Annotated in this window: 155 protein-coding genes, 1 tRNA gene, 5 pseudogenes and 1 riboswitch (1 of these 162 running past the window's edge); of the genes and pseudogenes, 81 read left to right on the top strand and 80 right to left on the bottom strand. The window is 65.0% G+C overall.

The features are described 5' to 3' along the window. The first annotated feature begins 233 nt into the window (after nt 1-233). From ACP7DD_RS07190 to ACP7DD_RS07180, 3 genes are all read left to right on the top strand, one after another. Nucleotides 234-644 (top strand): hypothetical protein, encoded by a 411-nt coding sequence (locus ACP7DD_RS07190; protein WP_426174027.1) that lies wholly within the window; start codon nt 234-236, stop codon nt 642-644. A gap of 177 nt (nt 645-821) precedes the next feature. Continuing rightward, a complete protein-coding gene (locus tag ACP7DD_RS07185) occupies nt 822-1,097 on the top strand; it encodes a toxin-antitoxin system TumE family protein (RefSeq protein ID WP_426174026.1) in 276 nt (91 codons plus the stop codon). 1 nt (nt 1,098) lies between these two features. Further along, nucleotides 1,099-1,476: a hypothetical protein gene (locus ACP7DD_RS07180; RefSeq protein ID WP_426174024.1), complete on the top strand. Its 378-nt coding sequence runs from the start codon at nt 1,099-1,101 to the stop codon at nt 1,474-1,476. Nucleotides 1,477-1,561: 85 nt separating this feature from the next. On the opposite strand, the gene ACP7DD_RS07175 is transcribed toward ACP7DD_RS07180, so the two are convergent. The 3 genes from ACP7DD_RS07175 to ACP7DD_RS07165 all read right to left on the bottom strand — a co-directional run bounded on the left by ACP7DD_RS07175 (nt 1,562) and on the right by ACP7DD_RS07165 (nt 3,297). Beyond that, entirely contained in the window at nt 1,562-2,461 is a 900-nt protein-coding gene (locus tag ACP7DD_RS07175; RefSeq protein WP_426174023.1) for a sulfurtransferase, read from the bottom strand. A 201-nt stretch (nt 2,462-2,662) separates the two neighbouring features. After that, complete coding sequence (locus ACP7DD_RS07170) at nt 2,663-2,908, bottom strand: PIN domain-containing protein (protein ID WP_426174022.1); 246 nt, start codon at nt 2,906-2,908, stop codon at nt 2,663-2,665. Nucleotides 2,909-3,054: 146 nt separating this feature from the next. Beyond that, a complete protein-coding gene (locus ACP7DD_RS07165) occupies nt 3,055-3,297 on the bottom strand; it encodes an AbrB/MazE/SpoVT family DNA-binding domain-containing protein (protein WP_426174021.1) in 243 nt (80 codons plus the stop codon). Between the two features lie 241 nt (nt 3,298-3,538). On the opposite strand from ACP7DD_RS07165, the pseudogene ACP7DD_RS07160 reads away from it, so the two are divergent. Together ACP7DD_RS07160 and ACP7DD_RS07155 are read left to right on the top strand one after the other, a co-directional pair. Next, a pseudogene (locus ACP7DD_RS07160) lies at nt 3,539-3,784 on the top strand (PHP domain-containing protein); the annotation flags it as partial. Nucleotides 3,785-4,079: 295 nt separating this feature from the next. Further along, nucleotides 4,080-4,556: a hypothetical protein gene (locus ACP7DD_RS07155; RefSeq protein WP_426174020.1), complete on the top strand. Its 477-nt coding sequence runs from the start codon at nt 4,080-4,082 to the stop codon at nt 4,554-4,556. A gap of 45 nt (nt 4,557-4,601) precedes the next feature. On the opposite strand, the gene ACP7DD_RS07150 is transcribed toward ACP7DD_RS07155, so the two are convergent. After that, nucleotides 4,602-4,937: a hypothetical protein gene (locus tag ACP7DD_RS07150; RefSeq protein WP_426174019.1), complete on the bottom strand. Its 336-nt coding sequence runs from the start codon at nt 4,935-4,937 to the stop codon at nt 4,602-4,604. A 209-nt stretch (nt 4,938-5,146) separates the two neighbouring features. Here ACP7DD_RS07150 and dnaE point away from each other — a divergent pair, with 209 nt between their 5' ends. Next, nucleotides 5,147-8,683 (top strand): DNA polymerase III subunit alpha, encoded by a 3,537-nt coding sequence (gene dnaE / locus ACP7DD_RS07145; RefSeq protein WP_426174018.1) that lies wholly within the window; start codon nt 5,147-5,149, stop codon nt 8,681-8,683. A 79-nt stretch (nt 8,684-8,762) separates the two neighbouring features. On the opposite strand, the gene ACP7DD_RS07140 is transcribed toward dnaE, so the two are convergent. Beyond that, entirely contained in the window at nt 8,763-10,808 is a 2,046-nt protein-coding gene (locus tag ACP7DD_RS07140) for a glycosyltransferase (RefSeq protein ID WP_426174017.1), read from the bottom strand. A 168-nt stretch (nt 10,809-10,976) separates the two neighbouring features. Here ACP7DD_RS07140 and msbA point away from each other — a divergent pair, with 168 nt between their 5' ends. Next, nucleotides 10,977-12,704 carry a lipid A export permease/ATP-binding protein MsbA gene (gene msbA / locus ACP7DD_RS07135; RefSeq protein ID WP_426174016.1) on the top strand — a complete coding sequence of 576 codons (1,728 nt, stop codon included), beginning with the start codon at nt 10,977-10,979 and terminating at the stop codon, nt 12,702-12,704. After that, nucleotides 12,701-13,717, top strand: coding sequence for a lipopolysaccharide heptosyltransferase II (waaF, locus tag ACP7DD_RS07130; protein WP_426174015.1), 1,017 nt, complete (start codon nt 12,701-12,703; stop codon nt 13,715-13,717). Before msbA ends, waaF begins: the two co-directional genes overlap by 4 nt. 33 nt (nt 13,718-13,750) lie before the next feature. Here the strand turns inward: waaF and ACP7DD_RS07125 are convergent, their stop codons facing one another. The 9 genes from ACP7DD_RS07125 to ACP7DD_RS07085 form a co-directional block, all read right to left on the bottom strand. After that, nucleotides 13,751-14,452 carry an ABC transporter ATP-binding protein gene (locus ACP7DD_RS07125; RefSeq protein WP_426174014.1) on the bottom strand — a complete coding sequence of 234 codons (702 nt, stop codon included), beginning with the start codon at nt 14,450-14,452 and terminating at the stop codon, nt 13,751-13,753. A gap of 1 nt (nt 14,453) precedes the next feature. Then, on the bottom strand, nt 14,454-15,158 hold the full coding sequence (locus ACP7DD_RS07120) for an ABC transporter ATP-binding protein (RefSeq protein WP_426174013.1): 705 nt from the start codon (nt 15,156-15,158) through the stop codon (nt 14,454-14,456). Further along, nucleotides 15,151-16,104, bottom strand: a complete 954-nt coding sequence (locus tag ACP7DD_RS07115) for a branched-chain amino acid ABC transporter permease (RefSeq protein WP_426174012.1) — start codon at nt 16,102-16,104, stop codon at nt 15,151-15,153. Before ACP7DD_RS07115 ends, ACP7DD_RS07120 begins: the two co-directional genes overlap by 8 nt. Then, the gene (locus tag ACP7DD_RS07110) at nt 16,101-16,973 is read right to left on the bottom strand and encodes a branched-chain amino acid ABC transporter permease (RefSeq protein WP_426174010.1); all 873 of its coding nucleotides are present in this window, start codon (nt 16,971-16,973) and stop codon (nt 16,101-16,103) included. The genes ACP7DD_RS07115 and ACP7DD_RS07110 overlap by 4 nt, the downstream gene beginning before the upstream one ends. A gap of 6 nt (nt 16,974-16,979) precedes the next feature. Further along, the gene (locus ACP7DD_RS07105; protein WP_426174009.1) at nt 16,980-18,146 is read right to left on the bottom strand and encodes an ABC transporter substrate-binding protein; all 1,167 of its coding nucleotides are present in this window, start codon (nt 18,144-18,146) and stop codon (nt 16,980-16,982) included. Between the two features lie 62 nt (nt 18,147-18,208). Then, the gene (locus tag ACP7DD_RS07100; RefSeq protein ID WP_426174008.1) at nt 18,209-19,735 is read right to left on the bottom strand and encodes a class I adenylate-forming enzyme family protein; all 1,527 of its coding nucleotides are present in this window, start codon (nt 19,733-19,735) and stop codon (nt 18,209-18,211) included. After that, on the bottom strand, nt 19,736-20,890 hold the full coding sequence (locus ACP7DD_RS07095; RefSeq protein WP_426174031.1) for an acyl-CoA dehydrogenase family protein: 1,155 nt from the start codon (nt 20,888-20,890) through the stop codon (nt 19,736-19,738). Nucleotides 20,891-20,903: 13 nt separating this feature from the next. Next, the gene (locus ACP7DD_RS07090; RefSeq protein ID WP_426174007.1) at nt 20,904-21,704 is read right to left on the bottom strand and encodes an IclR family transcriptional regulator; all 801 of its coding nucleotides are present in this window, start codon (nt 21,702-21,704) and stop codon (nt 20,904-20,906) included. 98 nt (nt 21,705-21,802) lie between these two features. After that, nucleotides 21,803-22,693 (bottom strand): transposase, encoded by an 891-nt coding sequence (locus tag ACP7DD_RS07085; RefSeq protein WP_426174006.1) that lies wholly within the window; start codon nt 22,691-22,693, stop codon nt 21,803-21,805. Between the two features lie 317 nt (nt 22,694-23,010). Between ACP7DD_RS07085 and ACP7DD_RS07080 the strand changes: the two genes are divergently transcribed. After that, nucleotides 23,011-23,859 carry a formate dehydrogenase accessory sulfurtransferase FdhD gene (locus tag ACP7DD_RS07080; protein WP_426174005.1) on the top strand — a complete coding sequence of 283 codons (849 nt, stop codon included), beginning with the start codon at nt 23,011-23,013 and terminating at the stop codon, nt 23,857-23,859. A 57-nt stretch (nt 23,860-23,916) separates the two neighbouring features. Next, the gene (locus tag ACP7DD_RS07075) at nt 23,917-24,591 is read left to right on the top strand and encodes an epimerase (RefSeq protein ID WP_426174004.1); all 675 of its coding nucleotides are present in this window, start codon (nt 23,917-23,919) and stop codon (nt 24,589-24,591) included. Between the two features lie 12 nt (nt 24,592-24,603). On the opposite strand, the gene ACP7DD_RS07070 is transcribed toward ACP7DD_RS07075, so the two are convergent. The 10 genes from ACP7DD_RS07070 to ACP7DD_RS07025 form a co-directional block, all read right to left on the bottom strand. Further along, the gene (locus ACP7DD_RS07070; RefSeq protein ID WP_426174003.1) at nt 24,604-25,290 is read right to left on the bottom strand and encodes a type 1 glutamine amidotransferase domain-containing protein; all 687 of its coding nucleotides are present in this window, start codon (nt 25,288-25,290) and stop codon (nt 24,604-24,606) included. Nucleotides 25,291-25,407: 117 nt separating this feature from the next. Then, on the bottom strand, nt 25,408-26,733 hold the full coding sequence (locus ACP7DD_RS07065) for an amidohydrolase (RefSeq protein ID WP_426174001.1): 1,326 nt from the start codon (nt 26,731-26,733) through the stop codon (nt 25,408-25,410). Between the two features lie 123 nt (nt 26,734-26,856). Next, nucleotides 26,857-28,320: a ribonuclease G gene (gene rng / locus ACP7DD_RS07060; protein WP_426174000.1), complete on the bottom strand. Its 1,464-nt coding sequence runs from the start codon at nt 28,318-28,320 to the stop codon at nt 26,857-26,859. Between the two features lie 82 nt (nt 28,321-28,402). Then, entirely contained in the window at nt 28,403-29,023 is a 621-nt protein-coding gene (locus ACP7DD_RS07055) for a Maf family protein (RefSeq protein WP_426173999.1), read from the bottom strand. Between the two features lie 20 nt (nt 29,024-29,043). Then, a complete protein-coding gene (rlmH, locus tag ACP7DD_RS07050) occupies nt 29,044-29,514 on the bottom strand; it encodes a 23S rRNA (pseudouridine(1915)-N(3))-methyltransferase RlmH (RefSeq protein ID WP_426173998.1) in 471 nt (156 codons plus the stop codon). 12 nt (nt 29,515-29,526) lie between these two features. Further along, nucleotides 29,527-30,237 (bottom strand): ribosome silencing factor, encoded by a 711-nt coding sequence (gene rsfS, locus ACP7DD_RS07045; RefSeq protein ID WP_099788949.1) that lies wholly within the window; start codon nt 30,235-30,237, stop codon nt 29,527-29,529. Continuing rightward, nucleotides 30,237-30,887 carry a nicotinate-nucleotide adenylyltransferase gene (locus ACP7DD_RS07040; RefSeq protein ID WP_426173997.1) on the bottom strand — a complete coding sequence of 217 codons (651 nt, stop codon included), beginning with the start codon at nt 30,885-30,887 and terminating at the stop codon, nt 30,237-30,239. Before ACP7DD_RS07040 ends, rsfS begins: the two co-directional genes overlap by 1 nt. Further along, nucleotides 30,884-31,795 (bottom strand): oxygen-dependent coproporphyrinogen oxidase, encoded by a 912-nt coding sequence (gene hemF, locus ACP7DD_RS07035; RefSeq protein WP_426173995.1) that lies wholly within the window; start codon nt 31,793-31,795, stop codon nt 30,884-30,886. The genes ACP7DD_RS07040 and hemF overlap by 4 nt, the downstream gene beginning before the upstream one ends. Before the next feature lie 197 nt (nt 31,796-31,992). Beyond that, nucleotides 31,993-33,261 carry a phosphoribosylamine--glycine ligase gene (gene purD / locus ACP7DD_RS07030; RefSeq protein ID WP_426173994.1) on the bottom strand — a complete coding sequence of 423 codons (1,269 nt, stop codon included), beginning with the start codon at nt 33,259-33,261 and terminating at the stop codon, nt 31,993-31,995. Then, on the bottom strand, nt 33,258-33,989 hold the full coding sequence (locus ACP7DD_RS07025) for a YebC/PmpR family DNA-binding transcriptional regulator (RefSeq protein WP_426173993.1): 732 nt from the start codon (nt 33,987-33,989) through the stop codon (nt 33,258-33,260). Before ACP7DD_RS07025 ends, purD begins: the two co-directional genes overlap by 4 nt. Nucleotides 33,990-34,144: 155 nt before the next feature. Between ACP7DD_RS07025 and ACP7DD_RS07020 the strand changes: the two genes are divergently transcribed. From ACP7DD_RS07020 to ACP7DD_RS07010, 3 genes are read left to right on the top strand one after another with little or no spacing between them, the layout of a single operon-like run. Next, nucleotides 34,145-35,065 (top strand): DMT family transporter, encoded by a 921-nt coding sequence (locus tag ACP7DD_RS07020; RefSeq protein WP_426173992.1) that lies wholly within the window; start codon nt 34,145-34,147, stop codon nt 35,063-35,065. An 8-nt stretch (nt 35,066-35,073) separates the two neighbouring features. After that, a complete protein-coding gene (locus ACP7DD_RS07015) occupies nt 35,074-35,457 on the top strand; it encodes a methylglyoxal synthase (protein WP_426173991.1) in 384 nt (127 codons plus the stop codon). Nucleotides 35,458-35,473: 16 nt separating this feature from the next. Further along, nucleotides 35,474-36,448 (top strand): quinone oxidoreductase family protein, encoded by a 975-nt coding sequence (locus ACP7DD_RS07010; RefSeq protein ID WP_426173990.1) that lies wholly within the window; start codon nt 35,474-35,476, stop codon nt 36,446-36,448. A gap of 70 nt (nt 36,449-36,518) precedes the next feature. Here ACP7DD_RS07010 and ACP7DD_RS07005 read toward each other — a convergent pair whose 3' ends face one another. Then, nucleotides 36,519-37,148: a DUF4136 domain-containing protein gene (locus ACP7DD_RS07005; RefSeq protein WP_426173989.1), complete on the bottom strand. Its 630-nt coding sequence runs from the start codon at nt 37,146-37,148 to the stop codon at nt 36,519-36,521. A 275-nt stretch (nt 37,149-37,423) separates the two neighbouring features. Here ACP7DD_RS07005 and pepN point away from each other — a divergent pair, with 275 nt between their 5' ends. From pepN to ACP7DD_RS06990, 3 genes are all read left to right on the top strand, one after another. After that, nucleotides 37,424-40,066, top strand: a complete 2,643-nt coding sequence (pepN, locus tag ACP7DD_RS07000; protein ID WP_426173988.1) for an aminopeptidase N — start codon at nt 37,424-37,426, stop codon at nt 40,064-40,066. A 35-nt stretch (nt 40,067-40,101) separates the two neighbouring features. After that, nucleotides 40,102-41,103 carry a class 1 fructose-bisphosphatase gene (locus tag ACP7DD_RS06995; protein WP_426173987.1) on the top strand — a complete coding sequence of 334 codons (1,002 nt, stop codon included), beginning with the start codon at nt 40,102-40,104 and terminating at the stop codon, nt 41,101-41,103. 83 nt (nt 41,104-41,186) lie between these two features. Continuing rightward, nucleotides 41,187-41,262 (top strand) — tRNA-Thr (locus ACP7DD_RS06990). A gap of 232 nt (nt 41,263-41,494) precedes the next feature. On the opposite strand, the gene ACP7DD_RS06985 is transcribed toward ACP7DD_RS06990, so the two are convergent. Next, nucleotides 41,495-41,875: a type II toxin-antitoxin system VapC family toxin gene (locus ACP7DD_RS06985; RefSeq protein ID WP_426174030.1), complete on the bottom strand. Its 381-nt coding sequence runs from the start codon at nt 41,873-41,875 to the stop codon at nt 41,495-41,497. 2 nt (nt 41,876-41,877) lie between these two features. Next, nucleotides 41,878-42,078: a type II toxin-antitoxin system VapB family antitoxin gene (locus ACP7DD_RS06980; RefSeq protein ID WP_426173986.1), complete on the bottom strand. Its 201-nt coding sequence runs from the start codon at nt 42,076-42,078 to the stop codon at nt 41,878-41,880. Nucleotides 42,079-42,670: 592 nt separating this feature from the next. Here ACP7DD_RS06980 and ACP7DD_RS06975 point away from each other — a divergent pair. Both ACP7DD_RS06975 and ACP7DD_RS06970 read left to right on the top strand, forming a co-directional pair. Beyond that, complete coding sequence (locus tag ACP7DD_RS06975; protein ID WP_426173985.1) at nt 42,671-43,012, top strand: hypothetical protein; 342 nt, start codon at nt 42,671-42,673, stop codon at nt 43,010-43,012. A 224-nt stretch (nt 43,013-43,236) separates the two neighbouring features. After that, nucleotides 43,237-43,392, top strand: coding sequence for a hypothetical protein (locus ACP7DD_RS06970; protein WP_426173984.1), 156 nt, complete (start codon nt 43,237-43,239; stop codon nt 43,390-43,392). A gap of 13 nt (nt 43,393-43,405) precedes the next feature. On the opposite strand, the gene ACP7DD_RS06965 is transcribed toward ACP7DD_RS06970, so the two are convergent. Then, nucleotides 43,406-45,679, bottom strand: coding sequence for a TonB-dependent receptor domain-containing protein (locus tag ACP7DD_RS06965; protein WP_426173983.1), 2,274 nt, complete (start codon nt 45,677-45,679; stop codon nt 43,406-43,408). Nucleotides 45,680-46,135: 456 nt separating this feature from the next. Here ACP7DD_RS06965 and ACP7DD_RS06960 point away from each other — a divergent pair, with 456 nt between their 5' ends. Continuing rightward, entirely contained in the window at nt 46,136-47,191 is a 1,056-nt protein-coding gene (locus ACP7DD_RS06960) for a UDP-glucose--hexose-1-phosphate uridylyltransferase (RefSeq protein WP_426173982.1), read from the top strand. A 217-nt stretch (nt 47,192-47,408) separates the two neighbouring features. On the opposite strand, the gene ACP7DD_RS06955 is transcribed toward ACP7DD_RS06960, so the two are convergent. Then, nucleotides 47,409-48,581: a glycerophosphodiester phosphodiesterase gene (locus ACP7DD_RS06955; protein ID WP_426173981.1), complete on the bottom strand. Its 1,173-nt coding sequence runs from the start codon at nt 48,579-48,581 to the stop codon at nt 47,409-47,411. 433 nt (nt 48,582-49,014) lie between these two features. Here ACP7DD_RS06955 and ACP7DD_RS06950 point away from each other — a divergent pair, with 433 nt between their 5' ends. Both ACP7DD_RS06950 and ACP7DD_RS06945 read left to right on the top strand, forming a co-directional pair. After that, complete coding sequence (locus tag ACP7DD_RS06950) at nt 49,015-49,401, top strand: hypothetical protein (protein WP_426173980.1); 387 nt, start codon at nt 49,015-49,017, stop codon at nt 49,399-49,401. A gap of 2 nt (nt 49,402-49,403) precedes the next feature. Then, nucleotides 49,404-50,237, top strand: coding sequence for a response regulator (locus ACP7DD_RS06945; RefSeq protein WP_426173979.1), 834 nt, complete (start codon nt 49,404-49,406; stop codon nt 50,235-50,237). Between the two features lie 194 nt (nt 50,238-50,431). Here ACP7DD_RS06945 and ampC read toward each other — a convergent pair. Then, a pseudogene (gene ampC / locus ACP7DD_RS06940) lies at nt 50,432-51,484 on the bottom strand (class C beta-lactamase); the annotation flags it as partial. Between the two features lie 18 nt (nt 51,485-51,502). After that, a pseudogene (locus tag ACP7DD_RS06935) lies at nt 51,503-52,249 on the bottom strand (penicillin-binding transpeptidase domain-containing protein); the annotation flags it as partial. Between the two features lie 159 nt (nt 52,250-52,408). Between ACP7DD_RS06935 and ACP7DD_RS06930 the strand changes: the two are divergent. Beyond that, entirely contained in the window at nt 52,409-52,789 is a 381-nt protein-coding gene (locus ACP7DD_RS06930) for a BlaI/MecI/CopY family transcriptional regulator (protein ID WP_426173978.1), read from the top strand. Continuing rightward, a complete protein-coding gene (blaOXA, locus tag ACP7DD_RS06925; RefSeq protein WP_426173977.1) occupies nt 52,786-54,567 on the top strand; it encodes a class D beta-lactamase in 1,782 nt (593 codons plus the stop codon). Before ACP7DD_RS06930 ends, blaOXA begins: the two co-directional genes overlap by 4 nt. A 626-nt stretch (nt 54,568-55,193) precedes the next feature. On the opposite strand, the pseudogene ACP7DD_RS06920 reads toward blaOXA, so the two are convergent. From ACP7DD_RS06920 to ACP7DD_RS06895, 6 genes and pseudogenes are all read right to left on the bottom strand, one after another. Further along, a pseudogene (locus tag ACP7DD_RS06920) lies at nt 55,194-55,514 on the bottom strand (dihydrodipicolinate synthase family protein); the annotation flags it as partial. Nucleotides 55,515-55,591: 77 nt separating this feature from the next. Further along, nucleotides 55,592-55,729 carry a hypothetical protein gene (locus ACP7DD_RS06915; RefSeq protein ID WP_426173976.1) on the bottom strand — a complete coding sequence of 46 codons (138 nt, stop codon included), beginning with the start codon at nt 55,727-55,729 and terminating at the stop codon, nt 55,592-55,594. A 45-nt stretch (nt 55,730-55,774) separates the two neighbouring features. After that, nucleotides 55,775-56,941 (bottom strand): ABC transporter substrate-binding protein, encoded by a 1,167-nt coding sequence (locus ACP7DD_RS06910; RefSeq protein ID WP_426173975.1) that lies wholly within the window; start codon nt 56,939-56,941, stop codon nt 55,775-55,777. A 26-nt stretch (nt 56,942-56,967) separates the two neighbouring features. Continuing rightward, nucleotides 56,968-58,815 carry a feruloyl-CoA synthase gene (locus ACP7DD_RS06905; RefSeq protein ID WP_426173974.1) on the bottom strand — a complete coding sequence of 616 codons (1,848 nt, stop codon included), beginning with the start codon at nt 58,813-58,815 and terminating at the stop codon, nt 56,968-56,970. An 11-nt stretch (nt 58,816-58,826) separates the two neighbouring features. Continuing rightward, nucleotides 58,827-60,272 carry an aldehyde dehydrogenase gene (locus ACP7DD_RS06900; protein ID WP_426173973.1) on the bottom strand — a complete coding sequence of 482 codons (1,446 nt, stop codon included), beginning with the start codon at nt 60,270-60,272 and terminating at the stop codon, nt 58,827-58,829. A 76-nt stretch (nt 60,273-60,348) separates the two neighbouring features. After that, entirely contained in the window at nt 60,349-61,182 is an 834-nt protein-coding gene (locus ACP7DD_RS06895) for a p-hydroxycinnamoyl CoA hydratase/lyase (protein WP_426173972.1), read from the bottom strand. 91 nt (nt 61,183-61,273) lie between these two features. Between ACP7DD_RS06895 and ACP7DD_RS06890 the strand changes: the two genes are divergently transcribed. Then, nucleotides 61,274-61,741 carry a MarR family winged helix-turn-helix transcriptional regulator gene (locus ACP7DD_RS06890; RefSeq protein WP_426173971.1) on the top strand — a complete coding sequence of 156 codons (468 nt, stop codon included), beginning with the start codon at nt 61,274-61,276 and terminating at the stop codon, nt 61,739-61,741. Nucleotides 61,742-61,842: 101 nt separating this feature from the next. Next, nucleotides 61,843-63,306 carry a catalase gene (locus ACP7DD_RS06885; protein ID WP_426173970.1) on the top strand — a complete coding sequence of 488 codons (1,464 nt, stop codon included), beginning with the start codon at nt 61,843-61,845 and terminating at the stop codon, nt 63,304-63,306. A gap of 70 nt (nt 63,307-63,376) precedes the next feature. Here the strand turns inward: ACP7DD_RS06885 and ACP7DD_RS06880 are convergent, their stop codons facing one another. Continuing rightward, nucleotides 63,377-64,552 carry an ABC transporter substrate-binding protein gene (locus tag ACP7DD_RS06880; protein ID WP_426173969.1) on the bottom strand — a complete coding sequence of 392 codons (1,176 nt, stop codon included), beginning with the start codon at nt 64,550-64,552 and terminating at the stop codon, nt 63,377-63,379. A 248-nt stretch (nt 64,553-64,800) separates the two neighbouring features. On the opposite strand from ACP7DD_RS06880, the gene ACP7DD_RS06875 reads away from it, so the two are divergent. Together ACP7DD_RS06875 and ACP7DD_RS06870 are read left to right on the top strand one after the other, a co-directional pair. Beyond that, nucleotides 64,801-65,892, top strand: coding sequence for a porin (locus tag ACP7DD_RS06875; protein ID WP_426173968.1), 1,092 nt, complete (start codon nt 64,801-64,803; stop codon nt 65,890-65,892). A 146-nt stretch (nt 65,893-66,038) separates the two neighbouring features. Next, nucleotides 66,039-66,491: a GNAT family N-acetyltransferase gene (locus ACP7DD_RS06870; RefSeq protein WP_426173967.1), complete on the top strand. Its 453-nt coding sequence runs from the start codon at nt 66,039-66,041 to the stop codon at nt 66,489-66,491. 28 nt (nt 66,492-66,519) lie between these two features. On the opposite strand, the gene ACP7DD_RS06865 is transcribed toward ACP7DD_RS06870, so the two are convergent. From ACP7DD_RS06865 to ACP7DD_RS06855, 3 genes are all read right to left on the bottom strand, one after another. Beyond that, entirely contained in the window at nt 66,520-67,215 is a 696-nt protein-coding gene (locus ACP7DD_RS06865; RefSeq protein ID WP_426173966.1) for a hypothetical protein, read from the bottom strand. Beyond that, the gene (locus ACP7DD_RS06860) at nt 67,212-67,640 is read right to left on the bottom strand and encodes a RusA family crossover junction endodeoxyribonuclease (RefSeq protein WP_426173965.1); all 429 of its coding nucleotides are present in this window, start codon (nt 67,638-67,640) and stop codon (nt 67,212-67,214) included. Before ACP7DD_RS06860 ends, ACP7DD_RS06865 begins: the two co-directional genes overlap by 4 nt. Nucleotides 67,641-67,783: 143 nt before the next feature. Beyond that, on the bottom strand, nt 67,784-68,629 hold the full coding sequence (locus tag ACP7DD_RS06855; RefSeq protein ID WP_426173964.1) for an IclR family transcriptional regulator domain-containing protein: 846 nt from the start codon (nt 68,627-68,629) through the stop codon (nt 67,784-67,786). Nucleotides 68,630-68,839: 210 nt separating this feature from the next. Here ACP7DD_RS06855 and ACP7DD_RS06850 point away from each other — a divergent pair, with 210 nt between their 5' ends. The 7 genes from ACP7DD_RS06850 (at nt 68,840) to ACP7DD_RS06820 (ending at nt 74,792) form a co-directional block, all read left to right on the top strand. Further along, a complete protein-coding gene (locus ACP7DD_RS06850; RefSeq protein WP_426173963.1) occupies nt 68,840-69,505 on the top strand; it encodes a 3-oxoacid CoA-transferase subunit A in 666 nt (221 codons plus the stop codon). Then, nucleotides 69,502-70,161, top strand: coding sequence for a CoA transferase subunit B (locus ACP7DD_RS06845; protein ID WP_426173962.1), 660 nt, complete (start codon nt 69,502-69,504; stop codon nt 70,159-70,161). Before ACP7DD_RS06850 ends, ACP7DD_RS06845 begins: the two co-directional genes overlap by 4 nt. Continuing rightward, entirely contained in the window at nt 70,158-71,360 is a 1,203-nt protein-coding gene (gene pcaF / locus ACP7DD_RS06840) for a 3-oxoadipyl-CoA thiolase (RefSeq protein ID WP_426173961.1), read from the top strand. The genes ACP7DD_RS06845 and pcaF overlap by 4 nt, the downstream gene beginning before the upstream one ends. Before the next feature lie 94 nt (nt 71,361-71,454). Then, nucleotides 71,455-72,321, top strand: coding sequence for a branched-chain amino acid ABC transporter permease (locus ACP7DD_RS06835; protein WP_426173960.1), 867 nt, complete (start codon nt 71,455-71,457; stop codon nt 72,319-72,321). Continuing rightward, nucleotides 72,318-73,328 (top strand): branched-chain amino acid ABC transporter permease, encoded by a 1,011-nt coding sequence (locus tag ACP7DD_RS06830; RefSeq protein ID WP_426173959.1) that lies wholly within the window; start codon nt 72,318-72,320, stop codon nt 73,326-73,328. The genes ACP7DD_RS06835 and ACP7DD_RS06830 overlap by 4 nt, the downstream gene beginning before the upstream one ends. Next, nucleotides 73,325-74,098 carry an ABC transporter ATP-binding protein gene (locus ACP7DD_RS06825; RefSeq protein ID WP_426173958.1) on the top strand — a complete coding sequence of 258 codons (774 nt, stop codon included), beginning with the start codon at nt 73,325-73,327 and terminating at the stop codon, nt 74,096-74,098. Before ACP7DD_RS06830 ends, ACP7DD_RS06825 begins: the two co-directional genes overlap by 4 nt. Further along, nucleotides 74,091-74,792: an ABC transporter ATP-binding protein gene (locus tag ACP7DD_RS06820; protein ID WP_426173957.1), complete on the top strand. Its 702-nt coding sequence runs from the start codon at nt 74,091-74,093 to the stop codon at nt 74,790-74,792. The genes ACP7DD_RS06825 and ACP7DD_RS06820 overlap by 8 nt, the downstream gene beginning before the upstream one ends. A gap of 134 nt (nt 74,793-74,926) precedes the next feature. On the opposite strand, the gene ACP7DD_RS06815 is transcribed toward ACP7DD_RS06820, so the two are convergent. Beyond that, entirely contained in the window at nt 74,927-75,415 is a 489-nt protein-coding gene (locus ACP7DD_RS06815) for a MarR family winged helix-turn-helix transcriptional regulator (RefSeq protein WP_426173956.1), read from the bottom strand. 124 nt (nt 75,416-75,539) lie between these two features. On the opposite strand from ACP7DD_RS06815, the gene ACP7DD_RS06810 reads away from it, so the two are divergent. From ACP7DD_RS06810 to ACP7DD_RS06800, 3 genes are read left to right on the top strand one after another with little or no spacing between them, the layout of a single operon-like run. Then, on the top strand, nt 75,540-76,571 hold the full coding sequence (locus ACP7DD_RS06810) for a Rieske 2Fe-2S domain-containing protein (RefSeq protein ID WP_426173955.1): 1,032 nt from the start codon (nt 75,540-75,542) through the stop codon (nt 76,569-76,571). After that, nucleotides 76,568-77,524 carry a PDR/VanB family oxidoreductase gene (locus ACP7DD_RS06805; RefSeq protein WP_426173954.1) on the top strand — a complete coding sequence of 319 codons (957 nt, stop codon included), beginning with the start codon at nt 76,568-76,570 and terminating at the stop codon, nt 77,522-77,524. Before ACP7DD_RS06810 ends, ACP7DD_RS06805 begins: the two co-directional genes overlap by 4 nt. 37 nt (nt 77,525-77,561) lie before the next feature. Further along, on the top strand, nt 77,562-78,758 hold the full coding sequence (locus ACP7DD_RS06800) for an ABC transporter substrate-binding protein (RefSeq protein ID WP_426173953.1): 1,197 nt from the start codon (nt 77,562-77,564) through the stop codon (nt 78,756-78,758). A 192-nt stretch (nt 78,759-78,950) separates the two neighbouring features. Here the strand turns inward: ACP7DD_RS06800 and ACP7DD_RS06795 are convergent, their stop codons facing one another. The 4 genes from ACP7DD_RS06795 to pcaH are packed head-to-tail and all read right to left on the bottom strand — an operon-like array spanning nt 78,951 to nt 82,846. Further along, nucleotides 78,951-80,213 carry an alpha/beta fold hydrolase gene (locus tag ACP7DD_RS06795; RefSeq protein WP_426173952.1) on the bottom strand — a complete coding sequence of 421 codons (1,263 nt, stop codon included), beginning with the start codon at nt 80,211-80,213 and terminating at the stop codon, nt 78,951-78,953. A 7-nt stretch (nt 80,214-80,220) separates the two neighbouring features. After that, entirely contained in the window at nt 80,221-81,615 is a 1,395-nt protein-coding gene (gene pcaB, locus ACP7DD_RS06790; RefSeq protein WP_426173951.1) for a 3-carboxy-cis,cis-muconate cycloisomerase, read from the bottom strand. Nucleotides 81,616-81,630: 15 nt separating this feature from the next. Beyond that, a complete protein-coding gene (locus ACP7DD_RS06785; protein ID WP_426173950.1) occupies nt 81,631-82,143 on the bottom strand; it encodes a protocatechuate 3,4-dioxygenase in 513 nt (170 codons plus the stop codon). A gap of 10 nt (nt 82,144-82,153) precedes the next feature. Then, a complete protein-coding gene (pcaH, locus tag ACP7DD_RS06780) occupies nt 82,154-82,846 on the bottom strand; it encodes a protocatechuate 3,4-dioxygenase subunit beta (RefSeq protein WP_099789027.1) in 693 nt (230 codons plus the stop codon). Nucleotides 82,847-82,998: 152 nt separating this feature from the next. On the opposite strand from pcaH, the gene ACP7DD_RS06775 reads away from it, so the two are divergent. Next, complete coding sequence (locus ACP7DD_RS06775; RefSeq protein ID WP_426173949.1) at nt 82,999-83,784, top strand: IclR family transcriptional regulator domain-containing protein; 786 nt, start codon at nt 82,999-83,001, stop codon at nt 83,782-83,784. Here the strand turns inward: ACP7DD_RS06775 and ACP7DD_RS06770 are convergent. Further along, a complete protein-coding gene (locus tag ACP7DD_RS06770) occupies nt 83,781-84,677 on the bottom strand; it encodes a helix-turn-helix domain-containing protein (RefSeq protein ID WP_426173948.1) in 897 nt (298 codons plus the stop codon). The genes ACP7DD_RS06775 and ACP7DD_RS06770 overlap by 4 nt on opposite strands. Before the next feature lie 124 nt (nt 84,678-84,801). Here ACP7DD_RS06770 and ACP7DD_RS06765 point away from each other — a divergent pair, with 124 nt between their 5' ends. Then, nucleotides 84,802-85,968, top strand: a complete 1,167-nt coding sequence (locus tag ACP7DD_RS06765) for a 4-hydroxybenzoate 3-monooxygenase (RefSeq protein WP_426173947.1) — start codon at nt 84,802-84,804, stop codon at nt 85,966-85,968. Here the strand turns inward: ACP7DD_RS06765 and aroD are convergent. Together aroD and ACP7DD_RS06755 are read right to left on the bottom strand one after the other, a co-directional pair. Next, nucleotides 85,913-86,776 (bottom strand): type I 3-dehydroquinate dehydratase, encoded by an 864-nt coding sequence (gene aroD, locus ACP7DD_RS06760; protein ID WP_426173946.1) that lies wholly within the window; start codon nt 86,774-86,776, stop codon nt 85,913-85,915. The two genes, ACP7DD_RS06765 and aroD, sit on opposite strands and share 56 nt — an antisense overlap. Nucleotide 86,777: 1 nt before the next feature. Continuing rightward, entirely contained in the window at nt 86,778-88,364 is a 1,587-nt protein-coding gene (locus tag ACP7DD_RS06755) for a carboxylesterase/lipase family protein (RefSeq protein ID WP_426173945.1), read from the bottom strand. A 351-nt stretch (nt 88,365-88,715) separates the two neighbouring features. Between ACP7DD_RS06755 and ACP7DD_RS06750 the strand changes: the two genes are divergently transcribed. The 7 genes from ACP7DD_RS06750 to ACP7DD_RS06720 all read left to right on the top strand — a co-directional run bounded on the left by ACP7DD_RS06750 (nt 88,716) and on the right by ACP7DD_RS06720 (nt 97,616). Then, nucleotides 88,716-91,655: a TonB-dependent receptor domain-containing protein gene (locus tag ACP7DD_RS06750; RefSeq protein ID WP_426173944.1), complete on the top strand. Its 2,940-nt coding sequence runs from the start codon at nt 88,716-88,718 to the stop codon at nt 91,653-91,655. Between the two features lie 2 nt (nt 91,656-91,657). Then, the gene (locus tag ACP7DD_RS06745; protein ID WP_426173942.1) at nt 91,658-92,722 is read left to right on the top strand and encodes an alpha/beta hydrolase; all 1,065 of its coding nucleotides are present in this window, start codon (nt 91,658-91,660) and stop codon (nt 92,720-92,722) included. Nucleotides 92,723-92,830: 108 nt separating this feature from the next. Next, nucleotides 92,831-93,475, top strand: a complete 645-nt coding sequence (locus tag ACP7DD_RS06740) for a TetR family transcriptional regulator (protein WP_426173941.1) — start codon at nt 92,831-92,833, stop codon at nt 93,473-93,475. A 125-nt stretch (nt 93,476-93,600) separates the two neighbouring features. Further along, entirely contained in the window at nt 93,601-94,482 is an 882-nt protein-coding gene (locus ACP7DD_RS06735; RefSeq protein ID WP_426173940.1) for a shikimate dehydrogenase, read from the top strand. After that, complete coding sequence (locus ACP7DD_RS06730) at nt 94,479-95,354, top strand: 4-hydroxyphenylpyruvate dioxygenase (protein ID WP_426173939.1); 876 nt, start codon at nt 94,479-94,481, stop codon at nt 95,352-95,354. Before ACP7DD_RS06735 ends, ACP7DD_RS06730 begins: the two co-directional genes overlap by 4 nt. A gap of 13 nt (nt 95,355-95,367) precedes the next feature. Then, complete coding sequence (locus ACP7DD_RS06725) at nt 95,368-96,255, top strand: sugar phosphate isomerase/epimerase family protein (protein ID WP_426173938.1); 888 nt, start codon at nt 95,368-95,370, stop codon at nt 96,253-96,255. Between the two features lie 56 nt (nt 96,256-96,311). Next, complete coding sequence (locus tag ACP7DD_RS06720) at nt 96,312-97,616, top strand: MFS transporter (protein ID WP_426173937.1); 1,305 nt, start codon at nt 96,312-96,314, stop codon at nt 97,614-97,616. Between the two features lie 273 nt (nt 97,617-97,889). On the opposite strand, the gene ACP7DD_RS06715 is transcribed toward ACP7DD_RS06720, so the two are convergent. Next, nucleotides 97,890-98,564, bottom strand: a complete 675-nt coding sequence (locus ACP7DD_RS06715) for a PEP-CTERM sorting domain-containing protein (RefSeq protein WP_426173936.1) — start codon at nt 98,562-98,564, stop codon at nt 97,890-97,892. Nucleotides 98,565-99,062: 498 nt separating this feature from the next. Further along, a riboswitch (cyclic di-GMP riboswitch) is annotated at nt 99,063-99,149 on the top strand. Nucleotides 99,150-99,271: 122 nt separating this feature from the next. On the opposite strand from ACP7DD_RS06715, the gene ACP7DD_RS06710 reads away from it, so the two are divergent. After that, entirely contained in the window at nt 99,272-101,065 is a 1,794-nt protein-coding gene (locus ACP7DD_RS06710) for a S8 family serine peptidase (RefSeq protein WP_426173935.1), read from the top strand. Here ACP7DD_RS06710 and ACP7DD_RS06705 read toward each other — a convergent pair. Further along, nucleotides 101,046-101,579 (bottom strand): hypothetical protein, encoded by a 534-nt coding sequence (locus ACP7DD_RS06705; RefSeq protein ID WP_426173934.1) that lies wholly within the window; start codon nt 101,577-101,579, stop codon nt 101,046-101,048. The two genes, ACP7DD_RS06710 and ACP7DD_RS06705, sit on opposite strands and share 20 nt — an antisense overlap. A gap of 129 nt (nt 101,580-101,708) precedes the next feature. On the opposite strand from ACP7DD_RS06705, the gene ACP7DD_RS06700 reads away from it, so the two are divergent. The 4 genes and pseudogenes from ACP7DD_RS06700 to ACP7DD_RS06685 all read left to right on the top strand — a co-directional run bounded on the left by ACP7DD_RS06700 (nt 101,709) and on the right by ACP7DD_RS06685 (nt 106,312). Beyond that, nucleotides 101,709-102,125: a YsnF/AvaK domain-containing protein gene (locus ACP7DD_RS06700; protein ID WP_426173933.1), complete on the top strand. Its 417-nt coding sequence runs from the start codon at nt 101,709-101,711 to the stop codon at nt 102,123-102,125. 30 nt (nt 102,126-102,155) lie between these two features. Further along, on the top strand, nt 102,156-103,268 hold the full coding sequence (locus tag ACP7DD_RS06695) for a DUF2382 domain-containing protein (protein ID WP_426173932.1): 1,113 nt from the start codon (nt 102,156-102,158) through the stop codon (nt 103,266-103,268). A gap of 94 nt (nt 103,269-103,362) precedes the next feature. Next, nucleotides 103,363-104,253, top strand: coding sequence for an alpha/beta fold hydrolase (locus ACP7DD_RS06690; protein WP_426173931.1), 891 nt, complete (start codon nt 103,363-103,365; stop codon nt 104,251-104,253). 152 nt (nt 104,254-104,405) lie between these two features. Then, nucleotides 104,406-106,312, top strand: a pseudogene (locus tag ACP7DD_RS06685) (PAS domain S-box protein). Nucleotides 106,313-106,340: 28 nt separating this feature from the next. Here ACP7DD_RS06685 and ACP7DD_RS06680 read toward each other — a convergent pair. Further along, the gene (locus ACP7DD_RS06680) at nt 106,341-107,717 is read right to left on the bottom strand and encodes an ATP-binding protein (protein WP_426173930.1); all 1,377 of its coding nucleotides are present in this window, start codon (nt 107,715-107,717) and stop codon (nt 106,341-106,343) included. Nucleotides 107,718-107,727: 10 nt separating this feature from the next. Between ACP7DD_RS06680 and ACP7DD_RS06675 the strand changes: the two genes are divergently transcribed. Next, nucleotides 107,728-107,865, top strand: coding sequence for a hypothetical protein (locus ACP7DD_RS06675; RefSeq protein ID WP_426173929.1), 138 nt, complete (start codon nt 107,728-107,730; stop codon nt 107,863-107,865). Here ACP7DD_RS06675 and ACP7DD_RS06670 read toward each other — a convergent pair. Both ACP7DD_RS06670 and ACP7DD_RS06665 read right to left on the bottom strand, forming a co-directional pair. Then, nucleotides 107,858-108,247 (bottom strand): hypothetical protein, encoded by a 390-nt coding sequence (locus ACP7DD_RS06670; protein ID WP_426173928.1) that lies wholly within the window; start codon nt 108,245-108,247, stop codon nt 107,858-107,860. The two genes, ACP7DD_RS06675 and ACP7DD_RS06670, sit on opposite strands and share 8 nt — an antisense overlap. 97 nt (nt 108,248-108,344) lie before the next feature. Continuing rightward, nucleotides 108,345-108,923 (bottom strand): GNAT family N-acetyltransferase, encoded by a 579-nt coding sequence (locus tag ACP7DD_RS06665; protein ID WP_426173927.1) that lies wholly within the window; start codon nt 108,921-108,923, stop codon nt 108,345-108,347. Nucleotides 108,924-109,263: 340 nt separating this feature from the next. Between ACP7DD_RS06665 and ACP7DD_RS06660 the strand changes: the two genes are divergently transcribed. The 4 genes from ACP7DD_RS06660 (at nt 109,264) to ACP7DD_RS06645 (ending at nt 115,400) form a co-directional block, all read left to right on the top strand. After that, entirely contained in the window at nt 109,264-109,749 is a 486-nt protein-coding gene (locus ACP7DD_RS06660) for a DUF883 family protein (protein ID WP_426173926.1), read from the top strand. Between the two features lie 101 nt (nt 109,750-109,850). After that, nucleotides 109,851-110,771, top strand: coding sequence for a hypothetical protein (locus ACP7DD_RS06655; protein WP_426173925.1), 921 nt, complete (start codon nt 109,851-109,853; stop codon nt 110,769-110,771). A 136-nt stretch (nt 110,772-110,907) separates the two neighbouring features. Beyond that, entirely contained in the window at nt 110,908-113,322 is a 2,415-nt protein-coding gene (locus ACP7DD_RS06650; RefSeq protein WP_426173924.1) for a catalase, read from the top strand. 380 nt (nt 113,323-113,702) lie between these two features. Beyond that, nucleotides 113,703-115,400, top strand: a complete 1,698-nt coding sequence (locus ACP7DD_RS06645) for a methyl-accepting chemotaxis protein (protein ID WP_426173923.1) — start codon at nt 113,703-113,705, stop codon at nt 115,398-115,400. 475 nt (nt 115,401-115,875) lie between these two features. On the opposite strand, the gene ACP7DD_RS06640 is transcribed toward ACP7DD_RS06645, so the two are convergent. Further along, entirely contained in the window at nt 115,876-116,544 is a 669-nt protein-coding gene (locus ACP7DD_RS06640; protein WP_426173922.1) for a ribonuclease T2 family protein, read from the bottom strand. A gap of 199 nt (nt 116,545-116,743) precedes the next feature. Here ACP7DD_RS06640 and ACP7DD_RS06635 point away from each other — a divergent pair, with 199 nt between their 5' ends. Next, nucleotides 116,744-119,140, top strand: coding sequence for a DUF6600 domain-containing protein (locus ACP7DD_RS06635; protein WP_426173921.1), 2,397 nt, complete (start codon nt 116,744-116,746; stop codon nt 119,138-119,140). A 60-nt stretch (nt 119,141-119,200) separates the two neighbouring features. On the opposite strand, the gene ACP7DD_RS06630 is transcribed toward ACP7DD_RS06635, so the two are convergent. From ACP7DD_RS06630 to ACP7DD_RS06620, 3 genes are read right to left on the bottom strand one after another with little or no spacing between them, the layout of a single operon-like run. Continuing rightward, complete coding sequence (locus ACP7DD_RS06630) at nt 119,201-122,323, bottom strand: efflux RND transporter permease subunit (protein WP_426173920.1); 3,123 nt, start codon at nt 122,321-122,323, stop codon at nt 119,201-119,203. A 9-nt stretch (nt 122,324-122,332) separates the two neighbouring features. After that, nucleotides 122,333-123,487, bottom strand: a complete 1,155-nt coding sequence (locus tag ACP7DD_RS06625) for an efflux RND transporter periplasmic adaptor subunit (protein ID WP_426173919.1) — start codon at nt 123,485-123,487, stop codon at nt 122,333-122,335. 45 nt (nt 123,488-123,532) lie between these two features. Beyond that, nucleotides 123,533-124,921, bottom strand: coding sequence for an efflux transporter outer membrane subunit (locus tag ACP7DD_RS06620; RefSeq protein ID WP_426173918.1), 1,389 nt, complete (start codon nt 124,919-124,921; stop codon nt 123,533-123,535). A 348-nt stretch (nt 124,922-125,269) separates the two neighbouring features. Between ACP7DD_RS06620 and ACP7DD_RS06615 the strand changes: the two genes are divergently transcribed. From ACP7DD_RS06615 to ACP7DD_RS06600, 4 genes are all read left to right on the top strand, one after another. Continuing rightward, nucleotides 125,270-126,874, top strand: a complete 1,605-nt coding sequence (locus tag ACP7DD_RS06615) for a DUF1800 domain-containing protein (protein ID WP_426173917.1) — start codon at nt 125,270-125,272, stop codon at nt 126,872-126,874. Between the two features lie 16 nt (nt 126,875-126,890). Beyond that, a complete protein-coding gene (locus ACP7DD_RS06610; RefSeq protein WP_426173916.1) occupies nt 126,891-128,123 on the top strand; it encodes a DUF1501 domain-containing protein in 1,233 nt (410 codons plus the stop codon). A 350-nt stretch (nt 128,124-128,473) separates the two neighbouring features. Next, on the top strand, nt 128,474-129,232 hold the full coding sequence (locus tag ACP7DD_RS06605; protein ID WP_426173915.1) for a hypothetical protein: 759 nt from the start codon (nt 128,474-128,476) through the stop codon (nt 129,230-129,232). A 1-nt stretch (nt 129,233) separates the two neighbouring features. Continuing rightward, complete coding sequence (locus ACP7DD_RS06600; RefSeq protein ID WP_426173914.1) at nt 129,234-129,545, top strand: hypothetical protein; 312 nt, start codon at nt 129,234-129,236, stop codon at nt 129,543-129,545. A gap of 240 nt (nt 129,546-129,785) precedes the next feature. Here the strand turns inward: ACP7DD_RS06600 and ACP7DD_RS06595 are convergent, their stop codons facing one another. The 6 genes from ACP7DD_RS06595 to ACP7DD_RS06570 form a co-directional block, all read right to left on the bottom strand. Beyond that, nucleotides 129,786-131,141 carry a hybrid sensor histidine kinase/response regulator gene (locus tag ACP7DD_RS06595; RefSeq protein ID WP_426173913.1) on the bottom strand — a complete coding sequence of 452 codons (1,356 nt, stop codon included), beginning with the start codon at nt 131,139-131,141 and terminating at the stop codon, nt 129,786-129,788. 42 nt (nt 131,142-131,183) lie between these two features. Beyond that, nucleotides 131,184-131,927 (bottom strand): 2OG-Fe dioxygenase family protein, encoded by a 744-nt coding sequence (locus tag ACP7DD_RS06590; protein WP_426173912.1) that lies wholly within the window; start codon nt 131,925-131,927, stop codon nt 131,184-131,186. 50 nt (nt 131,928-131,977) lie between these two features. Continuing rightward, nucleotides 131,978-134,020 (bottom strand): TonB-dependent receptor, encoded by a 2,043-nt coding sequence (locus ACP7DD_RS06585; protein WP_426173911.1) that lies wholly within the window; start codon nt 134,018-134,020, stop codon nt 131,978-131,980. A gap of 26 nt (nt 134,021-134,046) precedes the next feature. After that, nucleotides 134,047-134,538, bottom strand: coding sequence for a DUF6702 family protein (locus ACP7DD_RS06580; RefSeq protein ID WP_426173910.1), 492 nt, complete (start codon nt 134,536-134,538; stop codon nt 134,047-134,049). Further along, on the bottom strand, nt 134,538-136,928 hold the full coding sequence (locus ACP7DD_RS06575; RefSeq protein WP_426173909.1) for a M1 family metallopeptidase: 2,391 nt from the start codon (nt 136,926-136,928) through the stop codon (nt 134,538-134,540). Before ACP7DD_RS06575 ends, ACP7DD_RS06580 begins: the two co-directional genes overlap by 1 nt. 80 nt (nt 136,929-137,008) lie before the next feature. Further along, nucleotides 137,009-139,393 (bottom strand): M1 family metallopeptidase, encoded by a 2,385-nt coding sequence (locus ACP7DD_RS06570; protein ID WP_426173908.1) that lies wholly within the window; start codon nt 139,391-139,393, stop codon nt 137,009-137,011. Nucleotides 139,394-139,563: 170 nt separating this feature from the next. On the opposite strand from ACP7DD_RS06570, the gene ACP7DD_RS06565 reads away from it, so the two are divergent. The 3 genes from ACP7DD_RS06565 (at nt 139,564) to ACP7DD_RS06555 (ending at nt 143,631) form a co-directional block, all read left to right on the top strand. Beyond that, the gene (locus ACP7DD_RS06565; RefSeq protein WP_426173907.1) at nt 139,564-140,658 is read left to right on the top strand and encodes an HD-GYP domain-containing protein; all 1,095 of its coding nucleotides are present in this window, start codon (nt 139,564-139,566) and stop codon (nt 140,656-140,658) included. 16 nt (nt 140,659-140,674) lie between these two features. Then, the gene (locus ACP7DD_RS06560) at nt 140,675-142,618 is read left to right on the top strand and encodes a CHASE domain-containing sensor histidine kinase (protein WP_426173906.1); all 1,944 of its coding nucleotides are present in this window, start codon (nt 140,675-140,677) and stop codon (nt 142,616-142,618) included. A 101-nt stretch (nt 142,619-142,719) separates the two neighbouring features. Then, nucleotides 142,720-143,631, top strand: a complete 912-nt coding sequence (locus ACP7DD_RS06555) for an alpha/beta fold hydrolase (protein WP_426173905.1) — start codon at nt 142,720-142,722, stop codon at nt 143,629-143,631. Nucleotides 143,632-143,917: 286 nt separating this feature from the next. On the opposite strand, the gene ACP7DD_RS06550 is transcribed toward ACP7DD_RS06555, so the two are convergent. The 3 genes from ACP7DD_RS06550 to ACP7DD_RS06540 form a co-directional block, all read right to left on the bottom strand. Then, nucleotides 143,918-144,112 carry a phytanoyl-CoA dioxygenase family protein gene (locus tag ACP7DD_RS06550; RefSeq protein WP_426173904.1) on the bottom strand — a complete coding sequence of 65 codons (195 nt, stop codon included), beginning with the start codon at nt 144,110-144,112 and terminating at the stop codon, nt 143,918-143,920. Between the two features lie 154 nt (nt 144,113-144,266). After that, nucleotides 144,267-145,106, bottom strand: coding sequence for a phytanoyl-CoA dioxygenase family protein (locus ACP7DD_RS06545; RefSeq protein ID WP_426173903.1), 840 nt, complete (start codon nt 145,104-145,106; stop codon nt 144,267-144,269). A 14-nt stretch (nt 145,107-145,120) separates the two neighbouring features. Beyond that, complete coding sequence (locus ACP7DD_RS06540) at nt 145,121-146,176, bottom strand: hypothetical protein (RefSeq protein WP_426173902.1); 1,056 nt, start codon at nt 146,174-146,176, stop codon at nt 145,121-145,123. Between the two features lie 128 nt (nt 146,177-146,304). On the opposite strand from ACP7DD_RS06540, the gene ACP7DD_RS06535 reads away from it, so the two are divergent. The 6 genes from ACP7DD_RS06535 (at nt 146,305) to ACP7DD_RS06510 (ending at nt 154,982) form a co-directional block, all read left to right on the top strand. Beyond that, entirely contained in the window at nt 146,305-146,784 is a 480-nt protein-coding gene (locus ACP7DD_RS06535; RefSeq protein ID WP_426173901.1) for a DUF3828 domain-containing protein, read from the top strand. A 308-nt stretch (nt 146,785-147,092) separates the two neighbouring features. Next, a complete protein-coding gene (locus tag ACP7DD_RS06530) occupies nt 147,093-148,574 on the top strand; it encodes a hypothetical protein (protein ID WP_426173900.1) in 1,482 nt (493 codons plus the stop codon). Continuing rightward, a complete protein-coding gene (locus tag ACP7DD_RS06525) occupies nt 148,571-150,061 on the top strand; it encodes a hypothetical protein (protein ID WP_426173899.1) in 1,491 nt (496 codons plus the stop codon). Before ACP7DD_RS06530 ends, ACP7DD_RS06525 begins: the two co-directional genes overlap by 4 nt. Before the next feature lie 41 nt (nt 150,062-150,102). Further along, nucleotides 150,103-150,540, top strand: a complete 438-nt coding sequence (locus ACP7DD_RS06520; RefSeq protein WP_426173898.1) for a hypothetical protein — start codon at nt 150,103-150,105, stop codon at nt 150,538-150,540. A 24-nt stretch (nt 150,541-150,564) separates the two neighbouring features. Then, nucleotides 150,565-154,179 (top strand): tubulin-like doman-containing protein, encoded by a 3,615-nt coding sequence (locus tag ACP7DD_RS06515; protein ID WP_426173897.1) that lies wholly within the window; start codon nt 150,565-150,567, stop codon nt 154,177-154,179. Between the two features lie 62 nt (nt 154,180-154,241). Continuing rightward, on the top strand, nt 154,242-154,982 hold the full coding sequence (locus ACP7DD_RS06510; protein WP_426173896.1) for a hypothetical protein: 741 nt from the start codon (nt 154,242-154,244) through the stop codon (nt 154,980-154,982). 8 nt (nt 154,983-154,990) lie between these two features. Here the strand turns inward: ACP7DD_RS06510 and ACP7DD_RS06505 are convergent, their stop codons facing one another. From ACP7DD_RS06505 to ACP7DD_RS06490, 4 genes are all read right to left on the bottom strand, one after another. Beyond that, entirely contained in the window at nt 154,991-155,119 is a 129-nt protein-coding gene (locus tag ACP7DD_RS06505) for a hypothetical protein (RefSeq protein WP_426173895.1), read from the bottom strand. A 232-nt stretch (nt 155,120-155,351) separates the two neighbouring features. Continuing rightward, nucleotides 155,352-156,197: an ATP-binding cassette domain-containing protein gene (locus tag ACP7DD_RS06500; protein WP_426173894.1), complete on the bottom strand. Its 846-nt coding sequence runs from the start codon at nt 156,195-156,197 to the stop codon at nt 155,352-155,354. Beyond that, nucleotides 156,184-156,582: a GntR family transcriptional regulator gene (locus tag ACP7DD_RS06495; RefSeq protein WP_426173893.1), complete on the bottom strand. Its 399-nt coding sequence runs from the start codon at nt 156,580-156,582 to the stop codon at nt 156,184-156,186. The genes ACP7DD_RS06500 and ACP7DD_RS06495 overlap by 14 nt, the downstream gene beginning before the upstream one ends. Nucleotides 156,583-156,663: 81 nt before the next feature. Then, complete coding sequence (locus ACP7DD_RS06490; RefSeq protein WP_426173892.1) at nt 156,664-158,880, bottom strand: molybdopterin-dependent oxidoreductase; 2,217 nt, start codon at nt 158,878-158,880, stop codon at nt 156,664-156,666. A gap of 120 nt (nt 158,881-159,000) precedes the next feature. Between ACP7DD_RS06490 and ACP7DD_RS06485 the strand changes: the two genes are divergently transcribed. Then, nucleotides 159,001-159,345, top strand: a complete 345-nt coding sequence (locus ACP7DD_RS06485; protein WP_426173891.1) for a hypothetical protein — start codon at nt 159,001-159,003, stop codon at nt 159,343-159,345. A gap of 78 nt (nt 159,346-159,423) precedes the next feature. Here ACP7DD_RS06485 and ACP7DD_RS06480 read toward each other — a convergent pair whose 3' ends face one another. Beyond that, on the bottom strand, nt 159,424-161,508 hold the full coding sequence (locus ACP7DD_RS06480; RefSeq protein WP_426173890.1) for a tetratricopeptide repeat-containing diguanylate cyclase: 2,085 nt from the start codon (nt 161,506-161,508) through the stop codon (nt 159,424-159,426). 257 nt (nt 161,509-161,765) lie between these two features. Between ACP7DD_RS06480 and ACP7DD_RS06475 the strand changes: the two genes are divergently transcribed. Beyond that, nucleotides 161,766-162,632, top strand: coding sequence for an ABC transporter ATP-binding protein (locus ACP7DD_RS06475; protein WP_426173889.1), 867 nt, complete (start codon nt 161,766-161,768; stop codon nt 162,630-162,632). Further along, a complete protein-coding gene (locus tag ACP7DD_RS06470) occupies nt 162,629-164,191 on the top strand; it encodes a hypothetical protein (protein ID WP_426173888.1) in 1,563 nt (520 codons plus the stop codon). Before ACP7DD_RS06475 ends, ACP7DD_RS06470 begins: the two co-directional genes overlap by 4 nt. Before the next feature lie 37 nt (nt 164,192-164,228). Here ACP7DD_RS06470 and ACP7DD_RS06465 read toward each other — a convergent pair whose 3' ends face one another. The 3 genes from ACP7DD_RS06465 to ACP7DD_RS06455 form a co-directional block, all read right to left on the bottom strand. Beyond that, nucleotides 164,229-166,016, bottom strand: coding sequence for an ABC transporter ATP-binding protein (locus tag ACP7DD_RS06465; protein WP_426173887.1), 1,788 nt, complete (start codon nt 166,014-166,016; stop codon nt 164,229-164,231). Continuing rightward, nucleotides 166,006-167,757 carry an ABC transporter ATP-binding protein gene (locus ACP7DD_RS06460; RefSeq protein WP_426173885.1) on the bottom strand — a complete coding sequence of 584 codons (1,752 nt, stop codon included), beginning with the start codon at nt 167,755-167,757 and terminating at the stop codon, nt 166,006-166,008. Before ACP7DD_RS06460 ends, ACP7DD_RS06465 begins: the two co-directional genes overlap by 11 nt. Nucleotides 167,758-167,870: 113 nt before the next feature. Continuing rightward, nucleotides 167,871-168,497: a phasin family protein gene (locus ACP7DD_RS06455; protein WP_426173884.1), complete on the bottom strand. Its 627-nt coding sequence runs from the start codon at nt 168,495-168,497 to the stop codon at nt 167,871-167,873. A gap of 204 nt (nt 168,498-168,701) precedes the next feature. On the opposite strand from ACP7DD_RS06455, the gene ACP7DD_RS06450 reads away from it, so the two are divergent. The 3 genes from ACP7DD_RS06450 to ACP7DD_RS06440 are packed head-to-tail and all read left to right on the top strand — an operon-like array spanning nt 168,702 to nt 171,062. Continuing rightward, nucleotides 168,702-169,976 carry an amidohydrolase family protein gene (locus ACP7DD_RS06450; RefSeq protein WP_426173883.1) on the top strand — a complete coding sequence of 425 codons (1,275 nt, stop codon included), beginning with the start codon at nt 168,702-168,704 and terminating at the stop codon, nt 169,974-169,976. A 46-nt stretch (nt 169,977-170,022) separates the two neighbouring features. Continuing rightward, nucleotides 170,023-170,550 carry a GNAT family N-acetyltransferase gene (locus ACP7DD_RS06445; RefSeq protein WP_426173882.1) on the top strand — a complete coding sequence of 176 codons (528 nt, stop codon included), beginning with the start codon at nt 170,023-170,025 and terminating at the stop codon, nt 170,548-170,550. Next, entirely contained in the window at nt 170,547-171,062 is a 516-nt protein-coding gene (locus ACP7DD_RS06440; protein WP_426173881.1) for a GNAT family N-acetyltransferase, read from the top strand. Before ACP7DD_RS06445 ends, ACP7DD_RS06440 begins: the two co-directional genes overlap by 4 nt. 186 nt (nt 171,063-171,248) lie before the next feature. On the opposite strand, the gene ACP7DD_RS06435 is transcribed toward ACP7DD_RS06440, so the two are convergent. The 4 genes from ACP7DD_RS06435 to ACP7DD_RS06420 are packed head-to-tail and all read right to left on the bottom strand — an operon-like array spanning nt 171,249 to nt 178,981. After that, nucleotides 171,249-172,316 carry an alpha/beta hydrolase gene (locus ACP7DD_RS06435; protein WP_426173880.1) on the bottom strand — a complete coding sequence of 356 codons (1,068 nt, stop codon included), beginning with the start codon at nt 172,314-172,316 and terminating at the stop codon, nt 171,249-171,251. Next, nucleotides 172,313-175,117 carry an esterase gene (locus ACP7DD_RS06430; protein ID WP_426173879.1) on the bottom strand — a complete coding sequence of 935 codons (2,805 nt, stop codon included), beginning with the start codon at nt 175,115-175,117 and terminating at the stop codon, nt 172,313-172,315. The genes ACP7DD_RS06435 and ACP7DD_RS06430 overlap by 4 nt, the downstream gene beginning before the upstream one ends. Beyond that, entirely contained in the window at nt 175,114-177,399 is a 2,286-nt protein-coding gene (locus ACP7DD_RS06425) for an amylo-alpha-1,6-glucosidase (RefSeq protein WP_426173878.1), read from the bottom strand. Before ACP7DD_RS06425 ends, ACP7DD_RS06430 begins: the two co-directional genes overlap by 4 nt. Nucleotide 177,400: 1 nt before the next feature. Beyond that, the gene (locus ACP7DD_RS06420) at nt 177,401-178,981 is read right to left on the bottom strand and encodes an alpha-amylase family glycosyl hydrolase (protein ID WP_426173877.1); all 1,581 of its coding nucleotides are present in this window, start codon (nt 178,979-178,981) and stop codon (nt 177,401-177,403) included. A gap of 736 nt (nt 178,982-179,717) precedes the next feature. On the opposite strand from ACP7DD_RS06420, the gene ACP7DD_RS06415 reads away from it, so the two are divergent. The 4 genes from ACP7DD_RS06415 to ACP7DD_RS06400 all read left to right on the top strand — a co-directional run bounded on the left by ACP7DD_RS06415 (nt 179,718) and on the right by ACP7DD_RS06400 (nt 186,105). Continuing rightward, complete coding sequence (locus ACP7DD_RS06415; protein WP_426173876.1) at nt 179,718-182,447, top strand: TonB-dependent receptor; 2,730 nt, start codon at nt 179,718-179,720, stop codon at nt 182,445-182,447. A 780-nt stretch (nt 182,448-183,227) separates the two neighbouring features. Beyond that, entirely contained in the window at nt 183,228-183,470 is a 243-nt protein-coding gene (locus tag ACP7DD_RS06410) for a hypothetical protein (protein WP_426173875.1), read from the top strand. A gap of 349 nt (nt 183,471-183,819) precedes the next feature. Beyond that, nucleotides 183,820-185,652 (top strand): DEAD/DEAH box helicase, encoded by a 1,833-nt coding sequence (locus tag ACP7DD_RS06405; RefSeq protein WP_426173874.1) that lies wholly within the window; start codon nt 183,820-183,822, stop codon nt 185,650-185,652. Between the two features lie 57 nt (nt 185,653-185,709). Continuing rightward, nucleotides 185,710-186,105, top strand: coding sequence for a glutaredoxin domain-containing protein (locus ACP7DD_RS06400; RefSeq protein ID WP_426173872.1), 396 nt, complete (start codon nt 185,710-185,712; stop codon nt 186,103-186,105). A gap of 51 nt (nt 186,106-186,156) precedes the next feature. Here the strand turns inward: ACP7DD_RS06400 and ACP7DD_RS06395 are convergent, their stop codons facing one another. Beyond that, nucleotides 186,157-187,431 (bottom strand): MFS transporter, encoded by a 1,275-nt coding sequence (locus ACP7DD_RS06395; protein ID WP_426173871.1) that lies wholly within the window; start codon nt 187,429-187,431, stop codon nt 186,157-186,159. A gap of 201 nt (nt 187,432-187,632) precedes the next feature. Here ACP7DD_RS06395 and ACP7DD_RS06390 point away from each other — a divergent pair, with 201 nt between their 5' ends. Beyond that, on the top strand, nt 187,633-187,889 hold the 5' end (the start) of the coding sequence (locus tag ACP7DD_RS06390; protein WP_426173870.1) for an MFS transporter. It continues 1,075 nt past the right edge of the window; 257 of the gene's 1,332 nt are visible here — the first part of the coding sequence; its start codon is at nt 187,633-187,635; the stop codon falls past the right edge of the window.

The following is a 187,889-nucleotide window of genomic DNA, read 5'->3' as shown; positions in this document are numbered from 1 at the left end:
GATCTCCGGACGGACGTATCGCCATAGGGAAAATGTATCCAAACCGCGCAAACAAGGCCGAAAACCGCATAAATCTATTACCCAGAAAAATTGTTGAACGCCTTAAGTTGGGTGGATTGGATCGCACCCGCGTGTACGTGGACGCCAAACATAGGCTCGAGTAGACACAGGTACTGCGGGCGCATCTCCTCGGTGTCGTCGAAGGTGACGAACTTGTAGGCGGCGATGTTGACGTGCGCGGCGGCGGCGGCGATGGCCTGCGCATCCGCGTCGACGGCATCGCCCGCTACCGCCAGAGGATCGCCCAGAGCAAACCGAGCGCGGAGCAGTTCGAAGCCAATACCGGCGAGGTCGCGCTGCGCGTGGTCGGCGCCGACGCCCTGCCGGCCGAAGACCACCTGGCGTTGGCTCAGGTGCAGCGCAACCTGTACCTCGAGCAGCAGATGGTCAACAAGCGGCTGTTCGAAAACGGCGAGGGCACCAAGACCGACATGCTGGAAACCGAGGCGCGGCTGGACCTGGCCGAGGCCCAGCTGTTCGAGGCGCGCGAGAACGTCACCAGCCAGCGCGCCGTAATCGAAGGCGTGGCCGGCATGGAAGTGACCTCGCTCGACAAGCTCGAAGTCAAAACCAACAAGGTGTGATCGAACTGCGCAAGTCGCACTGCCTGGTCGAGAGGAGCGTCGCGCGCATCAAATAATAGCCGTAACACGAAACGATCCCCACTTAGTCCTTGGCGCGGGTGTAGGGGTTTCGACCCTCCGGAATCATTCTGATAATGGTGCTTGACACCATAGGGTGGTTATGGTGCCATGGACCCCATGAAGGCCAAAGAACTATTCCGAGTCAAGCAGTCGCATGGTGCCGAATTTGTCGAAATTGTGATCTGGCAAGTCCCAGAACCCGTTCATCCTTCCGAGCATCCTTTCAAGTATCGACTGGTTTATGTGGTCGATGGGAGACGTATGGTCGGTTATGACAATGAACGCGGGAAGGGCGACCACAAGCACTTGGGCGACCGTGAAGAGACCTACCGTTTCGTCAATCCACAGCAATTGATGGCTGACTTTATGGCTGATGTGAAAGGAGTTAAATAAGATGAGTGAGCGTATTCTCAATGTAACGGTGGGAGGGGCGCTCGATTCGACCTTGGAACTGGCTGCCCATACAATGGCGGCGCTGGAGCGAGGTGAAGCGCCGGTACCGTATTTTGGCGTGGGGTTTTCCGATGTTGGCCAGCTTTTCGCTGTTTTTACGCCGCGACGCTGGGATTTGCTTGCCGCCCTGCGGGACGGTGGACCAATGACAATAGCCGAGCTGGCACGACGCGTCAGACGCGATTACAAGAATGTGCATGGTGACGTTGAGAAACTGGCTGAATGGCAGGCCGTGGAGAAGGACGATAAAGGTTTAGTCGTTGCACCTTATTCAAAAATCGTCGTGGATATTCGATTGCCGCGCGGCCGCGCCGCGTGAGCCGGCTTCAGGGTGGCGACAAGCTCAGCCCGCTACGGCTACGAGTTGAATCTTGAAATGGCTGTCTGCGAATTTGTAGAACGATCTATGAGGCGTCCGTCCCCGGTGCGCAGTGCGGGCACGACACCTCGTACACATAGCGTGGGTCGAGCTGCTGGCGCGGCGTGACCACCGCGCGGCAGGCGAAGCACTGTACCGTCACGGTTGGCTCAAGCTGTGGGTTCAGCGCGGTGCGGTAATCAAACACGAAGCAGTCGCCGGTGTAGTGCTCGCCGCCGACGTCCTCGAAATACTTCAGGATCCCGCCTTCCAACTGGTATACGCTGTCGTAGCCGATGTTCTGCATGTGGATCGCCGCTTTTTCGCAGCGAATGCCGCCGGTGCAGAAGGTCACCACGGTCTTGTCGGCCAGCGCGTCCTTGTTGGCCGCGATCACTTCGGGGAACTCGGTGAACTTGGCGATGCGGTAGTCGATCGTGTTGTTGAACGTCCCCACGTCCACTTCGAACGCATTGCGCGTATCGACCATCACCACCGGCTTGCCGTTGTCGTCGTGGCCCTGATCGAGCCAGCGCTTTAGCGTGGTCGGCGCTACCGCCGGCGCGCGCCCCAGCTCCGGCTTAATCAGCGGCATGCGCATCGTGATGATCTCTTTCTTGATCTTCACCAGCATGCGCTTGTGCGACTGCTCTTCCGAATAACTCTCCTTGACCTCGATATCGGCAAAGCGCGCGTCGCTGCGCAGCCACGCCAGGAAGCGGTCGATCTGCGAGCGCGGGCCCGACAGGAACAGGTTGATGCCTTCCGGCGTCAGCAGGATGGTGCCTTTCAGGCCGAGCTCCTTGCAAATCTCCTGGTACTGCGGGCGCATCTCCTCGGTATTGTCGAAGGTGACGAACTTGTAGGCGGCGATGTTGACGTGCGCAGCGGCGGCGGCGATGGCTTGCGCGTTCGCGGCGGCGGCGTGGTCGATGGTGACGTGCATGGTGGCTAACTGAAGGATTCGGGACAGCCGCTATTATAAGCTGCCGGGAATTATACTGGCACCGCGCCGGGCGGCTAATTGCTGGAAGCCGCGCGCAGGTCTGACATCGGCGTCAGCAGACACGGGGTTGACGGCGTTCAGGAGACCGAAACGTGATCGACTTCAGAGCGGTGCATGCACTGCTTGGATAACAATTACAGATCAGGCCAACAGCTGCATGCCGCCAAACTTCGCTGCGGCCTTATCGAAAGTCACCGTAGATTGACAGCCAGCCTTGTGCCCGGCCCGCTCGAGCATGCAGTCGGCGAAGTCGGCCTTCGATGCTTCGAAAATGGTGATTGCTGCAATTGCCGTGTCGGCATTCTCGATTTTCAGTTCGCGCGTTCTAGACAGCATTTTGAGAATAGTAACAACCTCGGTCTTGCTGGCTTGGTAACAACTCTGCATTACCCAAACAAATTCAACCAGCGCAATGGTCGTGACGAATCCCGGGTTTTCAACGGAAAACTAGTCGAAGATTTTGCTCGCTTTTGGTGACTGAAGGGCGTCATCCTGAGCAATATACCGAACCAATACGTTCGTATCGAGGCCGATCATGTTGGATTGGCTGCTTGCGCGGCGATTGCCTCGTTCATCGCCTCTATCGAGACTGGTCTCGGCGGTTTGCGGAGCATGCCTTTCAACGCTTGGACGGGGCTGTTTGCTGCCACAATGGCATATTGGCCTATGTCCGTTTCGACGAATTCAATTCGGCTGCCTGTGTCCAAACCAAGTGCGGCGCGAACGGAAGCCGGAATTGTAACCCGTCCCTTCGATGTAACTGTCGCGGTTGCCATGCTGATCCTTTCTTGGTTCACTCCTTACATTAAGGTAAGGGCGAAGGACTGTCAAACCCGAAAATCAAGCGAGTGCTTTCGCGGAAATCACATGCTTGCCGTCGTGCACACACCTGCGCCCGAGCGACTGCGCGGCGTGTTTCCGCTGCTGTACGCGGTCGATGGCACCGACATGCGCAATCTTCACATGCACCACCGCTTCTTCGCACAGCTGGGCAATTGCAAAATGAGTATGGATGTCATGGATCTTGGGTCCGAAGCGGTGGCCGCACCGGCAAAGCGGGCGGCGCCGGCGTTTGTCCACCTTCGCGTGCACTCCGAATACTCGATCGTCGATGGCCTGGTGCGGATCGACGATATCGTCGGCGCTGCCGCCAAAGACAAGCAGCCGGCGCTGGCCATCACCGACCTGGACAACCTTTTTGGCATGGTCAAGTTCTACAAGGCCGCGCGCGGCACGGGCATCAAGCCGGTGATCGGCGTCGACGCCTGAAGGGAAGCTGGTGTCAGGTCTGACATTCGGACATTCATGAAGCAAATGTCCGAATGTCAGCGCAATAATCGGCGGCGGGCGCCGAAGATCGCCCCGAAGCAAACACCTTTATTACTGCTGGTTCTAGGAAGCTCCACTCTTATGGTGTTTGCTTAAGAGACCTGACACCAGCTTCTTCCAAACTCGCCTCCCGGTTTTCGCAACTGACTTCGCGCAATCTGCAGATGTTGCAAACATGATAAATTTGGCTGGATTGCCCTCTTTAGGGCTGCAATCCGGAATGGGGATCATGCGTTTATCTCGAATCGGGGAATTAGCGCGCCAGCCGGACAGCGCCGCCGACCAGCTGTTCGCCGCGCTGCTGCGCGATGGCGATCAGTTTCTCGATGTGGGCGCCGACAGCACCATTTCGGCGCGCTTCACCCAGCACATCGCCTGCGACGTTATCCGCATCGAGGTTGAAAATTCCGCCCTCGACGGCGTCGACTGCCTGCGCGCGATCGCGCGCTGCAAGCCGGTGCTGCTGCTGGAAGTGAACCACTGGCGCCTCGACGACTGCCAGCGCACGACGCTGCCCGATTTCCTCGCCGCGCTGCGCACCATGTTCCCGCTGCTGTTCGCCGTCGACGGCGCCCGCTTTCACGACCTGCACGATGCCGACGGCGCCTGCCTGGCGATGTACGGCCACATCGCCGCCACCTTGCGCTATCCGCTGCTGGTGGGCGCGTTCGAGCACACGCGCCTGGCGCAACCGCCGCGGACATAAAAAAAGACAGGGCGAACCCTGTCTTTTTATTCCAGTGACGCCGAATTACTTGGCGACCGGGGTAGCAGCTGCAGCTTCGGCCTTGGCCACTTCGGTTTTAGCCGCGTGCTTGGCTTTTGCCTTGGCTTTCGTGGCCTTGTGCTTGGCGTGTGCCTTGGCTACCTTGGCGTCGGTCTTGGCTTCCGCGACATCCGCTTTCGCTTCTGCGTTTGCGACTTTGGCATCGGCCTTGACGACAGTCTTGGTCTGCTCGGCATCGGCCTTGACGACGGCGGCGGTGTGCTTGGCGTCAGCCTTGACCATCGCGGTAGCGGCAGGGGTCTGGGCGAAAGCGGCGGTAGCGAAAACGGTAGCGATGAGTGCGGCGATGAGGTTTTTCATGGTGGTCCTTTAGTGGTTGAACAGTGGTACAACTGAGCCTATAACGCCACCCGGGAATTTCCGGTTGACACATGTTACATGTACTTACACCTGCCCCGCGGCACAACCGTTTCCCGTTTGGGGCACGAGGTTTTCACGGCGGCCACGCGCCGGCGCGGTAAAATAGCCCTCCTTTGCAAAGCCGGTGAAACACAATGAGTATGGATGTCATGGATCTGGGTACTGAAGCGGTGGCCGCACCGGCGAAGCCGGCGGCGCCGGCGTTTGTCCACCTTCGCGTGCACTCCGAATACTCGATCGTCGACGGCCTGGTGCGCATCGACGACATCGTTGGCGCCGCCGCCAAGGACAAGCAGCCGGCGCTGGCGATTACCGACCTGGCCAACCTGTTCGGCATGGTCAAGTTCTACAAGGCCGCGCGCGGCAAGGGCATCAAGCCGGTGATCGGCGTCGACGCCTGGATCACCAACGACGACAACCGCGACCGCCCATCGCGCCTGCTGCTGCTGGCGAAGAACCACACCGGCTACCTGCAGCTGTGCGAGCTGCTCTCGCGCGCCTGGCTCACCAACCAGCACAAGGGCCGCGCCGAAATTCGCACCGACTGGCTCGAGGCGCTCGCCACCAGCGCGTCGACGCTGCATCCCGACCAGACGCAGGCCAATGGCCTGATCGTGCTGTCGGGCGCCCATTTCGGCGACGTCGGCCAGGCCATCGAAAACGGCGACCTGGCGCTGGCCGAACGCCGCGCCCAGCGCTGGGCCGCGGTCTTCCCCGGCCACTTCTATATGGAAGTGCAGCGCTCCGGCCAGCCGAACCAGGAGCCGCAGCTGCGCCACACGGTCGCCTTGGCGGCCAAGCTTGGCGTGCCGGTCGTGGCCACCCATCCGGTGCAGTTCCTGTCGCCCGACGAATTCATCGCCCACGAAGCGCGCACCTGCATCGCCGAAGGCGAGATGCTGGCCAACGCCAAGCGCGTCAAGCGCTTCAACGAAGAGATGCGCTTCAAGACCCAGGCCGAGATGGCCGAGCTGTTCGCCGACATGCCGGCGGCGCTGGCCAACTCGGTCGAAATCGCCAAGCGCTGCAACGTCGTGCTCACCCTCGGCAAACCGCAGCTGCCGGACTTCCCGACGCCGCCCGGCATGACGATCGACCAGTTCCTGGTGTCCGAATCGATGGCCGGACTCGAACAGCGCCTGCTGCAGCTGTACCCCGACCCCGTCAAGCGCGAGGCAGAGCGCGCGCGCTACGAGGCGCGCCTGAAGTTCGAGACCGACACCATCTGCAACATGAAATTTCCCGGCTACTTCCTCATCGTGGCCGAGTTCATCAAGTGGGCCAAGGAAAACGGCGTGCCGGTCGGACCGGGCCGCGGATCGGGAGCCGGCTCGCTGGTGGCGTACTCGCTGCTGATCACCGACCTCGATCCCTTGCAGTACAACCTGCTGTTCGAGCGCTTCCTCAATCCTGAACGCGTCTCGATGCCCGACTTCGACATCGACTTCTGCCAGGAAGGGCGCGACCGCGTCATCCAGCACGTCAAGGATTTGTACGGCAAGGAGGCAGTCTCGCAGATCGCCACCTTCGGTACCATGGCCGCCAAGGGCGCGATCCGCGACGTCGGCCGCGTGCTCGATTTCGGCTACAACTTCTGCGACGGTATCTCCAAGCTGATCCCGTTCAAGCCGGGCAAGCCGGTGACCATCGCCGACGCCATCGCCGAGGAACCGCAACTGGCCGAGCGCCTGGAAAACGAGGACGAGGTCAGGCAGCTGCTCGACCTGGCGCAGCAGGTCGAAGGGATCGCCCGCAACATCGGCATGCACGCCGGCGGTGTGCTCATCGCGCCAGGCAAGCTGACCGACTTCTGCCCGCTGTACACGCAGGGCGGTGACTCCGGCGTCGTGTCGCAATACGACAAGGACGACGTCGAAGCGGTCGGTCTGGTCAAGTTCGACTTTCTGGGCCTGACCACGCTGACCATTCTCGATCGCGCGGTACGCTACATCAAGCAGCTCGATCCGGCCAATGCCGACTTCGACCTGGCCAGGCTGCCGCTCAACGACCGGCCATCCTACGAGCTGCTGACCAAGGCGAAGACGGTCGCCATCTTCCAGCTCGAGTCGCGCGGCATGCAGGGCATGCTGAAAGACGCGCGGCCCGACCGCTTCGAGGACATCATCGCGCTCGTCGCGCTGTACCGTCCGGGCCCGATGGACCTGATCCCCGATTTCTGCAAGCGCAAGCACGGCGAAAAGTTCGACTATCCCGATCCGCGCACCGAGGCGATCCTGTCCGAGACCTACGGCATCATGGTCTACCAGGAGCAGGTCATGCAGATGGCGCAGATCGTCGGCGGCTATTCGCTCGGCGGCGCCGACATGCTGCGCCGCGCGATGGGTAAAAAGAAGGCCGAAGAGATGGCCGAGCACCGCGAGATCTTCCGCGCCGGTGCCGCCAAGGATGGCTTGAGCGCGCAGAAGGCCGACGAAATCTTCGACCTGATGGAAAAATTCGCCGGCTACGGCTTCAACAAGTCGCACGCCGCCGCCTACGCGCTGCTGTCGTACCACACCGCCTACCTGAAGGCGCACCACACGGCCGCGTTCATGGCGGCCAACCTGTCGCTGGCGATGGACGACACCGACAAGATCAAGATCCTGGTCGAAGACGCGATCGACGTCTGCCACCTGACCTTGCTGCCGCCCGATATCAACCATTCCGACTACCGCTTCACGCCGGAAGGCGCGGCGCCGTCCATCACCGGCAAGCGCGTCACCAACATCCGCTATGGCCTGGGCGCAGTCAAGGGTTCGGGCCAGTCGGCGATCGAGGCGATCATCGCCGCGCGCACCAGCGGCGGCGCCTTCACCGACCTGTTCGACTTCTGCAAGCGCGTCGACCGCAAGCAGATCAACCGCCGCACCATCGAGTCGCTGATCCGCGCCGGCGCCATGGACTGCTTCGGCGTCGACCGCGCCATCCTGCTCGCGTCGGTGGCGTTTGCCGTCGAATGCGCCGACCAGGAGCAAAAGGCGGCCAACCAGGTCAGCCTGTTCGGCGGCGACGACAGCGACCTGGTGGCGCCGCCGGAGTACGTCAAGACGGCGCCGTGGAGCGAGAAGCAGAAGCTGTCCGAGGAAAAAATCGCGCTTGGCTTCTACCTGTCGGGCCACATGTTCGACACGTATTCGGACGAGGTGCGCCGCTTTGCCCGCACCAAGCTGAAAGACCTCGACCCGTCGCGCGAACCGCGCATGCTGTGCGGCGTCATCACCGGCGTGCGCAGCCAGATGACGCAGCGCGGGCGCATCCTGATCGTCTCGCTCGACGACAAGACCGCGGTGGTCGAAGTGACCGTCTACAGCGAAGTATTCGACGCCAACAAGAACATCTTCAAGGAAGACGAATTCCTGCTGGTGGTGGGCAAGGTGTCGGAAGACCGCTTCAACGGCGGCCTGCGCATCACGGCCGAGAAGGTGTACGACATCGCGCTGTCGCGCATCCAGTACGGCCACCGGCTGGCGATGACGATGGCCTGCAACGTCAATCCGGCCAAGGTGGCCGAGGTGCTGCAGCCGTACCGCAACGCCGATGGCCTGCCGGTGGCGCTGCGCATCAAGCCGCAGGGCGTCGAATGCACGCTGCAGCTGGGCGACGAGTGGCGCGTGGCGCCGTCCGACGCGCTGCAGCTGGCCTTGGAGCAGGTACTCGGCGCCATAGAAGTCGCCGTCGAATACTAGCGCGGTCGCGTCCGGGGTCTGACCCCGTCGGGTCAGACCCCGGTGTTGTGTTTGCGGAGCTGTAGCCGCGGACCTCGCATCACCCGGCGTCGCGCAACCCACTGGCCGCCTGCGTCGTCCCGTCGGCCTCGCGCCGCTGCACCGTCATCCGGTTGCTCGACGCCTGGGCGCGCTGCGCTTCCTTGTGCCACAAGTGGAACACCTCGGTGGCGAACGCGCCGTCCTTGCGCATCACGCCGGCATTGAACAGCCGCAGCACCATATCCGAATCTTCGTATCCCCAGCCGCTGAAGCTGGCGTCGAAACCATTGACCTTCTCCACGTCCGCGCGCCACATCGCCATGTTGCAGCCCTTGATGCGCCGGTAGCTGAAGCGCTTCTTGGCGCGGCCGATGTCGGGCAGGGAGAACAGCAGCTGCATCACCTTGTTGATATGCCCGGCCGCGCGCAGGCGCAACTTCTCGCCAAGCTGCAGCCCGTACAGCGCGATTTTCCCCGCCAGCGCCTTCTGCGTGAATTCAGGCCCCACCAGGATCCGGCTGCCCGTCACCATGAACCCGCGCTGCGCCAGCTTGCGGTGCTGCGCTATAAAGTCGCGCTGCGGCACGCAATCGCCGTCGATGACGACGATGTACTGGCCGCGCGCCGCCGCGATGCCGCCGTTGCGCGACATCGTCAGCCTGAAGCCGACGTCCGGCTGCCACACATGCTGCAGCGGCACCGGCGAACGCGCCGCCAGCTGCGCCACGGTCTCGCGCGTCGCTTCGCCCGAGCCATCGTCGGCGATGATGATCTCGAAATTGCGGTCGGTCTGCGCGAAGCAGCCTTCGACCACCGCCTCCAGCGCGTCCGGCCGGTTGTAGGTGGTGACGATCAGCGAGATGGTGTCATTCTCGCCCAGGCCCTCGGCCATCCGGCGCCGCCGCGCGCCGACATACAGGCAGCCGCCAAGCAGCAGGAACCAGTGCGCCTCGGTGGTATCCCACAGCAGGCTGTTGAACGACGAGGCGACGAAGTAGATTACCCACAGCAGCGCCAGGCTGTCGGTCTCGAAGCTTCTCGGCCCGAGCGCCGCGCTGCCCAGCGTGAAGAGCATCGCAAAATACAGCGCCAGGCCGGCCAGGCCCAGTTGCACCGCCACCAGCAGAAATTCGCTGTGCGGCTGGTTGCGCACCAGCGCCTCCGCCGATCCGGCCGGCCAGACGGCGCGCGCAGTCGGCGCGTACGCCTCGGCGAACGATCCGGTGCCCACGCCCAGCAGCGGGTTGGCGGCCACTACCTCCATCCCGACCCGCATGAAGCTCATGCGCAAGCCGTTGGGAGTGCGCAGGGCGCCGGTCGCCACTTCGTTGATCAACGCATCGGTGCGCAGCTTGACGTTGGGCGAGGCCAGGTAGGCGGCGAAGAACACCAGCGCGATCGCGCCGATGCCCGCTACCTTCAGCAGCGGCGTCGCGCGCCGGTGCAGCAGCAGCACCGTGACCAGGCCAATGAACAGCGTCACATAGCCGGTCCGGCCCTGCCCGAGGATCATGATCGGCACGGCGAAAAACACGGCGGCGCCGATCGCCGCCAGGCGCGCGCGCGGCGTCGCCGCATAGCTGGCGACCAGCAGGCTGGCGCTGGTGGCAAAGCCGAGCAGGATGCCGATCGTGATGTGGTTGCGGAACACGTAGGCATCGTTGGCGTCCTGGCTGACGCGCCACCAGCCCAGGCTCGACGTCGGCATCATGCCGAAACGGGTCAGGTAGCACGCCGCCGCCAGCACGGCGGCGCCGGCCAGGAACCAGCGCAGCGCGCGCGACGACAGCGCCGGGTCGCGCCAGCTGAGGGCAATGCCGATCGGCAGGATCAGCAGCCGCGAGTATTTTTTCAGCGCCATCAGAATTTCTTCGCCCGGCGCGATCGACCAGCTGGCGCCGACGATGAAAAGGGCCAGCAGCGCCAGCGCCAGCAGGCCTGGCGGGGAGCGCAGCACGCGCCGCAGCGGCGCGCTGCTAAACAACGCAAACACGAAGCCGATATACGCCAGGCCGACGAACAGGTTGGTCAGGGCAGTCGAAAACGACACCGAAAACAGCGCCAGCAAGAACAGGTTGCGCACCGTCGCTTCGGTCCGCGTCAAGGCGGGTTGTGTGGCGTTTTTCATCGTTTTGTGGCGCTCGTCCCTGTGCATATGGTGCGGTATTCTACCGCAGCGCTGCCGGGGCTACGGCGGCGCTGCCCGCTACTGCCCGGTTTGAGGTAAAGTCCGGGGAACCGCATCTGATGGCCGAACTCGAAAGACCGAACAATGAAAAATAGTAGCAGCATCGCCCGGCGCCTGTTTGCGCTGGTCCGCCCCTATCGCGCGCGCGCGATGCTGGCGCTGGTGGCCATGGCCGGCACCGCGGCGACCCAGCCGCTGCTGGGCAAGGCGCTCGAACTGCTGCTCGACAAAGGCTTCGCCAACAAGGTCGATTTCAACCTGTGGCTGGTGCCGGCGGTGCTCGTTTCGCTGTTCGTCATGCGCGGCGTGTTCACCTTTTCCACCGCCTACCTGAACAACTGGGTCATGAGCCGCGTCCTCAACGACTTGCGCGGCATGGTGTTCGAGCGCCTGCTGCGCCTGCCGGTGGCGCGCTTTCACGAAGAGTCGACCGGCAAGATCATCAACACCGTCATCGGCGACGTACGCCAGGTCGTCGACATGATCAACTCGGTCTTCCTCGCCTTTGTGCGCGATTCGCTGGTCGTCATCGGCCTGCTGATCGGGCTGATGATGCTGAACTGGAAGCTGACCATCATCGCGCTGGTGGTGGTGCCGCTGACGGCCGTCATCGTGCGCACCACCACCGGCCGGCTGCGCCGCCTTAACCGCGACAACCAGCGCGTCACCGGCGAGATGACCCAGGTGGTCGAAGAGGCGGCGCGCGGCCACCAGGTGATCCGCGTGTTCGCCGGCGAACGCTACGAGCGGCGCCGCTTCGAGATGCGCAGCGAGGCGCTGCGCGGCTTCTCGCAGCGCATGACGGTGGCCGCCGCCGCCACCGTGCCGATCACCCAGATCGCCACCGCGATGGCGGTGTCGGTGGTGATCATGATCGCCATCCGCTCCGGCATGAGCGTCGGCGAATTCACCAACTTCATCACCCTGATGCTGATGCTGCTGCAGCCGCTCAAGGCGCTGGTCGAAGTCAACGGCCCGATGCAGCGCGGCATGGCCGCCGCCGAAACCGTGTTCGAGATGATCGACGCGCCGGTCGAACACGACACCGGCGCCACCGTGCTGGGCAAGGCGCGCGGCCACCTGCAACTCGAGCGCGTCTCGTTCCGCTATGCCGACAACAACCCCAACGCGCTGACCGACGTCTCGCTCGACATCCAGCCCGGCCAGACGGTGGCGCTGGTGGGCGTCTCCGGCGGCGGCAAGTCCACATTTGTGAACCTCGTCACACGCTTCTACACGCCGCAATCGGGCCGCCTGCTGCTCGACGGCGTGCCGTACGACGACATCGCCCTGACCAGCCTGCGCGCCCAGCTGGCGATGGTCAGCCAGAACGTCGTGCTGTTCGACGACACCCTGGGCGCCAACATCGCCTACGGCGCCGAGCAGGTCGACAGCGCGCGCCTTTCCGCCGCCATCAAGGCGGCGCACCTGGCCGACGTCGTCGCCGCGCTGCCTGACGGCGTCGATACCATGATCGGCGAAAACGGCATGCGCTTGTCGGGCGGCCAGCGCCAGCGCGTCGCCATTGCCCGCGCCATCTACAAGGACGCGCCGATCCTGATCCTCGACGAGGCGACGTCGGCCCTCGACAACGAATCGGAACGCGCGGTGCAGGGCGCGCTCGACGCGCTGATGGCCGGCCGCACCACGCTGGTCATCGCACACCGCCTGTCGACCGTCGAGCGGGCCGACCGCATCGTCGTCATGGACGCCGGCAGGGTGATCGAATCGGGCCGCCACGACGAGTTACTGGCCAAGGGCGGCGTGTACGCCAACCTGTACCGCCTGCAGTTCTCGACGGAGGCGGCGTGACGCGCACGCTTGTCATTTCGCCCAACTGGATCGGCGACGCGGTGATGGCGCAGCCGCTGCTGCAGCTGCTCAAGCAGCAGCACCCCGATCGCCCGATCGACGTGCTGGCGCCGCCGTCGGTGGCGCCGGTGTGGCGCGCGATGAAGGAGGTCGACAGCGTGCTCGAAACGCCGTTTCGCCACCGCGCGCTGCAGCTCAAGGAACGCTGGGCCTACGCGCGCGTGCTGCGCCAGCGCGGCTACGCCGCCGCGTATGTACTTCCCAACACGCTCAAGTACGCGCTGATACCCTGGCTGGCCGGCATTGCCACGCGGGTCGGCTACAAGGGCGAAACGCGCTACGGCCTGCTCAACGTGATGCACCACGACGACAAGCCGGCGCGCCCGATGGTGGCATTTTATGCGGCGCTGGCGCAGGATCCGGCGCTGGCGCTGGCAAAAGTGCCGCGCCCGCGCATGCAGGTCGGCGCCGGACAGATCGCCGCGGCGTGCGCAAAAACCGGCGTCGCGCTGGATCGCCCGCTGGTGGTGTTTGCGCCCGGCGCCGAGTTTGGCGCCGCCAAGCGCTGGCCGGCGGCCCATTTCGCGCAGCTGGCGCAGGCGATCTTCGCCGCCAATCCGCTCGCCCAGGTCGCGTTGCTCGGTTCCCCGAAGGACCGCGAAGCGTGCGATGAAGTCGTCGCCGGCAGCGGCGGCGCCGGCATGTTCAACCTGGCCGGCGCGACAAAGCTGGACGAAGCAATCGCGCTGATCGCGCGCGCCGCCGCGATAGTGGCGAACGATTCGGGCCTGCTGCACATCGCATCGGCCCTCAACCGCCCTGTCGTCGCCTTGTACGGACCGACCGATCCCGATCACGCGCCACCGTTTTCCGACATGGCGAAGTCGATTTCATTACGCCTGGAATGCTCGCCGTGCAAGCAGCGCGAGTGCCCGCTCGGCCATCACAACTGCATGAACCAGATGACGTCCGAACTCGTATGGAGTGAACTTCGGCCGATTCTTGGGGTCTGACCATAGGTCAGACCCGTTCACGTGAGGTCCGCATCAGCGGGCAAAGTACAACTCCTCCAGGTTTGCCAGGTCCACTTCCGCCGCAGCCTGCGACAGCACCACCTTCCCGCTTTGCATCAGGTACACATGGTCGGCCACGCCGACCGCGCGCTTGGTATTCTGCTCGACCAGGATGATCGTGCGCTTGCCGTCCTTCAGCCGCGCGAGGATCTCGAACAGCTCGTTGACGACCAGGGGCGCCAGGCCCAGCGACGGCTCGTCGACGATCAGCAGCTTCGGGTCCGACATCAGGCCGCGCCCCATCGCCAGCATCTGCGCCTCGCCGCCCGACAGTGACCCGGCCATCTGGCGGCGCCGCTCGCGCAAGCGCGGGAACATCGTGTACGCCTCATCGAGCCGGATGTTTACCTGCGCGCGGTGCGCCTTCGGAAAGCCGCCCATGATCAGGTTCTCTTCCACGCTCATGTCGCGAAACACCATGCGCCCCTCGGGGATCATCGCCACGCCGAGGTCTGCCATGCCCCAGGTCGGGACGCCCTTGAGCGGCGCGCCGTTCAGCGTCAGCTGGCCCTGCGTCACCGGCAGCAGTCCCATGATGGCGCGCAGCAGGGTCGTCTTGCCGGCGCCGTTCGGGCCGATGATGGTGGTCAGCTTGCCGGCCGCCGCGGCGATCGACACGTCCCACAGCACGTTGATGGCGCCATAGCCGGCGCGCACCTGCGTAAGTTCTAGCATGCTAGGCTCCCGTATAGCTTTTGATGACGGCCGGATCGCGGAACACCGCTTCGGGTGTGCCGTCGGCGATCAGCTGGCCGAAATTGAGCACCGCCACGCGCGGGCACAGCGACGTGATGGTCTCGATATCGTGTTCGATCATGACGATGCCGACGCCGAACCTGGTGTGCAGGTCGCGCAGCATGCCCATGAAGCGCCGCTTGCCGGTCGTCTCCAGCCCGGCCAGCACCTCGTCGAGCAGCAGCAGCTGCGGATCGGTCGCCAGCGCCTTTGCCACTTCCAGCGCCTTCAGTTCCGTCAGCGCCAATTCGGTCGCGGCGTGCCGTTCGGCCTTGGCCGACAGGCTGGTAAAGTCGAGGATCTCGTCGATCCTCGCGTGGTCGACGCGGCCGGTGCCGAAGCGCTGCGCCACCAGCAGGTTTTCGCGCACCGTCAGTTCGTGCATCGGTTGGGGCACCTGGAAGGTGCGGCCGATGCCGAGCCGCGCGCGGCGGTACATCGGCGCCGCGAGCACGTCCTGGCCGTCGAAGCGGATGCGGCCCGCGGTCGGGCGCACCAGGCCCGAGATGGCGTTGAACAGCGTGGTCTTGCCGGCGCCGTTCGAGCCCACCAGGCCGATGACGTCATGGCTGCCGATCTTCAGGGTGACGTCGTTGACGGCGGTCAGGCCGCCGAAGCGCACCGATACGTTTTCAAGTTCAAGCATGGGCCACCTTCTTTTTCAGCAGCGGCATCAGGCCGGAGGGACTGAACACGATCATCGCCACCAACAGCACGCCAAGCACCAGCTGGTGCCCGGTCGGCATGATCGACTTGAAGATCAGCTGGTCGGCCAGGTAGACCACCAGGGCGCCGATGACCGGCCCGGAGATGGTGCGGTAACCGCCGAAAATCGCCGCCACGATCGGCACGGTCACCCACAGCGCGCTGAAGGCGTAGTCCGGCTCAAGAAAGTTGATGTAGTGCGCGTTGACTGCGCCGAACACGCCGGCCATGAATGCCGACACCATCAGCATCGCGCCCTTGAGCAGTGTGCTGTTGACGCCGACGACGCGGGTGGCGTCTTCGCTGTCGTGCATGGCGCGCAGCGCGATGCCGTAGTAGCTGGCGCGGATCCGGTGATAGGCAAAGGCGAACAGCAGCACCAGCGTGAGGGCGATCAGGTAGGCGCCCATCTTGGTGCCGAAGTCGAAGCCGAACACGGTCGGAAAGCTCGGGATGCCCGATACGCCGCCCGAGCCGCCGGTGACGGACGACCATTCGGTGGCGAGAATCTTGAAGATGTGCGCGTAGGCCAGGATCGCCAGCGCGAAGTAGGGCCCGCGCAGGCGCAGCACCGGCATCATGACGATCGAGGCCAGCACCGCGCCGATGCCGCCCAGCGGCACCGCCAGCGCCACCGGCAGGCCGAGCTTGACGGTGGTGATCGCCGAGACGTACGCGCCGACGCCGAAAAACGCCGAATGGCCGAAGCTGACCATGCCGCCGAGGTTGCCCAGGAGGGCCCACGACAGCGCGACGCCGCCGATGACCAGCGCGGCGACGATCATGCTCATCACGTAGGCGTTGCCGCCGAGCGCGAACGGCACCACGGCGTAGCCGGTCACCAGCGCCGCCACCAGCAGCTTGTTGATCTTGATTGCGCCTTTCATCCTCTTCTCCCCGCCGCGCCAAACAGGCCATTCGGCATGACGAACAACACCAGCAAAAACAGCGTCATGCCGGCCAGTTCCTGCAGCGCGGAGCTGGCCAGGGTGACGGTCAGCGCCTCGGCCACGCCGAGCAACACGGCGCCGAGCAGCACGCCGGGTATCGAGCCGATCCCGGCGAGCACGGTGATGATGAAAGCCTTGACGGTGAGGGCGCCGCCGTAGGCCGGCTGGATCACGCCGTAGCTGAACAGCGCGACGCCGGCGAACGAGGCCAGGATGCCGGCAACGATGAACGACACCAGTTCGGTGCGGCCCGGATCGATGCCCATCAGTTTGGCGGCGTCGCGGTTGGAGGACACGGCGCGCACGGCGCGGCCGTACCAGCTGCGCGCCAGCCACCACCACAGGGCGCCCATCAGCACGATGGCCACGCCGAAGAACAGCAATTCGCTGCGCATGCTGTACAGCGGGCCGACGACGAATGCTTCCTGCAGCCAGGTCGAGCTGGTGGAGCGCACGTCGGCGCTCCAGACCAGCAGGATGGCGTTGGTGAGGATGACGCCGATGCCGTACGTGAGGATCAGCGAATTGATTTCGCGGTCTTTCCTGATGCGGCTGACGATGAGGTAGACCGATACCGCGGCGATGCACACGACCACCAGGGCAATCGGAATCGCCAGCATCGGCCCGAAGCCGAGCTTCGATTCGACCGTGTAGGCGACGTACGCGGCGAGCAGCACCAGCTCGCCGTGGGCCAGGTTAATTACCTTCATGGTGCCGAACACCAGTGCCAGGCCGAGCGCGATGAGGGCGTACGAGCCGCCCTGCAACAGGCCCGAGTACAGCGCCTGCAGTATCAGATCTGTCATGGCGTGTTACCAGGGCGTGGCAGGGTAGGCCAGCTTGCCGGTGACGTTTTCCTTCGGCCAGACGATGACGATCTTCTTGTCCTGGTGCTGTCCCATGCGGTGCACGAAGTTCGTGTTGTCGCCGTTGGCGCCGAACTGCACGCGGCCGATCAGCGTCTCGCGGTCGGTCTTGCGCATCTCGTCGGCGATGCCGCCTTTCTGTACCGTGCCCTTGTCGGCGGCGCGCGCGATCGCTTCGAACAGCAGCATCGACTGCACGTAGCCAAACTGGCCGAGGTAGTCCGGCTCCTTCTTGTAGATCGCCTTGTAGGTGTCGGCAAAGTTCTTGCCGTCGGCGGTCTTGAATTCGGCCGGGAACGGCAGCAGCGCGGTGCCGAACACGTTCGGCATCAGGTCGGGGAAGTCGGCGGCCATCTTCGGCGTTGCGAGCGACCACACGCCGACCATCGCCTTGACGGTTGGCTTGAGCACGCGCGCGGCGCGCAGAATGCCGACGTAGTCGTTCTCGTAGCCGACCATCGCGATCACTTCCGACTTGTCCTGCAGCTTGACCTTGTTGATGATGGGCTTGAAGTCGGTGATCGCCGGATCGAACGAGTGCATCGTCACGGCGACGCCCTTGGCCTTGAGCGAGGTTTCGACATCCTTGGCCAGGCCCGACGTGGCGTCCTTGGTCGAGTAGACGATGGAGACCGATTTGGCGCCGACGTCATGCAGCAGGCCGATCATGGCCTTCTCGTAGCCGGCCGAGTTATTGATGCGGAAAAAATTCTTGCGCCCGGCGTTGACCAGGCTGTCGTCGACGCCGCCCGAAGTGATGTAGACGAGCCCGAGCTTGTTGGCCGCGTCGGAGGCCGGCGAGATGTTGTTGCTGCCGTAGCCGCCGGTGATGGCGACGACGCCTTCGCTGGCAAGCTTTTCGACGGCGGCGATGGCCTTGGCCGGCGCGGACTCGTCGTCGATGGTGATGATCTTGATCTTGTGCTTGCCGTTGGTCTTGTTGAACACTTCGGCAGCGACCATGATCCCTTCCTGCATGCCGGCGCCAACGCGCGCCAGGCTGCCGGTGAGCGGCAGTTCCGCCCCCACCTTGAACTCTTCGGCGCTGGCCGCGCCCATGAATGCAGCCGAAACCATGGCTGCCAGCCCGATACGTTTAAAAGTCGTCTTCATCTACTTGTCTCCTCCGGTAATAAATCCCCGGGCCGCGGTGACGGCGCCGGCGCTTTGTCCGCTTATGCTTTTGTTGCGGACATGTCCTGTGCCAGTGCTTTCAACTGGCCTTTCAAAATTTTTCCGGTCGCCGCGGCCGGCAGCGCCGCCATGATGACGATCTGGCTGGGGCACTTGTAGGGCGAGAGATGCTGCGCAAGATAGTCGCGCAGTTCCTGTTCGCCTGGTCGCTGCTGCGGGTTCGCCTCGACGAATGCCACCACCTCCTCGTTGCCGGCGGCGACGGTGCGCCCGACAACCGCCGACTGTACGACGCCGGGATGGGCATTGAGCACGGTCTCCACCTCGAGAGGGTAGACGTTAAAGCCCGAGCGGATGATCAGCTCCTTGGTGCGCCCGACGATGAAGAGCGCGCCGTCGGGGTCCTGGCGCGCCATGTCGCCGGTATTGAGCCAGCCGCCGGCGCGCATGGCGGCCGCGGTCAGTTCCGGTTCGCGGTAGTAGCCGCGCATGACGTTCGGTCCGCGCACCCACAGTTCGCCCGCGGCGCCTGGCGCGACATCGGCGCCGGCTTCGTCGACGATGCGCACCTCCACGCCGGGAATGGCGCTGCCGACCGAGGTGTCGGCGCGCGGCGCGTCAAGGCGCGTCTGGCTGATGGTCGGCGAACTTTCGGTCATGCCATAGCCGTTATGCAGCGGCAGGGCGAACACCTGCTCGACCTGGCGCTTGAGGCTCGGATCAAGCGGCGAGCCGCCGGCGTAGATGAAGCGCAGGTTCGACGCCAGCGGCGCGGCGGCCAGCTCCAGCAGGCGCGCGTACATGGCCGGCACGCCCTGCAGGATGGTGAGGCGGTCCCCGGTAATCGCGCGCAGCATGGCGGCCGCCGAGAAACGCGGCGCCAGGTACAGGCAGGCGCCGGCGTACAGGGTGCCCAGCATCACCGACGCCAGGCCGTACACGTGCGAGATCGGCAGCACGCCGTAGGCGCGGTCTTGCGGCGTCAGGCCGCGCAGCGTGCTCGAAACCGCGGCGATGAACAGCAGGTTGCGGTGCGTGAGCATCACGCCTTTTGGATGGCCGGTGGTGCCGGTGGTGTAGATCAGCGCGGCGACCTGCTCGTTGCCGGCGTCGACCGGCTCCGGCGTGCACGCTTCGTTGAGCGGGCCGGCCATCAGCGCACCGTGGTTCTGGGCGTCGTCGCCAGCGGCATGCTGGCGCGCTTCGGCCGATGCGGCCACCGTGTACAGCACGCGGCGCGCGCCGCTGTGCGCGCGGATGGTGGCAATTTCGGCGGCGGACAGGCGCGCGTTGACGTTGACGATCCAGGCATCGAGTTCGGCGGCGGCGAAAATGAGCGCCACCTGCGCCATGCAGTTTTCACCGACCACGATCACGCGGTCGCCGGCGCGCACGCCGAGCTGGCGCAGCAGGGCGGCGTGCGCATCGACCTCCAGGGCCAGCTGCGCGCAGGTCCACAAGCGGCCTTCCTCGTGCAGCGCCGGCGCATCGGGTGAGGTTGCCGCGCGCTGGCGCGCAATCGCGCTGATGCGCGACGGCAGGGCGGCGAGCAGCGCGGTGGTATCCATTTATTTCTGCGCCGCCTTGATCATGTTGCGGGCGATGACGATCTGCTGGATCTGCGAGGTGCCCTCGTAGATGCGGAACAGGCGCACGTCGCGGTAGAAGCGTTCGGCCGCGTATTCGGAAATGTAGCCGGCGCCGCCGTGGATCTGCACCGATCGGTCGGCCACGCGGCCGCACATCTCGGAGGCGAACAGCTTGCAGCACGACGCTTCGGTCGAGACGTCGTCGCCGTTGTCGCGCTTGCGGGCGGCGTCGAGCACCATGCTGCGCGCGGCGTAGATCTCGGCCTTGCTGTCGGCCAGCATCGCCTGGATCAGCTGGAATTCGGCGATCGGCTGGCCGAACTGCTGGCGCTCCATCGCGTAGCGCAGCGCGTCGTCCAGCATGCGCTCGGCCGCGCCGACGCACACCGCGGCGATGTGCAGGCGGCCCTTGTCGAGCACTTTCATGGCCGTCTTGAAGCCGACGCCTTCCTTGCCGCCGATGACGTTTGCCGCCGGCACGCGGCAGTTTTCGAACACCACGTCGCAGGTGTGGGCGCCGCGCTGGCCCATCTTCTTGTCGGTCTTGCCAAGCGAGAGGCCGGGCGTATTCTTCTCGACGATGAAGGCGGAGATGGCGCCGGCGTCGCGCTTTTGCGGATCGGTGCGCGCCATCACGGTGAAGATGCTGGCCTCGGGCGCATTCGTGATGTAGCGCTTGCTGCCGTTAAGGATATAGAAGTCGCCGTCGCGCACGGCGCTGGTGCGCAGCGATGCCGCGTCCGAGCCCGAACCAGGTTCGGTCAGCGCGAAGGCGCCGATGATGTCGCCGGCGGCCAGCTTCGGCAGGTAGTACTCTTTTTGTTCCGCGGTGCCGTCGATGACGATGCCTTGCGAGCCGATGCCGTTGTTGGTGCCGATCAGCGAGCGAAAGGCCGGCGACGTGTGGGCGATTTCGAAAGCGACCCGCACTTCCTCTTCCATCGTCAGCTGCAGGCCGCCGTACTGCTCCGGGATCGACAGGCCGAACAGGCCAAGCTCGCGCATCTGCGCGACGATGGCGGGCGGGATCTCGTCGGTCTCGGCGACGATCTGCTCGTTCGGCACCAGCACTTCGCGCACGAAGCGGGCGATGCTGTCGAGGAGGATGTTGAGGGTTTCTTCGTCACGGATCATGTCGTCGTTCGCGCTAGTCGCGTCCAAGGTTGGTTTCAATGTTTTTGACCAGCTGCACCAGGCGGGGACCGAGATCGCTGACCAGTTTTTCGCGCGACAGCAGGTAGGCCGGGCCGCCGCAGTTAAACGACATGACCTGCTCGCCGTCGGCGCCGAAGGTCGGTACGCCGACCGCGTGCACGTCGTTCTGCCATTCGCCGGCGGCGATGCAAAAGCCCAGGTCCTGGAAATCCTTGAAGCCCTGCTCGATGCCGGCCTTGATCGCCGGCCAGCGCTCGCCTTCGTGCTGGCGCACGTGGTCGAGCAGGTAGTCGCGCTCGGCCTGCGGCAGTACGCACAGCAGCGCCTTGCCCATCGCGGTGGTGGCGATCGGGATGCGCGAGCCGACGTCGAGCCGCAAGGTGACGTTGGCGCTGCTGCGGCACGTTTCGATGTAGACCATGCTGAGGCGGTCGCGCGTGCCGAGCGACACCGACGCCTGCGCGTATTCGGCCAGCTCCTGCATCGGCGCGCGCGCCATCTTGCGCACGTCGTAGTTCGACAGCATGCGGTAGCCGAGCGCCAGGACGCCCGCGCCGAGCTGGTATTTGCCCTGCTGCTCGGAGTAGGCCAGGTAGCCCAGTTTGGTCAAGGTGTAGGTCAGGCGCGAAATGGTCGGCTTCGGGATGGCGGTGCGGCGCGCCAGTTCGGCGTTGGCCAGGAACTGCTCGCCGGGGCGAAAGCAGCGCAGCACTTCGAGGCCGCGGGCGAGCGCGTTGACGAACTGCCGGTCCTTGCTGTCGTCATCGCCAAACACTTCGATTTCCGCGTCCATCGTCTGCCCAAACTCCTTTGATTGGTTCAGTTTGCCCCCGAGTGGCGCGCATGTCAAATGTTTTTCGGAACGGCAGTTTGCACAGCGAAACACTGGTGTCAGGTCTGACAATCGTACATTTTCGTCTCTGAAGGCCGGAGAATGGTGCTTTGCGCAGCCTCGTAGCTCCGTACAGCGCGACTGACTGTCTTGTAATGCACCGAAAAATGCGCAGCAATCTCTGCCATTGTGTAGCTGCCGTCAATATACGCGCGCGCCATCGCCGCCTGCCGGGTGGCCTTGCGGACATCATATTCGTGAAGTTCGGGTGCAGCCAACATTTTTTGAGTACGCGAAATTTCTGAACTCGTCGGTCGTTTTTCTACAGCGCTGATCTGTTTCAAAAAGTTGTCGTCACCCACGAACAGCTGGTTGCGAAGGTTGGTCATTGGACTCTTGAGACCGCGGCCGGCCGCGACGAACGCGCGATAGGACTGGACTGCATCTTGGCGCTCGACCCCGAATTGGCTCAGAAGCGAGTCGGTTTCCAGCCATTCGGGTGGCGGCACATCGCTGCACGTCATGCCGAAGCTGCTCCAGGCCCACGCCTCTGGCCCGCTTACCATTCCTGCGCGAACGGGGTTGAGCACGACATAGCGGCTCAGTTCCAGCAGATAGCTTTGTCGCTGCACCAGAATTGCGTGATAGCGTCCCTGAAACAAGTGCCCGACTGTCGCGTTCCGGAAGTTGAATCGTCTTGTATATTCACCGTTCAGCTGCCGCATCCCGCGCGTCAGCGTCGCGGCGAGGGTCTCGGCGATCATATGGTAGTGATTGCCCATCTGGCAGAACGCGTGGATCCTCCAATGAAATCGGGCGCATACGGAAGCGAGGATTTGCTGCCATGCGTAGCGATCGCCATCATTCAAATAGATCGGCTCCCGGCGGTTGCCTCGTGACGTAATGTGGTAGATGGCACCGGCAAATTCAATACGAAGTGGTCTGCCCATAGTCGATACGCCGTTAGATGTGGCACCGTTCGACCGCAAGGCTGCCGATCAGTTCAAGATTCGTTCATGCGATCAGGCCGGGGTTATGTCCGAATGTCAGACCTGACACCGGTTTCAGCCGGGCGCATCCGAGGTGGCCGACCTGCCACCTCCGGATGTGCTTACGGCAAACGCTGGTGTCAGGTCTGACATTCGGACATTTCTACGGAAAATGCCCGAATGTCAGACCTGACACCAGAACTTGATTTGAGGTAATAAGCGAAATGGGCGAAGTTGCGGACCCGTACGCACGGGAAGTGTATGGCACAATATCGCGCATGATGCCCATTTCCTTACTTCGCCCGCAGCTGTCCGAGGCGAGCGCCCCCCTGACGCACGACGTCGAAGTCATCGACGAGCGCGGACGCCGCTCCGTCATCGCCATCCCGGCCGAGCGGCCACTGACGGTGTACGTCGACAAGCGCGAACTGGTGACCCTGATGACGCTCGGCGGCGCGCCCGAGGCCTTGATCCTCGGCTACCTGCGCAACCAGCGGCTGGTCAAATCGATCGCCGAGATCGAATCGGTGCAGGTCGACTGGTCGGTCGATTCGGTGGCGGTGGTGACCCGCAACGGCATCGCCGATGTCGAGGAGCGCACGTCGAAAAAAGTCGTCACCACCGGCTGCGGCCAAGGCTCGGTGTTCGGCGGGCTGATGGACGAGATCGACCAGATCGCGCTGCCGCCCGATGCGCGCCTGCGCCAGTCGGTGGTCTACAAGATCGTCGACATCATCCGCACGCAGCATTCGATCTACAAGCAGGCCGGCTCGGTGCACGGCTGCGCGCTGTTTACCAACCAGGGCGAGCTGCTGCACTTTTTCGAGGACGTCGGCCGCCACAACGCGGTCGATGCGATCGCCGGGCGCATGTGGCTCGACGATATCGACGGCGGCGACAAGGTGTTCTATACCACCGGGCGCCTGACGTCGGAGATGGTGATGAAGGGCGCGCAGATGGGCATCCCGTTCCTGCTGTCGCGCTCGGGCACCACGCAGATGGGGCACATGGTGGCCGAGCGGGTCGGCATGGCGCTGCTGGCGCGCTGCTCGGGCAAGCACTTCCTGCTGCTGACGGGCCAGGAACGGCTCGAGTTCGAGCCGCAGCTGCTGGCCGCCGCCGGCTAGCGTCGGCGCGGCCTGCGCGGTAAGATGGCGATTCTGGACACCACCGCAAGGACACTCGTGAACGTACTAATTTTTGGCGCCACCGGCATGGTGGGGCAGGGCGCGCTGCGCGAATGCCTGGCTGCCTCCGATGTGGAAAAGGTGCTGACGGTCGGGCGCACGCCGACCGGCCTGCAGCACCCGAAGCTGCAGGAACTGGTGCACGCCGAGATGTGGGACTACAGCGGCGTCGAGCTTGAGCTGACCGGCTACGACGCCTGCTTCTTCTGCATCGGCGTCACCTCGTCGGGCGTGGCCGAGCAGGCCTACACGCACGTCACGTACGACATGACGCTGGCGGTGGCCGGCACGCTGGCGCGGCTCAATCCGCAGATGGTGTTCGTATATGTGTCGGGCGTCGGCGCCGACAGCAGCGAGACGAGCCGCGTGATGTGGCAACGGGTGCGCGGCAAGACCGAGAACGCGCTACTGAAGCTGCCCTTTCGCGGCATGTACATCTTCCGGCCCGGGATGATCGAACCGGTCGGCGTGAAGTCGAAAACGACGGCGTACCGCTGGTTCTACAACCTGGCCAGGCCCGTCATGCCCCTGCTGCGCAAAATGCTGCCCGAGCAGATCCTCAGCACGCCGCAGGTCGGACAGGCGATGCTGGCGGCGGTGCGCAACGGCGCGCAGAAGCGGGTGCTCGAGAGCCCCGACATCAACGCGCTGAGCCGCCGCGCGGCGAAGTAGGCCCGCGCAGGCTTAGCGCTTCGCCTTCAGGTACTGCAGCGCCGCTTCGGCCGCCGGCGCCGACGATGCCGGGTTTTGCCCGGTGATCAGGTTGCCGTCGGTGACGACGTACGGCGCCCAGTCGTCGCCCTTGCTGTAGGCGCCGCCGTTCGCCTTGAGCATGTCCTCGACCAGGAAGGGGACGACCTTCGTCAGGTGTACCGCCTCTTCCTCGGTATTGGTGAAGCCGGTGACCTGCTTGCCTTTGACCAGCGGTGAACCGTCGGCAGCGCGGGCATCCTTGAAAATACCCGGCGCATGGCAGACAGCCGTGACGAGTTTCCCTGCCGCGTTCATCGCCTCGATCAGCTGGATCGAATGCCTGTCCTTAGCCAGGTCCCACAGCGGTCCATGCCCGCCCGGATAGAACACCGTGTCGAAATCGTCGGCCGACACGGTGCTGAGCGCCACCGTATTGGCCAGCGCCTGTTGCGCTGCCGGGTCGTTCTTGAAGCGGCGCGTGGCGTCGGTCTGCGAGTCGGGTTCGTCGCTTTTCGGATCGAGTGGCGGCTGGCCGCCCTTGGGTGAAGCCAGCGTGATGGCCGCGCCCGCATCCTTGAAAATGTAATAGGGCGCGGCGAATTCTTCCAGCCAGAAGCCGGTCTTTTTGCCAGTATCGCCGAGGCGATCGTGCGAAGTCAGTACCATCAAGATGTTCATTGTCGCTCCAGTCAATGTTATGCAAGGAGGAGCATACTACGACCGCGAGGTGGACGGCGCCGCGCTGCATCTGCCGATGACGACAAACCAGACGCGGCGCGGGCGGCGGCGCTGCGTTTACGCCGGCTTCTTCATCAGGGCGAGCATCGCGGTGACAGTCGCTTCGACGCCGGTACGGATCGCAGGCTCGGGCTCGACCTTGAAGATCGCGCTGTGGTGGCTCGGCACCGGGGCGCCTCCTGCCGCGGCTGCGTCCAGCACCGCCTTGCTGGTGCCGCCAACGGTAAAGTAGACGCTCGGGATATATGGCTTGGTGGTGAAGAACGGGAAATCCTCGGCGCCCATGCCGGCACGGGCGTAGTTGGCGTCAAAGATACCTGCGCCAAGCTTGTCGCTCCACGCCTGTTTCATGCGCCGGGTGAGCGCCGGATCGTTCAGCGTCGGCGGCGTTTCCTCATCGAGTACCTTCACCTCAGGCAGCCGGTCCTCGGCGACGCCATTCGCGCGTGCGGTATTGATCGCCACCCGCTTGATGGCATCGAGCAGCATCGTGCGCGTCTTCGCGCTCTCGTTGCGCACGGTCAGTTGCAGCTTGGCCGTGTCGGCAATGATGTTGGCCTTGCTGCCCGCGTGGAAGGAGCCGACGGTGATCACGGCCGCCTCGTGCGGCTCGCGTTCGCGGCTGATGATGGTCTGCAGGGCGACGACGATCTGCGCGCCGAGCATCACGGGATCCTTGCCGCGGTGCGGGCTGGCGCCGTGCGCGCCGACGCCATGGATCAGGATTTCGACGGTGTCGGCGCCGGAGTAGGGCGAGCCCTCGGTGACAAAGATCTTGCCCGCTTCGACGTCGGACGACACGTGGAAGGCCAAGGCATAGTCGGGCCGGCCGAAGCGCTCCCAGACGCGGTCTTTCATCATCGCGCTGGCGCCGCCGACGCGTTCTTCGGCCGGCTGGCCGATCAGCATCAGGGTGCCGGACCACTGGCTGCGGCGCGCCGCCATCTGCTGTGCGGTACCGGCAAGGCTGGTGATGTGGACGTCGTGGCCGCAAGCGTGGGTGACGGGCGAGAGATTGCCTTCGCGGTCCTTGCCCATCGCCGTCGAGGCGTTCTTCAGCCCGGATTTTTCCAGCACAGGCAGCCCGTCCATGTCGGCACGCATCATCACCAGCGGCCCTGGACCGTTCTTCATGATCGCCACGACGCCGGTGCCGCCGACGCCTTCGGTCACTTCAAAGCCGCTTGCGCGCAGCTCCGCGGCCAGACGCGCCGCCGTCCTGGTCTCCATGAACGACAGCTCCGGGTTGCGATGGAAATGGTCGAACAGGGCACCGAGGCGGCCGTTGTAATCCTTGGCGACCGCATTCGCCAGTTCGGTATCGGCCGCATGGACGAGGGTTAATGGCAAGACGGCGACGGCGACGGCGATCAAGTGTTTCATCAATTTTCCTTTGAGGGTAGAGCGGTGGACGCACAGTGGGCGACGCTGGCGCAGCTGACTGCTCCAGTTGCCAAATTGTAATCTACCCGTAAGCCGCCGGGAAAAGTGCGAAATCGGATGTGCCTACATCAAAATGACGTCGTACTGCTCCTGGTGGTAGGCGTTCTCCACCTGCAGCGAAATACGCTTGCCGATGAAGTCGCCCAGCATGGCCAGGTGCTGCGACTCTTCTTCGAGGAACAGGTCGACCACTTCCTGCGACGCCAGGATGCGGAACTCGCGCGGATTGAACTGCTTCGCCTCGCGCAGCAACTCGCGCAGGATTTCGTAGCAGATGGTGCGGCTGGTCTTGACCTGGCCCTTGCCGGCGCAAGCGGGACACGGCTCGCACAGGATGTGCGCCAGCGATTCGCGCGTGCGCTTCCTCGTCATCTCCACCAGCCCGAGCGCGGAGAAGCTGCTGACCGACACCTTGGTGCGGTCGCGCGACAAGGTTTTTTTGAGCTCCTGCAGCACCGCATTGCGATGCTCGGCGTTGTCCATGTCGATGAAGTCGAGGATGATGATGCCGCCCAGGTTGCGCAGCCTTAGCTGGCGCGCGATCGCATGCGCCGCTTCCAGGTTGGTCTTGAAGATGGTGTCGGCAAAGTTGCGCCCGCCGACGAAGCCGCCGGTGTTGACGTCGATAGTCGTCATCGCCTCGGTCTGGTCGACGATCAGGTAGCCGCCGGACTTGAGATCGACGCGCCGGCCGAGCGCGCGCAGGATCTCTTCTTCGACGCCGTACAGGTCGAACAGCGGGCGCTCGCCGGTGTAGTGCTGCAGCCGCGGCAGCTCGGTCGGCGTGTAGGCCTGGGCGAATTCGACCAGCTTGACGTAGTTCTCGCGCGAGTCGACCTGGATGCTGGCCGTCTCGTCGTGCACGAAGTCGCGCAGCACGCGCTGCGCCAGGTTCAGGTCCTGGTACAGCAGGCTGGTGGCGGGGCGGGTGCGGGCGCCGTGGACGATCGCCGCCCACGTCTTGCGCAGGTAGTCGACGTCGGCCGCCAGGTCGGTGTCGGACGCTTCCTCGGCCATCGTGCGCACGATGTAGCCGCCTTTTTCTTCGGCCGGCAGCAGGCTTTGCAAACGGCTGCGCAGCAGGTCGCGGTCCGATTCCTTTTCGATTTTCTGCGAGATGCCGATATGGCTGTCCTGCGGCAGGTACACCAGCATGCGCCCGGCAATCGAGATCTGCGTCGACAGGCGCGCGCCCTTGGTGCCGATCGGATCCTTGATGACCTGCACCGTCAGCACCTGGCCGTCGAACAGGATTTTTTCGATCGCGGTCGGCGCCACCGCCGGGCCGTCATGCGTGCGCGCTTCCCAGATGTCGGCCACGTGCAGGAAGGCGGCGCGCTCGAGGCCAATGTCGATGAAGGCGGACTGCATCCCCGGCAGCACGCGCACCACTTTGCCGAGGTAGACGTTGCCGGCCAGGCCGCGCGTGAGCGTGCGTTCGATGTGCAGTTCCTGCACGGCGCCTTGCAGGATCAGCGCGACCCGCGTCTCCTGCGGTGTGATGTTGATGAGGATGTCTTCGTTCATAGCTGCGATCATACACGCGCGGGCCCGCGGCGTGGGGCTGAACAGGACAGCACGCGGACTATGCGGCCCGCATGAAGCCGCACTATGCCAGCGGCACGCCGGCCTGGCGCAGCAGGCGCGCCGTTTCGTACAGCGGCAGCCCCATGATGCCGGAGTGGCTGCCTTCGATATGCTCGATGAACAGCGCGGCGATGCCCTGGATGCCGTAGCCGCCGGCCTTGTCGTACGGTTCGGCGCTGGTGCAGTAGGCCTTGATGGTGGCCGCGCTGAGCGTGGCGAAGCGCACGTCGGACACCTGCGTGATCTGCTCGGCCATGTTGGTGTGGTGGACCGCGACCGACGTCAGGACCTGGTGGGTGCGGCCGGACAGGCGCTCGAGCATGCGCGCCGCCTCGTCCGGATTGGCCGGCTTGCCGAGGATCTCGCCGTCGATGGTGACGGTGGTGTCGGCCGCCAGCACCGGGCGCGCCGGCATGCGGCGCCACAGCACGATGTTCCACGCAAAGGCGGCTTTTTCGTTGGCGACGCGGGCGACATAGTCGGCCGGCGACTCGCCCGGATTGACCGATTCGGAAACGTCCGGGCCGCGCGCGGTCTCGTTGCGAAGCATGAGGAGTTCGAATTCGACGCCGATCTGGCGCAACAATTCACGACGGCGGGGGCTCTTGGAGGCCAGATAGATTTTTCTGTCGATCGGTTTCATCAGCGGCATTATCGGATTGGTCAGACGCGGTGATAGGGGTGGTTTTGCGTAATCGACCACGCCCTATACAACTGCTCCGCCAGCATAACACGCACAATGCCGTGCGGGAGCGTCATGCTGGAGATCCGGATGAGGCCTTCGGCCTTCGCTTTCAGTTCAGGATCGAGGCCGTCGGCGCCGCCGATGAGGAATGCGGTGTCGCGGCCGTCCTGCTGCCACTGCATCAGCTGCTGCGACAGGCCGACGCTGGTGAGGTCCTTGCCGCGTTCATCGAGGGCGATGATGCGCACGTTTTTCGGCAGGACCGCTTCGATGCGGTCGCGTTCGAGCGCCATCGCGGTGGCGGCGGTCTTGCTGCCGGAGCGCTCGACCGGCTTGACTTCCTTGAGCACGATGCGCAGCTCGGGCGGCATGCGCTTCGCGTATTCGGTGAAGCCGGTCTCGATCCAGGCCGGCATCTTGTGGCCGACCGCAGCGATGATGAGCTGCATGCGAAGCTGGCCTTACTCTGCTGCGGCTTTTTTTGCGACGCGCTTGATGACCTTCTTTTCCGGCACCGCATCGGCTGCGGGCTTGGCCACCTTGACGGCGGCAACGCGCTTGGCTGGCTGCGCCTTGAGCGCCTTGACGGCTGCCACTTCGGTCTTCGTTGGCGCGATCTTGACGACTTTGCCCACTGCCTTGGTGGCTTTTTTCGCCGCCGGCTTCTTGGCCGCGGTGGTGGCCGTTTTGGCGGCCGCTTTCTTGGCCGCGGGCTTGCGCTCGTTGACCGGCTTGACTTCCGGCGCTGCCTGGGTCGACGCCAGGTGCTTCGAGCGTGGCTTGGCGGCGGCTTCCTTGACGTCGGCCGCTTCCGTGGTGCCCTTGCGCTTGGCCGCGCCGAGCTTGACCGGCTTGTCGCCCCAGATTTCTTCGAGGCGGTAGTACTGGCGAATCGCCGGCTGCATGATGTGGACGATCATGTCGCCGAGGTCGACCAGCACCCATTCGCCGGTGTCTTCGCCTTCGATGCCGATGACGTCGCCGCCGGCGTCCTTGACCTTGTCGCGCACCGAGGCGGCGAGCGCCTTGGTCTGGCGGTTCGAGGTGCCCGAGACGACCGCGATACGGTCGAACAGGCTGGTGAGGTGTACCGTGTCGAACACGGTGATGTCCTGGCCCTTGACGTCCTCGAGTGCGTCAATGACGAGGGTTTGCAATTTTTTGATATCCATTAGATTTTGTATAGATTATGTTGTTGAATGTAGTCTAGCACTACCTCGGGGATAAGCGAGTCTGCCTTTCCCCCCCGTTGTAATGCAGCACGAATCTGGGTGGCTGAGATGTCCACGGCCAGCGCCTCGGCCAGGAACATCCTGCCGGACGGTGTAGTACGAAGCTGTTCCAGGCTCCCCTGGCGTGTTTTAATTTCCTGTGCCACGGCGCTCGGCAAAGCCGCCGCGTCGAGCGCATATCCGGGCCTGGCGGCCACGCCGATGTGGGCGTAGTCGAACAGCGATTTCCAGTCGCGCCAGCTGTCCAACTGCTGCAGCTGGTCGGCGCCGATCAGGAACACGATCGATGCATCGGGCCCGAGTTCGGCGCGCACCTCGCGCAGCGTGTCGACGGTGTAGGTCGGCGCGGCGCGCGCGATTTCGCGGCGGTCGACGGTGATTGGCAGCGCCGCTGCGCGAAACGCCAGTTCGATCATCGTCACGCGCTCGTCGGCGCTCGCGTTCAGCGCGTTCTTCTGCCAGGGGTTACCGGCGGGGACGATGCGCAGCTGGTCGGGCCGGAGCAATTGTGCGAACAGTGCGGCCAACGCCACATGACCATGATGGACCGGGTCGAAACTGCCTCCCAGCAGTGCGACGCATATCGTCACGTCTGGAGCCAGTCTTTATGGACCAGGAAGTCGGTGGCCAGCGCCGCTTCCGGCGTGCCCGGTTCCGGATGCCAGTCGTAGCGCCATTTGACGATCGGCGGCATCGACATCAGGATCGCCTCGGTGCGCCCGCCCGACTGCAGGCCGAACAGCGTGCCGCGGTCCCACACCAGGTTGAACTCGACGTAGCGACCGCGCCGGTACGCCTGGAAGTCGCGTTCGCGCTCGCCGTACGGCATGCTGGAGCGCCGTTCCAGGATCGGCAGGTAGGCGGCCAGGAAGCTGTCGCCGACGCTTTGCGTCATCGCGAAGGCGTCGTCGAACGGCACGTCGTTGAAGTCGTCGAAGAAGATGCCGCCGACGCCGCGCGGCTCCTGGCGGTGCTTCAGGTAGAAGTACTTGTCGCACCAGGCCTTGAACAGCGGGTGCAGCGTGTCGCCGTAAGGGGCGAGCGCGTCGTGGCAAGACTGGTGGAAGTGGCGCGCGTCGTCGGCGAAGCCGTAGTAGGGCGTCAGGTCCATGCCGCCGCCGAACCACCAGACCGGGTCCTGGCCAACGGCGGTCGCTTCGAAAAAGCGCACGTTCATGTGGACTGTGGGCGCATACGGATTACGCGGATGGAGCACCAGCGAGACGCCCATCGCTTCCCACGCGCGGCCGGCCAGTTCGGGGCGCGCGGCCGCGGCCGACGGCGGCAGGCTGGCGCCGGTGACGTGCGAAAAATTGACGCCGCCGCGTTCGAACACGTTGCCTTCCTCGACCAGGCGCGAGATGCCGCCGCCGCCTTCGGGCCGCTGCCACGCGTCGCGTGCGAACGGCTTGCCGTCGACCGCTTCGAGCGCGGTGACGATTCGTTCTTGCAGGTCGAGCAGCCAGGCCTTGACGGCGTGAGGGGAGGGCGATGACATCAGGAGAGGTTCGGGGAATAAAAAAGTGAGGACGAATTGTACACTGGGCGCGGCTTTTATGATATGGGACCGGTGTCAGGTCTGACATTCGGACATTTGGTTCTTCAAATGTCCGAATGTCAGACCTGACACCAGCGTTGATGCCGTTTGGTTCTTCAAATGTCCGAATGTCAGACCTGACACCGGCGTTGATGCCGTTAGTGCTTCAGGCCGCGCCAGCCGATGTCGCGCCGGAACTGGGCGCCGGCGAAGCGGATCCGGTCGACCGTTTCATAGGCCTGCTTCTGCGCCATCTTGACGCTGTCGCCCAGGCCGACCACGCACAGCACGCGCCCGCCGTTGGTGCGCAAGGCGCCGTCAACGATCGTGGTGCCGGCATGGAAAGTGACGCATTCGGCCGTCTCGGCCGGGATGCCTTCGATGACGTCGCCCTTGCGCGGATCGTCCGGGTAGCCGGCCGCCGCCATCACCACGCCAACCGCGGTGCGGCGGTCCCACTCCAGCTCCACCGTGTCGAGCGTGCCGTTGACGGCGTGCTCCATCACGCCAACCAGGTCGCTCTTGAGGCGCGCCATGATCGGCTGCGTTTCAGGGTCGCCCATGCGGCAGTTGAATTCAAGCGTCTTCGGATTTCCCTGGGCGTCGATCATCAGGCCGGCGTACAGGAAGCCAGTGAAGGTGATGCCGTCTTTGGCCATGCCTGTGATGGTCGGGTTGATCACCTCGCGCATGACGCGCGCGTGCATCGCCGGCGTGACGATCGGCGCCGGCGAATAGGCGCCCATGCCGCCCGTGTTCGGGCCTTCGTCCTGGTCCTTCAGGCGCTTGTGATCCTGGCTGGTGGCCAGCGGCAGCACGTTCTTGCCGTCGCACATGATGATGAAGCTCGCTTCTTCGCCAGCCAAAAACTCTTCGACGACGACGCGCGCGCCGGCGTCGCCGAAGCGGTTATCGAGCAGCATCAGGTCGACGGCGTCGTGCGCTTCGGCCAGCGTCATCGCCACCACCACGCCTTTGCCGGCAGCCAGGCCATCGGCCTTGATGACGATCGGCGCGCCTTGCTCGTCGATGTAGGCGTGCGCGTCGCGCGCTTGCGAGAAGGTGCGGTAGGCCGCCGTCGGGATGCCGTGGCGCTGCATGAACGACTTGGCGAAATCCTTCGAGCTTTCCAGCTGCGCCGCTTCCTTCGTCGGGCCGAAGATCTTCAGGCCGCGCGCGCGGAACAGGTTGACGATGCCGGCCGCCAGCGGCGTCTCGGGACCGACCACCGTCAGCGCGATGTTCTCGATCTGGGCGAAGTCGGCCAGCTTGGCCGGATCGCTGATGTCGACGTTGACGAGCCGGCCGTCGCGCGCGGTGCCGCCATTGCCAGGGGCGACGTACACCACTTGAATGCGCTCGGATTGGGCGAGTTTCCAGGCCAGTGCGTGTTCGCGGCCACCAGAGCCGACTACCAGGATTTTCATGCTTGTTCTTCGATCAGGGCGTTGGTATAGACTTCCTGGACGTCGTCGAGGTTTTCGAGCGCGTCGAGGATCTTCTGCATCTTGATGGCGTCTTCGCCCGTCATGACGGTTTCGGCGTCCGGCTTCATGATGATCTCGGCCACTTCGGCCTTGAAGCCGGCCTTTTCCAGCGCCTCCTTGACGGCCGGGAAGGCGAACGGATCGCACAGCACTTCAAAGCCGCCTTCGTCATCTTGCACGACGTCGTCGGCGCCGGCTTCGAGCGCCGCTTCCATCAGCTTGTCCTCGTCGACGCCGGGCGCGAACAGCAGCTGGCCCAGATGCTTGAACATGAACGCGACCGAGCCTTCGTTGCCCATGTTGCCGCCGTGCTTGTTAAAGGCGTGGCGTACTTCGGCCACGGTACGCACACGGTTGTCGGTCATGCAGTCGACGATGATGGCGGCGCCGCCGATGCCGTAGCCTTCGTAGCGCACTTCTTCATAGTTGACGCCTTCGAGGCCGCCGGAGCCGCGCTGGATCGCACGCGTCACGTTTTCCTTCGGCATGTTGGCGTCGGCCGCCTTGTCGACCGCCAGGCGCAGGCGCGGGTTGGTCGCGATGTCGGGGCCGCCCATGCGGGCGCCGACGGTGATTTCCTTGATCAGGCGCGTCCAGACTTTGCCGCGCTTGGCATCGGTAGCGGCCTTTTTATGCTTGATGTTGGCCCATTTGCTGTGTCCAGCCATGTCGAATGTTCCTTAGACGGTGTGCGAGTTTGGCCAACATTTTAACATAGGGGCATGCAGGCAACCTGCGCAAACCGGGGTCTGACCGTCGGGGTCAGACCCCAAACCCGGAGGCTGCGCCAGCCGAGAATTGCGAATCGTTCTACACTTGTTGGATGCGCAAAATCTCAGCGGCACAGCCGCACCACGCCGTCGCCAGGCCGGCCTTGATCGCCGGGCTGTCGATCGCCATCGCCGGCGCGGTGCTGTTTTCCACCAAGGCGATCGTCGCCAAGCTGCTGTACCGCTATCAGCTCGACGCGGTCACCGTGATCGCCTTTCGCATGCTGTTTTCGCTGCCCGTGTTCGCCGCCGTCGCCGTCTGGCAGATGCGCACCGGGGCGCCGCTGTCGGCGGCCGACCGCTGGCGCCTGGTCGGCCTGGGCCTGATCGGCTATTACGTGTCGAGCTTCCTCGATTTTCTCGGGCTGCAGTACATCACCGTCGGCCTCGAGCGCCTGATCCTGTTCCTGACGCCCACGTTGGTGCTGCTCATTACCGCGCTGTTGCTCAAGCGCCACATCGGCCGCTGGGAGTCGATGGCGCTGGCGCTGTCCTACTGCGGCATCGTGCTGGTGTTCGTGCACGACCTCGGCGAAGGCAAGGGCGACACTGCCACCGGCTCGCTGCTGGTGCTAGGCTCGGCCGTCTGTTACGCGATCTACCTGCTCGGCTCGGGCGAACTGGTGCGGCGGATCGGATCGCTGCGGCTGGTGTCGTACGCGATGTGCGTCTCCAGCGTGGCCTGCATCGCCCAGTTCTTCGTGCTGCGCCCGGCCGCGCTGCTGATCCAGCCGGCCGAGGTGTATGGCCTGTCGCTGGTGAACGGAGTATTCTGTACGATCTTGCCAGTGTTCATGACGATGGCGGCGGTGCAGCGCATCGGCGCCGCCACGGCGTCGCAAGCGGGCATGGTCGGCCCGGTGTCGACGCTGTTTCTCGGCGCCTGGATCCTGGGCGAACCGATCACCGCGGTGCAGCTATGCGGCACCGGCCTTGTGTTTGCAGGCATTTACCTGCTGTCGAAGAAGAAATAGACATCCCGATGAAACCAAGAATCGCCCTGATCGCGCATGACAAGAAGAAAGACGAGATGGTCATGCTGGCCGCCGAGTATCTCGATTTCCTGCGCGGCTGCACGCTGGTAGCGACCGGCACCACCGGCGCGCGCCTGGCCAACGAACTGGGCCTGACGGTCGAGCGCAAGCATTCCGGCCCGTTCGGCGGCGACCTGCAGATCGGTGCCGCGCTGGTCGAGGGCCAGATCGACGCCGTCATCTTCCTGCGCGACCCGATGACGCCGCAGCCGCACGAGCCCGACATCAACGCGCTGGTGCGCGCCTGCGACGTCCACAACGTGGCGTGCGCCACCAACATCTCGACTGCGCAGCTGGTGCTGACGCAACTGCAGCTCATGTCACTCAAATAACAAACGGAGAAAAAAAATGGTCAAAGCAATTCGCATGAACCGCACCGGCGGCCCCGAGGTGCTGGAATACGTCGACGTCGAACTCGGCGCGCCGGGTCCGGGCGAAGCGCGGGTGCGGCACGAGGCGATCGGCGTCAATTTCATCGACGTGTATTTTCGTACAGGGCTGTATCCGCAGCCGTTGCCAGGCGGACTGGGCAAGGAAGCGGCCGGCGTGGTCGAGGCGGTCGGCGAGGGCGTGACCGATGTGAAAGTGGGCGACCGCGTCGCGTATGCCGGCGGCGCCCTGGGCGCATATTCGGAAGCGCGCAATATCGACGCGTCGGTGCTGCTGCGTTTGCCGGACGACATCGGCCTCGACACCGCCGCGGCGATGATGCTGCAGGGCCTGACGGTGCAATACCTGTTCAACCGCACGCACAAGCTGAAGGCGGGCGACACGATCCTGTTCCATGCCGCTGCCGGCGGGGTCGGCTTGATTGCCTGCCAGTGGGCCAAGGCGATCGGCGTGAACCTGATCGGCACGGTCGGCTCGGAAGAAAAGGCGGCGCTGGCGAAGGCGGCCGGCGCGGCGCATGTAATCAACTACAACACCGAAAACTTCAGCGAGCGCGTGCTGGAAATTACCGGCGGCAAAAAGGTGGGGGTGGTCTACGATTCGATCGGCAAGGACACGTTTATCGGTTCGCTCGACTGCCTTCAGCCGCTGGGGCTGATGGTCAGTTTCGGCAGCGCGTCGGGGCCGGTGCCGCCGTTTTCGCTCAATGAGCTGGCGTCGCGCGGCTCGCTGTTCGTCACGCGGCCATCGCTGTTTGCGTACGCGGCCAAGCGCGAGGACCTGGAGGCGATGGCCGCCGACCTGTTCCAGATGGTATCGAGCGGCAAGGTCAAGATCGACATCAACCAGCGCTACAAGCTGGCCGACGCGGCGCAGGCGGCAATCGACCTGGAAGCGCGCAAGACGACGGGTTCGTCGATTCTGCTGCCGTAAGACAAGCGCCGCCAAAGCGGTCTGACGGGGCGCCGGGTCCCGTTTCTTCTTCCAGGGTCAGACCCCGGTGTCAGCCGTTCTGCTTGAGCTCGATGCGGCGGGCAGCGCCGTTTGGCCCAGGGAAACCTTCGAACGCGCTCTGCACCAGCGCCGGCATCAACGCCGGTGTCGACGCCTCGCTACTCTGGTTGCGCACCGTAACGTCGAACAGCCGGCGGCCGTCGCTGGCCGACTTGATCGCCACCTGCACTTCGCGCTGATACACGTGCCGCTCGACCACTTCATACTGCTGAAAGCCGGCGAACGGATCATAGAACGGGCTGTAGAAGCTGCTGCCCCAGCCGCGCCGGTAGTAGCGGCTTGCCAGGCCGAAGCGGGGACCCGGGTAGAAGAACGGGTCGACTGCCTGCACTACGCGCACCGGCACATCGGTCGTCATGAACCGCATCGACACCTTCAACGCCGGCGCGCCGTTCGCCTCGCGGAAACCAAGCTGGCCCAGCTGCGCGCGCACCAGGTTCTGGTAGCTGCGCAATTCGAGCGTGTCGTCCTGCGGCGCCGGCGCCTCGAACGCGTAGCTCTTGTCGTTTAGCTGCTGCGGCCACTGATGGAACGTGGTGACGTTGCTGCGGATGGTGGTGGCACAGCCGCCGAGCAGCAGCGTGAGCGCGGCCATGACTGTCATTGCGATGCGTTTCATTGCTTTCTCCAACAATTCGTGTTTACCCACTTTTAGTGTATGACTCACACTGCAATATAGCAAAAGATTTACAAAATGTTACCGCACAAGACACATTGATGCATGGAATCGAACGGTGGGAAGATCCGGTGTCAGGTCTGGCATTCGGACATTCGGGACGAAATGTCCGAATGTCAGACCTGACACCGGCTTTGTGGTGCGTGCGAAAACGGCGGTGTGATCGGGCGGCGGTGTTGGTAAAATAGACCTTCGTTCAATTGTTCCATACCGATCCCATGCGCTCAGACACCTCCCAGACGATTTATCGGAACGATTACACGCCGCCGGCCTACCTGGTCGATACTGTCGAGCTAGGCTTCGATCTCGATCCGGCCCGCACCATCGTCGCCAGCCGGCTGACCATGCGGCGCAATCCCGACAGCGACCGCGCCGAGATCGAGCTGTACGGCGAAAACCTCGAACTGGTCGCGCTGCGCATGAACGGCAAGCTGCTCGGCAAGCGCGACTACCGCATCGACGGCAACCTGCTGCGCATCGCCAATCCGCCGCGCGACGTCACGCTGGAAATCGAGACGATCACGGCGCCGGAGAAAAACACCACGCTGAACGGCTTGTACGTGTCGAACGGCAGTTTCTTCACGCAATGCGAAGCGGAGGGCTTTCGCAACATCACCTACTTCCCCGACCGTCCCGACGTGATGGCAAAGTTCACCGTGATGCTGCGCGCCGACAAGCAGAAGTATCCGGTGCTGCTGTCGAACGGCAACCTGATCGAAGAAGGCGAGCTCGACGACGGTCGCCATTTCGCCAAATGGGAAGACCCATTCAAGAAGCCGTCCTATCTGTTCGCGCTGGTGGCGGCGCAGCTGGTCTGCCAGGAAGAAACGTTCCGCCTGAAGGATGGCCGCGACGCGCTGCTGCAGGTGTGGGTCGAGGAGGGCAACCTCGACAAGACCGACTACGCGATGCAGTCGCTCAAGAACAGCATCCGCTGGGACGAGGAGCGCTTCGGCCTCGAGCTCGACCTGGACCGCTTCATGATCGTCGCCGTCGGCGACTTCAACATGGGCGCGATGGAGAACAAGGGCCTGAACATTTTCAACACCAAGTTCGTGCTGGCCAATCCGCGCGTCGCCACCGACGTCGACTACGCCGGCATCGAGGCGGTGGTCGGCCACGAATACTTCCACAACTGGACCGGCAACCGCGTGACCTGCCGCGACTGGTTCCAGCTGTCGCTGAAGGAAGGCCTGACCGTGTTCCGCGACCAGGAATTTTCGGCCGACATGATCGGCACCGACAGCGGGCGCGCCGTCACCCGCATCGAGCAGGTGCGCACCTTGCGCCAGGCGCAGTTCCCGGAAGACGCGGGGCCGATGGCGCATCCGGTGCGTCCGGACTCCTTTGTCGAGATCAACAATTTCTACACCGTCACCGTGTACGAAAAAGGCGCCGAAGTCGTGCGCATGCTGCAGACGCTGGTCGGCCGCGACGGTTTCCGCAAGGGCATGGACCTGTATTTCGAGCGCCACGACGGCCAGGCCGTCACCTGCGACGATTTCCGCAATGCCATGGCCGACGCCAACCAGCGCGACCTGACCTTGTTCGAGCGCTGGTACAGCCAGGCCGGCACGCCGATCGTCAAGGCGAGCACGCAGTACGACGCCGAAGCGAAGACGTATTCGATTAGCTTCACACAAAGTTGCCCGGCAACACCCGGCCAGCCGAAGAAGCTGCCGTTCCATATTCCGATCGCGGTAGGCCTGTTGGGCGCCGATGGGCGCGACATGCCGCTCGGCCAGGATGGCGCCAACGGCAGCACCGCCGTGCTGGAGTTGACCGAACAGACGCAGACCTTCAACTTTACCGGCGTCGGCGAGCAGCCGACGCCATCGATCCTGCGCGACTTCTCGGCGCCGGTGGTGCTCGAGTACGACTACACCGACGAGGAACTGCTGCACCTGTTCAGCCATGACAGCGACCCGGTCAACCGCTGGGAAGCGGGCCAGCGCCTGGCGATGGCGCGGCTGTTGAAGCTGACATCGGCGGTGGCCAGCGGCGGCAAGCTCGAGCTCGACGCCACGTTCATCGATGCGATGCGCAAGATCCTTACCGATGACGGGCTCGACCCGTCGTTCCGCGAGCAGGCCTTGCTGCTGCCATCGGAGACGATGATGGCCGAGCAGATGAGCGTGGTCAATCCGCAGGCGATCAACGCCGCGCGGCAATTCGTGCGCGCCACCATCGGCACCAAGCTGCGCACCGAGCTGATGCAGCAATACCTGGCCAACATGACGCCCGGCGAGTACAGCCCCGACGCGCTGTCGGCCGGCCGCCGCGGCCTGAAGAACCTGGCGCTGTCGTACCTGGCAGCCGCGCCCGACGCCGACGCCATCGAGCTGGCGCAGGCGCAGTTCGACAACGCCGGCAACATGACCGACCGGGTCGCCGCGCTGATCGGGCTGATCCACGCCGGCGCCGACAGCGCGGCGCCGGCATTGCAGGCGTTCTATACCGATTTCGAAAAAGAGGCGCTGGTCATCGACAAGTGGTTCGCGATGCAGGCCGCCGCGCCCGCCACGAACGTGAAGGCGGTGCGCGAGCTGATGAAGCACCGCGCCTTCAGCTTGAAAAATCCCAACCGCGCGCGCAGCCTGATCTTCAGCTTCTGCGGCGCCAACCCGGCGCAGTTCCATGCGCCCGACGGCAGCGGCTACGCGTTCTGGGCCGAGCAGGTGATCGCGCTCGACGCGCTCAATCCGCAAGTGGCGAGCCGGCTGGCGCGCTCGCTGGACCGCTGGCGCCGTTACGCGGCGGCGCTGCAGGCTCAGATGAAGAAGGCGCTGCAAAAAGTAGCTGGCGGCAAAAAGCTGTCGAACGACGTGCGCGAAGTGGTCTGCAAGGCGCTCGCCAATTAAATTGGATCAATTCAAATCTTTTTATAAGGAAGTTCATGAAACGCGTCAGTCTCACGCAACACCTGGTTGAAGAACAACGGCTTCACAATTCCATTCCCGCCGAACTGCGGCTGCTGATCGAAGTAGTGGCGCGCGCCTGCAAGACGATCAGCCACTCGGTCGGCAAGGGCGCGCTCGGCGACATCCTCGGCAGCGCCGACACCGAGAACATCCAGGGCGAAGTGCAAAAGAAGCTGGACGTGATTTCGAACGAAATCCTGCTGGAAGCGAACGAGTGGGGCGGCCACCTGGCGGCGATGGCGTCGGAAGAGATGGAATCGATCCACCCGATTCCGAACCGCTACCCGATGGGCGAATACATGCTGCTGTTCGACCCGCTCGACGGCTCGTCGAACATCGACGTCAACGTGTCGATCGGCACCATCTTTTCGGTGCTGAAGGCGCCGGACGGCATGGGCGCGCCGACCGAGGCCGACTTCATGCAGGCAGGCAGCATGCAAGTCGCCGCCGGCTACGCGGTGTACGGACCGCAGACTATGTTAGTGCTCACTACGGGCAACGGGGTGAACTGCTTTACGCTGGACCGCGAGATGGGATCGTGGGTGCTGACTCAGCGCCACATGATGATTCCCGAGGCGACCAGGGAGTTCGCCATCAACATGTCGAACCAGCGGCACTGGCATGCGCCGGTGCAGCGTTACGTCAATGAGCTGCTGGCCGGTTCGACTGGCCCGCGCGAAAAAGACTTCAACATGCGCTGGATTGCCTCGATGGTGGCCGACGTGCATCGCATCCTGAACCGCGGCGGCATCTTCATGTATCCGGCCGACACGCGCGACACCTCGATGCCGGGCAAGCTGCGGCTGATGTACGAAGCCAATCCGATGGCGATGATCGTCGAGCAAGCCGGCGGCGCCGCCACCGATGGGCGCACCCGCATCCTCGACATCGCGCCGCACAAGCTGCATCAGCGCGTGCCGGTGTTCCTCGGATCGAAGGCGGAGGTGGCCCTGGTGACGAGCTACCACGACGCATAATGCTGATTATTCGACAATAATTCGCAGGATTCGAAATTCGCACTAGCAAGTTAGGGGCAATCCTTGCTAGAATACGCGTCGTCGCCGATGTAGCTCAGTTGGTAGAGCAGCACATTCGTAATGTGAAGGTCCCCAGTTCGATTCCGGGCATCGGCACCAAAATTTGTAGCAAGCAACTCCAGAAACCCGCACTCCTTCCAAGGTGATGCGGGATTTTTGTTTTTGGCGTGCGGACCGCTGCCCGGGACCATTTCATCCCCGAGTGTCGGCGCTGCCCCCCAGTCTGACCCCAGCCTCACAGGCGCTTGGCGCCATCGTCCAATCATACAATATGCTGCTCATGAGTCCGTCGGAAGCTCTGAGGCGCGATTAGTCCCGAAGTACTCCGCTTTCAGTGCGCAGCTACGCGATGCGCCACCCCGAAACGCGCCGCTAGTGCGGCGAGGCGTTTGTCCAGCGTCCATAACGTCGCACCTGGCGAAATCAACACTGAGGCCAACAAGACCATGTCAACAAGTCCACATCCCATACCGTAAATGGATTCACGTTCAATGAAATCCATAGTCTCGCGCAAGCTCGCAGGCTGAATCATTCGGAGCAGGCTCAAATCACCCAGCGTTTGTGACCTCGGCGCAGGAGGCGTGCCGCAGGCGATCTCGCCCACAACCATAAGATGCGCGAGTGCCATGTCCTGGCTGAGCAGGACCATGAGCGCCTCGTTGCGGTGTCGAAAGTGGTCAATCCACACGGAAGTATCGACGAGCACGCCAATCATCAGGCCGGCTCCGGCCGACGCCGAGGTACTTCAGGCATATCAGGCGCCGCGGCGCCCAAAGCTGCCAACCGTTGGGCGGCTCGCACGCGCACGAAGGTTTTAATGGCTTCGCGAAAGAGGTCGGCCTTATCCATGGAAGGATCGGCGACCTCTAGTGCTCTGTTGTACAGATCGTCGTCGATGGTCACGGTAGTTCTCATGCATGCTCCTCGAATCGATTGTGATGTAAGTTTGCATCAAATTGAGCATCATTGCAATGATGGGAGTATCGGTTGGCCATCTGTGATCGATTCATTCTGCCTGCTGTCGAGCTGCCGCCGGCGCGCCGGAGAAATTTGCCAGGCAGGACAGCCAGGTCAGGCAGGAGAGGCAGGACATGCAAGACAGGCAGAGCCGGGCCGGGCCGCCCGTGTACAAGCAGCGGCGACGGGTGTTGCGGGATTTTTGTTTTCAGGCTCCAACTGATTGACGGATCGGGCCGTGGACAAATCTCGGCACTGCCCGACTTCAGGGAGCTAGCTCAGCGGCCAGAACCAAACTTCCCTATCGCTGAAATAGCAACCGCGTGCACACTCGGAGAAACCGCTCGGTCCAATCTGCACCACGTCAATGTGACCGCCATCTGTTGGCCCACCGCCATGGATGAGGGGCGAAGCGCGGTCGGTCACCGCGTTCGCAAGCACTGAAACGGCTCTCAGCGATGCTTAAGTATGTTGAGGTACATTGTAGGAAGGTTCCACTCCAGCCCCCACTTAGACTGGACTATATGTAAGCATGAAGGAAATTTTCCGAATGAAGAACTACGTAAAAATTGTTGCCGAGGTAAAAGATTTTTTCGGTGTTATTAGCCGTCGGAATCGCATCAAAAAACTTCCATCCCAATACAATCCAAATAAATTGTTCAACACTCTTATCAAGCATCTCGCCTTAAGAAATGATGTCGCGCTCGCTAAGAAGCTTGGCATTTCCTCTCTCGTAATTAGTAATGTACGACAATTCACCCAACCGGTGAGTGGGACCTTACTTATTCTTATTCACGAAAAGACTGGATTCAGCTTTTCAGAATTACGAGGATTTATGGGCGACAGGCGCCAAAAACTTCGCATCCAGGGCGCCCAAATTTCATCCCAATAATGACTTGTGAATTGGCAGCACCGGCACTGCGGCGGCGATCGCAAAAGCGCTCTCTGCCGAGGTAGCGAATAACTCGCATGATATGGCGTCACAGGCGCTTTGTGCCGTAGGCGAAGTGCGGCGGTAGGAGCCCTGCGGGTAGGCCCCGGGCCTTGCCAAGTCGATGCACGTTTGGCGTTGGAATGGTCGCCGTCCGGCTTGGGGACCGCTCCCCTGATCCGGTTTTGCTTCGCGGCGTACTGCCGCTGCTGCTCATCGGCGTAATCCTGGCGGGCGGGTATTGCTGCTACGCCGAGACGGCGCGCACATCGCCGCGCGGCATGGTCGGGCGCGGCATCGAAGGCGCCGTCGATGCCGTGCTGAAGGTGTTCGGCATCTGACAGGCGCTGTGCATCAGGCGCCGTCGGGCCCCGCGCCGCCCGGCCCCATGCCGCGACCGATGCCCGGCCCGCGGCCCGGCCCACGCTGGCGCGTGCTCTCGTCCGGCGCTCTTGCGGCCGGTCCGCCGAAGCGGTACGACAAGCCGACATACAGCAGGCGGCCGTCGAAGCGACGCGTGCTGATCTCGCGCAGCGTGGCGCTGTCGACCACGGTTTCCATCTTGTTGGTGTTGAATACGTCGGTGACGTTCGCCACCAGCGTCAGCTGCGGTGTCAGCACGTGGCGCACCGACAGGTTCATGGTCGAGCTGGGCGAGCGGTAGCCCTGGCCCGACAGCGTCTTGCCCTGCATTTGCAGCGCCAGCTGGAGCTGGGTGGCGGCGTCGTACTGGTAGTTCAGGCGCGCGCGCGCGCTCAGCGAATTGGCCGTGCGGGTGCGCAGGACGCCCAGGCTGTCCTGCGACGTCAGCTCGTTGCGCGCCAGGTTGCCGTTGGCGTTGATGGTCAGCGTCGGCGTCAGCTTGCCGCTGACGGTAAATTCGAGCCCGCCGGCGCGGCTGCCGGCGCCGTTGGCGCGCGTCGTCAACAGCACGTTATCGTCGAGGAAGTAGCGGTAGTCGACGATGGCATCGGTATCGCGTCGAACGTACCCGCGCAGATTGGTCTCCAGGCCAGCCATGCGCGTCTCGTAGCCAAGCTCGAACGAATCGGTCTGGGTCGGCTTCAGGTTCGGATTGCCTGAAAAGACGTTCAAATCGTCGCGGTAGATCACCGCCGGATTCAAGTCCGTCGCGCTGGGCCGGCGCAGGCGGTGCGCGTAGCTGAAGCGCAGGTTGCTGTCGTCGCTGACCTTGTAGGTGGCGAAAAAGCTCGGCATCAAATTGATGTAGCTGTTCTTCGCCGCGGCGCTGCCCAGGCGCTGGTGGATATCGAGATCGGTATACTCGGCGCGCAGCCCGGCCTGGGCGCCCCAGCGCTCGTTGATGCGCGTCTGCCAGGAGCCAAACAGCGCCGCGGTGTCTTCCTCCAGCTCGTACTCGCTGCTGCGCCGCGGGTTGTCGATGGCGGCGCCGCCGATGATGTCGGTGTAGACGGTCTGGCTGCTGCTGCGGTTGCGCGCCAGCTTGTAGCCGAACTTGGCCGCGCCGCCGGCCAGCGGCCGATCGTAGTCGCCGGTGAAATCGACGATGCGGTTGCCTATGTCGTTGTGCTGGCGCGCCTGGCTGTTGACCATGCCGGGACCGAAGATGGCATAGGTGTTGGCGTACTCGCTGTCGCCGACGTTGTTCGAGGACGACACGCGCACGTCGAACTTGAGCGTCTCGCCAGGCAAGGATCCCTTGTGGTCGTAACGCGCGCCCCAGCTGGCGTTGCGGCTGTCGCCTTCGCGCGCGGTGACGCGCTCGTAGTCCGACAGCAGCACGCCGCCGAGGCCGTCGAAGATATAGCGGTCGCGCCCTTGCTGGTCGTTGCTGCGGCCGTTGAACGAGGCGGTGGTGCTGACGCTGTCGTTGGCGCCGATGTTGTAGCTGACGGTGCCGTTGACGCCGACGGCGTCGTTCAAGCCGGCGCTGGCCGATTGCTGGGTGCTGTGCACCATGGCGCCGCTGACGCGGTCGAGGCGATCGCGGCTCGCCGTGCCGGTGGAATTGCGGCCGTCGTGGCGCACGTTGATGCCGCCCTGGTAGCCCCACGCGCCTTCGTTGTAGGTGCCGGAGACGGCGCTGTTGTAGCGGCCCGCGGAACCGAGGTTGGCGTTGGCCACGCCGGCGCCGCCCGGCTTGCGGTTGCGGCGCATGACCAGGTTGAGGATCGGCCCACCGCCGCCTTCGTTACCGAATTGCGCGCCCGGATTGTTGATCACCTCGACCGACTCGATGTCGTCGGCCGCCATCGCCTGCAGGCCGGCGCCGCGGTTGTCCCCTTGCAGCATGGCCGATGGCTTGCCGTCGACGAGGATCTGCACATTGCTGCTGCCGCGCAGCGTGACGCTGCCGTCCGGGTCGACCGCCACCGACGGCACGTTGTTCAGCGCGTCGGCGGCGGTGCCGTTGCTGCTCGAGACGTCCGCGCGCACGTCGTAGACCTGGCGGTCGATGCGGTTGGTGGGACGCTCGCCGGCGACCGTGACCGATGGCAGCACCTGGGCCGGCATCGCCGCTGGCGCCCTCGCGGGCGCGATGGCGGTTGCTGGCGCCGGCGGCGCGCCGGCGGCGTCCTGCGCGAAGGCGTCGGCGTGAAGGAGAGCGGCGCCGCTGAGGCAGATGGTCAAGAACGAATTGGGCATGGATCGAGTGGTCAAGTAAGGTGCGCTGGTTGGCAAAACAGGATGTCAGGCGCGAAGCCTAGCGCAGTCCGGCCGCATGCAAGGCGCGGCCTTACCAAACCTTACACGAACGTACATGTTTTGCCACAGTCGATACATTACGAAACATAGCCGCCGACCCGACGTCAGTGTGCCGAGCGCGATACCGAGCAGGGCGCCCGGAATCATGATCTTGAGGTTTTCCTTGTCCCCCTTGCAGAGCGGCGGGAATCGCTGCTGCGTAAAGCAGCGGATCGACAATCATGCATGGCCTTCGACGGCCGGTCGCGCCGCCACGCTTGCAGTCACACTGCGCCTGCCATTGTAATGTTCAGTCCTACGGAACGGCCGGCTCAGCGTTGATCGGCGTGTTGCTCGCCGCCATTTACGCACCTTGGTGGTAGCATTTACCGGATCGCGAAACCGGAGACCACTGCCATGTTCAATCCTTCAGATCATCCCCACCGCCGCCGCAATCCGCTCACCGGCGACTGGGTGCTCGTGTCGCCGCACCGCGCCAAGCGTCCCTGGCAGGGTCAGCAGGAAGCGGTCGACCACGCGCTCAGGCCGGCGCACGATCCCGCTTGCTATCTGTGCGCCGGCAACACGCGCGTCAACGGCGAACGCAACCCGCTGTACGACGGCACGTTTGTGTTCACGAACGATTTCGCTGCGCTGTTGCCCGACACCCCCGAGGCGGCGCCACAGAACGATCCGCTGTTCCAGAACATGAGCGCGCGCGGCGTCAGCCGCGTTATCTGTTTCTCGCCGGACCACAGCAAGTCGCTGCCGCAGCTCGCACTGCCGGCCATCAGGCAGTTGATCGAAACCTGGTGCGAACAATTGGCCGAACTGGGCGCGACCTATCGCTGGGTCCAGGTGTTCGAGAACAAGGGCGCCGTGATGGGATGTTCGAACCCCCATCCGCACGGGCAGATCTGGGCGTCGAGCTTCGTGCCCGACCTGCCTGCCACCGAAGACGTGCAACAGCGCGCCTATTTTGCCGAGCATCGGCGGGCTATGCTGCTCGACGTCGTCGAGCGCGAGGCGGCGGCGCAGGAACGCGTCGTCGTCGATACCGAATACTGGCTCGCCGTGGTGCCGTACTGGGCCAGCTGGCCATTCGAGACATTGCTGCTGCCCAAATTCCCGGTGCAGCGCCTCGAAGACCTGGACGATGCACAACGCGTCGATCTGGCGCTCGCGCTCAAGCGCCTCACCACGCGTTACGACAACCTGTTCCAGACCTCGTTCCCGTATTCGATGGGTTGGCACGGCGCCCCTTATTTGTCCGCCGGCGCCGACGCCGTCCCGTGGCAGCTGCATGCGCATTTTTACCCTCCGCTGCTGCGCTCAGCCTCGGTGCGCAAATTCATGGTCGGGTTCGAGATGCTCGCCGAAAGCCAGCGCGACCTGACGCCGGAACAGGCAGCGGCCCAACTGCGTGCGGTCTCCACCGAGCTGCTTTACCTCGATGCCGACCATCGTCAGTGAGATCTTCGATGAACAGATCCGTGGCGGCCCGCGCCGCTGCCGCACTGGGGGCTTGACGTTGTGCTGAACCGGCGCGATTCGGCCCCGGCCTGCCGGCGAGCCGCCTGGCTGCCGCAGTCGGGCTTGAGCATGACCAGGCCGACGCTGGAGGTGGCCATGATCGCGCCGTTGTTCGCGATCGCCAACCCCAAGCCGCCTGTGGAGAGCCGCGCTGCCGCTACTTGTAGGCCGCCACAGCGGCGCGGCCCACCGCCGGATCGTCAGTGAAAAAGCCATCGATGCCGGCCTTCAGGTAAGCGTTGATCTCGGCCACCGCATCGCCGCGCTGCGACAGCGACGCAACGTCAGGTCGGCGCATGCTCACCGGCAGGAACGGATTTTCCGGCCGCAATGTCCAGGTGTGCACTTTCAAGCCAGCCGCACGGGCATCGGCGACGAAGCTGGTCGCCGCGCCCAGTTCATTGGTGGCGGTGCGCGCAATGATCACTTCCTTGTACGGCGACACCACGTCGGCATACCCGGCGATTTCCCGCAAGCCGGCCGGGGTCACCAGGTCGGCATACGTGCGCGTGCTGCCCGACGCCACAAAGTCGTAGGGCGCATTGCGCGGCGCGCCGTTTGGTGCCGGCGGGTTCTTCGGATTGTCGATCAGCTGCACGATGCGCATGTCCGTCAGGCTGCGCAGCTCCTTCAGGTTGGCCACTTCAAACGACTGGACGAAAACCGCAGCCGCCTTGCCGCGGTAGCCGCTCGCGACCAGTTGGTCGACCAGGCGCTTTTCCAGCGGCAGGCCGATCGACTTGAAATAGGTGGGATGCTTCGTCTCCGGATATATCCCGATGACCTTGCCGCGCGCAACGCTTTCCTTCTTCACCAGGTCAATCACTTCCTGCAGGGTCGGCACGTCGAACTGGCCGTCGTAGGCGGCGTTCGCGGGCCGGTTGGCGGGGATGCGTTCCTTTGCCCTCAGCGTCTTGAGTTCGGCCAGTGTGAAGTCTTCGGTAAACCAGCCGGTTACAGGGATGCCGTCGATGTTCTTGGTCGTCCTGCGCCCGGCGAACTGGCTGGCGGTGGACACGTTGGTGGTGCCGGAAATATCATTCTCGTGGCGCGCGACCAGCACGCCGTCCCTGGTCGCAACCAGATCGGGCTCGATGATATCGGCGCCGTCGTCGATGGCCTTGAGATAAGCGGCCAGGGTGTGCTCCGGACGCAGCGCGGACGCACCGCGGTGCGCTGTGACGGTCTGCGACGGCGGCCACGCCGCGCCTGGGTTTTGCAAGTCGACCGGCTCGCCGCCGCAGCCGCTCAGGAGCACGGTGGCGAGGACGGCCGCGAAGCTGGTGAGCGTGGGATGGAATGAAGTTTGGGCGAGTAGGGCGTCATTCATGGTGGCTCCGTTTAGCGATTAGAAAGTGTGCATACGCTGAAGAGCCTAACAAGCCCGCGTTACCGTAGCGTGACCAGCGCGAGGGTTTGCGCGCCGCTCTTGAATACACCTGCCATGAGCAAGCTACAACATCGATGCCGCCGGCAACGTCGTGCAAAGTGACCTGGTCGGAGGTCGCCGGCGGCCTGGACGTACGCTACCAGTCCGATGTACTGTCCGAGAACAACTACTATCTGTTCACCAATCTGAAGCCGGCAGCTGTGGGCGGCAAGCTGTCCGATGGCAAGGATGCGATTAGCTACCGGGCCTCTGAGGCATTGATCGGTACAATGTCGTATTCGCGCCCGAGACATTTACCGCAACGCTCCCATCCTTTCCAACACCAGAGCCGCCGTCGGAGGTTAATGACGCTACTGCTTGTGATGATAGCGGCTTGAACATGCGCGAGTTGATTAGCCGTCATGACTGGGGGACCAAGATCGGTCCGCTTGCGGCGTGGCCTGCCAGGCTGCGCGTGATCGTTGACCTGATGTTAGATTCCGTCGAGCCAATGGTCATATGGTGGGGACGGGACCGAATTCAAATTTACAATGATGCGTACGCCTCTCGGGTCGATGGGAGAGGGGGCAGTCTCGCCCTTGGTCTGCCTGCTGCAGAGACCTGGAAGCAGGGATGGGCGACGATCGAGCCGCTTGCCGACCGCGTTTTTATTACCGGTATATCCGAGAGCTACAATGATTTTGCCTTCAATATCGAACGCAACGGCAGGTTTGAGGAAGCTTACTGGACCTACTCCTTGACGCCTATTCGCATCAGTTGACAGTGGCCGCAGAGCGCGCGCCAGCGTTCAATCCGACGGATTTGCATAGCGTGAAGCTTCATGCGCCTGCCGTATCGGCTGTCATGACATTCCATGTGCGCGTCAACGCGCGTGAGGTCGGGATCGATATCGATCTTGCCGTCGACTTCCTGCCCAGTACCCACGTCGCGCTGGATGACGACTACCGTGTTTTCCGTGAACAGTTCAGCCTGCTGGTCGCCACTGCCCAACAGCGCATCGAGAACCAAGCACGTCGTCGCATGGTGGAAGCGGAACGCGACAGGCTGCTCGATGCGCCGGTAGGTGCAGCTGTCATGCTGGGACAAAACCTCGATTGCCATTTGGTCAATTCCGTGTACGCGGCGGTAAGTGGACGGCCGGCCGAGCAGATGGTGAACAAGCCTTTTGTCGAGGTGTACCCGGAACTGCTGAGTTCACCCGTGCACGAGAAGTTCAAAGAGGTGTATCGAAGCGGCGACGCCCGATCGATCGTCAGGTGGACTGGGCCTGGGCCTGGCCCTCGTCAAGAGCGTGACCGAATTACACGGTGGCCGGGGGTAGACGACAACCACGATGCAGCGTCGATGCTCGCCATGCTGCTTGAAGCATCAGGCCATCACGTGATGGTTGAGAATTCGTCTCGCAAAGCACTGGAACGAGCCAAGCAAGGCGCTCCACAAGTTTGCATACTCGATATCGGTTTGCCGGAGATGGATGGCATCGAGCTGGCCAAGAGGCTACGTGCGCTGCCGGAAACAGCCAGCGCTTTGCTTGTTGCAGTCACTGGCTACGGTCAAGAGCAGGATCGCGAGCAAACCAAAGCCGCGGGATTTTGATCATCACCTTGTCAAGCCAGCCGATCTCAAGCAGCTTGCAGCCATCATCGCGGAAGTAAGGAGGGCCTAAAGCCAGGGCCGCTTCGGGTCGACTCGGCCGCCAGGGCGCCGCAAGTCACCTGTACGGAACCGACGAGCCCACCGTTCCCGTGCGCGTCGGCCCGCTCTAGCTATTCGCTTGAATTGTCGGCAGGTCAGGGCGCGGCAGGCGCCAGCTGGTTGAGCAGTCGCCATGCGGTGCTGATGCGCTCATCCGATGGCACGACGCGATTGGACAGCATCACGATGGCGATTCCGCGCGCCGGGTTGAACAGCGCATAGGAACTGAAGCCGCCGGTAGCTCCGGTCTTGTGCAGCCACACGTCCGCTTGCGCTGGCGCGGATGGGTCGACGATGCTGGCCGGCTGGGATTCCCAAGACATTTTGCGGTCCGTGCCGGCCAGCAGCTGCTCCAGCCCCGCCTGGCCGGGGTACTGCTCCCACACGAGCGCCTGCGTCAGCGCGCCGGCCTTGAAGTAGGCCGTATGCGTGTGCGCGACGGCGCGCGCCAGTGTGGCATCGAGCTGCACCAGGCCCATGTTGGCGTCCAGAAAATGGATCATGTCGCGCGTGGTGCTCTTCACGCCATAAGCCTCATCGGCCAGCACGTTTTGATTCATGCGCACGGGCGCGCCCTTGTCATCGTAGCCTTGCGCGTATTGCGCCACCTGCCCGGCCGGCACCCGGATGAAACTGTGTGCCAGGCCCAGCGCGGGAAACAGCGTTTTCTCCACAGCGTCCACGTAGGGCACGCCGAGGCTGCCGGCTGTGGCGAGCGACAGCAGGCCTATGCCGGGATTGGAATACGTGCGGTGGGTGCCCGCCGCATGGCTGCTCTTCCAGTGCTTGTAGTACGCCGTCAGTTGATCGTAGCTCTTGATTTCCTTCGGCACCTGCATTGGAAAATCGCCGGCGGTGTTGGTGCCCAGGTGCATCAGGCTGATCTTGTCGAAGCTGCTGCCGCGCAGCGCCGGTACATGGCGGCTGACCGGGTCCGTCAAGGCAAGTTTGCCTTGCGCTTGCGCATAGGTCGCCAAGGTTGCCGTAAACGTCTTGCTGAGCGAACCTAGCTCGAACAGGGTGTCGCTGCCGACAGCTTGCCCGGTCTCCTTCGACGCCACGCCGGCATCGTAGAAATAATGCTTGCCGTTCAGGCTCAGCGCCACCGCCATGCCGGGAATCGCGTTCTTCTGCATCAGGGGGACAATCGCCCGTTCCAACTCGATGGCGTTGACCAGGGCGGGAAATTCGCCGATCAGGCCATCGCGCGCGAGCACGGCGGTCGAACCACCCGGCGCCTGGGTTTTTTCTTTTTCGATCAGGCGCGCAAATACATAGGTGCGCGCGGCGCTGCCCACACCCCTGGACGCCCAGCCTACATACCAGCCGTAGCCCGAGCCCATGCCGGTCTTGCCGTTGATGCGCCAGCCTTCCGGCGACTGACCGGACTGCGTCAGCTGCGCCGTCATGGTGTAGGCGTGCTCGCTGACGCCCAACTGGCGATTGACCAGCTTGCCGAGGAAACTTAGCTGCCCCAGCGGCGAAATGCGCAGCGACGATTCGAGCCAGGACGCGGTCAAGCCGTCATGCCCGGCGTCACCGGCCAAGTCACCGTTCCCGTACTGAAAGCGCGCGGTGTAGGCGGCAAAGCGCGCCTTGCCCAGCGATAGCGTGAGTTGCTGGGAATACCACACCACCGACTCGCTCATCCACTTGGCCGGTGCGGTCGCGCTGCGCCAGCTGGGGCGCCAATCGACATCACCGGCGCGAAACGGCAGCTCGGGCGCTTGCGCGTCCTTCAGGAAGCCGGCGTCGTAACCCATCAGGCTGAGGGGGATCTTGAAGGTGGACGCTGGCGTCACCTGCCGCTGGCAGTCGCCGCGCGCAAACAGGACTTTGCCGGTGGCCGCATCGGCAATCGCCGTGCAGATTTCGGCGGCGTGGACAGTGGGAGTAACTGCCAGCGCTGCCATGCCGGCCAGTACCGCGATGGCGATAGAACGCAAAGTCATAGGTTTCCTTTTTAGTGCCGCGGAGTGCGACAACGCTGTCGATTGTGCGACATGTGTCGCATTAATGTCAATTGTTTTATTCTTGGTGACATAGGTCGCAAAAGCCTGCACAATCTGTGCATGGCTATCCCCTCCATTTCCGAACTCTCCATCCTTAAGGCGCTGTGGAAACAGTGTCCCTTGAGCGCGCGCGAAATCCACGACCAGGTCGAACCCGAACTCGGCTGGTCGTATTCGTCCACCCGCAAGACGCTCGAACGCATGCTCGACAAAGGCTCTGTCAACCAGCAGACGCGACACGGCGTGCAGGTGTACGAGGCCGCGCTGGAAAAGGTTGGCACCCTGGCCGCGTTCGCACACGACTTCGGCAAGCGCGTGATGGAAATCGACACGCCGCTGCCGGTCATTATGTTCACCGGCAGCAAGCTCATTGACGATGCCGAACTGGCGCAGCTGGAACAGCTGCTTCACGACTGGCCGGTCGACAACGACGCGGCATGAACGAGTTTGCCCAGTTGCTGGACCAACTTCCCCTGCGTTTTTTGCTGGCCAGCGGGGGATGCCTGGCCGTCGGCCTGGGCGTATGGGGGGTGACGGCGCTGCTGCGCCGCTTGCCGGGGGTTGCACTGCAGCGCTCCACCTGGCTGCTCGGCCAGGCCACCGTGGTAGCCGCTTTCCTGGTGATTTTGCTGCCGCACAGCGAGCGCCTGCGCCTGGTGCCGCCCATCGAGCTGCCCGACATGGCGCAGACCGGTCCCGCCGCGCCGCCAGGCCCTGTCGCGCTCGCGATACGCGCCGTTGCAGCCGGCGCCACGCCCGGCGCTTATTCCGGCTCATGGGTGACGTTCGCCGCGCGCGCCTGGCTGCTGGCTTACCTGCTAGGGCTCGGCTACGCCGTGTTCCGGCTGCTGCAAGCGCGCCGCATGCTGAACGGCCTGGCAGCGGCTGGCCACCGCCTGCCGTCGCCGGCGCATCCGGCGCGTTCGCCCATCGTCGTCGAAGTGGACGCGCCGATTTCGCCCATGCTGTTCGGCGTTCTCGCACCGCGCCTGCTGCTGCCGCGGCACCTGCGCAGCTTCGATCCCACGCAGCGGCAGCTGATCGTCGAGCACGAGCTGACGCATTGGCGCCGGCGCGACTTGCAATGGATGAGTCTGGCCGTCGTGCTGCAAACGCTGCTCTGGTTCAACCCTTTCATGCGACTGCTGCGCAGCAGCCTGTCGTGGACCCAGGAACTTGGCTGCGATCGCGACGTGTTGCGCGGCCGTCCGCCGGCGCAGCGCAAAGCGTACGCGGCGGCGCTGGTGGCGCAACTACGCCTGCAGCACGCCACGCCGAATACGGCGCTAGCCTTCGGCGGGGCCTTCCCCGGCACCCTGGCCGCGCGCATCACGCTGATGCGCGAGCCGTCGCCGGCGCGCGGCCACCGCGCGAGCGTGGCCCGCGTCGCCGCCATCGGCGCCCTGGCGTGCGTGTTTGCGGCCAGCCTCGTCTTCCAGCCCGCGCTGGCATGGCGCATCGCCCCGGCCGCCTCGCAGGCGCCGTTCAGCTGCACCATTCTGCTCGACGCGGCCAGCGGCGCGCTATTGTCCCGCGAAGGCCACTGCGATGAGCGTGTCACCCCCGCTTCCACTTTCAATATTCCAGTCGCCTTGATGGGCTTCGACAGCGGCATCCTGCAAGGCGAGCACGCGCCTGTGCTGCCGTTCAAGGCCGGCTACCCCGGCTATGTTGCATCGTGGCGCGCCGATACCGATCCCAGCAGCTGGCTGCAAAACTCGGTCGTCTGGTACGCACAGCAAGTGACGGCCGGACTGGGCGCTGCGCGCTTCCAGCAGTATGTACAACGTTTCGGCTACGGCAACCTGGACCTGCGCGGTGATCCCGGCGAGGATAACGGCCTGGCGCAATCCTGGATCAGCTCGAGCCTGCGCATCTCACCGATCGAGCAAGTGAGCTTCCTGCGCAAGGTGGCAAACCGCGACCTGCCGCTGTCGGCCAAGGCGTATGCCATGACTGAGCGCATCATGCCGAGGCAAGCACTGGTCAATGGCTGGGAACTGCTCGGCAAGACCGGCACCGCGCCGGCGCTGCTGCCCGACGGTAGCGATGACGCAACCCGCCAGTACGGTTGGTATGTGGGTTGGGTCAAGAAAGGCGGCCGCACGGTGGTATTTGCACGCCTGGTGCTCGATGCAAAACAGGAGTCGGCCATGGGTGGCCCGCGCGCCCGCGACGCCATGCTGCGCGAACTGCCGGCCCGGCTGAACCGGCTCTGAAACAGGCTTGCCACAGGGGCGCGCGATCATGCAAATTACGTTGATGCGTCACGGTAAACCTCATCTGCCAAAAGACGGATGGGTTACTCCACATGGCATGAAACAATGGATTGAACATTACGATAATTCTGACGTCGAAACTGACTCGATACCACATGAATGCTTTACCGTTGCGGCATCGGAAAAACTCATCGCTACGAGTACACTAAAACGCGCGGAATCATCTGCCTAGGCGCTTGGCCACCCGGTCTTGATGAACGATGCGGTCTTCTCGGAAGCGCAACTTCCTCATGCACTTTGGCCAGCGCCATACTTGCCACCCAAAGCATGGGCAGTTTTTTTTCGATTGTTATGGCTTTGCGGTTACTCGCGCAATGCCGCGTCTCATAAAATTACTCGAATCCGGGCCAAAGCGGCCGCTCAGAAGCTTATCGTGGCAGCTAACGACGGCCCAGTTCTGCTGGTCGGGCATGGCGTCATGAATCGATATATCGGGAAAGAACTGCTGGCATCAGGTTGGACTGCAAGGTCCCTGGTCCCCTGCAATGAAAGAGCTCAGAAGGCCGGCGCCGAACAAGGCGCCGGCCATCTGCAACGTCACCCTTGCGACAGTTCGCCGTCGCGCACGCGCCACAGGTCGAGCGGACATGCTCGACCAGGCCGTCCTGGCTCGCTTCGGTCAGGTAGTGCGGCATCAGCAGGATGCCGTGGGCGCCGAGGCGCTCGGCTTCCTGCGCGTACTTGATGGCGGTGCGGGTCGGCCCGCCGGCGCCGGCCAGGATAGGCACCTTGCCGCGACACGTTTCCACGGCGACCTTGACGACCTGGGTGTAATCGTCCGGCGTGAGCGAAAAGAATTCGCCCGTGTCCCCGGCGACGAACAGCGCGGTGGCGCCGTACGGGGCGAGCCACTCGAGGCGGTCGGCGTAGGTGCTGGCAACGAAGTCAAGAGCGAGTCGGGTGGCAACGGCACCTTCTCGTACGCCTATAACCTTGGGCCCGATAGCGGCCGCTGCACGCTCACTTACGACATGCGCGACATTCCCGATGCGATCACCGTGATAAACGGCGGCGGGGTGTTGTTCAGCACCGGCGGCCTGATCTCCGGCTCACGCACCCTGACCGTGCCGTACAGCGGCGATTCGAACGTTGCCGCCAACATGAGCGCGCCTGCGCTGGAGCTGGCGGCAACAGACCTGCACCAGGATCAGTTCGGCATGACGTCCTTGAGGACGCCGACCGGCTGGTTAATCAGCTTGCCGTTGACCTTCTTGACTTCGCGGATGTACATGTTCTGCACGATGTCGCGGCTGGCCGGGTCGATGCTGATCGGGCCGCGCGGGCTCTCCCACTTCATGTTCGACAGCACCTGCATCGCCGCGTCGCCTGTGACGTTGCCATTGAGCTTGCGGATCGTTTCGTAGATCATTCCCATCGTGTCGTACGCGGCGACGGTGACGAAGGTCGCCGGCGGACGGTTCGGATTGGCGGCGGCGTAGGCCTTCAGGAAGGTCTTGTTCGCTTCGTTGTCGAGCGCGGTCGAGTAGTTCAGCACCGTGATGGCGCCAAGCGCCCGCTCGCCCAGCGACTCGAGGGTAGGGGAGTCGCTTGTCATGTCGCCGACGCCGAGGAACTTGACGCCCGTCTTGTCGAGCCCCTTGTCGCTGAACGCCTTAAGGACGCCGATGCCGTCTTCGGCGCCGGGGGCGAAGAAGAACAGCGCGTCCGGCTTTTCATCCTTGACGCGCTGGATGAATGGCGAGTAGTCGGGATTTGCCAGCGGCACGCGCGACGAGCCGACGATCTTTCCTCCGCCGGCGGTAAAGCCCTTGGTAAAGCGCGCCTCGGCGTCGATGCCGGTGCTGTAGTCGCTGACCAGCGTGTAGACCTTGCCGACCTTGTTTTTTGCGGTCCAGGTGCCGAACGGCTCGGTCATCTGCTGCATCGTCATCCCGGTGCGCAGCATGTACGGCGACTTCGACGTAATGCCGGTGGTGACCGCGTTCATGACGATCATCGGCATCTTGGCCTGGGTAGCGATCGGCGCCACCGCCAGCGCGCTCGGCGTCAGCGAAAAGCCGACCAGGAAGCTGACCTTGTCGCGTGAGATCAGCTCCTGCGCGGCGCGCTTCGACAGTTCGGCGTTGGTGCCGCCGTCGTCGCGGTAGATGATCTCGATCTTCTTGCCGGCCACCTTGTCGCCGTTTTGCTGCAGGAAGGTCTTGATGCCGTCTTCGAACGGCTTGCCGGTATTGGCAAAGGGACCGGTCAACGCGGCGATGACGCCGATCCTGATCGTGTCCTGGGCGAGCGCCAGGTTGCTGGCAAACGGCAGGGCAGCCAGCACGACGCAGGCTAGGGTCTTCATTTTCATATCGTCTCCTTTTATAGTTATGCTGGTCATGCCAGCTTTGCTGCAAATATCGTCTGCGCTTCGGGTGCTTCGTACATCGATTCGACCACCGCAGCACGCCGTGTCAGCACGGCCGCCTGGTTGACCGAGCCCTTGTCGGTCAGCTCGCGCTGGTCGATCGACGGTGGCTCCGCCAGCAGCAACAGGCGGTCGATGCGGGTAGCCGATCCGCTGGCGTCGGCATTGAGGCCGTCGACCAGCTGCTGGAAAAACGTGCGCACCGGCGCGCTTGCCAGCACGTCGGAAGCGCTTGCGCCGATCGGCAGGCCTGACAACGCGTGGCAGTTTTCCGGCCGCAGAAAAATCAGCAGGCCGATGGCGTCGCGGTTGATGCCGGTGACCACCGCCTCCATCACGTACGGCGCCCCCTGGCTGATGACGCGCGCGCGCAGCGGCCCGACGCTGACGAACGTTCCGGTGCTGAGCTTGAAGTCTTCGGCGATGCGGCCGTCGAACATGAAGCCGAGCTCCGGATGCTGGTCGTCGGCGAAGCGCAGCGCGTCGCCGGTGCAGTAGAAGCCGTCGGCGTCGAACGCTTCCGCGGTCAGGCCCGGCGCGCGCCAGTAGCCGGGCGTCACATGCGGGCCGTGAAAGCGCGCTTCCATCTTGGCGCCGACCGGCACCAGCTTGACCTTGCAGCCAGGCGCCGGCACGCCGACGTAGCCTGCCTTGACGATGGCGCCGGTGCCGAAGGTGCAGGACGGCGACGTCTCGGTCATGCCAAGCCCGGTCATGATGCGGATCGATTCGCCGCAATGGGCCACGGCGATGGCGTCGAGCCGGTCCCACGCCGCCTGCGAAAGGCCGGCGCCGGCGCAGAAGAACAGCTTCACGCGCGAGAAGAACGTCTCGCGCAGCGCCGCATCGCGTTCCAGCGCTTCGGTCAGCATCTCCCAGCCTTTCGGGATATTGAAGTAGATGGTCGGCGCGATCTCGGTCAGGTTGCGCAGCGTGACGGGGAAGTCGCGCGGCATCGGCTTGCCGTCGTCGAGGTACAGCGTGCCGCCGTTATAGAGCACGATGCCGACATTGTGGCTGCCGCCGAAAGTGTGGTTCCATGGCAGCCAGTCGAGCAGCACCGGCGCTTCGTCGGCCATGAACGGGAACGTCTGCAGCAGCATCTGCTGGTTACTGCACAACATGCCGTGCGTTGTAATCACGGTCTTCGGCTTTTTGGTCGAGCCGGAAGTGAACAGGAACTTGGCGATGGTGTCGGACTTGATGTCGGCATTGGCCTGGTCGACGCTGCCCGCGCTGGCGCCGAGCAGGCTGGCAAAGCGCGTGGCCTGGCGGCCTTCAAAGTCGCCGTCGTCGAGAATGAGTTCGGCATCAGGCGGCAGTACGGCCGCCAGTGCGCGCCCAAAGGCGGCGCCATCGGTGGCGTACACCGCGCCCGGCGTGAGCTGGGCGATCAGTTCTGTCAGCTTGCCGTAGTCGGTCGCCACCAGCGAATAGGCCGGCGACAGCGGCGCGTACGGCACCCCGGCGTACATCGCGCCGAGCGCCAGCTGGAAGTGCTGCAGGTCGTTGCCAGACAAGATCACCAGCGGCCGCTCGGCCGACAGGCCGCGATCGAGCAGCGCCTGGCCTATGCGGCGCGCGCGCGACAGCACGTCGGCATACGACAGGCGTATCCATTCGCCGTCGGCGCCGCGACGTGCCACCAGCGTGCGCTCCGGATGCGCCGAGGCGCGCTGCACCAGGCGGTCGGTGAAGCGCGCCGGAAAGTCGCCCAGCGGCGTGACGGCATCGACATGCCAGACGCCGTCGGCCCGCCAGGCGGCGATCTCCGGCTCGCCGAGCCTGACGGGCCGGCGCTTGACGGGTTGGTTCATCGTACGCTCCGTCAGATCGGGTAGTGGCGCGGCGTGGTCTGGATCGTGATCCAGCGCAGGTCGGTGAATTCGGCGATCGCCGCCTTGCCGCCGAAGCGGCCGTAGCCACTGCCTTTTACACCGCCAAACGGCATCTGCGCTTCATCGTGCACGGTCGGGCCGTTGATGTGGCAGATGCCCGACTCGATGCGCTGCGCCACCGCCATCGCGCGGCCGATGTCGCGGCTGAACACCGCCGACGACAGGCCGTATTCGCTGTCGTTGGCCAGGCGGATCGCTTCCTCGTCGGTGTCGAAGCGCAAGATCGACACGATCGGCCCGAACGACTCCTGCTGGTAGATCGCCATGTCGGGCGTGACGCCGTCGACGATCGCCGGCTGCATGATGTTGCCGACCACGCCGGCGCCGGACTGCATCACCGTGGCGCCGCGCTCGCTCGCATCGTTGACCAGCGCGGCGACGCGATTTGCCGCCGCCGGGTCGACCATGCCGGCCAGCGGCGCATCGGCCGCGGCGGCGCGCAAGGTGGCGGTCTTGGCGGCGAATTTTTCGAGGAAGGCCGGCGCGATCTTGCGGTCGACCAGGATGCGGTCGGCCGACATGCAGATCTGGCCCTGGTTGAAAAACGCGCTGAAGGCGGCCGCTTCGACGGCGGCGTCGAGGTCGGCGTCGTCGAGCACCACGACAGGGTTCTTGCCGCCCAATTCGAGCAGCACGGGTTTCAGGTGCAGCGCGCATTGCTGGGCGATGATGCGGCCGACCTGGGTCGAGCCGGTGAAGTTCACGCGGCGCACGGCCGGATGCGCGATCAGGCGCTCGACGACGGCGGCCGCGTCCTGCGGCGCGTTGGTGATGACGTTGACCACGCCCGGCGGGAAACCGGCTTCGTCGAACACGGCGCCGATCAGGCGGTGCAGCGCCGGGCAGATTTCCGACGCTTTCAGGATGACGGTATTGCCGCAGGCGAGCGGCATGGCCAGCGCGCGCGTGCCGAGGATGACCGGCGCATTCCACGGCGCGATGCCGACCACCACGCCGCATGGCTGGCGCACGCCCATCGCCAGCGATCCTGGCAGATCGGAGGGAATGACTTCGCCGCTGATCTGGGTCGTCATCGATGCCGCTTCGCGCAGCATGTTGGCCGCCAGCGTCACGTTGAACTGATACCAGACCGGCGCGCCGCCGGCTTCGGCGACGCCGCGCGCGACGAAGTCAGCGCGGTGGCTCTCCATTACGTCGGCCGCTTTTTGCAGCAGCGCGCGGCGCGCGCCAGGCAGCATCGCCGCCCACGCCGGAAACGCCCGCTGGGCGGCATCGATGGCGCGGTCGACGTCGGCCAGCTGCGCGGCGGCCGCGCGCGTGGCGACGTCGCCGGTGGCGGGATTGCGCCGCTCGAACACGGCTTCGTTGGTGGCGGCATGCGACTCGCCGCCGGTCAGTAGATCGGTATTGAACATCAGAGGTCTCCTCTGTTAATTGGATGATTGGCATGCCGCCGGGGCGGCTGCCGCCTCTATCGTTGGATTGCGTGCTTCAGCTGCGCTTGTACGTTTGCAGGCCCGGCTTGATCGTCTTGTCGTCGAGGAACTGCTTGAGGCCTTCCTCGCGACCCTTTTCCGGGTCGCGATAATTCGACTGGTCGGTCTTGGCGTACAGGTAGTCCTCGCCCTGTTCCCACGTCAGTTCGCGCGCGCGCTTGAAGCCCTGCTTAGCATAGCGCAACACGACCGGGTTCTTTGCCAGCAGCTTTTCGGCCAGCGCGATGACGGTCTCGCGCAGCTGGTCTTTCGGCACGCTCTTGTTGATCAGGCCCATTTGCGCCGCCTGCACGCCGGTGAAGGTCTCGCCCGTCATGATGTAATACAGCGCTTCGCGGTGGCCCATGGTGTCGGCGACCGCCTTGCTGACCAGGTTGCCCGGCGGGATGCCCCAGTTGATTTCGGACAGGCCGAACACGGCGTCGTCGGCGCCAATGGCCAGGTCGCAGGCGACCAGCGGCGAGAAGGCGCCCCCGAAGCACCAGCCGTTGACCATCGCGATGGTAGCCTTGCTGTACATGCGCAGCAGCTTCCACTGCCACTGCGAGCAGTCGCGGCGCATGCGTTCCTGCATGATTTCCGGCTTGCCGTCGGTCTCGCGGAAGTATTCCTTCAGGTCCATGCCGGCGGTCCAGGCATCGCCGGCGCCGGTCAGCACGATGACCTGCGCCTCGTCGTCGAGTTCCAGCGTTTCGAGCACGTCGATCATTTCGCGGTTGAGCGTAGGACTCATCGCGTTGCGTTTTTCGGGCCGGTTCAGGGTGATCCAGCCGATGCCGTTCTCGACATCGACCTTCACGGTTTGCCAGCGCGCGGCATATTTGGACATACAATGTCTCCTCTTGAGTAAGTTTGTTATCAGGCTACCTGATATGTAACTTATACTATACACACCTGTCCCGCTGTACAAGTTGAATTTTATGGTCCCCGCAAACTTATCCCCATCGCATGACGACGGCGTCAAGCCGCTCGGCCTAGCTTACCTGGTAGGCCGGCTCGACCATGTGCTCAACAAGCGCCTGCGCGATTGCCTGGCGCCGTTCGGCCTGTCGGTGTCGCAGTACACGGCGCTGTCGGTGTTTCGAGCCCAGGGTGCGCTGTCGAATGCGCAGCTGGCGGTACGCACGATGATTTCGCCGCAGTCGGCCAACGAGATGGTCAAGACGATGGAAGTGCAGGGCTGGATCGAACGCAATCCGGATCCGACGCACGGCCGCATCATCCAGATCAGCCTGACCGAACGGGGCCAGGCGATCCTGCGCGAGTGCGACGCCAAAGTGAGGGCGGTGGAGATGGTCATGTTTCCCGACATGAAGGACGAGGAGCGCGCGCGCCTGCACGCGCAGTTGCGCGCGGCGGTGCGCGCGATGAGTCTGGAAGGCATTTAGCGCACTTAGCCTTTGGCTATTGAGACAATAAAAATTATTGCCTGCGACTATTGCTTGCGTACGTTACTATTGCTTAACTGAAACGCACCTAAGGAAACATCGTGAACGAGCCTATCCTCACCACCGCCTCCGGCATCCCGGTCGACGACAACCAGAATTCGCTCAGCGCCGGCCCGCGCGGCCCGCTGCTGTTACAGGACTTTCACCTGATCGAGAAACTGCAGCGCTTTAACCGCGAGCGCATTCCCGAGCGCGTCGTGCACGCAAAAGGATCCGGCGCGTTTGGCACGTTCACGGTCACCGAGGACATCACCGCGCTGACCAAAGCGAAGCTGTTTTCCGAAATCGGCAAGAAAACCGAAACGTTCCTGCGTTTCTCCACCGTGGGCGGCGAGCGCGGCAGCGCCGACACCGAGCGCGATCCACGCGGCTTCGCGATGCGCTTTTATACGGAAGAAGGCAACTGGGACCTGGTCGGCAACAACACCCCTGTGTTCTTCATCAAGGACGCCATCAAGTTCCCCGACTTCATCCACACCCAGAAGCGCGATCCGAAATCGAACCTGAAGTCGCCGAACATGATGTTCGATTTCTGGAGCAAGGCGCCGGAGAGCCTGCACCAGGTGACGATCCTGTTTTCCGAGCGCGGCACGCCGGACGGCTACCGTCACATGCACGGCTTCGGCAGCCACACCTACAGCATGATCAACGCTGCCGGCGAGCGCGTGTACGTGAAGTGGCACATCAAGACGCGCCAGGGCGTCAAGAACCTCAGTGCGGACGAGGCCGGCCGACTGGCGGGCAGCGATCCGGACTACGCGCAGCGCGACCTGTTCAATGCGATCGCCGCCGGCGACTTCCCGCAGTGGGACGTCAAGCTGCAGGTGGCGACCGAGCAGCAACTGGTCGCATGGGAAGCGCGCAACGGCTGGAACCCGTTTGACGTCACCAAGGTCTGGCCGCACGGCGACTTCCCGTTGCGTCTGGTCGGCGTGTTCGAGCTGAACCGCAATCCCGACAATTACCACGCCGACGTCGAGCAGGTGGCTTTCTCGCCGGCCAACGCGGTGCCGGGCCTGGGCTACTCGCCCGACAAGATGCTGCAGGGTCGCCTGTTCGGCTATCACGATGCGGCGCTGTACCGGGTTGGCACCAATCACCAGCATCTGCCGGTCAACGCGGCGCGCTGCCCGGTCTACAACCAGCAGCGTGATGGCGAGATGGTGGCGCAAAACGGCGGCGCATCGCGCAACTACGCCACCGTCGAGGCGGCCGGCTTGCCTGACAGCGGCATGGGCAACGGCGAACCGCCGCTGGCATTGAGCGGCGCGGCCGGACGTTACGATGGACGCGGCAAGGAAGACGACTTCACCCAGGCCGGCAACTTGTTCCGCCTGATGACGGCGCAGGAAAAGCTGAGCTTGTGCAGCAACCTGGCCGGTCCGCTGAGCCAGGTCGATGCCGACATCCTGCAGCGCCAGCTGGGCCACTTCGACAAGGCCGACCCGGCTTACGGCGCCGGCGTGCGCGCGGCGTTGGCGGCGCGTGGCGCCAACGTCGGTTGATGTAACGGCGGCAGCACGGGGTCAGACCGGCAGCACGGGGTCAGACCTAGGTCTGACCCCGGTTGTGCGATTACTTGCCTGGATCTTTGACGTCGGTAAACTTGTCGAACTCGACGTTGTAGAGTTCGCCGCCGACCTGCTCGACCTTGCGCACATACACCGTCTGCACGACGTCGCGGGTGGCCGGATCGATCATGATCGGGCCTCGCGGGCTGTTCAGCTTCATCCCCTTCAGCACTGCCATCGCCTTGTCGCCGTCGATATTGCCGTTCAGCTTGCGCGCTACTTCGTAGATCGCCGCCATGCCGTCGTACGCGCCGACGGCCATGAAGTTCGGCCGGCCGCCGCTTGGGTTGGCGCTGGCGAAGCTCTTCAGGAATGCCGCATTCTCAGGCGACTTGTGCGCCGCCGAATAGTGGAACGTCGTGATCACGCCCAAGGTTGCCGGGCCCATCGCCGGCAACACGTGGTCGTCCGTCAGGTCGCCGGTGCCGATGACCTTGATGCCGGCTTCGGCCAGGCCGCGCTCGCGGTAGCCCTTCATGAACGCAATGCTCTGCTCGCCGGCCGGCACGAACACGAACACCGCATCCGGCTTGGCATCCTTGATGCGCTGGATGAACGGCGAGAAATCGGGATTTTTCAGCGGTACGCGGATCGCCTCGGTCACCGTGCCGCCGCCTTTTACCAAGGTCTCCTTGAACGCGGTTTCGGCATCGATGCCGGGACCGTAGTCGGCCACCAGCGTGACCACTTTGCGGATGTTGTTCTTGCTCGCCCAGGTGCCCATCGGCGCCGAAATCTGCGGCAGCGTCATCGAGAAGCGCGCGATGTAGTTCGACTTGGTGGTGATGACCGACGTCGCCGCGTTCATGATGATCATCGGCGTCTTCGATTGCTCGGCAATCGGCGCGACCGCCATCGCTTCCGGCGTCAGGCCGAAGCCGGCCAGGAAATCGACCTTGTCGCGCACCACCAGTTCCTGCGCCAGGCGCTTGGCCACTTCCGGCGCCGGGCCGGTGGTGTCCTTCATGATGATCTGAATCTTCTTGCCGGCGACGGTGTCGCCATGCAGCGCCATGTACGCCTTGATGCCGCCTTCCATCTGCTTGCCGTAGTCGGCGAACGGGCCGGAGAACGGCGCGATCAAGCCGACCTTGATGGTGTCCTGCGCCTGCGCCAGCGGCGCGCCGAGCATCGTCGCTGCGGCCAGCGCCGCCAGCGCGGCGGTGTTTTTGATTGTCATTTCAGTCTCCGGTGCGTTTGATTTGGGGCGCACGGCGCCTGCCAATTCGAGCCGGCAAGCGGTGTCGCGCGCGGACGACACTGTCTCATGAACTAACGGAACTGTGTTCTTGACAATGCGTCGCGGTAACAATAGTATCCAATCAGCGTTCGATAAACAACCTATTGTTCGATTACCGCACAAATAATTTGGTCACTAATATCCTGCTTCAGCAGGGCCCAGTTCTACAACCCATAGGAGACAACACAATGAATAACACGATTCGCAGCGCTTGCGCCTTGCTTTGCGGCCTGTGCGCAAGCGCGGCCATGGCCCAGAGTTCGGTGACCGTATACGGCATCGTCGACAGCGGCCTGGTCTACACCACCAACATCAACGCGGCGGGCGACAATATCCTCAAGATGCCTTCGCTGACCAGCTCGTTCCCGTCGCGCATCGGCTTTCGCGGCACCGAAGACCTGGGCAACGGTCTGCAGGCGTTCTTCGTGCTGGAAAACGGCTTCGGCCTCGACAGCGGCACCATCGGCCAGGGCAACCGCTTGTTCGGCCGCCAGGCCAACGTCGGCCTGAAAGGCGCCTTCGGCACCTTCACGCTGGGCCGCCAGAACAACATGACCTACCTGGCGCCGCAGAAGGCCGACGTGCTCGGACCGAACCTGTTCGCCATCGGCAGCATCGACGGCTACCTGCCGAACGCGCGCAGCGATAACGCCATCGGCTACCTCGGCGTGTTTTCGGGCGTGACCGTGGGCGCCACCTACAGCACCGGCCGCGATACGTCCGCCGCCGGCGGCCCTGCCGCGACCAATTGCGCCGGCGAAGTAGCCGGCAATTCGAAAGCCTGCCGTCAGGTCACCGGCATGCTCGCCTACGACACCAAGGCATTCGGCGTCAGCGCCTCGTACGACGTTTTGTACGGCAACACCGGCGCCGCCGGCGGGCTCGCCAGCAGCGCCAACACCGACAAGCGCACCACGCTGAACGGCTACGCGATGCTGGGCGCGACCAAGATCGGCGCCGGCATCATCGCGCGCAAGCTGCGCGCCGTCACCGGTCCGTCCGATTTGGACCTGTACTACCTCGGCGTGAGCCACCCGCTGACGCCGGCAGTGGTGATCGACGCCCAGGTCGCAAAGCGCGACACCAAGGACAGCCCGAACGACGTCACCTTCATGGCCGCGCGCGCGACCTACAACTTCTCCCGTCGCACCGCGGTCTACGCAGCGATTGGCCAGATGAAGAACAAGGGTACGTCGGCAGTGGCGCTGGATGCCGGCGGCACGGTTGGTGCGGGCAAGACGCAGAATGGTTTGATGGGCGGCTTGCGCCACATGTTCTAAGCGTTGATGCAAAAAAAGGCGGCTTCGGCCGCCTTTTTTTCGTTTTGCATCGTCAGGTATCGAGCGGCCGCCCCGCCGGTTGCCGGTGCCTGGGCAAGGCAGTGATAAACTGGTTCAATCCCCCACAACGATAGCGGAAGCGGCTCATGCAGATTGCATTCGAAACCCCAGATCAACCTGATGTACACGAATTGATCGGTGAACTGGATGCATACTTGTATTCGCTTTATCCGCCCGAAAACGTCTACGCGCTGGACATGGCATCGCTGTTCGATCCTAGTGTCCTGTTTGCCGTAGTTCGGACTGCCGATGGCGCACCGATAGGCTGCGGCGCCATCGTCATCAAGCCGGAGTATGGCGAAATCAAACGGATGTATGTGCGCCCGACGGCACGCGGCAACGGAGTCGCCCGCAGGCTGATCGAAAGCCTGGAAGCGAAAGCAGAGCAGCAGGGATGCCGCACCTTCATGCTGGAGACGGGCCCGACGATGCGTGAAGCGCTTATTTTGTATGAACGCCTGGGTTACCAGTGCCGGGGGCCGTTTGGAGATTATCCGGAGGATCCGCTTTCGGTGTTCATGCAAAAGCACGCGAGCTAGTGATCGCAGATGCGCTACCTGCTAGTTTTCATTTGCTCGTTTCTTCAGTCACTTGCGCCGATGCGAGCGAAGCAGGCAGTCGATCCAGGAGTTTGTCGGCCATTTGCCGCAGAAGCTTGCAATCAGCAGGAGTCGCCGTCGGTTTTAGACTGTGCACAGCTTGGTTGCGAAGCGTCATTAGACGTCGGGCTGTCTCGTATTCCTCAATAGAGATGATCCCTTCAGAATACGCTCGATTTATCAAACTGAGGTCAGTGTAGCCGTCCGTCTCGACATGTTCTTCCAACACCAGCATGCGCAGGGCGAAAACGTATGCCATCCAAAGACCAGGTAAAACTAATCCTGACATCCTCGCATCGTCGACCAATGCATCCATGTTGCGTAGGATTTCGCGGATTGATTCGACGCTGAGGTCGCTGGTAAGGCTCGACGCACTTTGTTGAAGTTCATCGTCGCTCACGGTTACAAGCATGAACTGCCAGCCTGGGTGCTGTTGTGCCTGCTGGTCCAAACGAAAATAAGAATTGGAATCTGTTCTCGCACCCGGGGCTTTTACTTCGATGAGAATATTCTCGGAACCCTTCGTCGCCAGTATGTCGGGTATGTGATCGCCCAGCGGGAACGGTATCCTCGATGGCGGCGGCCCGAGAGTCACAACATAGCCGCGCTCTTCATACCGTTTTGCGATCAACCGCTCGGCTTGCAAGCTCTTCATCATATTCATTTCAGTTCCTCGGCGAGCGCGGACGAGTCCGATATCGCAACGTAGACGCATGCTTGCCCGTCGATGACGGCCTGAGCCAGTTTTCGCGGCAGCCCGCGAATAGCGGTTGGCTCGCTCAAATAGCGCATGTGGGCAGAAACGTCCAGAATCATGGAGTCATCGGCGTAAACCAACGTACACAATGCATCTTGTATGGGCTTGACGAAATTATTGATGTCACCAGGCCTCGGGTCCTCAGACAGGTACACCATGGTGAATTTTAGCCGATAGTCGTGCAGTGGTCTCGCGGGCCAAGCCTGGAATGCTCTGCCGAAAACATAGTCGCGCCATGCGTTCCTTGTGGCAGCATCCTTCGCCTGATGCGAAACAGGGCGGCGGGGCAACAGAAAGTCGACGATCAAGGGCACGGTTGCACCAGTCAGCATGGGTACCGCAAGGTACGTCACGTTGACTCGACGGCAGTCGACCCGATAGCATATGTTTTGTAGCAGGCTAACTGCTTTGACCGGAAGCTGGCGGAAGTTGCCCACAGCACGAACTGCAAACGCCTGCCGACCTTATGTCCAGATCACGGCAGCAGTATCGACAGCTCCTGCGCCCCACGCTGCAGCACCGGCAGGAACTCCGTCTCCATCTGCGTCGTGCTCACGCGCGCCGCCTGCGCGCCGACGTTCAGCGCCGCCAGCACCTTGCCCGACGCGCCGCGCACCGGCACCGCGATCGAACGCAGGCCCAGCTCCAGCTCCTCGTCGTTGATCGCGTAACCCTGCTGGCGCACGCCGGCGAGGATTTCGCGCAGGCGCTTTTGCGACACCACCGTGCGCTCGGTCATCGGCCGCAGCTTGGTGCGGGCGAAGTAGGCATCCAGTTCATCCGGCTCGAGATGGGCCAGCATCACGCGACCGAGCGACGTGCAGTACGCGGGAAGCCGGCTGCCGGCGTTGAGCGCCACCGACATCACGCGCGACGTCGCCGAGCGGGCGATGTACAGCACCTCGCTGTCGTCGAGCACTGCCAGCGAACACGATTCGTTGAGCGCGCGGCTGACGTTATTCAGGTACGGCTGCGACGACACCGCCAGCGGCGTCGACGACAAATACGAGTAGCCGAGCGTGAGTACTTTCGGGCGCAGCGAAAAATTGTTCATCTCCGCTTCGGCGTACCCGAGCTGCTTGAGCGTGTGCAGGCAGCGCCGCACGGCCGCACGCGGAATCCCGGTTTTCTGGCTGATCTGCGCGATCGTCAGCGCGCGCCGCGAATCGCTGAACGCGCGCAGTACCGCCAGCCCGCGCGCCAGCGACGTCATGAAGCTCGGATCGGTCAGCGCATCGATCTCTTCGGCGATGCTGCGCTCGGGCGCGTCGGCCACCGTCGCCGGTGCGGCCGCTGCTGGTTTGGAGGTTGTCTTGGCCATGTGCTTGTCAGAGTCCTTGCGGGCGCCGCCTTGCCGCGCCAGTGGGCGTGATTCTAGTCGAGTGGCCGCCGTTTGTGTTCACCGCATGTTTCGCTTGACCGCGGCGGGGGCGGTTCGCTACACTTCATTTGTGCGGTAGTAAAACATTAGTTCGATTATCGAACACATTTCGACGATTTACAAGCGAACACTTAATAGAAGAGACAACTCGTGATCGACAAAACCTTTGAATCCCTGGAGCGCGCCGTGGCCGACGTGCACGACGGCGCCACCGTCATGATCGGCGGCTTCGGCAACGCCGGCATGCCGTCCGCGCTGATCGACGCGCTCATCGCGCAGGGCGCACGCGACCTCACCATCGTCAACAACAACGCCGGCAACGGCGAAACCGGGTTGGCCGCGCTGCTCAAGGCAGGGCGCGTGCGCAAGATCATCTGCTCGTTCCCGCGCCAGGCCGATTCGCAGGTGTTCGATGCGCTGTACCGCGCCGGCGAGATCGAACTCGAACTGACCCCGCAGGGCAACCTGGCCGAACGCATTCGCGCCGCCGGCGCCGGCATCGGCGGCTTCTTCACGCCGACCGGCTACGGCACCCTGCTCGCCGTTGGCAAGGAGACGCGCCTCATCGACGGCCGCCACTACGTGCTCGAGTCGCCCATCCACGCCGACTTCGCGCTGATCAAGGCGCACCGCGGCGACCGCTGGGGCAACCTCGTGTACCGCAAGACGGCGCGCAATTTCGGCCCCATCATGGCGGCCGCCGCAAAAATCACCGTCGCGCAGGTGCGCGAAGTGGTGGCGCTGGGCGAACTCGATCCGGAAGCGATCGTCACGCCCGGTATTTTCGTTCAACGTGTCGTCCGGGAGGCTGTGTGATCGTTCCTTTTACGCGTGACCAGATCGCCGCCCGCGTGGCGCAAGATATCCCTGAAGGCGCCTACGTCAACCTCGGCATCGGGCTGCCGACCAAGGTCGCCAACTACCTGCCGGCCGACCGCGAGATCTTCCTGCACAGCGAAAATGGCCTGCTCGGCATGGGCCCGGCGCCGGCGCCCGGCGAAGAGGACGAAGACCTGATCAACGCCGGCAAGCAGCCGGTCACCTTGCTCACCGGCGGCGCCTACTTCCACCACGCCGATGCGTTCGCGATGATGCGCGGCGGGCACCTCGACATCTGCGTGCTCGGCGCCTTCCAGGTCTCCGGCGGCGGCGACCTGGCCAACTGGCATACCGGCGCGCCGGACGCCATTCCCGCCGTCGGCGGCGCGATGGACCTGGCCCTCGGCGCACGCCAGGTGTTCGTCATGATGGACCACCAGACCAAAACGGGCGAAAGCAAGATCGTCGACCAGTGCAGCTATCCGCTGACGGCGGTTGCCTGCGTCAGCCGAATCTACACCGACCTGGCCGTGCTCGACATCACGCCGGCCGGCCTGGCAGTGCGCGAGATGGCGCCCGGCCTCGATTTCGCCGAACTGCAGGCGCGCACCGGCGCCACACTAATCAAACAAGCACCTGGAGCACAGCCATGAACGACGCCTTTATCTGCGACGCCATCCGCACCCCGATCGGCCGCTACGGCGGCGCGCTGAAAGACATCCGCGCCGACGACCTGGGCGCGCTGCCGCTGCGCGAACTGATGCGCCGCAATCCGGGCGTCGACTGGAGCGCGATCGATGACATCATCTACGGTTGCGCCAACCAGGCCGGCGAAGACAACCGCAACGTCGCGCGCATGTCGGCGCTGCTGGCCGGCCTGCCGCAAGACGTGCCCGGGTCCACCGTCAACCGCCTGTGCGGATCGGGCATGGACGCCGTCGGTTCGGCCGCGCGCGCAATCCGCGCCGGCGACTGCGACCTGATGATCGCCGGCGGCGTCGAGTCGATGACGCGCGCGCCTTTCGTCATGGGCAAGGCCGACACGGCATTTTCGCGCCAGGCGGCCATCTACGACACCACCATCGGCTGGCGCTTCGTCAACCCGCTGATGAAGAAGATGTACGGCACCGACGCGATGCCGGAGACGGCCGAAAACGTCGCCGAGGAGTTTTCCATCAGCCGCGCCAACCAGGACCTGTTCGCGTTCAACAGCCAGGCCAAGGCCGCGCGCGCGCAGAAGGATGGCATCCTGGCGCAGGAAATCGTCGCGGTGCAGCTGGCCCAGAAGAAGGGCGAGCCGATCATTTTCGAACACGACGAGCATCCGCGCTTGTCCTCCATGGAAGCGCTGGCCAAGCTGAAAGGCGTGGTGCGCCCTGACGGCAGCGTCACCGCGGCGAATGCGTCGGGCGTCAACGATGGCGCCTGCGCCTTGCTGCTGGCCAGCGCCGCAGCGGCCGACCGTCATGGCCTGACGCCAAAGGCGCGCATCGTCGGCATGGCCACCACCGGCGTGGCGCCGCGCGTGATGGGCATCGGCCCGGCGCCGGCCACGCAAAAGCTGCTGGCGCGCCTCGGCATGACGCTCGACCAGATGGACGTGATCGAACTGAACGAAGCGTTTGCCTCGCAGGGCCTGGCGGTGATGCGCATGCTCGGCCTGCGCGACGACGACGAGCGCGTCAATCCGAACGGCGGCGCGATCGCCCTCGGCCACCCGCTCGGCATGAGCGGCGCGCGGCTGGTCACCACGGCGATGTACCAGCTGCATCGCAGCGGTGGCCGCTACGCCCTGTGTACCATGTGCATCGGCGTGGGGCAGGGCATCGCCATCGTGATCGAACGCGTTTGATCCGCCGCTGGCGGAAAAAATAGACATACAAAAGAAGAGAAGGAGACAGCAATGACAATCACACTCGCGTCCCGCGCAAGGGGAGGGCCCGGCCATGCTAGGTAACTTCCTCGGCGTCCTGTTCGACGGCATCGCTTACGGCAGCCTGCTGTTCCTCATCAGCGTCGGCCTGTCGGTCACGATGGGCATGATGAACTTCATCAACCTGGCGCACGGCGCCTTTGCCATGCTGGGCGGCTACGTCAGCGTCATGCTGCTGTCGCGCCTCGGCGTGCCGTTCATCGCCACGCTGCCGCTGGCATTCATCGCGGCGGCACTGGTCGGCTTCGTGCTCGAACGCCTGCTGTACCGGCGCCTCTACAAGGCCAGCCACCTCGACCAGGTGCTGTTCTCGATCGGCCTGACCTTCATGGCGGTGGCCGGCGCCACCTTCTTCTTTGGCCCCACCCAGCAACCGGTGGTGCTGCCCGACTGGCTGCGCGGCCAGGTTCCGCTGCTCGGCATGGACGTCGGCGCCTACCGCCTGTTCCTGATCGCCGTCGTCGTTCTGGTCACCATCGCCCTCGGCCTGCTGATCGAGCGCACCCGCTTCGGCGCGCAGATCCGCGCCTCGGTCGACAACCAGACCGCCGCCGCCGGCCTTGGCATCAACGTCAGCCGCGTGTTCAGCCTGACGTTCGCGCTCGGCTCCGGCCTCGCCGGCCTTGGCGGCGGCCTTGGCATCGACGTGCTGGGGCTCGACCCGACCTTCCCGGTCAAGTACATGGTGTACTTCCTGCTGGTGGTGGCCGTCGGCGGCGCCGGTACCATCAAGGGCCCGCTGCTCGCCGCGATCATCCTTGGCGTGTTCGACGTGGCCGGCAAATACTACGTGCCGCAGGTTGGCGCCTTCGTCATCTACGGCCTGATGGTCGTGCTGCTGATCGCCTTCCCCGCTGGCCTGATCCGGAGGAAAGCATGAGCATCATGAATGAAGCACCGGTGACGGCGAAGTTGGCCGCGCCTGTACCCCGGCTGGCCAACGGCCGCTGGTCGGCACTCGAAATCGCCTTCTGGCTGCTGCCGGTCGCCGCCTATTTCGCCTTTACCGGCTACCTGGTCCTGATCAGCCAGATCATGATCGTCGCGCTGTTCGCGCTGTCGCTCGACCTGATTCTCGGCTACGCCGGCATCGTCTCGCTCGGCCACGCCGCCTTCTTCGGCCTCGGCGCCTACACCGCCGGCCTGCTGGCGGTGCACGGCTGGGGCGAGCCGATCAGCGGCCTGTTGGCGGCTGCGGCGGTGGCCGCGCTGTTCGGCTACATCACCGGCTTCCTGGTGGTGCGGGGCCAGGACCTGACGCGCCTGATGGTCACGCTCGGCATCGGCCTGATGCTGTTTGAAGCTGCCAACAAGGCCGCCTTCATCACCGGCGGCGTCGACGGCCTGTCCGGCATGATGGTCGGTAAGCTGTTCGGCGTGTTCGAGTTCGACCTGGAAGGCAAGACGGCGTACGTGTACAGCTTCGTCGTCCTGTTCCTGCTGTTCGTCGTCATCCGGCGCCTGGTGCAGTCGCCGTTTGGCCTGAGCCTGGTCGGCATCCGTGAAGGTGGACGGCGCATGCCGGCCATCGGCGTCGACGTCAACCGCCGGCTGCGCGCGGTGTTTACCGTCAGCGCCGCGGTCGCCGGCGTGGCCGGCGCATTGCTGGCGCAGACCACCCAGTTCGTCGGTCTCGATGTGCTGAGTTTTCCCCGTTCGGCCGAACTGCTGATCATCCTGGTCCTGGGCGGCACCGGCCGCCTGTACGGCGCGCTGATCGGCGCCATCGTGTTCATGGTGGCGCAGGACTACATCGCCGGCCTCAATCCCGCCTATTGGCAGTTCTACATCGGCCTGCTGCTGGTGCTGATCGTGCTGTTCGCGCGCGGCGGCGTCCTTGGCGGCCTCGATCGCCTCAAGCAGTTGTTCGTCAAGGAGAAAGCATGAATCCCGTCTCCAATCCGGGCGCGCAGACGCTGCGCACCGAGGCGCTGTCGAAGAGCTTCGGCAGCTTCGCCGCCAACAGCGACGTCAGCCTGACGTTCCAGCCGGGCGCGCGCCACGCGCTGATCGGCCCGAACGGCGCCGGCAAGACCACCTTCATCAACCTGCTGACGGGCGGCCTGGCGCCGACCGCCGGCAAGGTCTGGATGGGCGACACCGACATCACCCACCTGGCGCAGCACCAGCGCGTCAAGCTGGGCATGACGCGCACCTTCCAGATCAACACCCTGTTCGCCGGCATGACGGTGCTCGAGTCGGTGGTGCTGGCGGTGAGCGAGCGGCGCGCCCTGCAGGGCGTCTGGTACAAGACCGTGGCCAGCCACCAGGACGTGGTCGACGAGGCGATGGCGCTGCTGGCGACGCTGAAGCTGACGGCCGAGGCCAACACCGTCACGCGCAGCATGGCGTACGGTAAGCAGCGACTGGTGGAAATTGCGCTGGCGCTGGCGACCAAGCCGTCGATCCTGCTGCTCGACGAGCCGGCCGCCGGCATCCCGTCGGCCGAAAGCCGCGAGTTGTTCGAGGTGATCGCCCAGCTGCCGCGCGACGTCACGGTGGTGTTCATCGAACACGACATGGGACTGGTGTTCCGATTCGCCGACCGCATCACGGTCATGGTGGGCGGTAAAGTGCTGACCGAGGGGACGCCTGCTGAAATCTCGGCCGATCCGCGCGTCAAGGAAGTCTATCTGGGGGAGGCCGAACATGCGTGAGTTGCTGGCAGTGGAGAGGGTCAGCGCCGGCTATGGCGAATCGATCGTGCTCGAAGACGTGTCGTTCGCGATGAACGAGGGCGACAGCCTGGCGCTGCTGGGCCGCAACGGCGTCGGCAAAACCAGCCTGCTGGTGACGCTGATGGGCATTACGCGCCTGCACCGCGGCGCGATCCGCTGGGACGGCGGCGACCTGGCCAAGGTGCCGACCTGGAAGCGCTCGCGCGCGGGCCTGGGCTGGGTGCCGCAGGAGCGCCACATGTTCCCGACCTTGACGGTGGAAGAGCACCTGACGGTGGTGGCGCGTCCTGGTCCGTGGACGCTGCAAAAGGTCTACGAAGTGTTCCCGCGCCTGCTGGAGCGGCGCCACAACATGGGCAACGAGCTCTCCGGTGGCGAGCAGCAGATGCTGGCGATCGCGCGCGCGTTGATGACGAATCCGCGCATCCTGCTGCTCGACGAGCCGATGGAAGGCCTGGCGCCGATCATCGTGCAGGAGCTGGTGCGCGTGGTGCGGCGCCTGGTGAAGGACGAAGGCATGTCCGTCATCGTGGTGGAGCAGCACGCGCGCCTGGCGCTGTCGCTGACCGAGCGCGCCATTGTGCTCGACCGCGGCCGCATCGTGCACGACTCCGACAGCGCCAGTCTGCTGGCCGACGGCGACAAACTCGACCGCCTGGTGTCGGTGGCATGACAGCAGTAACAGCAGGGGGCTGACCCGATTTTGCGCTTAGGGTCAGACGCCGGATTTGCCGGCGCCAACGACACCGGGGTCAGACCCCAAAAGAAGAATCGGGTCTGACCCCTCGATCGGGTCTGACCCCTCGATCAGCTTCCGCGCTTCGCCAACGGCGCGCGGCTTTGCTCGTTGTTGGCGCGTACCAGCCGGTCGAGCAGCGCCATGAATTGCTGTTGCTCGCTTGCCGTCAGCGGCGCCAGCAGGCGCTCGCGCAGGCGCCGCGTGGCCGGCACCAGGCTGGCCAGCAGCCGCTCGCCGTCGGCCGTGATGGTCAGGGCGCGCTGGCGCCGGTTGTGCGGTATCACCTTGCGCTCGAGCAGGCCCTTTTCCTCGAGCCGGGCGCACACGGTCGCGCCGGTCGAGGTATCGATGGCGGCAATGCCGGCCAGCGACACCTGGTCGATGCCGGGATGGTCGGCCAGGCAGCGCAGCATGGCGAACTGCACCGGCGTGAGCTCGCCGCCGACTTCGTCGTGGAACATGGAGACGGAGATCTGCTGGGCGCGGCGCAGCAGGTGACCCGGGTGTTCATCGAGCCGGGTCAGGTCGGTGTCGGCGGTAGGGAGCTTGCTGATCATGGTCTTGTGCGTCGCAGCATGGAAAGTTCGAATCGGGCGTTTACTTCGCCGGTCAACGCAGTATACTTGGCTTCACATTCAGTGTACTGAATATTTGAATAAAGTATGAAGGAGGAAGACCAGCATGTTCCCAAAAAACGCATGGTACGTGGCCTGCACGCCGGACGAAATCGCCGACAAGCCGCTCGGGCGCCAGGTCTGCGGCGAGAAGATCGTGTTCTACCGCGGCGCCGAAGGCAAGGTCGCCGCAGTCGAGGACTTCTGCCCGCACCGTGGCGCGCCGCTGTCGCTCGGCTTTGTCCGCGACGGCAACCTGGTATGCGGTTATCACGGCCTCGAAATGGGCTGCGACGGCAAGACCGTCAGCATGCCGGGCCAGCGCGTGCGCGGCTTCCCGTGCATCCGCAGCTACGCCGTCGAAGAGCGCTATGGCTTCATCTGGGTCTGGCCGGGCGAAAAGGAGCTGGCCGACCCGGCGCAGATCCATCACCTCGAGTGGGCCGACAATCCCGAGTGGGCCTACGGCGGCGGGCTGTTTCACATCAACTGCGACTACCGCCTGATGATCGACAACCTGATGGACCTGACGCACGAAACGTACGTGCATGCGTCCTCCATCGGCCAGAAGGAAATCGACGAGTCGCCGGTGGCCACCCGCGTCGAAGGCGAGCAGGTGGTCACCAGCCGCTACATGGAAAACATCAGCGCGCCGCCGTTCTGGCGCGCCGCCCTGCGCGGCAACGGCCTGGCCGACGACGTGCCGGTCGACCGCTGGCAGGTGTGCCGTTTTTCGCCGCCGTCGCACGTGATGATCGAAGTCGGCGTGGCCCACGCCGGCAACGGCGGCTACGATGCGCCGGCCGCGGTCAAGGCGTCGTCCATCGTGGTCGACTTCATCACGCCCGAGACCGAAACGTCGCACTGGTACTTCTGGGGCATGGCGCGCAACTTCAAGGCCGATGACGCCGCGCTGACGGCCACCATCCGCGACGGCCAGCACCAGATCTTCAGCGAAGACCGCCAGATGCTCGAACTGCAGCAGGCCAATCACCTCAAGTACCCGGAGCGCAAACTGCTGGCGCTTAATATCGACGCTGGCGGCGTGCAGTCGCGCAAGGTGCTCGACAAGTGGCTCGCCAGGGAGCTGCCGTCGTGAGCACGCTGCAAGTGCGCGTTGCGCGCAAGGTCAGCGAGGCGGACGGCATCAGCAGCTTCGAGCTGGTCGCTGCCGACGGCGCGCCGCTGCCGGCGTTCGAGGCCGGCGCGCACATCGACGTGCATTTGCGCGACGGCCTGCTGCGCCAGTACTCGCTGTGCAATCCGCCGCAGGAGCGGCATCGCTACCTGATCGCGGTGCTGCGCGATCCCGCATCGCGTGGCGGCTCGACCGCGATGCACGACGAGATCGAAGCCGGCCACCTGATCACGATCAGCGCGCCGAAAAACCATTTCCCGCTGGAGCCGGCTGCGCGCAGCGTGCTGTTCGCCGGCGGCATCGGCGTCACGTCAATCCTTGCGATGGCCGAGGCCTTGGCCGGCGCCGGCGCCGACTTCGAGATGCACTACAGCGCGCGTACGCCGGAACGCGCCGCATTCCTGCAGCGCATCGCCGCGGCGCCATACGCCGCGCGCGTGCACCTGCACTACGACAGCGGCGACGCCGCCCAAAGGCTCGATTGCGCCGCTGAGCTCGGCGCGCCGCGCGCCGACACGCACATCTACGTGTGCGGACCGGGCGGCTACATCGACCATGTGCTGGGCGCGGCCAATGCCCTCGGCTGGCCGGCCGCGCAGGTGCACCGCGAGTACTTTAGCGCAGCACCGGTGGACGACGCCGGCGACACCGCATTCGACGTCAAGCGCGTCTCCAGCGGCCAGGTGTTCACCATTCCACCCGGCCGCACTGTGGTCGAGGTACTCGCCGAACACGGCATCGACATTCCGGTGTCGTGCGAGCAGGGCGTCTGCGGCACCTGCCTGACGCGCGTGACGGGCGGCGTGCCGGACCACCGCGACGTCTACCTGACGGACGAGGAACGCGCTGCCAACGACCAGTTTACCCCTTGCTGTTCGCGCTCGAAAAGCGCAGTGCTGTCGCTTGACCTATAACCCCCCCCGCCATCCAAAAAACGATAATGGAGACAACATGACCGAACCAATCAACAAACAACGCCGCCACCTGATGCTCGGCACGGCGACCGCCGCGCTGTCGGCCGGGCTGCTGCCGTCGCTCGCGTTCGGCGCCACTGCCGGACCACTGAAGGTCGGCCTGATCGTGCCGATGTCCGGCCCGTTCGCCTCCACCGGCCGCCAGATCGAAGCTGCCGTCAAGCTGTACATCCAGAAGCACGGCTCCACCGTTGCCGGCCGCCAGATCGAGATCCTGCTGAAGGATGACGGCGGCGTCGCGCCCGACACCACCAAGCGCCTGGCGCAGGAACTGGTTTCGCGCGACAAGGTCGAAGTGCTGGCCGGCTTCGGCCTGACCCCGCTGGCGTTCGCCGCGGCGCCGGTCGCCACGCAGGCGAAGGTGCCGATGATCGTGATGGCCGCCGCGACGTCGGTGATTCCTCAGCGTTCGCCGTTCATCGTGCGCACCGGCTTCACCTTGGCCCAGGTCACCGCGCCAATGGCGGAGTGGGCGGCGAAGAACAAGATCAAGACGGTCGCGACCTTCGTCAGCGACTACGGTCCCGGCATCGACGCCGAAAAAGTGTTCATCAGCCGCTTCTCCGAAGGCGGCGGCAAGGTGGTCGAATCGCTGCGCGCGCCGCTGCGCAACCCTGACTACGCGCCGTTCCTGGCACGCGTCAAGGACGCCAAGCCCGATGCGCTGTTCGTGTTCGTGCCGTCCGGCGAAGGCGCCGCGGTGCTCAAGCAGTTCACCGACCGTGGCCTGGCCGCTGCCGGCATCCGCCTGATCTGCACCGGCGACGTGCTCGACGACGACCTGTTGACCACCATCGGCAGCGCCGCCAACGGCGTCGTCAGCAGCCACCACTATTCGGCCGCGCATCCGTCGCCGGAGAACAAGGCCTACGTCGACGCGTTCATGAAAGCGAACAAGGGCATGCGGCCGAACTTCCACTCGGTCGGCGCGTACGACGGCATGCACCTGCTGTACCAGGCGCTGACCAAGACCGGCGGCGACAGCGACGGCGAAAAGCTGATCGCGGCGATGAAAGGCATGGCGTGGACCAGCGTGCGCGGCCCGGTGTCGATCGACGCCAACACGCGCGACATCATCCAGAACGTCTATATCCGCCGCGGCGAGATGGTTGGCGGCGCGATGTTCAACGTCGAATTCGACAAGGTCGAGAAGGTGCGTGATCCGGGCGTGTAATCACTGCGTTGACCCATAAACCGTCGTGGGGGGCGCACAGGGGGGCCCGCGGGGGGTTGGTTTTATTAGATATATAAAGCATGTGGTTTGTAGGGGGAGCGGGGGGTCTCCCCATCCCTCTGCCCCCCCCCCCCCGGCCCCCCCCCCCCCCCCCCCCCCACGACGGTTTTTACGTTAACGATATCTATCGCGCTAGATGTTAGCGAGGAAACGGACGATGGCTGCGGCAAATCCCTGCGGCTGCTCGATCGCGCTCAGGTGCGACGCGCCGGCCAGCACCTGCAGCCGCGCGCCGGGGATGCCGTCGGCCAGCTGCTGCGCCATCGCCACCGGCGTGCCCTGGTCGAGCTCACCGACGATGACCAGCGTCGGCGCCGCGATGGCGCCAAGCCGCGCGATGGTGTCGACGTTGCCAACCGCGTTGCAGCAGGCGATGTAGCCTGGCGCGTCGGTCGTCACCAGGCGCCGGCGAAAACGCGCGACGATCGGTGCGTGCTCGGCGCGGAACGCGTCATGGAAATAGCGTCCCATCACGGCGTCGCCAATCACGTCCATCCCTTGTTCGCGCACTGTCGCAATGCGCTGCTCCCATACCGCGCGCACCGCTTCCGGATAGCCCGAGGTGGTATCGGCCAGCACCAGTGCGCGCACCAGGGACGGATGGCGCAGCGCCAGTTCCTGGCCGGCCATGCCGCCCATCGACAGGCCGATCCACACTACCGGACCGGAATCGAGTTCGCGCAGCAGGCGCGCGGCGTCGTCCGCCAGATCGGCCATTGTCGCCATGCCGGGCAGGGTGTCGGAACTGCCGTGGCCGCGATGGTCGTAGGCGATGACGCGGCAATCGGCCGCCAGTTCGTTGGCCAGCTGATCCCACATGGTCAGGTCGCAGCCGAGTGCGTGGCTCAGCACCACGGTGTGGCGCGGCGCCTTGCCGCTGCGCGGCGCGCGCACGCTGTAGTGCAGCGCCGGCAGGCTGGTGGTGCGGCCTTCGTGGCCGATGCCGGGATGGCAGACTGACGCGGGCGACACCGGCTCGAGTGCGTAGCCGATCTGCGGCGCCAGCTCGCGCAGGATTTTCTGCGCATGGCTGAAGGCGGTGTTGGCGGCGGGGACGCCGGCGTAGATGGCCGACTGCATCAGCACTTCCTTGATGTCGTCGGGCGCCAGCCGGCTGTCGTCGGGCGCCAGCAGCGCCGCCCGCACGTGCAGCTCGAACTCTTCCCAGCAGCCCAGCGCCGTGGTGATCGCCAGGACGATGGTGCGGCGCGTCTTGTGGTCGAGTCCCGGGCGGCCCCAGATGTCGTTCCACGCATTGCGAGTGATCATGTCCTGGAATTCGGCGGTGAAGCTGTTGGCGTTGGCGATCGACTTGTCGACCCAGGCGTCGCCCAGCACGGTGCGGCGGTTGTGCATGCCGCGCGCGAATTGATGGTCGAAAGGGTCGTAGCTCATGCTGGCATCACTTTGTAAAAGGGTGGACGGAATCAAGGTCGGCGCTGCTGGTGCGCAGCGCCTGCAACTGGCGTTCTGCCAGGCGGCGTGCGGGCGTAGTGGCGGCGACCGGGTCGAACAGCGCATCGAGCTGGGAGAGGTCGATGTGGGCGCGCAAGGCGGCATCGGCCTGCACGGCGTCGCGCAGCACTTCGGCCAGCGGCCGGCCGCTGGCCAGCGCTTGCTGCGTCAGCTGCTCGAGCAGTGCGTGCGCCTGCGGCCGGCCGATCGCGCCGGCCAGGTAGATCGACGCCGCTTCGGCGAACACCAGGCCTTGCAGCGCATCGATATTACGCAGCATGCGGGCCGAGTCGACGGCGAGCGCCGCGAAGGCATCGTTCAGCGCATTCAAGGCGCCGTGCGCGCTGAGGAAAAGCGCCGGCCACTCGGCCAATTCGGCCTGCCAGTTGCCCAGGCCTCGCTCGTGCTGCTGGCCCATGCTCGCCAGCAGCGCCGCCGCGTGCTGCGGCGTGCGGGTGGCGGCGGCCAGCGCAATCATGGCCGACACCGGATTGCGCTTGTGCGGCATGGCGGACGATCCGCCGCGGCCATTGCCGGACGGTTCGGCCAGTTCGGCGATTTCGCCTTGCGCCATCAGACTGAGATCGGTCGCCACCTTGCCCAGGCTGCCGGTGAGGACGGCCACTTCGAGGCCGAGGCGGACCCACTCGTCGCGCTGCGTGTGCCAGGCGGCGTCGGCAAGCCTGAGTTTCAGGTCGGCCGCCATGCGCGCCGCCACCGCGGGGCCGCGCTCGCCCATGACGGCGAGCGTGCCGACCGCGCCGCCGAGCTGCAGCTGCAAGGCCCGTTCGGCGCATTCGCGCAAGCGGGCGCGCGCGCGCGCCAGCGGCGCCAGCCAGCCGACCAGTTTGAAGCCGAAGCTCGTTACCTGGGCGGGCTGCATCAGCGTGCGCGCCAGTACCGGCGTGGAAAGGTGGCGTTCGGCCAGCGCGAGCAGGTGGCCGCACAAATCATGCAGGCCGTCGTCGAGCAGTTGCAGCGCCTCGCGCGTGGCCAGCACCATGGCGGTGTCGATCACGTCCTGGCTGGTGCTGCCCCAGTGGACGTGAGTGGCCGCTTCAGCGTCGTACAGCGCGACAGTGCGAGTCAGTTCCTTCACCAGCGGGATTGCCAGGCTGCCGGCGCGGCGGCCGGCACTGACGATGGCGCCGATGTCGTACAGCTGCGCCTTGCAGACGGCGCCGATGGCGCGCGCGGCGCTGGCCGGCAGCAGTCCTTCATCGGCCTGCGCCTTTGACAGCGCCTGCTCGAACTGGAACATTGCCTGCACGATGGCGGCATCGTCGAACACCGCGATCATGTCGGACGTGGTGAGAAAACTGTCGAAAATCGAAACGCTCAATGCCGCTCCCGTTGTTTATACGTAGTCGAAAAAGACCGTCTCTTTGTCGCCCTGCATCCAGATATCCCACTGGTATTCGCGCTCGCCCACTTTGCGCGCCACCAGCGTGGCGCGGCGCGTGGCCGGCACCTGGCCAAGGATAGCCGATTTGGCCAGGGCGCTGTCGTCTTCCAGGAAGAGGGCGGTGAACTGGTGTTTGACCAGGCCACGCGCGAACACGGTGACGTACATCAGCGGCTCGCCGATGGAAGCCGCCGGCAGTGGCGCATGAAAGGTGAAGCTGCCGTCGGCGCCACTTGGCACGCGGCGAAATCCAGGCATCGGCTGCTGCGCTTCGGCGGCAGCGGCGTCGGGCAGCCATGCCTCGAGCTGGGCGTCGTCGATGGGAACGCCGGCGCCGTCGTAGATTGTGCCGCGGATGAGGACAGCGGGCGCGCCGGCGTCAGTCGCGGCGGTCATGTCGGCCGCCCACTGGAAGGCTTCGTGCGAGAACGGCCCGATGGTTTGCGAAGTCGTGATGGTGCTCATGTCATTCTCCTTAGATGCCCATCGGCGTGGCGTCGCGGCCGCGCAGCACGATGTCGAATTCGTAGCCGAGCATTTCGCTGCCGACCGTCTGTTCCATGCTGAAGCGCGAGATCAGGCGCTGGCGCGCGGCCAGGTCCGGGATGCTCTGGAAGATCGGGTCGTAGTCGAACAGCGGGTCGCTCGGAAAATACATCTGCGTGACCAGGCGCTGCGCGTAGACGTTGCCGAACATGGAGAAGTGGATGTGCGCCGGGCGCCATGCCTTTTCGTGGTTGCCCCACGGGTAAGGACCGGGCTTGATGGTGACGAAGCGATAGCGGCCGTCTTCGTCGGTCAGCATTTTTCCCCAGCCATTGAAGTTTGGATCGAGCGGCGCGTTGTGCTGGTCGCGCTTGTGGCGGTAGCGGCCCGCCGCGTTGCACTGCCAGACTTCGAGCAGCGAATCGCGCACCGGCTTGCCGTCTTCATCGAGCACGCGGCCGGTGACGACGATTTTTTCGCCGAGCGGCTCGCTGTCGCCTTGCGCCGTCAGGTCCATATCGTGCGGCAGCAGGATGCGCGGCGCCGGCCGGACATTGTCGCTGACCGGGCGCGGAGCTTCGATGCGCAGCAGCGGCTGGGCAGGCCCGCGCTTCATGGTCGACTTGTAAGGCGGGTAGATCAGTTCGGGATAGACGCCCGGTTCGATAGCATCGAATTTCAAAGCAGGTCTCCTGGCAGGTGACGTTGGACTGAGGGGTGAGCCAGGTCATGGTAGGCAAATCGGCTGCCCTCAACAAGATGGTAGCGATGCGCGGCATTCGCAGATCGCACAAATTGTGCGACAATCGCCCAAACCATCGAATGATTGGGACTATGCCTGCCTCTATCGACAGTACAGCCGACGCGCCTGCCAAGCGCGACCTCATCGCCGGCCTTGAGAAAGGGCTGCAGGTAATCGAGGCGTTCGACCAGGAACGCGCGCGCTTGACGATTGCCGAGGTGGCGCAGCGCGCCGGCCTGACGCGCGCGGCGGCGCGGCGCTACCTGATCACGCTGGCGCACCTGGGCTACATGCGGCACGAGAACAAGCTGTTCTCGCTGACGCCGATGGTGCTGCGCCTTGGCCAGTCGTACCTGCATTCGGCGCGCCTGCCGCGCATCGTGCAGCCGCTGCTGTACCGGCTGGCGTACTCGCTGGAAGAGGCGGCGTCGGCCGGCGTGCTCGATCACGACGACCTGGTGTGCGTGGCGGCCGTCAGCGCCGGGCGCCTGGTGTCGGCCACGCTGCAGCCGGGCACGCGGGTGCCGGCCTACTGCACGGCGAACGGCCGCGTGCTGCTGGCCAGCCTGCCGCAGGACGAAGTCGACCGCTTCCTCGAACGCGCGCGTCCCGAGCAGATGACCGGGCACACGATCGTCGACAAGGAAAGGCTGGCGCTGGAGATCGGGCGCGCCCGCGCGCAGGGCTACGCGCTGGTGGACCAGGAACTTGAACTGGGTCTGCGCACCATCGCCGTCCCGCTGCGTAATTTTCGCGGCGAGACGGTCGCCGCGATCAACGTCAGCGTGCACGCGGCGCGCATCGCCGCCGACAGCATGGTCGAACGCTGCCTGCCGGCGCTGCTCAAGATCCAGGTCGAGATGAGTGCCTTGCTCTAGGATGCCTGGCCGCGGAACTGCTTTGGCGTGACGCCGACACGCTTCTTGAACAGGCGGCTGAAATACGCCGGATCCTGGAACCCCAGCTGATAGGCGACGCTGGCGATCGGCGACGGCGCGTACGTGAGCTTGCGGCACGCTTCCAGCATCAGGCGGTCCTGGCCGATGTCGAATGCCGATTTGCCGGCCAGTTTGAGGCACAGGCGGTTCAGGCGCGTCGGCGTCACCCCCAGCGCGTCGGCATACTGGCCGACCTGCCACTGCTGCCTGAAGTTGCGCTCCACTTCTGCGCGAAAGCGCGTGAACAGTTCGAACTCGCCATGCCCCGACTGGCCGGCAAAACGGTGCTCCGCGTGCGCCCGCAACAGCAGCAGCAAGGCGCTGCGCGCCAGCCATTCGAGCATTAGCGTGTGACCGTAGTGCGGCCATGAGGCCTCGGCGATCAGGTTCTTGAGCAGCCCCTCGATGCGTTCGCGCGCTTGCGGCGCCGGCGCCAGGTCGATCGCCAGCGGCTGCACGAACAGCGCCGAAAAGATGTCGCCTTCGCTGCCGCCGGCGGCAAACACCACCTGCTCGTCGAGCGTCAGCACGTAGCCTTGCGCCTCCTGCGAAAACGCGAAACCGTGAACCACCGACGGATGGATCGTGATCGCGGTGGGGCCGTCGCGCTCCCACAGCGCGCCGTCGACGCTGGCGCGCACATGGCCGGCGTACAGAAAAAGTACCTGAAACAGGCCGCGGTGGGTGTGGTTGGAAATGTGCCAGTCGTGCAGCCGGCTGCGCGTCTCAATCAGTTCGATATGGACGAACTCGGCGTTTTCCGCTCTGGCGGCTTCACCGTAGAGCGCAAACTGGGGGACTTCCGGCGGCGGGGCTGATGCGGTGGTGGGCATGGAAAGGGGTGGGCAGAAAAGTGTGCGCGTGTATAAATAGTACAAGTTATTTGCGGTTTTCTCCATTTTATTCGGGGCCTGGCGGCGCTAGCATGGCGGCATACGAATAACATCAGGAGACACCATGCGCACCCAGATCGCCATCATCGGCGCCGGCCCGGCCGGCCTGCTGCTATCTCACTTGCTGCACCTGCAGGGTATCGAATCGATCGTGCTCGAGTCGCGCAGCCGGCCGGAGATCGAGGCGACCATCCGCGCCGGCGTGCTCGAGCAAGGCACCATGGACTTGCTGACCGAAGCGGGCGTGGGCGAGCGCATGCGCTCGGAAGGCGCGCTCCATCACGGCATCGAACTGGCGTTCGGCGGCCGCCGCCACCGCATCGACCTGATCGAATTGACCGGAAAGGCGATCACCGTCTACCCGCAGCACGAGGTGATAAAGGACCTGGTGGCCGCGCGCATCGACGCCGGCGGCGCCTTGCTGTTCGAGGTCAGCGACGTGGAGCTGCATGGCGTCGACACCGACAAGCCGTCGGTGCGGTTCTCGCACGCCGGCACGCAGCAGATCATCGACGCCGACTTCGTCATCGGATGCGACGGCTTTCACGGCGTATCGCGCGCTGCGATCCCGGCAAGCGTGCGCCAGGACTATCAGCGCACGTACCCGTTCGGCTGGTTCGGCATCCTGGTCGAATCGGCGCCGTCGTCGGAGGAGCTGATCTACGCGCACCACGAGCGCGGCTTCGCGCTGGTCAGCACCCGTTCGCCGACGGTGCAGCGGCTGTATCTTCAGTGCGACCCGAGCGACCATGTCGACAACTGGTCGGATGATCGCATCTGGCACGAGTTGCACAGCCGGTTGGAAAACAACGACGGCTGGCGCCTGAACGAAGGGAAGATCTTCCAGAAAAATATCATCGGCATGCGCAGTTTCGTCTCGGCGCCGATGCAGTCGGGCCGCCTGATGCTCGCCGGCGACGCCGCCCATATCGTGCCGCCGACCGGCGCCAAGGGGATGAACCTGGCGATTGGCGATGTCAAGTTGCTGGCGCGGGCGTTCGAACAGTTTTACCGCGAGGGCGGCGAAGAACGGCTGAACAGCTATTCGGCCGATGCGCTCAAGCGCGTGTGGCGGGCCGAGTATTTTTCGTGGTGGATGACGAGCCTGTTGCATACGTTTGCCGACGCCACGCCGTTTCAGCGCGAGATCCAGCGCGCGGAGCTGGAGAACGTCGTCAGCTCGCGCGCGATGGCCACCGCGCTGGCGGAGAATTACGTCGGCGCTTTCTAAGTTGGCCATGCAGCAGGGGTCTGACCCGGTTTGCCTGCTGCTCGCCCAGCGCCGCCATCGCGCGGCGCAGTTCCTTGGTTGGGATCTGCCCCGGCGCCGATACGCGCTGGCCGACCGCGAAGGTGACGCTCGATCCGTACTGCCAGCCGCAGATCCGGGTCATCGCACCCAGCGCGCCCATCGCGATCGCGATCAACGGGATGCGCAGCGCGGCGCCAGCTTGCAAGGTGGCGTCGAGCAGGCGCAGCACGTCGCCAGGCGCGCACGGCATCACCGCCAGCTTGGCGATGTCGGCGCCTTCGCGTTCCGCGCGCAGCAATGTTGCGACCATCTCGGCGCTGCCAGGCGTGGCGTGGAAGTCATGGCACGACACGATCAGCGCCACGCCATGCGCCTGCGACACCGCGCGCACCGTGCGGCGGTGGTGTTCTGGCTGGCTCAACTCATAGTCGACGACGTCGATGTCGCCGCTGGCGCACAGCGCTCCGTACAGCGCCACAACGGCGTCTTCGTCGATGGCGATCGGCTCGCCCCCTTCATGCGCGGCGCGCCGTGTAAATATGATCGGCACGCCGCCGGCCAGCGCGCGCAGTTCCGCCGCGGCGGAGAGCACCTCGCGCCGGTTGGCGATGGCATCGAAAAAGTCGACGCGCCACTCGACCAGGTCGGGCCCCTGCGGCACGATTGCCGTCAGTTCTGCCTTCAGCGCGGCAGTGGTGCGACCGACCAGCGGCGTGCAAATTAGCGCGCGGCCATGGCCGCCGAGGAGGCGGCCGCCAATGTCGAGCGGTTTCGGGTGCGTCGGCATGTCAGTCCCGGGTCAGGCGAGGAAGCGCGGCGCCGGCCGGCACGAACTGCGCCGGCACGTCGTGGAAGTCCAGCTGGGCGGCGTTCTGGCGCGCGACGTCGACCTTGTCGCCAAAGTCGATCATTTGTTCATCGCCCGGGCGCCAGGCCGGCCACGGCGTCGCCGGCGTGGCCGGATTGCCGCTGCGGGCGAACGCCAGCATGCTGTCCATCATGCGCGCCGACAGGGCGCGGTCCTGCTGGCCCCACAGGCGCGTCGGCTTGAACATGTTAAGCGCGTCCTGGGTCTGGAACCAGTAGGGCACATCGGAGGTGTGATACGCGCCCTGCGGCGCATCGAACAGCGGCGCGGCCGGATTGAACGGGTGCACGCGCGAGAACATGTAGACATAGATGGGCGCCTTGCCGCTCGCCGTTTGCGCCTGCGCCAGCTTGCGCGTGCCTTTTTCCATCATCGCATGGCGCGCCGCCAGCTTGCCCATCGCCGGCGCGTCGGCGTCGGCCGTCACCGGGTACAGCGCCAGGAAGCGGTCGGCGTTGGCGCCGTAGACCTGGCGCGCCTTGTCGCGGTAGCCGGCGGCCGTCGTCGCCAGCGGCAGGGGACTTGGGCTGATATCGTCGCCGGTGAAGCCGGCGAGGGTGGGCACGTCGTTCTGGCGGCCGGCGGCGAAGATATTGGCGATCGAGTCGGGCAGGAAGTAGCCGTCGATGTTGGGACGCACGTTGACCGAGCCCGAGTCGCCGAACTGGAAATCGCGCTGCACCACGAACACGCGGTCCGCCGGCAACTGGCGCATCGCCGCGAGCGACGTGGCGCCGACCGCTTTCTGTACATCGAGCCCGGTCTGCTCCGACTCGGCCAGGGTAGCAGAGGCGCCGCCGATGGCAGGGCCGCTTTGCACGAAGGCGCGCTGGAACAGGCCGCGCGCCAGCGGGCTCGCTACCAGCGACACGACCGACGCGGCGCCGGCGGACTGGCCGGCGATGGTGACGTTGGCCGGATCGCCGCCGAAGCGGGCGATATTGCGCTGGACCCAGCGCAGCGCCTGCACCTGGTCGAGGAAACCGTAGTTGCCCGACGCGCCCTGCGGCGATTCGGCCGTCAGCTCCGGATGGGCCATGAAGCCGAGGATGCCGAGCCGGTAATTGAAGTTGACGAACACGGCGCCGCGCGCTGCCACGTTCGGCCCGCCGTACAGCGCCATGCCGCTCGAGCCGACCGTGAAGCCGCCGCCGTGGATGAAGACGATCACCGGCAGCTTGGCGCGCGATGCCGAGCCGGCGGGCGCCCAGACGTTCATGAACAGGCAGTCTTCGCTGGTCGCTTCCTCGCCGAAGTAGTGGTTGATGTCCTTGCGGCGCAGCAGCTGGATGCATTCCGGGCCCTTGCGGTCGGCGTGCAGCACGCCGTTCCATGGCGTGGCCGGCTGCGGCTCGCGCCAGCGCAGTTCGCGCACCGGCGCGGCCGCGTACGGGATGCCGTACCACGCGTTGACGCCGTTGGCGAGCGGGACGCCTTCGAGCCTGCCGCTGCCGACGCTGACCTTTTGCGCCGCCGCTGCGCCGGCGCCAACCAGCGCCGCCAGCACCAGAACGTGTCTGAATAACCGGGTCAGACCCGGTTTTTGTTCGGCACAAGGGGATGGCGGCCGATTAAAAAACGGGTCTGGTCCCGTTGTTTGAATGGCGGGACGGCGTCTCGTTGGCATCGTCTTGTCCTGTCGGATGTGGGGTCGGTGCAGAATACATTAACTATTTAGTTAAGGTCAACCGGAGGCGGGCGAACGGGGCTTCATATTGCGCCGCAGTGAATGAAACAGTGCGCCATCACCGTTTGATTAAAACAACAAATATGCCGATTTAATTATTGTTGTTAACTATCTGGTTAGTGTATATTTACCCAAAATAACAAGCGAAGTACCCCTTCCTCAGGAGACAAAATGAAGCGCAAGCCCCGTAGCAACGTATGGATCAATCTGTCGAAACCGCTCGCTTACGGCAGCGCCGTCGGCTTCTCCACCATCCTCAGCGCCCACGCGCAGACCGCGGCTGATCCGGCGCCGGCTGACGTCGAGGCGAAAGTGGCCACCGTCGTCGTCACCGGCTCGAAGATCGCCCGGCGCGACTATGCGTCGCCAAGCCCGATCGTCACCACCGCCAAGGAAGTGCTGCAGGAAAGCGGCAACATCACGCTCGAGGCGACGCTGAACCAGATGCCGCAGTTCACCCCATCTGGCACCGCCTCGACCGGCGGCCAGGGCGTCGGCGCGCGCGCCACGCTCGACCTGCGCGGCCTGGGCGACAACCGCAACCTGATCCTGCTCGACGGCCGGCGCCTGCCGCTGTCGTCGGCCTTCGGCCAGGTCGACATCAATACCGTGCCGCAGGCGATCGTCGACGGCATCGAAACGATCAGCGGCGGCGCCTCCGCCGTGTACGGCTCGGACGCGATGTCGGGCGTGGTCAACTTCAAGAGCCTGCGCAAGCTGAAGGGCGTGGTGCTCGACGTCCAGTACGGCAACTCGCAAAAGAACGATGCGCGCCGCCTGAGCCCGTCGATCACGGCCGGCACCGAATTTGCCGAAGGCAAGGGCTACGCGCTGTTTTCGGTCAGCTACGACGAGCGCGAGCGCCTGACCGGCGCCCAGCGGCCGTTCTTCAACCTTGGCGTGCCGTCCGGCTTCATCGGCACCAGCACCTATTTGCCGAACGCGTCGAACCTGCCGACGCAGGCGGCCCTGAACAGCGTGTTCTCACGCTACGGCGTGACCGCAACGGTGCCGCGCACCAACAACCTCGGCTTCAACGACAACGGCACCTTGTTCAGCCAGACGGGCGCGCTCAATTACCTTGGCCCGGTCAACCAGTCGTACGCGATCGTCGGCGGCAACGTGCGCATGCCGGTCAGCGTCCAGAGCGACCTGATCAACGGCATGCGCCGCGAGAATTTTTTCAACAAGGTCGAATACCGCTTCACGCCCGACCTGACCGGCTACGCCCAAGTGCTGCACACCCATTCGGTGACCAAGACCAACACCGGCGCGACCCTGACCCAGTTCGGCCTGGGCGGCAACACGACGATCCCCTTAAGCAATCCCTTCATCCCGGCCGACCTGCGCACGATCCTCGCGTCGCGCCCGGATGCCGGCGCGCCATTCCTGTGGAACACCCGCTTTGTCGGCATCCCGAACCGCGTGTTCAACGAAGGCTACAACACCGACCAGCTGCTGGTGGGCCTGCGCGGCAACATCCCGTACAAGGACTGGACCTGGGATGCGTACGTGTCGGCCGACCGCTCGGTGCACGATCAGATCCTGCACAACGCGATCCTCAGTTCGCGCGTCCAGGAGCTGCTCAATGCGCCTGGCGGCGGCACCGGCCTGTGCGCGGGCGGTTACAATCCTTTCGGCATTGGCAACAACACGCGCATTTCGGAAGCGTGCCGAAATTTCATGACCACCACCGCGGCCAGCACGGAAAACCTGACCCAGCGCGTGGCCGAAGCGAGCGTGCAGGGCGCGCTGTTCGATCTGCCCGCCGGCGAGCTGCAGTTCTCGGCGTCGGTCAATTACCGCAAGAATACGTATTCCTACCTGCCCGATTCGCAACTGGCGGCGCAGAACATCGAGGCCGTGATCGCCTCGCAACGCTCGTCCGGCGCCACCTCGGTCAAGGAAGCCGCGCTCGAGCTGCGCATCCCGCTGCTGCGCGACGCGCCGTTTGCAAAGACGCTGGCCGTCTCGCCAGGTGCGCGCATTTCCGACTATGACATCTCCGGCATCGCCAAGACCTGGAAGGTCGACGCCGAATGGTCGCCGATCCACAGCGTGATGGTGCGCGGCGGTGTGCAGCATTCGATCCGCGCGCCGAACATCGGCGAGCTGTTCAGCGCGGCGAACGGCAACCAGGTCCAGTTCGGCAGCCCGCCGAATGGCGGCGAGCCATGCGATTCGCGCACCGCGGCGCGGCTCGGCGGCGGCGGCGCCCAGCTGCGCGCGCTGTGCATCGCCACCGGCGTGCCCGCTTCGGTGGTCGATGCGTACACCTTCCCGACGGTGGCCACTTCGACCCTGAGCAGCGGCAATCCGAACCTGACGCCGGAATCGGCCGACACGCAGACGCTGGGCGTGGTGTGGACGCCGCAGTTCGCCTCGCCGCTGTTCTCGCAGGTGTTCGCCTCGGTCGACTTCTACAAGATCAAGATCGAAGACACGATCTCGGCGGTGCCGGCCGCATCGGCACTGAACAAGTGCTACAACCTCGACGGCAGCAACCCGACCTATTCGGCCACCAATCCGTTCTGCCTGCTGGTCTCGCGCGACAGCAACGGCCTGCTGACGCAAGTGGCGGCGCCGTACCTGAACCTGGGCCAGCTGAAGACCTCCGGCGTCGACGTGCAGGTCGACTGGCGCTTCAAGCTCGGCGCCATCGGCCTGTCCGATGCGTGGGGCACGTTCGGCGTCAATAGCGCCGTCAGTGTCGTCAATTCCTACCAGTCGCAGGCGCTGCCTGGCGACGCCATCCAGGAATTCAAGGGAACCGTCGGCACGGTGATCCGGCCGACCTGGCAGTCGACGACGACGTTCCGCCATGAAGTCGGCGCCGCGTCGGTAAGCCTGCGCTGGCGCCATATTCCGGCGATGAAGGACATCACCGCGGTGACGCGTCCGGCCAGCCCGGCCGCCGGTGTCGAGAAGTACGACATTTTCGATCTCGGCGTGCGCTACGCGCTGAACAAGAACATCGACCTGCGCGCCGGCATCACCAACCTCTTCAACCGCGATCCTGCTGTGGTGCCGGGCAACCAGAACCTGACGATTGCATCGACGTACGACATCGTCGGCCGTTCGTACTACGTTGGCGTGCGCACCAAGTTCTGATGATGCTCAGCGCTGATCAACGCGTCCTTGCGGCGGTGCTGGCACTGGCCGCCGCGGGGGCAGTCGCGCAGACCCCGGTCACCGTCGACGCCGACGGCACCGCCCGCATCCAGTGCGGCGTCATCGCCTTGTCGGCCATCCTGAGCGAGGAGTCGAAGGCGATCGTGCGGCGCGCGCGCCCGACCGAAGGGCCGGGCGCGGCGCCGCAGCCGAAGCTGGAAGACATGGCCGAGTTGCGCCGCCGCATGAACGAGACGCTGCAGCCGAACGTCGCGCACATGCGCGAGCTGTTCCCGGTCGACGTCGAGGAAACCACCATCGACGGCATCTCGGTGGCGATCGTCACGCCGAAGGGCGGGGTGCCGGCGCGCAACCAGAACCGGCTGATGCTCAATGCGCCCGGCGGCGGCTTTCGCACCGGCATCCGCGCCAACGGGCTGTTGATCAGCATTCCGGTGGCCGCGGTCGGCCAGTACAGGGTCGTCAGCCTGCTGTACCGCCAGGGTCCGGAACACCGGTTTCCGGCGGCGACCGAGGACTTCACCACCGTCTACAAGGCGATGCTCAAGCGCTACAAGGCGCCCAACATCGGCCTGGTCGGCTGTTCGGCGGGCGGCTCGCTGGTGGCGCAAAGCGTGGCGCACTTCCAGCAGGCCGGCCTGCCGCGCCCGGGCGTGCTCGGCATCTACTGCGCCGGCGCCGACGCCAGGTTCATGGCCGGCGACTCGGCCGCCTTTGCCGCGCTGGCAACCGGCGTGGCCGTTGCCATGCCGCCGGGGCCGGCTTACCTCGACAACGTCAATGGCGACGACCTGGCGGTAAATCCGTCGGTCGACCTGAAGGTGATGGCGCAGTTTCCGCCGACCTTGTTCGCCTCGGGCACGCGCGACTTCGCCATGAGCGCCGCTGCCTACGGCCACCGCCGCTTGCTGCGCTCGGGCGTGGCGTCGGACCTGCTGATCTTCGATGGCCTCGGCCACGGCTTCATGACCAATCCGGATTATCCGGAGTCGCGCGAGTTGTACGAGATTGCCGCGAAGTTCTACGACAAGCCCCTGGGACATTAAGGTGACGATGCTGTTTTTACCCGCCGCCGGCAGTGCCGCGCGGCACACTTGTCGAGTAAAATCCTGTGTATGAATGCTAAGACCACGACCGCTGCAAAGAAAACACCGGTGAAAAAAGCCAAGGCGCCGCGCGCCGAGGCCGCCGAGGAAGACGGCACCCGCGCCACCATCCTCAACGTCGCCATCCAGGAGTTTTCGCGCCATGGCCTGTCGGGGGCGCGCATCGACACGATCGCCGCCGAAACGGGCGCCAACAAGGGCATGATCTATTACTACTTCGGCGGCAAGGAAGGCCTGTACGTGGCCGCGCTCGAGGAGAGCTACCGGCGCTTTCGCCGCGTCGAGAGCGAGTTCCACCTCGACCAGCTGGCGCCGGTGCCGGCGCTGCGCACCATCGTCGCCTCGACCTTCGATTATCACGCCCAGCATCCCGAGTTCATCCGCATGGTGATGACCGAGAACATCAACAACGGCGAGTACGTGCGCAAGATCGCCGAGCTGCAGCAGATCAACCGGCCGGCCATCGCGCTGCTGGACCGGCTGTGCAAGCGCGGCATTGCCGAAGGGGTGTTTCGCAGCGACCTCGACCCGGTCGACCTGCACATGTCGATCAGCGCGCTGTCGTTCTACAACGTGTCGAACCAGCATACCTTCAGCTTCATCTTCGGCCGCGACCTGACGGCGCCGGCAGTGCATTCGGCGCGCCGCGATTCGGTCGTCGACATGATCCTGCGCTACGTGCGCGCACCCTGATGCCGGCAGCGGCGCAGCGGCGCCGGCGCCAGCGATTTGGCTTGCCTTTAACTAAATAGTTAGTCTAGAATGATCCGCAAGCGCTGGTTCTTTCGCTGTACCTTCTACGACCTGATCGGTTCACCATGACGACACCTCGACAACGCATCCTGCTGGGCCTGATCGGCGCCGGCATCGGTCGTTCCCTCACACCGGCGATGCACGAGCAGGAGGGCGACACCAGCGGCCTGCGCTGCCTGTACCAGATCATCGACCTCGACGTGCTCGGCAAGACGGCCGACGATGTGCCGGCGCTGCTCGACGCCGCCGAAGCGATGGGCTTTGCGGGGCTGAACATCACCTACCCGGCCAAGCAAAAAATCATTCCCTTGCTCGACGACGTCAGCGACGAAGCGCGCGCCATCGACGCCGTCAACACCGTCGTGTTCAGGGACGGCAAGCGGATCGGCCACAACACCGACTGGTCCGGCTTTGCCGAGGCGTTCCGGCGCAGCCTTCCCGGCGTGGCGCTGGGCCGGGTGGTGCAGCTCGGCGCCGGCGGCGCTGGCGCGGCCACCGCGCACGCGGCGCTCGAGATGGGGGTTGAAGAGTTAAGCGTGTTCGACGTCGACCCAGCCAGAGCCGCCGACCTGGCCGCCGCCCTGTGCGCGCGCTTCGGTTCCGGCCGCGCCAGCGCCGGCGCCGACCTGGCCGCGGCGATGGCGCACGCCGATGGCCTGGTCCACGCCACGCCGACCGGCATGGCCAAGCATCCCGGCCTGCCGCTGCCGGCCGAACTGCTGCGCCCTGCGATGTGGGTGTCCGAGATCGTCTACTTCCCGCTGCAGACTGCGCTGCTGCAGGCGGCCGACGCGATCGGCTGCCGCACGATGAATGGCGGCGGCATGGCCGTGTTCCAGGCGGTCCACGCCTTCGAACTGTTTACCGGCGTGGCGCCCGACAGCGCGCGCATGCTGGCCCATTTCGCCGCGCTGCAAGCGGCCCGCATTGAGGAGGAGAAGCGATGAAAACCCAGGAAAACCATGCCGAGCCGAGCAACCCGCTGGGCATTGACGGCGTCGAGTTCATCGAGTACGCGACGGCCGAGCCGCTGGCGCTGGGCGCGGTGCTCGAGACGATGGGCTTCGTCCAGGTCGGGCGCCACCGCTCGCGCGAGGTGGTGCTGTATCGCCAGGGCGACATGAACGTGGTGGTCAATGCCGACGCCGATTCGTGGTCGAGCGCGGACGCCGAACATGGCGCCACCTCGCTGACGGCGATCGCGCTGCGGGTGCGCAATGCCGGCGAAGCTTACCAGCATGCGCTCGACCGCGGCGCCTGGGCGATTCCGACCCGCGCCGGCGCCATGGAGCTCAACATCCCAGGCGTGCACGGCGCCGGCGACTCGGTGATCTACTTCGTCGAACGCTATCCGGACTTCTCGATCTACGACGTCGACTTCAAGCTGGCCGACGCGGCGCGCGCGCATCCGCCGGCGTTAGCCGGCCTGCATTTTTTCGGCGTGGTGCAGGCGATCCGGCGCGACCGCAGCGCCGAGTGGATCGACTTCTATCAGCAGCTGATGAATTTTCAGCCGCTGCCAAGCGGGACCGGCTTCGGCATCCTGCCGCGCGGGACCATGCTGGCCAGCCCGTGCGGCAAATTCTGCCTTCAGCTGGTCGAGCCGCCGGCAGGCACCGACGACGTCCACTGGGACGAGGAACTGATCCGGGTCGGCTTCGGCACGCCGGACGTGGCGTCGGCGATGGCGCTGCTGGCGCAGCGCGGCGTGACGTTCGTCGACCGCGCGCCGGTGCAGCCGAGCGAGAAGGGCGCGCTGACCCAGATGTTCCGCGGCAGCGTGAACTTCGAGCTGGTGGCCAGTCCGGCCTTGAACTGACAGGAAGGGCGCCATGAACCTGTCAAACTTCGGGATGGACACCATCACCCTCGCCGGCACGCTGGAAGCGAAGCTCGATGCCTCGCGCGTGGCCGGCTTTTCGCAGCTGATGTTGTGGGCCAAGGACCTGGTCAACTATCCGGGCGGCCTCGATGCGGCGGTGCAGCTGCTGCGGTGCAGCGGCGTGCGCGTGACCGGCATCCAGGTGATGCGCGACTATGAAGGCCTGTCCGGCACCCTGCACGACTACAAGGTCGATGTCGCCAAGAGCATGATGGAGATCTGCCGCGCGGTCGGCTCGCCCTTGCTGATGGTGTGTTCGTCCACGTCCAAGCACGCCAGCGGCGAGCCGGCTAAGATCGCGCGCGACCTGGCCAAGCTGGCCACCTTGGGCGTGCCGCTGAACGTCAAGGTCGGCTTCGAGGCGCTGTCGTGGGGGCGTAACATCAGCGAATACCAGCAGGCGTGGGAAGTGGTCGAGATGGCCGACCATTCCAACCTGGGCATCGTGATCGATTCGTTCCACATGCTGGCCAACAGCGCCGAACTCGATAGCCTCGGCCAGATCCCCGGCAGTAAAATCGCCATGGTGCAGCTGTCGGACTTCATGTGGCGCGAGATCCGCTCGTCGGAGGAGCGCATCGAGACGGCGCGCCACCTGCGCGTATTTCCCGGCGAAGGCGAACATTCGGCCGAGCTGTCCGCGCTGGTGCGCTCGATCGACCGCGCCGGCTACCGCGGCGACTACAGCTTCGAGGTGTTCAACGACGACTTCCTGCAAATGGCGCCGGAACTGGTGGCGCTGCGTGCGCGCCGCTCGGCCAAGTGGGTGACCGACCAGGTGCTGCGGCGCAGCCAGCAGATCCGCCAGCCGGCGCGCGCGGTGCAGATGGCGTCATAGCCGCAAATTTGCCGGCACCGGGAAACCCGGGCGGGCGCCATAATAATGGAGACAAGATGAAGCAGTTAACCAGTAATCCGGCCAGCGCGCTGCTCGGCGCGGACACCGGCAGGGGCAGAGTGCGATGGGGCATGCTGGCGCTGGTGTTCTTTGCCACCACCCTCAACTATATCGACCGCGCCGCCCTCGGCATCTTGCAGCCGGTGCTGGCCAAGACGATGCAGTGGAGCGCGCAGGACTACGCCAACATCAATTTCTGGTTCCAGGTCGGCTACGCGATCGGCTACGTTGCGCAGGGCCGCTTGATGGACGCCGTCGGCGTCAAGCGCGGCTTCGCGCTGGCGGTGCTGGTGTGGAGCATCGCCGCCGCGGCGCACGGCTTTGCCTCGAGCGTGTTCGGCTTCATGATCTGCCGCTTCATGCTCGGGCTGGCCGAGGCCGGCAACTACCCGGCCTGCATCAAGACCACGCGCCTGTGGTTCCCGGTCGGCGAGCGCGGCGTCGCGGTCGGCATTTTCAACGCCGGCACCAACGTCGGCGCCATGGTCACGCCGATGCTGGTGCCGTTCGTGCTGGCGGTGTGGGGCTGGCAGCAGGTGTTCTGGGTGATCGGCGCCGCCGGCGTGGTGTGGCTGTTTTTCTGGTGGCGCAACTACCACGATCCGGACCAGCATCCGACCGTCAGCAAGGCAGAACTGGCGCACATCCAGGGCGCGGCCGAACCGGCGGCGGCGAAGGTCGCGTTTCGCGACGTGATCCGCATGCGCGCCACCTGGACGTTCGCGATCGGCCACATGCTGACGGCGCCGGTGTTCTGGTTCTACCTGTACTGGCTGCCGCCTTACCTGAACCAGCAGTACCAGCTCGGCATCAGCATCACCCAGCTTGGCGCGCCGCTGATCGTCATTTACCTGATGGCCGACATCGGCAGCATCGCCGGCGGCGGCTTGTCTTCCTGGCTGATCGTGCGCGGCATGCGCGCCATCCCGGCGCGGCTGGTGACGATGCTGCTGTGCGGCCTGTGCATCGCGCCGATCATGTTCGTGTCGTCGGCCAAGGGGCTGTGGATGGCGGTGGCTTACATCTCGGTGGCGATTGCCGCGCACCAGGCGTGGACCGCCAACATCTGGAGCCTGGCGATGGATATGGCGCCAAAGAACGCGGTGGCGTCGATGTTCGGCATCGGCGGCACCTGTTCGGCCATCGGCGGCATGTTCATGACGCAGATCGTCGGCTTCGTGCTGACCCGCAGCGACAACAACTACACGCTGTTGTTTACGATGATCCCGGCCACCTACTTCATCGCGCTGGTCTGGATCTGGCTGATGCACCCGCGGGCGGCAAAGCCGGCCAGCGCGTGAACGATCGTAGCGATCATGAGACCGTCTTCACTGCTGCGCATCGAGCGGCTCGATGCGCTGATCGCCGAGCTGTCGGTACGCGGCCTGCGCGCGCGGCGGACGGTGCGCCACGGCCATGCGCGATCCGCTGGTGGCCGCCCTGTTCGGCGGGGCGCGGCAGTAGTGAAACCGGCGCGAGGGCAGCGTGCTATCCGCGGCCTGGCAAGATGAGGCAAAAAAAAACCTGGCTGAACGTGATAGCGTCCAGCCAGGGTCGCGGAGAGCGTAGCGTGGTTAGGTACGGCGGCGACGCGTCAGCGCAGCGCCCAGCAGGCCGAGGCCGAGCAAGGCGAGGGTGCCTGGCTCAGGCACGTCGCCCTGGGGATTGATGACGCCATTGTCCAGAATGCCGCGAACGTCGTAGCTGATGCCGTCACCCTGAACTTTTACCGCCGACAGGAAGCCACCACGGCCACCGTTTTCGAGCGGGGTCAGCTGGTTGAACGATGCGGCGGACAAGCCAGCGCCGGTGATCCGGTAGATTGAATTCGCGCCCTGCGCGAGATTGCCCGGATTGTTAGTATTGAACGAGAAATTCAGGTCGAAATTCCCGCTAGGGCCGTTCACCTGGCAACAGTTACTGCCGTAGGCGATACTGTTCGCAGCCGGCGCGTCGATGTTCAGGAACGTCAGAGTTGGCGTGTTCAGGACGTTGAAATACCACTGGCTCACGTACGATGAGGTCCCTGCCAGCGCGGCACTGACGGTCATGGTCAGCTTGACCATTCCAACTCCGTCATCTTCAAACAGCGCGGTTGCCCACACGGTTGAAGCTGGCGTGGTCGGCGTCAGCGTGCCGTTGAAAAAACCGGCGTCCGAATAGTTAATCTTGACTTGACCTGCCATGGCGCTCGAGTGTGCGAAGGCGGCACCGATAATCATGGCAAGAAGGCTCTGTTTCAGTTTCATTATAGTTCCCCGTTTTTAGTTTGGTGACAATCAGTAAGCATTTTTCGTGCCAAAAAAAAATAGACCGATAAATCAGGCACTTGCTTTTGCTCGATAAACATGTCCGGCAGTTACTGTAAATATTATCGACACCGATAGGAAATGTAATGTTTCATTGATAACAATTCAGGCAAGAATTTGGTTTGTTAATTCGGTGCGGTAGAAACGCGGAAATTAGTAACAATTTGTAAGTCGATTCTGTAACGGCTATCAAAAAGACGTCGACCCATCCGTGTAATCGTAGCCAATTATTAATTTTCTTTACTGAGCAGAAGCGGTAGATAGCTTTAAGCGGAGCGGTTCCACAGATAACATTCTTGCTATACACGTTTGTAGAATGACAAAAGATGATGACGCGAACGTAATATTAATCTTTATCAAGAGAAGCTATTAAATGTGCGCGGAAACAAATATTTTTATTGCCGTACGGAATTTGTTCAATTATGATTTAGCTTGAAATCTGAAACAGGGCATACCACGCGAAAGCGTGGGACGCAAAGTCAACGGTCTAAAGGGCATACGCCCCATGACGGCAGGACTGCCAGACAAGAAGGTGGGCTGAGAGGCTCACCGGGCGTTACTTTCGAGCGTCGGATAATGTCCCGACGGCGGATGCTCGCCGGTCGTCGCAGTCTTGTTTTAGAAACTTTTAAAACAGGACACCTCATATGCAACTCATCTATCCGCAACAGAAGCTGATCGTTTCGCTGGTCGCCGCCACCCTCGCCACCCTCGCTTTTCCTGCTTTCGCCGCGCCGCCGTCCGCCGCTGGTCAGTCTGAATATGCCCGCGGCCGCATCCTGGTCGAAGCCCGCCCGGGCCTGTCCAACGATGACCTCGACACGATCCTGAAAGTCCACGGCGGCAAGCGCCGCAAGCTCGGCCAGAGCAATGTCCACATCGTCGACCTGCCGGGCAATGCGTCGGAGACGGCCGTCATCGAGCGCCTGCGCCACAATCCGCACCTGAAATTTGCCGAGCTCGACAAGCGAGTGGCAGTCACGATGAGCACGAACGACCCGTACGCCGGCAGCGCATGGCATCTGAGCAAAATCGGTGCGGACACCGCCTGGGATGTGTCCCAAGGCGCCGGCGTGACGGTGGCGATCCTCGACTCGGGCGTCGACACGACCCACCCGGACCTGGCGCCGAACCTGGTGGCCGGCTTCAATGTCTACGATAACAATACCGATGTCGCCGACGTCTGCGGCCACGGCACGGCAGTAGCCGGCACCGCCGCTGCCGCCACCAACAACGGCGTCGGCGTCGCCGGCATGGCCGGCAGCGCAAAGATCATGCCGATCCGCATTGCCTTCTTCGATGCGTCCGTCGGCAAGTGCTACGCCTATTACAGTACCGCCGCCAGCGGCCTGACCTACGCCGCCGACCACGGCGCCCGGGTGGCCAACATCTCCTACGGCAGCCTGACCGAAAGCGCCGCCGTGGCCAGCGCCGCCGACTACCTGAAATCGAAGGGCGGCCTGGTGTTCGTTTCGGCCGGTAACACCGGCACCGATCAAGCCGCCTCCGTGACGAACTCGATGATCGTAGTCTCGGCCACCGATGGGTCCGATGCCAAGGCCGGCTTCTCCAGCTTCGGCGCCTTTGTCCACTTGTCGGCGCCGGGCACCGGCATCTGGACCACCTCGCGCGGCGGTGCCTACCAGGCCTGGAGCGGCACCTCGTTTTCGAGCCCGCTCGCTGCCGGCGTTGCCGCCGTCATGATGGCCGCCAATCCGTCGCTCGACGGCGCCAAGATCGAGCAACTACTGTACTCGACGTCGGTCGACCTCGGCGCAGCCGGCCGTGATCCCTTGTTCGGTTTCGGCCGCGTCGATGCCGGCGCCGCCGTGCGCGCCGCCGCCGCCATGGTGGTGGTGGCCGATACTCAGGCGCCATCGGTAGCGATCAACGCACCGCTTGGCAGCAGCTCGGTGTCCGGCCTGGTCGCCGTCCAGGCCAACGCGCTCGACAATGTCGGCGTGGCGCGGGTCGACCTGACGGTCAACGGCACCACGGTCGCCAGCAACGCCAGCGCGCCTTACGACTTCAGCTGGAATTCGGCCGGCGTGGCAAACGGCATGGCCAACCTGGTGGCAGTGGCGTATGACGCCGCCGGCAACAAGGGCCAGTCGGCCACGGTCGCCGTCAACGTCGCCAACGCCGTCGCGCCGGTAGTGGCCGATACGGTCGCGCCGGCGGTAACGATCAACAATCCGGTCGGCGGCGCTGTCTCCGGCACCGTGTCGATCAATGTGAGCGCTTCGGACAACAGCGGCGCGGCCGGCATCACCCAGACCTTGTATATCGATGGCAAGCAAGTGGCCAAAGGTAGCGGCGGCGCGATGTCGTACAACTGGAACTCGCGCAAGGTTAACGCCGGAACGCACTCGATTTACACTGTTGCGACCGATCGCGCCGGCAATTCCCGCACCGCCAGCGTCAGCGTGACAACGCGGTAACGTCGGTTTCGCTCACCTGAGCGACGCAGCAACGTAGCGAAGCTGCACAACGCGAAGCCGCCTCCAGGGCGGCTTCGCCATTTCCGGCACAGGCGCCGTGCGGCAGCCCCAGGTTGCGGTTGGCCGGCACGGCAATGTCGATCGGCTTCGGCTTCGGCAGCTTCAGCGCGGCCATCAGCGTGGCGAAATCTTCCATGCTGCGGCCGTGACCGGCCCACGCGCGGGTGGCCCCCGGCAGCGCGAACAGCTCGTCGACGACGCTGTCGTAGAGCGCGTAGCAGACGCCGCCGGCCGGGTGGCCTGGCGTGTGCAGCACGCCCATGCGTTCGCCGGCGCCAAAGCAGATGACGTCCCCAGCGTTGAGCTGCACCTCCGCCGGCGTGATGCCGCAGCCGGACGGCACCGCGGTGCCGATGCCGAAGGCAAGGCCGCTCAGCAACAGCCGGCGGTCGAGCGATGGCCTCTCGCCAGCGCGGCCGGTCGGTTCAGCAAGCGCTTGATTTCCTGTTTTCAATGTGGCGCGGAAACCGAAGATTTTCTCTTCCGTTCACATCAATTGAATGGATTCAACAGTGTGGGGTCGGCCTACATTTTGGGCTACGCTTGCGTGTCGATTTATCAGTTTTTCCCGAGGATCAATTGAATGACTAGTAACGCAAAGCAGCCCGCGGTTGAAGGCGACCTGACAATTCCAGTGCACCAGGAACAAGTCGACGTTTCCATTCGTACCGTCGATACCGGCCGTGGTGTGCGCGTCACGACATCGGTGACCGAACACCCGTTCGAGGTCGGTGAAACCTTGCATCGCGACGACGTCGGGATCAGCCGTGTCGCGGTCGGCCAGTTCGTCACCGGCACCGACGTGCCGGCGCCGCGCTACGAGGGCGACACGTACATCATCCCGATCATCGAAGAGGTGCTGGTGGTGGAACGGCGCTTGCGCATCAAGGAAGAAGTTCACATTACCAAGGTCAAGCGCGAAGATCGGCATACCGAAACCGTGTTTTTGAAAGCGGAAGAAGTGCGCGTCGAGCGGTTCGACGACGCATCTGACACCTGATCACTTTTAATGAACCATTGGAGGCTTACCATGCAACACACTCTCGTAGCCGTTTTTGATAACCGTACCGATGCCCAGTCTGCGATGGATGAGTTGCTGGCATCTGGCTTTTCTCGCCAGGAAGTGCGCCTGAGCGAAGGCACCACCGGTACCACCGCCACATTGGGCACCACCGGCACGACCACCGGCAGCACGGCGTCGAGCGACGACAGTTCGTTTACCGGCAGCATCAAGCATTTTTTCAGCGACCTGTTCGGTTCCGACGACGATACGCCGGTGAACAAGTACTCCGAAGCGGTGACCCGCGGCAGCCATGTGCTTACCGTAGTCACCGCCAGCGAGCCGGAAGTCGAGCGCGCGGCCGACCTGATCGAGCGTTTCGGCCCGGTCGACATCGACGAGAAAGCCTCGCAGTGGAGCGGCGCGACGTCCACCGGCCAACCGCAGTACTCCGGCGCGGGCGCCCAGCAGTCGGCGCTGTTATCGGCGCAAAATGCGCAAGGCACGCAGCACGGTTCGCAGCAGCGGGCCACCGGCGAAAGCGCCGCGATCCCGATCATCCAGGAGGAGCTGCAGGTCGGCAAGCGCGAAGTGCAGCGCGGCGGCGTGCGCGTGTTCCAGCGCATGGTCGAAACGCCGGTCAGCGACACGGTCAGCTTGCGCGAAGAGCATGTCCACGTCGAGCGCCGTCCGCTAGACCAGCCGGCCAGCAGCGCCGACCTGGCCGCGTTCCAGGAAAAGTCGATCGAGCTGCGCGAGACGGCCGAGGAAGCGGTCGTGCAGAAGTCCCCCCGCGTCGTCGATGAAGTGGTGATCGGCAAGGAAGTGACCAGCCGCGAGGAACAGATCTCCGACACGGTGCGCCACACCGAAGTCGACGTCCAGCAGCTCGGCGGGCAGGAGAACGACGCCGACTACCGCAACCACTTCAACAGCAATTACGCCACCGCGGGCGGGCGCTACGAGGATTATGCGCCGGCGTATGGCTACGGCTCGACGATGGCCAGCAGCCAGTACCGTGGCCGCTCGTGGGACGAGGTCGAGCCGAACCTGCGCAGCGACTGGGAAACCCGCAACCCCGGCTCGACCTGGGAAAAAATGAAGTCCGCAGTGCGTCACGGCTGGGAGCGCGTAACGTCCTGATGCGCTGCCGCTGCCTTGACTGCCGCGGTATGATGTCGACACCCGCACGCCTTTTCGGTCGCTGCGGTTGTTCGCGTTGACGATAGGGGGATACATGTTCGATGGTTTTGACAATGGCACGGCAGTCGTCGATGGCGTCAAGATCCGGTATGCCAAGGGCGGCTCCGGCCCGCCACTGCTGCTGCTGCACGGGCATCCGCAAACCCATGTCATCTGGCACAAGGTCAGCGCGCAGCTGGCGCGCCACTTCACCGTGGTGGCCGCCGACCTGCGCGGCTACGGCGACAGCGACAAGCCGGCCGGACTGGACGACCACAGCAACTACGCGAAACGCGTGATGGCGAACGACCAGGTCGGCCTGATGGCCCAGCTCGGCTTCGAGCGGTTTGCCGTGATGGGGCACGACCGCGGCGCACGGGTGGCGTACCGGATGGCGCTCGACCATCCGCAGCGCGTGACCAGGCTAGTCACGCTCGACATCGCCCCCACACTGGCGATGTACGAGAACACCACGCGCGAATTCGCGACCGCGTATTACCATTGGTTCTTCCTGATCCGTCCGGCGCCGTTCCCGGAAACGTTGATCAACGCCAGCCCGGACGCTTACCTGAAGTACCACATGGGTTCGCGCGACGCCGGCCTGGCGCCGTTCACCGAAGCTGCGCTGGCCGAATACCTGCGCTGCATCCGCGATCCGGCCACCGTGCATGGCATCTGCGAAGACTACCGCGCCAGCGCCGGCATCGACCTGGCGCACGAGCGCGACGATATTGCCGTTGGCCGCAAGATCGAGTGCGAGCTGCTGGCCTTGTGGGGCGCCGACGGCACCATCGCCAAATGCTTCGATCCGCTGAAGGAGTTTGGCAAGATCGCGCGCGAGGTCAGCGGCAAGGCGCTGCCGTGCGGCCACTATATTCCGGAGGAGGCGCCCCAGCAGCTGCTCGACGAAGCGCTGCCGTTCCTGTTGGGCGCGCGCAAAATGTAAATTCACGTCGCAGGCTGCTTGGGCAAAAAAGACAGAACTTAAACTCCCGGCAATTCGATTGATGACTTTCTGACATGCCGTTTTGTCAATATAGGTAGTTGCTGAGTCCTTCCGATGCCAGCGGTGCGTCCCAGAACCTGATGGCTACCAACATGCCAAGCACTTCTGCCACTCCGTTCCACGTCGCCACCGACCGGTTCCGCCTGTTTGTCGATGGCGTCACCGATTACGCCATCGACATGCTCTCGCCGGAAGGCATCGTCAGCAGCTGGAATGCCGGCGCCCAGCGCTTCAAGGGCTATGCGCCGGACGAAATCATCGGCCAGCATTTTTCCAGGTTCTACACCGAACAAGACCTGGCCACCGGCCTGCCGGCAAGAGCGCTGGCGACCGCCTGTTCGGAGGGCAAGTTCGAAGATGAGGGATGGCGCGTGCGCAAGGACGGCACGTCGTTCTGGGCCAGCGTGGTGATCGATCCGATCTACAACTCCGGCGGCATGCTGCTCGGTTTTGCCAAGATCACCCGCGATATCACTGCCCGCAAGCGCGCCGCCGAAGCGCTGCACGCCAGCGAGGAGCGCTTCCGCCTGCTGGTGCAGGGCGTCACCGACTACGCCATCTACATGCTCTCGCCCGAAGGCCTGGTTACCAACTGGAACGCCGGCGCCAGGCGCATCAAGGCGACGACGAAGCGGACGTGCTCGGCACCCATTTCTCGCGCTTCTATGTCGACGAGGATGCGGCCGCCGGCATGCCGATGACGGCGCTCAGGCGCGCGGTGGCGGCAGGGCGCTGCGAAAGCGAGGGGATGCGCGTGCGCAAGGATGGCTCGCGCTTCTGGACCCACGTCGTCATCGACCCCATCTACGACGAGCTCGGCACGCTGCTCGGCTTTGCCAAGGTGACGCGCGACATCACCGAGCGGCGCCAGGCGGCACAGGAACTGGAGCGGGCGAATGCGGCGCTGTTCCAGTCGCAAAAGCTCGAAGCGATCGGCCAGCTGACCGGCGGCGTGGCGCATGACTTCAACAATTTGCTCAGCGTGGTCGTCAACGGCCTCGGCATCCTGCAGCGCCGCCTGGTCGAGCCGGAAGACGTGCGCATCCTCGATGCGATGACGCGCGCGGCCGCGCGCGGCGCCACTTTGACGCAGCAGTTGCTGGCGTTCGCTCGGCGCCAGCCACTCAAGCAGGAGAACCTGGACCTGAACCAGGTGATCGGCTCGTTCGAGGAGGTGCTGCGGCGCGCCAGCAAGGGCTCGGTGGAGTTCAAGCTGGACCTGGCGCGCCAGTTGCCGGCGGTCAGGATCGACGCCGCCCAGCTCGAAGCGTCGCTGCTGAACCTGGTCGTCAACGCGCGCGACGCCACCCCCGAGGGCGGCGCCATCTGCTTGCGCACCGCGGTGGCCGACCTGGCCGCCGGCGAAGTGAACACCCTGCCGGCCGGGCGCTACGTGGTCGTCGAAGTGGCCGACAGCGGCGAAGGGATGAGCAGCGAGACGCTGGCAAGGGCAGTCGAGCCATTCTTCACCACCAAGCCGGTCGGCAAGGGAACCGGCCTTGGCCTGAGCCAGGCGTATGGCCTGGCCCAGCAATCGAAGGGCGACCTGGTGCTGCGCTCGGTCCTCGGCGAGGGCACCCAGGTCGCGTTCTACCTGCCGGCGCTGGGCGACGGCCAGCCGGCCGCCTCGGTGCCGGTGACGGCCGAAAAGGCGCTGGTGGTCGACGACCAGGACGACGTGCGCGAGATGGCGGTGGTATTGTTCGGCACCCTCGGCTACCAGGTGATCTCGGCCAGGAACGGCATCGAAGCGCTCGAGGCGCTGAAGAAGGACAGGCAGATCGACGTGCTGTTTTCCGACGTCGTAATGCCGGGAATGAGCGGCATCAGCCTGGCCCGCCAGGCGCGCCTGCTGGCGCCGTCGCTGAAGATCATCCTGGCGTCCGGCTATGCGTCGGACGCCGGCGGCGAAGAGACGTCGGCCGTCGATGAGTTCCCGCTGGTTGCCAAGCCATACACGCTGGCGCAGATCCTGAAAGAACTGCGGGCGGCGCCATGATGCCGTTCCGCTGCGGCGCCGTCGCCGCTTAGCTGGGCACAGAGCAGGCCGGTTCGGTCACCGGCATGCGCACGGTGAAGGTGCTGCCGCGGTTCTTGCCTTCGCTCTCGGCGGTGACGGTGCCGTCATGCGCTTCGACCAGGTTTTTCACCAGCGCCAGTCCGAGCCCGAGGCCGCCGCCCTGGCGGTCGGACGTGCGCTCGGCCTGCACGTACAGGTCGAACAGGTTCGGCATCAGGTCGGCGTGCAGGCCGATGCCGTTGTCGACGATCCTGATCGCCACGGCGCCGCCGTTTGCTTCCAGTGATACGTGGATGCGGCCGCCGTCCGGCGTGTAGCGGATCGCGTTGGTCAACAGGTTGCTGATCACCTGCAGCATGCGCGTGCGGTCGCCCTGGACGATGACCGGTTCGGGCGGCAGCGACACGTCGAGGGCGTGCCCCTTGCCGGCGGCGGCGGTGGCGACCTGCTCGACCGCGCCGTTGATCACTTCGGCGATGTCGAGCGGCGCCTTGTCGATGGTCACCAGGCCGCGGCTGACGCGCGAGACGTCCAGCAAGTCTTCCACCAGCCGGCTCATGTGGCCCACCTGGCGGCTGATCACCTGGCTCATCTTGGCCGTCTTGTCCGGCGCGTCCGGACCGGCCTGCAGCAGTTGCGCGGCCATGCTGGCGGCCGACAGCGGGCCGCGCAGTTCGTGGCTGAGGATGGCCAGAAATTCGTCCTTGCTGCGGTCGGCACGCAACAGCGCGTCGGCCTTCTCGTCGAGCTGCACGTTGAGCGCCTCGATGCGGCGGTTGGTTTCTTCCAGCCGCGTGGTGACGATCAGCAATTCGTCCTGCCTGGCCTGCAAGGAATTGAGGGCGTCGGTCAGCTCGCGGTTCTGCTGGTTCGCTTCCGACAGTGCAACGTTACTCGGCAGTACGTCGAGCTGGGACAGCAGCTTGTCGATCGCCGTTGCCGTCATCTGCGCCGCGCCAACCGGCATCGTCTTGCACATGAAAATGGCCGTGCCGATGTCCTTGCCGGTGCGGACGTCGAAACGGTCCATCAGGCGCCGCGCCGCCAGGATGCCCAGTCCCATGCCGGTCGTCGACCGGTAGTGCCCGCCGAGGATATCGTCGATGTTGCCGATGCCGGGACCGCGGTCTTCCACCGCCATCACGAGCTGCTGGCGGCCATTGTCCTGCGCCACCGAAAACGTCACCGTGCCGGTCACCGCGTAGTTGAAGATATTGCGCGCCAGTTCGGAGACGACGGTCGCGATGCGTGCCTGGTCGAGCGCGGTAAAGCCGGACAACGCGGCGATCTGGCGCGCGCGCTGGCGACTGGCGATGACGTCGAATTCGCTCTCGACGGCAAGCGTCAACAGCGCCTGGGTCGCGGCGAAAGAAAACGGGGGCACGGCACTTTGCATGGTTCAGTTCGTAACGAACGACGAGGACAATGCCGAACGGCCCGGCCTGGCGGACATCGCGTTCAGCGGCGGTAAAAGTTTGCTGCTGGAATTATATCCGAGCCGCGGCGCCCGTTTCGGTTGGGCGCTCAGCTGATTTCGATGATGAAGTAGGTGTCGGCGTGTTCGCTCGCCGTTTTCCACGGTGCGTCGCTGTTTACCGCCGGCGTGGAAAACGGCCGCACATTGCCGGCCGAATTGCTTTTCCACTGATCGAGGAACCAGCTGCCGTCCGGATCCTTTTGCAGGATGTACGAGTCTTGCGGCTTGTTCGAGGCGTCCAGGCCGTTCGGTTCGATCGGCGTGACGCGCGCGATGTTGGCCCAGAAGATACGGTCGCGGTTGGCGTCGTCGCTTTTAATCCAGCGGCCGGTATGCGGCATGCCTGGCGACAGGAATCGTCCCAGTGAACCGAACTGGCGTGAGCCGCCCTTGCCCTGATCGGTTGGCGTGGCGACTCTGGAATAGTGAAACTTCATGGTGCTTTCCTCTTTGCTGCAACAGTATGGCGATTATTCCACTCGGTTTCCAGTGGAAATTGCGAACCATCAGATCGATTGGTCATCGTAGCCACACTCAAGCGTGCAAGTCGAGCCGCAAACTCATGGTGGTAGAAGAAAAAGAGTTGCCATCTATTCTATACATGTCGGTGATCTCGCCGGCCGTGATGAAGCCGGCACGCCGGTACAGCGCCAGCGCCGCCTGGTTCTGGCTGATTACTTGCAGGTCGATCCACTCCAGCCGCGCCACCTCGGCCGCCCAATGGCGCGCATGGGCGATCAGCGCGGCGCCCAGTCCAGCGCGGCGGCTGCCGCGGTCGACGCCCATTCCCAGCAGGCAGCGGTGACCGGTGAAGCCGTCTGCGTGCGAACGCAAATCGATGTGTCCGACGATGCGGCCCTCGGGCGAACGCGCCACCCAGGCGCGGCGCCAGCGGCAGCTGCCGACCTCGACATCGAGCCCATCGCGAAACGCGCGCACCCGTTCTGGCGGCATGGACGATGCGCGCCGCGGCAGTGGCTGAAAATAGCCGGCGTCGCCGCCGTTGTCGGCCAGGTGGTCATTCAGGTACGTGACGAACTGGCCGAAGTCGTCTGCGCCGAGTGCTTCGATGGCGGCGCCGCCGTGGATGGCGGCGTGCGGTTCTGTTTTCACGTTCCCCCCGGACGATGGCATGGTGCTTGCAGTTTATGCAATTCGCGAACTCATGTCTACATGGCAATAGGAATTTAATTTGGAAAATAATCTGCCCCGTGCTTAGAGGAATTGGTGCTTTCCTGTTAGAAAGCCGAAGTTAAGCCACTTTTCGGCTCTGTTAGCTACCGCACAGTGACAACATTGCAAATCCGTTATTTTTTAGTTTCGATGCAGGGAAACTGGGTTGAGTGACTTTGGCGCTCGCGGGCAAGCGTGAGCATTCAGGAAAGAAGGAAGTAGTGAGGGGTCAGTTTTCGCTCCACGCCGTGCAGGTTAATTTTATAAAAGGAAATACATCATGGATAACCAAAAAATGAACGACGGTAGCTCGCGCGACACCGGCCGCGAAGGCGCAGGCAGCAGCATGGGCAAGGATTCGGGCCTGCCAAGCAACACCGGCAGCAGCGGCGGCGGCACGGGCAGCACCGCCGGTGCGACCAGCGGCGCCAGTGTCATCGACAAGGCCAAGGACATGGCGCGCGACGCCACCAAGGACATGCCAACCAGCGCCGACATGCACAAGTCGATCGACAAAGCGGCCGATGCTGCCCAGCCAGTGGTCGACCGCCTCGCCAGTTCCGCCCACGCGGGCGTCGACAAGCTCACCGGCGCGCTGTCCGGCGCCGGCGCCACCATGGACGAGAAATCGCGCCAGCTGACCGAGGCCGCTCAACGCATGACCGACTCCGGCCGCGAATACGTGCGCACCAGCCCGATGACGTCGCTGGCCGTGGCTGCCGGCGTTGGTTTCCTGCTGTCGAAAATCTTCGGTGGGCGCCGCTAAATAGCCCCGCTTTAGGCAGCACCGCTCCCGGTCGGACAGACCGGCCGGGCGCGTTGTTGTGTCCAAATCGCATTACCGGATAAATTTGAAGGAGACAGAGAATGCAAGCTCAATCTGCCAATTCCTACAACTATCCGCGCATCGCCAATGACGCGCACGAGTCGCGCTCAGGTGTGTCGTGGGGTGCGGTGTTCGCCGGCGCCGCCGCGGCTGCCGCTTTGTCGTTAGTGCTGTTCATCCTGGGAACCGGCCTCGGCCTGGCGTCGATCTCGCCGTGGTCGTATAACAGCGCGGCCGCCATCGGCATCTCGACCATCTTGTATATATCGTTTACCCAGCTGGCGGCGTCCGCCGTCGGCGGCTACATGGCCGGACGGCTGCGCACCAAGTGGGCCAGCATCCATTCCGATGAAGTCTATTTCCGCGACACCGCCCACGGCCTGCTGGCCTGGGCAGTGGCCACGTTGCTGACCGCCATGCTCGTCGGCGGCGCCGTGCGCGCCGCCATGAGCGGCGCCATCGATGCCGGCGCCGGCGTGGCCAGGGCCACCGCGGCGGCAGGGGCCGGCGTTGCCGCCGGCGCCGCGAACGAAGCGTTCGACAGCCTGAACCCGACCGACTATTTCTCCGACATGCTGCTGCGCTCCGACAAGGCGCCGGTCGATGCGGCCGCTGGCCGTTCGGAAGTGGTGCGCATTTTCGCCACCGCGTTGCAAGCCGGCAGCCTGCCCGCCGATGACCGCGCCTGCTTGGCACGGGTCGTCGCCGCACGCACCGGCCTGCCGCAGGCGGACGCCGACAAACGCGTCGACGACGTATACGCCAAGGTCAGCACCACTGCGGCCAACGCCAAGACAAAGGCGAAGGAAGCGGCCGACACCGCGCGCAAGGCTAGTGCCGGCGCCGCGCTGTGGATGACCGTGGCCATGCTGCTGGGCGCATTCGTCGCCGCCATGGCGGCCACCTTCGGCGGCAAGATGCGCGGCGACGGCGCCGCGCCGGCGGCCATGCGCCGCCGCTAACTGATTACGACAAGCAGAAATTCATGCGCTCAATCCTCTTGTGGATGGTGGGAATTCCGATCCCGATCATCATCCTGATCGCCCTGTTCACCTGATCGCAGGTGTCAATTTTGAAATCAATATCTGAGGTGTTTTAATGGCTACACGTAAGAAAAACGGCACGTCGGTAGACGGCGCTGGATCGATTCTGAGCACGGTGTCCGGTCCGTCGACCGCGCAGCCGCCGACGAGCATGGGTTCGAAGAACCCGGTGGCCGAGCAGTTGCTGGTCAAGACCATCGCCGGCCAGCAGCTGTCGGCCGCAATGCCGTTCAATCCGACCAAGCCGGGCGAATATGGCGAGGCGTCGCGTAACCCGCAAGCGGGTGACACGCACGCGCCGTCGACGCCGGCTGCCACCGGCAGCACCAATACCGAAATGATTTCGTCGGCCAAGGTTGGCAACGGCGTGCCGCCGGCCGGCACCAACCCGACCAACCAACCGCTCGACCGCGTACGCGTCGACGGCGCCGGCCAGGGCCTGACCACCAACCAGGGCGTGCCGGTTGCCGACAACCAGCATTCGCTGAAGATCGGCCTGCGCGGCCCGACCGCGCTGGAAGACTTCATCCTGCGCGAAAAAATTACCCACTTCGACCACGAGCGCATTCCCGAGCGCGTGGTGCATGCGCGCGGTTCGGCCGCGCACGGCTACTTCGAGGCCTACAAGGACATGAGCGAGCTGACGCGCGCTTCGCTGTTTAGCGAGGCGGGCAAACGCACGCCGGTGTTTACCCGTTTTTCCACCGTCGCCGGCGAGCGCGGCTCGGCCGACACCGTCCGCGACGTGCGCGGCTTTGCCGTCAAGTTCTATACCGACGAAGGCAACTGGGACCTGGTCGGCAACAACATGCCGGTGTTCTTCATCCAGGACGCGATGAAGTTCCCCGACCTGGTGCACTCGGTCAAGCCTGAGCCGCATCACCAGATGCCGCAGGCGTCCAGCGCGCACGACACGTTCTGGGATTTCGTCTCGCTGATGCCGGAATCGACCCACATGCTGATGTGGGTGATGTCCGACCGCGCCATTCCGCGCAGCTACCGCACGATGCAAGGTTTCGGCGTCCACACCTTCCGCATGCTCAACGCTGCGGGCGAATCGCGCTTCGTCAAGTTCCACTGGAATCCGTTGCAGGGTACGCACTCGCTGGTGTGGGACGAGGCCGCCAAGATCACTGGCGCCGATCCCGACTTCCATCGCCGCGACCTGTGGGAAGCGATCGAGGCGGGCGCGTTTCCTGAGTGGGAACTGCAGCTGCAAGTGTTCACCGAAGAGCAGGCCGCCGCATTCGAATTCGACGTGCTCGACCCGACCAAGATCATCCCGGAGGAAATGGTGCCGCTGGTCGCCGTCGGCAAGATGGTGCTGAACCGCAATCCGGACAATTTCTTCGCCGAGACCGAGCAGGTCGCCTTCTGCACCGCGCACATCGTGCCGGGACTCGACTTCTCGAACGATCCGTTGCTGCAGGGGCGCATCCACTCGTACGTGGACACGCAGATCAGCCGCCTTGGCGGGCCGAATTTCCATGAAATCCCGATCAATGCACCGGTTGTCCAGGTGCAGAACAACCAGCGCGACGGCATGCACCGCCAGGCGATCAACCGCGGCCGCGTCAACTACGAGCCGAACTCGCTCGGCGGCGGCTATCCGGCCCAGGTCGGTTCGCGCGGCTTCACCAGTTTCCGTGAACCGGTGGCCGAAGACAAGGTGCGCGGCAAGCCGGAACTGTTCGCCGATCACTATTCGCAGGCGCGCCTGTTTTACAACAGCCAGTCGCCGGTCGAGCAGTCGCACATTGCCGCCGCTTACCGCTTCGAGCTGACCCGCGTGCAGACGCCGGCGGTGCGCGAACGCGTGCTGGCGAACCTGGTCAATGTCGACCCGGTGCTGGCCGCGGCGGTCGCGCACGGGCTGGGGATGGAAGTGCCGCCGGCATTGCCGATGGCAACCGACCTGCCGCTGCCGGAGTACGATCCGTCGCCGGCGCTGTCGCTGCTGAGCCGTCCGGGCCAGACCGGCATCAAGACGCGCAAGGTGGCCATCCTGGTCGCCGCCGGCGTCGACGGCGCCAGCGTGCGCACGATTTACGCGTCGTTGCTGGCCGACGGTGCGGTGCCACGCGTGGTCAGCAGCCAGCTCGGCAAGGTGAAGACGCTAGACAACGGCGCCCTCGACATCGAGATCACGCTCGAAGCCGGCCCGGCGGTGCTGTACGACGCGGTGGTGGTGCCTGACGGCGAGGATAGCGTCAACGCATTGAGCCGCGACGCCAACGCGCTCGACTTCGTGCGCCAGCAGCATCGCCACTGCAAGCCGATCATGGTGGTGGGCGCCGGCGCCGGCCTGTTGCAGGCAGCCGGCGTGCCGGCCACCTTGCCGGACGGATCGGAAGATCCGGCGCTGATCGGCACCCACAGCGAGACACTGCCAAACGCGCTGGCCGCGTTCAAGGAAGCGCTCGCAGGGCACCGTTCATTCGGCCGCGAGACCGATCCGCCGATGGTGTAAGCCGGTCGTCGTGCCACACAAATACGCCAGCGCCATGCTGGCGTTTTTTTGCCTTCACGTTATGTGGCATTCCGAAAAAAACCACACTTTTGCGTGTTTCAGGACGATTTATGTGACTGTTGCCAACAGGATATTTTGTTTCCATACATAAATGGGTATCCTGATTTTCAGGCAGCATCGAAGGCCTACCCGCCCGCGATGACGTGTCATCCCTGTTCCGCAGCCTAAAAACCGCTGTCGCCGAACATTGCCCTCGAAGCGGACTATTCGTTCGCCCAGTCTTCCCCCATTCTCCGCCGTATCGTCCGCCGTGCCTGGCCGGCGTCAGCATTTTTTGCCCCCTCATTCGCGGCACAGCGTTATTTATTGAGAATTCCACCATGTTCAAGAACCTCACCATCAAAATCCGGCTTACGTTCGTCATCGGCCTGTTATGCCTCATTTCGCTATCGATCGGCCTGCTTGGCCTGCGCGGGCTGGCGCAAACCAACGATGCGCTCGAAACGGTGTACTCCGATCGCCTGGTAGCGGTCGGCCAGCTCGGCGAGACGCTCACACTGGTTCAGCAGAACCAGACCGTGCTGGCGCGCACCGTCAGTGGCGACCCGGAGAAGTTCGCCGCGGCGATCGACGATGTCGAACAGCGTTCGAAGGCCGTCGCCGCTGTCTGGGACCAGTACATGGCAACATTCCAGACGCCCGAGGAGAAGGTGCTGGCATCGGCATTCGCCGAAACGCGCAAGAAAAACCTGGAAGAGGGTGTCAAGCCGACCATCGCGGCGCTGCGTGCCAAAGACGTGCCCGCCGCGGTAGCACTGATCCATGGCGCCATGCTGACCACGTTTCCGCCGGTGCGGACGAGCATGCAGGCGCTGATCAAGTTGCAGCTCGATGTCGGCAAGAGCGAGTACGTCGCCGCGGTTGCGCGTTACGAGACGGCCAAGATCGTCTCGATCGGCCTGATCGCCGTCAGCCTGCTGGCCGGCCTGTCGATTGGTTATTTCCTCATCAGCGGCATTACCCGCTCGCTGGGCGAAGCACTGCGGGTGGCCAATAGCGTTGCCGCCGGCAATCTGACCGAAGAGATCCGCATCGACTCGAACGACGAAATCGGCCAGTTGCTCGCCGCGCTGCGCAAGATGAACGAAGGCCTGGTCTCCATCGTGTCCGAAGTGCGCAGCGGCACCGACATGATCGCCACCGCGTCAGGCCAGATCGCCGCTGGCAACCAGGACCTGTCGAGCCGTACCGAGGAGCAGGCCAGTTCGCTTGAAGAGACCGCCTCGTCGATGGAAGAACTGACCTCTACCGTCAAGCAAAATGCCGACAACGCGCGCCAGGCCAACGTGCTGGCCGAATCGGCATCGGCAGTGGCGTCGAAGGGCGGCCAGGTGATCGGCCAGGTGGTGTCGACGATGGACGAGATCAACGATTCGGCGCGCAAGATCGTCGACATCATCTCGGTGATCGACGGCATCGCGTTCCAGACCAACATCCTGGCGCTGAATGCGGCGGTCGAAGCGGCCCGCGCCGGCGAACAGGGCCGCGGTTTCGCCGTGGTCGCCACCGAAGTGCGCAGCCTGGCCCAGCGCTCGGCGGCCGCCGCCAAGGAAATCAAGACGCTGATCGGCAACTCGGTAGAGCGCGTCGATGCCGGCAGCAAGCTCGTCAACGAAGCCGGCACCACCATGACCGACATCGTCGACAGCGTGCGCCGCGTGACCGACATCATGGGCGAGATCACCTCGGCCAGCCAGGAGCAGACGTCCGGCATCGACCAGATCAACATGGCCATTGCCCAGATGGACCAGGTCACCCAGCAGAATGCAGCGCTGGTGGAAGAGGCGTCGGCGGCATCGGAAGCGATGCAGGAGCAGGCGACCAAGCTGGCGCTGGTCGTCAGCGTGTTCCAGCTCGACAATGCGAAGATGACCGCCGCGCGCATCGCGCCGCCGCCGGCCAGCCGCGCCGTCAGCACGCCGCCGCGTCCGGCCAAGGCTGCCGCGCCGGCGCGCATCGCCCCGGCGAAAGCGAGCGTGGCCGCCACCGTCAAGGCCGACGAGTGGGAAGAGTTCTAAGGGCTTGGCCGTCCAGCGCCCGCAGCAGGACCGCTTTCTGTTCCTGCCCGGGCCATCCGGATTGGCACGACAACGCCGGCATCGCGCAGCTCGCGCAGGTAATTTCGCGCCGACGACGCCGAACAGTCGAGAAAGGCGGCGACCGTGAAGTTACCCAGGCCGCGTACCGACAGCTCGGCGATCAGCGCATCGCGCCGTTCGATGCGCAGCAGTGAAGACGGTCTGATGATCGCTCCGATCGTTCAGCAGGGGTCTGACCCAACAGGTAAACCGGGTCAGAGCCCTGCTGCTTGGACAGGTCGGCCGTACCGAGCGGCGTGCCGGCGTTGATGCTGACCTGGCGTGTCGAGCGCAGTCGGACCTGACGCCATCAGCGCAGTCAGTTCAGCGCGAATGCACGGTGAACTGACTGCGCGCCATGCCGGCCATGCACAGGGCGGCGACCACGGCGCAGGCGACTGACCGGGCGATTACCTCAGCGCACGCTTTGCATGACGAACGTCGGCTTGCGGCAGGTGTTCATCGAGCGGCGGATTTCGCCGTCGCTGCAGCTGGCCGAGGCGCCGCGCTTGTCGTAGCAGACGTGGATCTCACGCAGGAACCTGCCGCCGTCGGCGCAGAAGGGCAGCACGGCGTTGTCTGCCAGGCGCGGATTGGCGGCGCGAAACGCCTGCACGAACTCGCCGTAGCTGGCGCGCACCGGCAGCGCCGGACGCTGGTAGGGCGCCGGAATCGCCAGCTGCTTTTGCAGCTTTTCCGACAGCTCGAAGTAAGCGGCCGGATTCAGGCCGGAACAGGTGCCGTGCTTGCTCCACTGGTGCCCGATCATTTTCGGCGACGGATATAGAGGTGCATATTTCTGCTTGTCGCGCTCCGGCAGCCGCTCCGTCGAGCATTGCTGCGGATACCCTTTTTCGTATTGCGGCCACAGGCCGTGCAGCACGAAACCCAGTTGCCGCCCGGTCGAGCACTGGTTGGCATCGTCGTGCGTGGCGCAGTACGACGGCGACCAGCTCAGCGCCACCGCGTAATGGTCGAAGCGCCCCGGTTCACCGGCGTCGCGTCCGTTTCGAAACTGCTGGGCGCTGGCGCCAAGCGCCACGCACAGCAAGGCGCTTGTCAGCAGTGTTCGCGAAAGCGGCATGGATGGCTCCTGAAGGTAAGCTTAGTTGACTGAAAGAATAATTTTTCGAGTTACATTTTATAACGAGATGCAGTACGCGCCTGGCCGTTTTAAACGTTAAATGGAAGACATGGCAGCGTTCGCTGTCGAACCGAAAATTTCCGAAGCTAGCCGCACCATGACGTTGCGTTCCTGCCGACCAACTTTCACGCGAGGCAATATGAAAAATATTCCGACCTTCAAGCGCATCGCCTTTGCCGGCATCGGCGCCGTCCTGCTCGCTGCCGGTGTTCCGGCGCTGGCCGATCCGCCTGGCCGTATCGCTCGCCTGGCGTACATCAGCGGACCGGTCAGCTTTGCGCCGGCCGGCGAAGACGACTGGGAAAACGCTGCCCTGAACACGACCTTGATCCCGGGCGACCGCCTGTGGGTGGAAAACGGTGCGCGCGACGAGGTGCAGATCGGCGGCGCCGCGCTGCGCATGGGCGGCGGCACGCTGGTGACGCTGGCGCAACTGGACGACCGGATGACACGCCTGCAGATGGCGCAGGGCCGCATCAACGTGCGGGTCCGCTCGCTGCGCGCCAACGAAGTCGTCGAGATCGATACGCCACACCTGGCGCTGGCCATCCGGCAGCCGGGCGAGTACCGCATCGAAGTAGACCCGGCCGGTAACGCCACCATGGTGGCGGTGCGGCGCGGCCAGGCCGACGTCTTCGGCGACGGCAATGCACACCGCCTCGCCGGCGGCCAGGCCTACCGCTTCGACGGCTCCGACCTGCGCGGCGCGCAGTACGCGCGCGCCGACGTCGACGAATTCGACCGCTGGGCGACCTCGCGCGATCGCCGCCTCGAGCAGTCGCGCGCGGCGCGCTACGTCTCGCCGAACCTGGTCGGCTACGAAGACCTCGACGAGCAGGGCACCTGGCGCAGCGTGCCCACTTACGGCAACGTGTGGATGCCGTCGAACGTCGGCCGCGACTGGGCGCCGTACCGCGACGGCCACTGGTCTTACGTGCAGCCCTGGGGCTGGACCTGGGTCGATAGAGCGCCGTGGGGCTTCGCGGTGTCGCACTACGGGCGCTGGGCGCGCTTTCCGCAAGGGTGGGGCTGGGTGCCCGGCCCGCGCGCGGCAACGCCGGTGTACGCGCCGGCGCTGGTCGCCTTCATCAGCATTGGTGGCGCATATTCGCAGCGCGAGCGCCCGGTCGCCTGGTTCCCACTGGCGCCGCGCGAAGCATACCGGCCGTCGTATCGCGCAAGCCCACGCTATGTCACCAACATCAACATCACCAACACCACATTCGCGCGCAACCAGGTGCCGCGCGACGGCCAGCGCGTCGACTACGCCAACCGCCGCGTCGGCGGCGCAGTGACGGCCGTGCCGCAGACCGCATTCCTGCGCGAGCAGCCGGTATCGCGTGCGGCCATCGCGCTGCCTGCAGCGGCGCTGGCCGGCGCGGCGATCGCCAATATGGGGCCGGCAGCGCCGGAACGAGGAGCGCGCGGCCGCGGCGAAGCTGGTCGCCCGCCGCCGCAAACGCTGATCGCACGGCAGGCGCAGGCCAGCGCGGCGCCGCCACCGCCTGCGTTGCGGCGTGCGCCGACTCCGGTGCCGCCGCCGCTCGCCACGGCCCCGGACGCGCCTAGCGACCGTGCCGCGCGGCGCGAGGACAGGCGCGAGGCCCGCGATGACCGCACTGGTCGCGATGGCCGCGACGGCCGCGACGGCCGCGATGACCGCACTGGCCGCGACGGCCGCGACGGCCCGGATGGTCGCATTGGCCGCGATGATCGCGTCGACCGCAACGGCCGCGATGCGCGTCCGCCTTCGCCGCCGCCGCTGGCGCGCGCGCCTCAGGTCTCGCCCGCGGTCCCTGCCGCCGCGGTAACGCCGCCGGCTCGGCCTGATGAACGCGGTGGCCGTCGCGAGGAAAGGCGCGAGACACGCCAGGAACGCGATGCACGCGATGCGCGTCCGCCTTCGCCGCCGCCGCTGGCGCGCGCGCCGACGCCGGTAACGCCTGCAATGCCGGCCACGCCTGCCGTTCCGGCTGAAGCGGCAACGCCGCCGGCCCAGCCAAACGAGCGTGACGGCCGGCGCGAGGACCGTCGCGAGGCACGCGAAGCACGCGATGCGCGCCCACCTTCGCCGCCAACGCCAGCGCCACCACTGGCGCGTGCCCCTACGCCGGCTACGCCCGCTGTCGCTGCTGCACCGGCAATCGCGCCGGCTCCGGCAAACGATCGCGGCAACCGCCGTGAAGAGCGGCGCGACGCGCGTCCGCCTGCGCCGCCGCCGCTGGCGAACGCACCGACTCCGGCGCCACCGGCGCCGCCGCCCGCCGCAGCACCGGTTGCGCCGAACGACAGGGCCACACGGCGCGATGAAATCCGGCAGGCGCGCGAACAGCAGCGCCAGGAGCGGCAGGCGCCAGCCGCGGCTGCGCCTCCGCCCGCACCGCCCGTTGCGGCGCCGGCCGCCCCGCGTCCGCCGGAGCCGCCAAAGCAGGAACAGCCGCGTGCCGAACCGGCTCAGCAGCAGGCCGGCCAGAATGGCCGCGGCAATGAGAAGAGGGGAGAAAAGCGCGACAGGGATCGTCCAGAAAAGGACTGATGCCGGCGCTGGAACGCGCGGCGCCGGTCATGCTGGCGCCGCGCTGTATTGAAGGACTGCTTATTTCCTCAGGTCCGGCACCGGTTCCGGCTTGGTGACCACCGGCGGATTGCCGCGCATGCGGCGCACCGTGCGGCCGAGGAAATGTTCGAAGTCGTCGACGACGGTGAACACGGCCGGCACCACCAGGAGGCTCAGCAAGGTCGACGTGATCAGCCCGCCGATGACCGCAATCGCCATCGGCGAGCGGAAACTCGGGTCGGCGCCCCAGCCCAGCGCCAGCGGCATCATGCCGGCGCCCATCGCGATGGTGGTCATGATGATCGGCCGGCTGCGCTTGTGGCAGGCGTCTACCAGCGCGTCGAACCGGTTCATGCCCTCCTGGCGCGCCAGGATCGCGTAGTCGACCAGCAGGATCGAGTTCTTCGTCACGATCCCCATCAGCATGATCAGGCCGATCATCGACGGCATCGACAGCGCCTGCCCGGTGATCAACAGCGCCACGAAGGCGCCGCCGATCGACAGCGGCAGCGCGGCCAGGATCGTAATCGGCTGCATGAAGTCCTTGAACAGCAGCACCAGCACGCCGTAGATGCACAGCACGCCGATCAGCATCGCGATGCCGAAGCTGGCAAACAGCGCCGCCATCTCCTGGGCGTCGCCCAGTTCGGCGATCTTCACCGACGCCGGCAGGTTGGCCATCGCCGGCAGCGCGCGCGCCTCGGCGTTGACTTCGCCCAGCGAGCGCCCCGACAGTTCCACCTCGAGCGTGACGTTGCGGCTGCGATTGAGCCGGTCGATCTGCGCCGGCCCGCTTTCCATCGTGATATTGGCGACGTTGGCCAGCATGACCGGGCCGTTTTTGCCGGGCACCGTCAGGCGGCCGATGGCGGCCAGGTCGGCGCGCACCGCGTCGGGCAGCTTGACGCGGATCGGCACCTGGCGCTCCGACAGATTGAGCTTGGTCAGCGCGGTGTCGTAGTCGCCGGCGGTTGCCACGCGCACCGTCTCGCCGATCGCCGACGCCGTCACGCCCAGGTCCGCGGCCCTGGCGAAATTTGGCCGCACGATGATTTCGGGACGCACCAGCGAAGCGCTCGAGCTGACGTTGCCGACGCCCTTCAGCGTGCGCAGCTCGCGCTCGACCTGCTGGGCCGATGCGGTCAGCGCGACCGGGTCTTCGCTGCGCAGCACCAGCTGCATCTTCACGCCGGTGTCGGGCGGACCGACGTTAAAGCGCGCGCCCGGGATCTGGTCGAGCCTGGCGCGGATCTGGCGCTCCAGTGCGTCCATCGATTCCTTGCGGTCGGTGCGGTGCAGGGTGGTCAAAGTCAGCACCGCGCGCCGCGCCTCGGCCGCCGCGCCCGGGGCGAACGCATCGCCGCTGGAGCCGCCGCCGATCGAGCTGAAGACGCCGGTGATTCCCTTGACCTGCATCGCCGCCAGGCGCGCCTGCTCGGCCACCACCCGCGTTTCGGCCAGCGTGGAGCCGGGCGGAAGTTCGAGGTTGATCTGGGTCTGGCCGCGGTCGGCCGGCGGCACGAAGCCGGTCGGCAGCAGCGGCACCAGCGCAATCGAGCCGATGAAGAACAGGCCGGAAGCAATCGCCGTGATGACGCGGTGGTTCAGGCACCACTTCATGGCGCGCATGTAGCGCTGCATGATCCAGCCGTCCTGTTGCTCGCGGTGCGCGGTCGGCTTCATGATGTAGGCCGCCATCATTGGCGTGAGCAATCGCGCCACCACCAGCGAGGCGAGGATCGCCAGCACCGCGGTCCAGCCGAACTGCTTGAAGAACAGGCCCGGGATGCCGCCCATGAACGCCGTCGGCAAAAACACCGCCACCAGCGCGAACGTCGTGGCGATCACCGCCATGCCGATTTCGTCGGCCGCTTCCAGCGCCGCCTGCATCGGCGTCTTGCCCATCCGCAGGTGGCGCGAGATGTTCTCGATCTCGACGATCGCATCGTCCACCAGCACCCCGACCACCAGCGCCAGCGACAGCAAGGTGACGGTATTGAGCGTGTAGCCGAACAGGTACTGGCCGAGGAAGGCCGGGATCACCGACAGCGGCAGCGCGGCCGCCGCCACCAGCGTGGCGCGCCAGTCGCGCAGGAACCACCACACCACCAGGATGGCCAGCAGCGCTCCTTCATACAGCAGCTCCATCGAGCCGACGAAATTCTCTTCGACCGGCTTGGCGTTGTCGATCACCTCCTTGAGCACGACGTTGGCATGCTCGGCCTGCAGCAGCGCCACCGCTTCGCGCGCGCCGGCCGCCACTTCGACTTCGCTGGCGCCCTTGGTGCGGAACACTTCAAAGCCGACCACCCGCTTGCCATTGTGTTCGGCGAACGAGCGCGGCTCGGACACCGTATCGGTGACCTTGGCGACCTGGTCGAGGCGCACGCGGCGCCCGTCGGCCAGCGGAATGTCGAGCGCGGCCAGTTCGGCCGCGCTCTTGACGGTGGCGATCGTGCGCACCGACTGCTCGGCGCCGCTGACGTCGCCGCGCCCGCCGGGCGCTTCGCGCTGGACATTGCGCAGCTGGCGCGAGACGTCGACCGCGGCCACCTGCAGGGCTGCCATGCGCGCGTCGTCGAGTTCGACCCGCACCTCGCGCGTCACGCCGCCGACCCGCTTGAGCGCGCCCACGCCCGGAACGCTGAGCAGCCGCTTGGCCACCGTATTGTCGACGAACCAGCTCACCTCCTGGTCGTCCAGCCCGGCGTCGCCGCGCCCGGCGGCCGCCTGCGCGACGAACGTCATCACCACGCGGCCGGCGGTGGACGCCTTGGTGACGGTCGGGTCGCGCATCTCGGCCGGCAAGTCAGCCTTGACGCGCGCCACCGCGTCGCGCACGTCGTTGACGCCTTCGGCGATGTTCTTCTCAAGGATGAATTCGACGGTGACCGTGGCCACGCCGTCGAGCACTTTCGAGTAGATGTTTTTGACGCCTTGCAAAGTGGCGACCGAATCCTCGATCTTGCGCGCCACCTCGGTTTCCAGCTGCGCCGGCGCGGCGCCGTCGAGCACCGCGGTGACGGTGACGATCGGCAGCTCGATGTCGGGGAAGTCCTGCACCTTGTTGGCCTTGTAGGCGAGCAGTCCTGCCAGCGACAGCAGAATGAACAGCATGATCGCCGGTACCGGGTTCTTGATCGATAGTGCGGAAAAATTCATGGCCAGTCCTTATTTCGCGGCGACGGCGGGGACCGGAGCCGTTGCTGCTGCCGGCACGTTGCGTACCAGGTCGCCGTCGTTGAGGAAGCCGGCGCCGCCGACCACCACCAGCGTCTCCGGCGTCAGGCCGCTGACCACTTCGATGCGGTCGGCCAGGCGGCGCCCGGTCTGCACCTTGAGCTGGCTGACGCGCTGGTCGGCATTGAGGCGGAACACGTAGCTGAAGCCGTCGCGCACCACCACCGACTGCTGCGGCACCGTCATCGCTTCCGACGTGCCCAGTTCGAACTGGCCGCTGGCGAACATGCCGGCCTTGAACGGCGCGCTCGCGCCCGGCATCGGCGGCAGGTCGACATACACCAGTGCGGAACGGGTCTGCGGATCGATGGTCGGCGCGATCATGCGCACGCGCCCGGTCAGCTCCGAGCCGTTGGCCGCCTTCACCAGCGCGCTGGTGCCTGGCTTGACGCGCGACAGTTCCGACGCCGTCACTTCGGCGCGCCACTCGAGCCGGCCCTGGCGGATCATGCGGAACAATTCGGTGCCGACGCCCACCACCGAGCCGACGGTGGCGGTGCGCGCCGAAATGACGCCGCTGTCGGGCGCCACCACCTGCGTGTACTTCAGGCGCAGCTGCTGCGACGACAGCGTCGCCTGCGAGGCGGCGATGCGGGCGTTGGCGGTTTGCTCGGCTGTCATGTACTGGCTGATCTGCTGGGCGCTGAGCGCGCCCGACGACTGCAGCGTGCGCGCGCGCGCCGCGTTGGCCGCCGCTTCGGCCGCATTCGCGCGTGTCTCCTGCAGCGCAGCGCGCGCCTGCGCCACATCGGCGTTGACGCTGTCGGCGGAGAACACGGCCAGCACCTGGCCCTTCTTGACGACGTCGCCGACGTTGACGCGCACTTCGGTCAGGCGAAAGCCCCCGGTTTCGCTGCCGATGATCGCTTCCTGCCAGGCCACCACGTTGCCGTTGGCGGCAAGCTTGATCGGCAGACGCGCCGGCGACGCGCGCACGGTGGTCACGGTCAGCGCCGGCTTGGCCGCGCCGGGCTTCTTGTCGTCGGCCGCGATCGAGCTTGTCGACACCAGCAGCGTGGCGGCGGCGCAGGCGGCAACCACGCCAAGGATGAGGGCCGATGCAGGGTTGAGTAACAGGTTTTTCATGGCATTGTTTCCGGGTTCGAGGCGCATCATGTTGGTATCGGGTTCCTAGTTTGCAGCGGCGGCGTTCCAGCCGCCGCCGGCGGCGCGGTACAGCGCGATCCAGGCAGCGTTGCGTTCGCGCTGCAGGTTCACCAGCGCGATTTCGGCTGCCAGGTAGGTGCGGCGCGCGTCTTCGAGCTGCAGCAGGCTGGCCAGGCCGTTCTTGTACAGGTCTTCGGTCGCGCGGAACGAATAGCGGTAGCCTTCCAGCGCTACCTGGGCGTCGCCGCTGCGGCGTTCGGTGCTGTGCAGGTTGACCAGCGCATCCTCCACCTCGCGCACGGCCTGGCGCGCCACGGCGCGATAGGTGACGACGGCATTGTCGTAGCGCGCACTGGCCGCGTCGACGTTGGCGGCGCGCGCGCCGGCGTCGAACACCGGTACCGTCAGCGCCAGCGGGCCGATGCTCCAGGTGTCGATCGTCGTGTTCACGCCGCCGCTGCGCAGGTTGCCGGCGCCGACCGATCCTTGCAAGGTCAGGCGCGGATAGCGCTGCGACTGGGCGCTGCCGACGTCAAAGCTGGCCGCGGCCACTTCGCGTTCGGCGTTGAACACGTCGGGACGCTGCGCCAGCGTGTCGGCCGGCAGCGCGCTGATCTCGATCGGCGCCGCCGGCGTTGGCACCACTTTCGCCAGTTGCTGGCGCAGTTCCGGTTCCGGCAGCGCCGTCAGCGCCACCAGCGCCTTGACGTCGAGGTCGCACAGCGCGCGCTGCAAGGTGGCGCGGGCCTTGCCTTCGGCCGCGCTGGCGCGCGCCAGCGCGGCGTTGGCCGGCGACTGGAAGCCGGCGTCGGTGGTCAGCTGGGTCAGACGCGCGGTATCGGCGCGCGAGACGGCGTCCTGGTCGGCCACCGCCAGCAGCATGCTGCAGGCGCGCAGCGCGTAGTACTGGTTGGCCACCTCGGCGGCTACCGAAACGCGCGCCTCGTGCCAGCCGGCCTGCGCGCCGGCGAGTCGCTCGTCGGCGGCGCGCCGCTCGGCGCGGCGGCCGCCGAACAGGTCGATTTCCCACGCCGCCTGGAACGCGGCCTGGCTGGTGGTACCCATCGGCAGGGCGCTCTGCTGGTTGCTGCGGATGATGCTGGCACCGGCGTCCACCGACGGCAGCAGGGCCGCGCCGGCCGCCACGCGCTCGGCGCGCGACTGCGCAATGCGCGCGCGCGCCGTCGACACGGTCGGGCTGGCGCCCTGCGCCGCATCGATCAGCTGCACCAGCAGCGGATCGCCCTGGCGCTGCCACCAGCTGGCCAGGTCGGTCAGGCTGCCGTTGTGCGCGGGCGAGGCGAACCATTGCGGCGGCACCGGCGCGGCGACCTTTTGCGGCGGTGGCGACAGCGCGCAGGCGCACAGCGCAAGCGGCGCGGCAGCCGCGATCAGGGTCTGGACTATCTTCATGCGTTCTTCTTTCGTGGCAGTGATGTTTTGAGTCGTCGCTGTGGCGGTCAGGCGCGCCGTCCCGCGGCGGCGCTGGGCGCCAGCCGGAACGGGGTAATCGGTGATTCACGTCGGGCGTGGGATATTTGCCATGCAATTCAGACGGCCACCGCACATGATGCAGCTCGAATATTCCTTGGGCGAATTACACCATATTTTTATGACCTGCCTGTTCAAATCGCAGGGTTTCGGTAAATAAGGTTACATTTACTTACAGTTGAAACATGGCAAGCTTTGACTTGGGTGTCAATTGGGATATAAATAACAAACGCCGGGATTGCCGGCCAGGCCCGTTCGAAAAGGCAGACTATGAAAAAACAACAACTATCGATCGTCCTTGTCGGTGCAATGCTGTTTGCCGTCCTGCCGGCACGCGCCGCGCCCGCGGCAACCGAGCAGCAGGCGGTGCACGTGCTGAACCGCCTCGCCTTCGGACCGAAGCCCGGTGACATCGACCGCGTCACGCAAATGGGCGTGCAGCGCTACATCGACAGCCAGCTCGAGCCGGCCGCGCTGCCGTATCCGGCCGCGCTCAACGAGCGTCTGGCCTCGCTCGACAGCATCAACCGCAGTGCCGGCGAAGTCGTCGCCGAGCTTACCGAACTTCGCAAGGAAGTGCGCGACGAGGAGGAGGGCGCCAAGCAGCGCCGCCGCGCCGGCCTGGGCGCAATAGCGCTGCAAACTGCGCAGGCGCGTGTGCTGCGCGCCGTCGACAGCCCGCGCCAGCTCGAGGAAGTGATGGTCGACTTCTGGTACAACCACTTCAATGTCTTTGAAGGCAAGGGCGTCGACCGCGCGCTGGTGGCCAGCTACGAACGCGACGCCATTCGGCCGCACGTGATGGGCTCCTTCCGCGCGATGCTGGGCGCCACGGCGAAGCATCCGGCGATGCTGTACTACCTCGACAACTACCTTTCCACCGCGGCCGGCTACACGCCCGGCCCGCGGCGCGGCCCCGCCGCCAAGGCGCGCGGCCTGAACGAAAACTATGCGCGCGAGCTGATGGAACTGCACACGCTCGGTGTCGACGGCGGCTACACCCAGAAGGACGTCACCGAGCTGGCGCGCATGCTGACCGGCTGGACCTACGATCAGCGCGCGCTGATGCGCGACAACCAGACCTTCCGCTTCGACGACAAGCGCCACGACCAGGGCGTCAAGCTGTGGCTCGGCCGCGAAGTGGCGCAGCAGGGCCAGCTCGAAGGCGAGATGGCGCTCGACGTGCTGGCGGCGCACCCGGCGACCGCGCGCAACGTCAGCTTCAAGCTGGCGCAGTACTTCGTGCAGGATAACCCGCCGCCGGTGCTGGTCGAGCGCATGGCGAAGACCTTCCTCGATTCGAAGGGCGACATCCGCTCGGTGCTGCGCACGCTGTTCGCCAGCGCCGAATTCATGGCGCCGGCGGCGCAAGGCGCCAAGTTCAAGACGCCTTACCAGTTCGTGATATCGGCGGCGCGCGCCAGCGCCGCGCCGGTGGTCAACATCGCCCCGCTGGTGGCGACGATGGGCCAGCTCGGCATGCCGCTGTACGGCTGCCAGACCCCGGACGGCTACAAGAACACCCAGGACGCCTGGCTCAATCCGGATGCGCTGTCGCGCCGCATCACGTTCGCCACCGCGCTGGCCGGCGGCCGCCTGCCGCTGGCCAGCCGGCCGAAGACGCCGGTCCCGCTGCGCCAGATGAACGGCTCGAAGGACAGTGCGATGAGCGGCGCAATGGATGGCGCCATCATGGCGGCGTCGCCGGCGCCCGTCGTCGCGCAGTTTGCAGCCGCGCCGGCGCTCGACCCGCTGCAGCTGCAGGCGACGCTTGGCGGCGCCATTTCCAGCCGCACGCTGGCGACGGTTGCCTCCAGCGCCGCGCCGCTGCGCGCGGCCATGCTGCTCGGCAGTCCGGACTTCATGCAACGCTAACACGCGGAGAACAACAATGAAACGCAGAGACTTCCTCAATTCGATGGCGCTCGGCGCCAGCATGGTGGTGCCGGTCGGCCAAAGTGCGTGGGCTGCAACCAGCGCCAACCCGACCAAGCAAAAGCTGGTGGTGGTGATGCTGCGCGGCGCGGTCGATGGCCTCAACGTGGTCGCGCCGGTCGGCGACGAAAATTACCTGCGCCTGCGCCCGACGATCGGCTTGTCGGCGCCCGGTGTGGAAGGTGGCGCGCTGGACCTGGACGGCTACTTCGGCCTGCATCCAGCGCTGGCCATGCTGCAGCCTCTGTGGCAGCAGAAGAAGCTCGCCTTCGTCCACGCCAGCGGCTCGCCCGACAGCACCCGCTCGCACTTCGATGCGCAGGACTACATGGAGTCGGCCACGCCGGGCAGGAAGAACACGCCGGACGGCTGGATGAACCGGCTGGTGGCAACGCTGCCGGGCGTGTCGACGCCGAGCCGCGCACTGTCGATCGGTCCGGTGATGCCGCGCATCCTGTCGGGCCCCTCGGCAGCGATCAACCTGCCCAACGGCGCCGCCGCGACGCGTGCCACTATCCTCGACCGGCCGGCAATCGGCGCCGCGTTCGACCAGCTGTACGCCGGCCATGAGCGCTTCGGCCGCGCCTACAAGGACGGCAAGGACGCGCACAAGGAAGTGATGGATGCGTCGATGAACGGCGAAATGAACATGGCCGATGGCGGCGCGCCGCTGCCGAACGGCTTTCCGGACGACGCCGCACGCCTGGCCACGCTGATGCGCAACAACCCCAAGCTGCAGCTGGCGTTCGTCGCGCTGGGCGGCTGGGACACCCACGCCAACCAGGGCGCCGGCCGCGGCCAGCTGGCCAACCGTCTCGCGCCGCTGGGACAGGGCCTGGCAGTGCTGGCCGAGCGCCTCGGCCCGATGTTCGAGGACACCACCGTGATCGTCATGTCCGAATTCGGCCGCACCGCGCGCGAAAACGGCAACGGCGGCACCGACCACGGCCACGGCAACGTGATGTGGGTGATGGGCGGCGCGGTGGCAGGCGGCAAGGTGTACGGCGACTGGCAAGGCGTGGCCGACAGCGCGCTCAACGAGGGGCGCGACCTGCCGGTGACGACCGACTTCCGCTCGGTCCTGGCGCAGGTGGCCGAGCGCCATTTGCGCCTGTCCGACCGCCAGCTGGCGCAAATCTTCCCGGCCATGCCGCAGCGCAGCGCGGGTTTCCAGATTGTAAGGAGCTAGCCTAGTAGTTTTACGGTATTGCACCGCACCATAAAACGGACTATATTGAAGCTGTCTCCTCCAATTTTCCAGCAAAATTGGATTGCCGCCCGCCACCGCAAGGTCGCGGGCTTTTTTTTGCTGCCGGCGCGCTTGGCATTGGCGCTATTGCCGGAAGTTGACAGGAGTGCTAAAGGCGGCGTCTGTCGAGTTCAAGGACATACAGCAGTGTTCAAAACGCTGAGAGCATACCGTTGCGTCGCCGGCTTCATACGCGAGCATGACCCTCGAAAAACCATGTTTTTTTGCATAGATGTCGACCTCAGGTATGTCGGCGCGTGCAAAAAAACCATGGTCTTCAGGTCGTAAGCATGACTCGCTTCAAACCAAAGACATCATTTCCAGCTTTAATGGAAGCCGGCCTCTACGGGCCGCCTTCAACGCAGCTTGACGACGGCAATGGTTTCACCGTCAGAACGTTCAAACTAAACGCGGAAACTGCGATGTACACTCCAGAAGATTGTTTACTCCCGTCTAAAACTCGCGACGCACTAGCGGACCCAAGCGGTCGGCAATGGGTTAAACGGTCTCCGACAAGCGTGGACACAGGGGATTTGTCTATGCCGTTCAGAGCTGGCGTCGAGGCGTTCATTTCCGCGCTCCGAGCGGCGGGCGCCACTGTAACGATTGCGGCGACTCTGCGCGATCCTAAGAGGGCCTATCTAATGCACTGGGCGTGGCGCATCGTTAGACAGAACGCGGACCCATTGACGGTACCGCCTATGAACGGTGTGAACATCGTTTGGACGCATGAAGGTCCCGATGGAAAATACTCGAGGCACAAATCGATCGAGGCGGCCAGAGACATGGTCTGCGGATTCGATATGCTGAAACTAGGTGCTGCACCGGCGTTGAACTCACGACACACGAAGGGCTGCGCAATCGATATGGCCATCCTTTGGGACCAGACCCTTTCAATTCAAAATTCATATGGCGTGACCGTAGAAGTTTCGACAACGCCACGTACAGGCGTAAATCCACAGTTGGCGCGGGTCGGTGAAAGTTACGGTGTCATCAAATTTAATCGCTCCGGCCGCGACGATCCTCACTGGTCTGATAACGGAGCCTAATATGATAGGAAAAATGGCGCTCAGTCTCTGCTTCATGTGCCTCGTGGAGCCAGTTGTTGCAAGAACGGAATTGCCGAATGACGTCGCGAGGTTCATCGCCAAGCGAGAGAGTTGTGATCATTTTCGCGGAGAGATCCCATCGCCGGGCGACAAGATAAAGATGAAGGAGCTCAACCGGATGATACAGAAGTGGTGCAGCGGAACCGACAGGACCCTCGCGCAGCTTAAGCGCAAGTACGCTGAGGATGAGGCAGTCTTGAATCAGCTAGGTGAATTTGAGCCGAATATCGAAGTTGCAAGGAAGCTTCGCTGAAACACTCTCCGCGTCGCAAAACCATATTTTTGCACCCCTTCCATCCCACAATGCACCCATGGTCGATTCCGTTGAGCTTAACGCATGTGGATTCCGGCGATCAGTACTGCGTCGCACTCTGCAGTTGCAGAAGGTAAAGTACTTGACGTCGTCCTCGCGCACGCGGGGACCCCATTTCTGGGAGCAGTACGAGACGCAACACCAAGTCGGGTTTCACTGACGTGGCAGCAGTGCCCGCTGCTATCTGGACGCCGCGGGCAGCCTCAGCGTGAACGTGCTGCCGGCGCCGTATTCGCTCGAAAACACCAGGCTGCCGCCCATCAGGCCTGCCAGGTTGCGGCACAGGTAGAGCCCCAGTCCGGCGCCCTCGGCGTTGCGGGTCGATGTCGAGTCGAGCTGCGAAAACGCCTCGAACAACTTCGACTGGTCCTCCGCTCGGATGCCGGCGCCGCTGTCGGCCACGCTAAATTCCGTCACCGTCGCGCCGTCGATCACGCGCTGGCCCAGCGTCACCCGCACCGCTCCCTGATCGGTAAATTTAATGGCGTTGTTGACCAGGTTGATGACGATCTGCGTCAGCGCGCGGCGGTCCGAGTTGATGACGACCGGCTCGGCCGCCATCTCCATCGTCAGCGCCAGCCCCTTTTGCGCCGCCAGCGGCCGCAGCGACTCGAGCGTTTCTGCCAGCAGCGACTGGCACTGCACGGGCGCGAGCGACAGCGTGACTTTGCCCGCCTCGATCTTGGCCATGTCGAGCAGGTCGTTGATCAGCGACAGCAGGTGGCGCGCGCTGGTGCGGATCGTCGTCAGCTGCTGGTCCTGGTCCACCGTCAGCGGCCCGGGAAGCTTCATCAGCAGCGTGCCGGTAAAGCCGATGATCGCGTTGAGCGGCGTGCGCAGCTCGTGCGACATGTTGGCGATGAACGCCGACTTCATGCGGCTCGCCTCGGCCAGCTCCAGGTTCTTCTTGGCGATCTCGCGGTTCTGCTCTTCCAGTTCGGCCGCATGATGCGACAGCCGGATATTCAGTTCGACCACCTGGCGTTCGCGCGCCTGCAGCTCGGCGTTGACCTGCACCGCCTGCTCGTAGGTGGAGATCAGCAGGTCGAGCATCTGCTGGCGGCTGGCGGTGATGAAGTGCTTCTGCTCGCCGAGGTAGACGCCGATGCCGGCCTCGGGTCCCGCGTCCTGGCGCAGGCGCTGGTTCTGCAGCACCTGGCCGATGCGGTTCAGCAGGTAGTCTTCCGAGTAGGGCTTGCGGATGAAGTTGTCGGCGCCGCTTTCGATGCCGCGGATGATGTCCTGGGCGTCGTTGAGCGCCGTCACCAGGATGACGGGAATGGCCGCCAGCGACGGTTCGGCCTTCAGCGCGCGGCACAGGTCGTAGCCGTTCATTTCCGGCATGACGATGTCCGACACGATCAGCTGCGGGAGCCGCTCGCGGATCAGGTTCAGCGCGCGCTGTCCGTTGGAGGCCACGCGCACCCGGTAGCCGGCCGACTGGATCAGGCGGCGCAGCCGTTCGGCCTGGGTCGGGCTGTCCTCGACGATCAGGATTTCATACTCTTCCGCTTGTACTTCGTGTGCTTGTTCCACGTTGTGCCTTCAGAGGTGACTGGTTTGAATTGGCGCCAGGCGCTAGCTGTCCTCGCCCTGGAAAGCGCCGGCGCGCCAGGTCAGCACCAGCGTGTCGCGGTAGCCGTTTTCGCCGGTCGGCTGGATCGGCGTCGATTCGTGAATCACGGTCGCATCGTCGAGCAGCAGCAGCGTCCACGGCTCTTCCATCGTGAAGCGCTTGCCGCCGCTGCCGGCCGCCTCGAAGATGCGCGTCTCGCCGCCCTTGATGTGATGGCGCCCCGCCAGCAGCACGGCGACGAAGTCGACGCCGTCGCGGTGCGCGCCTTCCGGCGTCGGCCTGCCGATGCCCTCCAGCGTATCGATGCGAAACTGGTGCGCTTCGACGTGCCACTCCTGCACGGCTCTCACCTGCGAGCAGGCCTTGCCGAGCGCGTGCAGCAGCGCCGTCCACGCCGGCTGCGCGATCGTGGCCGGCTCGATCGGCTCGAACAGCCGGTGCATGCCGCCGTGCAGCGCGTTGTATTCGACCGGCTGCCAGTGCGCGCGGTGCGCCGTCTGCGCCAGCGTGGCGCCGTCGTCTATGAAGCAGGAGTGGCGGCGGCGCCGGTAGTTGCCGCCGTCCTTCAGGTAGTTGTCGAGCGCCAGATGATCCCAGCTCGGCGCCAGCGCGCCCAAGTCGTCGAGGCTGCAGCCGGCCAGCGCGGCCACGTCAGCGGGACGCAGCAGCGCGTAGCCGGCCGTGCGCAGGTCGTCGGCCAGTTGGGCCGGGTCGGTAAAGGGGGGCAAAGGGTGCGCAGTGTTCATCGCGCTAGCGTAGCATTTTTGCCCGGCCCGCGTAAGGCCGGGTCGCGGCCCTAAAAGTTCTTCACCAGCGTAAGGCGCGCCGAACGCGATTCGATCGGATGGAAGTGGATGTCGTCGCGGGCCGCCGCTTCGCCTTGCAGGCGCGAGGCGTACAGGTATTCGATCGCCGGATCGCGCCGGTTGGCCAGATTGAATCCTTCCAGCTCGACCTTCATGGTCTTGTTGATGCGGTAGGCGACACGCCCGTTGATCGTCGTGCTCGGCGAGGAGCGCACGCTGTTGTCTTCGATCAGCGGACGCGGGCCGAAGTAGCGCAGGCGCAGCGCGCCCGACCAGGGCCCCAGCTGGTCGACCGTGAGCGCGAGCTGGCCTACGCCTTCCACCGCGCCCGGGATGCGGCTGCCTTCTGGCGAGAAGTCGCGCGAACGGGCACGCGCGAAGGCCAGGTCGAAGTCGACCGACAGCCACTTGAGCGGCTTGTAGTAGTTTGAAAACTCGATGCCGTGGCGCCGGCTCGGGCGCCCAGCTTCGGTGGTGCCGGCGTCGCCGACAAAAGTGAGCTCGGACTCGAAGTCGAGCCGGTACAGCGACAGCGACGTTTGCAGCAGCGGGATGATTTCGCTGCGCACGCCCAGTTCCATCCCGCGCGAACGCACCAGCCCCGGCACTTTCTCGGCCGCTTCACCCGTGCGCGGATCGATCGTCGTCAGCGTGCCGCGCGCGTCGTTGCTGTGAAAGCCGCTGCCCAGGTTGACGTAAAACTCGGTCTGGCGCCACGGGCCGAACGCCGCACCCAGCGAGGGGCTCAGCTGATGATCGCGCGAGCTGCCGGAGTTGGCCGCAAGGTCGCTGCGCACCTTGAATCGATAGCTGTCGCTGCGCAGTCCCGCCACGGTGCGAAACGTCTCGCTCCAGCGCGCGTGGTGTTCGACATACAGGCCGGCGCTGGTTTCGACGACGTGGTCCTCGCGCGTGGTCGCCAGGCGCCGGCGCGCCCGGGTGTTATACAAGCCGTTGAACGCGTTATCGTTTTGCAGCTGAACGCCAACCGTCAGGTCCGAACTGACGCCGCCCGCATGCGCATGCCACGTGTGGCCGGCGTTGATGCCGCTGGTCACGCGCCGGTCCGGCTGGCTGAACTGGTCGCCGTTGACCGGATCGTCGAGGAAGTAGGTGAAGTTCGAATACAGGTCCAGCTGGTTGCGGATCACATATGCGCTCACTTTCGACGAGGCGTCGGTGCCGCTCTTGCGCCACACGCCCGACAGGCTGAAGCGACGGGCGTTGCCGCCGTCGGTCGGATCGATCGTGTCGAAGCGGCCGAGCGAGCCGTTGGCAACCGCGCGCAGCGGGATCTGGTCGGTCGAGTTCCACTTGCCGCGGTAGGCCATCGCGGTGACAGAAAAGCCGTTGTTGTCGTAGCCTTCGCTGTAGCGCAGCACGCCGTTGAGCTTCTGGTAGTCCTCGGGGTGGACGAACGGGCCGTCGCTGTGCAGCGCTTCGAGCGCATACAGCAGGTGGCCCTTGCCCAACTCCGGCGACGCCGCCATCATCGTGCGCCCGTAGCCGTGGCTGCCGATGGTGGCGGTGGCCACGCCCAGCGGCAGCCGGCTCGAATAGGTCATGGCGGCGCTGCCGGCGGAGGCGAAGTCGCCGTCCAGCGCGGAGTAGGGCCCCTTCTTGTAGTCGAGGCGCGCGGCCAGTTCGGGAATCAGGAAATTGAGGTCGGTCCAGCCCTGGCCGTGCGCGTGGCTGCGCTGGTTGACCGGCATGTCGTCGACCGTGCTGCGCAGGTCGGTGCCGTGATCGAGGTTGAAGCCGCGCAGGTAGAACTGGTTGGCCTTGCCTTCGCCGCTATGCTGGCTGACGATCAGGCCGGGCGTCGCTTCGAGCAGCTCACCGGGCCGGTACACGGTGCGCATCTCGAGCTGCTTCTGGCTGACGGTGCCGGCGTTGGCCGAATCGGCAACGCCAAGCTGGCTGGCGCGCGAGCCGGTGACGAGCACGCGCTGCAGCACTTCGTCGTCCGCGTAGGAGGGGCCATGGAGCAGCAGCGCGGCCAGCGCGCACGGGATAGGTCGGAGTCGCAGCATGGTGGGCAAGCAGGATGTCCGCGTGCTTAGCGCACGGCCTGGTCGATCGTCCTTCGGTCGAATATCAGTGATCGAATCATACCGTTGTCCTGGACGTTTAGTGTGTTCGATTGCTCTGCGATGAAGTCGATCAGCACTTCGTCGTGGATCAACGCAGCCTTCGACAGCGGCGTGTTTTCGATCTCCTGGTAGATCACGACCTTTTGCGCGTCGACCGCTATCCCGACCCAGCGCAGCGGCAGGCGCGTCTTGTCGGCCGCCTCCACCCAGAACTTCTTCTCGACGTACTTGCGCAGGATCGCCTCGTCTTCCGGCTGCGACAGGTCGAACTGGCGCTGATACAGGCTAGCCAGCAGGGCAAGGGCGTCGTGCGTCATGTACGTATGGACGAACTCCGTGCTGCCGGTCTTCTGATTGAAGGAGGCGTCGGTGATCCCGACATGGAACAGGTGTGCCTGCGCCGCCATGCAGCAGCAGGCCAGCGCCGTGGCCAGCAGGGCGCGGACACGGCGCGCCATCACGGCGCCGCCTCGGGCGCCGGCGTCGCGTCCTTCTTCTCGTTCTTGCCCTTCAGCGGCGTCCTGAAGTCCTTCATCAGGTCGTTGGTGCCGCGTTCGGTCTTGAACAGCTCCACGCGCGACGGCGTGATCTTGCGCGGCCAGGCGTTGTTGCTGATGTCGGTGTCGGCCGTTTCCCAGTACGGGTCCTGCACCAGGCCGACCATCGGCTCGTCGGTGACGATCAGCTTGGTGATCTTCTTCGACGAGTAGCGCCACACTTCGGCCGGGATGCGCTCGATGGTCTTCTTGCCGCTCTTGAGTTCGATCTCCAGCACCAGCGGCGTCACCAGCCCGCCGATGTTCGAGAAGTCGACCAGGTACAGGTGCTTGCCCTGCGCGAGCAGCGCCTTTTCCCACGGCTCGAGCGTTTCGATCGTCTCGTTGTACTTGTTGCGGTCCTTGTTGGTGACGGTGAAGTCGCCGTTCTCGTTGTAGAAGTCCTTCAGTTCAGGATGCGCCTCGACGCGGCGCGCCATGCCCTTGTTGCGCTGGTCGGTCAGCGATACCGGTTCAAGGTCCTTCTGCGCCTTGCGCCATGCCTTCTCGATGTCCGGGTTCTTGCTGCTGACGCCATACTCGGTGATGCCGTCGACGCTGACGTCGACCGCGTCGGTGGTGTAGAACCAGCCGCGCCAGAACCAGTCAAGGTCGGTGCCCGAAGCGTCTTCCATGGTGCGGAAGAAGTCCGACGGCGTCGGGCGCTTGAACTTCCAGCGCTGCGCGTATTCTCGGAAAGCGAAGTCGAACAGCTCACGACCGAGCACGGTCTCGCGCAGGATGTTGAGGGCGGTGGCCGGCTTGGCGTAGGCGTTGTTGCCGCGCTGGAGCACCGATTCCGAGTTCGTCATGATCGGCACCTGGTTCTTGCTGCGCATGTAGTCGACAATGGCGCGCGGCTCGCTGCGCGAGCGTGGATACGCTTCTTCCCACGCCTGCTCGGCCAGGTACTGCACGAAGCTGTTGATGCCTTCATCCATCCAGGTCCACTGGCGCTCGTCGGAATTGACGATCATCGGGAAGTAGTTGTGGCCCACCTCGTGGATGATCACGCTGATCAGCCCATACTTGGTCTGCTTAGAGTAGGTGATTTCGCCGGTCTTCTTGTCCTTGGTAGGACGTGGGCCGTTAAACGAGATCATCGGGTATTCCATGCCGCCGACCGGGCCATTGACCGAGATGGCCGTCGGGTAGGGATAGTCGAACGAGTACTTGTTGTACTGGTCGATGGTGTGAATGACCGCCTGGGTGGAATACTTTTCCCACAGCGGATTGCCTTCCTTCGGGTAGTACGACATCGCCATCACGTCGGTGGTGCCGTTCTTGTAGCCCTGCGCATCCCAGATGAACTTGCGGCTCGACGCCCATGCGAAGTCGCGCACGTTCTTCGCCTTGAAGTGCCATGTTTTGGTGGCGGTGCTGCGCGATTTTTCGGCCAGTTCGGCTTCCGCCTGGGTGACGATGATGACCGGCTTGCTGGCGCTGCGCGCCTGGCGCAGGCGGTCGCGCTGGGCGGCGGTCAGTACCGAGCCCGGGTTTTGCAGTTCGCCGGTGCTGGCGACGATGTGATCGGCCGGCACCGTCAGTTCGATGTCGTAGTCGCCGAATTCGAGCGTGAACTCGCCGTCGCCGAGATACTGCTTGTTCTGCCAGCCGGCGGCGTCGTAGTAGGCGGCCATGCGCGGATACCACTGGGCGATTTCGAACAGGTCGTTCTTGTCCTGCTCGTCGAAGCGCTCGAAGCCGCTGCGCCGTCCCAGCACGTTCAGTTCGGGTACCTTGAAGCTCCACTCCATGCTGAACGAAAAGCGCGCGCCCGGCTTCATCGGCTGCGGCAGGTCGATCCGCATCATCGTCTTGTTGATCACGTGACGCAGCGGCTGGCCATCCGCGCCCTTGACCGACATGATGTTGAAGCCGCCGTCGAAGCTGCGGCTTTCGAGATTGAAGCGCATCGCCTCGAACTTCACGCCGTCCGCTTCGCGCGTGCTCGCCCATGCTTCGCGTGTAGGCACGGTGGCAATTTTGCGGTTGTCCGAATCGGCGCGGAACATGTTCTGGTCCAGCTGCACCCACAGGTAGGACAGCGTATCGGGCGAATTGTTGTGGTACGTGATGGTGCCGGCGCCGCTGATCGAACGGCCCGCTTCATCCAGCGTGGCGCGCAGCTTGTAGTCGGCGCGCTGCTGCCAGTAGGCGTGCCCTGGCGCGCCGGACGCGCTGCGGATCGCGCCCGGCGTCGGCAGCAGCTCGTCGAGCTGGCGGAACTTGTCGTCGAACGGATCGGCCGCGAGCGCGGAGCACGACAGGAGCAGGGTGGCGATGGCGGCGTGGAGGTGTATGAGGGTCATGGCGAATATACCGGTCTGGAACGAGAACCGGCAGCGGCGCTCATTGCGCGACTGCCGGCATGCTGGCGATGCGGTCGGGCTTACTCCGCTTTCGGCTCTTGCTTGGCTTCGTTGTCTTTCGGGTCCTTCGACTTGAGCGGGGTCCTGAAATCCTTCATCAGGTCATTGGTGCCGCGTTCGGTCTTGAACAGCTCCACGCGCGACGGCGTGATCTTGCGCGGCCAGGCGTTGTTACTGACGTCGGTGTCGGCCGTTTCCCAGTACGGGTCCTGCACCAGGCCGACCATCGGCTCGTCGGTGACGATCAGCTTGGTGATCTTCTTCGACGAGTAGCGCCACACTTCGGCCGGGATGCGCTCGATGGTCTTCTTGCCGCTCTTGAGTTCGATCTCCAGCACCAGCGGCGTCACCAGCCCGCCGATGTTCGAGAAGTCGACCAGGTACAGGTGCTTGCCCTGGGCGAGCAGCGCCTTTTCCCACGGCTCGAGCGTTTCGATCGTCTCGTTGTACTTGTTGCGATCCTTGTTGGTGACGGTGAAGTCGCCGTTCTCGTTGTAGAAGTCCTTCAGTTCAGGATGCGCCTCGACGCGGCGCGCCATGCCCTTGTTGCGCTGGTCGGTCAGCGATACCGGTTCAAGGTCCTTCTGCGCCTTGCGCCATGCCTTCTCGATGTCCGGGTTCTTGCTGCTGACGCCATACTCGGTGATGCCGTCGACGCTGACGTCGACCGCGTCGGTGGTATAGAACCAGCCGCGCCAGAACCAGTCAAGGTCGGTGCCCGAAGCGTCTTCCATGGTGCGGAAGAAGTCCGACGGCGTCGGGCGCTTGAACTTCCAGCGCTGCGCGTATTCTCGGAAAGCGAAGTCGAACAGATCGCGACCGAGTACGGTCTCGCGCAGCACGATCAAGGCGGTGGTCGGCTTGGCGTACGCGTTGGCGCCGAACTGCAGCAGCGACTCCGAGTTCGTCATGATCGGCACCTGGTTCTTGCTGCGCATGTAGTCGACAATCGCGCGCGGCTCGCCGCGCGACTGCGGATAATTCTCTTCCCACGCCTGCTCGGCGAGGTACTGCACGAAGCTGTTGAGGCCCTCGTCCATCCAGGTCCACTGGCGCTCGTCCGAATTGACGATCATCGGGAAGTAGTTGTGGCCCACTTCGTGGATGATGACGCCGATCAGGCCATACTTCGACTGCTTCGAATACGTGATCTCGCCGGTCTTCTTGTCCTTGATCGGACGCGGGCCGTTAAACGAGATCATCGGGTATTCCATGCCGCCGACCGGACCGTTGACTGAAATGGCGGTCGGATACGGGTAGTCCAGCGAGTACTTGTTGTACTGTTCGATGGTGTGGACGATCGCCTGGGTCGAATACTTCTCCCACAGCGGATTGCCTTCCTTCGGGTAGTACGACATCGCCATCGTATTGGTGCCGTCCTTCTTGTAGCCTTGCGCGTCCCAGATGAACTTGCGGCTCGACGCCCATGCGAAGTCGCGCACGTTCTTCGCCTTGAAGTGCCACGTCTTGGTGGCGGTGCTGCGCGATTTTTCGGCCAGCTCGGCTTCCGCCTGGGTGACGATGATCACCGGCTTCGATGCGGTGCGCGCCTGGCGCAGGCGGTCGCGCTGGGTGGCGGTCAGCACCGAGTCAGGATTTTGCAGTTCGCCGGTACTGGCGATGATGTGGTCCGACGGCACCGTCAGCGAGATGTCGTAGTCGCCGAATTCGAGCGTGAATTCGCCGTTGCCGAGGAACTGCTTGTGCTGCCAGCCGTAGACGTCGTAGTAGGCGGCCATGCGCGGGAACCACTGGGCGATCTCGAACAGGTCGTTCTTGTCGGCGTCGTCGAAGCGCTCGTAGCCGGCCCGCCCGCCGAGTACCTTGGCGTCGTTGATCTTGTAGTTCCAGTCGATGCTGAAGACGTACCTGGTGCCTGGCTTCAGGCCGCGCGGCAGGTCGATCCTCATCATCGTCTTGTTGATGACGAACTTGAGCGGCTGGCCGTCGGCCTTGATCGAGGCGATCTTGAAGCCGCCGTCGAAGGTGCGGCTCTCGATGATCGAGCGCATGGCGTCGAAGCGCATGCCTTCCTCGGCGCTGCGGCCCTTTGCCCACGCCTCGCGCGACGGCACGGTGGCGCTGGTGCGGTTGTCCGAACCTGGGGTAAACAGGTTCTGGTCCAGCTGCAGCCACAGGTAGTTCAGGGTGTCGGGAGAGTTGTTGTGATACGTGATGGTGCCGCTGGCGCTGATCGCGCGGTTCGCTTCGTCGAGCGTGGCGCGGATCGTGTAGTCGGCGCGCTGCTGCCAGTAAGCGTGACCTGGCGCGCCTGATGCTGTGCGGATCGTGCTCGGCGTCGGTAACAATTCGTCGAGCTGGCGGAACTTGTCGTCGAACGGTTCAGCCGCGAATGCGGACACGGTGAGGCACAAGGCTGCCAGGCTGAGCGGCAAACGGATCATTTTTACCCTGACTTTTTGATTGGATTTGGGATAAGTATTCTAATACTAGCCTCGTGGCAATTGTTAGCGCGAATTGTAAAAAAGCTGAAACAATCCGACGATCGGCAACGTAAATATATTGGCCGATGCGGTATCATGGATGAGGCCGTTATTACAGGAGTCCCGCGCGGATGGAAATCAAGTTCAAGGCAACCGTTCTGATTGTCGACGCTTCGCCCGACCATTTGGTGCTGATGAAAGAGCAATTGCAGGGGCGCTATGACGCCAAGCTTGCCCGCACCGGCGCCGAGGCGCTGCGCCTGGCCAGGCTGGCGCCGCGGCCGGACCTGATCCTGATCGACGCCGACCTGCCCGACATGGATGCGCGCGACGTATTGCGCGAGCTGCGCGGCGAATTTCTCAACGAATGCACCGCGCTGGTGTTTCTCACCGCCGAGGGCGACCGCGACGCCGAGCTGCGCGCATTTCGCGGCGGCGCCAGCGACGTCATCGCGCGGCCGGTCAGCGCCGAAGCATTCAACGCGCGCGTCGCGCTGCACCTCGAACTGATGGCGCTGCGCGGGGCGCACCAGGACCGCGACAGCCAGCTCGAATTCCAGGTCGCCGAACGCGTACGCGAGACGGTGTCGATGCAGGACGCGACCATCATGGCGATGGCCACGCTGGCCGAATCGCGCGACGCCAATGCCGCCACCCACCTGCGCCGCACCCAGCTGTTTTTCACCGTGCTGGCGCGCGAGCTGCGCTTCCACGTCCGCTTCAGCACTGAACTGTCCGACGCCAGCATCGCGCTGATGGCAAAGGCGGCGCCGCTGCACGATATCGGCAAGGTCGCCGTACCGGACGCGATCCTGATGAAGCCGGGCCGCCTGACGCCGGACGAATTCAACCTGATGAAGCAGCACACCGTGCATGGCCGCGATGCCATCGCCGGCGTCGAGAAAACGCTCGGCGGCACCAATCCTTTCCTGCGCTACGCGCGCGAAATCACCTACTCGCACCAGGAGAAGTGGGACGGCTCGGGCTACCCGCAGGGCCTCGAAGGCGAGGGCATCCCGCTGTCGGCGCGCCTGATGGCGGTGGCCGACGTCTACGACGCGCTGATCTCGAAGCGCGTCTACCGCCCGGCGTTCACCCACGAGACCGCGGTCGAGCTGATTCGCCAGAGCAGCGGCGAGCACTTCGACCCCGACATCGTCGACGCGATGCTGGTCGTCGAAGAGCAGTTCCGCGCGATCGCCGCCGAGTTCCCCGACGCCGCCTAGGCGTAGCGCCGCCGCCATGTTCAAGGACCAGATCCGCACCCACGGCTTGCTGGCATTCGCTGTCGGCGTGTGCATCACGGTGTGGACGTGCTTCATCGTGGTCGAGGCGCAGGACGCCCAGATCCGCGGCAACTTCACGCGCGATACCGAAAAGGTGGCGACCGACACCAGCGCGCGCCTGCGCACCTACTTCGACATGCTGCTCAGCCTCAAAGGCATGTTCGCCGTCACCGGCGAGGTCGACCGCCAGCAGTTCGAGCGCTTCGTGCAGCAGCTGCGGCTGGCCGAGCGCTATCCGGGCTTTCGCGCCATCCAGTTCGTGCGCGCGGTGCCAGGCGCCGACTTCGAGGCGTTCAGCGCCGACTTACGAAGCGAGGCCGGCGCCTTCGTCGTCCACCCGCAGCTGCAACGCGACGAACATTTCATCATTGAATTCAATGAGCCAATGAAGGGCAATGAGAATGCCTTCGGCCTTGACTTGGCCAGCATCCCGGCGCATTTGCAATCGATCCTGTCGGCGCGCGACAGCGGCATGATCGTCGCCACTGGCCGCACGATGCTGGTGCAGGACGCGACTCGCAATCCCGGCTTCGTCGCCCGCGCGCCGATCTACCGCCAGAACATGCCGATCGATACGCTCGAGCAGCGCCGCGCCGCCTTTATCGGCGTGGTGGCGATCGTATTTCGGGTCGACGACCTGATGCGCGAAGTAATCGAGCCGTCGCTGCTCGAACACATCGCGGTGCGAATCGTAGACACCGGCGACAGCGCCACAGCGCTGCCGGCGACCCCCGATAACACCCTGTTCGACAGCGGCGCGCCGGGCGTCCTGACCTTGACGAAGCGCGTCGCGCAGGGGTATATCGGCGTCGCGCAGCGCCACTGGCTGGTGCAATACAGCGCGCTGGCCGGCAGCCGTTACAGCCGCCACCTCACGCCGCCGCTGCTGGTCGGCGCGGCCGGCATCTGGATCAGCGCCCTGATCGCCGCCTTGCTGGTGGCATCGCGCCGCAGCCGCACCCTGGCCGGCCGGCTGCGCGCCACCCTGGTCGAGCAGCGCGCCAGCCTGGCCGAACTGGAACAGCAGAAGGCGCATGTCGAACTGGCGCACGGTGACCTGTCGTCGGTACTCGAGACGCTAAAACAGGCGCAGGCGAGCCTGATCACGTCGGAGAAGCTCGCCTCGCTCGGCGCACTGGTCGCCGGCATCGCGCACGAACTCAATACCCCGATCGGCAACAGCCTGCTGACCGCCACCGCGCTGTCGGACATGGTTAACGAGTTCGAGAAAAAATATGCCGATGGCGGCATCAAGCGCTCGGCGCTGGAAGCGCACATGGCCGACACCCGGCTCGCGTGCGGCATCATGGCCAGTTCGCTCAGCCGCGCGGCCGACCTGATCACGTCCTTCAAGCAGGTATCGGTCGACCAGACCAGCGACAAGCGGCGCCCGTTCGAGCTTGGCGAAGTGGTGCGCGACACGCTGGCCACCTTCGCCGCGCAGCTGAGGCGCGCCAACTGCCGCATCGAGGTCGACGTGGCGCCCAAGCTGGTGCTCGACTCCTACCCGGGCGGCATCGGCCAGGTGCTGTCGAACCTGATCAACAACGCGCTGCTGCATGCATTCCAGGGCGAGGCGTCGCCGAAGATCGTGATCAGCGCGCGCGAGATCGAGCAGGGCCAGGTGATGCTCAATTTTAGCGACGATGGCGTCGGCATGACGCAGAAAACGCTGCACCAGGTGTTCGATCCCTTCTTCACCACCAAGATGGGGCAGGGCGGCTCCGGCCTGGGCATGAACATCGTCTATAACGTCGTCACCGGCATGCTGGGCGGGAGCATCGGCATCGCGTCGACGCCGGGCAACGGCACCAGCGTGACGATCATGATGCCCAAGCATGCGCCGGACCAGCCGTTGGCCGACGTGGCGGGGCGCCTGGGCAGGCCCGAACTGGTCTGACATGCATGCACTGCCTGTGCGCGCTGCGTGTTGACGATATCGGCTTGACAATGTACGGCATCTTGATCGAGTATCTCCCTATCGAAAAAAAGGGAGTCCTCATGTCGCCGTCCACGCTGTTTGCCCTAAGCCGCCGCACCTTGCTGACATCCCTGGTGGCCGTGGCGCTCGGCGCCCTGGCGCCGGCCTTCGCCGCCGAATTCAGTTCCGACCGCATCAGCGTGACGGCCGAAGGCGCCGGCAGCGACGTGCTGCTCATTCACGGCCTGGCGTCGTCGCCGCGCGTGTGGCGCGAGATGGTCGCGGCGGTGCCGGGCTACCGTTATCACATGGTGCAGATTTCCGGCTTCGCCGGGAACGCCCGCGGCGGCAATACGGATGGCGCGGTCGCCGCACCGGTGGCCGAGGAAATCGCCCGCTATATTGCGGCGCGCGGCCTGGTCAAGCCGGCCGTCATCGGCCACTCGATGGGCGGCACTATCGGCATGATGCTGGCGGGGCGCCATCCCGATTCGCTGTCGCGGTTAATGGTGGTGGACATGGTTCCCTTCCTCGGCGCGCTGTTCGCGCCGCCGGGCGCCAGCGCGACCAGCGTCAAGCCGATGGCCGACGCGATGCTCACCCAGATGCGCGCGTCCGATCCGGCCGCGCGCAGCATGCGCAACACCGCCACGATCAATTCGATGGTCGACAACGTCGCCATGCGTCCGGGCGCGCTGGACGATTCGGTCAAGAGCGACCCGGACGTAACGGCGCGCGCGTATCACGAGTTGATCGTCACCGACCTGGCGCCGGAACTGGGCAGGATCACCGTGCCGACAACGGTGCTGTACGTGGTGCCGAAAGTGCCCGGCATGACGGACGAAAAAATCGGCGACGCGTACAAGGCATCGTTTGCGCCGCTGAAAAACGTGACGCTCAAGCGCATTCCGTCCAGCGCCCACTTCATCATGTGGGACCAGCCGCAGCAGTTTCAGGCGGAAGTGAAGGCCTTCCTCGGCCAGGCGAAGTAAGCAAAGCCAGCAAATAAGCTGATTTACAGCGTCATGGCGGGGTCAGTGCCGACATTCGGACACAGGCTCTACAGTCATGGCGGGGTCAGTGCCGACATTCGGACACAGGCTCTACAGTTGTGTGCGAGCGTCATGGCGGAGTCAGTGTCGACATTCGGACACAGGCTCTACAGTTGTGTGCGCGCGATAGTCGAGGTCGTGTCCGAATGTCGGCACTGACCCCGCTGGGATAGGCCGAGGTCGTGTCCGAATGTCGGCACTGACCCCGCTGGGATAGGCCTTCAGCTCAGTCGAACCCGCGCGCCAGCAAGGCTGCATCGCACTGAATCCAGTTTTGCGCCGAATATTCCGCGCGGCCGTCGGTTGCATGCAGCGTGTACGCGTGGCGCGATACCGCCGACCGGTTCGGCGCGCTGTAGTGCGGCAGCACACTGTGGAAGCACACCAGGCTGCCGGCCGCAGCTTCCAGCTGCACGGCCACGCTGTCGTCCGGCCACGGCGGAATCGAAACGGGGTCAGTGCCGACATTCGGACACAGGCTCTGCAGTTGTGTGTGCGCGATAGTCGAGGCCGTGTCCGAATGTCGGCACTGACCCCGCTGGGATATGCCGACCCCGCTGGGATATGCCGTCAGCTCAGTCGAATCCGCGCGCCGGGAAGGCTGCGTCACGCTGAATCCAGTTTTGCGGCGAGTACGCGGTGCGGCCATCGGTCGCATGCAGCGTGTACGCATGGCGCGACACTGCCGACCGGTTCGGCGCGCTGTAGTGCGGCAGCAGGCCATTGAAGCACACAAGACTGCCGGCCGCAGCTTCCAGCGGCACCGCCACACTGTCGTCGGGCCACGGCGTGGCATCGAGCTTCTGCATGTTGATGGCGTCGCCACTGCGTACGAAGCGTTCGCGCAGCGGGCCGCGATGCCCGCCCGGCTGCACCCACAGGCAGCCGTTGTCGACGGTGGCGTCTTCCAGCGCGAACCAGAAGGTCGTCACACTGATTGGTGTCGTCTCGAAAAACGTCGCGTCCTGGTGCCAGCGCACTTCGCCGCCGATGCCGGGCTGCTTGAAGATGTACATCGACTGCCACACCAGCGCCTCGGCCAGGCCAAGGTCGCGCGCCACCTGGGCCAGTTTCGGGTCGCGCGAAAAGCGCTCGAACACCGGATCGAGGTCGTGCAGCGCGTGGCCGATCTTGTTGATCGATAGCGATTTGTCCTGGCGCAGCCGGCCTTCGGCGTCGAATGCCTCCTCCTCGAAAAAGCAGCGCACCGTGTTGTCGGAGCGGAGGAAGTAGTCGTCGGTGGCGGTGGCCTGGTTCTGGGTGGTGAAGATGCCGCTGCCCTGGCCGGGATCGAAGGCGTCGACGATCTGCGCGGCGCGCTCGCGCAGCGCCGCTATCTCCTGCGCGCTCTTGAAGCCGGGGAGGACTATGTAGCCGTCGCGCTCGTAGTGCGCGCGTTGTTCTTCATTGAGCATTTCAAGTTCCCTGATCACACCTGCCAAGCTCCATCAATGTACACCAGGTCGTCATCGAGATAAACGGCCTCGGTGACGGCGAAGATGTCGACGTGGTAGCGGGCGTCCTTGCGCTTGAAGCCGGGCTTCGGATAGACGCCGTGCTTGGCGCCGAGCGAAAGGTGGATGCCGCACATGCGTTCATACGTGCCGATGTCGTTGACGCGGCGCTCGCGCGTGAATGCGCGGTTCATGCCGAAACCGAGTTCGCGCACCCATACTTCGCCCTCGTCGGCGCGGATGACCTCGAGCAGGCGCTCGAATTCCGGCGTCGCGTTTTCAAAGCCGACCACGCGGCCGCGTTCGATCACCAGCGTGATCGGCGTGGCCGGGCGGTTGACCAGGTAGGACGTGTCGCCAAATACGTGCACCCGCACGCGCCCGTTGACCGCTTCGAGGTCCTGCGCTTCGGTGAACACTTCGCCGATCGGGAACTGGCCGCCGACGTTGTTCATGCCGCTGTAGTCGCCGATATTGAGCTTGGCCGGCTCCAGCTTCGACGCGAACACCAGCGTTTCGCCGCCGCTGTCGACGGTGGCCATTGATGCGCCGTCGATGCGTGCCTTCAGCGCCTGGCCGACGCCGCGGTAGTAGGCGGGATCGTAGGCGAGCGACTCGATATAATGCGCTCCCTGCGCGCCCGGCATGCGCGACAGGTGCACGTGCTCGACGACCTTCAGGCCAAGCTTGAACAGCTCGACGCGGATGCGAAATGCCTCGAGCCGGAAGCTTGTCGACTGCACCAGCACCACCAGGTCGGAACTGGCCATGCGGCGAAACTGCGCCAGCACGTCGCCCGGCGCGACGGTGTCGAAGTCGATGAAGGTGGCGCCGGGCAGGTTGCGGCGATAGCCTTCGGCCAGCGCGCGCGCCAGGTCGCTGCGGGTGTCGTAGACCACCAGCGCGGCATGCGCCGGGCCGTGTTCGACTACCAGCGCGAGCACGTCGCGCAGGTGCGCCGCGGCGGCGTCGACCTCGTGGGCGGGTATCTCGCCCCAGGGGGAATCGGCAGTGTCGGCGGTGGAGGTCATGGTGAGTGCAAGCGGTGGAGTAGAGCCCGCAATTATACGTAGATGGCAGAGCGCTTGCGCTGCGTCAAGGCGATGCGCCCATGTTGCTGCAAAGTTGTTTGTCGGAAATCACACCTTGCGGAGGAATCATGAGGAATTGCCGTTGGCCATTTTCGGCCAAAGCGTTGCGTGCGGCCGTCGTGACGGTGCTGGCCGTGTTGGTCGTCGCGGCGCAGTTTGCGCTGGCGGCGCCGGCGATGGCCGCGTCGCAGCTGCCGGAGCAGGCAGCGCTCCAGTTCTATCGCTGGTACATGCAGTCGCTGGCCATCAACCAGGATCCGCTGAAGCAGTCGCCGGTGCAGATGTCGGCGTATGTCGAGAAGGGGCTGATGAAGGAGCTGACGCGCCGCATGAGCCGCAAGGGCCTGCACGCCGACTACTTCATCCAGGCCCAGGAGTTCATGGACGACTGGCCGACCCACATCAAGGCGGTGCGGCCGACGGTGCAGGGCAGCGTCGCCAGCGTCGTCGTGCTGCTGGGCGCCACGCCCGACACGCGCCGCATCCTTGCGCTGACGATGTTTCGCGAACAGGGCGACTGGAAGATCAGCATGGTGCGGCTGGTGTAGCACTGCTGCCGAGGCGGCCCGGGACGCCGTAGCCGGGGTCTGACCCGATCTGTGGGTCAGACCCGGTCAGACCCCGGATTTCAGAGCGCGTCCAAAAATACCTGCTCCTCGTGACTGCCCCTGACGCCGCGCAACACGGGGCGCTTTCTTTCATGCATAGGCTACCAGCCGCTCCCCCCGAGCGCGTCTTGCGATACCGGCCAATCAAACTTCCTTTGCCACCCAGTTGCGCTATGATTTGAATCGCAATAGCGGGCCCCGCAGTAGCAACCACGGGCCGCGTTCAACATGCATACAACGGCGAGCAAATGGCATATCGATGGGAAACGCCAGCAAGTGTCTGGCTGGAAGACGAGAACAGCGGCCAGTTCGAACTGGCGGCAAGCGAAGGTTTGTCGCGCATCGACTCGCGGGGGCCGGCGCGCGCCCGCCTGCCTGACGTCGCCCACCTGCTCGGCGCCTCGCTGCCGGCCGCCTGCGCTTGCGCGCCGATCTATCCGGAAGGCTTCGCTTTCTGCCCCACCTGCGGCCGTGCGCTGGTCAAACTGGCCGGCCAGGTCAAGTCGCGGCCCGACTGGTGGGGCCCGTGGTCCGATCAGTTCGTGCCGCGCCACGTGCCGCATGGCCTGCCGGTGACGTCGCTGGCGCTGGGCGACGCGCTCGAAGAGCGGCCCGCCGCTCCCTTCGTAGGCCGCTTCGACGCCAGCATGCCGGCGCCGCCGAACGCGCAGTGCGTGTTCGCCGCCGGCAGCTACGGCTTCCCGACGCAGCGCTTGCTGGCGCTGGCCTACACGCGCAACGTGCTGCAGTACTGGGATCCGCTGGCGCAGCTGTGGCACGTGATGGCGCCGGAAGACTTCAGCGCCGACCTGACCTTCAGCAGGTCCGTCTACGGCTGGCTGCCGGTTGCCAATCCGCGCCGCGGCGAAGTGGCGTTGGTACCGACCGACAAGGGGCTGTGCCGCCTGTGGATCAATCCGGTCAGCGAAACCTGCCGCGCCGACCCGGTGTTCGACGCCGCGCTGGCCAGCGCGCCCGGCGCGGTGCGTCGCCACGTCGCCTGCCTGTTCTCCAGCGCCGCCGGCACGCGCATGTGGACCGCGCACAGCGACCTGTCGCAGGTCGAGCTGCTCGATTGCGGCGCCGCTCCCGCCAGCGGCTGGATGCGCCCGATCAGCTACGACGGCCGGCTGCTCTGGCTGCACCAGATGGGCCAACTGCTTTGGCAACCGGGCGCGCCGCCGCAATGGCTGCCGTGGCCGCGCGGTTTTTCGCCGCGCCTCGAATTCGGCGGCCCGACCCAGAGCCGCGACGGCCGCCTTTGGCACATCGGGCACGCCGGCCAGGAGTATTCGTTCATCGAGCTGGGCAAGGACAATCCGCAGTTCGAATCGATCAGCGGCGCGCGGCTCGGCTTCGCCAACTTCCTGTTCCGCCGCGGGCACGAAGTGGTCAACGAACCATGGGAAGTGGAAAACGTCGAGGACCTGCACGAGGACGATTCGCTGGTGCTGCCGCTGCTGCGCGGCTTTAACAACAACCGCAGCCAGCCGAGCGGCCTGGTGCTGCGCTTTCACAAGTACACCGGCCGCGCCGAAGAAGCGCTGGCCGGCCGCACCATCCCGCGCACGACGGTCGAGTGGATTGGCCGGCGCAACGTCATCCTCGACGAGATCCCGCGCCTGTCGCGCCCGCTCGAATGCATGCCGTTCGTGGTCCACAACTGCCTGTGGCTGCACCATCCCGACTGGAACCAGATCCGCGGCTGGCGCCTGGAAGAGCTGCCGTGAAAACGCTTGTCGCCAACACCGCCGCGTTGATCGCGTTGCTGTGCGCCAGCGCGCCGGCGTGCGCCGGCTCGCACGTGTTCCTGGTCCAGAATTCAGGCTGGATGGATCCGTTCTATACCGATCCGGCGTCGCAGTACAAGCCGCTGGTGACCGAGCTGGTGATGGCCGCCACCGAGCCGGGCGACCTGATGGTGCTCGCGTCGTTCAACCAGAGCCTGCCCGGCGCGCCGTCGCCGAAGGCGCTGCTGTCGCAAAAGGTCAGCGGCGCCGCGACCCGCGCCGACGTCGGCGCCGCGCTCGCATCGCTGCATACGGCGAAAAAGCCGGGCAGCAGCGCGCTGGCCGATACCGACCTGGGCGAAGCGGTCGGCTCGGCCATCGGCACGGCGCTGGCCGGCAAGCCTGGCCTGGTATGGCTGTTCACGAACAACCGCAACAGCCCGAACAACGACCAGGCCACTGCGCGCCGCAACCGCGAATTCTACGAACTGATTCACCAGGGCGCGGCGATCACCAAGGCGCTGGCGTTCCCGTTGAAGATGGCGGTCAAGGGTGAACACTACCGCGCCAACGGTTTGATGGTGTACGTGTTCGCCGTCGGCGAGCAGGGCGCGCGCGAACTCGATCTGCTGATCGCGTCGGGGCGCATCGGCGCCGTCATCACCGAGCCGCCGGCGCGCCTCAAGCCGCTCGACCGCGACACCGTGCGCCTGGTGCCGCGCCGCGTTGAAGACGCGCCCGGCGTATCGTTCTCGATGGGCCCGGGCGGCATGCTGCGCGCCGACGTTGATTCGGCCGCCCGCACGCCGGCCGCCAAAATCGGCTGGAACCTCGAGAACACGATCTACCCGTACACCATCGCCAGCGCCCGCATCGGCGCGCGCTCGGTGCTGGCGCAGCAGGACCGCCCGATCGTGCTCGCCAGCGACAAGGTCGGTGCCCTCGCGCCGGGCAAGAGCGCGCCGCTGGCATCGACCATGCAGCTGCCGGTGGCGCAGCTGCCGGGAAAATGGTCGATGCAGGCGCTCGGCTCGGCCGGTTCGGCGTACGTGATGCCGGGCCGGATCGAGCTGCAGCTGACCGACCAGCGGCTCGAACTGTCGCAGGCCTTCCGCCAGCGCATGGAGGCGCTGTTCCCGGGCGATCCGCTGCCGGAAATTCTTACGCCGCCGGAGCGCATCCAGGGCTCGTCGGCGGTGCTGCCGATCGAAGTGCGCGTCCATTACGGCATTGGTCCGCTGCTCGCGCTCATCGCCGCCGGCCTGGCGCTGGCCGGCGCCGCCGGCGCCGCGGCACTGGCGTACGGCCGCCCGCGCCGCACCTTCCTGACCGTGCAGGACGAGCTGCGCACCGTGCATACGCGCGCCGGCGTCACCCAGCCGATATTCGACAAGGCGGGCAACAAGGTCGCTCAATTGAAGACCACCATTTTCGGACACCAGCTGATCGACCTGCGCGAAGGCGCACAGGTACGGCTGGGCCGCTGATTTTTCTCTTAATTTCGCTGAACCCGAAGGAAACGACAGACATGCAAAACGACCAGGCTCCCGCATCCGCCCCCGCCGCCGATCCAGGCTTCAAGCTGCCCGGCCAGGCCAGCGCGCAGGGCGACGCCGTGCCGAAACAGGGCGGCGCGCCGATCGAGGTGGCGCCGGCGCCGGCTCCCGTTGCGACCGATACCTCCACGCGCGACCTGGCGATCGGCGGCGCGGTGTTCGTCATCCTGCTGGTGATCTACTTCTTTGTCCGTAACGCCTACGTCCACCACCTTGTGGTGCGGCGGGTGGCGCCGTCGGCGGCCGGCAGCGCCGGCTGGCTGATGTTCGTCGGCCTGTGCTTCCTCAGCGCGGCCGCTGTGCTGGCGATCATCAATGCCAGCAAGTTCCTCACCTTCGCGGTCACCGGGCCGCTGGTGGCGGTAGGCCTGATCGCGCTGGTCGCGACGCTGTTCGTCGGCCGCCGCTGACCCACTTCCACCTGAAAGAACGACATGGCTGAATTTCCCAACATCGCAAGCGCCGACAAGAAGGCCGAGCTGAAGGTCGACCTGCGCCCGACCCTGTTCATCGGCGCCGGCGGCACCGGCATGGAAGTGATGATGCGGATCCGCCGGCGCATCATGTCCGAAGTGTGGAACCGGCATAATCCGACCCGCGTCGAATCGATCGCCGAGTTCCCGGTCGCGCGCTTTCTCCACTTCGACCTCGACAACCACGCCATCATCGACGAAGGCAAGTCGCTGCGCACCGACCCGTGGTACGAGCTGGTCAAGCTGGCCGACGAGGAGCGCCTGGTCGAGTCGCTCGACCTGCCGCAGTACCACGAGTCCGACGACAGCCTGGCGCGCTTTCCGCTGATCGAAAACTGGATGCCGCTGCGGCCCAAAAAACTTCGCTCGCTCGGTATCGATCCTTCCAAGGGAGCCGGCCAGATCCGCGCGCTGGCACGCCTGTACCTGTTCGACAAATACCCGAAGCTGCGCGGCCGCATCAAGGGCGCGCTCAATTTCTTGAGCAGCAATGCCGGCAACGAGCGCAAGGAAACCTACCAGCGCCTGGGTCTGCAGGTCGACACGTCCAAGTTCCGCATCGTCGTCATCGCCTCGTGCGCGGGCGGCACCGGCGCCGGCAGCGCCATCGACCTCGGCTGGATCTCGAAGGCGATCGCGCGCCAGGAAGTGTCGGACAACCAGGTCGACCTGGTGATGTTCATGCCGTCCGGCTTCGCCAAGGCCAACAAGGAGCGCACCGAGGCGAATGCCTACGCCACCTTGATGGAGCTCGAAACCACCATGCGCGACATGAACGCGCAGGTGCGGTGGATGGATCCGGACAGCGTGGTGGGCAAGGGCGCGCCGTTCGACGACGTCTATTTCGTCGACACCGCCAACCTCGCCAACAAGGCCACCCAGGACATCAAGGATGTCTACCAGATGGTCGCCGACACGCTGTTCGAGGACTTCGCGTCGGCCGATTTCGCCAACCGCAAGCGCTCGATCGCGGTCAACCAGCAGCAGCACAAGCTGGGGCCTTTCAACCCGCGCGTGCCGGAGCAGCGATTCGGCGACATGCGGCTGTCGTACTCGAAGGTTTATTCGGCGTTCGGCCAGGCGGTGCTCGACACCCAGCAAAGCCTGCGCGACAACATCCGCGCCTACGAACTGTCGGCGCTGATGGTGAAGGCCTTCTTCGGCCTGGTCGGCACCGACGGCGTCGCCGCTCGCCGCGCCGGCGACCAGGAGCGCGACATCTTCATGCGCGAGCAGATGGCGATGAGCGAGCGGCCGTTCGACGAGTTCCCCGACTTTAAAAAAGGCACCGTCGACGTCACGCCGTTCCAGGAATACGCATTGACCGACCAGCTGTTGATGGACAAGGACCAGCGTTCGCTGCTCGAGCGCGTCGAGAGCAAGGTGCAGCTCGAGGTCGACCGCATCATGGGGGCTTACGACCTGAAGGTCTGGCGCGAAAAGATAGCCGAGCTGCTGCCGCAGCTCGAGCGCGACGCGATCCGCGAAGCCGGCGCCACCGCCGAAACCAGCGAAGACCGCATCAAGCGCCATACCGCCGAACTGATGACGCGCCTGAAGGGCCGTTCGCGCCAGCAGCTGTATGCGCTGCTGGACGACCGCAAGCAGGGCGGACTCGAATTCGTGCTGTCGCTGCTCGAACAGGTCAAGGCGCGGCTGCTGCAGCGCGACCTCGCCAGCGCGGACCGCAACAGCAGGCGCTATCGCGACATCCGCGACGCGCTGCGCACCCGCCAGGTCGAGGAGTCGCTCAATAATCTGTCGCAGGCAGCGAGCAAATTGTTCGGCAAGGACGCCCAGGCGCGCGAAGTGATGACGCACCTGAAGCGCGACATCGCCGACTACCTGCGCTTCCACCTGCTGGCGGTGGCGGCCGGCCAGGCGGTCGAGGTGATGCGCGGGATGTCGGCCTGGCTGGGCGAGCCGCAGTCGCCCGACGAGCATGGCCAGCCGGTGTGGAGCGGCATCGCCGGCGAATTCCAGGAAGGCCGGCGCAGCGTGCAGGCCATGCTTGGCGCCGTCGACCAGCGCATCGGCCAGCTGCGCGCCGATGCGCAGCACGAGCACGCGACCTACATCAAGCTGGCCAGCGACGTGCTGCCCGAGCCGGTCAAGCTGACCGGCGACATCAGCGCCTGGAGCGAGGAAGTGCTGCTCGAATTCGGCGGCTCGGCGCGGCTGTTCCCGCAGCTGGGCGACGATCGCCTGCGCGCCAGCCTGCTGCTCAAGCTGTTTCGCCGCGCGCAGACCGAGCTGACGGTCGAACAGATCGGCGGCGCCGAGCCGGCCGATCCGCTGCTCGAACGCCTGGCGGCGATGTCGCCCCAGCAGCGCCAGCGTGTCTTCAACGAATTGCTGAAGAGCGCCATGCCGTGGATTAATGCGCGCTTCTCGGCCGAGTTCACGCCGCGCGCCGACCAGTTCAAGTGCTTCATCGGCGTCGGCGACGCCAACGCCTGGCGCCGGATGGAAGGCGAAATCCGCGCGGCGGTGCCGACCGGCTCCTTCCACGGCGACCTGGTCACCATCGTCAACACCGGCATCCCCGGCAAGGCGGTGTGCTACATCGAGCTGTCGGGCTTCCCGATGACGGTGCTGCGCGGCCTGCCGACCTGGCGCACCTCGTACCAGATCGAGAACCCGAAGATCCCGACCCATTTGCATTTCGATTCGACCCGTTTCCGCCATCCGATTTCGCCGTCGATGGACGAACTCAATCGGCTGGCCGACGACTACGAATGGTTCCTGCAGGCGAACGCGCTCGGCGTCATCAAGCGCAAGCCGGATCTGGCCGACCGCGAGGCGTCGTTCCAGCCGCGCGGCCAGTACCTGTTCGAGGTCGAACCCGGGTCGGGCGAGTGGCTGCAGATCGGGAACGAATTCGCGATCCGTTCGAACGGCCTGCCGCCGTACTACCGCGACCAGGTCATCACCGCGGTGCAGCGCAAGCTGGCCGCGATGGGGCCGAACCAGCTGGTGCTGCTGGCCGCGCTGATGCGCCATTACCAGCAGCGGGTGTACGAACCGAAGCTCGAAGTCGACGAGACCGGCGCGCAGCTGCCGTCGCCTTCGCTGCCGAACATCACCGCGCGGCGCCTGTACGACCAGTGGCTCAAGCGCGCGCGCGCGCTGAACCCGGAGCTGGCGCCGGCGCTTCTCGACACTGCGGCCAGCACGCTCGCGCAGTGGTCCGAGCTGGTGCCTGATTCGTCCAGCGACGCCTATCACTGGGAAGTGGAGCGAGTGGTCGACAAGCGCGTGATCCGCCAGGACCTGCTGGCGAGCGACGAGCGCGCAGGCCAGGCGCTGGCGCTTCAGGGGCCGGCAGTGGCGTACATGCCGGCCGCGTTGCTCTACAAGCTGTTTTCGGGCGGCGCCCAGCATGGGCCGTATTCGGCGGACGACATCGCGCTGCGCATCGCGCGCGGCGAAGTCACCGCCGACACCCGGGTGTGGAACATGCAGTGGAATCCAAAGGCCGACAAGTGGCTGCCGGCTGGCCAGATGCCGGAATTGGCGCCTTTGTTCAACGATACGATTCCGGATCCCGATGACGGTATCCCCGATCCGCAGTGAGGCGCGAAGACGTGCAAGATGAAGTGATCTACCGCTGTGTGAGTGGTGCTTGTGTGCGGCCGTTGCCGCGCAGGGTAAACTATTGTCCGTATTGCGGCACCAGCCAGAACACCGGCCTGGCGCGGCCGGCCGCTGCCGCCGCTGCTGCCGTTACGCCCGCCGCGACGGTGTCGATCGCCAAGCCGTGGACCATGCCGCCAGCGCCGGCAGCTGCGCCGGCGGCGCCGCCGCCGCCGCCACTCCAGCCGGCGGCGGCGCCGCGCCTGGCGCAGCCGGCCCGTCCGCCGCAGCGCGCACCGGTCCGGCTGCGCTACTGGCTGCTCGCGCTCGGTGTGCTCTGGCTGATCTGGATCACCCAGCGGCCGACGCCGCAAAAGATCGATGCGCGCATCGACGGCGCGATCGCGCTGGCGACCGCGTGCAAGGCCGGCGAAGCGCAGGCTGAGCTGATCGCACTGAAAGACAGCACCGCGACGCCGGCGCAGCTGCAGCGGCTGCAGTCAGCGCTCAACGAGGGGGACGCCGCCTGCGCGCGCAAGCGCGCGCGTCCGGCGCCGAGGCCGGCGCGCCCGCTCGCCCGCGACCAGGTGCAGTCGGTGCGCAACCTGATCACGGACGCGCGCCAGGCGCTGGCGCGTGGCGATTACAAGGCTGCATCCGACAAGATGGAAGTGTGCGCGGCGATGGTCGATGCCGGCAATCGCGAATGCAGCGCGCTGAAGGCGAGGGCCGATCGCCTGCAGGGAGAATTGCAGCGCTGCCTGGCGGACGGCGGCGAATGGATCGCCGACCGCTGCCAGTAGCATTGCCGTCAGGCCGCGCCGCGGGCGCAGGCCAGCAGCTTTTCCTTGGTCCGCAGGCGGTCGGCGACGCGCAGCACCGCATAGGTTGCGACCACAGCACGATCGCATATGTCGCGCCGGCGGGAAGCGCTTTCCACAAGGTCTGGTAGCCGACTGTCCGGGTGTAGATCCACACGCCGAGCAAAGCGAAGCCGACAATGAATTCCACCACGGCGCGGCGCGGCACGGCGCGCAGCGCAAGTGCCACGCTTACCGCGAAGGCCACTTCGGCCGGCAGCAACATATGGTTCACAGCCGTATCGATCACGGCCGTCAGGTCCGTACCCAGTACCAAGCGCGTCCACAGAACGTCCACCAGCACCAAGCGTTTCATGCGTTCAGCTCCACGAACAGTTCGTCGAGCGTCAGCGCGCGGCCGGCGTCGGCGCCGGGCGCGCCGCGCGCATGTCGACCACGCGGTCGCCGCTGCGGCTGCTGGTGCGGACGACGGCCTCCTGCGGGATGCCGCGCGCATCGGAAGGCTGCAGCCGGAACTATTCGAGCAGCGTGTCCCAGGCCTCGAACAGCTGGATCGCGCCGTCGCGCATAAAAGCGACATGCGAGACCACGCGTTCGAGGTCGGTGAGGATGTGGCTGGACATGACGATGGTGCGTTCGCGCTCCGCCGCGTCGCCTTCGGCGCCGAACAGCGCGCGCATGAATTCGCGGCCGCTCAGCGGAATCGAGGCTGGCCACCGGCTCGTCGAGCAGCAGCAGGTCGGGGTCGTGCGCAAGGGCGAGGACGACGGCCAGCTTCTGCTGGTCGCTGCCCGCCAGTTCGCCGACCTTGCGGGCCAGGCGCAGGTCGAGCCGGCGGGCCGGCGACTCGGCGCGCTCGTGGCTCCAGCGCGGATAGGCGCGTCCGACCGATGCGACCATCTCGTCGGCCTGCATCCAGCCGAACAGGTCCGGCGTCTGCGCGACGAAGCCGAGGCGTTCGCGCACGGCGTCGGTCAGGCCGGACGATCGGCAGCCGAGCAGTGAAGCGGTCCCGCTGGACAGTTCGGTCACCCCCGCGAGGCAGCGCAGCAGCGACGACTTGCCGGCGCCGTTGCGTCCGACCAGGCCGACGACCGCGCCGGCCGGGATGTCGAGGGTGATGCTTTTGAGGATGGAGGCGTCGCCGCGCACCAGATTGAGCCTGGTGGTGGCGACGGCCGCGTCAGTCGATTTCATTGTCGTCGTTGGGGGACGACTGGTTGAGACAGGATTGGAACAGCGCGAGGGCGTCGTCATTCGACATGCCTAGCTGGCGCGCCATGCTGGCGGCGGCGTCGAGCGCTGGCCGCAGCATGGCGCTTTTTTCGGATTTGCCGGACTTGCCGCGCTCGGCGATGACCATGCCCAGGCCGCGCACGCGCACTACCAGGCCTTCGGTTTCGAGCAGGCTGTAGGCTTTACTGACCGTCATCGGGTTGATCGCGTGATGCAGGGCCTCGGCGCGTACCGACGGCAGGTAGTCGCCGGGCCGCAGCTGCGCGCTGGCGACCATGCGATGGACCTGTTCGACGATCTGACGATAGATCGGGGTCGGGGCGGCGGGGGTGATTTCGAATTGCATGTGACTCACTGTATCGCTGCATTGATACGCATGGCAAGATGGTTGAACGCGCGGTGATGCGCGCGCTCAATGCTGCGCGTTTTAAAGCGGCGAGAGCTGCACCGGCACGCCCGACAGCACCGCGTTGCCGGACAGCGGATCGCGCAGCTTCTCGTCGAGCAGTGCGTTCAGGTTTGCGCCGGGGCGCTCGGCGGCGACGTTCAGGCGCACGCCCGGCAGGCTGTGGCCCCAGCCGTGCGGCAGGCTGACCACGCCCGGCATCATCTCGGCGCTGACTTCGACCTGCGCTTCGATGCGGCGCGTGCCGTTGCTGATCGCCGCCATGCCGCCATCGGTGAGACCGAGCCTGAGGGCATCGACCGGATGAACCAGCGCGGTGCAGCGGAAGGCGCCCTTGGCCAGCACCGGCAGGTTGTGCATCCAGCTGTTGTTCGAGCGCAGCTGGCGGCGGCCGATGATGACCATGTCGGGCGCCGGCGCGGCCAGGTCGGCGCTAACGCGCGCGAGGTCGCCCAGCAGCGCCTGCGGCGCCAGTTCGATTTTTCCGGACGGCGTGCGCAGCACTTCGGGCACGCGCGCCGTCATCGGCCCCAGGTCGATGCCCGAAGGCGCGGCCTGAATCGCCGCCAGCGTCAAGCCGCCCGGGTTGCGGCCGAACTGGTCGCCGTACGGGCCGGTGCGCAGCGCCAGATCCAGCATCCGTTCGGCGCCGCGCAAAGGCGCAAGCGCCGCCATGATCTGCGCGGCGCTATCGCCGGCGGAGCGCTGCAGGTCCTCTTCCAGCGCCGCGTCCTCGATGGCGTCGATGTCGGCGCGCTCGCCCAGGCCCTTGGCGATGGCGGCGATGCGCAGCAAGCTCTCCCACTCGTCGGGCTGGCCGTCGGCGCGCGGCAGAACCGGCGCGCTGTAGCGCGCGTGATTGCGGTGCGAGAACTGGGTAAAGCTGACGTCGTAGTGCGAATCCTCCAGCGGCGAGGGGCTGGGCAGGATGACGTCGGCGTGGCGCGATGTTTCGTTGAGGTAGATGTCGAGGCTGACCATGAAGTCGAGCTGGTCGAGCGCGGCCGCCAGGCGCGGGCCGTTCGGGCTCGATAGCACCGGATTGCCGGCGATGCTGATCAGCGCGCGGATTTGGCCAGGGCCTGGCGTATCGATTTCCTCGGCCAGGCAGGTGATCGGCAGTTCGCCGGCCACTTCCGGCGCGCCCGACACGCGCGACGCGAAGCGGCCGGTGACCACGCCGCGGCCGGCGCCCGGTTTGCCGCGGGTGTTGGCTGCGAATGCCGCCGCCTTAGGGAACATCGCGCCGCCTTCCTCGTCGAGGTGGCCGGTAAGGACGTTGACGACATCGATCAGCCAAGAGGTGAGCGTGCCGAACTGCTGGGTGCAGGTGCCGATGCGGCCATAGACGGCGGCGCGCGGGGTGGTGGCGAGCGTGCGGGCGAGCGCGCGAATTACCGTGGCGGGGATGGCGCAGCGTTCGGCCACGCGTTCGGGCGAGTAGGGCGCGAATGCCGGCTCCAGCTGCTCGAAGCCGACCACGTGGTCGGCCAGGCGGCCGAGGCGCACCAGCTGCTCGTCGAACAGCGCGTGGGCGATCCCGAGCAGGAAGAATACGTCTGAACCTGGCCGGATGAAGTGGTGGGCGTCGGCGACGTCGGCGGTCTCGGTGCGGCGCGGGTCGATCACGACGATCTTGCCGCCGCGCCCGCGCAGCGCCTTGGCCTTGCCGCGAAAGTCAGGCACCGTCCACAGGCTGCCGTTCGACACCATCGGGTTCGCGCCGATGATGAGCAAAAAGTCGCTGCGCTCGATATCGGGCACCGGCACCGACAGCCAGCTGCCGAACATCAGCCCGACCGACAGCATCTTCGGCACCTGGTCCACGCTGGAAGCGGAGAACATGTTGCGCGTGCCGAGCGCGCGGGCCAGGCGCGGGAAGTACAGCATCAGGCTCATTTTGTGCGAGGTCGGGTTGCCCAGCACGGTGGCGACCGCGTTGGCGCCGCCGGCGGCGATAATGGGCGGCAGGCGCCGCTCGATCTCGGCGTACGCCTCGTCCCAGCTGGCTTCGACGAAGCGGCCGTCGCGCTTGATCAGCGGCGTGCGCAAGCGGTCCGGATCGTCGTGCAGGTCTTTCAGGCCGATCGCCTTCGGGCACAGGAAGCCGTTTGAGAAGACATCGCGCGCGTCGCCGCGGATGCGCACCACGCGCCGTTGTTCGACATCGACTTCGAGCCCGCAACAGGCCTCGCAGAAGGGGCAGATTCGGTACGCGGTCGTGGCTTGTTCGGTCATGGCATCGCTTTCGGAAAATAGAACGGTCGTGCCATTCTCGGGATTAGCACCACAACTGTCAACCGCTATCTGATCGCTGCTGTTATGCTTATAAGCAACAAAACCCACACAGGAAATATCATGCGAGCAAGTTCAATAGTCAGTACGGTATTGTCGGTATTGCTGGTTGCCGGTGTTGCCGGTTGCGGCAAGCGCGACGAGGCGATGGGGCCAGCGCAGAAGGCTGGCCAGGCGGTCGACAATGCCGGCGACAAGGTCGCGCGCGACATCCAGGACAAGCTCGACCGCGCTAATGCGGCCGCCAGGCAAGTCGCCGATTCGGCCAGCCAGACCAAGGACAAGATCGCCGACGCAACTGCCGACGCCGCGGCCGACGCCAGCAAGGGCCTCGACAAGGCGACCGAAGAAGTGGGCAAGAAAGTCGAGCGCGCCGGCGAAAAGATCCAGGAAGCGGCCAAGAAATAATTAGCGCCGGATGTCAGACCTGACCCCAGCGTTTTGTCCGGATGTCAGACCTGACCCCAGCAATTTGAGCAGTGCGGCTCAGGCGTTGGCCGCTGCGGCCGGCGCCGCCACCGCCTGCGGCCATTCGCCCAGCACTACCGACATGTCGACGAAGCCTTCGCGCCAGGCGCGCTCGAGGTCCTGCTCGATCTGCTCCATCGACGTCTCGCCGAACTTGTCGAAGCCGCGCACGCCGTAGGCGCGATTGCGGCCGTGGCCCTTGGCCATGTACAGCGCCATGTCGACCAGGTTGACCGCGCGTTCCCACGGCAGCGGCTGCTCGCCCGGCGACAGCGGAAACGGCGCGAAGCCGATCGATACGTTGACCGAAATCCGGTGGCCGTGGTACTCGATCGTCTGCGCCGATATGCCGGCCAGCAGGCGCCGCGCGATCTTGTCGACGCCGTTGCGCGGTATCGCCGGCAGGAAGGCGAGGAACTCTTCGCCACCCCAGCGCACGATCATGTCGGTCTCGCGCAGGATCAAGCGCAGGTTCTCCGAGATCATCGTCAGCACCGCGTCGCCGCCCGCATGCCCATACGTGTCGTTGACGTGCTTGAAGTGGTCGACGTCGAGCAGGAACAGCGCGCCGACGATCTCCTCGGCCGGCGCCGCGCCGCGCTTTTCGACCGGCGCGTTGGTGCGCATGAATTCGTGGAAGTGGCGCCGGTTGTACAGCGACGTCAGCGGGTCGCGCGAGCTTTGCTGCTTGAGCTCGTGGTTCTTCACCTTCAGCCGCGCATTCGCCTGCCGCACCTTGCGGTACAGGATGCCGACAATCGCCGACGCCAGCGCGAACACCACCGCCAGCAGCCACCATACGCGCTGCTGCAAACGGCGGTTGTCGATCTCCACCGACTTCATTTCGTTCTCGCGCCGCAGCAGGTCGATCTGGCGTTCCTTCTTGTCCGCTTCGTATTTGCCCTGCAGTTCCAGCACGGCCTTCTGGCGCCGCACTTCGAACAGTTCGTCGGAGATGGTGCGCTCGCGATGGTAGGCTTTTACGGCGCCGGCCATGTCGCCGGCGCGCTCCAGCGCCTCGCCATATTCCATCATCACGATCTGCAGCCTCGGCTTATTGCCCGATTTTTCAAACACCGCCAGCCCGGCCTCGAAGCTGCGCTTGCCGTCGGCCAGCCGGTTCATGCCCAGGTAGGCCTGGCCGAGATTGACGCGCGCGGTCGCCTCGATCGACTCCTCGTTGAGCGGGCGCGCCGCCTCGATCGCCTGGTTCGAATAGCTGATCGTGCGCGCCCAGTCGTGCTCCTTCAGGTAGCTGTCGGCCAGGTTCACCAGCGAGATCGCGATCATCTTGTTGGCGCCGATCTTGCGTTCCAGTTCGAGGCCGGCCAGCAGCGCGGCCAGCGCGCGCTTGGGCTGGTTCGTCTCGATCGCCAGCGCCGATTCGGTCTTCTTCAGCGTCGCGATGCGGCCCGGCGAGTTAGTCTGCGCCGCCACTGGCAGCGCTTCGTCGAGCGCTTCGAAGCCCTTCTCGTATTCTTTCATCGACGTGTACAGCACCGCCAGCGCGTTCAGTGCCATCACCGTTTCGATCGGGTGCGCGTACTGGCGCGCCAGGGCGGCGGCCCACTGCAGCTTGATCAGCGCCTCGGGGAAATTGCCTTCCTCTTCATGCGAGTGGCCGGAGGTGATGGTGGCGGTGATCCGCAGCACCATGTCGCCGGTGGTGTTGGCCAGCTTTTCGGCTTCCCACGCGGCCAGGTGCGACGCGCGCAGTTCGTTCATCGCGATCAGCACGTAGGCGCGCGCCAGCATGCCCTTGGCCAGGATGGCGTTGTCCTTGTGCTGTTTGCCCAGGGCGATGAGCTCCTCGGCCAGCGCCAGCGCGGGCGCCTTGCCGCCGACGCTGAGCGTGGCCTGGCTAAGCTGGTTGAGGAATTCGGCTTTGGTGGCGGGGACGGCGGCGCGCCCTTGCGGTTCGAGCTTGATCAGCATCCGCAGCGCTTCGTGCGGCACGTAGCGGTTCACTTCGCGGATGGCGGCAAATCGCTGGTCGAGGTCCGCCTGTGACTGGGCCGGCGCCAGGCCAGCGGCCAACGATAGCGACAGCAGCAGCGCGGCCTTGCCGCAGCGGTGCCTTTTCCGGATCAAGTCAGCCAACATCGTCCCCCTTATTGAATGCCATTTTCGACGGTCCTATTCTTTTTTGGACGCTAAAGTAATTATATTCTTGTTGCAGATGGGAAAAACCAAATTTTAGGCGGGATTGTTTAAAAAACTACGAACTACCGACGCGCCAGCCACATGCAAGGGCAATCGCCGGCATCCTGTGCTGCCGATTTGACCTCCTGTCGCAAAGGCGACAAACCGGCGCAAGGCAAGGCCTACACTCCGGCATAACAACAAGCCAGGAACACCCCATGCTCGAGATTCGCAACGTCGTAAAAACGTTTGGCAAGGACGTCACCGCAGTCGACGGCGTTTCGCTGAGCCTGCGTGCCGGCGTGGTCGGGCTGATCGGCCACAATGGCGCCGGCAAGACCACGCTGATGCAGATGATCGCCACGCTGACGCGTCCGACCAGCGGCGAAATCGTCTTCCAGGGCGCCGACATCGTCGCCCGCCCCGATGCGATCCGGCGCCGGCTTGGCTACCTGCCGCAGGACTTCGGCGTCTACCCGAACCTGACGGCGCTCGAATTCATGCAGTACTTCGCCGCGCTCAAGGGCGTGCGCGACCCGGCCCGGATTCGCCACCTGCTTGAACTGGTCAACCTGCACGAACACGCCAAGCGGCCCGCCTCCGCCTTCTCCGGCGGCATGCGGCGCCGGCTTGGCATCGCCCAGGCGCTGCTGGCCGATCCCGACATCCTGATCGTCGACGAGCCGACCGCCGGCCTCGACCCCGAGGAGCGCCTGCGCTTTCGCAACCTGCTGTCCGAACTCGGATTCGACAAGCTGGTGATCATGTCGACCCATATCGTCTCCGATGTCGAAAGTATCGCCGGCCAGCTGGCGATCATGCGCTCCGGGAAGCTGGTGGCGTTCGAGACACCCGCCGCCATCCTCGCCAAGGCGCGCGGCCAGGTCTGGTCGGCCAGCGTCGGCGCGGCCGATTACGACGCCTTGCGCGCCAGTGTCCACGTGCTGCATGCGCAGCGCCTGGGCGAGACGATGGCCGTGCGCATCGCCCACGCCGGCTCGCCGTGCGCCGGCGCCTTGCTGGCCGAACCGTCGCTGGAGGAAGCGCTGACGGCGCAGCGCTACGCGGTGCGGGAGGCGGCATGACCGGCTATCTGCTCAAGACGCTGGCGCTGAACGAAATGCGCCTGCGCATGCGTCGCCTGTCCACCGTCGTCGCGCTGCTGGCGGTGATCGTCATCAGCTGGGCCATCCTGGAGGATCCGGCCGGCGGCCACGCGCTGATAGTCATTAACGGTGCACGGGTGCTCTATACCAGCTCGGCGCTGGCGCTGGGCAGCGCCGCGATGGCGTCGATGCTGTTCTCGCTGGGCGGGTTCTTCCTCGTGCGCGGACGCATCGCCGAAGACATCCGCACCGGCGCCGGCAGCGTGATCGGCGCCACCCCGGTGCCGAGCGCGCTGTTCCTGGCCGGCCGCTGGCTCGGCGCCGTCTCCTACCTCGGCCTGCTTGTGCTGGCGGTGATGGCCACCATGATGGCGTGCCATGCCCTGCGCGGCGACGGCCCGATCCAGCCGCTGCTGTACCTGTCGACCTACTGCCTGATCCTGCTGCCGGCGATTATGTTCGCCGCCAGCTGCGCCATCCTGTTCGACAGCTGGGCGCCGCTGATGGGCAAGGGCGGCGACCTGCTGTTCTTTTTTATATGGATCGCGCAGCTGTCGGTGATGGCGTTCATCGAGACCTCCGGCTCGCTCGATTCGCTGTGGACGGTGGGCGACTTCACCGGTCTGGCGACCACGATGTCCACGCTGGCCGGCCATTTCGACATCCGCCATACCTCGCTCGGCGGCGGCGCCACGTTCGATCCGGCGCTTGCCCCGCTGACGCTGCCGGCGCTGCCGTGGACGGCAAACGGGCTGGCGATGCGCTTCGCCTCGGCGCTCCTGGCGCCGTTGCCGCTGCTGGCGGCGGTGCTGGTATTTCACCGCTTTTCACCCGACAAGGTGAAGCTCTCCAGCTCTCGCCAGCGCCGCTCGCCGCTGGCGCTGCTGGACGGCTGGCTGCGCCCCTTGGCGCTGCTGGTGCAGCCGTTGTTCGCGCTTTCGGCCCGGCTGCCGCGCTGGTGCGGCCAGGTGCTGGCCGACGTGGCGCTGACACTGGCTGCGTCGCCTTCGGCGATTGTCGCGCTGCTGGCGGCGGCGCTCACCGCGGCGCTGGTCGACGTCCGCCTGCTTGGGCCGGTGCTATTGGCCTGCGTGGCGGGATGGGGCATCCTGGTCGGCGACATCAGCACGCGCGACTTCCAGGCCGGCGTCGAAGACATGACCGGCGCGGTAGCCGGCGGCGACCGGCGCCGCTACCTGCGCCAGTTCGGCGCGGCGGCCGTGCTGGGGTGGATGTTCACGGGCGTGGTTGCGCTGCGCTTCGCCGTGCACGCGCCGCTGCGGGCCGCTGCGGTCGCGGCGGGAATCTTCGCCCTCGCTGCGCTGGCCAGCCTGCTCGGTCGCTGCAGCCGCACTCCGCGCACCTTCCTTGCGCTGTTCTTGTTTGGTTTGTACGTGGCCTCGCAGGCGGTGACGGTGCCGATGCTCGACGCCGTCGGGTTCAACGGCGCCGCCACCGTGCAGTCGGTACTCGCTTACGTTGCGATCGGCATCGCTGCGCTTGCGGGCGGTCACGCGTGGAACCGGTTTCGCGCTTAGGCCGTCTCTGCTTAAAGGTGGTGCGAACTGTGGTGGCTTACACCGCCAGCTGCTGCAGCAGGTACAAGCGCTGGTACAAGCCGCCCTCGACCTGCATCAGCGCCTCGTGCGTGCCGGCTTCCTCGATGCGGCCGTGATTGAGCACGATGATGCGGTCAGCGTCGCGGATCGTCGACAGCCGGTGCGCGATCGCGACGATCGTCACCCGGCCACGCAGCTCGTCCAGCGCCACCTGCACGATCTGCTCGGTCTGGCTGTCGATGTTCGACGTCGCTTCATCGAGCAGCAAAATGCGCGGCTGGCCGGCCAGCGCGCGGGCGATCGCGATCAGCTGCTTTTGCCCGGTCGATAGCCGCGACCCGCTCTCGCCGAGCGAGGTGGCGTAGCCCTGCTCGAGCGCTGCGATGAACTCGTGCGCATGGGCCGCGCGCGCCGCCGCCTCGACCTGCTGTTGCGACAGGCCGCGCCCCATGTCGATATTCTCGAACGCCGACGCCGCCAGCAGGAACGGATCCTGCGGCACCAGCCCGACCTCGGCGCGGAAGCGCTCGTTGTCGATGCCGGCCAGCGGCTCGCCGCAGATCTCGATGCTGCCTTGCTGTGTGCTGTAGTAGCGCAGCAGCAGCGACAGCAAGGTCGACTTGCCGCTGCCGGTATGGCCGACGATGCCGACAAAATCGCCCTGCGCGATGTCGAGGTTGAGGTGATGCAGCACCGTCTGTCCCGGCACGTACTCAAACGACAGGTCGCGCACGCGGATTGCCGGCACGCCGTCGGCCACGCTCCGCGCCACGGCCGGCGCCTTGCCGGCGGCGTGCTCCGGCGCGCCCGGCTCGTCGAGCAGGGCGGCCACGCGGGCGGTTGCCACCACGGCCTGCTGCAGGCCGCTAAATTGCATGGTGATCTGGATCAGCGGCTCGACCACGCGCGCGATGTAGCTGATGAACGCATACAGCACGCCTACTTCCACCGCGCTCATTTCGCGCTGGCCAAAGCTGAAGATGACCACCGCCAGCAGGATCACGTTGAGCAGGTCGAGCGCGGGACGCAGCAGCAACGCGTTGGCGCGCAGTTCGGCCAGGCGCGCGGTGTAGTGCGCCTGGTTGGTGACGGCGAAGCGCTGGGCAAAGCGCGCCTGTGCGTTGTTCGCCTGCAGCACGCTCATGCCGCCGATCGATTCGGCCATCTGGCCGTTGATGTCGCTGCGCAGTGCGCGCGCCCGCGTCACCGCCGGCGCCGACATGCGCTGGTACAGCCACACGATCAGCACCACCGCCGGCACCAGGGCCAGCACGATCAGCATCAGGCGCCAGTCGAGGAGGGCCATCGCCGCCAGTGTGCCGACCAGGACGATGGTGCTGTCGAGGATCACGAACAGCACCTGGATGTACAGCGTCTTGACCGCTTCGGTGTCGTTGGTGACGCCGCTGACCAGCTGGCCGGTGATGGCCTGGTCGAAGAACGCCATCGGCAGGCGCAGCACGTGGCCGTACACCCATTCGCGCAGGCGCTGCACCGAGCGCATCGCCAGGCCGGACAGGCGCACCAGCTGCAGGTAGCGCAGCCACGAGGCGATCCAGCCGGTGACCAGCATCCCGCCGAGCAGCGCGGCGATACGCGGCCAGTCGAGGTGGCGCGGCAGCAGGTGGTCGTCGATCAGCGCCTTGCCGAGGATCGGGCCGAGCACTTCGAGCAGGGCGGCCAGTGCCAGCCACAGTACCGCCCAGCCGAGATGGCGGCGCTCCGGCCAGGCGGCGCGGCGCAGCAGGCCGGTGGCGCGGGCGGCCTGGGCGCGCATGGTCTTCGGGTCGGAATCAGAGCGCATCGAGGCTGGCCTCCAGTTGTTGGTAGCGCCACTGGCTGGCGTACCAGCCGCCGGCGGCGAGCAGCGCGTCGTGGCTGCCCGACTCGGTGACGCAGCCTTCGCGCAGCACCACGATCAGGTCCGCGCCGGCCACCGCGGACAGCCGATGGCTGGCAATGATGGCGCTGCGGCCCGGCTGCTCGCGCCGCAGTTCTTCCAGGTGTTCGAGGATGCGCGTCTCAGTTCCGGTATCGACCGCCGACAGCGCGTCGTCGAGCAGCAGCAGCGAGCTGCGCGCCAGCAGCGAGCGGGCTATCGCCACGCGCTGGCGCTGGCCGCCCGACAGGGTGATGCCTTTTTCGCCGACGTGCGTCTCGTAACCTTGCGGGAAGCGCAGGATGTCTTCGTGGATCGCCGCCATGTGGGCGGCGTATTCGACTTCGGCGCGGCTGGCGCCGGGGCGGCCGAGCGCTATGTTGTCGGCAATCGTGGCCGAAAACAGGAACGATTCCTGCGGCACCCAGCTCATCGCCGAGCGCAGCGCCGACAGCGTGTAGTCGCCCAGCGCAGGGCCGCCCCATGTCACCTGGCCGTGCTGCGGCGTGGCCTGGCGCAGCAACAACCGCAGCAAGGTCGATTTGCCGGCGCCGGTAGGCCCCACCAGGCCGAGCGTCTGGCCGGCCGGCAGCGCCAGCGACACTCCGGCCAGCGCCGGCGTATCCTGGCCGGCGTAGCTGAAGCTGACGTCGGCCAGCACCAGCGTGCCCGGCACGACAGAAGCGATGGTGCCGTGGTCGTCCACCGACAGCGGCTCGTCGAGCAGCGGCTGCAGGCGCGTCCACGCCGCGCGTCCGCGCTCGATCAGCGACAGCACCCAGCCGGCGGCGAACATCGGCCAGATCAGCTGTCCGAGGTACATGGTGAAGCTGGTCAGCTCGCCGATAGTCAGCTCGTTGTGCCACACCAGGTAGCCGCCCAGGCCGAGCGTGAAGACGCCGGCCGCCGTCAGCGTCAGGCCGACCGCCGGCTCGTACGCCGCTTCCCATTGCTGCGCGGTGAGGCTCGCTTCCGCGGCGTGCGCGGCGAGGATGCCGAACTGCTTCGCGCTGCGCTCCTCCAGGCCGAGCGCGCGCAAGGTACGCACGCCGGACAAGGACTCCTGCACGTGATCGTTCAGTGCAGCGAAGCGCTTGAGCGAATCGGTGGAGGCGGTATGGATCTGGCTGGAGATGCGCCAGAACGCCAGAGCCATCAGCGGGAACGGCACCAGCGCGATGGTGGCCAGGCGCCAGTCGACGCCGAGCATCATGATCGCCAACACCATCAGCAAGGTCAGGCTGCCGTCGAAGCCGGCCAGCATCGCTTCGCCGGCCGCCATCTCGATGGCGTCGATGTCGTTGGTCGCCAGCGCCATCAGGTCGCCGGTTCGCTGCTTCTGATAAAACGCCGGTCCCTGCGCCGACAGGCGCGCATAGAAGCGCGTGCGCAGTTCGACGCCAAGCTGATACGCCGCGGCGAACAGGCGCAGGCGCCAGCCGACCCGCAGCAGGTAGATGGCCGCGCCGAGCGCGAGCAGCTGCGCCAGTTCGATCAGCAATTCGCGTTCGCCCAGCCGATGCGCCGCCAGGCGGTCGATCATTGCGCCGATCTTGCGCGGCACCCAGACGGTGCACAGGGCCACGCCCGCCAGCATCAGCCCCGACGACGCGTACGCTCGCCAATGACGGCGCACGAAGCCGCCGATCAGCCCTGATAAACTCATGATGTCCTTGCCGCTTCAAGCCAGTTAAGCCAAACCGGCCCACACACAATTAGCGGGCCGAAGCCCGCTAATTTACTACCTTTGACAGAGCGGCGCATAGCACGCCGTCGTCGTCACTTCTTGCGCGGCGCCTTGGCGGCGGCAGCGGCGGCCTGCTTGGCGGCGATTGCCGGGGTGCCCGACACGGGCGCCGGCGCCGGCTCGGCGTCGACCGGCTTGACCTGGGTGACCTCGATCGGCTTGTCCGACGACGTGACCGGGAACGATGCGGCGGCCGGCTTCGGCAGCTCCGTAGCGCCGGCGGCCTTAGCGATCGGAGTCGGTTCGGCGATCGGCGCTGCGGGCGGCACGCTGGCGGCGAATTCAGGCGCCAGCGCGGGGAAGGCTTCCAATCGCGCGCTTGGCGCTTGCGGCGCGGCGGCGGCCGGCGCTTCAGCCGGTGTTTCGGCCGGCGCGGCAGCGACGATGCCGAGCAACTGGCGGCTGTAAGCGAGCGCGCTGTCGAACTGGGACTGGGTCTGCTTGGTGACGGCGAACAGGTCGCGCGGATCCTTGGCCGACATCACCTGGCGCATCAGCGCGGAAGACTGTTCCAGCGATTGGCGCGAGGCGTCGATATTGAGCGCGACGAGCTTCTCGACGCTTTCAAACGCCTTGCCGGTAAATGTCTGGAAAAACTTGAATTGCGCTTCGAGCTGCAACTTGCGTGCTTCGGAAAACTGTTCAGGAAGATTGGTCATCGGGTGGTTCCTTATCGGTCGTTTATGATGCGCTGCAATATCGTCGCTAGTTTATCGATGAATGCATGGCTTGAGAAGTATTATTTCAACTAGGTTCTTCCAATAAATATTGCGTCGCAGCATGGATTTCCAGGCATCAATTTTGCTCGGCCAACCTTGTCCGAAGCGCTACAATCGGGCTGTCCCCATGCCCCAGGAGCCAAAATGGATCTCGTCATTCGCAATGCCAGTCTCGCCGACGGCCGCCGCCAGGTCGACATCGCCATCGAGCATGGTCGCATCGCCGCGCTCGGCCCGCGGCTCGCCGTCGCCGGCGCACGCGAAATCGACGCCGGCGGCGACCTGGTGACGCCGCCGTTCGTCGACGCCCACTTCCACATGGACGCCACGCTCAGCTACGGCCTGCCGCGCGTGAACCAGTCCGGCACCCTGCTCGAGGGGATCGCCCTGTGGGGCGAACTCAAGCCGGTGCTGCTGCAGGAGGCGCTGATCGAGCGCGCGATGCAGTACTGCGACTGGGCGGTGGCGCGCGGGCTGCTGGCGATCCGCTCGCACGTCGACATCTGCGACGACCGCCTGCTGGCCGTTGAAGCGCTGCTCGAGGTGCGCCGCCGCGTCGCGCCGTATCTCGACCTGCAGCTGGTCGCCTTTCCGCAAGACGGCATCCTGCGCAGCGCCACCGCGTTCGACAACCTGCGCCGCGCCATCGCGATGGGTGTCGACGTCGTCGGCGGCATCCCGCATTTCGAGCGCACCATGGCCGAGGGCGCGCAGTCGGTGCGGCTGCTGTGCGAATTCGCCGCCGAGCGCGGCCTGCGCGTCGACATGCACTGCGACGAATCGGACGACCCGATGTCGCGCCACATCGAGACGCTCGCGTTCGAGACCCATCGCCTCGGCATGCAGGGCAGGGTGGCCGGCTCGCACCTGACGTCGATGCACTCGATGGACAATTACTACGTCAGCAAACTGCTGCCGCTGATTCGCGAGGCGGGCGTGGCGGCGATCGCCAACCCGCTCATCAACATCACCTTGCAGGGCCGCCACGATACCTACCCGAAACGGCGCGGCATGACGCGCGTGCCGGAACTGCTGGCGGCCGGCGTCGATGTCGCCTTCGGCCACGACTGCGTGATGGACCCGTGGTACAGCCTCGGCTCGGGCGACATGCTCGAAGTGGCGCACATGGGCCTGCACGTGGCGCAGATGACCGGGCAGGAGGCGATGCACCAGTGCTTCCTGGCGGTGACGTCGACGCCGGCGCGCATCCTCGGCCTCGAAGGCTATGGGTTGGAACCGGGCTGCCACGCCGACCTGGTGCTGCTCGACGCCGGCAGCACGGTTGAGGCGATCCGCCTGCGCGCGGCGCGCCGGCTGGTGGTGCGCCGCGGCGTGGTGGTCAGCGAAGCGCCGCGCGCCGGCGCCACGCTGCACCTGCCGGGCCGCCCGGCGATCGTCGATTTCCGCCTCGGGCGCTAGGCGCGCGGTGCTAGAATCAGCGGCATTGGAATAGATGGAGACCACCTTGGAAAACATCAGCATCCGACCGGCCCGCGAAGAAGACCTCGACGCGATCTGGGACATCTTCCATTTCCACCTGGTGGCGGGCGAGACCTATCCGTTCGAAGCGCACACCCCGAGGAGCGTGTGCGATCAGTACTGGCTCGGACCGAACGTGGCCAGTTTCGTCGCGCTCGATGCGCGCGGCGAGGTGCTCGGCATGTACCGCATCGCGCCGAACCAGCTCGGCCGCGGCGCGCATGTCGCCAACGCGTCGTACATGGTCGCCGATGCGGCCAGGAACAATGGCGTGGGCGCGCTGATGGGCCGGCACAGCCTTGTCGAAGCGCGCCGCCTCGGCTACCTGGCGATGCAGTTCAACTACGTCGTCAGCACCAACGCGCCGGCGGTGGCGCTGTGGCGGAAGCTCGGCTTTTCGATCGTCGGCACGCTGCCGAAGGCGTACCGCCACGAGCAGCTTGGCTACGTCGACGCGCTGGTGATGTACCAGCTGCTGAGCGACCCGGCCACCTGGCCGGGCGAACCGGCATGACGCACATCCTCGACACCGAGCGGCTGCGCCTGCGCACGCTGGAACCGGACGACGCCGCGGTCTACCTGAAAGTGGTAAACGTCGCTGCATTTATCGAGTACATCGGCGACCGCGGCATCCGCACCATCGACGCCGCGCGCAAGGCCATTGCCGAGGGACCGGTGGCGATGCAGCACACCCTTGGCCACTCGCTGTACCTGGTCGAGCGCAAGGACGATGGCGCTGCCATCGGCATGTGCGGCCTGATCAAGCGCGAGAGCCTGCCCGACGTCGACATCGGCTACGCCTTCCTGCCCGAGTACGGCGGCAAGGGCTACGCTACCGAAGCTGCCGCCGGCGTGCTGGCCTACGCCGCCAGCATTGGCCTTCGCCGCCTGCTGGCGATCACGTCGCCCGGCAACGACGCCTCCAACGCGGTGCTGAAAAAGATCGGCATGCGCTTCGACAAAACGGTCTACCTGTCGCCGGAAGATCCGGGCACGCTGCTGTACTGCTACGACGTCGCAGGTTAGCACTTGACGCTATGCCACGGGAGGCATCGTAAACGCTCCGGGGTCAGTGCCGACAATCGGACACGGTCTCAGCCGTTCAAACCCTCCGGGGTCAGGTCAGTGCCGACAATTGGACACGGTCTCAGCCGTTCAGTGGTCCGCTAAGGATCGGCTCGTGTCCGATTGTCGGCACTGACCCCGGTGGGATTAGTAGTTGGTGCTACCCCGCGGGAAGAACCAGGTGAGCGGCTTTTCCACGCGCGCTGCCCACGATGCTTCGTTGTGCTTGCCACCCTCGGCGGAGTAGAACATCAGGTCGGCGCCGGCCCTGTAGCCTTGCGCGAGCATGACGTCGCGCATCAGCAGCGTGTCCTCCAAGCCATCGCCGCTCGTGCCGGCGTCGAGATAAAATTTGACGGGCACCCGCGCCGCGGCTTTTGTGACTAGTGCGCGTTCATTCCACCAAAACGAGCTCGATACGCCGCCCGCCTTCGAGAACACGTCCGGCCGATGCTGCGCAATTAGCACCGATGCGATGCCGCCCAGCGACGAACCCATGATCGCGGTGTTTTCCTTGCCCGGCAAGGTGCGCAGCGTCTTGTCGATCATCGGCTTGACGGTATCGACGACGAACGCCTCGTACGCATCGAGCTTGCCGCCGCCGTGTTTCGGATCGCAGCACGGCGTGTACTCGGGGATGCGGTCCGGCGTGTTGTCGATGCCGACCACGATCACCTCGTCCATCGCACCGGTGGCCACCAGGCGGTTGACCGTTTCGTCCATGCCCCATTCGACGCCATACGCGGCCGTTTTGGCGTCGAACAGGTTCTGCCCGTCGTGCATGTAGAGCACAGGGTAGCGCTTGGCGAGATTTTCCTGGTAGCTGGCCGGCAGGAAGATGCGCAGCGAACGGCTGTTTTTCAGCTGTGGCGATTCGACGGCCGCCACGATGGTCGCCAAGCCGAAAGGCTGCCCGAAAAACGGGTAGATGTCGACGCTTGAACCGGTCGCAATTCGGTAGGCGCCGCCGATCGAGACCTTCTCGCCCAGAGCCGGCTTCATCGTGATCTCGCCCAGTTCGTCGGGCCACGAATATGTCCACACGTTGCCGCGGCCAGCTTTTGCCGGTGCGCCTTTCGACCAGGTCATCGGCCCCTTGTCGCCCAGGATCGCGATGCGGCCCTTGCCGGCGTCGTAGTGCACGCGTACGGTGGTGGCGCCAGCGCTCGTCGCCAGCAGCAGGGCCGCAAGCGCGGCGAATATGGTGCTTTTCATTTGACCCTCAACAGGCGTATGCCGTAAATATCGAAACGGTTAAAGATGCCATCGACCCCGCCTGCCGCACTGAAGGTGCTGTTGCTTTGCAGGTAGCTCATATTATAAAAATCGTGGAGTTCGACGCTGTAGGTGCCGGCCGCCAGGCGCGCCGTCAGAGGCGTCGAATAAACCACCGGCGCGCGCGAGTGCGGAAGCTGTATCACCTGGCGCGCGACGATCCGGCCGGCCTGGCCTTTTACCGTCATCCATTTAACGCCGCCGCTGATGCCCAGGTTGATCTGGTTGGCGCCGTTATGATAGCGAACCTGCACCTTGTACTTGCCGGCCGCCGGCACGGCGATTGCATTGACCGCAAACCGGTCGCCAGGTTTGCCCCAGTCCTTGATCGCCTGCGCGATGTCGATGCCGGGATCGGCGCAGCTCGTGGCGCTGTGATGGCTGCGATTGCCCGACGCGGGATCGACCGCTTCGACGGCGTAGCAGGCGGTCCCACTGCGGTCGCGCCAGGCGCCGGCCCTCAAGCCGGCGGCAGCGAGCTTGCCGTCGCGGTAGACGTTGTAGACGGTGCCGGTTCCGTTATGTCCCGCGTCGATGTCGAAGCGCACGCCGTCGCCGTCGCGCGTGAAGTTGGCGATCGCCGGCTCGCCTGGCGCGAACACCGCGCCCGACGTTGCATACGGATCGGCATTGACGCGGCGGATACGCTGCTGCCCCGGCGCCAGTGTGCCAAGCACGATCTCGACGGCGCTGTCGGCCGGCAGCGCATTCCAGTTGACGTGTTGCGAGACCCGCGCACCATTGACGCTGATGCGCTCGACCAGGTAAAAGCCTTCGCCCGGCTGCGCCGGCGGCAGCTGAATCTTTACCGATATCGTCTTGTCGCGCAGCCGCAGCGCGTCAAGCGAAATCGATGTCGACAGGCCAAACGTCTCGCGTCGCAGCCTGGCCGTAATGAACGGGCTGATATTGACGCCGGTGGCGGTTGCCGAGATGCCGAACACGTTCTCGATCACCATGCCGAGGTAGCCGCCGACGGACCACAGCTGGCGCCGCGAATTGATGACGGGCCCAATCAGCGAAGGGTTCTTCTCGTCGAGCAGCAGCGGCTGGCCGCTTAGCCACTCCAGGTTCTCCATGTTCGACAGGTTCAGCGCGGCGCCGCGCATCAGCGACTCGTAGGCCGCGTCGGCGACGCCGGCGTTGCCGGTCATGGCCGCCGCCTTCAGTCCATACGCCGTGACGAAGGGCCACATCGCGCGGTTGTGATAGATCGGCGCCCCCTGCTGCTGCGGATGGATCACGGGCGGTCCCATCGGACCGTGCGGGTAGCGCTCCAGGATGCTGCGCGAGCGCTCGAACCCGGCGACCCCGGTGACGATTGCCAGCGACTGGCCCAGCCAGTCGAACTTGTGCATCGGCGCGCCGTCGAAATGCGGCGCCGTCAGGCTGCTGTACATGCCTTCGTCCGCCAGCCAGAAACGCTGGTTGATGGCGCGCCGCAGGTCGACCGCCCACGTACCGTATTTCTTCGCCAGCGCGCGTTGGCCCTGCTGGCCGGCGAGCGACGCCGCCAGCGTCAGCGCCTTGTAGTGCGCGACGTTGGTCGACAGCGCTTTCGAGCTGGCCAGCGATGCGATGTCTCCGGTAATCCACGAGGCGTAGCTCTGCTCGCGCCAGTCGAGGAAGGATTGCTCGCCCGTGTAGAGCCGGTCGGTCGGGTCGAACGCGGCCAGCCGGTCGTTCTCGATGGTGTTGACCAGGGCGCGCAGCGCGCGCTCGGCAAATACCGTGCGCTCGGCGATCGGCAAGGTCTTGAGCACTGCCTCGGCGCCGAAGGCCCAGCTGACCCGGTCGGTGCTGACCGGCCAGCTGCCGCCGCTGCCGGTGTCCTGGATGATCTGCAGGCCGTCCGCGCTGCCGGCCACCTGCGCCGGATTGACGGCGCCTTCGCGGTAGCCGGACAGCTTGAAGTTCAGCGAATTCATCACGCGCAGCGGGTCGAGCATGGCCAGGCCAAGGTCGGCCGCATACGACAGGTCGCGCGTCCAGACGTAGTGCCACTTCTCGCCGGTGGCGAAGCAGTCGCAGGCCATTGCGGCGCCGCCGGTGTAGTTCCCGTCCCTGATGTCGCTGACCGAATTCTGCTGCATCTCGGTCACGGCCAGCGCGAACAGCGCATCGAAGGCGAGGTTGCCGCTGCGGACAGTCGGCAGGCCGGCCCTTTCCTTGTACGCGACGAACTGCGGTCCCGGATCGCGCAGCTGCATCGTGCTCGAGTGCGCATAGTCGCGCAGCGGCGCACTGGCGTCCTTTGCCGAGAAGCGCGCGGTCTCCTGCTTGCCGTCGAAAGTAGCGTAGTCGACCGACACCGGTTGCTGATGGTCCCGATGCGGATCGATCGTTTCCACCGGCGCCGAAGCCACGCGTACAACCCGCAGCATCGGCTTGGCTTTCGATATGTCGATGCCGAAGCGGTAAGTCCCGGTCTGCCTGACGAACAGGTAGTCCTCCGGCCCTGGCTGGGCGCCAAGGATGTAGTCGGTATCGGTCGCTACCGTCACGCTGGCAGCCGGGTTGATTACCCATTCGACCGACCAGTCCTTGCGGCCGACCTTGAAGCCGTGGTTGCCCGGGCTGATGACAATCTGCGTTTCAAACACGCCGTTGCCCTTGTCGACGAGCTGATTGTCGACGCCCCAGCCGTTGAAGGCGCCGCGGACGTACAGATCCTTCGCGGGCGCTCCGGACACGGCGCCGGATATCAGCAGGGCGCCGACCAGGAAGACGGATCGCTTCATCGGTACTCACCCCGCTCGACGATCCCTTTCAGGACGTCCTTCGACTTCAGCATGGGGAAGCGGGCGGGATCGTATCGGGCCGGCTGGCGAAATCCAAGCTTGCCAATGACGCCTGCGTACGAAGCCTGCACCGGGCGCACCGCCAGCGCGCGGCCATTCAGGCTCGCCCCGCGCGCGCCGACCAGCAACGTGGCCTTCAGGCCCGCAGCGAGCGTGAAGCTCACTTGCAAGCGGCTCTTGTCGCGATTGAGGAAGTTGAAACGCAACTTCCTCGCCGCTGCGCCGTCGAGGCGGAAAACCCAGCGTCCCGGCGTGTAGTCGACCTGCACAGATTCGCCGCGGCCAAAGGGCAGCACGGCGTAAAACGATGTCCACGCGGCGGGAATGGCCGGCGTGAACGCCAGCGTATTGGCCAGCAGGTCCGGCTTGAAGCCGACATAGTCCTGGTAGCCGTTGCGCGCATATTCAGCCACGCTCCACGATTGCGCCCAGGTGCCCGATGGTGTCGGTTTGCCGGCTGCGCCTGGCAGCGCGTCGAGCAGCTCGCTCATCGTGCCGAGCGTGCCGAGGCCGAGGATCTGGCGCCCGAGGTTTTGCGTCAGCGGCCACGCCAGGTGCTGATAGCCAAACCTGGACAACGCGGTGACCGTGAACCCGGCGTTCCAGCCCCAGATCGTGCCCTGGTGGTAGGCGGCGTCCTTGTGGTGGAAGTCCGGATTCTCGTGGCGCGGGTGGAAATAGCGGTCGTCCTGGCTCAGCGATGCGATGCCGTAAGGGTAGAGCAGCTGCGACACCGCGTTGCGCGTGACCCGTGCCTGCACCGCCGGCGGCACGAAGTCGTCGAACGGGATCGACACCAGCATCAGCTGGTTCGGGCGCACGCGGATGTCGCGGCTGCCATCTTCGCGCAGGCGGTCGGCCATGACGGCGCCATCCCAGAACGTCGACAGGAAGCTGCGCTGCGCCTTTGCCGCCAGTGCGCTCCATTCGCGCGCTTTCGCCTCGTCGCCAGCTTGCCGCGCGAGATACGCGCCGGTTTGCAGCGCGGTGTACCAGAGCGCCTGGATTTCGACCGCGCGAGGGCCGCGCGCGGACCACGGCTGTTTGTTGTCGATCCGCGCATCCATCCAGGTATCGGCGCTGTCGTGCGACAGCAGGCCCTGGCGGTCGGTGTAGTTGGCGATGGCGCCTTCGAAGTAGGGCAGGGCCAGCTTGTACATCTGGGCGGCGAACTCCCTGTCGCCGGTATAGCGGATGTACTCGAGCGCCTCGCGCAGCATCCACGGCGTGCCGTCGACGGTGTTGTAGATGGTCTTCTCGGTAGCCGACACGCGGTTCGGGATGCGGCCGTATTCCTTGTCGCGCGCATCGAGGTTCTGGTAGCGGGCAAAGTTCGACAGCACCGCTTTGGCCTGCTCGAACTGGCCGGAGACGAGCAGGGTGCCGGGCAGCGCGATAAACGTGTCGCGGCCCCAGTTGTCGCGAAACCACGGCAGGCCGGCCCAGATGCCGGTGCCGAATTCCTCGACCACGAACATGCCGGCCGACGCCTTGGCCCAGTTCAGCGCCTTGTTGTACTCGGCGTCGCTGGTCGCCAGGTAGCTGCGGGTGAGCGCGGCGTGGCGGGCTATTTTCTCGGCGCCGATCGGATCGGCGGCGGCCAGTTGGCGGGCCCGCTGCGCTGCTCCCGCGGCACTGGCGCCGAATGCGGCGACCACCGTCAGCGATGTGGCGGGATGCACGGTTCGCAGCGTCAGCGCCTGGTCAAGCACGATGGGCTGGTCGGCGGCGAACGCGGCAAACTGGCTGGCGCCTTCGACGATGACGACGTCGCCTTCCTGGCGCACGCTGCGCGTCTCCTTGAGCAGCGGGGCGATCGCCAGTATCGCCGCGCGCGGGCTGGCGACCGACATGGCCAGCGCGCGCTGCTTCGACAGCAGCGCCATCTCCTCGACCGCGCCGTTTGGATAGCGCACCCGGTGCCCATAAGGCAGCACCTGCTCGGCCGAGTGGGCGCGGTCGTTGACGGCGCCATCGACCAGGCTTGCGTAGTCGAGGAACAGCGTACCTTCACGCGTCACATAGCCTTCGCCCTTGCCGTGACTTTGCGTCCGGCCGGCGAAGTAGCCGGCGAGGTTGTCGCCGCTGACAAATTGCGCTTGCTGTCCCGGCGCCACCGTGATTGCCATGGCGTCGAAATAGGCGTCCACGCCTGGCACCGCACCGGCCGCCGCCAGCGGCATCGCCAGTGCGGCGGCCAGCGCCATCATCGTTCGCCGCATGTCAGATCTCCACGATGACGACCGAGCGCGCCGGCAGCGCCAGCGCGTCCTTCAGGTCGACCGTCCTGCCGGTCAGCGCATCGACGCCGCCGTGCGCGCCTTTCAGCATCTCCTGGAAGCGTGCGGTGGGCAGGCTGACCGTCTTGGCGTTCTTGTTGAACGCGACCATGACTCGCTTGTCGCCGGCGTAGCGGAAATAGACCCATGTGTCGTTTTCGGGGCCGAACTGCATCGTCTTTCCATGATGGATGACGGCGCTGGTCTTGCGCCAGTTGACCAGCTTCTTGACGAAGGCCTGGGCCTCCTGCTGCCTGCTCGTCAGGCCGGCGCCGCTGAAGGCGCTGACCTTGTCGCCGGCCCAGCCGCCGGGAAAATCGCGCCGGTAGCTGGCGTCGTCGCGGCCCTTGGCGGTGCTGGTCATCAGGATCTCGGTGCCGTAATAGAACTGCGGGATGCGCGGCATCGTCATCGTGAACACCAGCGCCATCTTGTACAGGTCGACGTCTTCGCCCACTGCGCTGAACAGGCGCGCGACGTCGTGGTTGCCTTCGAAGAGGACCAGCCGCGATGGATCGGGATACAGGTAGTCGAGCGACAGCGTTTCGTATGCTTCGTTAAAGCCGGCTTCCTGGTCGGTCAGCGCGGTGCGCATCGCGTACATCATCGGGAAGTCCATCAGGCTTGGCAGCGAACTGGTATAGCCGTTGGCGTTGACTTTGCCGCGCTGCCAGTGCGACACCACCGCCGGCGACTTGTGCCACTCTTCGCCCACCAGGTTCAGGTTCGGATATTCGGCCATGATGCGGCGCGTGTATTCGGTGAGGAAGGCGCCGTCCGAATAGCCGTAGGTATCGATGCGCAGCCCCGAAAGGCTGGCGTACTCGATCCACCAGATATTGTTCTGTATGAGGTAAGTCGCCACCAGTGGGTTGGTCTGGTTCATGTCCGGCATGTGCGGGCCGAACCATCCGGTGGTGAAGTTCTGCCGGTCGGCCTGCGATCCGTACTGGTCCTGCACCGACACGCGGTGGTGCGCCGTCGGCGCAAATTTGCCGCCATGGTTGGTCCAGTCGGGCGTCGGCATGTCCTTCATCCACCAGTGTCCGAGCCCGATGTGCGACAGAACCACGTCCTGGATGATGCCGATGCCTTTCCGGCGTGCCTCGTCCGACAGGCGGCGGAAATCGCCGTTGCTGCCGTAGCGCGCATCGATCTTGTAGTGGTCGGTCGCCGCGTAGCCGTGATACGAATGGTCGGGCATGTCGTTTTCGACCAGCGGCGTTGGCCACAGCTGGGTGAAGCCCATCGCCGCGATGTAGTCGAGGTGGTCGATGATGCCCTGGATGTCGCCGCCGTGGCGGCCGCCGCCCGGCTTGCGGTCGGCTTTCTCAAGCAGCGCCGGCACGCTGTCGTTGGCCGGCGTGCCGTTGGCAAAACGGTCCGGCATGACCTGGTAGATGGCGTCGCTGGTATTGAAACCGGCGCGCTGCGCCGAACCTGGCTCGCGCGCCAGCAGCTGGTAGCGGTACTTGATGGCGCCGGCGCCGCTACCGAACACCAGGTCGAAGGCGCCTGGCGCCACCTTGTCGGCCAGGGCCAGAACAGGTAATTGCGGTTCGCGACCCGCTTGACGCCGGCGATGCGCACGCCGGGATAGTCGAGCGCCGGCGCCAGGTCGGCGATGCCGGCGCCATGGACCATCAGCTGCAGCGATTTGTGCTGCATGCCGGCCCACCAGAACGGCGGCTCCAGATGCGCGATGCGCGTTGGCGGCGATGCGGCCGCGGCCGGCGCCATCAGTATGCCGGCGAGGGCGATGCAAGCGATCAGGCAACCGCCAGGTGGTCGGGTCATGCGGTCCCCATATTTTTAGATGAAATCAGTAGTTAAGCTACATCGACGACGTGAAGCCGTTATGCGAATCCTGGTCGGCTGCTACGTATTCTTGAGCAAAAGAATACTATGGAAAACCATCCCCATCAATCATCGCTGATGCGTTGATCGCTAGTTTTAGTACAAGCCCAATTGCCAACCCAGGCGGTGTGATTGGGAAAATCTGGCGAAATGTAGTGCAACTACACCAGCCATGCATACTTGTTGTAGCATAAATACAACGTAAAAAACCCTCTCTCCTGTATAAGTAGGCAAAAAACATCACGCGGATGTAGTCGAGTTGAACTCACGTTGACAGTGAATCTAGTTTTAGTACAGAATCTTCAACAGAGCGTCTCAGAACGCTCGGTTCCGGCTCCCGTGTTGTAGGCATTTCGGCTGTAGTTGCGGGAAATACGTAGTTCTAAATGAAATTGAGGGGACAAATGAAAATTTTCGCAAACAAGCCTGCGGGCACCCGGGCCGGCCTGTTCTTCCAGCTGAGCCCTGTCGCCGCCGGCTGTGCCGTGCTGATCTCGGCCATGTCCGGCCAGGTCAACGCGCAAACGTCGACGGCCACCAATGCCGCCGACGCACCGATCGCCAGCGTGACCGTGTCGGGTATCCGCCGCGGCATCGAAGACGCCATCTCGGTCAAAAAAGACTCCAGCTCCATCGTCGAAGCGATTTCGGCGGAAGACATCGGCAAGCTGCCCGACGCCAGCATCGCCGAATCGATCTCGCGCCTGCCAGGCCTGGCCGCGCAACGCGTGGGCGGCCGCGCCCAGGTCATCAGCGTGCGTGGCTTGTCCCCGGATTTCTCCACCACGCTGCTGAACGGGCGCGAGCAGGTCAGCACCGGCGACAACCGCAGCGTCGAATTCGACCAGTACCCGTCCGAGCTGCTCAGCGGCGTGACCATCTACAAGACGCCGGATGCGGCGCTCGTCGGCCAGGGCCTGTCCGGCACGATCGACATGCAGACCGTGCGTCCGCTGGCGTTCGGCAAGCGCACCGTCGCGATGAATGCACGGGCCGAGCGCAATTCGCTGGGCAGCATCTCGAACGCGAAAGCGACCGGCAACCGCTTCAGCATCAGCTACATCGACCAGTTTGCCGACCGCACCATCGGCGTGGCGATTGGTTTTGCCCATCTCGATTCGCCGGTGCTCGACAACGAAACCGGCCTGTATGAGCCATGGAAAACCGACGGCCGCCCAGGCGTGCCAGCGGGCACCTCGCTCACCGACGGCATCAAATCGGTCGCGCGCAGCGGCCGCAACGAACGCGACGGCCTGATGGCTGTGCTGCAATACCGTCCGTCGAAGGCATGGAACAGCGTGCTCGACCTGTACGGCTCGACTGCCAAGCGCGAAGAAACCGCCAACCAGCTGGAAATCAATCTCGGCGACTACAACGGCGGCTTCACGCCAGGCCTGTTGTACAACCCGGCTACGACCCAGGGCGGCGTGCTGACCGGCGGCGTGGCCAACAACGTCTATCCGCTGGTGCGCGGCATGTATAGCAACCGCAAGGACGACATCCGCGCGGCCGGCTGGGCCAATACGTTCAAGCTCAACGACATCACCGTGCTTGCCGACGTCAGCTACTCGACCGCCAAGCGTGACGAGCTGAGCCTGGAAAACAACACTCAGATCAGCACGCTCTCGGGCACCCCGTTCCTCGATTCGGTCACGCTGCGCCTTGGCGCCGGCGGCTTCCCGATCATTGCGCCGGGCCGCGACTACAGCAAGCCGTCGACGCTGTTCGTGCGCAACACCATTTACGGCTCCGGCTACGGCAAGACGCCGCTCGTCGAAGACGAACTCACGAGCGTGAAGTTCGCCGCCAACTTCCCGCTCGACGGATTCCTGTCGAGCGTGGACGTGGGCGTCAGCTACGCCGACCGCAGCAAGATGAAGCGCCAGCCGGAAGGCAACATCGACCTGAAGGGCGCGCCGTCGACGATTTCGAGCGACCTGCAGTACGCTCCGGTCAACCTCGGCTTCTCCGGCACCGGCATGATTCCTTCGTGGAACGTCCCTGGCGTCGTCGCGAAGTACATGATTTTCGCGCCGACGGACACCAAGGACTACCTGATCGCCAAAGGCTGGGACGTCAACGAGAAGATCACCACCGCCTACGCCAAGGCCAACATCGACAGCGAATTCGGTGCGGTGACCTTGCGCGGCAACTTCGGCGTGCAGATGCAGCGTACCGAGCAGTCGTCGGACGCGAACTACTGGGACGGCACCGCCGCTGTCGGCAAGCAAGTCAAGCCGGTGCATGACGGCAAGAGCTACACCGACGTGCTGCCAAGCGCCAACCTGGTGTTCGGCTTCGATGGCGGCCAGACGGTGCGCCTGGCTGCTGCACGGCAGATCGCCCGCGCCCGCGTCGACCAGCTGCGCTCGGCGCTCGACTTTGGCGTCAGCAACGTCGACTTCAAACCGGGTGGCAGCGGCGGCAACGCCCAGCTCGACCCTTGGCGCGCTAATGCCTTCGATATTTCGTACGAAAAGTATTTCGGCACCAAGGCGTACGTTGCAGTTGCCGCTTTCCACAAGAAGCTGGTCAGCTACATCTATACCCAGACGAAGGACTACGACTTCTCGAAGTTCACTCCTGGCACCATCGCCAAGACGCAGATCGGCAACTACTCGGCGCCTTACAACGGCCAGGGCGGCACCTTGAAAGGTATCGAGCTGTCCGGTTCGCTGCCACTGAACCTGGTCACGCCGGTGCTGGACGGTTTCGGCGTGCAGGCCAGCTATACCCATAGCGACAGCTCGATCACGATCGAAGACCCGAGCGGCAGCATCGGCAGCAAGATACCGCTGCCGGGCCTGTCGAAGAACATCAGCAACTTGACCTTGTACTACGAAAAGGCCGGTTTCGAGACGCGCATCAGCCAGCGCAAGCGTTCCGACTTCGTTGGTGAAATCGGCAACTTTGCCGGCGAGCGCAGCCTGCGTTACGTCGTTGGCGAAAACGTCGTCGACTTCCAGATCGGCTACACGTTCCAGGGTGGTCCGCTGAAGGGCGTCGGCCTGCTCGCCCAGGTCAACAACTTGACCAACTCGGCTTACGAGACCTACAACGGCGACCGCCGCAAGCAACTCGAGTATCAGAAGTACGGTCGCACGGTCCTGGTTGGCGCCAACTACAAGTTCTAAGCGTCAGCAACACAAGTTGCCAGAAAGCCCCGTCACGCAAGTGTCGGGGCTTTTTCTTGTGCGCCCAGCATGGGCACAATCTTGTGGGTGCAAGTCCCGCCGTGAGCTGACCACAGCGAACGAAGTGAAGCGCAACTGCGGAAGGGCGACCGTGGGGAGGAAGCGTGGATCGAAACTGCAAGCCGATGGACAAGAGCCGGATAGAAGGCGGTGCCGATCAGGGCGAGCGGGCAAGAAACCGCAAAGCTCTTGTGGTCAAAGGATCAGGCGGCGTAAATCCGGCGGTTGTGCAGGGAAGGATTGCGTTCTTACCTGGGGAGATCTCGTCTTGTGCCTGAAAGGGCGACGGTGGAAGCCGGAACGAGAAGTCAGCAGAGGTCGTAGTAGTCGGGGGCTGGGCCGGGAAGGCCGAAATCGCCGATGAAGGGCCGAAGGAGCGGGAGGGTGAGTCTGCCTGACCATCTGGGATGGATCTGCTTCAGATGCCCGGATACGGGGCTCGTCACACAACGCGTCGATGGTGAAGCCTGAAGCGCGGTGACAGCGAAGAACCAAATCGGCCGGGTCAGGGTCAGGTGAATCTAGGCGTCATGTTCGGGTACAGGCATGGCGACCTCGACCGTTTCAACCGCCCGGTGCGGACCCGCATGCCGGGTGGTGTGGGAGGGGCGCGGTCATTGTGGCCGCCCCCTATCCCGATTACTGTTGCCAACGCTGGGGTCAGGTCTGACATTCCCCTTCTGTCAGACTAGTTGTCACCCTACATTTTTGGGAGACAACATGAGTAAACTGTATTTTGATGCTTTTATCGAGCAAGCCTTAGTGAAGGTTTATTCTCGAGGCAAACGTACCGTGCAGGACGTTTCAGACGATCTGAACGTCAACTTTTACACGGTCAAAAACTGGATACGCAGAAAGAATTTGTATATGTTGAAAGAATCGGTAGACAGAGAGAAGCGGCCGCAGGACATTTGGCCGGGGTCAGGTCTCTTAAGCAAACACCATAAGAGTGGAGCTTCCTAGAACCAGCAGTAATAAAGGTGTTTGCTTCGGGGCGATCTTCGGCGCCCGCCGCCGATTATTGCGCTGACATCCGGACAGTTTCCCTCGGATCTAGTGCATGAGTACGCTAGGCGCGTTGATCAGGCCGCCGGCGTCGTGAGTCGTCGACTGGCTTATGCAGCCCGAAGTGTCCGAATGCCAGACCTGACCCCAGCATTTTGTCCGAATGTCAGACCTGACCCCAGCGTTTTGGCCGAGTGGCAAGTGTTAAGTTGTGCTCGGCAAAGCACGGCGCGTGGCGAAATTAGTACGTGTCGGGCGTCAAGAGAGTAAACTGCCATCTTTACGCGTTAATTAAGTGAGCAACTCCATGTCCGACACCCCCCTTCCGCAGTTTTCCGACCTGAACCTCTCCGCCGCCGTCCTCAAGGTGATCAAAGAGGTCGGCTACGAAACGCCATCGCCGATCCAGGCCGCCACCATCCCGCTGCTGCTGGCCAATCGCGACGTGCTCGGACAGGCCCAGACCGGGACCGGCAAGACCGCCGCCTTCGCGCTGCCGATCCTGTCGAACCTCGACATCAAGCAGCACTCGCCACAGGCGCTGGTGCTGGCGCCCACGCGTGAACTGGCGATCCAGGTCGCCGAGGCGTTCCAGACCTACGCCGCACACATCAAGGACTTCCACGTGCTGCCGATCTACGGCGGCCAGAGCTACGGCCCGCAGCTGTCGGCCTTGCGCCGCGGCGTGCACGTCGTCGTCGGCACCCCAGGCCGCGTGATCGATCACCTCGACAAGGGTTCGCTCGACCTGTCGAAGCTGAAGACGCTGGTGCTCGACGAAGCCGACGAGATGCTGCGCATGGGCTTCATCGACGACGTCGAACAGATCCTGCAAAAGACCCCGGCCACGCGCCAGACCGCGCTGTTCTCGGCCACCATGCCGTCGGCGATCAAGCGCATCGCCAAGACCTACCTGCGCGATCCGGCCGAAGTGACCGTCGCCGCCAAGACCGGCACCGCCGACAATATCCGCCAGCGCTACTGGATGGTCAGCGGCATGCAAAAGCTCGAGGCGCTCACCCGCATCCTCGAAGCCGAGCCGTTCGACGGCATGATCATCTTCGCCCGCACCAAGCTCGGTACCGAAGAACTGGCCGGCAAGCTGCAGGCGCGCGGTTTTGCCGCCACCGCCATCAACGGCGACATGCAGCAGACGCAGCGCGAGCGCACCATCGCCCAGCTCAAGGACGGCAAGATCGACATCCTGGTCGCCACCGACGTCGCCGCCCGCGGTCTCGACGTCGAGCGCATCAGCCACGTCATCAACTACGACGTGCCGTCCGATCCGGAAAGCTACACCCACCGCATCGGCCGCACCGGCCGCGCCGGCCGCAGCGGCGAGGCAATCCTGTTCATCACCCCGCGCGAGCAGGGCCTGCTCAAGGCGATCGAGCGCGCCACCCGCCAGCCGGTGTCGCCGCTGACGCTGCCGACGGTGAAAACCATCAACGACGTTCGCATCGCCAAGTTCAAGGACCAGATCACCGAGACGCTCGCCGCCGGCGGCATCGACGTGTTCCGCACCCTGATCGAAGAGTACGAGCGCGAACTGAATGTGCCGGCAGTGGAAATCGCCGCGGCGCTGGCCAAGCTGGCGCGCGGCGACGTGCCGCTGCTGCTTGAAAAGCCGGACCGCAGTGCCAAGGCCGCGCCGGTGTGGGAAGAGCGTCCGGCCCGCGCGCCGCGCGCCGACGCGCCGCCGATGCGTGCCGATCGCGCCGACGCGCCGGCCTTCAAGCGCGAGCGCACCATGCGTCCGGCAGAAGACGGCATGGGCACGTTCCGCATCGAAGTCGGTCACTCTCACGGCGTCAAGCCGGGCAACATCGTCGGCGCCATCGCCAACGAAGCGGGCATCGAATCGAAGTACATCGGCCGCATCGAGATCTACGACGACTACAGCACGCTCGACCTGCCGGCCGATATGCCGCCTGACCTGATCGACCACCTGAAGACGGTGTGGGTGGCAGGCCAGCAGCTCAACATCACCCGCGACGGCGAGCCGCCTGCGGTGAAAAAGGCCGCCGGTACGTTTGCCGGTCCGAAAAAGGCGGCGGGCGATCGCCGCTTCGCCGAAAAGGCAGGCTACGCCAAAGGACCGAAGAAGGAACACCGCAAGGGTCCGCCGAAAGCGGAGTAACTCACCAAGGGCGCCTGTGGCGCCCTTTTTTTCATCTCAACTTGCAAAGGACGCCGCATGACCCGCCCAATTCTCGCCGAAGACCACATCCATCCTGCCATCCGCCAGGCCATCTCCGAGCGGAACGCCGATATCGTGCGCGAGGTGCAGGGCGCGAACGCCGGTAACGACGTGGTGGTGGTCGGCATGGCGCTCAATCCGTTCCCGAAAAAGGCGCGCAAGGCGCTCGATGCGATTTCGGCGCCGTACAAGTACCTTGAATATGGCAGCTACCTGAGCCAGTGGCGCCGCCGCAACGCGCTGAAGATGTGGACCGGCTGGCAGACCTTCCCGATGGTGTTCGTCAAAGGCACGCTGGTCGGCGGCGCCGGCGAACTGCAGCGGCTGATCGACAGTGGCGAGTTCGCGCGGATGATCGCGTCGGGCGCCGGCGCCGCCAACGATAAGGCGTAACCTCGAAATCGTCGTTCCCGCGCAAGCAGACCCCTGCCGGGAGGGGCGGCCTTAGTGAGCCGTCGCCATTGCCGACGCCTGCACCGCGACCGTCTTCGTCTCGCTCACCAGGCACCACAATACGGCCGATATGGCCAGGCAGCTGCCGCAAATGATGAACAGGATATTCGAGTTCTCGGTCGACTTGAGCACGTAGCCCACGCCGGTCGACAGCAGCTGCGGAATGACCACCGACAGGTTGAAGATCCCCATGAAAAACCCCATGCGGCTCTTGTCGACCTTCTCGCTCATGATCGCGAATGGCAAGCTGACGATCGCGCTCCAGCCGATGCCGACCACCGCCATCAGTGCGTACAGCCGGTGTGTCGAGTAGCCGGCGTAAGCGATCGCGAAATAGGCGCATGCCATGATGGCGATGCAGCCGACCTGCGTCTTGACGCGGCCGATGCGCGACGCCAGCGGCGCCAGCACCAGCGCCGGCAGCACGAAGCCGACCACGTTCATTACCGCGAACGAGATCGCGATCACGTGGCCCGACTGGCTCGCAAACGATTCGGGCGACGTCCGGCCGTCGACGATGTGCTGCTGGATGAAGGCGATGATGTAGACGAACATCGACTGCACCCCGATCCACGAAAAGCCGTGCGCGAAGTAGATGCGCCACAGCTGGCCCCACTCGGTGCGGGTCGCTGCTGCGGCGCCCTGGACCTTCAGTTCGCGCGGCTCCGTGACGAAGAACATCGGCACCACGGAGAACGCGAACACGATGACGACGCCGGCCGAGATCAGCGCGTAGTTGTCGATGAAGGCGCCGATCAGGTAGGCCATCACGCCCCAGAAGCCGGAGATGGTCTGCATCCACGTGAAGCCGCGCGTGCGCGCCTCGCCGTCAGGCGTGACGTCGGCAATCAGCGCGCGGGTGGGGTTGAAGCCGATGTTGATCGACAGGTCGAGCGTGAGCGCGACGATCACCGCCACCACCAGCAGGTTGCCGATGCCAAGCACGCCGGCGACGACGTCGATGCGCGGCAGCAGGAACACCATCAGCGCCGCAAGCGTGCCGCCGATCAGGATGAACGGCCGGCGACGCCCGCCCCAGAACCAGGCGCCGTCGCTGATGAAGCCGATCAGCACCTGGCCGATGATCCCGGCCAGCGGCCCGGCCGCCCAGACGATGCCGATCTCGTGGATGTCGAGATGATATTTGGTACTGAGCAGCCAGCTGAGCGCCGAAATCTGGATGCACAACGCAAAGCCCATCGCCGTCGACGGCAGGCTGATGATGGCGTTAAAGGAATTGCTCAGGCGCTTTTGCATGTCCAGCATGGTGTCCCCATCGTCGTTTTTAATTACGCGGCCGCTGTTATTTCACTACAAATTTCTCTTTATGCCGGCCATCGCTGCGCCGATTCTACTATGAACTGGTTTAGATTGACACTTAGAAATCGCCATGTTACTTTCCTACAAATAAGCAGATGCGCCAGCACCGCGCGACGCAACGAAATCAGAGAAAATTCGGAGACACAGATGGAAATGACGCTACCCTCGTTGCGGCCGCGCCTGACGTTCTGGCAGTTATGGAACATGAGCTTCGGCTTCTTCGGCATCCAGTTCGGCTTCGCGCTGCAAAACGCCAACACCAGCCGCATCTTCTCGACCCTCGGCGCCCAGCCGGACGACCTGCCGCTGTTCTGGCTCGCCGCGCCGATCACCGGCCTGCTGGTCCAGCCGATCGTCGGCTACATGAGCGACAACACCTGGCACCCGTCCTGGGGCCGCCGCCG

It is taken from the genome of Massilia sp. TWR1-2-2 (assembly GCF_049897565.1).
Classification (GTDB): Bacteria; Pseudomonadota; Gammaproteobacteria; order Burkholderiales; family Burkholderiaceae_D; genus JAFCUW01.
The sequence above is the reverse complement of the archived record's forward strand: the minus strand, read 5'-3'. Positions and strand labels throughout refer to the sequence as shown.

Coding starts and splice junctions, on each gene's coding strand:
- ACP7DD_RS07185 (WP_426174026.1), top strand. CDS start 822: ATGAAGGCCAAAGAACTATTCCGAGTCAAGCAGTCGCATGGTGCCGAA.
- ACP7DD_RS07180 (WP_426174024.1), top strand. CDS start 1,099: ATGAGTGAGCGTATTCTCAATGTAACGGTGGGAGGGGCGCTCGATTCG.
- ACP7DD_RS07175 (WP_426174023.1), bottom strand. CDS start 2,461: ATGCACGTCACCATCGACCACGCCGCCGCCGCGAACGCGCAAGCCATC.
- ACP7DD_RS07170 (WP_426174022.1), bottom strand. CDS start 2,908: ATGCAGAGTTGTTACCAAGCCAGCAAGACCGAGGTTGTTACTATTCTC.
- ACP7DD_RS07165 (WP_426174021.1), bottom strand. CDS start 3,297: ATGGCAACCGCGACAGTTACATCGAAGGGACGGGTTACAATTCCGGCT.
- ACP7DD_RS07155 (WP_426174020.1), top strand. CDS start 4,080: ATGCGTTTATCTCGAATCGGGGAATTAGCGCGCCAGCCGGACAGCGCC.
- ACP7DD_RS07150 (WP_426174019.1), bottom strand. CDS start 4,937: ATGAAAAACCTCATCGCCGCACTCATCGCTACCGTTTTCGCTACCGCC.
- dnaE (WP_426174018.1), top strand. CDS start 5,147: ATGGATCTGGGTACTGAAGCGGTGGCCGCACCGGCGAAGCCGGCGGCG.
- msbA (WP_426174016.1), top strand. CDS start 10,977: ATGAAAAATAGTAGCAGCATCGCCCGGCGCCTGTTTGCGCTGGTCCGC.
- ACP7DD_RS07125 (WP_426174014.1), bottom strand. CDS start 14,452: ATGCTAGAACTTACGCAGGTGCGCGCCGGCTATGGCGCCATCAACGTG.
- ACP7DD_RS07120 (WP_426174013.1), bottom strand. CDS start 15,158: ATGCTTGAACTTGAAAACGTATCGGTGCGCTTCGGCGGCCTGACCGCC.
- ACP7DD_RS07115 (WP_426174012.1), bottom strand. CDS start 16,104: ATGAAAGGCGCAATCAAGATCAACAAGCTGCTGGTGGCGGCGCTGGTG.
- ACP7DD_RS07110 (WP_426174010.1), bottom strand. CDS start 16,973: ATGACAGATCTGATACTGCAGGCGCTGTACTCGGGCCTGTTGCAGGGC.
- ACP7DD_RS07105 (WP_426174009.1), bottom strand. CDS start 18,146: ATGAAGACGACTTTTAAACGTATCGGGCTGGCAGCCATGGTTTCGGCT.
- ACP7DD_RS07100 (WP_426174008.1), bottom strand. CDS start 19,735: ATGGATACCACCGCGCTGCTCGCCGCCCTGCCGTCGCGCATCAGCGCG.
- ACP7DD_RS07095 (WP_426174031.1), bottom strand. CDS start 20,890: ATGATCCGTGACGAAGAAACCCTCAACATCCTCCTCGACAGCATCGCC.
- ACP7DD_RS07090 (WP_426174007.1), bottom strand. CDS start 21,704: ATGGACGCGGAAATCGAAGTGTTTGGCGATGACGACAGCAAGGACCGG.
- ACP7DD_RS07085 (WP_426174006.1), bottom strand. CDS start 22,693: ATGGGCAGACCACTTCGTATTGAATTTGCCGGTGCCATCTACCACATT.
- ACP7DD_RS07080 (WP_426174005.1), top strand. CDS start 23,011: ATGATGCCCATTTCCTTACTTCGCCCGCAGCTGTCCGAGGCGAGCGCC.
- ACP7DD_RS07070 (WP_426174003.1), bottom strand. CDS start 25,290: ATGAACATCTTGATGGTACTGACTTCGCACGATCGCCTCGGCGATACT.
- ACP7DD_RS07065 (WP_426174001.1), bottom strand. CDS start 26,733: ATGAAACACTTGATCGCCGTCGCCGTCGCCGTCTTGCCATTAACCCTC.
- rng (WP_426174000.1), bottom strand. CDS start 28,320: ATGAACGAAGACATCCTCATCAACATCACACCGCAGGAGACGCGGGTC.
- ACP7DD_RS07055 (WP_426173999.1), bottom strand. CDS start 29,023: ATGAAACCGATCGACAGAAAAATCTATCTGGCCTCCAAGAGCCCCCGC.
- rlmH (WP_426173998.1), bottom strand. CDS start 29,514: ATGCAGCTCATCATCGCTGCGGTCGGCCACAAGATGCCGGCCTGGATC.
- rsfS (WP_099788949.1), bottom strand. CDS start 30,237: ATGGATATCAAAAAATTGCAAACCCTCGTCATTGACGCACTCGAGGAC.
- hemF (WP_426173995.1), bottom strand. CDS start 31,795: ATGTCATCGCCCTCCCCTCACGCCGTCAAGGCCTGGCTGCTCGACCTG.
- purD (WP_426173994.1), bottom strand. CDS start 33,261: ATGAAAATCCTGGTAGTCGGCTCTGGTGGCCGCGAACACGCACTGGCC.
- ACP7DD_RS07025 (WP_426173993.1), bottom strand. CDS start 33,989: ATGGCTGGACACAGCAAATGGGCCAACATCAAGCATAAAAAGGCCGCT.
- ACP7DD_RS07020 (WP_426173992.1), top strand. CDS start 34,145: ATGCGCAAAATCTCAGCGGCACAGCCGCACCACGCCGTCGCCAGGCCG.
- ACP7DD_RS07015 (WP_426173991.1), top strand. CDS start 35,074: ATGAAACCAAGAATCGCCCTGATCGCGCATGACAAGAAGAAAGACGAG.
- ACP7DD_RS07010 (WP_426173990.1), top strand. CDS start 35,474: ATGGTCAAAGCAATTCGCATGAACCGCACCGGCGGCCCCGAGGTGCTG.
- ACP7DD_RS07005 (WP_426173989.1), bottom strand. CDS start 37,148: ATGAAACGCATCGCAATGACAGTCATGGCCGCGCTCACGCTGCTGCTC.
- pepN (WP_426173988.1), top strand. CDS start 37,424: ATGCGCTCAGACACCTCCCAGACGATTTATCGGAACGATTACACGCCG.
- ACP7DD_RS06995 (WP_426173987.1), top strand. CDS start 40,102: ATGAAACGCGTCAGTCTCACGCAACACCTGGTTGAAGAACAACGGCTT.
- ACP7DD_RS06980 (WP_426173986.1), bottom strand. CDS start 42,078: ATGAGAACTACCGTGACCATCGACGACGATCTGTACAACAGAGCACTA.
- ACP7DD_RS06975 (WP_426173985.1), top strand. CDS start 42,671: ATGAAGAACTACGTAAAAATTGTTGCCGAGGTAAAAGATTTTTTCGGT.
- ACP7DD_RS06965 (WP_426173983.1), bottom strand. CDS start 45,679: ATGCCCAATTCGTTCTTGACCATCTGCCTCAGCGGCGCCGCTCTCCTT.
- ACP7DD_RS06960 (WP_426173982.1), top strand. CDS start 46,136: ATGTTCAATCCTTCAGATCATCCCCACCGCCGCCGCAATCCGCTCACC.
- ACP7DD_RS06955 (WP_426173981.1), bottom strand. CDS start 48,581: ATGAATGACGCCCTACTCGCCCAAACTTCATTCCATCCCACGCTCACC.
- ACP7DD_RS06930 (WP_426173978.1), top strand. CDS start 52,409: ATGGCTATCCCCTCCATTTCCGAACTCTCCATCCTTAAGGCGCTGTGG.
- blaOXA (WP_426173977.1), top strand. CDS start 52,786: ATGAACGAGTTTGCCCAGTTGCTGGACCAACTTCCCCTGCGTTTTTTG.
- ACP7DD_RS06915 (WP_426173976.1), bottom strand. CDS start 55,729: ATGTTGGCGGCAACGTTCGAATCGCCGCTGTACGGCACGGTCAGGGTG.
- ACP7DD_RS06910 (WP_426173975.1), bottom strand. CDS start 56,941: ATGAAAATGAAGACCCTAGCCTGCGTCGTGCTGGCTGCCCTGCCGTTT.
- ACP7DD_RS06905 (WP_426173974.1), bottom strand. CDS start 58,815: ATGAACCAACCCGTCAAGCGCCGGCCCGTCAGGCTCGGCGAGCCGGAG.
- ACP7DD_RS06900 (WP_426173973.1), bottom strand. CDS start 60,272: ATGTTCAATACCGATCTACTGACCGGCGGCGAGTCGCATGCCGCCACC.
- ACP7DD_RS06895 (WP_426173972.1), bottom strand. CDS start 61,182: ATGTCCAAATATGCCGCGCGCTGGCAAACCGTGAAGGTCGATGTCGAG.
- ACP7DD_RS06890 (WP_426173971.1), top strand. CDS start 61,274: ATGGTCCCCGCAAACTTATCCCCATCGCATGACGACGGCGTCAAGCCG.
- ACP7DD_RS06880 (WP_426173969.1), bottom strand. CDS start 64,552: ATGACAATCAAAAACACCGCCGCGCTGGCGGCGCTGGCCGCAGCGACG.
- ACP7DD_RS06875 (WP_426173968.1), top strand. CDS start 64,801: ATGAATAACACGATTCGCAGCGCTTGCGCCTTGCTTTGCGGCCTGTGC.
- ACP7DD_RS06870 (WP_426173967.1), top strand. CDS start 66,039: ATGCAGATTGCATTCGAAACCCCAGATCAACCTGATGTACACGAATTG.
- ACP7DD_RS06865 (WP_426173966.1), bottom strand. CDS start 67,215: ATGAATATGATGAAGAGCTTGCAAGCCGAGCGGTTGATCGCAAAACGG.
- ACP7DD_RS06860 (WP_426173965.1), bottom strand. CDS start 67,640: ATGCTGACTGGTGCAACCGTGCCCTTGATCGTCGACTTTCTGTTGCCC.
- ACP7DD_RS06855 (WP_426173964.1), bottom strand. CDS start 68,629: ATGGCCAAGACAACCTCCAAACCAGCAGCGGCCGCACCGGCGACGGTG.
- pcaF (WP_426173961.1), top strand. CDS start 70,158: ATGAACGACGCCTTTATCTGCGACGCCATCCGCACCCCGATCGGCCGC.
- ACP7DD_RS06835 (WP_426173960.1), top strand. CDS start 71,455: ATGCTAGGTAACTTCCTCGGCGTCCTGTTCGACGGCATCGCTTACGGC.
- ACP7DD_RS06830 (WP_426173959.1), top strand. CDS start 72,318: ATGAGCATCATGAATGAAGCACCGGTGACGGCGAAGTTGGCCGCGCCT.
- ACP7DD_RS06825 (WP_426173958.1), top strand. CDS start 73,325: ATGAATCCCGTCTCCAATCCGGGCGCGCAGACGCTGCGCACCGAGGCG.
- ACP7DD_RS06820 (WP_426173957.1), top strand. CDS start 74,091: ATGCGTGAGTTGCTGGCAGTGGAGAGGGTCAGCGCCGGCTATGGCGAA.
- ACP7DD_RS06815 (WP_426173956.1), bottom strand. CDS start 75,415: ATGATCAGCAAGCTCCCTACCGCCGACACCGACCTGACCCGGCTCGAT.
- ACP7DD_RS06810 (WP_426173955.1), top strand. CDS start 75,540: ATGTTCCCAAAAAACGCATGGTACGTGGCCTGCACGCCGGACGAAATC.
- ACP7DD_RS06800 (WP_426173953.1), top strand. CDS start 77,562: ATGACCGAACCAATCAACAAACAACGCCGCCACCTGATGCTCGGCACG.
- ACP7DD_RS06795 (WP_426173952.1), bottom strand. CDS start 80,213: ATGAGCTACGACCCTTTCGACCATCAATTCGCGCGCGGCATGCACAAC.
- ACP7DD_RS06785 (WP_426173950.1), bottom strand. CDS start 82,143: ATGAGCACCATCACGACTTCGCAAACCATCGGGCCGTTCTCGCACGAA.
- ACP7DD_RS06775 (WP_426173949.1), top strand. CDS start 82,999: ATGCCTGCCTCTATCGACAGTACAGCCGACGCGCCTGCCAAGCGCGAC.
- ACP7DD_RS06770 (WP_426173948.1), bottom strand. CDS start 84,677: ATGCCCACCACCGCATCAGCCCCGCCGCCGGAAGTCCCCCAGTTTGCG.
- ACP7DD_RS06765 (WP_426173947.1), top strand. CDS start 84,802: ATGCGCACCCAGATCGCCATCATCGGCGCCGGCCCGGCCGGCCTGCTG.
- aroD (WP_426173946.1), bottom strand. CDS start 86,776: ATGCCGACGCACCCGAAACCGCTCGACATTGGCGGCCGCCTCCTCGGC.
- ACP7DD_RS06750 (WP_426173944.1), top strand. CDS start 88,716: ATGAAGCGCAAGCCCCGTAGCAACGTATGGATCAATCTGTCGAAACCG.
- ACP7DD_RS06745 (WP_426173942.1), top strand. CDS start 91,658: ATGCTCAGCGCTGATCAACGCGTCCTTGCGGCGGTGCTGGCACTGGCC.
- ACP7DD_RS06735 (WP_426173940.1), top strand. CDS start 93,601: ATGACGACACCTCGACAACGCATCCTGCTGGGCCTGATCGGCGCCGGC.
- ACP7DD_RS06730 (WP_426173939.1), top strand. CDS start 94,479: ATGAAAACCCAGGAAAACCATGCCGAGCCGAGCAACCCGCTGGGCATT.
- ACP7DD_RS06725 (WP_426173938.1), top strand. CDS start 95,368: ATGAACCTGTCAAACTTCGGGATGGACACCATCACCCTCGCCGGCACG.
- ACP7DD_RS06720 (WP_426173937.1), top strand. CDS start 96,312: ATGAAGCAGTTAACCAGTAATCCGGCCAGCGCGCTGCTCGGCGCGGAC.
- ACP7DD_RS06715 (WP_426173936.1), bottom strand. CDS start 98,564: ATGAAACTGAAACAGAGCCTTCTTGCCATGATTATCGGTGCCGCCTTC.
- ACP7DD_RS06710 (WP_426173935.1), top strand. CDS start 99,272: ATGCAACTCATCTATCCGCAACAGAAGCTGATCGTTTCGCTGGTCGCC.
- ACP7DD_RS06700 (WP_426173933.1), top strand. CDS start 101,709: ATGACTAGTAACGCAAAGCAGCCCGCGGTTGAAGGCGACCTGACAATT.
- ACP7DD_RS06695 (WP_426173932.1), top strand. CDS start 102,156: ATGCAACACACTCTCGTAGCCGTTTTTGATAACCGTACCGATGCCCAG.
- ACP7DD_RS06690 (WP_426173931.1), top strand. CDS start 103,363: ATGTTCGATGGTTTTGACAATGGCACGGCAGTCGTCGATGGCGTCAAG.
- ACP7DD_RS06675 (WP_426173929.1), top strand. CDS start 107,728: ATGGTTCAGTTCGTAACGAACGACGAGGACAATGCCGAACGGCCCGGC.
- ACP7DD_RS06670 (WP_426173928.1), bottom strand. CDS start 108,247: ATGAAGTTTCACTATTCCAGAGTCGCCACGCCAACCGATCAGGGCAAG.
- ACP7DD_RS06660 (WP_426173926.1), top strand. CDS start 109,264: ATGGATAACCAAAAAATGAACGACGGTAGCTCGCGCGACACCGGCCGC.
- ACP7DD_RS06655 (WP_426173925.1), top strand. CDS start 109,851: ATGCAAGCTCAATCTGCCAATTCCTACAACTATCCGCGCATCGCCAAT.
- ACP7DD_RS06650 (WP_426173924.1), top strand. CDS start 110,908: ATGGCTACACGTAAGAAAAACGGCACGTCGGTAGACGGCGCTGGATCG.
- ACP7DD_RS06645 (WP_426173923.1), top strand. CDS start 113,703: ATGTTCAAGAACCTCACCATCAAAATCCGGCTTACGTTCGTCATCGGC.
- ACP7DD_RS06640 (WP_426173922.1), bottom strand. CDS start 116,544: ATGCCGCTTTCGCGAACACTGCTGACAAGCGCCTTGCTGTGCGTGGCG.
- ACP7DD_RS06635 (WP_426173921.1), top strand. CDS start 116,744: ATGAAAAATATTCCGACCTTCAAGCGCATCGCCTTTGCCGGCATCGGC.
- ACP7DD_RS06630 (WP_426173920.1), bottom strand. CDS start 122,323: ATGAATTTTTCCGCACTATCGATCAAGAACCCGGTACCGGCGATCATG.
- ACP7DD_RS06625 (WP_426173919.1), bottom strand. CDS start 123,487: ATGAAAAACCTGTTACTCAACCCTGCATCGGCCCTCATCCTTGGCGTG.
- ACP7DD_RS06620 (WP_426173918.1), bottom strand. CDS start 124,921: ATGAAGATAGTCCAGACCCTGATCGCGGCTGCCGCGCCGCTTGCGCTG.
- ACP7DD_RS06615 (WP_426173917.1), top strand. CDS start 125,270: ATGAAAAAACAACAACTATCGATCGTCCTTGTCGGTGCAATGCTGTTT.
- ACP7DD_RS06610 (WP_426173916.1), top strand. CDS start 126,891: ATGAAACGCAGAGACTTCCTCAATTCGATGGCGCTCGGCGCCAGCATG.
- ACP7DD_RS06605 (WP_426173915.1), top strand. CDS start 128,474: ATGACTCGCTTCAAACCAAAGACATCATTTCCAGCTTTAATGGAAGCC.
- ACP7DD_RS06600 (WP_426173914.1), top strand. CDS start 129,234: ATGATAGGAAAAATGGCGCTCAGTCTCTGCTTCATGTGCCTCGTGGAG.
- ACP7DD_RS06590 (WP_426173912.1), bottom strand. CDS start 131,927: ATGAACACTGCGCACCCTTTGCCCCCCTTTACCGACCCGGCCCAACTG.
- ACP7DD_RS06585 (WP_426173911.1), bottom strand. CDS start 134,020: ATGCTGCGACTCCGACCTATCCCGTGCGCGCTGGCCGCGCTGCTGCTC.
- ACP7DD_RS06580 (WP_426173910.1), bottom strand. CDS start 134,538: ATGGCGCGCCGTGTCCGCGCCCTGCTGGCCACGGCGCTGGCCTGCTGC.
- ACP7DD_RS06575 (WP_426173909.1), bottom strand. CDS start 136,928: ATGACCCTCATACACCTCCACGCCGCCATCGCCACCCTGCTCCTGTCG.
- ACP7DD_RS06570 (WP_426173908.1), bottom strand. CDS start 139,393: ATGATCCGTTTGCCGCTCAGCCTGGCAGCCTTGTGCCTCACCGTGTCC.
- ACP7DD_RS06565 (WP_426173907.1), top strand. CDS start 139,564: ATGGAAATCAAGTTCAAGGCAACCGTTCTGATTGTCGACGCTTCGCCC.
- ACP7DD_RS06560 (WP_426173906.1), top strand. CDS start 140,675: ATGTTCAAGGACCAGATCCGCACCCACGGCTTGCTGGCATTCGCTGTC.
- ACP7DD_RS06555 (WP_426173905.1), top strand. CDS start 142,720: ATGTCGCCGTCCACGCTGTTTGCCCTAAGCCGCCGCACCTTGCTGACA.
- ACP7DD_RS06545 (WP_426173903.1), bottom strand. CDS start 145,106: ATGCTCAATGAAGAACAACGCGCGCACTACGAGCGCGACGGCTACATA.
- ACP7DD_RS06540 (WP_426173902.1), bottom strand. CDS start 146,176: ATGACCTCCACCGCCGACACTGCCGATTCCCCCTGGGGCGAGATACCC.
- ACP7DD_RS06535 (WP_426173901.1), top strand. CDS start 146,305: ATGAGGAATTGCCGTTGGCCATTTTCGGCCAAAGCGTTGCGTGCGGCC.
- ACP7DD_RS06530 (WP_426173900.1), top strand. CDS start 147,093: ATGGCATATCGATGGGAAACGCCAGCAAGTGTCTGGCTGGAAGACGAG.
- ACP7DD_RS06520 (WP_426173898.1), top strand. CDS start 150,103: ATGCAAAACGACCAGGCTCCCGCATCCGCCCCCGCCGCCGATCCAGGC.
- ACP7DD_RS06515 (WP_426173897.1), top strand. CDS start 150,565: ATGGCTGAATTTCCCAACATCGCAAGCGCCGACAAGAAGGCCGAGCTG.
- ACP7DD_RS06500 (WP_426173894.1), bottom strand. CDS start 156,197: ATGAAATCGACTGACGCGGCCGTCGCCACCACCAGGCTCAATCTGGTG.
- ACP7DD_RS06495 (WP_426173893.1), bottom strand. CDS start 156,582: ATGCAATTCGAAATCACCCCCGCCGCCCCGACCCCGATCTATCGTCAG.
- ACP7DD_RS06490 (WP_426173892.1), bottom strand. CDS start 158,880: ATGACCGAACAAGCCACGACCGCGTACCGAATCTGCCCCTTCTGCGAG.
- ACP7DD_RS06485 (WP_426173891.1), top strand. CDS start 159,001: ATGCGAGCAAGTTCAATAGTCAGTACGGTATTGTCGGTATTGCTGGTT.
- ACP7DD_RS06480 (WP_426173890.1), bottom strand. CDS start 161,508: ATGTTGGCTGACTTGATCCGGAAAAGGCACCGCTGCGGCAAGGCCGCG.
- ACP7DD_RS06475 (WP_426173889.1), top strand. CDS start 161,766: ATGCTCGAGATTCGCAACGTCGTAAAAACGTTTGGCAAGGACGTCACC.
- ACP7DD_RS06470 (WP_426173888.1), top strand. CDS start 162,629: ATGACCGGCTATCTGCTCAAGACGCTGGCGCTGAACGAAATGCGCCTG.
- ACP7DD_RS06465 (WP_426173887.1), bottom strand. CDS start 166,016: ATGCGCTCTGATTCCGACCCGAAGACCATGCGCGCCCAGGCCGCCCGC.
- ACP7DD_RS06460 (WP_426173885.1), bottom strand. CDS start 167,757: ATGAGTTTATCAGGGCTGATCGGCGGCTTCGTGCGCCGTCATTGGCGA.
- ACP7DD_RS06455 (WP_426173884.1), bottom strand. CDS start 168,497: ATGACCAATCTTCCTGAACAGTTTTCCGAAGCACGCAAGTTGCAGCTC.
- ACP7DD_RS06450 (WP_426173883.1), top strand. CDS start 168,702: ATGGATCTCGTCATTCGCAATGCCAGTCTCGCCGACGGCCGCCGCCAG.
- ACP7DD_RS06440 (WP_426173881.1), top strand. CDS start 170,547: ATGACGCACATCCTCGACACCGAGCGGCTGCGCCTGCGCACGCTGGAA.
- ACP7DD_RS06435 (WP_426173880.1), bottom strand. CDS start 172,316: ATGAAAAGCACCATATTCGCCGCGCTTGCGGCCCTGCTGCTGGCGACG.
- ACP7DD_RS06430 (WP_426173879.1), bottom strand. CDS start 175,117: ATGAAGCGATCCGTCTTCCTGGTCGGCGCCCTGCTGATATCCGGCGCC.
- ACP7DD_RS06425 (WP_426173878.1), bottom strand. CDS start 177,399: ATGCGGCGAACGATGATGGCGCTGGCCGCCGCACTGGCGATGCCGCTG.
- ACP7DD_RS06415 (WP_426173876.1), top strand. CDS start 179,718: ATGAAAATTTTCGCAAACAAGCCTGCGGGCACCCGGGCCGGCCTGTTC.
- ACP7DD_RS06410 (WP_426173875.1), top strand. CDS start 183,228: ATGAGTAAACTGTATTTTGATGCTTTTATCGAGCAAGCCTTAGTGAAG.
- ACP7DD_RS06405 (WP_426173874.1), top strand. CDS start 183,820: ATGTCCGACACCCCCCTTCCGCAGTTTTCCGACCTGAACCTCTCCGCC.
- ACP7DD_RS06400 (WP_426173872.1), top strand. CDS start 185,710: ATGACCCGCCCAATTCTCGCCGAAGACCACATCCATCCTGCCATCCGC.
- ACP7DD_RS06395 (WP_426173871.1), bottom strand. CDS start 187,431: ATGCTGGACATGCAAAAGCGCCTGAGCAATTCCTTTAACGCCATCATC.